Annotated in this window: 197 protein-coding genes and 2 tRNA genes; 109 read left to right on the top strand and 90 right to left on the bottom strand. The window is 63.3% G+C overall.

Going from position 1 to position 208,747, the window contains the following annotated elements:
• Positions 1-861: 861 nt before the first annotated feature.
• On the top strand, positions 862-1,125 hold the full coding sequence (locus FHW96_RS17460; RefSeq protein WP_371815744.1) for a DUF2188 domain-containing protein: 264 nt from the start codon (positions 862-864) through the stop codon (positions 1,123-1,125).
• 2 nt (positions 1,126-1,127) lie between these two features.
• Positions 1,128-1,754, top strand: a complete 627-nt coding sequence (locus tag FHW96_RS25980) for a hypothetical protein (RefSeq protein WP_216650933.1) — start codon at positions 1,128-1,130, stop codon at positions 1,752-1,754.
• A gap of 257 nt (positions 1,755-2,011) precedes the next feature.
• Here FHW96_RS25980 and FHW96_RS17450 read toward each other — a convergent pair whose 3' ends face one another.
• The gene (locus FHW96_RS17450) at positions 2,012-2,881 is read right to left on the bottom strand and encodes a 2OG-Fe(II) oxygenase (protein WP_172341841.1); all 870 of its coding nucleotides are present in this window, start codon (positions 2,879-2,881) and stop codon (positions 2,012-2,014) included.
• 1 nt (position 2,882) lies between these two features.
• The gene (locus FHW96_RS17445; protein ID WP_172341840.1) at positions 2,883-3,782 is read right to left on the bottom strand and encodes a surface lipoprotein assembly modifier; all 900 of its coding nucleotides are present in this window, start codon (positions 3,780-3,782) and stop codon (positions 2,883-2,885) included.
• On the opposite strand from FHW96_RS17445, the gene FHW96_RS17440 reads away from it, so the two are divergent.
• Complete coding sequence (locus tag FHW96_RS17440) at positions 3,771-4,103, top strand: hypothetical protein (protein WP_172341839.1); 333 nt, start codon at positions 3,771-3,773, stop codon at positions 4,101-4,103. The two genes, FHW96_RS17445 and FHW96_RS17440, sit on opposite strands and share 12 nt — an antisense overlap.
• Before the next feature lie 143 nt (positions 4,104-4,246).
• Here the strand turns inward: FHW96_RS17440 and FHW96_RS17435 are convergent, their stop codons facing one another.
• Positions 4,247-5,836: a transferrin-binding protein-like solute binding protein gene (locus FHW96_RS17435; RefSeq protein ID WP_172341838.1), complete on the bottom strand. Its 1,590-nt coding sequence runs from the start codon at positions 5,834-5,836 to the stop codon at positions 4,247-4,249.
• Positions 5,837-6,584: 748 nt separating this feature from the next.
• The gene (locus tag FHW96_RS17430; RefSeq protein WP_371815743.1) at positions 6,585-7,223 is read right to left on the bottom strand and encodes a tyrosine-type recombinase/integrase; all 639 of its coding nucleotides are present in this window, start codon (positions 7,221-7,223) and stop codon (positions 6,585-6,587) included.
• 204 nt (positions 7,224-7,427) lie between these two features.
• On the opposite strand from FHW96_RS17430, the gene FHW96_RS17425 reads away from it, so the two are divergent.
• The 3 genes from FHW96_RS17425 (at position 7,428) to FHW96_RS17415 (ending at position 8,940) form a co-directional block, all read left to right on the top strand.
• Complete coding sequence (locus FHW96_RS17425) at positions 7,428-7,673, top strand: type II toxin-antitoxin system ParD family antitoxin (protein WP_168557001.1); 246 nt, start codon at positions 7,428-7,430, stop codon at positions 7,671-7,673.
• A 2-nt stretch (positions 7,674-7,675) separates the two neighbouring features.
• Positions 7,676-7,978, top strand: coding sequence for a type II toxin-antitoxin system RelE/ParE family toxin (locus FHW96_RS17420; RefSeq protein WP_172341836.1), 303 nt, complete (start codon positions 7,676-7,678; stop codon positions 7,976-7,978).
• 134 nt (positions 7,979-8,112) lie between these two features.
• Positions 8,113-8,940, top strand: coding sequence for an integrase (locus FHW96_RS17415; RefSeq protein WP_172341835.1), 828 nt, complete (start codon positions 8,113-8,115; stop codon positions 8,938-8,940).
• Between the two features lie 37 nt (positions 8,941-8,977).
• Here FHW96_RS17415 and FHW96_RS17410 read toward each other — a convergent pair.
• From FHW96_RS17410 to FHW96_RS17395, 4 genes are all read right to left on the bottom strand, one after another.
• Positions 8,978-9,053 (bottom strand) — tRNA-Val (locus FHW96_RS17410).
• A gap of 77 nt (positions 9,054-9,130) precedes the next feature.
• Positions 9,131-11,398 (bottom strand): bifunctional diguanylate cyclase/phosphodiesterase, encoded by a 2,268-nt coding sequence (locus FHW96_RS17405; protein WP_172341834.1) that lies wholly within the window; start codon positions 11,396-11,398, stop codon positions 9,131-9,133.
• A 160-nt stretch (positions 11,399-11,558) separates the two neighbouring features.
• Positions 11,559-13,040, bottom strand: coding sequence for a globin-coupled sensor protein (locus FHW96_RS17400; protein ID WP_172341833.1), 1,482 nt, complete (start codon positions 13,038-13,040; stop codon positions 11,559-11,561).
• Positions 13,041-13,158: 118 nt separating this feature from the next.
• Positions 13,159-13,698: a TlpA disulfide reductase family protein gene (locus FHW96_RS17395; RefSeq protein WP_172341832.1), complete on the bottom strand. Its 540-nt coding sequence runs from the start codon at positions 13,696-13,698 to the stop codon at positions 13,159-13,161.
• A gap of 70 nt (positions 13,699-13,768) precedes the next feature.
• Here FHW96_RS17395 and argH point away from each other — a divergent pair, with 70 nt between their 5' ends.
• The 4 genes from argH (at position 13,769) to FHW96_RS17375 (ending at position 17,724) form a co-directional block, all read left to right on the top strand.
• The gene (argH, locus tag FHW96_RS17390; RefSeq protein WP_172341860.1) at positions 13,769-15,142 is read left to right on the top strand and encodes an argininosuccinate lyase; all 1,374 of its coding nucleotides are present in this window, start codon (positions 13,769-13,771) and stop codon (positions 15,140-15,142) included.
• Positions 15,143-15,149: 7 nt separating this feature from the next.
• Complete coding sequence (locus FHW96_RS17385; protein ID WP_172341831.1) at positions 15,150-15,392, top strand: hypothetical protein; 243 nt, start codon at positions 15,150-15,152, stop codon at positions 15,390-15,392.
• A gap of 41 nt (positions 15,393-15,433) precedes the next feature.
• Positions 15,434-16,696, top strand: a complete 1,263-nt coding sequence (lysA, locus tag FHW96_RS17380; protein ID WP_172341830.1) for a diaminopimelate decarboxylase — start codon at positions 15,434-15,436, stop codon at positions 16,694-16,696.
• A 245-nt stretch (positions 16,697-16,941) separates the two neighbouring features.
• Positions 16,942-17,724, top strand: coding sequence for a bifunctional precorrin-2 dehydrogenase/sirohydrochlorin ferrochelatase (locus tag FHW96_RS17375; RefSeq protein ID WP_172341829.1), 783 nt, complete (start codon positions 16,942-16,944; stop codon positions 17,722-17,724).
• 231 nt (positions 17,725-17,955) lie between these two features.
• On the opposite strand, the gene ruvX is transcribed toward FHW96_RS17375, so the two are convergent.
• From ruvX to pyrE, 7 genes are read right to left on the bottom strand one after another with little or no spacing between them, the layout of a single operon-like run.
• The gene (ruvX, locus tag FHW96_RS17370; protein ID WP_172341828.1) at positions 17,956-18,435 is read right to left on the bottom strand and encodes a Holliday junction resolvase RuvX; all 480 of its coding nucleotides are present in this window, start codon (positions 18,433-18,435) and stop codon (positions 17,956-17,958) included.
• Complete coding sequence (locus FHW96_RS17365) at positions 18,423-19,577, bottom strand: DUF3089 domain-containing protein (RefSeq protein WP_371815742.1); 1,155 nt, start codon at positions 19,575-19,577, stop codon at positions 18,423-18,425. The genes ruvX and FHW96_RS17365 overlap by 13 nt, the downstream gene beginning before the upstream one ends.
• A gap of 43 nt (positions 19,578-19,620) precedes the next feature.
• Entirely contained in the window at positions 19,621-20,718 is a 1,098-nt protein-coding gene (locus FHW96_RS17360) for an AI-2E family transporter (protein ID WP_172341826.1), read from the bottom strand.
• Position 20,719: 1 nt separating this feature from the next.
• Positions 20,720-21,598: a signal peptidase I gene (gene lepB / locus FHW96_RS17355; RefSeq protein ID WP_172341825.1), complete on the bottom strand. Its 879-nt coding sequence runs from the start codon at positions 21,596-21,598 to the stop codon at positions 20,720-20,722.
• Positions 21,599-21,612: 14 nt separating this feature from the next.
• Positions 21,613-22,014 carry a holo-ACP synthase gene (gene acpS, locus FHW96_RS17350; RefSeq protein WP_172341824.1) on the bottom strand — a complete coding sequence of 134 codons (402 nt, stop codon included), beginning with the start codon at positions 22,012-22,014 and terminating at the stop codon, positions 21,613-21,615.
• Between the two features lie 7 nt (positions 22,015-22,021).
• Entirely contained in the window at positions 22,022-22,765 is a 744-nt protein-coding gene (locus FHW96_RS17345; RefSeq protein WP_172341823.1) for a pyridoxine 5'-phosphate synthase, read from the bottom strand.
• Positions 22,765-23,349: an orotate phosphoribosyltransferase gene (pyrE, locus tag FHW96_RS17340; protein ID WP_172341822.1), complete on the bottom strand. Its 585-nt coding sequence runs from the start codon at positions 23,347-23,349 to the stop codon at positions 22,765-22,767. Before pyrE ends, FHW96_RS17345 begins: the two co-directional genes overlap by 1 nt.
• Before the next feature lie 249 nt (positions 23,350-23,598).
• On the opposite strand from pyrE, the gene coxB reads away from it, so the two are divergent.
• From coxB to FHW96_RS17265, 15 genes are all read left to right on the top strand, one after another.
• Positions 23,599-24,546 carry a cytochrome c oxidase subunit II gene (gene coxB, locus FHW96_RS17335; protein ID WP_253951033.1) on the top strand — a complete coding sequence of 316 codons (948 nt, stop codon included), beginning with the start codon at positions 23,599-23,601 and terminating at the stop codon, positions 24,544-24,546.
• A 25-nt stretch (positions 24,547-24,571) separates the two neighbouring features.
• Positions 24,572-26,263 (top strand): cytochrome c oxidase subunit I, encoded by a 1,692-nt coding sequence (gene ctaD, locus FHW96_RS17330; protein WP_172341820.1) that lies wholly within the window; start codon positions 24,572-24,574, stop codon positions 26,261-26,263.
• Between the two features lie 126 nt (positions 26,264-26,389).
• Positions 26,390-27,331, top strand: coding sequence for a heme o synthase (locus tag FHW96_RS17325; protein ID WP_172341819.1), 942 nt, complete (start codon positions 26,390-26,392; stop codon positions 27,329-27,331).
• Positions 27,328-27,471, top strand: a complete 144-nt coding sequence (locus FHW96_RS17320; RefSeq protein ID WP_168604944.1) for a hypothetical protein — start codon at positions 27,328-27,330, stop codon at positions 27,469-27,471. The genes FHW96_RS17325 and FHW96_RS17320 overlap by 4 nt, the downstream gene beginning before the upstream one ends.
• 3 nt (positions 27,472-27,474) lie before the next feature.
• Entirely contained in the window at positions 27,475-28,038 is a 564-nt protein-coding gene (locus FHW96_RS17315; RefSeq protein WP_172341818.1) for a cytochrome c oxidase assembly protein, read from the top strand.
• Between the two features lie 154 nt (positions 28,039-28,192).
• Positions 28,193-29,023 (top strand): cytochrome c oxidase subunit 3, encoded by an 831-nt coding sequence (locus FHW96_RS17310; RefSeq protein ID WP_172341817.1) that lies wholly within the window; start codon positions 28,193-28,195, stop codon positions 29,021-29,023.
• A gap of 103 nt (positions 29,024-29,126) precedes the next feature.
• Positions 29,127-29,432 (top strand): DUF983 domain-containing protein, encoded by a 306-nt coding sequence (locus FHW96_RS17305; protein WP_371815741.1) that lies wholly within the window; start codon positions 29,127-29,129, stop codon positions 29,430-29,432.
• Complete coding sequence (locus FHW96_RS17300) at positions 29,429-30,073, top strand: SURF1 family cytochrome oxidase biogenesis protein (protein WP_172341816.1); 645 nt, start codon at positions 29,429-29,431, stop codon at positions 30,071-30,073. Before FHW96_RS17305 ends, FHW96_RS17300 begins: the two co-directional genes overlap by 4 nt.
• Before the next feature lie 317 nt (positions 30,074-30,390).
• The gene (gene thrC / locus FHW96_RS17295; protein ID WP_172341815.1) at positions 30,391-31,791 is read left to right on the top strand and encodes a threonine synthase; all 1,401 of its coding nucleotides are present in this window, start codon (positions 30,391-30,393) and stop codon (positions 31,789-31,791) included.
• Complete coding sequence (locus FHW96_RS17290) at positions 31,791-32,687, top strand: class I SAM-dependent methyltransferase (protein ID WP_172341814.1); 897 nt, start codon at positions 31,791-31,793, stop codon at positions 32,685-32,687. The genes thrC and FHW96_RS17290 overlap by 1 nt, the downstream gene beginning before the upstream one ends.
• A gap of 288 nt (positions 32,688-32,975) precedes the next feature.
• On the top strand, positions 32,976-33,347 hold the full coding sequence (locus FHW96_RS17285) for a dihydroneopterin aldolase (protein WP_172341858.1): 372 nt from the start codon (positions 32,976-32,978) through the stop codon (positions 33,345-33,347).
• On the top strand, positions 33,348-33,692 hold the full coding sequence (locus tag FHW96_RS17280) for a Rossmann fold domain-containing protein (RefSeq protein ID WP_172341813.1): 345 nt from the start codon (positions 33,348-33,350) through the stop codon (positions 33,690-33,692).
• Between the two features lie 4 nt (positions 33,693-33,696).
• Complete coding sequence (gene moaA / locus FHW96_RS17275) at positions 33,697-34,707, top strand: GTP 3',8-cyclase MoaA (RefSeq protein ID WP_172341812.1); 1,011 nt, start codon at positions 33,697-33,699, stop codon at positions 34,705-34,707.
• 2 nt (positions 34,708-34,709) lie between these two features.
• Positions 34,710-34,943, top strand: coding sequence for a MoaD/ThiS family protein (locus FHW96_RS17270; protein ID WP_216650931.1), 234 nt, complete (start codon positions 34,710-34,712; stop codon positions 34,941-34,943).
• Positions 34,940-35,410 carry a molybdenum cofactor biosynthesis protein MoaE gene (locus FHW96_RS17265; protein ID WP_172341811.1) on the top strand — a complete coding sequence of 157 codons (471 nt, stop codon included), beginning with the start codon at positions 34,940-34,942 and terminating at the stop codon, positions 35,408-35,410. The genes FHW96_RS17270 and FHW96_RS17265 overlap by 4 nt, the downstream gene beginning before the upstream one ends.
• A gap of 13 nt (positions 35,411-35,423) precedes the next feature.
• Here the strand turns inward: FHW96_RS17265 and FHW96_RS17260 are convergent, their stop codons facing one another.
• The gene (locus FHW96_RS17260; RefSeq protein WP_172341810.1) at positions 35,424-36,011 is read right to left on the bottom strand and encodes a hypothetical protein; all 588 of its coding nucleotides are present in this window, start codon (positions 36,009-36,011) and stop codon (positions 35,424-35,426) included.
• Positions 36,012-36,286: 275 nt separating this feature from the next.
• Here FHW96_RS17260 and rplU point away from each other — a divergent pair, with 275 nt between their 5' ends.
• The 4 genes from rplU (at position 36,287) to FHW96_RS17240 (ending at position 38,556) form a co-directional block, all read left to right on the top strand.
• On the top strand, positions 36,287-36,589 hold the full coding sequence (gene rplU, locus FHW96_RS17255) for a 50S ribosomal protein L21 (protein ID WP_172341809.1): 303 nt from the start codon (positions 36,287-36,289) through the stop codon (positions 36,587-36,589).
• A gap of 18 nt (positions 36,590-36,607) precedes the next feature.
• The gene (gene rpmA / locus FHW96_RS17250; RefSeq protein ID WP_172341808.1) at positions 36,608-36,877 is read left to right on the top strand and encodes a 50S ribosomal protein L27; all 270 of its coding nucleotides are present in this window, start codon (positions 36,608-36,610) and stop codon (positions 36,875-36,877) included.
• A gap of 320 nt (positions 36,878-37,197) precedes the next feature.
• A complete protein-coding gene (locus tag FHW96_RS17245) occupies positions 37,198-37,767 on the top strand; it encodes a GNAT family N-acetyltransferase (RefSeq protein WP_172341807.1) in 570 nt (189 codons plus the stop codon).
• Between the two features lie 180 nt (positions 37,768-37,947).
• Positions 37,948-38,556, top strand: coding sequence for a TetR/AcrR family transcriptional regulator (locus FHW96_RS17240; RefSeq protein WP_172341806.1), 609 nt, complete (start codon positions 37,948-37,950; stop codon positions 38,554-38,556).
• On the opposite strand, the gene FHW96_RS17235 is transcribed toward FHW96_RS17240, so the two are convergent.
• Complete coding sequence (locus tag FHW96_RS17235; RefSeq protein WP_172341805.1) at positions 38,540-39,262, bottom strand: folate-binding protein YgfZ; 723 nt, start codon at positions 39,260-39,262, stop codon at positions 38,540-38,542. The two genes, FHW96_RS17240 and FHW96_RS17235, sit on opposite strands and share 17 nt — an antisense overlap.
• Before the next feature lie 311 nt (positions 39,263-39,573).
• On the opposite strand from FHW96_RS17235, the gene FHW96_RS17230 reads away from it, so the two are divergent.
• Entirely contained in the window at positions 39,574-40,896 is a 1,323-nt protein-coding gene (locus tag FHW96_RS17230; protein WP_172341804.1) for a dihydroorotase, read from the top strand.
• Between the two features lie 278 nt (positions 40,897-41,174).
• Here the strand turns inward: FHW96_RS17230 and FHW96_RS17225 are convergent, their stop codons facing one another.
• Positions 41,175-42,155 (bottom strand): cation diffusion facilitator family transporter, encoded by a 981-nt coding sequence (locus FHW96_RS17225; protein WP_172341803.1) that lies wholly within the window; start codon positions 42,153-42,155, stop codon positions 41,175-41,177.
• A 325-nt stretch (positions 42,156-42,480) separates the two neighbouring features.
• Between FHW96_RS17225 and FHW96_RS17220 the strand changes: the two genes are divergently transcribed.
• Positions 42,481-45,060, top strand: a complete 2,580-nt coding sequence (locus FHW96_RS17220) for a TonB-dependent receptor (RefSeq protein WP_172341802.1) — start codon at positions 42,481-42,483, stop codon at positions 45,058-45,060.
• A gap of 327 nt (positions 45,061-45,387) precedes the next feature.
• Here FHW96_RS17220 and mtgA read toward each other — a convergent pair whose 3' ends face one another.
• Genes mtgA through FHW96_RS17200 form a run of 4 tightly spaced genes read right to left on the bottom strand, consistent with a single transcriptional unit; the run spans position 45,388 to position 49,211 of the window.
• Positions 45,388-46,113 carry a monofunctional biosynthetic peptidoglycan transglycosylase gene (gene mtgA / locus FHW96_RS17215; RefSeq protein ID WP_172341801.1) on the bottom strand — a complete coding sequence of 242 codons (726 nt, stop codon included), beginning with the start codon at positions 46,111-46,113 and terminating at the stop codon, positions 45,388-45,390.
• 44 nt (positions 46,114-46,157) lie between these two features.
• Positions 46,158-47,612, bottom strand: a complete 1,455-nt coding sequence (locus FHW96_RS17210; RefSeq protein WP_172341800.1) for a UbiA family prenyltransferase — start codon at positions 47,610-47,612, stop codon at positions 46,158-46,160.
• Entirely contained in the window at positions 47,602-48,849 is a 1,248-nt protein-coding gene (locus tag FHW96_RS17205) for a hypothetical protein (protein ID WP_172341799.1), read from the bottom strand. The genes FHW96_RS17210 and FHW96_RS17205 overlap by 11 nt, the downstream gene beginning before the upstream one ends.
• Complete coding sequence (locus tag FHW96_RS17200; protein WP_172341798.1) at positions 48,849-49,211, bottom strand: EamA family transporter; 363 nt, start codon at positions 49,209-49,211, stop codon at positions 48,849-48,851. Before FHW96_RS17200 ends, FHW96_RS17205 begins: the two co-directional genes overlap by 1 nt.
• 293 nt (positions 49,212-49,504) lie before the next feature.
• Here FHW96_RS17200 and FHW96_RS17195 point away from each other — a divergent pair, with 293 nt between their 5' ends.
• The 8 genes from FHW96_RS17195 to FHW96_RS17160 all read left to right on the top strand — a co-directional run bounded on the left by FHW96_RS17195 (position 49,505) and on the right by FHW96_RS17160 (position 59,052).
• Complete coding sequence (locus tag FHW96_RS17195; protein WP_172341797.1) at positions 49,505-49,918, top strand: protocatechuate 4,5-dioxygenase subunit alpha; 414 nt, start codon at positions 49,505-49,507, stop codon at positions 49,916-49,918.
• Positions 49,911-50,753: a class III extradiol dioxygenase family protein gene (locus FHW96_RS17190; protein WP_172341796.1), complete on the top strand. Its 843-nt coding sequence runs from the start codon at positions 49,911-49,913 to the stop codon at positions 50,751-50,753. Before FHW96_RS17195 ends, FHW96_RS17190 begins: the two co-directional genes overlap by 8 nt.
• A gap of 174 nt (positions 50,754-50,927) precedes the next feature.
• Positions 50,928-53,066 (top strand): PQQ-dependent dehydrogenase, methanol/ethanol family, encoded by a 2,139-nt coding sequence (locus FHW96_RS17185; protein ID WP_172341795.1) that lies wholly within the window; start codon positions 50,928-50,930, stop codon positions 53,064-53,066.
• Positions 53,067-53,179: 113 nt separating this feature from the next.
• Positions 53,180-54,691: an aldehyde dehydrogenase family protein gene (locus FHW96_RS17180; RefSeq protein WP_172341794.1), complete on the top strand. Its 1,512-nt coding sequence runs from the start codon at positions 53,180-53,182 to the stop codon at positions 54,689-54,691.
• 209 nt (positions 54,692-54,900) lie between these two features.
• On the top strand, positions 54,901-55,773 hold the full coding sequence (locus tag FHW96_RS17175; RefSeq protein WP_172341793.1) for an amidohydrolase family protein: 873 nt from the start codon (positions 54,901-54,903) through the stop codon (positions 55,771-55,773).
• A gap of 28 nt (positions 55,774-55,801) precedes the next feature.
• Complete coding sequence (locus FHW96_RS17170) at positions 55,802-56,578, top strand: glutathione S-transferase family protein (RefSeq protein WP_172341792.1); 777 nt, start codon at positions 55,802-55,804, stop codon at positions 56,576-56,578.
• Between the two features lie 133 nt (positions 56,579-56,711).
• The gene (locus FHW96_RS17165; RefSeq protein WP_172341791.1) at positions 56,712-58,118 is read left to right on the top strand and encodes an aminomethyl transferase family protein; all 1,407 of its coding nucleotides are present in this window, start codon (positions 56,712-56,714) and stop codon (positions 58,116-58,118) included.
• Between the two features lie 268 nt (positions 58,119-58,386).
• Positions 58,387-59,052, top strand: a complete 666-nt coding sequence (locus tag FHW96_RS17160; protein WP_172341790.1) for an alpha/beta fold hydrolase — start codon at positions 58,387-58,389, stop codon at positions 59,050-59,052.
• On the opposite strand, the gene FHW96_RS17155 is transcribed toward FHW96_RS17160, so the two are convergent.
• The 3 genes from FHW96_RS17155 to FHW96_RS17145 are packed head-to-tail and all read right to left on the bottom strand — an operon-like array spanning position 59,049 to position 60,777.
• The gene (locus tag FHW96_RS17155; RefSeq protein ID WP_172341789.1) at positions 59,049-59,444 is read right to left on the bottom strand and encodes a hypothetical protein; all 396 of its coding nucleotides are present in this window, start codon (positions 59,442-59,444) and stop codon (positions 59,049-59,051) included. The two genes, FHW96_RS17160 and FHW96_RS17155, sit on opposite strands and share 4 nt — an antisense overlap.
• Positions 59,445-59,482: 38 nt before the next feature.
• Positions 59,483-59,878, bottom strand: a complete 396-nt coding sequence (locus tag FHW96_RS17150; protein WP_172341788.1) for a VOC family protein — start codon at positions 59,876-59,878, stop codon at positions 59,483-59,485.
• Positions 59,875-60,777: an SDR family NAD(P)-dependent oxidoreductase gene (locus tag FHW96_RS17145; protein WP_172341787.1), complete on the bottom strand. Its 903-nt coding sequence runs from the start codon at positions 60,775-60,777 to the stop codon at positions 59,875-59,877. The genes FHW96_RS17150 and FHW96_RS17145 overlap by 4 nt, the downstream gene beginning before the upstream one ends.
• Before the next feature lie 164 nt (positions 60,778-60,941).
• On the opposite strand from FHW96_RS17145, the gene FHW96_RS17140 reads away from it, so the two are divergent.
• From FHW96_RS17140 to FHW96_RS17120, 5 genes are all read left to right on the top strand, one after another.
• Positions 60,942-62,345, top strand: a complete 1,404-nt coding sequence (locus tag FHW96_RS17140) for an MFS transporter (protein WP_172341786.1) — start codon at positions 60,942-60,944, stop codon at positions 62,343-62,345.
• Positions 62,342-63,769: an NAD-dependent succinate-semialdehyde dehydrogenase gene (locus FHW96_RS17135; protein ID WP_172341785.1), complete on the top strand. Its 1,428-nt coding sequence runs from the start codon at positions 62,342-62,344 to the stop codon at positions 63,767-63,769. The genes FHW96_RS17140 and FHW96_RS17135 overlap by 4 nt, the downstream gene beginning before the upstream one ends.
• A gap of 127 nt (positions 63,770-63,896) precedes the next feature.
• Entirely contained in the window at positions 63,897-64,562 is a 666-nt protein-coding gene (locus FHW96_RS17130; RefSeq protein WP_172341784.1) for a DUF2490 domain-containing protein, read from the top strand.
• Between the two features lie 37 nt (positions 64,563-64,599).
• On the top strand, positions 64,600-65,664 hold the full coding sequence (locus FHW96_RS17125; RefSeq protein ID WP_172341783.1) for an amidohydrolase family protein: 1,065 nt from the start codon (positions 64,600-64,602) through the stop codon (positions 65,662-65,664).
• Positions 65,665-65,742: 78 nt separating this feature from the next.
• Positions 65,743-66,216 (top strand): MarR family winged helix-turn-helix transcriptional regulator, encoded by a 474-nt coding sequence (locus tag FHW96_RS17120; protein WP_168605003.1) that lies wholly within the window; start codon positions 65,743-65,745, stop codon positions 66,214-66,216.
• 252 nt (positions 66,217-66,468) lie between these two features.
• Here the strand turns inward: FHW96_RS17120 and FHW96_RS17115 are convergent, their stop codons facing one another.
• Complete coding sequence (locus FHW96_RS17115) at positions 66,469-68,166, bottom strand: acyl-CoA dehydrogenase (RefSeq protein ID WP_172341782.1); 1,698 nt, start codon at positions 68,164-68,166, stop codon at positions 66,469-66,471.
• A 149-nt stretch (positions 68,167-68,315) separates the two neighbouring features.
• Between FHW96_RS17115 and FHW96_RS17110 the strand changes: the two genes are divergently transcribed.
• Entirely contained in the window at positions 68,316-68,753 is a 438-nt protein-coding gene (locus FHW96_RS17110) for a MarR family winged helix-turn-helix transcriptional regulator (RefSeq protein WP_172341781.1), read from the top strand.
• Here the strand turns inward: FHW96_RS17110 and FHW96_RS17105 are convergent.
• The 3 genes from FHW96_RS17105 to FHW96_RS17095 are packed head-to-tail and all read right to left on the bottom strand — an operon-like array spanning position 68,750 to position 71,240.
• Positions 68,750-69,886: a carboxypeptidase family protein gene (locus tag FHW96_RS17105; protein ID WP_172341780.1), complete on the bottom strand. Its 1,137-nt coding sequence runs from the start codon at positions 69,884-69,886 to the stop codon at positions 68,750-68,752. The genes FHW96_RS17110 and FHW96_RS17105 overlap by 4 nt on opposite strands.
• A 23-nt stretch (positions 69,887-69,909) precedes the next feature.
• The gene (locus FHW96_RS17100; RefSeq protein WP_172341779.1) at positions 69,910-70,491 is read right to left on the bottom strand and encodes a DUF4136 domain-containing protein; all 582 of its coding nucleotides are present in this window, start codon (positions 70,489-70,491) and stop codon (positions 69,910-69,912) included.
• Positions 70,492-70,535: 44 nt separating this feature from the next.
• Positions 70,536-71,240: a hypothetical protein gene (locus FHW96_RS17095; RefSeq protein WP_172341778.1), complete on the bottom strand. Its 705-nt coding sequence runs from the start codon at positions 71,238-71,240 to the stop codon at positions 70,536-70,538.
• 188 nt (positions 71,241-71,428) lie between these two features.
• Here FHW96_RS17095 and galE point away from each other — a divergent pair, with 188 nt between their 5' ends.
• The 4 genes from galE (at position 71,429) to FHW96_RS17075 (ending at position 74,336) form a co-directional block, all read left to right on the top strand.
• Positions 71,429-72,448 carry a UDP-glucose 4-epimerase GalE gene (gene galE / locus FHW96_RS17090; protein ID WP_172341777.1) on the top strand — a complete coding sequence of 340 codons (1,020 nt, stop codon included), beginning with the start codon at positions 71,429-71,431 and terminating at the stop codon, positions 72,446-72,448.
• A gap of 71 nt (positions 72,449-72,519) precedes the next feature.
• On the top strand, positions 72,520-72,645 hold the full coding sequence (gene ykgO, locus FHW96_RS17085; protein WP_054122357.1) for a type B 50S ribosomal protein L36: 126 nt from the start codon (positions 72,520-72,522) through the stop codon (positions 72,643-72,645).
• Between the two features lie 152 nt (positions 72,646-72,797).
• Positions 72,798-73,415: an HAD family phosphatase gene (locus FHW96_RS17080; protein WP_172341776.1), complete on the top strand. Its 618-nt coding sequence runs from the start codon at positions 72,798-72,800 to the stop codon at positions 73,413-73,415.
• Between the two features lie 255 nt (positions 73,416-73,670).
• Positions 73,671-74,336 (top strand): peptidylprolyl isomerase, encoded by a 666-nt coding sequence (locus FHW96_RS17075; RefSeq protein ID WP_172341775.1) that lies wholly within the window; start codon positions 73,671-73,673, stop codon positions 74,334-74,336.
• Between the two features lie 5 nt (positions 74,337-74,341).
• On the opposite strand, the gene FHW96_RS17070 is transcribed toward FHW96_RS17075, so the two are convergent.
• Positions 74,342-74,560, bottom strand: coding sequence for a hypothetical protein (locus FHW96_RS17070; RefSeq protein WP_172341774.1), 219 nt, complete (start codon positions 74,558-74,560; stop codon positions 74,342-74,344).
• Between the two features lie 115 nt (positions 74,561-74,675).
• Positions 74,676-76,184, bottom strand: coding sequence for a YifB family Mg chelatase-like AAA ATPase (locus FHW96_RS17065; RefSeq protein WP_172341773.1), 1,509 nt, complete (start codon positions 76,182-76,184; stop codon positions 74,676-74,678).
• Between the two features lie 229 nt (positions 76,185-76,413).
• On the opposite strand from FHW96_RS17065, the gene rpmH reads away from it, so the two are divergent.
• The 6 genes from rpmH (at position 76,414) to FHW96_RS17035 (ending at position 80,869) form a co-directional block, all read left to right on the top strand.
• Entirely contained in the window at positions 76,414-76,548 is a 135-nt protein-coding gene (rpmH, locus tag FHW96_RS17060) for a 50S ribosomal protein L34 (RefSeq protein WP_018075531.1), read from the top strand.
• Positions 76,549-76,739: 191 nt separating this feature from the next.
• The gene (gene rnpA, locus FHW96_RS17055; RefSeq protein ID WP_172341772.1) at positions 76,740-77,168 is read left to right on the top strand and encodes a ribonuclease P protein component; all 429 of its coding nucleotides are present in this window, start codon (positions 76,740-76,742) and stop codon (positions 77,166-77,168) included.
• Entirely contained in the window at positions 77,165-77,374 is a 210-nt protein-coding gene (gene yidD, locus FHW96_RS17050; protein WP_168605015.1) for a membrane protein insertion efficiency factor YidD, read from the top strand. Before rnpA ends, yidD begins: the two co-directional genes overlap by 4 nt.
• 36 nt (positions 77,375-77,410) lie before the next feature.
• Positions 77,411-79,168, top strand: a complete 1,758-nt coding sequence (gene yidC, locus FHW96_RS17045) for a membrane protein insertase YidC (RefSeq protein ID WP_172341771.1) — start codon at positions 77,411-77,413, stop codon at positions 79,166-79,168.
• Positions 79,165-79,821, top strand: a complete 657-nt coding sequence (yihA, locus tag FHW96_RS17040) for a ribosome biogenesis GTP-binding protein YihA/YsxC (protein WP_172341770.1) — start codon at positions 79,165-79,167, stop codon at positions 79,819-79,821. The genes yidC and yihA overlap by 4 nt, the downstream gene beginning before the upstream one ends.
• A 127-nt stretch (positions 79,822-79,948) precedes the next feature.
• A complete protein-coding gene (locus tag FHW96_RS17035; RefSeq protein ID WP_172341769.1) occupies positions 79,949-80,869 on the top strand; it encodes a S1/P1 nuclease in 921 nt (306 codons plus the stop codon).
• Here FHW96_RS17035 and FHW96_RS17030 read toward each other — a convergent pair.
• Both FHW96_RS17030 and FHW96_RS17025 read right to left on the bottom strand, forming a co-directional pair.
• Complete coding sequence (locus FHW96_RS17030; protein ID WP_253951031.1) at positions 80,866-81,480, bottom strand: LysE family translocator; 615 nt, start codon at positions 81,478-81,480, stop codon at positions 80,866-80,868. The two genes, FHW96_RS17035 and FHW96_RS17030, sit on opposite strands and share 4 nt — an antisense overlap.
• Positions 81,481-81,495: 15 nt before the next feature.
• Positions 81,496-81,945, bottom strand: coding sequence for a cupin domain-containing protein (locus tag FHW96_RS17025; RefSeq protein ID WP_172341768.1), 450 nt, complete (start codon positions 81,943-81,945; stop codon positions 81,496-81,498).
• A gap of 90 nt (positions 81,946-82,035) precedes the next feature.
• Here FHW96_RS17025 and dapE point away from each other — a divergent pair, with 90 nt between their 5' ends.
• Both dapE and FHW96_RS17015 read left to right on the top strand, forming a co-directional pair.
• Positions 82,036-83,199 (top strand): succinyl-diaminopimelate desuccinylase, encoded by a 1,164-nt coding sequence (gene dapE / locus FHW96_RS17020; RefSeq protein ID WP_371815740.1) that lies wholly within the window; start codon positions 82,036-82,038, stop codon positions 83,197-83,199.
• A gap of 74 nt (positions 83,200-83,273) precedes the next feature.
• Positions 83,274-84,581 (top strand): dicarboxylate/amino acid:cation symporter, encoded by a 1,308-nt coding sequence (locus FHW96_RS17015; protein ID WP_172341767.1) that lies wholly within the window; start codon positions 83,274-83,276, stop codon positions 84,579-84,581.
• Positions 84,582-84,815: 234 nt separating this feature from the next.
• Here FHW96_RS17015 and nth read toward each other — a convergent pair whose 3' ends face one another.
• The 4 genes from nth to FHW96_RS16995 all read right to left on the bottom strand — a co-directional run bounded on the left by nth (position 84,816) and on the right by FHW96_RS16995 (position 87,720).
• On the bottom strand, positions 84,816-85,463 hold the full coding sequence (nth, locus tag FHW96_RS17010; protein ID WP_172341766.1) for an endonuclease III: 648 nt from the start codon (positions 85,461-85,463) through the stop codon (positions 84,816-84,818).
• A gap of 283 nt (positions 85,464-85,746) precedes the next feature.
• Positions 85,747-86,475, bottom strand: coding sequence for a 4-hydroxy-tetrahydrodipicolinate reductase (gene dapB, locus FHW96_RS17005; RefSeq protein WP_172341765.1), 729 nt, complete (start codon positions 86,473-86,475; stop codon positions 85,747-85,749).
• Between the two features lie 67 nt (positions 86,476-86,542).
• Positions 86,543-87,430: a bestrophin family protein gene (locus tag FHW96_RS17000; protein WP_172341764.1), complete on the bottom strand. Its 888-nt coding sequence runs from the start codon at positions 87,428-87,430 to the stop codon at positions 86,543-86,545.
• Between the two features lie 8 nt (positions 87,431-87,438).
• Positions 87,439-87,720 carry a hypothetical protein gene (locus FHW96_RS16995; RefSeq protein ID WP_172341672.1) on the bottom strand — a complete coding sequence of 94 codons (282 nt, stop codon included), beginning with the start codon at positions 87,718-87,720 and terminating at the stop codon, positions 87,439-87,441.
• Between the two features lie 181 nt (positions 87,721-87,901).
• On the opposite strand from FHW96_RS16995, the gene FHW96_RS16990 reads away from it, so the two are divergent.
• The 3 genes from FHW96_RS16990 to FHW96_RS16980 are packed head-to-tail and all read left to right on the top strand — an operon-like array spanning position 87,902 to position 90,134.
• Positions 87,902-88,609: an NAD-dependent deacylase gene (locus tag FHW96_RS16990; protein WP_172341763.1), complete on the top strand. Its 708-nt coding sequence runs from the start codon at positions 87,902-87,904 to the stop codon at positions 88,607-88,609.
• Entirely contained in the window at positions 88,609-89,280 is a 672-nt protein-coding gene (locus FHW96_RS16985) for an Eco57I restriction-modification methylase domain-containing protein (protein WP_172341762.1), read from the top strand. Before FHW96_RS16990 ends, FHW96_RS16985 begins: the two co-directional genes overlap by 1 nt.
• A complete protein-coding gene (locus FHW96_RS16980) occupies positions 89,277-90,134 on the top strand; it encodes a hypothetical protein (protein WP_172341761.1) in 858 nt (285 codons plus the stop codon). The genes FHW96_RS16985 and FHW96_RS16980 overlap by 4 nt, the downstream gene beginning before the upstream one ends.
• Here FHW96_RS16980 and FHW96_RS16975 read toward each other — a convergent pair.
• A complete protein-coding gene (locus tag FHW96_RS16975) occupies positions 90,131-92,563 on the bottom strand; it encodes a zinc-dependent metalloprotease (RefSeq protein ID WP_172341760.1) in 2,433 nt (810 codons plus the stop codon). The genes FHW96_RS16980 and FHW96_RS16975 overlap by 4 nt on opposite strands.
• Positions 92,564-92,734: 171 nt before the next feature.
• Between FHW96_RS16975 and FHW96_RS16970 the strand changes: the two genes are divergently transcribed.
• From FHW96_RS16970 to FHW96_RS16960, 3 genes are all read left to right on the top strand, one after another.
• The gene (locus tag FHW96_RS16970; RefSeq protein ID WP_172341759.1) at positions 92,735-93,229 is read left to right on the top strand and encodes an Lrp/AsnC ligand binding domain-containing protein; all 495 of its coding nucleotides are present in this window, start codon (positions 92,735-92,737) and stop codon (positions 93,227-93,229) included.
• Positions 93,230-93,620: 391 nt separating this feature from the next.
• Entirely contained in the window at positions 93,621-96,596 is a 2,976-nt protein-coding gene (locus FHW96_RS16965; RefSeq protein ID WP_253951029.1) for a TonB-dependent siderophore receptor, read from the top strand.
• An 18-nt stretch (positions 96,597-96,614) separates the two neighbouring features.
• On the top strand, positions 96,615-98,201 hold the full coding sequence (locus tag FHW96_RS16960; RefSeq protein ID WP_172341758.1) for an amidohydrolase: 1,587 nt from the start codon (positions 96,615-96,617) through the stop codon (positions 98,199-98,201).
• Positions 98,202-98,313: 112 nt separating this feature from the next.
• Here the strand turns inward: FHW96_RS16960 and FHW96_RS16955 are convergent, their stop codons facing one another.
• The 4 genes from FHW96_RS16955 to mutM all read right to left on the bottom strand — a co-directional run bounded on the left by FHW96_RS16955 (position 98,314) and on the right by mutM (position 102,698).
• Positions 98,314-99,078 carry a HesA/MoeB/ThiF family protein gene (locus FHW96_RS16955; protein ID WP_172341757.1) on the bottom strand — a complete coding sequence of 255 codons (765 nt, stop codon included), beginning with the start codon at positions 99,076-99,078 and terminating at the stop codon, positions 98,314-98,316.
• Positions 99,079-99,464: 386 nt separating this feature from the next.
• A complete protein-coding gene (gene dnaA, locus FHW96_RS16950; RefSeq protein ID WP_172341853.1) occupies positions 99,465-101,009 on the bottom strand; it encodes a chromosomal replication initiator protein DnaA in 1,545 nt (514 codons plus the stop codon).
• 443 nt (positions 101,010-101,452) lie between these two features.
• Positions 101,453-101,713, bottom strand: coding sequence for a 30S ribosomal protein S20 (gene rpsT / locus FHW96_RS16945; RefSeq protein WP_172341756.1), 261 nt, complete (start codon positions 101,711-101,713; stop codon positions 101,453-101,455).
• 169 nt (positions 101,714-101,882) lie between these two features.
• On the bottom strand, positions 101,883-102,698 hold the full coding sequence (gene mutM, locus FHW96_RS16940) for a bifunctional DNA-formamidopyrimidine glycosylase/DNA-(apurinic or apyrimidinic site) lyase (protein WP_172341755.1): 816 nt from the start codon (positions 102,696-102,698) through the stop codon (positions 101,883-101,885).
• Positions 102,699-102,872: 174 nt separating this feature from the next.
• On the opposite strand from mutM, the gene FHW96_RS16935 reads away from it, so the two are divergent.
• From FHW96_RS16935 to dut, 5 genes are all read left to right on the top strand, one after another.
• Complete coding sequence (locus tag FHW96_RS16935) at positions 102,873-103,622, top strand: class I SAM-dependent methyltransferase (RefSeq protein ID WP_172341754.1); 750 nt, start codon at positions 102,873-102,875, stop codon at positions 103,620-103,622.
• Positions 103,623-103,627: 5 nt separating this feature from the next.
• The gene (gene ubiB / locus FHW96_RS16930) at positions 103,628-105,184 is read left to right on the top strand and encodes a 2-polyprenylphenol 6-hydroxylase (protein WP_172341753.1); all 1,557 of its coding nucleotides are present in this window, start codon (positions 103,628-103,630) and stop codon (positions 105,182-105,184) included.
• Entirely contained in the window at positions 105,151-106,305 is a 1,155-nt protein-coding gene (locus FHW96_RS16925) for a hypothetical protein (RefSeq protein WP_253951028.1), read from the top strand. The genes ubiB and FHW96_RS16925 overlap by 34 nt, the downstream gene beginning before the upstream one ends.
• A gap of 187 nt (positions 106,306-106,492) precedes the next feature.
• Entirely contained in the window at positions 106,493-107,680 is a 1,188-nt protein-coding gene (coaBC, locus tag FHW96_RS16920) for a bifunctional phosphopantothenoylcysteine decarboxylase/phosphopantothenate--cysteine ligase CoaBC (RefSeq protein WP_216650937.1), read from the top strand.
• A complete protein-coding gene (gene dut / locus FHW96_RS16915) occupies positions 107,667-108,137 on the top strand; it encodes a dUTP diphosphatase (RefSeq protein ID WP_371815739.1) in 471 nt (156 codons plus the stop codon). Before coaBC ends, dut begins: the two co-directional genes overlap by 14 nt.
• A 60-nt stretch (positions 108,138-108,197) precedes the next feature.
• Here dut and FHW96_RS16910 read toward each other — a convergent pair whose 3' ends face one another.
• From FHW96_RS16910 to secB, 4 genes are all read right to left on the bottom strand, one after another.
• The gene (locus FHW96_RS16910) at positions 108,198-108,857 is read right to left on the bottom strand and encodes a DUF4136 domain-containing protein (protein ID WP_253951027.1); all 660 of its coding nucleotides are present in this window, start codon (positions 108,855-108,857) and stop codon (positions 108,198-108,200) included.
• A 214-nt stretch (positions 108,858-109,071) separates the two neighbouring features.
• Complete coding sequence (gene trpS, locus FHW96_RS16905) at positions 109,072-110,088, bottom strand: tryptophan--tRNA ligase (protein WP_172341750.1); 1,017 nt, start codon at positions 110,086-110,088, stop codon at positions 109,072-109,074.
• 5 nt (positions 110,089-110,093) lie between these two features.
• Positions 110,094-111,671, bottom strand: coding sequence for a murein biosynthesis integral membrane protein MurJ (gene murJ, locus FHW96_RS16900; RefSeq protein WP_172341749.1), 1,578 nt, complete (start codon positions 111,669-111,671; stop codon positions 110,094-110,096).
• 67 nt (positions 111,672-111,738) lie between these two features.
• Positions 111,739-112,257, bottom strand: a complete 519-nt coding sequence (secB, locus tag FHW96_RS16895; protein WP_172341748.1) for a protein-export chaperone SecB — start codon at positions 112,255-112,257, stop codon at positions 111,739-111,741.
• A 283-nt stretch (positions 112,258-112,540) separates the two neighbouring features.
• Between secB and FHW96_RS16890 the strand changes: the two genes are divergently transcribed.
• The 3 genes from FHW96_RS16890 to FHW96_RS16880 all read left to right on the top strand — a co-directional run bounded on the left by FHW96_RS16890 (position 112,541) and on the right by FHW96_RS16880 (position 115,125).
• The gene (locus FHW96_RS16890; protein WP_172341747.1) at positions 112,541-113,200 is read left to right on the top strand and encodes a Tim44/TimA family putative adaptor protein; all 660 of its coding nucleotides are present in this window, start codon (positions 112,541-112,543) and stop codon (positions 113,198-113,200) included.
• A 138-nt stretch (positions 113,201-113,338) separates the two neighbouring features.
• A complete protein-coding gene (locus FHW96_RS16885; RefSeq protein ID WP_371815738.1) occupies positions 113,339-114,541 on the top strand; it encodes a murein transglycosylase A in 1,203 nt (400 codons plus the stop codon).
• Complete coding sequence (locus FHW96_RS16880; RefSeq protein ID WP_172341745.1) at positions 114,538-115,125, top strand: Smr/MutS family protein; 588 nt, start codon at positions 114,538-114,540, stop codon at positions 115,123-115,125. The genes FHW96_RS16885 and FHW96_RS16880 overlap by 4 nt, the downstream gene beginning before the upstream one ends.
• A 219-nt stretch (positions 115,126-115,344) precedes the next feature.
• Here FHW96_RS16880 and ahpF read toward each other — a convergent pair whose 3' ends face one another.
• The 4 genes from ahpF to aroC form a co-directional block, all read right to left on the bottom strand.
• Complete coding sequence (ahpF, locus tag FHW96_RS16875; RefSeq protein WP_172341744.1) at positions 115,345-116,928, bottom strand: alkyl hydroperoxide reductase subunit F; 1,584 nt, start codon at positions 116,926-116,928, stop codon at positions 115,345-115,347.
• Positions 116,929-117,174: 246 nt separating this feature from the next.
• Positions 117,175-117,738: an alkyl hydroperoxide reductase subunit C gene (gene ahpC, locus FHW96_RS16870; RefSeq protein ID WP_172341743.1), complete on the bottom strand. Its 564-nt coding sequence runs from the start codon at positions 117,736-117,738 to the stop codon at positions 117,175-117,177.
• 167 nt (positions 117,739-117,905) lie between these two features.
• Positions 117,906-118,508: a hypothetical protein gene (locus FHW96_RS16865; RefSeq protein WP_172341742.1), complete on the bottom strand. Its 603-nt coding sequence runs from the start codon at positions 118,506-118,508 to the stop codon at positions 117,906-117,908.
• 55 nt (positions 118,509-118,563) lie between these two features.
• Positions 118,564-119,661: a chorismate synthase gene (gene aroC, locus FHW96_RS16860; RefSeq protein ID WP_172341741.1), complete on the bottom strand. Its 1,098-nt coding sequence runs from the start codon at positions 119,659-119,661 to the stop codon at positions 118,564-118,566.
• A 109-nt stretch (positions 119,662-119,770) separates the two neighbouring features.
• Between aroC and FHW96_RS16855 the strand changes: the two genes are divergently transcribed.
• From FHW96_RS16855 to FHW96_RS16840, 4 genes are all read left to right on the top strand, one after another.
• Entirely contained in the window at positions 119,771-120,070 is a 300-nt protein-coding gene (locus FHW96_RS16855) for an antibiotic biosynthesis monooxygenase (protein WP_172341740.1), read from the top strand.
• A gap of 66 nt (positions 120,071-120,136) precedes the next feature.
• Positions 120,137-120,484 carry an arsenate reductase gene (locus tag FHW96_RS16850; RefSeq protein WP_172341739.1) on the top strand — a complete coding sequence of 116 codons (348 nt, stop codon included), beginning with the start codon at positions 120,137-120,139 and terminating at the stop codon, positions 120,482-120,484.
• A gap of 18 nt (positions 120,485-120,502) precedes the next feature.
• Positions 120,503-121,075, top strand: a complete 573-nt coding sequence (gene pnuC / locus FHW96_RS16845; protein WP_172341738.1) for a nicotinamide riboside transporter PnuC — start codon at positions 120,503-120,505, stop codon at positions 121,073-121,075.
• A complete protein-coding gene (locus FHW96_RS16840) occupies positions 121,072-121,590 on the top strand; it encodes an AAA family ATPase (protein WP_172341737.1) in 519 nt (172 codons plus the stop codon). The genes pnuC and FHW96_RS16840 overlap by 4 nt, the downstream gene beginning before the upstream one ends.
• Before the next feature lie 179 nt (positions 121,591-121,769).
• Here the strand turns inward: FHW96_RS16840 and ubiG are convergent, their stop codons facing one another.
• A complete protein-coding gene (gene ubiG / locus FHW96_RS16835) occupies positions 121,770-122,495 on the bottom strand; it encodes a bifunctional 2-polyprenyl-6-hydroxyphenol methylase/3-demethylubiquinol 3-O-methyltransferase UbiG (RefSeq protein ID WP_172341736.1) in 726 nt (241 codons plus the stop codon).
• Positions 122,496-122,589: 94 nt separating this feature from the next.
• On the opposite strand from ubiG, the gene FHW96_RS16830 reads away from it, so the two are divergent.
• Positions 122,590-123,828 carry an aspartate kinase gene (locus FHW96_RS16830; protein WP_172341850.1) on the top strand — a complete coding sequence of 413 codons (1,239 nt, stop codon included), beginning with the start codon at positions 122,590-122,592 and terminating at the stop codon, positions 123,826-123,828.
• 243 nt (positions 123,829-124,071) lie between these two features.
• Here the strand turns inward: FHW96_RS16830 and rnhA are convergent, their stop codons facing one another.
• From rnhA to ispH, 3 genes are read right to left on the bottom strand one after another with little or no spacing between them, the layout of a single operon-like run.
• Complete coding sequence (rnhA, locus tag FHW96_RS16825) at positions 124,072-124,515, bottom strand: ribonuclease HI (RefSeq protein WP_172341735.1); 444 nt, start codon at positions 124,513-124,515, stop codon at positions 124,072-124,074.
• Positions 124,516-124,525: 10 nt separating this feature from the next.
• The gene (gene thrB / locus FHW96_RS16820) at positions 124,526-125,500 is read right to left on the bottom strand and encodes a homoserine kinase (protein WP_172341734.1); all 975 of its coding nucleotides are present in this window, start codon (positions 125,498-125,500) and stop codon (positions 124,526-124,528) included.
• Positions 125,501-125,512: 12 nt separating this feature from the next.
• Positions 125,513-126,487, bottom strand: a complete 975-nt coding sequence (ispH, locus tag FHW96_RS16815; RefSeq protein ID WP_172341733.1) for a 4-hydroxy-3-methylbut-2-enyl diphosphate reductase — start codon at positions 126,485-126,487, stop codon at positions 125,513-125,515.
• A 94-nt stretch (positions 126,488-126,581) separates the two neighbouring features.
• On the opposite strand from ispH, the gene FHW96_RS16810 reads away from it, so the two are divergent.
• The 9 genes from FHW96_RS16810 (at position 126,582) to tatC (ending at position 134,148) form a co-directional block, all read left to right on the top strand.
• Entirely contained in the window at positions 126,582-127,235 is a 654-nt protein-coding gene (locus tag FHW96_RS16810; protein WP_172341732.1) for a hypothetical protein, read from the top strand.
• Between the two features lie 80 nt (positions 127,236-127,315).
• Positions 127,316-129,073, top strand: coding sequence for an arginine--tRNA ligase (argS, locus tag FHW96_RS16805; protein ID WP_172341731.1), 1,758 nt, complete (start codon positions 127,316-127,318; stop codon positions 129,071-129,073).
• Positions 129,074-129,076: 3 nt separating this feature from the next.
• Positions 129,077-130,105 carry an SPOR domain-containing protein gene (locus FHW96_RS16800; protein ID WP_172341730.1) on the top strand — a complete coding sequence of 343 codons (1,029 nt, stop codon included), beginning with the start codon at positions 129,077-129,079 and terminating at the stop codon, positions 130,103-130,105.
• Positions 130,106-130,168: 63 nt separating this feature from the next.
• Positions 130,169-131,185 (top strand): beta-N-acetylhexosaminidase, encoded by a 1,017-nt coding sequence (gene nagZ / locus FHW96_RS16795; RefSeq protein WP_172341729.1) that lies wholly within the window; start codon positions 130,169-130,171, stop codon positions 131,183-131,185.
• Positions 131,182-131,976 carry a ScpA family protein gene (locus tag FHW96_RS16790; protein ID WP_371815737.1) on the top strand — a complete coding sequence of 265 codons (795 nt, stop codon included), beginning with the start codon at positions 131,182-131,184 and terminating at the stop codon, positions 131,974-131,976. The genes nagZ and FHW96_RS16790 overlap by 4 nt, the downstream gene beginning before the upstream one ends.
• Positions 131,973-132,590 carry an SMC-Scp complex subunit ScpB gene (scpB, locus tag FHW96_RS16785; RefSeq protein WP_172341727.1) on the top strand — a complete coding sequence of 206 codons (618 nt, stop codon included), beginning with the start codon at positions 131,973-131,975 and terminating at the stop codon, positions 132,588-132,590. The genes FHW96_RS16790 and scpB overlap by 4 nt, the downstream gene beginning before the upstream one ends.
• Before the next feature lie 66 nt (positions 132,591-132,656).
• Complete coding sequence (locus FHW96_RS16780; protein WP_172341726.1) at positions 132,657-132,890, top strand: twin-arginine translocase TatA/TatE family subunit; 234 nt, start codon at positions 132,657-132,659, stop codon at positions 132,888-132,890.
• Positions 132,891-132,934: 44 nt separating this feature from the next.
• Positions 132,935-133,354 (top strand): Sec-independent protein translocase protein TatB, encoded by a 420-nt coding sequence (gene tatB / locus FHW96_RS16775; RefSeq protein ID WP_172341849.1) that lies wholly within the window; start codon positions 132,935-132,937, stop codon positions 133,352-133,354.
• A gap of 2 nt (positions 133,355-133,356) precedes the next feature.
• Positions 133,357-134,148 (top strand): twin-arginine translocase subunit TatC, encoded by a 792-nt coding sequence (tatC, locus tag FHW96_RS16770; protein ID WP_172341725.1) that lies wholly within the window; start codon positions 133,357-133,359, stop codon positions 134,146-134,148.
• Positions 134,149-134,390: 242 nt separating this feature from the next.
• On the opposite strand, the gene FHW96_RS16765 is transcribed toward tatC, so the two are convergent.
• Positions 134,391-136,109 carry an amidohydrolase gene (locus FHW96_RS16765; RefSeq protein ID WP_172341724.1) on the bottom strand — a complete coding sequence of 573 codons (1,719 nt, stop codon included), beginning with the start codon at positions 136,107-136,109 and terminating at the stop codon, positions 134,391-134,393.
• The gene (locus FHW96_RS16760; RefSeq protein WP_172341723.1) at positions 136,106-137,014 is read right to left on the bottom strand and encodes an NAD(P)-dependent oxidoreductase; all 909 of its coding nucleotides are present in this window, start codon (positions 137,012-137,014) and stop codon (positions 136,106-136,108) included. Before FHW96_RS16760 ends, FHW96_RS16765 begins: the two co-directional genes overlap by 4 nt.
• 137 nt (positions 137,015-137,151) lie before the next feature.
• Here FHW96_RS16760 and FHW96_RS16755 point away from each other — a divergent pair, with 137 nt between their 5' ends.
• The 4 genes from FHW96_RS16755 (at position 137,152) to FHW96_RS16740 (ending at position 145,991) form a co-directional block, all read left to right on the top strand.
• Positions 137,152-138,402: a threonine ammonia-lyase gene (locus tag FHW96_RS16755; protein ID WP_172341722.1), complete on the top strand. Its 1,251-nt coding sequence runs from the start codon at positions 137,152-137,154 to the stop codon at positions 138,400-138,402.
• 227 nt (positions 138,403-138,629) lie between these two features.
• Complete coding sequence (locus tag FHW96_RS16750) at positions 138,630-139,529, top strand: arginyltransferase (protein WP_172341721.1); 900 nt, start codon at positions 138,630-138,632, stop codon at positions 139,527-139,529.
• Positions 139,468-141,780, top strand: a complete 2,313-nt coding sequence (locus tag FHW96_RS16745) for an autotransporter assembly complex family protein (RefSeq protein ID WP_172341720.1) — start codon at positions 139,468-139,470, stop codon at positions 141,778-141,780. Before FHW96_RS16750 ends, FHW96_RS16745 begins: the two co-directional genes overlap by 62 nt.
• Positions 141,780-145,991, top strand: a complete 4,212-nt coding sequence (locus FHW96_RS16740) for a translocation/assembly module TamB domain-containing protein (protein ID WP_172341719.1) — start codon at positions 141,780-141,782, stop codon at positions 145,989-145,991. Before FHW96_RS16745 ends, FHW96_RS16740 begins: the two co-directional genes overlap by 1 nt.
• 332 nt (positions 145,992-146,323) lie before the next feature.
• On the opposite strand, the gene glnA is transcribed toward FHW96_RS16740, so the two are convergent.
• The 5 genes from glnA to FHW96_RS16715 form a co-directional block, all read right to left on the bottom strand.
• Complete coding sequence (gene glnA, locus FHW96_RS16735) at positions 146,324-147,733, bottom strand: type I glutamate--ammonia ligase (RefSeq protein WP_172341718.1); 1,410 nt, start codon at positions 147,731-147,733, stop codon at positions 146,324-146,326.
• Between the two features lie 140 nt (positions 147,734-147,873).
• Positions 147,874-148,212 carry a P-II family nitrogen regulator gene (locus tag FHW96_RS16730; RefSeq protein ID WP_168605132.1) on the bottom strand — a complete coding sequence of 113 codons (339 nt, stop codon included), beginning with the start codon at positions 148,210-148,212 and terminating at the stop codon, positions 147,874-147,876.
• A 340-nt stretch (positions 148,213-148,552) separates the two neighbouring features.
• Positions 148,553-149,479 carry an N-acetyl-gamma-glutamyl-phosphate reductase gene (gene argC, locus FHW96_RS16725; RefSeq protein WP_172341717.1) on the bottom strand — a complete coding sequence of 309 codons (927 nt, stop codon included), beginning with the start codon at positions 149,477-149,479 and terminating at the stop codon, positions 148,553-148,555.
• Positions 149,476-149,808 carry an SH3 domain-containing protein gene (locus FHW96_RS16720; RefSeq protein WP_172341716.1) on the bottom strand — a complete coding sequence of 111 codons (333 nt, stop codon included), beginning with the start codon at positions 149,806-149,808 and terminating at the stop codon, positions 149,476-149,478. Before FHW96_RS16720 ends, argC begins: the two co-directional genes overlap by 4 nt.
• A gap of 81 nt (positions 149,809-149,889) precedes the next feature.
• Complete coding sequence (locus tag FHW96_RS16715) at positions 149,890-151,308, bottom strand: M17 family metallopeptidase (protein ID WP_172341715.1); 1,419 nt, start codon at positions 151,306-151,308, stop codon at positions 149,890-149,892.
• A 137-nt stretch (positions 151,309-151,445) separates the two neighbouring features.
• On the opposite strand from FHW96_RS16715, the gene FHW96_RS16710 reads away from it, so the two are divergent.
• Positions 151,446-152,261 carry a DUF4163 domain-containing protein gene (locus FHW96_RS16710; protein WP_253951026.1) on the top strand — a complete coding sequence of 272 codons (816 nt, stop codon included), beginning with the start codon at positions 151,446-151,448 and terminating at the stop codon, positions 152,259-152,261.
• Between the two features lie 60 nt (positions 152,262-152,321).
• Positions 152,322-153,146: a type I methionyl aminopeptidase gene (gene map, locus FHW96_RS16705; RefSeq protein WP_172341714.1), complete on the top strand. Its 825-nt coding sequence runs from the start codon at positions 152,322-152,324 to the stop codon at positions 153,144-153,146.
• A gap of 42 nt (positions 153,147-153,188) precedes the next feature.
• Here the strand turns inward: map and FHW96_RS16700 are convergent, their stop codons facing one another.
• Positions 153,189-153,965: a sulfite exporter TauE/SafE family protein gene (locus tag FHW96_RS16700; protein ID WP_343059051.1), complete on the bottom strand. Its 777-nt coding sequence runs from the start codon at positions 153,963-153,965 to the stop codon at positions 153,189-153,191.
• A gap of 206 nt (positions 153,966-154,171) precedes the next feature.
• Entirely contained in the window at positions 154,172-156,358 is a 2,187-nt protein-coding gene (gene katG, locus FHW96_RS16695; RefSeq protein ID WP_172341713.1) for a catalase/peroxidase HPI, read from the bottom strand.
• Positions 156,359-156,554: 196 nt separating this feature from the next.
• On the opposite strand from katG, the gene FHW96_RS16690 reads away from it, so the two are divergent.
• Together FHW96_RS16690 and FHW96_RS16685 are read left to right on the top strand one after the other, a co-directional pair.
• On the top strand, positions 156,555-157,559 hold the full coding sequence (locus FHW96_RS16690; RefSeq protein WP_253951025.1) for a nitronate monooxygenase family protein: 1,005 nt from the start codon (positions 156,555-156,557) through the stop codon (positions 157,557-157,559).
• A gap of 16 nt (positions 157,560-157,575) precedes the next feature.
• Positions 157,576-157,911, top strand: coding sequence for a hypothetical protein (locus FHW96_RS16685; protein ID WP_172341712.1), 336 nt, complete (start codon positions 157,576-157,578; stop codon positions 157,909-157,911).
• Here the strand turns inward: FHW96_RS16685 and FHW96_RS16680 are convergent, their stop codons facing one another.
• The 6 genes from FHW96_RS16680 to FHW96_RS16655 all read right to left on the bottom strand — a co-directional run bounded on the left by FHW96_RS16680 (position 157,912) and on the right by FHW96_RS16655 (position 164,346).
• Complete coding sequence (locus tag FHW96_RS16680; protein ID WP_253951024.1) at positions 157,912-158,697, bottom strand: glutathione S-transferase family protein; 786 nt, start codon at positions 158,695-158,697, stop codon at positions 157,912-157,914.
• Complete coding sequence (locus FHW96_RS16675) at positions 158,697-159,461, bottom strand: glutathione S-transferase family protein (RefSeq protein ID WP_172341711.1); 765 nt, start codon at positions 159,459-159,461, stop codon at positions 158,697-158,699. Before FHW96_RS16675 ends, FHW96_RS16680 begins: the two co-directional genes overlap by 1 nt.
• Complete coding sequence (locus FHW96_RS16670; protein WP_172341710.1) at positions 159,458-159,817, bottom strand: hypothetical protein; 360 nt, start codon at positions 159,815-159,817, stop codon at positions 159,458-159,460. Before FHW96_RS16670 ends, FHW96_RS16675 begins: the two co-directional genes overlap by 4 nt.
• Positions 159,817-160,230 (bottom strand): cytochrome c, encoded by a 414-nt coding sequence (locus FHW96_RS16665; protein WP_172341709.1) that lies wholly within the window; start codon positions 160,228-160,230, stop codon positions 159,817-159,819. The genes FHW96_RS16670 and FHW96_RS16665 overlap by 1 nt, the downstream gene beginning before the upstream one ends.
• Positions 160,227-161,804 (bottom strand): FAD-binding protein, encoded by a 1,578-nt coding sequence (locus FHW96_RS16660; RefSeq protein WP_172341708.1) that lies wholly within the window; start codon positions 161,802-161,804, stop codon positions 160,227-160,229. The genes FHW96_RS16665 and FHW96_RS16660 overlap by 4 nt, the downstream gene beginning before the upstream one ends.
• A gap of 142 nt (positions 161,805-161,946) precedes the next feature.
• Positions 161,947-164,346, bottom strand: a complete 2,400-nt coding sequence (locus tag FHW96_RS16655; protein WP_172341707.1) for a TonB-dependent receptor — start codon at positions 164,344-164,346, stop codon at positions 161,947-161,949.
• A 202-nt stretch (positions 164,347-164,548) separates the two neighbouring features.
• Here FHW96_RS16655 and FHW96_RS16650 point away from each other — a divergent pair, with 202 nt between their 5' ends.
• The gene (locus FHW96_RS16650) at positions 164,549-165,082 is read left to right on the top strand and encodes a MarR family winged helix-turn-helix transcriptional regulator (protein ID WP_172341706.1); all 534 of its coding nucleotides are present in this window, start codon (positions 164,549-164,551) and stop codon (positions 165,080-165,082) included.
• Here the strand turns inward: FHW96_RS16650 and FHW96_RS16645 are convergent.
• Positions 165,067-165,768 carry a nuclear transport factor 2 family protein gene (locus tag FHW96_RS16645; RefSeq protein WP_172341705.1) on the bottom strand — a complete coding sequence of 234 codons (702 nt, stop codon included), beginning with the start codon at positions 165,766-165,768 and terminating at the stop codon, positions 165,067-165,069. The two genes, FHW96_RS16650 and FHW96_RS16645, sit on opposite strands and share 16 nt — an antisense overlap.
• Positions 165,769-165,857: 89 nt before the next feature.
• On the opposite strand from FHW96_RS16645, the gene FHW96_RS16640 reads away from it, so the two are divergent.
• A complete protein-coding gene (locus tag FHW96_RS16640; protein ID WP_172341704.1) occupies positions 165,858-166,787 on the top strand; it encodes an SDR family oxidoreductase in 930 nt (309 codons plus the stop codon).
• A 207-nt stretch (positions 166,788-166,994) separates the two neighbouring features.
• Here FHW96_RS16640 and FHW96_RS16635 read toward each other — a convergent pair whose 3' ends face one another.
• The 4 genes from FHW96_RS16635 to FHW96_RS16620 are packed head-to-tail and all read right to left on the bottom strand — an operon-like array spanning position 166,995 to position 171,357.
• Positions 166,995-167,786: a CmcJ/NvfI family oxidoreductase gene (locus tag FHW96_RS16635; protein WP_172341703.1), complete on the bottom strand. Its 792-nt coding sequence runs from the start codon at positions 167,784-167,786 to the stop codon at positions 166,995-166,997.
• An 11-nt stretch (positions 167,787-167,797) separates the two neighbouring features.
• On the bottom strand, positions 167,798-168,295 hold the full coding sequence (locus FHW96_RS16630) for a DUF3237 domain-containing protein (protein WP_172341702.1): 498 nt from the start codon (positions 168,293-168,295) through the stop codon (positions 167,798-167,800).
• Between the two features lie 12 nt (positions 168,296-168,307).
• Positions 168,308-170,491, bottom strand: coding sequence for a PQQ-binding-like beta-propeller repeat protein (locus FHW96_RS16625; RefSeq protein ID WP_172341701.1), 2,184 nt, complete (start codon positions 170,489-170,491; stop codon positions 168,308-168,310).
• Positions 170,488-171,357: a hypothetical protein gene (locus FHW96_RS16620; protein WP_172341700.1), complete on the bottom strand. Its 870-nt coding sequence runs from the start codon at positions 171,355-171,357 to the stop codon at positions 170,488-170,490. Before FHW96_RS16620 ends, FHW96_RS16625 begins: the two co-directional genes overlap by 4 nt.
• A 153-nt stretch (positions 171,358-171,510) precedes the next feature.
• Between FHW96_RS16620 and FHW96_RS16615 the strand changes: the two genes are divergently transcribed.
• From FHW96_RS16615 to FHW96_RS16605, 3 genes are read left to right on the top strand one after another with little or no spacing between them, the layout of a single operon-like run.
• Positions 171,511-171,900 carry a nuclear transport factor 2 family protein gene (locus FHW96_RS16615; protein WP_172341699.1) on the top strand — a complete coding sequence of 130 codons (390 nt, stop codon included), beginning with the start codon at positions 171,511-171,513 and terminating at the stop codon, positions 171,898-171,900.
• A gap of 20 nt (positions 171,901-171,920) precedes the next feature.
• Entirely contained in the window at positions 171,921-172,370 is a 450-nt protein-coding gene (locus FHW96_RS16610; protein ID WP_172341698.1) for a nuclear transport factor 2 family protein, read from the top strand.
• Between the two features lie 11 nt (positions 172,371-172,381).
• Positions 172,382-173,137 carry an SDR family NAD(P)-dependent oxidoreductase gene (locus FHW96_RS16605; RefSeq protein ID WP_172341697.1) on the top strand — a complete coding sequence of 252 codons (756 nt, stop codon included), beginning with the start codon at positions 172,382-172,384 and terminating at the stop codon, positions 173,135-173,137.
• Between the two features lie 80 nt (positions 173,138-173,217).
• Here FHW96_RS16605 and FHW96_RS16600 read toward each other — a convergent pair whose 3' ends face one another.
• The 3 genes from FHW96_RS16600 to FHW96_RS16590 are packed head-to-tail and all read right to left on the bottom strand — an operon-like array spanning position 173,218 to position 177,182.
• Positions 173,218-174,708, bottom strand: a complete 1,491-nt coding sequence (locus tag FHW96_RS16600; RefSeq protein WP_172341696.1) for an aldehyde dehydrogenase — start codon at positions 174,706-174,708, stop codon at positions 173,218-173,220.
• On the bottom strand, positions 174,705-175,661 hold the full coding sequence (locus FHW96_RS16595; RefSeq protein WP_172341695.1) for an SDR family oxidoreductase: 957 nt from the start codon (positions 175,659-175,661) through the stop codon (positions 174,705-174,707). The genes FHW96_RS16600 and FHW96_RS16595 overlap by 4 nt, the downstream gene beginning before the upstream one ends.
• Before the next feature lie 3 nt (positions 175,662-175,664).
• A complete protein-coding gene (locus tag FHW96_RS16590) occupies positions 175,665-177,182 on the bottom strand; it encodes a carotenoid oxygenase family protein (RefSeq protein ID WP_253951023.1) in 1,518 nt (505 codons plus the stop codon).
• A 193-nt stretch (positions 177,183-177,375) separates the two neighbouring features.
• On the opposite strand from FHW96_RS16590, the gene FHW96_RS16585 reads away from it, so the two are divergent.
• A complete protein-coding gene (locus tag FHW96_RS16585; protein ID WP_172341694.1) occupies positions 177,376-178,251 on the top strand; it encodes a dienelactone hydrolase family protein in 876 nt (291 codons plus the stop codon).
• A gap of 38 nt (positions 178,252-178,289) precedes the next feature.
• On the opposite strand, the gene FHW96_RS16580 is transcribed toward FHW96_RS16585, so the two are convergent.
• Positions 178,290-180,800 carry a TonB-dependent receptor gene (locus FHW96_RS16580; RefSeq protein ID WP_172341693.1) on the bottom strand — a complete coding sequence of 837 codons (2,511 nt, stop codon included), beginning with the start codon at positions 180,798-180,800 and terminating at the stop codon, positions 178,290-178,292.
• A 226-nt stretch (positions 180,801-181,026) separates the two neighbouring features.
• Between FHW96_RS16580 and msrB the strand changes: the two genes are divergently transcribed.
• Together msrB and FHW96_RS16570 are read left to right on the top strand one after the other, a co-directional pair.
• Positions 181,027-181,443 carry a peptide-methionine (R)-S-oxide reductase MsrB gene (gene msrB / locus FHW96_RS16575; RefSeq protein ID WP_172341692.1) on the top strand — a complete coding sequence of 139 codons (417 nt, stop codon included), beginning with the start codon at positions 181,027-181,029 and terminating at the stop codon, positions 181,441-181,443.
• Positions 181,444-181,612: 169 nt separating this feature from the next.
• Entirely contained in the window at positions 181,613-183,658 is a 2,046-nt protein-coding gene (locus FHW96_RS16570) for a transglycosylase domain-containing protein (RefSeq protein ID WP_172341691.1), read from the top strand.
• 315 nt (positions 183,659-183,973) lie between these two features.
• On the opposite strand, the gene FHW96_RS16565 is transcribed toward FHW96_RS16570, so the two are convergent.
• The 3 genes from FHW96_RS16565 to hflK all read right to left on the bottom strand — a co-directional run bounded on the left by FHW96_RS16565 (position 183,974) and on the right by hflK (position 187,714).
• A complete protein-coding gene (locus tag FHW96_RS16565) occupies positions 183,974-185,506 on the bottom strand; it encodes a Do family serine endopeptidase (RefSeq protein WP_172341690.1) in 1,533 nt (510 codons plus the stop codon).
• Positions 185,507-185,654: 148 nt separating this feature from the next.
• A complete protein-coding gene (gene hflC, locus FHW96_RS16560; protein ID WP_172341689.1) occupies positions 185,655-186,527 on the bottom strand; it encodes a protease modulator HflC in 873 nt (290 codons plus the stop codon).
• Positions 186,524-187,714 carry a protease modulator HflK gene (gene hflK / locus FHW96_RS16555; protein WP_172341688.1) on the bottom strand — a complete coding sequence of 397 codons (1,191 nt, stop codon included), beginning with the start codon at positions 187,712-187,714 and terminating at the stop codon, positions 186,524-186,526. The genes hflC and hflK overlap by 4 nt, the downstream gene beginning before the upstream one ends.
• Positions 187,715-187,869: 155 nt before the next feature.
• On the opposite strand from hflK, the gene FHW96_RS16550 reads away from it, so the two are divergent.
• Genes FHW96_RS16550 through hemH form a run of 3 tightly spaced genes read left to right on the top strand, consistent with a single transcriptional unit; the run spans position 187,870 to position 192,192 of the window.
• Positions 187,870-188,880 (top strand): Mrp/NBP35 family ATP-binding protein, encoded by a 1,011-nt coding sequence (locus tag FHW96_RS16550; RefSeq protein ID WP_172341687.1) that lies wholly within the window; start codon positions 187,870-187,872, stop codon positions 188,878-188,880.
• A gap of 7 nt (positions 188,881-188,887) precedes the next feature.
• Positions 188,888-191,155: a molybdopterin cofactor-binding domain-containing protein gene (locus tag FHW96_RS16545; protein WP_172341686.1), complete on the top strand. Its 2,268-nt coding sequence runs from the start codon at positions 188,888-188,890 to the stop codon at positions 191,153-191,155.
• Between the two features lie 8 nt (positions 191,156-191,163).
• Positions 191,164-192,192, top strand: coding sequence for a ferrochelatase (hemH, locus tag FHW96_RS16540; protein WP_172341843.1), 1,029 nt, complete (start codon positions 191,164-191,166; stop codon positions 192,190-192,192).
• 4 nt (positions 192,193-192,196) lie between these two features.
• On the opposite strand, the gene FHW96_RS16535 is transcribed toward hemH, so the two are convergent.
• A complete protein-coding gene (locus FHW96_RS16535) occupies positions 192,197-192,388 on the bottom strand; it encodes a DUF1674 domain-containing protein (protein ID WP_172341685.1) in 192 nt (63 codons plus the stop codon).
• Positions 192,389-192,443: 55 nt separating this feature from the next.
• On the opposite strand from FHW96_RS16535, the gene FHW96_RS16530 reads away from it, so the two are divergent.
• Positions 192,444-193,682, top strand: coding sequence for an RsmB/NOP family class I SAM-dependent RNA methyltransferase (locus FHW96_RS16530; RefSeq protein ID WP_172341684.1), 1,239 nt, complete (start codon positions 192,444-192,446; stop codon positions 193,680-193,682).
• 9 nt (positions 193,683-193,691) lie between these two features.
• Here the strand turns inward: FHW96_RS16530 and FHW96_RS16525 are convergent, their stop codons facing one another.
• A complete protein-coding gene (locus FHW96_RS16525; RefSeq protein ID WP_172341683.1) occupies positions 193,692-193,997 on the bottom strand; it encodes a hypothetical protein in 306 nt (101 codons plus the stop codon).
• A 98-nt stretch (positions 193,998-194,095) separates the two neighbouring features.
• Positions 194,096-194,626, bottom strand: coding sequence for a peptide-methionine (S)-S-oxide reductase MsrA (gene msrA / locus FHW96_RS16520; protein WP_172341682.1), 531 nt, complete (start codon positions 194,624-194,626; stop codon positions 194,096-194,098).
• 97 nt (positions 194,627-194,723) lie between these two features.
• Between msrA and aguB the strand changes: the two genes are divergently transcribed.
• The 3 genes from aguB to FHW96_RS16505 all read left to right on the top strand — a co-directional run bounded on the left by aguB (position 194,724) and on the right by FHW96_RS16505 (position 196,200).
• Entirely contained in the window at positions 194,724-195,596 is an 873-nt protein-coding gene (gene aguB / locus FHW96_RS16515; protein ID WP_172341681.1) for an N-carbamoylputrescine amidase, read from the top strand.
• Positions 195,580-196,098, top strand: coding sequence for a 2-amino-4-hydroxy-6-hydroxymethyldihydropteridine diphosphokinase (folK, locus tag FHW96_RS16510; protein WP_253951022.1), 519 nt, complete (start codon positions 195,580-195,582; stop codon positions 196,096-196,098). Before aguB ends, folK begins: the two co-directional genes overlap by 17 nt.
• Before the next feature lie 26 nt (positions 196,099-196,124).
• Positions 196,125-196,200, top strand: a tRNA-Lys gene (locus FHW96_RS16505).
• Between the two features lie 147 nt (positions 196,201-196,347).
• Here FHW96_RS16505 and FHW96_RS16500 read toward each other — a convergent pair.
• From FHW96_RS16500 to FHW96_RS16475, 6 genes are all read right to left on the bottom strand, one after another.
• Entirely contained in the window at positions 196,348-198,657 is a 2,310-nt protein-coding gene (locus FHW96_RS16500) for a TonB-dependent receptor (protein ID WP_172341679.1), read from the bottom strand.
• Between the two features lie 278 nt (positions 198,658-198,935).
• Positions 198,936-200,408 (bottom strand): hypothetical protein, encoded by a 1,473-nt coding sequence (locus FHW96_RS16495; protein ID WP_172341678.1) that lies wholly within the window; start codon positions 200,406-200,408, stop codon positions 198,936-198,938.
• 79 nt (positions 200,409-200,487) lie between these two features.
• A complete protein-coding gene (locus FHW96_RS16490; RefSeq protein WP_172341677.1) occupies positions 200,488-202,398 on the bottom strand; it encodes a bifunctional diguanylate cyclase/phosphodiesterase in 1,911 nt (636 codons plus the stop codon).
• Between the two features lie 312 nt (positions 202,399-202,710).
• Positions 202,711-205,209: a TonB-dependent receptor gene (locus FHW96_RS16485; protein ID WP_172341676.1), complete on the bottom strand. Its 2,499-nt coding sequence runs from the start codon at positions 205,207-205,209 to the stop codon at positions 202,711-202,713.
• A gap of 242 nt (positions 205,210-205,451) precedes the next feature.
• Entirely contained in the window at positions 205,452-206,819 is a 1,368-nt protein-coding gene (locus tag FHW96_RS16480) for a sensor histidine kinase KdpD (protein WP_172341675.1), read from the bottom strand.
• Positions 206,807-207,493, bottom strand: coding sequence for a response regulator transcription factor (locus FHW96_RS16475; RefSeq protein ID WP_172341674.1), 687 nt, complete (start codon positions 207,491-207,493; stop codon positions 206,807-206,809). The genes FHW96_RS16480 and FHW96_RS16475 overlap by 13 nt, the downstream gene beginning before the upstream one ends.
• A gap of 165 nt (positions 207,494-207,658) precedes the next feature.
• Here FHW96_RS16475 and FHW96_RS16470 point away from each other — a divergent pair, with 165 nt between their 5' ends.
• Positions 207,659-208,690: a LacI family DNA-binding transcriptional regulator gene (locus tag FHW96_RS16470; protein WP_172341673.1), complete on the top strand. Its 1,032-nt coding sequence runs from the start codon at positions 207,659-207,661 to the stop codon at positions 208,688-208,690.
• Positions 208,691-208,747: the final 57 nt, after the last annotated feature.

The following is a 208,747-nucleotide window of genomic DNA, read 5'->3' as shown; positions in this document are numbered from 1 at the left end:
GAGGAGGTTCAGCCGCTACAGATTACACCCAAGGCCGCATGAAAATGCAGCCCAATGGCCACACCAGATTTTACACCACATTGACGGACGTGATCGATGATCGGCGCACCACCGGGTTTGATATCCCACCTCAGGATAGCAGCCATCAGCCTTCAACGATCATGGAAATGGTTCGATAACGCACTCGAATTGGTATAATTAAGTGTCTGTAAAAACCTAATTTGTTTGGCATTGAAAATTCAGTATACCCCCGATTGTACCCCCTTGGATAAAAGGGCGTCGGGTTCGCGTCCGTGCCATGTCAGCTTTTGCAGGTTCGCTTTGTTCAGTGGTGTGATTCATGAGTCGTACTCTTACTCCTAAGAAGAATGGGCAGAAATCCACATCGTCGCGTTTGGCGGACGGACCGGAAGATCGGGTTACAAATTGCTATGGCCGGAAAGCTGCCGCTCCAACGCAGAAGCGTCGGGGCAGCCCCCGACCAGAGTCAGTCGGTCGCGAGGATTGAATTGGTGTCTCCTTACGCCAAAACTTGACGTTCCGCCTTACGGCGAGGACGTGCATTGAGACGGACGAACCAGTTGGCTAGAAACGCGTTCTTGTCTGAGCTCGGATGATCTGTGGTTCGCCGCACTGCGTGTAAAAGTTTGCCACTGGCAAGCGATCACGCTGATCACTGGCGCCAAGCTCCTCCACATGCTCGGACGTCACGGTTTTCAAACCAGCATTGATCTGGCAGCAGCGAAGTTAGCGGCATCGTGACAGGCCGGTGAGGCACCAGCCACCTTCACGCTTGCAGGCACGTTCGGATGAGACGAAATCTCGGAGCACTGGTTGTCTGCCGGACCTAGCAACCAGTCTATGGAGCTGCTATTTAGGAGTCGGAGGTCAGATGCGATGGTAAAGCAGGGGCAGCATGTGGTTCGGAACTCTTCCGGCGGATGGGCCGTGAAGAAGGCGGGCGCTTCAAGAGCGACCAGCGTTCACGCGACGCAGGCAGACGCCATCGCAGCCGCAACCAAGATTGCGCAGAACCAGAAAACCGAACTCTACATCCACGGCCGTGATGGCCGGATCAGAGAGCGCAACTCCTACGGAAACGACCCGCATCCGCCGAGGGGCTGATCTTGCCGCCACCCTTCGACCGCTCAGTTTTCGTCAACTGCCCCTTTGATGAAGATTTCGCACCGATCCTGCAGGCGGTAGCGTTCTGCATTGTCTATATGGGGTTCTTCCCGAGGCTGGCGCCAGAGAACGCCGACAACGGTGAGGCCCGGCTCGATCGAATTGCCGACCTCATCCGGGGATCGAAGTACGGCATCCACGACCTCAGCCGATGCAAGTCTGCGGTACCGGATGAGTTTGCGCGCATGAACATGCCTTTTGAGCTTGGTCTCGACCATGCTTGTCGCAGGTACGGACCGCCCCCATTGTCGGACAAGCGGATCCTCATCCTCGAAAACACCCGCTATGATTATCAGCGGGCGCTTTCCGACATCGCAGGCTGGGACATCCATGCTCACGGCGGCGATCACGAAAAGGCGATCCGCCACGTTCGCACCTGGCTGATCGCGCAGGCTGGTGCGCAGCCTGTCGGATCGGCGCTGATCCAAGGGAAATATCTGGCCTTCCAGGAGTGGTACTGGGAGCGCGAACTCGCTGCCGGATCTTCCGAGGAGGACATCCGCGAGTACCCCACTGTCGAGCTCATCCGGGCGATGCATGAATGGAAGGACGCCGGAGAACCGGTCTGATACCTTATCTGCTCGCTTGCCCAATGACGGCTTCGAAACGTTGAGTTTTTTCGTAAGCAGCCGTTCTGTCCGTCACTCAACGGTGGCGGCTGGCGACCAAATCAGGCCGTTCCGACATGGCGTCGGCAACGTCAAATCAGTCTGACACCTGCCGTTCGCCAGCCTTCGGATCGTCAATCACGGTAAGCATCATTTCGATACCTTCGCAGTCCCTTTACCGACCGTACGACGATCCAAGGACCAGCTTTGCTCAAAAGCTAAACAAACGGTCCCTCTCGTTGCCAATATGTCAGCACAATCTTCTCACCTGCCTGCACAGCTTCTCCGCCATGCAAGGCCTCGTTGGCCCTCTTTCCAGCGGCATCGACGTTGTGGAACATGATGGCTGCGCCCTGTTGCGGGCGCAATGTCAGCCCCAGATTTGGGAAAACGGTGCCGCCGCCGCGTTCCGGCGAACGTAAATAGACAAGGATTGTATTCACCCGCTGCCCGCCCTTTGCGCGGTGGACATCTCCGGCCTTGCCGAGTGGAAAGGCGTCGAAATGGGGGCGATACTCCTGTCCGGGCGCATAGTGCAGAATTTGCAGCCCTTCGCAATTTTCAACCGGCCATGATGTCAGAGCGGCAAGACGCCCTTCAATCCTTGCGACAAGATCCGTTTCAGCACGCGTCAGCATCACCCCCGTGCTCGACCTTTCAGGATGGGCAACTGCTCTGCCATCGGTCTCATCAACGACCGTGGATGCCCGCAAGCCGCGCGTCCTGGCATAGCCGATGAGTTGTTCGCATTCCTGCGCGGAAAATACATTTTCACAGACCGCTATGGCCGGGGCCGCAAGTCGCATTGTCACGGCCACACTCTGCCCCTTGATGTCGGACACCCCGATCACAGGCAGTTCAGGGCGAGCGCAAAGGGCTCCGGGATGTTCGTCGGTTTCCGCCGCAAATGCGATAGCCTGTGCAGCCATTTGCGCTGTCCAGCCCGCCGCAACCATACGCTCTGCCATATCCGCATGGTCGCATCCGGCGCGGACATTGGTGAATACCCAATCGCGCCATTCGGCCCCGTGGGAATCGATGGCGGCACTCTGGCTCAACGTCGAGGGCAAAACACTTTGCAACGCCATTTCAAAAACTCCGCGTGATACCGACATCGGTGGTCACGCGGCGAAAGTCATAGATGCCCACCGTCGACCAGTTGCGCTCATAGGCCACCCGCACCACCGGCGAGAAGCCCGCCACCTCGACCTTGCGCCACACCGCCCCGATGCCGCCGCGCAAATACCAGTCCGTGCGCCGCTCCGGGAAAAGAAACAGGCGCGCATCGGCCCCCAGACGGCTGCCGCTGGCCGTGGCAAACAGGGTGGTCTTGCCGAAATCATGCCAATACACGCCCCCGATGGCGCCCGAGGCCGTGGCATAGCCCGGATCGCGTGCGGTCTGACGATTGGCCGACAAAGTTACGCTGGTCCCCGACCGGGGGGTGATCGCACGCTCATAGCTTACGGCGGCAGTGTAGATCATGCCATCCTGAAGGCTGTTTGTGGCATAGCGCACGCGGTTGAGGCTGATGGCCGTATCGATCTGGGCACGCTTGCCCGCAGGGTGCAGCCAATCCAGACTGAGGCTTTGGGTGCGGGCATAAATGTTGCCGCCGTACCAGCGCCACGTATAGCCTGCCGAGGGTGTGATGCGATCGGCCTTGTGGCGATATTCGAGGCCCAGCAGAGCCGACGCGGATATGTCGTTGAACTGGCTCGTTTGATAGAGAGTAGCCAGACTCGACACACGCGGGACCAGCGTGAAGCTTTTGCCAAGATCATGGCGGCCATAGATCTGGTTCGATTCCTTGATGCCCAAACCTGACCTTTGGCGCGCATCCTGCGAAAGGTTGAGCGGGGCGATCACCGTATCGAGCGTAGCGGCGCTGGTCGCGCGGTTGATGTTGCTGTCGGGGGCTAGTGCTAGCTCGAAGGACCCGCCCCACGGCTTGCGAGAGCGCAGCGCGGCGGCATATTGCTTGACCACCTGCGCGACTTGCGGCGGAAGGCCACCAGCCTGCGCCTGACGCAGTTCACGGCGGGCGGCGGAAATGTTGCCCATCTCAGCAAGTACTGCTGCAAGCTCAAGTCGAACGGGTTGAGCGTTGGGCATTTCGTCAATGTCGCGGCGCAGCAGCGCCACGCTTTGCGCAAACCGATGCAACTTTCTCAAGAGCTGAGCGTGGCGGAAGCGTGCTTCGCAACGAATATCAAGATTGGGGTTTTGTTCCAGCGCAGCATAGATCGCTTCGGCTTGATCTGTCGACTTGCGCTGTTCCTGCATTCGAGCAAGCTCGAACATTTGTGACGCGGTCAGTCGCTCAGATGCCGTTACCCCAACGCACAGCGCCGGCATGAAAAGCAACAGAGCAGCCAAGAGAAGGCGCAGTTGAATGATTTTTACCTGCACGGATCAAGCAACTGTTTATGATAAATTGGAAAATTAGACACTCAAGGCCTCGTTGCGACTGCCACACCCACAATCGTTGTCGGGCTGGAGGTGCTGGGCTTGGTAACGGTAAAGGTCCCGCCTATTTCCTGCGCTGCAGGGCCGTAGAAAAAGCTGTACATTGTTCCATTCCAGCCAGCGGAATTGGTCCCATTTAACCAGCTCCCCGCCATATTAATAGGGCTTATGCTGCCTTGCATAGTCAAAGTAGGAAAGGCCCCGGTCAAGTTTGTTGTGGTGTTTCTGAGATTGCCATCGATGGTTGATGAAAGGCCGCCGGAAGCAAAATTGGCGTCGAACCGAACGGTCCCGGTAAGTTCATATTGCTCATTGGTCGTTGATGGCCCAACGCCCCTGCCATACACATATCCGGTGTAGGTTGCGCTTCCCAGCTTGGGCATCAGTGCATCGCTTGTTAGCTGGCCGTACACAAATGGACGATCCACAACCAGCGTACTCCCGCCAGTTTGGCTTGTGGCAGACTTCCAGAAGCCGAAACTGCTGTATGTCAATGCAAGGGTTGGGTTGGCGGCTCCGGCGTTGAACATTTTCAGTTCTTCGGTCGTGGCGCCAGACAGCAATTGGGAAACAGACCATGTCGCGTCGCTGGATATTTTATCCGAGGGCGCAAAGGTCAAATATTTCGAACCTCCATCCGCAATCTGATAGGAATTCGCACCGAGCACGGACAATGATGTAGCATGGTAACTGAATGCGTTATCTACTAAACCCGACGAACTGATCGTATAGCCTAACGAAGGTGGGCTATTAAAAATATAGCTCGCTGCCGGGTTGACGGTAATGCCAAGTCCGCTGTCCCTTCGGCCCAAGAGCGCACCTTCAAAGGTTATTCCTTGGCCATTGGCATAGAATGTCAGCCCGACTTCTTCTGTATTGGGGCCATAGAGCCGACCCGAAAATTGGCCGTCGAGGAGAAGACCCGTAACAGACATTGAGCCGCTAAAGCCGTTGCTCGACGACGAGAGCATCCCGCTGCCCTTCACTTGCCAGGTATTAAGAGTGATCAGAGAGGTCGAATCGACTTCCGTCACCATCGCACCCAACCGGACTTCCCCAGTGGCAAAGTAGAATGTGATAGCACCCGACCCGCTCAAGGAATTGAGATTGCCACCGGGATAGCCCGCTGCGCCCAGCCCATAAACCGGATAGGAAACAGAACCGGTTTTCGGGATGCCGCCAATCAACGTCGGATAACCGTAGGCAAATGCGGCCAACTGCCCGGCCGGTGCCGAACCTGCGGTCGTCGTGCGCTGCCAGAAGCCAGCGCCGACATAAGTGTAGGTCAACGTTCCAGACGTGCCCGGCCGGGTCAGCGTCAGCGTGTCCGTTGTGCTGCCTGTCGTGACTTTGAAAACATTGATTTGCGAATTACTCAGCGTGGCATCAAGATTTGACGAGGAGAAACTTTGGCTGGTTGAGTTGGCCGTGACCAAATAAGTACCACTTGTTGCATCATAGCTGAAAGCAAGGCTGGTTGGACCGCCTGTGACATTATAAGCGGGTCCCGCCAGCGTCATCGTGGCCAGCGACGCATCATTGCTGAAGCTCTGGCTGGCGAGTGGCTGCGACAAGTCGGCGTTGGATGTCGGCGTCGGAGCGGGAGTAGGCGTCGGAGCGGGAGTAGGCGTCGGAGCGGGAGTAGGCGTCGGAGCGGGAGTAGGCGTCGGCGTGGGAGTAGGCGTCGGCGTGGGAGTAGGCGTCGGCGTGGGAGTAGGCGTCGGAGCGGGAGTGGGCGTCGGCGTGGGAGTAGGCGTCGGAGCGGGAGTAGGCGTCGGCGTGGGCGTAGGCGTCGAGTTCACCCCACCGTCTCCCCCGCCACACGCAGCAAGCTGCAGTGCCAGAAATGACGCCAAGCCAGTTTTATATGCCTTCATTGCCCACCTTTAAGGAATTTGCCCCGTCTGGACACAATTTGAGCAGTTACAATCCTGTATTTCAAGTGGTTATTGAAACTGATTTTTTGACAATCCGGGAGCAAATCGTGAGTGCTGCATCCATTGGGGCGGCAAACTGGTCATTCCTGCGCATGACATCGAGCTGGTCATTTCATGGAAATGTTCCCTCATGCGGAAGCAAATTTGCCATAGCCAGAAACGGGCTATAGCCTTGCCCGCAGGCGCAGCGGTACCAGCATTTGCCTTTGAGTAGGCCCGAAACGGTCAATCCGCAAACTTGGCCAATGTCATTGACCCGATTGCAAGTCCCGAATAGCCGTTCTCGTGTCGATAGCTGCCATTTATGGAATGTATTGTTAACGACCACAAAGTCCCAAGGCCCACCAAAGTTGGCTCCCCGCCAGCGGTGCGGGGAGCCAACGGTTCAGATCTCGGTGTTCTCGGCGAGGGCAAGCGCGTCTTCCACATCAATCCCCAGATAGCGGACCGTATTTTCGATCTTGCTGTGGCCGAGCAGGATCTGGACAGCGCGCAGGTTGCCAGTCGCCCGGTAGATGATCGAGGCCTTGGTTCGGCGAAGCGAATGCGTGCCATATTCGCTTCGCATGAGGCCCACCCCCGTCACCCATTCGTCGACAAGCCGAGCATACTGGCGGGTGCTGAGGTGACCATTGTGATCAACCCGGCTTGGAAAGACATAATCGTCCACAGTGCCACCCCGCCGTTCGAGCCACGCCAGCAGGCTGGCCCGGGCATCAGGGAGAAGTTCAAATTGAACAGGCCGCCCCGTTTTCTGCTGCATCACGATTGCCCGCGTTCGGATCTGCCCGCCGCTGACGACATCGCCAATTTTCATGCGAACAAGGTCGCAACCGCGCAGCTTGCTGTCGATTGCAAGGTCGAACAGCGCCCGATCCCTCAGGCGGCGGCGCTGATTGAGGTAAAAGCGGATCTCCAAAATTTGCTTTGGCTTCAGCGCCCGCTTTGCGCCGACCGCGCGCCCAGCGTTCCAGACCGGGCGCTTGGGGAACGCATTCACGGTTTCAGACATTTCCATGATCATTCTCCAATTGGCCAAAATTGGCCATTCTGAAGAACGGCTGCAGCCCTGCAGAGGAAATTTGTGAGGCTTGGCGCAAGCAGTGCTAAGGGAATCGTAGAAGGCGTCGGCTGCACAATGGACCCTGTTCGCGGGGGCAGGCCATGGCTGAGTATCAATTGACAAACTTTGCCAATCTTTGCTATTTGCTTGGCCTTGGAGGTTGCCATGGCTACGATGAACATCTCACTGCCCGATCCGATGAAGCAATGGGTGGAAGCGCAAGCTGACACTGGTCGGTATAGCAATGCCAGCGACTATGTGCGCGATCTCATCCGTCGTGACCAGGAACGCGCCGACAAAGTCGCGGCCATGCAGCGCCTTGTCGATGAGGCCCGCGCCAGCGGTTTGAGCGACGAGACGATGGCGGACATCCGGACGCGAGCGATCAGCCAGGCTGGCCTGCAAGCCTGACCGTGCCTCGCTTTCGCTTAACGCGCGCCGCAGCCGACGATCTGACAGCCATCTTTCTCGAAGGCATCGAGCAGTTCGGACTGCCTCAGGCCGATACCTATCACGAAGGGCTGAGCGCGATCTTCGCGTTTCTTGCCGACTATCCCCAAGCTGCGCGATTGCGAGAGGAAATATCGCCTCCTGTCCGCGTGCATCCCTACAAGGCGCATCTGGTGATTTATGATGTGGGAGATGAGGACGAGGTCATCATTCTGCGTGTCCGGCATGGTCGGGAAGATTGGATATCCTCGAATTACGACGGCTAGCCGTGGCAAGGTAAGCGCTGGCGGCCAATCCGCAGAGATCCCCACCCTACTTGGCATTTCTCCTCCCGACCAACTCAAGCCGTTCCACGGCGTGCCCGTGAAGGGCCGCTCGCCTTGACGTAACCCCCGGCGTCGTGGCGCGGTTTCGGCGCTGGCGCATGGGGCCGCACGAATGGTCTGTACCTTGGGGCGGCAAGGTGTTTCACAACAAGTCCGAGGGCGTAAGCGGGCAGGCGGTCCAGCGCAACATCGAGGATCTGCGCGCGGCCCTGAACTATGCCGATGGTGAGCGCCGCATTGTAGCGCCAAAGGTGCCCTCGGTGGACAAGAAGCACCGGCAGAAGAAGGCTAAGGATGTGCTGACCGTGGCGCAACTCGGCGCGCTCTTTGGCTATGCCAAGAGCGATGACGAATCGGTCTGGCGTGAGCTGTGCCTGATGCTGGCGACCGGATGCCGTCCCGGCGTAGCGCTGGCTTTCGACCCTGCGACCCAATGGAGCGATGGCCTGATCGACCTGCATCCTGACGGGCGGGAACTGACCGACAAGCGCAATGCTGTCGTGCCAGCCATTGAGCCGCTGGGGCCGATCTTGGAGGCGTGGAAAGAAGCGCCCCACGAGATCGTGAAGAGCCGCCGAACATGGTGGCGCACGGCGCGGCGCGTGCTGGGCCTGCCGTCAACGGTTGAGGCCTATCTGATCCGCCACACCGTCACCACCCATATGGATGAGCAGGGCGTGCCCGGCGCGCAAATGTCGGGGATCGTCGGCCACCTTCCGTCGAGCCGTGGCGTATCGCGCACGACGAGCCAGCACTATCTGCATTACGATCCACGAAAGGCGGCGCGTGCGAAAGCTGTGCTGACCAAGTTTTTCAAGTCGGTGATGGCAGAATCGGAAAAATGGTCTGCTGACCATTCGCTGACCATTCCAGAACGAGACAAGCCCAAATCGCTTGCCTGAAATGGCCTAAAAGTGTATGATTTCCGCGTGTTTTGAATGGTGGGCGATGACGGGCTCGAACCGCCGACCCTCTCGGTGTAAACGAGATGCTCTACCAACTGAGCTAATCGCCCCAATCACGGGAAGGGCGCGGTTAGGCGGTTTTTCGCGGGGCGTCAACAGGGTAGAGATGAATTTGGCCTTTTCCCGCTCAATGCGCGGCGACCTGCGGTCCGGCACGGCGCAATTCGGGAAAATCTGCAGCCGGCCGCGCGCGGGAAAAGAGATAGCCCTGCGCCTGATCGCAGCCTTCGGCCAGCAGCACGCGCATCTGATGCTCGTTTTCCACCCCTTCGGCGGTGGTGGTCATGCCCATGGCGCGGGCCAGCGCGATCACCGCGCGCACGATGGGCAAGGTCTCGTCGCTTTCCCCAAGGCCTTTGAGGAAACAGCGGTCGATCTTGATCTTGTCGAAGGGAAAGGCGCGCAGATAATTGAGCGAGGAATAGCCGGTGCCGAAATCATCGAGCGCCACCCGCACTCCCAGCCCGCGCAATTTGTGCAGCAGCGCGCCGTGGACAGCATTGTCCTTGAGCAGCACATTTTCGGTGATTTCCAGTTCGAGCCGGTCGGGCGCGACGCCATTTTCGGCAATCGCCTGCATCACGGTGGAAATCAGCCCGGTGCTGCGCAATTGCGCGGGCGACAGGTTGACCGCCACCCGCAGATAGTCGGGCCATTGCGCCATTTCCTCACACGCCCGGCGGATCACCCAGTCGCCCAGCGGCACCACCAGCCCGGTTTCCTCGGCCAGCGGGATGAACAGATCGGGCATGATCATCCCGCGCGTGGGATGGCGCCAGCGCACCAGCGCCTCATAGGCCACGGTCCGGCGCGTGGGCACATCGATCAAGGGCTGATAATGCAGCTCGAACTGTCCCTCGGTCAGGCCCACCCGCATGTCCATTTCCAGCTCGCGCCGCGCGGCGGCGGCCTCGTCCATGCCCGGTTCGAAATGCGAGAACACGCCGCGCCCGCGCCCCTTGGCGACATAGAGTGCCAGATCGGCCTGTTTCATCAGCGTGGCGGCCTCGGCCCTGTTGTCGCGGCTCACCGCGATGCCGATGCTGGTCGAGGTGAGAACTTGTCCATCGTCGATCAGGCAGGGCTGGCGCACCGCTTCGATGATATGGGCGGCGGTCCTTTCGGCCAAATGGTCGATGCGCCGCCCCTGCATCAGGATGGCAAATTCATCACCCCCCAGCCGCGCCACCAGATCGTTCTTGCGCACCGCGCATTCGATACGCCGCGCCACTTCGCACAGCAATTTGTCGCCCACCGGATGGCCCAGCGTGTCATTGACCGATTTGAATCGGTCGAGATCGAGATAGAGCACCGCAATCTCGTCATCCTGCGCCCGCCGCCGCAACAGCGCGCCCGCCAGCGTTTCGTTAAAGAGGAAGCGATTGGCCAGATTGGTGAGGCCGTCATAATGAGCCATATGGCTGACGCGGGCTTCGGCGCGTTTTTGCGCGGTGACATCGCGGGCCACGCCGCGCATCCCGTCCTGCCATGGCTGGGCCGAAAGGGTCCACCAATGCGGCGATCCGTCCAGCGTCAGCGGCAGGGTAATGTCGCGAAAGGGCGTGCGCCGGGCCAGGTGCTCGATCAGCCGTTCGGTTTCGGGGCAGGGGTCGAACAGGCCGGACAGGCGCGCGCCATCCAGCAACTGCCACGCGCGGCGAGCTGCATCGCCAAAACGGGGGCTGGGCTCCTGAATGCGCCCTTCGGCATCCACTTTCCACAGCCAGTCGGCCGATTGCGCCTCGAAATCGTTGAGCAGCAATTGCACCGTCGCTCCGGTCTCGCGCAGCGCCTCGCGCGCATGAAAGGCTCTGGCAAATTCGCGCTGGCTTTGAAACGCGCCGCGCGACAGGATCAGCAGATAGGAGGCGCAAAACAGCGCCCCCACCCAGACCTGCGCGCCGGGAAACAGCGCCCATGCGATGATCGTGCCGACGCAGATCGGTGCCATGAACAGGACCGCCGCCAGCGCCATGGTTGAATAGGTCAGCACCGAGGCGCCCAGCATCCCGCCCGACAGAATGGCGATGACGATAAACTGGCGCGTATTGGCAATGCTGGCCCCGGCCGCGATCCCCGCGCCCCAGAGCAGCCCGTTGGCCAGCGCCGTGGCATGGATATGCCAAAGGTCGCGCCGCACATCGATGGTGGCCCATCTTGCCCGTTTGCGCCGCAGCGCCAGTTCGAGCCGCGCCCCCGCCACCGTAAAGATGCAGGCCAGCCACGCCAGAACCATGGCCGGATCGGGCGAAGACAGCATCGTCAGGGCCACCGCCACCGCATTGACCGTTCCGCCCGCAGCCCCCGTTACCGCGCGGCGCAAATTGTCCTCGATACGCTCGGTCAGCAATTGGCGGGCGGTATCCCCCGTCTGTTGAGGCAAAGGGTTGAACATTTGCGCCGTGCCGGGAACATCCTGAAGTTAGGGTGAGTATAAGCCTGGAGGCCCTGTTTGGCCAACAAGTCAAAAACCCAATGACTACTGATGTTTATCAGCGCTTGGTTAATTTTGGCTCTGCTCTCCCATCGGGATTGCCCCTATCACGGCGCGCGGGTCATGCCGCCCGGTCGGCAGGGGCCATGCGGCCACCATGCCTTTCGGCACGGCCATCGGCCGAACTATCACGCAACTTGGTGCGGCGTTCGAAACTGAACTGACCCACGATGCCTGCCATGCCGGCGGCCTGATCGGACAGGCCGCGCGCGGCCGCGTTCGATTGCTCGACCATGGCTGCATTCTGCTGGGTGTTGAGGTCGATCTGCTGCAATTGAGCGTTGAGCGCGACCATGCTTTCTGATTGCTGTTCGGAAAAGCTGGCAATGTCGCCCGCCTTGCTGCTGGTGTCATCCAGCCGACTGATAATCTGGTTGAGCGCATCGCGCATCTGTTCGACCAGATCGGCGCCATGCTGCACATCCTCATTCGATGTGACGATCAGGCTCTTGATGTTCTTGGCCGATTCGGTGGTGCGATGGGCCAGCGCGCGCACCTCGCTGGCCACCACAGCAAAGCCTTTGCCCGCCTCGCCCGCCCGCGCGGCTTCTACCCCGGCGTTAAGCGCCAGCAGGTTGGTCTGAAACGCGATGCCGTCGATCACATCGACGATCTGGGCGATCTGGGTGGCTGAATCCTTGATCTTTTCCATCGCCACAACGGTCGAATCCATGATCCGCCCGCCCTTGCTGGCATGGCCCGACACCTCGGCCACCGATCCGTCTACATCGCGCGCATTGCCTGCCGTGGTGGCAATCGCCACGGTCACATCGCGCATCACCTCGGAAATATGCGCGACCGAGACCGCCTGCTGCTCGGTGCGGTTGGCAAGGTCGTTGGCCGCGCAACTGATTTCATGCGCGCCCGATTTCACCCTATGGGCCGCATCGGTCATCTGGGTCACCAGGTTGCTGATCTGATGGCGCATATTGTGGAAATCCTGCGCCAGTTGACGATAGGCGGGCGGCACATCGCCCAGTTGCGCGCGCAGATTGCCCGCCGCCACCTCGCCCATCGCCTTGCTCATGGCCGCGATGATATCGTTGCGCTGGGTTGCCTCGGCGTCGAAATAGGCGCCCAGCGCGGCCTCCATATCGAACAGTGCGGTCTTGACCAGCGTGGCGACGGCCTTGGCCTGGGTGCGCCTTTGCCACGGCAGGGTAAAGCCCTTGAGCGTGCTTTCGATGATGGTTTCCAGCACCAGCGCATAGCCGCTGATGTAGAGATCGGCCTCCAGCCCGACGCGGGCGTGGATATTGCCGATCTTGGTGGCGCGGGCCACTGCGGTATCGTCAAAGGAAGAGCCGAAAAGTGAAAGCCAGTGCTGCAATTGCGCGCTGGAGGCTCTGTCGCGCTGCTCCTGGGTGGGAATGATTTTGGAGGCGACCGGATGAGCCGCGATGGCGGCATAGAGTCTTTCGAGTGCGCGCGGGGCGTGGCGCGCCACCATCGCCCGGATCGCGGGAAACACGCGCAGATTGGAGGAATCGATAGACGTTACTGTTTCCCGGCGCGCGCGCTTTGTCGTTGGAATGTCCTGCATCGATTCGATTCCCTCTGCCCTGAGGTCAAATGTATAAAATCGAATCCTGTTCTAGGTGGCCTTGGTTAAATAGGGGGCAAGCGGCAGGACGGGGAAATACCGGATGCCCCCGTTTGGCTTATTGTTCGGCCAGAAGCGCTGCCGCTTCGGTCCCGGCCCAGTCCTTGCCGCCATTGATGCGCCACACTTCGCGGCCCTGCGCATCGTAATAGATCGAGGCGGGCAGCGTGCCGACCTGCCACTGGGTCGCCGCCGTACCTTCCGGGTCCAGCCATGGTTCAAGAGCATCGCCCCCGCGCGCCTTGAGAAACGCCGCGACCTTGCCCTTGGCGCTTTCGCTGTCCTGCGAGACGGTCAGCACGCGGATCTTGCCGCCTGCGGCCAGCTTGTTCAGCGCGGGCAGTTCGGCAATGCAAGGCCCGCACCATGTCGCCCACAGGTTGATGAGCAGGGGCTTGCCCTTGAGGCCGGCGGTGTTGATCTCCTTGCCGGCGGCGTCCTTGAAGCGCAGCGTGGGCAATTGGGCGCCCTTGTGGCTGCGGTCGATGGCGGCGCCTTCGGCATTGGGGGCGGCTGATGCGCTTGCTTCTGGCGGTTGCTTATCGCCGCCGCTTTGCCTATCGCAACCCGCGATTCCGGCCGCGATTCCGGCCACCATCAGGCCACTACCGGCAAGTTTGAGGATTTTGCGCGTGAGCGAAGGTGACAACAAGGCAGGCTCCAATCAGATGTGGGGGGGGCGCTTTGCCGAAGGGCCCAGCGCCATCATGCGCGAGATTAACGCCTCGATCCCCTTCGACAAGGCCCTTTGGCGTCAGGACATCCGCGCCTCCAAGGCCCATGTGGCCATGCTGGGGGCGCAGGGGATTGTGAGCGCGCAGGATGCCGCCACGATCAGCGCCGGTCTGGATCAGGTCGCGGGCGAATATGAAGTCAGCGGCGTTCCGGAAAACTGGGACCTCGAAGACATTCACATGACCACCGAGAGCCGCCTTGCCGAGCTGGTCGGCCCGGCGGCGGGGCGCCTGCACACCGCGCGCAGCCGCAACGATCAGGTGGCCACCGATTTCCGCCTCTGGGTGCGCGATGCCGTGGATGAGGCGCTGGCCGGGCTGGATGCTCTGCAAAAGGCGTTGGTGGCCCGCGCGGGCGAACATGCCCATTCGATCATGCCGGGCTTTACCCATCTTCAGACCGCCCAGCCGGTGACGCTTGGCCATCATCTGATGGCTTACTACGAAATGGCCGCGCGCGATGTGTCGCGCTTCGCCGATGCCCGCGCGCGCATGAACCAGTCGCCGTTGGGCGCGGCCGCTTTGGCTGGCACGGGTTTCCCTATCGACCGTTTCGCGACCGCCGCCGCGCTCGATTTTGCACGCCCCACCGATAACAGCCTCGATTCGGTCTCGGACCGCGATTTCGCGCTCGATTACCTGATGGCGGCTGCCCAATGCGCGCTGCACCTGTCGCGTCTGGCCGAGGAATTTATCATCTGGGCCAGTCAACCCTTCGGTTTTGTCCGCCTGCCCGACAGCCTGTCGACCGGCTCGTCGATCATGCCGCAAAAGAAGAATCCCGATGCCGCCGAACTGGTGCGCGGCCATTCGGGGCGCATCATCGGTTCGCTCACCAGCCTGATGATCACGATGAAGGGCCTGCCGCTGGCCTATTCCAAGGACATGCAGGACGACAAGCCGCCGGTGTTTGAAGCCGCCGGCCTGCTGACCCTGTGTCTGGCCGCGATGACCGGCATGGTGGAAAGCACCACCTTCCGCACCGACCGTATGCGTCAGGCCGCCGAGCTGGGCTATGCCACGGCCACCGATCTGGCCGACTGGCTGGTGCGTCAGGCCAACATCCCCTTCCGCGAGGCCCATCACATCACGGGCGCGGCGGTCAAGCTGGCCGAAAGCAAGGGGCGCGCGCTGGATCAGCTCTCGCTGGACGAGCTTCAGGCGATCGACCCGCGCATCACCGATGCGGTCTATCCCGCGCTTTCGGTCGAGGCATCGGTGGCATCGCGCGCCAGCCATGGCGGCACGGCGCCTTCTCAGGTAGAACAACGTGTGGCGCAGGCTCGCGCCGCGCTTGGTATGGAGTAACGCCCGTATGCGTGCTGCAATTTTCCCGATGATCGCGCTGCTGGCGCTGGCGGGCTGCGGCACGCAGGGCGAGCTTAAACCCGCGCCGGGGCATCAATTGCCCCAGCCGCCCATTGGCCGCAAAGACAAGCCGAGCGCGAATGAATTGCTCAGCCAGTCGTCTCAGGCCCGTCCCAGCCGCAACGTAGAGCTGCACACGCGCTCTGAACCGCGCACGGACGATGCCTTCGACCTGCCCCCGCAAGATTAAGCCGGAGGGCGTTTCGCCCCTTCCGCAGGATTTGAGAAAATATGGATCATTTTCATTACGTTGACGGCGCTCTTCATGCCGAAGACACCGCCATTTCCGCCATTGCCCGCGCCGTGGGCACGCCGGTTTACATCTATTCGGCCGCCACGCTGACGCGCCATGCCCGCGTTTTCCGCGAGGCTTTGTCGATCCTGCCCTCGACGCATATCGCCTTTGCGGTCAAGTCGAACCCCAATCTGGCGGTTTTGAAGCTGCTGGCGCGCGAAGGTTACGGCGCGGACGTGGTTTCGGCGGGCGAGATGGATCGCGCGCTGGCCGCAGGTATTCCGGCTGAGGGCGTGGTCTTTTCCGGCGTCGGCAAGACGGCGGATGAGCTGACCCGCGCGGTCAAGGCGGGCATTGGCCAGTTCAACATCGAGAGCGAAGAGGAAGGCGTCGAGCTGGCCGCGATTGCCGCTTCGCTCGGGCTGGTGGCCCATGCCGCGCTTCGCGTGAACCCGGATGTGGACGCGGGCACCCATGCCAAGATTTCCACCGGCATGGCGGAAAACAAGTTCGGCGTGGCTTATGACCGGGCCGCCGGGATCTATGCCCGCCTTTCCGCGCTGCCGGGCATCGAGATGCGTGGCCTCGCCGTCCATATCGGCAGCCAGTTGTCCAAGCTCGACCCGCTTGAGGCCGCGTTTAGCAAGATGGGCGAACTGATGCGCGCCATCCGTGCACAGGGTCTGAGCATCACCCATATGGATCTTGGCGGCGGCATCGGCGTGCCTTACAAGGCCGATGAGGTGTTCCCCGCTCCGTCCGAATATGCCGCCATGGTGGCGCGTGTCACTGCCGATTGGGGCGTGACGCTGATGTTCGAACCGGGCCGCGTGATCGCGGGCAATTCGGGCGTGCTGGTGACCGAAGTGGTGCGCGTCAAGGAAGGCGTGACCACGCCCTTCGTGATCGTGGACGCGGCCATGAACGACCTTGCCCGCCCGGCGCTTTATGGTTCGTGGCACGATTTTCTGGCCGTTGAGCCCAATGGCGATAAGTTCACCGCCAATATCGTCGGCCCGATCTGCGAATCCTCCGACACTTTCGCCATGGGGCGTGAGATCGATGTGGTAAAGGCGGGCGATCTGGCCGTGTTCCGCACCGCCGGGGCCTATGGCGCCACCATGGCCAACACCTATAACAGCCGCGCGCTGGTGCCCGAGGTGATGGTCAATGGTGATCAGTGGGCGGTTGTGGCCAACCGCATCGATCCGGCGGCGATTCTGGCGGCCGAGCAGGTGCCGGACTGGTTGAAGGATTAAAGGCTTTTTGCCTCCGGCGGGCAAAGGGCGGGGGCCCTTTGCAATCCCGTTAATGGGGTGGTTTGCCACCGGGATGATTGGACGTTTGAAAGCCTGCGGCGCTGGTAAAAGGCGCCGCAGGCTTTCATATTTCTGACCCCGCGTCCGATACCTTTTGGCCGAACTCAAGGCGCAACGTGGACAGTCATGGAAGCGCGAGGGTCTAGACCCTCGCATAAATCCTCCTTCCTTCTATAAACCACCCGATGATCGACACACTCCCCCTCTTCCACCGCATCAAGGGCCAACCTGTCATCGTTTTGGGCGCAGGCGATGCGGCGGAGGCGAAACGTCGCCTTGTCGAACGCGCGGGCGGACAGGTTTTCGACGATATGCAGGAGGGGATCGACCGCTGCGCCCGTCTGGCCTTCGTGGCCTATGAGGACCGCGAGGCCGCCGCCGCCGATGCCCTGCGTCTGCGCGGCGCGGGCCTGCTGGTCAATGTCGTCGATCAGCCCGACTTGTGTGATTTTACCACGCCGTCGATCCTTGACCGCTCGCCGGTGCTGATCGCGGTGGGCACGGGGGGCGTCTCGGCGGGGCTGGCCAAGCAATTGCGGCTGCGGCTGGAGGCGCTGCTGCCCGAGGGGCTGGGCGCGCTGGCGCAGGCGTTGGGCGCGGCACGGACGGTGCTGCGCAGGCGCTTTCCCGATGCGGCTGATCGCCGCCGCGCGCTCGACGTGGCGCTGGGGCAGGGAGGGATGCTCGACCCGCTCGACGATGGCAGCGCGGGCCGGGTCGATGCCTTCCTTGCAGGCGCCGCTCTGCCTGACGAGACGCTGGTTGAATTCGTGCTGACCTCGCCCGATCCGGATGATCTCACGCTGCGTCAGGCCCGCTGGCTGGGCGGGGCCGATGGGATCGCGGTGGAGGAAGGCGTGCCCGATGCCGTGCTGGCGCGCGCGCGGGCCGATGCGATCCGGGTGAAAATCGCGCGCGGGCAGGGGTTTGAGGCGCGCGGTGGGGTGTGGGTTATTGTGAGGAGGTAGGAAGGCTTGCCTCCGGCGGGCAAAGGGCGGGGGCCCTTTGCAATCCCGTTAATGGGGTATGGTTTGCCACCGGGGGGATCGGAATTTTTAAAGCCTGCGGCGCTTATGAAAAGGCGCCGCAGGCTTTAAATTTCTGATCTTGCGTCTGACACTCCACGCCGAACCCATGGTATCACGCAGACAGTAAAGGGAGCGCGAGGGTCTAGACCCTCGCATCTTAAACTCCCTTCTTCACCACCTCATCCCGCCCGCCATCGCATCACAGGCAGCCTGCAAAATCACCGCCGCCGCCGCACTGTCGATGCGGGTTTTGCGCTTGGCGCGGCTCATGTCCTGTTCGATCAGTCCGCGCTCGGCGCTGGTGGTGGACCAGCGTTCGTCCCACAGCAGAATGGGCAGGCCCAGCACGGCAAGGTTCTTGGCATAGGCTCTGGCCGATTGCGCGCGCGGGCCCGATGTGCCGTCCATGTTCAGCGGCAGGCCGATGACGATGCCCTTGATCCCGCGCTCCTCGATCAGAGCGGCGATGGCCAGTTTGTCCACGCTGAATTTGCCGCGTGTGATGGTTTTGCCGGGCGATGCGATGCGCCATTCCGCGTCGGCAAAGGCCGTGCCGATGGTCTGCGTGCCCAAGTCGAGGCCGATCAGGCCCCCGCCATCGGGCAGCGCATCGCGCATATCCAGCGCGGAAAGGGTAATCAGCTCAGCCATTGACGCCACCAGCCTGCGGTTTGTTCGGTTTGCGCGTCGGGCGCCTTGCGGGCGGCCCTTGCGGGAGGCGCCCCATGCCATGCTTTGACCCGCCGCGCCACATCCGCGCGCAAGGCGCTCCAGAACAGGGGTATGTCATAGACGTGGAAATTGTTGCCCGGCGCGACGAAGGGGCCAAGCTGGGGCGCGGGGCCGATCATCAGAAAGCCGTCCGGCGCGCATCGCGCGGGCACGAGGCCGAGGATCAGGCTGGCCCCGGTCAGCGCGCCATCGGGCACCAGCGTGCCGGGATTAGCCTGTGCGGGGGAGGCGTCGCCGGGGCGGCCGGTGATGGGGTTGACGCAGAGGAACGGGCTGTCGCCCCGCGCCACGCCATCAAGGCCGGGAAAGCGAGCATAGGCCTCGCGCACCATGTCGGTTTCGGCCGGTTCGGCAAAGCTCTGCCATGAGATCACGCAGCCGGCCTGATCGGGGCCTTCGCAGGCCGGCAGGCCCATTTCGGGCAGGTCATGCGTCAGGCTGACCGGCCAGCCCACCGCATAGGCCGCCGCCACCCGCGCGGCCAAAGGCTTGCCCGCCACGCGGTCCTGCATCAGATGCATCAGGTGAAACGCGCCCTGACTGTGTCCGGCGATCACGATGGGCAGGCGGGGATCGACCTGCGCGATAAATTCATCAAACGCGGCCAGCACGTCGCTATAGGCCACGTCCAGCGCCGCCCGCCCCGATGGCCGGTCGGTCAGAAACGCGCCCAGTGTCGCCTGCCTATAGCGCGGTGCCCAGACCTCTGCGGCTGCACTGAAGGGCGTGGCAAGGCCGCGCAGCAGGATTTCGGTCCGTCCCGAAATCAGCGTTTCATCTATCGCTGAATTCCAGTGCAGCCGGTCGAAATGGCTGGTGGGATGGATAAAGAACACCGCCACGGGCAAAGTCGCCTCGTCCACCGGGGCGCCATTGGGACGCCAGCGCGAAGGATCATTGGGCCCGCCCGCCCCGCGCGAATACCACATGGCCGGATCGGCATAGGCATTGGCGGCCTGCGGCGGCGGGGCGGAAAACGGCACCACCGGAACAAAGGTGAATTGCGTCAATTCCTTGGCCCAATAGCGCAAAGCACCCAGCGCACCGATCACAAGCACCACCAGTATTGCAACGCCATAAACAAACTTTCGCGCCAAGGGAGAGTTACACCTGCTCTGTCACTTCGGCCCCATCATGCGCCATCGCGCCGCGCGCCGCCAGCCTTTCCAGCAGGACCTTGAGCATGGCCAGCATCGGATCGGCCAGCGCAAGGCCCAGAATGCCGAACAGCGCCCCCATCATCAACTGCATCGCCAGCACCAGCGCGGGGGCCAGATCGGCGGTTTTCTTGGCCACCATGGGCACGACGATATTGCCGTCGATCCCCTGAACCACGATATAAACGCCGATGCAGTAAAGCCCCATGGACGTACCGCCCGAAAAGCCCACCATCACCATCAGCAGGCCCGAAACCGGCGCGCCAATATTGGGCAAAAATGCCAGCACCCCGGTAATCAGCCCCAGCAGCGTCGCCATGGGCACGCCATAGGCCGAAAGCGCAAGGCCGATGGTTACCCCCTCGATCACCATGCCGACCAGCCGCCCGAAGAGCAGGCGCCGCATCGTATGGCCCATCTGGGTAAACATCTGTTCGAAGAACGGGCGACTTTCGCCCGGCAGCATCCATGCCAGACCGCGCTGATAGGGCTGGGGATCGATGGCGAAATAGACGCCCAGCACGAGGATCAGAAACAGTGTGGCCATGCCGCCAAACAGCCCGCCCAGCACGCTGGGCAATTGCGCCGCGCCCGCGATGGCCTGTTCGGTAAAGGTCTGGATCGTGCTGCGGTTGAGCGTAATCAGCCGGTGGCGCTCAGCCCAGTGCAGGCCCTTTTGCGCCTGCGCCATCAGGATTTCGGGCAGAGCGGCGGCCTGAAGCGCGATTTGCGAACCGGCATAGGTGGCAAACCAGATGGCAAAGCCGGTGGCCGCCGCCAGCACGATGGCCACCCGCCAGATGCGCGGGATCGGCAATATCCGCCCCAGCAATCGCGCACCGCCATCCAGCAGCGCGCCAAACACCATGCCGCCAAACACCACCATCAACGGTTGCGCCAGCACCACCAGCAGCACCATCAACCCGGCAATGCCCAGCCAAATCAGCGCCTTTTTCGCCTCATTGCGCACCATCGGGTCGCGAATGTCGGTCGGGCCGGCGCGGCGCTGGCGAGGTGTGGGGGGCTTGCGGGGTGTTTGGGCCATATTATTTGGGCTTGGCCGCCAGCGGCGGGCGCAGCGACGTGCCCGCGCGGCCCGAACGCAGGCCGGTGAACCAGCTCAGCGGGTTCCAGCCCGCCGTGCCGTTAAACGAATGGGTGATAAATTCGGCGCGCCCGCCCACATCCGACAAAGGCACCGGCCCGCCAAGCCCGCGTTCTTCGAGCGGCACGCGGCTGTCGGCCGAATGGTCGCGATTGTCGCCCATCACAAAGACGTGGCCCTCGGGCACGCGGATTTCGGCCATGTCGTCAAAGGGCTGCTCCATATGATCGAGGATCGTATAGGTTGCGCCATTGGGCAAGGTTTCGCGCCATGCGGGGATCGAGCATACTTCCTGGCCGGAGGGCTTGCGTTCCTTCAGGCCGATGAAGCCGGGGCCTTCGCAGGGGTAGGGGTCTTCATCGCCCCGGATCGCGTCGAGCGGAATTTCGGCGGGCGGCTCGACCGCCTGGGGCACCGGGCGACCATTGAGGATGATCTGGCCGTGGCGCAGCGCGATGCGGTCGCCCGGTCGCGCCACCACACGCTTGATATAATCGTCGCCGGGCCGGTCGCGCGGGACCACGATCACCACATCGCCGTAATCGGGCGTGCCGGGCCATACGCGCCAGTTGCCGCGCGGCAGGACGTGAAAGCTGGGCGAGGCCCAGTTCCAGCCGAAGGGATATTTCGACACCACCAGATGATCGCCCACCCACAATCCCGGCAGCATCGAGGCCGAGGGAATGTAGAAAGGCTTGGCCACGAAAGAGTGAAACGCCAGCACCGCCAGCAACATGCCGCCCAGCCCGCGCACCTCGGCCAGCCAGTCGATGGGCTGCTTGGCGGCGTCATTGGTCTTGGTATCGCTGGAGGCGGACATTGGGGAATCGTCTTTCAAAGAGGCAGGGTTTCGATGATGACCGTGGCGGATGCCCATGGCAAATCATCGGTGAGCGAGAGGTGGAGGCAGGATGTATGGCCCGGCGGGGTGATCGCGGCCAGACGATCGGCCGCCCCGGCGTAGAGCGCAATCGAGGGCGCGCCCAGATCATTGCGCACGACCTCGATGTCGGTAAGGCCAAAGCCGCGCCCGATCCCGGTGCCAAGGGCCTTGGCGCAGGCTTCCTTGGCGGCCCAGCGCTTGGCCAGCGTGGCCGCGCGCATCGCCGGGCGCGAATCGGCCAGAGCGATTTCGGCAGGCGTAAAGCTGCGCGCCAGAAAGCGTGCCTCATGCCGTTCCAGCGCCGCCTCGATGCGGTCGATATTCACCAGATCTGTGCCAAGGCCGAGGATCATCGTGTTTTTACCCCCGCGCGGCGTCCATCAGCTCGCGCATCCGGCGCACCGCGTTTTCAAGGCCCACGAACACCGCCTCGCCGATCAGATAATGGCCGATGTTGAGTTCGGCGATCTGGGGAATGGCGGCGACGGGTTGCACATTGTCATAGGTCAGGCCGTGGCCCGCATGGGGCTCGATGCCGTTGCGCGCGGCAAGGGCGGCCATGTCGGCAAGGCGCTTCAGTTCCACCGCGCGCTGCTCGCCTTCGGCATGGGCATATTCGCCGGTGTGAAATTCCACCACCGGCGCGCCAAGGCGGATCGCGGCGTCAAGCTGGCGCATTTCGGGCGCGATGAAGAGCGAGACGCGGATGCCCGCATCGGTCAAACGCTGAACGATAGGGGCGAGGCGATTGTGTTGCCCCGCCGCGTCGAGCCCGCCTTCGGTCGTGCGCTCCTCGCGCCGCTCGGGCACGATGCAGGCGGCGTGCGGTTTGTGGCGCAGCGCGATTTCCAGCATCTCGTCCGTAGCGGCCATTTCCAGGTTCAGCGGCAGAGAGGTCGAAGCCTGAATGCGCGCCAGATCCTCGTCGCGGATATGGCGGCGATCCTCGCGCAGATGGGCGGTGATGCCATCGCCCCCCACGGCCGCGACGATCTGCGCCGCGCGCACGGGATCAGGATGGGCGCCGCCCCGCGCGTTGCGGATTGTGGCCACATGGTCGATGTTGACGCCAAGGCGCAAACGGGCGGGGAACAGCGCGTTCATTACGGCTTGGCCCGGCTGCCGGGCTTGACCGCAGGCGTGGCGGCCAGAGCGGCGGGCACTTCTTCAGGCGCATAGGTGGGAAAATTGAGCGCGATCAGCGGATAGAAGGGCACGCCCAGATCCACCTTGCCCGCGCTGCGGTCGATCAGGGCCGCCGCCGCGATCACCTTGCCGCCCGCATCCTCGATGGCCTTGATCGCCTCTCGGCTCGACAGGCCCGTGGTCACCACGTCCTCGACCATCAGCACCTTGTCGCCCGGTTCGATGGAAAAGCCGCGGCGCAGCTCGAACGTGCCGGTGGGCCGTTCGACAAACATCGCGTCCACGCCAAGAGCGCGGCCCACTTCATGGCCGATGATCAATCCGCCCATCGCCGGGCTGATGACCTTCTGGATTTCTTTGCGCAGATCGCGCGGCAGTTTCTGGGCAATGCCAATCGCCAGACGGCTTGCCCGTTCCGGGTTCATCAGCACGCGGGCGCATTGCAGATAATGCGCGCTGTGGCGGCCAGAGGAGAGCAGGAAATGCCCTTCGAGCAGGGCATGGCTGGCGCGGAATTCGGCCAGCACCTCTTCTTCGGTCATGCTTTGTCTTGCCTTCGTCCAAAAAACTTGTGCGATTCCCGCAGGAGCGGCGCGCGCCCTGCTTCAAAATTACCCCTAGAGGCGCTTGTGGGCTGGGGCAAGCGCTGGTACACCCTGTTCCTAAGGGACAAAAGTCCCCATGCCTGTGGGACGCCGGACGAGGAGGGGGCTTTTCTTCCGAGCGGCGAAGAAGAAAGAACGTAGGCCATGATTTTGGGAGAAGTATCCGGGGCCTTCGGGCGCCGAACGTTGCGTCTTGCCTTGAATACGTTGCCGGGGCTGGCGCTGATTGCGGCGGGGGCGGTTCATGCTGCCGCCGATCGTCTGGCCGTGGCGCCGGGCGGCTATACCCCGATGAAGCCCACGCCCGGCAAGGGCATGCCGGTTGACGGCGGGCTGACCTTTCAAACCCAATATTCCCCCACCGGGCTTGAGGCCTTGTGGATGCACGATAATATCGTGATGACCGTGCTGATCGCGACCACGGCTTTTGTGCTGGGCCTGCTGATCTGGGTCATGATCCGCTATAATTCGCGCGCCAATCCGGTGCCCAGCAAGACCAGCCACAACACGCTGCTCGAAGTGATCTGGACCGGCATTCCGGTGCTGATCCTGCTGGTGGTCTTCGTGCCCTCGATGAAGCTGCTGGCCCATCAGTTCAAGACCCCGCCCAAGGAAGCGCTGACCATCAAGGCCATCGGCAACCAGTGGTACTGGACCTATGCCTATCCCGACAATGGTGAGTTCGAAGTGACCAGCAACATGCTGAGCCACGAAGAAGCGGTGAAGCGCGGCGAGCCGCCGCAGTTGGCCGCCGACAACCGCATGGTGGTGCCGGTGGGTGAACCGATTCGCCTGCAGACCACGGGCGCGGATGTGATCCACTCCTTTGCGGTACCCTCGCTGTGGTTCAAGCTGGACGCGGTGCCGGGGCGGATCAACGAGAAGGTGCTCTTCGTCAAGGAACCGGGCGTCTATTATGGCCAGTGCAGCGAGCTTTGCGGCGCGCGCCACGGTTATATGCCGATCGTGGTCGAGGCGCTGCCGCGCCCTCAGTATAACGCCTGGGTGCTGACCCATGCGGGGGCCAAGATCGACGGTGCGCCCGAGCCTGCTGCGGCGCCTGCCGCCGCTGCTCCCGCCGCCGAGGCCGCTTCGGGGACTGAGGTGGCTGCCGCTGCCTCGTCCGGCGAATAACTTTTACGCGAGGGTTTGAAGAACAATGGCTACCATCGCAGACGAATTTCACGCCCATTCCGATGGGCATGTGCATGACCACCACGATCATGATCACAAGCCGGGCTTTTTCGCCCGCTGGTTCATGTCGACCAACCACAAGGATATCGGCACGCTCTATCTGATCTTCGCCATCACGGCGGGGATCATCGGCGGCGCGATTTCCGGTATCATGCGCGCTGAACTGGCGCAGCCGGGTATTCAGTATCTGGGGTTCTTTGCCGATCTGCTGGGTACGAAAAACCCCAGCTTTGACCAGCAATTGCACCTGTGGAACGTGCTGATCACGGCCCATGGCCTGATCATGGTGTTCTTCATGGTCATGCCCGCGATCATCGGCGGCTTTGGCAACTGGTTCGTGCCGATCATGATCGGCGCGCCCGACATGGCCTTTCCGCGCATGAACAACATCTCGTTCTGGCTGACGGTGGCGGGTTTCTGCTCGCTGCTCTGCTCGGCCTTTGTGCCGGGCGGCACGGGTCAAGGCGCGGGGATCGGCTGGACGGCCTATGCGCCGCTCTCGACTTCGGGTTCGCAGGGGCCGGCGGTCGATTTCGCGATCTTCTCGCTGCACCTTGCCGGTGCGGGCTCGATCATGGGGGCGATCAATTTCATCACCACCATCTTCAACATGCGCGCGCCTGGCATGACTCTGCACAAGATGCCGCTGTTCGTGTGGTCGGTGCTGGTCACCGCGTTCCTGCTGCTGCTGGCGCTGCCGGTGCTGGCGGCTGCCATCACGATGCTGCTGACCGACCGCAATTTCCACACCACCTTCTTTGATGCGGCGGGCGGCGGCGATCCGGTGCTGTTCCAGCATCTGTTCTGGTTCTTCGGCCATCCCGAAGTCTACATCATGATCCTGCCCGGTTTCGGCATCATCAGCCAGATCGTCAGCACCTTCAGCCGCAAGCCGGTGTTCGGCTATCTGGGCATGGCCTATGCTATGGTGGCGATCGGCGTGGTGGGCTTTGTCGTGTGGGCGCACCACATGTACACCACCGGCCTGTCCGAAGACGTGAAGATGTATTTCACCACCGCCACGATGGTGATCGCTGTGCCCACCGGAATCAAGATCTTCTCGTGGATCGCGACGATGTGGGGCGGTTCGATCCGCTTTGCCTCGCCCATGGTCTGGGCCATCGGCTTCATCTTCCTGTTCACCGTTGGCGGCGTCACGGGTGTCGAACTGGCCAATGGCGGTTTGGACGACAATCTTCAGGACACCTATTACGTGGTGGGTCACTTCCACTATGTGCTCTCGCTGGGCGCGGTGACCTCGCTGTTTGCCGGTTTCTATTACTGGTTCCCCAAGATGAGCGGGCGTTGGCACTCGGAATTGCTGTCCTATCTGCATTTCGCGGTGTTCTTTGTCGGGGTGAACATGATCTTTTTCCCGATGCATTTCCTCGGGATGCAGGGCATGCCGCGCCGTTACCCTGACTTTACGCCCGCCTATGCCTATTGGAACCATATTGCCACGATCGGCTATATGGTGATGGCGGTGTCGATCGGCATCTGGCTGATCAACATCATCTATGCCTTCACCATGGGCAAAAAGGCCGAAGGCAATTACTGGGGCGAGGGCGCCACGACGCTGGAATGGACGCTATCCAGCCCGCCGCCGTTTCACCAGTTCGAAACCGTGCCGGTGATCAAGGACGAAGATCACCATTAAGAATGGTTGAGGCGCCCGAACCCTGTTCGGGCGCCTGCAATCCGGCCGCATCTGTCACTCGAAGGGACAGCCATGTCGCTCGTGCTCCCTTTACATCGCGGCGCAATGGCGCAAGGGGGAATGCCCATGAGCACCCCCGAACAAGCCGCTGCCGCCCGTCAGCCTGCCGACTGGCGCGATTTCTTCGCCCTGACCAAGCCGCGCGTGATGACGCTGGTGATTTTTACCGGCCTTTGCGGACTGCTGGCGGCGCCGGGGCATATCAATCCGGTGATCGGATTTGCCACGATTTTGTGCATCGCGGTGGGCGCCGGCGGGGCCGCCGCGCTTAACCAGTGGTGGGAAGCCGACATTGACGCGGGGATGAAGCGCACCGCCAAGCGGCCCTTGCCCGCCGGGCGGATGGAGCGCGAATCGGCGCGCGATTTCGGCATGGCGCTGGCTGGCCTTTCGGTGCTGACCATGGGGCTGGCGGCGGGATGGCTCTGCGCGCTGATCCTTGCCGGTTCGATTGTCTATTACGCGCTGGTCTATACGGTCTGGCTGAAACCGCGCACACCGCAGAACATCGTGATCGGCGGCGGGGCGGGGGCCTTTCCGCCGATGATCGGCTGGGTCGCGGTCACCGGCCATATCACATGGATGCCGGTGCTGCTGTTCCTCATCATCTTCATGTGGACGCCGCCCCATTTCTGGGCGCTGGCGCTGTTTGTGAAGACCGATTACGCCAAGGTGGGCATTCCGATGATGCCGGTGGTGGCGGGGGAAAAATCCACCCGTCGCCAGATCTTCGCCTATTCGGTGCTGCTGTTGCCGCTTACGCTGCTGCCGCTGTTCCTGCCCAAGGCGGATGGCGGGCCGGGGTGGATTTACGGCGTGTCGGCGGGCGTGCTGTCCACGCTGTTCCTGTTGCTGGCGATCCGGGTTGGTTTTCGCAACCGGCGCGATGACGACGACACCATGAAGCCGGAAAAGCAGCTTTTCGCTTTCTCGGTGCTTTATCTTTTCGCCCTGTTCGCCGCGCTGGTGGCGGATCGCTGGGTGCCGATCATCGGAGGATATCTGTGAGCGAACCGATCGACATGGACGCAAGCAAGATGGAGGAGCGCAAGCGCATCATCGCCGGGCGCAACAAGGCGCTGGGTCTGGTGCTGCTGGGTTTGGTGGTGCTGTTCTTTGCCATCACCATTGCCAAGATGGGGCATTGATCCGTGGCCAGCCTGACCCCGCCCGCGCCGCAAAATCGCAACCGCCGCGTGGCGATGATCGCGGCGGGCGTGGCGCTGGGGATGGCTGGGCTCGGCTATGCCTCGGTGCCGCTCTATCGGATATTCTGTCAGGCGACCGGCTTTGGCGGCACGCCCCAGCGGGCCAGCGAGGCGCAGGCGGCGGGGGTGAAGATCGCGGCCGGGCGTATGATGTCGGTGCGCTTCGACGCCAATGTCGATCCGGGCATGCCATGGCATTTCCGCCCGCGCCAGACCACGCAGACCGTGGCCATCGGCGCGCGCACGCTGGCGATTTTCGAGGCGCATAATACTTCGGACAAGCCGATCACCGGGGCGGCCAGCTTCAACGTCTCGCCCGATGAGGCTGCGCGCTATTTCACCAAGGTGGCCTGTTTCTGCTTTACCCAGCAGGTGCTGCAACCGGGCCAAAGCGTGGTCATGCCGGTCAGCTATTACGTCGATCCCAAGATCCTTGAGGACAAGGACCTCAAAGGTCTGGAGCAGATCACGTTGAGTTACACATTCCACCGCGTGCCCGGCGCATAAGTCCGGCGGGCGGAAGGAGCAGTGAATTCGCGCTTTGGGGCCTGCAAATCATGCTGGACCGGGCGGCGTAGGAAAGATAGGTTCAAACACAACAATGCCCGGGGGACAGAGGCCGCAACAGGCCCGCACCCATGGCAAAAAGGGGATGAATGCGATGGCCTCTGGCAAGACACATGACTACCATATCCTGCCGCCTGATCTGGTGCCTTTGACCACCACGATCGGGGCTTTCACCTTTACCACAGGCATGGTGTTCATGATGCACCCCGACACGTTCGGGGCGCTGGGCCATATCGTGCCCTGGGCGGGGCTGGCGCTGTTGCTGGCGGCCATGTTCACCTGGTTCAACAAGATCGTGAACGAGGCCCATGCGGGCGACCATACACCGGTGGTGCAACTGCATCAGCGCTATGGCATGATCCTGTTCATCGCCTCGGAAGTCATGTTCTTTGTCGGCTGGTTCTGGGCCTTTTTCGATTTCTCGCTCTTTCCCTCGACCATTTCCAAGGTGGTGGGCGGGCAATGGCCGCCCAAGGAATTGGAAGCCGTCCTCGACGCTTTCGACCTGCCGCTGCTCAATACGATGATCCTGCTGCTTTCGGGCACGACCGTCACATGGGCGCATCACAGCCTGATCCACGGCGACCGCAGCGGCCTGAAGAAGGGGCTGTGGCTGACCATCATTCTGGGCATCCTGTTCAGCAGCCTTCAGGCGTTTGAATATGCCCATGCGCCCTTCGCCTTCGGCAAGAACACCTATGGCTCGGCCTTCTACATGGCTACGGGCTTTCACGGCTTCCACGTGATCGTGGGCACGATCTTCCTCGCGGTCTGTCTGGCCCGCACCTATCGCGGCGATTTCACCCCGCGCCAGCATTTCGGCTTCGAGGCCGCCGCTTGGTATTGGCACTTCGTCGACGTGGTGTGGCTGTTCCTGTTCGTGTGCATCTACATCTGGGGCAACTGGGGCTTTGCGGTTGACTGATCAGACGCCGCATTCACCATCCGGGCATTCAACAGCAATCGGGCAGCCGGGGATCGTCTCGGCTGCCCTGTTCGGTTTGTGCCCGCGTTGCGGGGCCAAGGGATTGTTTGCGGGAATCGCCCATTTTGCGCCGCGTTGTGAAAAATGCGGGCTGGATTTTGGTTCGTTCAATGTGGGCGATGGACCTGCGGCTTTCCTGACCTTTGGGGTCGGTGCGCTGGCGGCGGGGGTGGCGGCGTGGCTGGCGCTGGATGTCGATCCGCCGGTGTGGGTCTATGTCGCGGTGTTGGTGCCATTGGTGGTTTTGCCCACGCTCTATGGGCTGCGCGTGTCCAAGGCGGCTTTGCTGACGGCGGAGTATCAGCGGCGGGCGAGTGAAGCAGGCGCAAAGGATGTCGATTCGCAATGACCTGGCGCAGATTGCCTGTGATCCCCACGCTGCTGGTGCTGGCGGCGGCGGGTTATATGGTCCACCTTGGCCTGTGGCAGCTGGACCGTCTGGCGCAGAAAGAGGCCAAGATTGCCCGCTTCACCGCCGCGCAGGGAGACCGCAGCCCGGTCTCCATCGGCGAGGTGTGGCGGTATAAGAGTTCGGATGCGCGCGATTTCCATCGGACTGAGTTCTGGTGCCAGCAGGTGTTGCAGATCTCGGCGCAGTCCGGGCGCAATGCGGCAGGGCAGGCGGGCTGGGCGCATATCGCGCGATGCCTGACCGCGCCGGTCGATACGCAGGGTTTCCGTCCCACCGAGGCGCCCAAGGGCGTGCTGTCCGATGTCGTGCTGGGGTGGAGCAATAAGCCCGCGCCTGTGGCGTGGAGCGGCGGGCGGGTGCGGGGGCTGGTCGTGCCGGGCGGGGAATTTGCGCATCATGTCGTGGCCGATCCGGCGCTGGCGGGGCTGGCGGAGAATGCGAAGCCCGATCCGCGTGATTTGCCCAATAACCATCTGTCCTATGCGGTGCAGTGGTTCCTTTTCGCGCTGACCGCGCTGGTGATTTATGCGGTGGCGGTGAGGAAGAGGGTGTTGGGGCGGCAAGAAGAAGGGGAATGATGCGAGGGACTCGTCCCTCGCGCTCCCGTTATTGTATGCGTTGCGTTATGGGTTCGGCCGCTGGGTGTCGGACGCGCCGTTTGAATTTTAAAGCCCGCGGTGCCAATTGGCACGAGGCCGCCGCGCCGCAGGCTTTACAACCCACACGGCAAACACCCCCGCCGCAAACCACGCGCCCCCCCATAATGGGATTGCAAAGGGTCGAGACCCTTTGCCCGCCGGAGGCATAAAACCCTTGAATCCCCCACCCAAAGCCAAACCCCTTGCCCCTGCGCGCCTCTGGCGCTAACGCGCGGCCCAAACGGACAGGGAATCCCATGGAATATATCTCCACGCGCGGCAACGCACCGGTTCTTGATTTTGAAGGCGCGACTCTGGCGGGTCTGGCCAGCGATGGCGGGCTTTATGTCCCGCGCGAGTGGCCGCGTTTTTCCAAGGCCGAGATCGCCGCGCTGGCGGGCCTGCCCTATGCGGAGCTGGCGGCCAAGGTGATGGCGCCTTTCGTGGGCGACAGCCTGAGCTATGACCGCCTGCTGGAGCTGACCACGGCGGCCTATGGCCGGTTTTCGCATGCCGCCGTCACGCCTTTGAAGCAGCTCGATGAGCAGCAGTGGCTGCTGGAACTGTTCCACGGCCCGACGCTGGCGTTCAAGGATGTGGCGCTGCAACTGCTGGGCCTGCTGTTCGAAGAATTTTTGGGCCGCAGCCCCCAGAACCTGACCATCGTGGGCGCCACCAGCGGCGACACCGGCAGCGCGGCGATTGACGCCGTGGCGGGCCGCGCCAAGGTCGATATCTTCATGCTGCACCCCAAGGGCCGCGTGAGCGACGTGCAGCGCCGCCAGATGACGACCGTCTTGGCCCCCAACGTCTATAACATCGCCATCGAGGGCAGCTTCGACGATGCGCAGGCGATGGTGAAACGCATTTTCAACGACAAGGCCGTGACCGACCGCTTCAACATCGGCGCGGTCAACTCGATCAACTGGGCGCGTCTGATGGCACAGGTGGTCTATTATTTCGCCGCCGCGCTGCAACTTGGCGCGCCGGAGCGCGAAGTGGCCTTCTCGGTCCCCACCGGCAATTTCGGCGATGTGTTCGCCGGCTATGTCGCCGCGCAGATGGGCCTGCCGATTGCCAAGCTGATTGTCGCCACCAATGTGAACGACATTTTGCACCGCGCGCTGTCGACCGGCGATTATTCGGCCGGGACCGTTACGCCCACCGCTGCGCCCAGCATGGACATTCAGGTGTCGTCGAATTTCGAACGTCTGCTGTTTGATGTGGGCGGACGCGATGGCTTGGCACTGGCCGAGCAGATGGCCGGGTTTGAGGCCACCAAGGCGATGACCCTGACCAATGCGCAGCGCGAAGGCGCGGCGGCTTTGTTCGTATCGGCCCGCGCCGATGCCGACGAAATGGCGCAGGCGATCCGCTGGGGCTGGGAAGCGGCGGGCGAATTGCTCGATCCGCACACCGCCATCGGCATTCACGCCGCGCGCAACGCGGGCATCGACAAGGCCACCCCGGTGGTCACGCTGGCCACCGCGCATCCGGCCAAGTTCCCCGAAGCGGTGGAACGCAGCACCGGCCACCGCCCCGGCCTGCCCGAGCGCGTGGGCGATCTGTTTGAGCGCGAGGAGCGCTATGCCGAACTGCCGGGCGATTATGACGCGGTTTGCGCCTATGTCGCCGAACGGGCGACCGCGAAGGCATAATGGCAGAGCTGATCCATCAGCCCGTCCTGCTGACCGGCGAGGGCTGGGCCGATTACGGGCTGGTCGATTCGGGCGCAGGACGCAAGCTGGAGCGCTATGGCGACTACCGCTTCATCCGCCCCGAACCGCAGGCGCTGTGGCAGCCGCGCATGGCCGATTGGGATGCCCATGGCGAATTCGTGCCGGGTGCGGATGAGGATGGCGGCGGGCGCTGGAATTACACCAAGCCGGTGCCGCGCGATGGCTGGTCTCTGGGCTGGGCCAATGGCGAGGAGCGCGTGAAATTCACCGCGCAATGCACGCCGTTCCGCCATCTGGGCTTCTTTCCCGATATGGCGCCTGTCTGGGGCTGGATGGGGCAGCAATTGGGCGAGCGCAGCGATGCCAGCACGCTCAACCTGTTCGGCTATACCGGGGTCGGCACACTGGCACTGAGCCAGTACGGGCCCGTCACCCATGTGGACGCCAGCAAGAAATCGGTGGCGCAGGCGCGGGTCAACGCCGCCCTGTCGGGCATGGAAAACCGCCCGGTGCGCTGGATTGTCGATGATGCGGCCAAGTTCACCGCGCGCGAAGTCCGCCGCGGCAAGCGCTATGACGGCATCATCATGGACCCGCCCAAATTCGGGCGCGGGCCGGATGGTGAGGTCTGGCGGCTGGAAGAACACCTGCCCGGGCTGATCCACGATGCGCGCCAATTGCTGGACAGCGATAGCCGTTATCTCTTTCTCACCGTCTATGCGGTACGCATGTCCTCGCTGGCCATCGCCGGATTGCTTGAGGAAGCCTTTGCCGACCTGCCCGGCTATGTCGAACATGGCGATCTGGCGGTGCGCGAGGATGGAGCGGGGCGGATGTTGCCCACGGCGATTTTTGCGCGGTGGCGCAGGGATTGAGTGTAAGGGGGTAGGTTTGCCTCCGGCGAGCAAAGGGACTTGTCTCTTTGCAATCCCGATACTGTCTTTGCCCCGCTCGACATCAACTAAAGCTGATGGATGCAGGCTTTAATAAGCCATACCACATCAGCCTACGAGCGGGCGAAACGCCACCCCATTAACGGGTTTGCAAAGGGCCCCCGCCCTTTGCCCGCCGGAGGCCCTGTTTCAAAACTTTCTGGACTCCCCCCGCGCAACCTGCCATCCGCCCGCGCGCAAATACCCCCAATCATCGTGAAAGCATCCAACGTGGCGGACAGCCTGATTCTTGAAGTGGCCGATTTCGAAGTGGACGTTCTGACGGGCGTTTATTCGGAGGAAACGGGCCAGAAGCAGCCCTTGCGCATTAGCGTGAGCGTACGGTTGAAGCCCTATGACCGCTATTTGCCCGACACGCCGCTGGGGGCGAGCAAGAATTACATGGATCTGAAATTCGCGGCCAGCGATGCGCTGCCCGAGGGCGTGCATTTCACGCTGATCGAGGCGGTGGCCGATCATATTGTCGAAACCCTGTTCCTGCAGGACGAGCGGGTTGAGGCGGTTACGGTTAAGATCGTCAAGCTGGCCATCAGCGAGGCGGGGGAAAAGATCGGCATGACCTTGACGCGCGAGCGGCGGTAAGTGTCTGGTACTCCTGAAAATATTCTGAGCATAGAGGATCTGCCGGCCGCCCCTCTGGCCGCGGCCGTGGCGTTTCATGCGCAATGGCTGGCTCAGGCCGAGGCGATGCTGGCCGATGGCGATCTTGTGCTGGTGATGCCTCTGGCGGGTCATGAGCATCGTGGGTGGCGTCTGGCGGCGGTGCAGGGGCTGGCGCGGGCTTATGCCCCGGCGCGGGCCAATCTGGTGGAATGCGACGAGCCGGCCGGGATTGCGGCGGCCTGCGCATTTTTGGCCGCCTCGCCGGGGATTACCGGGCAAATTCTGAGACTGGATAGCCAAGCGCCCGGAGCGGTGATAGATTAACCCCATGAACCAGCCGCAGCGCCAACCTTTGGTCGATCAGTTTCAACGCCGGATTTCCTATCTGCGTCTTTCGGTGATTGATCGGTGCGATCTGCGCTGCACCTATTGCATGCCCGAGCGGCAGACTTTCCTGCCCAAATCCGAAGTGCTCAGCCTTGAGGAACTGCACAAGCTGGCGCTGGGCTTCATCGGGCGCGGGGTGCGCAAGATCCGCCTGACGGGCGGCGAGCCGCTGGTGCGGCGCGACATGATCGAACTGGTGCGGGCGCTGGGGCGCAAGATCGGGGATGGTCTGGACGAGCTTACCATCACCACCAATGGCACGCGGCTTGCCGAATTTGCCGAGGATCTGCGCGAGGCGGGGATCCGCCGCGTCAATGTCAGCCTCGACACGCTGGATCGCGAGAAATTCGCGAAAATCGCCCGGCGCGATCAGTTGCCGCAGGTGCTGGAGGGCATTGCCGCTGCGCGCGCGGCGGGACTGGCGGTCAAGATCAACACGGTTGCTCTTAAGGGCGAGAACGAGGACGAGATCGGCGATCTGGTGGCATGGGCGCATGGCGCGGGCCATGAGATCACGCTGATCGAGGTCATGCCGCTGGGCGAGGTGGAGGGAGATCGTTACGATCACTATCTGCCGCTGACGCAGGTGCGCAGCGCGCTGGAGCAGCGCTTCACCCTGTCGGAGGATGCCCATCGCAGCGGTGGTCCGGCGCGCTACTGGCATGTGGAGGAAACCGGCGGTCGGCTGGGGCTGATCACGCCGTTGACCAGCAATTTCTGCGACGGTTGCAACCGGGTGCGTGTGACGGCCACCGGGCAGCTGTTTGCCTGCCTTGGCGGGCGCGAGCAGGTGGACCTGCGTGCCGCGCTGCGCAGCGAGGAGCCGGAGAGCGCGCTGGAAGCCGCGTTGAACGAGGCGATGCGGATCAAGCCCGCGCGTCACCATTTCGAAATCAACCGCCCCGGCGCGGAGCCTGCCTTGCCGCGTCATATGTCTATGACAGGGGGGTGATCATGGCGCGGCTGGTGTTTCTGGGGCGTCTGGCGGATCTCGCCGGAGGGGCAGAGCGCGAGGTGGCGCCGGGGCCTCTGGCGGCGATTCTCTCGGGGCTGGAGCATGATCTCGTGCAGGCTTTGACCGGCGCGCGCATCAGGGTGGCGCTCAATGGAGCGTTGGTGGCACGGGATGGGCTGGTGTTGAAACCCGGCGATGAGCTGGCCTTTCTGCCCCCGGTGAGCGGTGGATGATCGAGGTTCGGCTGATCGAAATGGCGTTTGATGCGGCAGGCGCGATGCGCGACTTTGCCGCCGCCCACCCGCAATCGGGCGGGGTGGTCAGCTTTCTGGGGCAGGTCAGAGTCGATAGCGCTCAGCAAGGCGCGGATGTTGAGGCGCTTGAACTTCAGCATTACGCACCGTTGACCCTGCCGGGGATGCAGGCCTTGGCGCAGGATGTGCTGGGGCGCTGGGCGCTCGATGGCTTGCTGATCTGGCACCGGGTGGGCGAAATGGCGCCGGGCGATCCGATCGTGCTGGTGGTGGCGGCCTCGCGGCATCGGCGCGACGCCTTTGCCGCCGCCGATTTCGCGATGGACCATCTGAAAAGCGAGAGTTGGTTCTGGAAGCGCGAAAAGCGCGGCGGTCAATGGGCCTGGGTCGAACCGCGCGAACAGGATTATGCCGATCTGGCCCGTTGGGGCCAGACGCAGGCTTAAACCCGGGGGGGGCTTAACGCGGCAATTTCCGCCGAGCGGCGGAAAGGACGCGATCCTGCGCGGCGGCAAGGGCAAGGATTTCGGTCCGGGCGGCCTCGATCATCCGCACAGCGGCGCGCGGCGCATCGGGATTCTCCGGCGCATGGGCCAGACGATCCTGCGCATAGAGTTCCTCGATATCGCCCTCGACAAGGCCCAGTGCGCCGCGCTGACGCTCAAGGTCGCTCAGCGCCAGATTGGCCTGCTGCCATGTCTCGTCGCCCGGCGCAGCGCGGGTGGCGGCGTTGAGCGCCTTGTCGACGGCGGGGCGGGCGGCGGCAAACGCCTTGTCGGCATCGCGCGCGGCGCGGCGCAGCGAATCAAGCTTTGCATTGAGATCGGCCGTGGCTCCGTCCTGCGCGGCGGTCTTGCCAGTGGCGGTCACGGGCGCGGCAACCGGCTTTTCCTCGGCCCGGCGCGCCAGCGAGGGATAGGAGGCGGTGCTGCATCCCCCCAGCAGGGCGGGAATCAGCAGAGCCAGCGGAGCGAATCGGGGCGCGCGTGCGAATCGGTGGCGCTGCGCACTTGTCGATGAGGCGGATTTTGCGATAAAGCCAAGCATGGATGCGCCATAGCACGCCTGTGTCCATGCGCCAGAGGGCAGAAATTGGCCAGAGTTTCCGGGAGGAAATGGCCCTTTGTGTGAAGCGGTGCATTGACAGGCGGGGGCGGTTGCACTAACGGCGCAGCTTCTTTCCGAACCCTGCCGTGTGTGGCGGGGGTCGGCGCGTCGCTCGCGGCTCCTCGAATAACCGCCTTGCTCGGCCTTTGGCTTGGCGGCAGGTTTCGGGAAACGCGGCCGGGGCGGCCACGTAATTTTTTGAATGGATTTGCATCATGTTCGCTATCGTGCGCACGGGCGGTAAGCAGTATCGGGTCGCCGCCGGAGACAAGATCGCGGTCGAAAAGCTGGCTGGTGAAGCCGGCGAGACGATCACGCTGGGTGAAGTTCTGCTGGCCGGCGAAGAAGGCGTTGTCGCCGACGCTTCGAAGGTGGTGGTCTCGGCCGAGATCATCGCTCAGGCTAAGTCGGAAAAGGTGATCGTTTTCAAGAAGCGCCGCCGTCACAACTATCGTCGTAAGAACGGCCATCGCCAGCTGCTCACGCTGCTGCGCATCGTGTCGGTCGCGGCCGCCTAAGCTCAGGAGTTTTCGACAATGGCACATAAGAAAGCAGGCGGTTCGTCGCGTAACGGTCGCGACTCGCAGTCCAAGCGCCTTGGCGTGAAGAAGTTCGGCAGCCAGCTGGTGATCGGTGGCAACATCATCATCCGCCAGCGCGGCACGCGGGTCTATCCGGGCGCCAATGTCGGCATCGGCAAGGATCACACGCTGTTTGCTCTGACCGAAGGTCGCGTGCGTTTCCACGACGGCAAGCTTGGTCGCAAATACGTGTCGGTTGACGCGTTGGCCGAAGCCGCCGAGTAAGCGGATGGTCTATCTGGGCCATCCTGATGGGATGGCCCCGCCAAGGTTCTGACACCTTGGCTGAACGAGGGAGAGGGGCCCGGCCCATCTCCCTCTTTTCGTATCTCTCCTTCACCCGCCGATCGGTGGGACGCAGCCAAAGAGTTCGGAGGCAAACGTGGGTTTGCGTTCGATCAAGGCAAATTTGCGTCCAATGCGGTTCAGCATGCGCTGGGCTGAAGCCGGTCGTCACCGCAATGTCACTGCGCGCCTATAGGAATCCTGCGCGGGACTGAGGATCAAAGCGTCCCGAACGGGACCGGGGATTTGGAGTGATACACATGTTCTTCCGCAGCGAACGGCTGTTTCTGCGGCCCGCGTGGCCAGAAGACTGGAACGCGATCCACGCCGCGATCGACGATGAGGGTATCGTGCGCAATCTGGCGCGCGCGCCTTGGCCTTATACCGAAAATGATGCGCGCTGGTTCGCCGGCCAGCCTCAGGACGAGCGTCTGCCGCATTTCCTGATCACGCGCCCGGGCGCCGAAGGCAGCGCGCTGATCGGCTCGATCGGATTGAGCGAGATCGAGGGCGAGGCCAACATCGGCTATTGGATCGCGCGCGCGCATTGGGGGCAGGGTTATGCCACTGAGGCCGGGCGGGCGATGCTCGGGCTGGCGCGCGGGCTGGGGCATAAGCGGCTGGTCGGGCGGCATTTTCTGGATAATCCGGCTTCGGGGCTGGTGCTGCGGCGGCTGGGTTTTCGGCCGGTGGACGAGCGCGGCGCGATTTTCAGCGCGGGGCGGGGGCAGGCTTGCCCCTCGGCCCGGTTCGAGATCGAGCTTTGCGCCGAACATGGCGATCAGGATGATTCGCCCGATGGCGGTATGGAGGGGAGACGTGCGGCCTGACAGGCGCATCGGCGTGCCATGTTCATATGTCTGACATTACGCAAACACGCTGATGTGTGAATGAAAATTACAGCTTTAGTGGGTCGAAGCTTTCGCTTCTTGCTTGACTACGCCTAAACCTTTATGGGTCGGGGATGTGGTTTTGCGAGCCTGCGGGTTTGTACTGTTTGGACATAAGACATGGGCCCCAAGAAGCGTCTCTCCCCCGAAGCAAGCCGCAATGCCGCGATGGAGGCGGCGCGCGATCTGCTGGTTGAGCAGGGGCCGCAGGGCGTGACGCTGAAAGCCGTGGCGGCGCGGGTGGGGCGTACCCATGCGAATCTTCTGCATCACTTTGGTTCGGCGGCTGAACTGCAAAAGGCACTGGCCGAGCATATGGCGGTGTCGATCTGCGCGTCGGTCGCGCGCGCCGTTCTGGCCCAGCGCGACGGCAGCGGCAGCGCCCGCGATGTGGTCGATCTGGCCTTTGACGCTTTTGGCAAGCAGGGCGGCGGGCAACTTGTCAGCTGGATGCGGCTGATCGGCAATGTCGATGCGCTCGACACGATTGTGCGCTCGATCCACGCCATCGTGGACGAGGTGCATGATGCGGGCGAGGTGTGCATGCGCCATGTGACGCAGACGCTGGTTCTGCTGGCGCTGGGCGATTCGATGATTGGCGCGTCATTGGCCGATTCGCTGGAAATTTCGCGCGATTCCAGCCGCGAAATGGCCGCCCGCCTGATCGAAACCGAGGCGGTGCGGCTGGGCCTTGTCCCGGCGGAGCGGGCGCTTACGCCTCTGGGGTAATGTCTTCCGGCGTGAACCAGGCGGGCGGGTTGGCGATGTCATCGACCCGCCAATGTTCAACCGACAGGCCCAGCGCGGGATAATCCGCTCTCTGGCGATCCGGGCGAGATTGCGCGGTGGGCACCACCACCACGCGGCGGTTGACCTTTTGCCGCCAGTTCATGCGTGCAGTGTTTTCCTGCCCGACATAGCAGCCCTTGGTGAAGGACACGCCGTTCAGCTCAACCGCATTGCATTCCAACCAGAGCAGATCGGCAATCTCGGCCCCTTCGGCCACGCCCAAAGACAAACGATGGGCAAAATATTCAGCGTCAACCGGCGCATCATCATCTGCTGCCAGCCAGCGATAGCCCAACTCCTCCAGCCGCGGATCGGGCACAGCGCCGTCATGGGGCGCAAGGCTCCAATGCGCGGCCAGCGCTTCATCTCGGCCAATCGCAATCGCGCGGCGCAGGCGGTACATCGACAGGCGCTTCACCACCCCATCGGCCTGATCCGCCGCCACATCCAGCAGCAGGTCCGCCCCATCGGCCCATACGATGAAATCTGCGATCACCTTGCCCTGCGGCGTCAGCAGCGCGGCATAGGTCGGCAGCGCGCCCAGCACGACATCCTGTGTCACCAGCCCTTGCAGAAATTTGCGGACATCCTCGTCCGGCGCGGTGGGGGACAGGCGGATGAGGGCGCGGGAGGCGAGATAGGTCATTCGGAATAGGTGGGGATGGATGCGGGAAAAGGGAAGGGGGAATTTGCCTCCGGCGGGCAAAGGGCGGGGGCCCTTTGCAATCCCGTTATGGGGTGGCGCCAGAGTTCGTGGCGGAGTTGGCTGGGATGGTTTGAAGGCCTGCGGCGCGGCAAGCTCGTGCTTAAGGCGCCGCAGGCTTTCAAATTCCGAGGCTGCGTCCGACACCTGCGGCTGAACCCAGCGCGTAACGAAGGCGGTAATGGGAGCGCGAGGGACGAGTCCCTCGCATCTATACCTTCATCTTCCCTCCAACCTGTGGCAAAGCGCAAAGCATGACCCAAGCGATAGATCTTGTCCTCACCGGTGGCACTGTCCACACTCCTTCTGGCCCCGCACAGGTTGATGTTGCCGTCCGCGATGGCAAAATCGTTGGCATAGGCAGTTTCCCCGATGCGGCGCGACGGATTGATTGCACGGGGCTGGATGTCCTGCCCGGCGTGATCGATTCGCAGGTCCATTTCCGCGAGCCGGGGCTGGAGTATAAGGAAGATCTGGAGAGCGGCAGCCGCTGTGCGGTGATGGGCGGGATCACCGCCGTGTTTGAAATGCCCAACACCAATCCGAACACGGATTCGGTGATGCGCGTGCATGACAAGCTGGAGCGTGCGCACCATCGCATGTGGTGCGACCATGCGTTTTATGTGGGCGCGACAGCGGCCAATGCGCCCGATCTGGCTGAATTGGAGCGCATTCCAGGCACCGCCGGCGTCAAGATCTTCATGGGCGCTTCCACCGGCAGCCTGCTGGTCGCGCATGACGAGGAACTGGCCCGCGTGCTGGCCCATGGCACGCGCCGCGTGGCCATTCACGCCGAGGACGAGGACCGTATGAATGCGCGCAAGGATCTGCGCGTTGAGGGCGATCCATCGAGCCACCCCGTTTGGCGCGACGATGAAAGCGCGCTGCTGGCGACCAAGCGTATCCTCAAGCTGGCCCGCGCGGCGCGGCGGCCGATCCACATCCTGCATGTGACCACGCCCGCCGAGCTGGAACTCATCAGCCAGCACCGCGACATCGCCTCCTGCGAGGTCACGCCTCAGCACCTGACGCTGCGCGGCGAGGAAGCCTATCCGCGCCTTGGCACCTATGCCCAGATGAACCCGCCGATCCGCAGCGGCGAACATGTCGATGGCCTGTGGCATTGGCTGCAGCAGGGTGTGCCCGACGTGATCGGTTCCGACCATGCGCCCCACACGATCGAGGAAAAGGCCAAGCCCTATCCCGCGTCGCCCAGCGGCATGCCCGGCGTGCAGACGCTGCTGCCGCTGATGCTCGACCATGTGCTGAACGGGCGGATGACACTGGCTCGCCTGATCGACATGACAAGCGCGGGCGTTCAGCGCATCTTTGGCCTGCAAGCCAAGGGCCGCATCGCGGTGGGCTATGACGCCGACTTTACCGTGGTGGACCTGAAGGGCCAGTTCACCGTGACCGAGGACTGGCTGCAAAGCCGCTGCGGCTGGTCACCCTATACCGGCATGGAGCTGAAAGGGCGCGTCCTTGGCACCATCATCCGCGGGCATCAGGTGATGTGGGAGGCCCAGTTGGCCGACAGCGCGGTGGGCGAGCCGTTGAAGTTTGCAGGGGCGCTGTAAGGGGGGGGGGCGGGGGTTTGAATGCCTCCGGCGGGCAAAGGGCGGGGGCCCTTTGCAATCCCGTTACTGTCGATGTTGTGTGTCGGGTTCGGCCTTGGGGGGCGGACGCGTTGTTTGAATTTTAAAGCCTGCGGCGCTGATCAGCGCTAGCTTGCCGCGCCGCAGGCTTTAAAAACATTGTGATAAACGCAGCGCATCCTCTTTGGCGCCACCCCATCATGGGATTGCAAAGGGTCGAGACCCTTTGCCCGCCGGAGGCAAACCTTCCTAGCCCAACCTCAAACCACCTCATCCGAATGCAAAGCACACTCATGCCCGCCATCGGTTTCGACCTGAATCGTGGCATGACCGATGCCGAAATCATGCTCCAGATCGTGGGCCAAAGCGTGCAGGAACGCATCCCCCGGATGGCCGGCGGGCATGGTGATATGGGCAGTCATGGCGGTGTCGGTGGTGCTGATCGGCCACACGTGGAGGTCGTGGAGCGCGGCGATGCCGGGGCGTGCCAGCAGGAAGGCGCGCAGTTTTTCCTCATTCACCGAGGCGGGCACGGCCAGCAGGCCCATCTGCACCGACTCTTTCAGCATCGACCAACTGCCCAGCGCGATCATCAGCGTGATGGCGAGGCTGGTGACGGGGTCGATCCAGTTCCATGCGGTGAAGTGGATGGCCAGACCCGCCAGCACCACGCCCGCCGACACTGCCGCATCTGCCATCAGGTGCTGAAACGCCGCGCGCAGGTTGAGGTCATCCTTGCTGCCCCGCGCAAAGAGCAGCGCCGAGAGGCCGTTGACCGCGATGCCTGCCGCCGCCACCGCCATCATCAGCCCCGCCGCCGCCGGTTCGGGCGAGGCGAATTTCTGCAAAGTCTCGATCAGGATCGCCCCAAGCGCCACCCAGAGCAGCGCTGCATTGGCCAGAGCGGCCAGAATCGAGGCGCTTTTCATGCCATACGTGAAGCGGCGCGATGGTGCCCGCGCGGCAAGGCGGCTTGCACCCCATGCCAGCAGAAGCGAGAGTACATCGGACAGATTATGCCCAGCATCGGCCAGCAGCGCGGTGGAATGTCCGATAAAGCCCGCGGCGGTTTCTATCACAACAAACAGGATGTTGAGCGAGGTGGCCACGGCAAAGGCGGTGCCATGGGTGGCGCCCGATCCGTGGTGGTGGCCCCCGCCGTGATGATGCCCATGGTGATCTTTGCCGCCATGCGATTCGCCATGATCGTGGTGATGATGGTGATGATGGCCGATGCCCATGGTTTTTCCCGATCTGCTGCGTTGCACAAATGTCGCACTGCGGCCCAATTCGCAACAGCGGAATTTGGAGCAGACATTTAAATTCCATATGAATTTCGTCAAGACCGTAACAAAGTTACATCAATGTCAATTGCGTGGGAAACAATCTTGCCTTTTGCGGCATCAGCCTGTCGCACGCCCCGTTTTGTGTCAAAATTGCGTCACAAACCGCTGTTTAGAAGCCTCTCAAACATCGTTAGGTGTTTTGCATCCGAATGATTTTCGTCGCTCGGACGGGGGCATTTCGGCGGTTTTGACACAAAATTGTCATGCAGGGGCATTCAGCATGCGCATTATCAAAAATTCGGCTTTGGCCGTCAGTTCTTTCGCGATTGCAGCAGCGGTTGCATCGCCCGCTTTCGCTCAGTCGACCGGTTCGGTCGATTTTGAAAACACCATCGTGGTGACCGGCACCAAGGCCAAGGCGATCAACGGCGTGGATATTCCCGCCACGCCCAAGGCCAAGCAGGTGCTGGACCAGAGCTTCATCTCCAAGAGCTCGCCCGGCCAGACGATCAACGACGTCATCAACATGGTGCCGGGCGTGTCCTTCTTCAACGCCGACCCGTTCGGTTCGTCGGGCGGCGCGATGTTCATCCGCGGCTTTGACAGCACCCGCATCTCGCAAACCTTTGACGGCATGCCGCTGAACGACACCGGCAACTATGCCCTTTATTCCAACCAGCAGCTTGACGCCGAACTAATCGAACAGGTCAACGTCAACCTGGGTTCGACCGACGTGGACAGCCCGACGGCGGCCGCTTCGGGGTCGACCGTGAACTATCGTTCGCGCGATCCGCTGGACAAGGCGCAGGTAATGGCGGTCGGTTCGGCCGGTGATCTCAGCTTCAAGCGCGGCTTCATCTCGGTGGACACCGGCACCATCAACAATTCGGGTCTGAAGGCCTGGTTTGCCGCCTCGGTGGCCTCGAACCGCTTCCTGCCCAACACCGGCGGCCAGGTGGCCAAGCAGCAGCTCAACTTCAAGGTGAAGCAGCCGCTGGGCGACAACGGCGACTTCATCTCGCTGGCGGGTCACTTCAACCTGAACCGTAACAATTTCGCGCCGTCGATGTCGCTCTACACCCAAAATTCGGCGAGCCGTCCGATCAACTCCTCGAGCGGTGGCCGCGTGCCCTACAGCTGGGACGAAGCGCAATACACGATCAATTGCGCCGACACGACCAGCTCGACCGCCAGCACCACCGGTTATGGCGCGTTTGAATGCCGCTACAACCCCTCGCGGACGGCCAACCTGCGCATGAACTCGCGCTTCACGCTGGCCGATAACCTGATCCTGACGATCGACCCCAGCTTCCAGTACACCAAGGCCAATGGCGGCGGCACCAGCAAGCTGAACGAAGGCACTGGCCCGAACGGCTGGGTTGGCAATATCGGCGGCAGCTATTACGCAGGGACCGACGTGAACGCCAATGGTGTCGTTGATCCAGCCCTTCTGATCGGCACTGCCAATGAAACCGAAACCAACCGTATCGGCCTGCTGACCTCGCTGCGTTGGAAAATCAACCCGACCAATACGCTGCGTGTCGGTTATTCCTATGACCGCGGCCGCCACAAGCAGACCGGCGAGCTGACCTTCCTCAACTCGCAGACCGGCTATTACGCGACCTATTTCCCGATCGATCTGGCCATCAAGGACAAGTACGGCAACGCGATCCAGAAGCGCAACCGCATGTCCTATGCAATCCTGCATCAGGTTTCGGCGGAATATAACGGCAAGTTCTTCGACGGTAAGCTCGATGTTCTGGTCGGTGTGCGCGCGCCCTTCTTCAAGCGCAACCTGACCAACTTCTGCTTCACCTTCGATGGCGGCGGCAGCAACTTCTACTGCCCCAGCCCGCAGGATCAGGCCGCTTACGCCGCTGCAAATCCCTACAGCTTCAACAGCACCACGAATAAGCCGTCCGGCTATGCCGTGCCGCAGCAGCGCATTTATAACTATAATCGCGTGTTGCCCAATGTCGGTTTCACGCTGGCTCTGGGCCAGGGCGCTTCGCTCTATGCCAACTACTCGCAGGGTCTGCAGGTGCCCAGCACCGACACGCTCTATGGCGCGTTCTATTATCCGGCCAGCACCAGCTTCGGCAGCCCGGGGATGGAAACCTCGGACAACTTTGACGTGGGTCTGCGCGCCCGCGCCGGTCGTCTGAGCGCCTCGGTCGGCGGTTGGTACACCATGTTCAATAACAAGATTTCGCAGGTCTATAATCAGGAAACCCAGACCTCGATCTTCACCAATCTGGGCAAGGTGGAAAAGTATGGCTTTGACGCCACGCTGAACTGGAAGGTTGACGATCACTTCTCGATCTATGCCTTCGGCTCGTACAACAAGTCGCGCATTCTGGCCGACATCGTCGCCGGTCAGGGCGCAACGGGCACGGTGCTCAATGGCAATACCGTCCTGCGCAGCGATGGCACGAATACCTACTACCTGACCGCCGGCAAGCGCGAATCGGGCGTTCCGATCTACACCGCCGGTGCGCGTCTGGATGCCTCGTTCGATCCGTTCGATCTGACCGTGTCGGTCAAGAACAACGGCAAGCGCTATATCAATGCTGAAAATCTGCCGGTTTACAGCTCGCTGAACCCGTCCACTGCGGTTCAGGTGAACTCGGCCACGTTGCCGTCCTACACCACGGTCGATCTGTCGGCCCGTATGAAGCTGGCGATCGCTGGTCTCAAGTCGGACAAGAGCTTTATCCAGATCAACGTGACCAACCTGTTCAACCAGTATTACTATGGCGGTTTCACCGGTACCTCGACGCCGATTGCCGTCAACACGGTTCCGACCGTCTATCTGGCGACCCCGCGCACCGTCGTGGCAACGCTCAGCGTGGCGTTCTAAGCCTTAACCGGCCAAGGCAAATGGAAAGGGCGCTCCTGCGTGGGGGCGCCCTTTTTGTTGGGGGTTAAAGGTGCCTCCGGCGGGCAAAGGGCGGGGGCCCTTTGCAATCCCATTATGGGGTGGCGTATTGTTTGCCAGGGAGCGCTTTGTGCCATGGTTTGACAGCCTGCGGCGCGGTGAGCCTGTGCGAAAAGCGCCGCAGGCTTTACAAATCAAACGATGCGTCCAACACCCAAGGCCGAACCCGACACGCACCAAAGACAGTATCGGGATTGCAAAGGGCCCCCGCCCTTTGCCCGCCGGAGGCACCTAAACCCCTCCCAAACCTTACTGATAAATGCAATCATCCTGATCATTGCGCCGCACCACGCCGGACCGCTTGGCGATGGTGTTGCCATGGCGGCGGGTAAATCCGGTGGCGCCCACTACGGCGCGCTTCTTGGGGCTGGGCAGGGCGGCGGCGATGCGGGCGGCTTCGATCTGGGTCAGGTTGGCGGCGGAGTGGCGGAAATAACGCTGGGCGCCTGCTTCGACGCCATAGGTGCCGATGCCGGTTTCGGCCACGTTGAGATAGACTTCCATGATCCGCCGTTTGGGCCACAGGTTCTCGATCAGCACGGTGAACCATGCCTCCAGCCCCTTGCGGATATAGCGGGTGATGCCGCTGCCCTGCCATAGGAAGGTGTTTTTGGCGGTCTGCTGGCTGATGGTCGATCCGCCGCGCAATTTGCTGCCATCGCCCGCCAGATTGCGTTCCAGCGCATATTCGATGCCTGCGCCGTCAAAGCCGTGGTGGACGCAAAAGCGCGAGTCCTCGCCTGCGATGACCGCGTCCACCATTTTGCGGTCGATGCGCGAGAGGGGCGTCCATGATTTGCTGAACCCGTTGTGGTCGAACAGCATGGTCAGTGTGACGGGCGGCGGCACCACGCGATAGATCAGCGTGATGCCTACCGACAGGCCGACAAACCACAAGATTGCCATGGCCAGATACCAGCCGAGGCGGAAACGGGAACTACGGTTTGGCCCGGGGCGGGCAAAGAAGCGTGCCATGGCGGCAATCTAGCGAGGGAAGGGGGAGGCTGACAAGCGCCGCTTCAGGCGATCCCCAGTTGCGGCAGCCAGTGGCCGATGGCGGCGAATTTGGCCAGCACCAGAATACCCCCCAGCGCCGCGCCCACGGCAATGCTCTTGGCATCGGTAATGGCAAAGGCCACCGGATCGCTGTCCACCTGGCCCCGGCGCCCCATCATCCAGATGCGGTTGAGCCAATAGAGCAGCGGCAGCGGCAGCAGCCAGAGCAATTGCGGCGTGGCATAGGCCCCGGTCTTGCCCATCGCCTCGGCAAACAGGACCATGACGAGGATCGAGACCATGCCCGCAGCCAGCCCGCTGATCGCGACGATTTCGGTGTCGGAACGGGTGTAGCCGCGCCCGGAGAGCAATTCGTCGGGCTCACGCGCGCTGCTGCGCAATTCGACATAGCGCTTGAGATAGCCAAGGCTGAGGAAGAAGAAGACAGAGAAGAGCAGCAGCCAGGACGAAACCGGCACAGCAATCGCCGCCGCGCCCGCGATGATGCGGATCGTATAAAGGCAGGCGAGCGTCAGCACATCAGCGATCATCGCCGCCTTCAACCGCATCGAATAGGCCAGCGTCAGCGCGAAATAGGTCGCCATGGCCGAGAAGCTGGGCAGGCCCAATTGCCATGCCAGCGCCAGCCCCGCGCCTGCAAAACCGACGCAGGCCACCAGCGCCTGCGGGATGGGCAGCGCGCCGCTGGCCAGCGGGCGGTGGCGCTTCTTGGCATGAGCGCGGTCGCTCTCGATATCGAGCAGGTCGTTGAGCAGATAGACCGAGGAGGCGATCAGGCTCATCGCGGCAAAGGCGAGGCAAGATTGGGCGATGGCATGGGCATTGGCCAGCAGGCCTGAGGAGGCCAGCGGCACAAAGACCAGCGCGTTCTTTGCCCATTGATGCGGGCGTGCGGCTTTCACCAGCGCGCGCAGACGGCTGCGCGCCGGGGCGAGGCGTTCCTCATGCGTCATGCGGGTGGGCGCCTCGACGGTATAGGCCACGCGGGCTTCGCGCCAGATGCGGCGGTCGGCCCCGCAATCCCCAACGTAATCGAAGGGCTGGTTGCCCAGCGATGCGCGGATCGCGGTCAGCTTGGCGCTGCCCTTGGCGTTGCGGCGGGCACCGCTGGCGATCACCTCGTCAAACAGGCCCAGATGGGCGGCCACGCGGCGCGCATTGCGCCAATGGGCCGCGCTGGCCAGCACCACGCGGCGGCGCTGGCGGCGGGCATGGGCGATCAGCTCCAGCACCTCGGGGCGATAGGTGAGCGAGGCCGGATCGACTGGTGCGCGCCGCGCCAGCAGGGTCTTGAGGCGCGCGCGCCCCCGGATCATCGTCCAGAGCAGGACGAACAGGGCCATGAAACCGCGCTTGGCCTCGGTCACGCAGGCTTCCATCGCGACGTCGCCCGAAATCAGCGTGCGGTCCAGATCGACCACCAGAGGGGTTTCATCAGTGATGCGTTCATGCAGCATGGGCGCTCTCCCTGCGGGCCAGACGATTGGTGACGATTTCCGCCAGCGCCGCCGATGCCATCACGATCAGCAAGGGCATGACCGGATCGCGATAGCGGTCGATGATATAGGCGAGGCCATGCAGCGCCCAGAAACCGGCGATGGCGCCCATCAGTACGATCTGACGTGGGCGGCCGATCCCCGGCAGCAGCAGGCAGAGCCCGGCCAGCGTGAGGAAGAGCAGATATTGGACGACCTCGAACAGGCGGACATAGGTGACAGCGGGCGAAAGGGCGAAATCATTCGAATCCGGCAGATTGGGTGCCCAGAAGGCGGCCAGCTTGACCGAGCCGAGGCGGACGACTTCGGCGGGATTATGCGCCATCCAGTCGCGCGCCATCGCACCCAGCGCTGCGCTGGCGCCCGCCTCGCCAAGGCTGTCGCGCATGGCGTGCCATTGCGGGCCGATGGGCGTGGCGGCGATGGAAACGAAGCGTCCGGTGGCCGCAGGATTATTGCCGATATAGAGGTTGAAGCCGGTGTTGGTGGAAAGCGTGGGGCGGCCCAGCATGATCTGCGTGGCCATCGCCCATGGGGCCAGCACCAGCGCGGCGGCCGCGCCCACGCTCAGCGCCGGGGCCACCGCGCGCCGCACCGAACCACCCAGCGCCAGCGCGAGCAAAGGCGCCGCGATCAGCGGCAGCGCCGAAGTGCCCGCCAGCATCGCTGCGCCCCATACCGCGCCCACCGCCGCCGCCAGCCCAAGGCTGGAGGGCGAGCGCAGCAGGCGCAGCGCCAGCCACACCACCGCCACCAGCAGCGGCGTCGAGAGATTTTCGCGCGCCAGCATCGTGCAGTTCCAGATCCCCGGCAGCCACAGCGCATAGCCCAGCAGCGCCATCTTGCGCCCAAGATCGCCAAGCCCCGCTTCGCGCGCCAGCAGAACGATCAGCCCGCCCGTCACCAGCGCCAGCGCCAGATTGACACCAAAGGCCACCTGCGCCGAAGCACCCAGCAGCGCGAAGAAGGGCGCCAGCACCAGCGGATAGCCGATGGAGTAAAACGCATGCTGGCCCAGATTGTCGACCGGCCATCCGCCATCGGCCATCGTCTGGGCCAGGGTGAAATAGGCCAGACCATCGCTCTGCAACGGCTGGGGCAGGGCAAAATGCGCAGCCAGCCGGATCGTCAGCGCGAGCAGCAGCAGCGAATTGATCGACAGCGCGGGCGCGCGCTCCGGGGCGGGGGTGGCGACCATTATGCGATGCTCCTTGAAACGCAGACGCAGCCCAGCGCGATCAGCAAGGTGCCCGCGATGCGGATCGGGCTGATGCTCTCGCCCAGCGCCAGCACGCCCAGCGCCATGGTCAGGATGAAGCCGAGGCCGACAAAGGGATAGGCCGCGCTGAGCGGCAGGCGGGCCAGCACATAGAGCCAAAGGATTGCCCCCAGCCCATAGAGGCCAAAGCCCGCGATCACCCATGGCGATTGCAGGAAAGCGATGCCGGCGCCCGCGCCATCGGTCACGCGCGCTTGTCCCACGCCCATTTTGAGCAGCAGTTGCGCGATGGCCGACATGGCCACGCTGGTCAGGATCAGCATCAAAAGGGCCGGTTGCATCGATTCCTCCTTCGGTCATCGCCCGTATCGCGCGAAAGAGGAGAGGCCGATAGCGCGGTAACCACCCCTGTGCCGGAATGAGACGAAGCGCGGCGGAAGGTTAAGATGAGACATGTGCCGGTTTTAAGAATTTGCCTAAATTTATGACTCGCGCTGCATCCCAATGCGCACAGGCACGCCGCCAGCGCGCGCGCTTGATCGGGATCAAAGAGAGTCGATCAATTGTAAGTGATGCACACGAAGGTCAGGCCGACCCATCGGGGTGGCAGGCCGAATGATCTGGAGAGGCCATTATGTCTGGACCGCAAAATGCAAGCGAGCCAATTCCGGGCACCCATCTGTTCGATGGCAATGCCGCGGCCAAGGGCTTTGAGCTGAACGCCATGTGCTATTCCTTCAACGATGCCGCCAATCGCCAGGCATTCCTTGATGACGAGGAAGCCTATTGCGCCAAATTCCACCTGACGCCGCAGCAGCGCAAGGCCGTGGCCGAGCGCAGCGTGCTGGGCATGATCGCGGCGGGGGGCAATATCTACTACCTGGCCAAGCTGGCCGGGATTTTCGGCCTGAACGTGCAGGATGTCGGCTCGATGCAGACCGGGGTTTCGGTTGATAATTTCAAGGCCATGCTGCTCGCACAGGGCGCAGGCCAGACCTATGACGAGGCGCATGACGCCATGATCGAAAAGGAGAAGGTCCATGGCTGAAATCGTAGGCGCTTATTTCACCAGCCATGTGCCCGCCATCGGTGGGGCGATCCACAAGGGGCTGCAACAGGAACCCTATTGGAAGCCTTTCTTTGACGGCTATCAGAAAGTCCACGAATGGCTGGCGCAGGTGAAGCCCGATGTCGCCATCGTGTTCAACAACGATCACGGCCTCAACTTCTTCCTCGACAAGATGCCGACCTTTGCCGTGGGCGCGGCGGCCGAATATCACAATGCCGACGAAGGCTGGGGCCTGCCGCTGTATAAGCCCTTTGCCGGGCATACCGAGCTGAGCTGGCATATCATCAATTCTCTGGTCGAGGATGAGTTCGACATCACCACTTGTCAGAAGATGCTGGTCGATCATGCGCTCTCGATTCCCTTTGAGCTGGCATGGCCCGATGTTTCGGCATGGCCGGTCAAGATCGTGCCCTTTGCCATCAACACGGTGCAGCACCCGCTGCCCTCGGCCAAGCGCTGTCTGGCGCTGGGGCAGGCGGTGAACAAGGCGCTGCAGAGCTGGACCGGGGACGAGCGGATCGTCATCATCGGCACGGGCGGCCTGTCGCACCAGTTGGATGGCGAACGCGCCGGCTATATCAACCGCGAGTATGACCAGTTCTGCATGGACAATCTCTCGGTCGATCCGGCCGCGCTGACGCGGGATTCGGTGCATGAGATGGTGCGCAAGGCCGGGACGCAGGGCGTGGAAGTGCTCAACTGGATTGCCGCGCGCGGGGCCTTGGGCGTGGAGGCGGCGACCGAAATTCATCGCAATTACCACATCCCGATTTCGAACACGGCGGCCGCCACCATGTTGATGGAACCGGCCTGAAATCAAGCCTCTGGCGTAAACCCTGCCCTCTTGACCCGCCGCCATCGGCGGGACAGGGTGGCGGGGTCGCTTGCTTTCAATTGTTAGCTTTTCTCCCCTTGACCGCACCGGCAAAAACCGTAAGCATTGCATACAGTCGAGACGCCGAAAAATATCGGCGCCGAAGGAGAGGTTATGCAAGCGCAAGCAAAGTCAGGGGCGAAGAGCGCCTTGTGGTTGGGTGGTCTGCTGGCCGGGGCCGCCGTGCTGGCCTATGCCGGCGGCGCGACCGGGGCCGGAAAGGCCAAGCTGGCTGTTAACGCCGCTGCCATTGAGCGCGCGGGCGAAAAGGGCGACAACTGGCTCAGCCATGGCCGCACCTATGACGAACAGCGCTTCAGCCCGCTGACGCAGATCAACAAGGACAATGTGAATCAGCTTGGGCTGGCATGGTATGCCGACCTTGACACCACGCGCGGGCAGGAAGCCACGCCGCTGGTGATCGACGGGGTGATTTACACCACGACGGCTTGGTCCAAGGCCAAGGCCTATGATGCGTTGACCGGCAAGCTGATCTGGGAATATGACCCCAAGGTGCCGGGCGAAACCGGCGTCAAGGCATGCTGCGACGTGGTCAATCGCGGCATGGGCGCATGGGGCGACAAGCTGTTCTATGGCACGCTGGACGGGCGCCTGATCGCGCTGGACCGCACCACGGGGCGCGTGCTGTGGTCGACGGTGACGGTGGATCGCACCAAGCCCTATACGATCACCGGCGCGCCGCGTGTCATCAATGGCGTGGTCGTCATCGGCAATGGCGGCGCTGAAATGGGCGTGCGAGGCTATGTTGCGGGCTATGACGTCAACACCGGCAAGCAGCTCTGGAAATTCTACACGGTCCCGGACCAGCCGGGCAAGAACAAGGCCGAATATCTCAAGCGCGCCGAGGCGACGTGGAAGGGCCAGTGGTGGAAGCTGGGCGGCGGCGGCACCGTGTGGGATTCGATGGCCTATGACCCGGCGCTCGACCTGCTCTATATAGGTGTGGGCAATGGCAGCCCGTGGAATCAGTCCTATCGCTCGCCGGGCGGCGGGGATAATCTCTATCTCTCCTCAATCGTCGCTGTACGGCCCAAGACCGGCCAATATGTCTGGCATTTCCAGGAAACACCCGGCGAGACATGGGATTTCACCGCCAGCCAGCATATCGTTCTGGCCGATCTGATGATCGATGGGCGGATGCGCAAGGTCTTGATGCATGCGCCCAAGAACGGCTTCTTCTATGTGGTGGACCGCCAGACGGGGCAGTTCATCAAGGGCAAGAATTTCGTGCCGGTGAACTGGGCCACGGGCCTCGATCCCAAGACCGGGCGCCCGATCGAAAATCCGGAGGCGCGGTTTGACAAGACGGGCAAGCCTTTTGTCTCGATGCCGGGCGCGGGCGGCGCGCATAGCTGGCAACCGATGGCCTATGATCCGCGACAGAAGCTGATGTTTATCCCGGCCAACATCGCCGCCTTTCCCTATGTGCCCGAGGCGGGGTGGAAATCGGCCAAATATGGTTTCAACAATGGCTTGAATCAGGGCGCCGCCGCGATGCCCGCCAACAATGACGTGCGCGAAGTGGCCAAGGCGGCCACCAAGGGTGCGCTGATCGCGTGGGACCCGGTGACCCAGACCGAGAAGTGGCGCGTGGATTATCCGGGGCCGTCGAATGGCGGCCTGCTGGCGACCGCCGGCGACCTGTTGTTCCAAGGCACGGCCAAGGGCGATTTCGTCGCCTATTCTTCGCTAGACGGCAAGAAGCTGTGGTCCTTTGACGCGCAGACCGGCGTGATTGCCGCGCCCGTCACCTTCACCGTCAAGGGGCAGCAATATGTCGCCGTGATGGCGGGCTGGGGCGGGATCTGGCCGCTGGCCACCGGGGTTCTGGCGTGGAAATCGGGGGCGGTGCGCAATATCAGTCGTCTGCTGGTGTTCAAGGTGGGCGGCAAGGCGCAATTGCCTGCCAAGCCCGACCCCAATTTCGGCCCGCTCGACCCTCCGGCCCAGACGGCCGCCAAGGCAGTGATCGAAAAGGGCGCCTATACGTTCGGGCGTTTCTGCGGCGTGTGCCATGGCGATGCGGCGGTGAGCGGGGGTGTCTTGCCCGACCTGCGCCACAGTGCGACGCTGGGCAGTCCGGAGACGTGGCAGGCCATCGTGCATGACGGCGCCCTCAAGGCCAATGGCATGATCGGCTGGTCGGCGCAGTTGAGCCGCGAGGAGATCGACGCGGTGCGCCATTACGTCATCGCCCGCGCCCATGAGGATAAGGCATTAGGTGAGAAATAATCGCGATGGGCCGAGCCGGAAGCGGCTTGGCAGATTGCTATAAGATGTTACATTTTGGACAAGTGCGGGGCGGGCATAAAGCTTCAGCCCGCACGCCAGAGAGGATCAAGCCGATGAACGAGATGACCACGCTCTCCTATCAGCAACATGCCTATTCGGCGGCGGCGCAAAAGTCGCTGTCGCGCAAGCCCGCGCTGTTCATCAACGGCGAATGGGTGGCCTCCAGCCATGGCGAACTGATCGACGTTGAGGACCCTTCCTCGGGCAAGGTCGTCAGCCAGATCGTGGACGCCAGCGTGGCCGACACCGACCGGGCCGTTGCCGCTGCGCGCGCCGCCTTTGACGATGGGCGCTGGAGCGGTCTGCCGCCCATCGCGCGTGAAAAGATCATGCTGCGTCTGGCCGATCTGATCGAGGCCCATGCCGAGGAATTTGCCGAACTGGAAGCTATCGACAATGGCAAGCCCAAGGGCATGGCCGCCGCCGTGGACGTGCCCGGTGCGGTCAGTCACATCCGCTATATGGCCGGGTTTGCCGCCAAGGTGGGCGGCGAGACGACCCCGCCCTACACGCTGCCCGCGGGCGCCTTCTTTACCTATACGGTCAAAGAGCCGGTTGGCGTCTGCGCCCAGATCGTGCCGTGGAACTTTCCGCTGCTGATGGCCTGCCTCAAGGTCGGTCCGGCGCTGGCGGCGGGCTGCACGATCATCCTCAAGCCTGCCGAGCAGACCTCGCTCACCGCGCTGCGTCTGGCCGATCTGATTGCCGAGGCGGGTATTCCGGCCGGCGTGGTCAATGTCATCACGGGCTATGGCCATGTTTCGGGCGATCGTTTGGTCAAGCATCCGGACGTGGACAAGGTGGCCTTCACCGGCTCGACCGAAATCGGCAAGCTTATCAACAAGAACGCCACCGATACGTTGAAGCATGTCACGCTGGAGCTGGGCGGGAAATCGCCGGTGGTGGTCATGCCGGACGTGGATGTGGCCGAGGCGGCGCCGGGGGCGGCGGGCGCGATCTTCTTCAATTCGGGGCAGGTTTGCGTGGCCGGTTCGCGGCTCTATGCCCATCGCTCGGTGTTTGATCAGGTCGTTGAGGGCATCGCCAATACCGCGCCTTTCTGGGCGCCGCGCCCCTCGCTGGACCCCGCCGCGCATATGGGGCCGCTGGTCTCGCAGGAGCAGTTCGACCGCGTGATGGGCTATATCGAGGCGGGCAAGCGCGATGGCGCCAGCGTGGCCATGGGCGGCGATGCGCCCAGCGCGGACGGTTACTATGTGAACCCCACGGTGCTGGTGAATGTGAACCCGCAGATGAGTGTGGTCCGCGAGGAAATCTTTGGCCCCGTCGTCGTGGCTCAGCGGTTCGACGACCTCGACGAAGTGGTCAAGGAAGCCAACAACACCCAGTTCGGTCTGGCCGCCAGCGTGTGGACTAAGGACGCCTCGACGCTGCACAAGCTGGCCAGCAAGATCAAGGCCGGGACCGTGTGGGGCAATTGCCACGCCATGATCGACGTGGCGCTGCCCTTTGGCGGATATAAGGAAAGCGGCGTGGGCCGCGAGCAGGGTCGGGCGGGGATCGAGGCTTATCTCGAAACCAAGTCGGTGATTGTGAAGCTGTAAGGGGTTGTCCTTGGTCGGCTGGGGGCGTGATGCCCATGGTTTGTAAAGCCTGAGGCGCGGCGAAGTAGCGTCAAAAAGCGCCGCAGGCTTTCAAATTCTAACGTCGCGTCCGACACGCAAGGCCGAACCCTTTACGCAACGCAGACAGTAACGGGAGCGCGAGGGTCCAGACCCTCGCATTCTTCCCTTAAAACCTTGGACGTCAAATCATGCCCATCGACCTCACCAAAATCCGCGCCATCGATGTGCATGTTCATGCCGAGGTTTCGTGCCACGATCCGGAAGACCCGGTGATGGGCCAGTTTTTCGATGCGGCCAGCGCCTATTTCAAGGCCCCGCGTGAACGGCCCAAGATGCCTGAGATCGTCGAGCTTTACCGCGAGGCGCAGATTGCCTTTTGCCTCTTCACCGTGGATTGCGAGAGCCATATCGGCGCCAAGCGCGTTTCCAATTTCGAGATCGCCGAATTTGCCGCCAAGCATGATGACATCTGCATCCCCTTTGCCAGCATCGACCCGCATAAGGGCAAGATGGGCGCACGAGAGGCGCGCGATCTGGTCGAGAATTGCGGCGTTAAGGGTTTCAAATTCCATCATATAATGCAGGGTTGCAATCCCGGCGATCAGGTGGGTTATCCGATTTACGAGATCATCAACCACTACAAGCTGCCCGCGATTTTCCACACCGGCCACTCGGGCATGGGCACGGGGATGCGCGGCGGCGGGGGCGTGCGGCTGAAATATGGTCAGCCGATGCTGGTGGATGATGTGGCGGTGGATTTCCCCGACATGAAGATCATTCTGGCCCATCCAAGCTGGCCATGGGTGGATGAGAGCCTGTCGATGGCGCTGCATAAAACCAATGTTTACATCGACCTGTCGGGCTGGAGCCCGAAATATTTCGCCCCCCAGATCATCCAGTATGCGAACACGCAACTGCGCAAGAAGATGCTGTTCGGCAGCGATTTTCCGCTGATCCACCCCGACAAGTGGCTGGACGCGGCGCGCGGCGTGGGTTTCCGCGAGGAGATTCTGCCCGGCATCATGAAGGACAATGCGGCGCGCCTGCTCGGGCTGACCTGAGAGGAAGACGCCGGAGAAGGAGAGAGCGATGGCGTTGAAATATTACCATGCCGAACCGGCGGCCAATTCCCTGAAATCCATGATCCCCCTGATCGAAAAGGGGCTGGATTGGGAAAGCGTCTATGTCGATCTGCACAAGTTTGAACAGCACCAGCCGTGGTTCACCGCCATCAACCCCGAGGGACAGGTGCCGGTGCTGGATCATGACGGCGCGATCATCACCCACACCACGGTCATCAACGAATATCTCGAAGACGCCTTTCCCGACGATCAGCCGGAGAGTGGCCCCTTGCGCCCGCGCGATCCGGTGGACGCGGCGCGGATGCGTTATTGGAACAAGTTCGTCGACGAGCATGTGATGAATTTCGTCTCGATGCACGGCTGGCACCGGATGGTGGGCATCATCGCGCGCAACATCGAATCAGGCGAGTTTGAAAAGCTGCTGGCCAGCATTCCCTTGCCCGATCAACGCAAGAAATGGGCCACCGCGCGCAGCGGTTTTTCCGAGGCCGATCTGGCCAATGCCACGGCCAAGATCGAATATGCCGTGGACAAAGTCGAGCGCCAGTTGGGCGAAACGTCATGGCTGGCAGGCGATGCCTATACGCTGGCGGACATCAATTTCTACAGCCATTGCGGGATGATGGTAGAGCGCATGTTTCCCGATATGAAGATTGTGAAGCGCTGTCCCCGGTTGGTCGAATGGCGCGACCGGATGACGGCCCGCCCTGCGGTTGCTCGCGCTCTGGCGGGCGAGGATCGCACCGCGCCGGGTCTGCGCACGTGGACGGGGCACGCCCGATAATCGGATAGATGCTGCGCGGCAAAACCCGCGTAGAGGTCGTTTGTATCACGCACAATTTAGTTTGTGTAGCTTACAAAATTTGCTATGCCATAGGGGCAATAGCAAACAAACCTTTGAGGAGAGAGGAACCACCATGGCCGCTCAAAATCTTGAACAGGTGCTGGCTGGCACCGAGAATATCGTTGACATGCTGCGCAATTCGCAGCTTGGCGCCTATGTCTATCCCGTTGTCGCGCCGGAATTTTCCAACTGGCGCAGCGAACAGTGGGCATGGCAGCACAGCGCCGTGCTGTTCGATCAGTCGCACCACATGGTGAACCTGTATATCCGTGGCAAGGACGCGCTCAAGCTGCTGTCCGACACGATGATCAACAGCACCAAGGGCTGGACGGTCAACAAGGCCAAGCAGTACGTTCCGACCACGCCCTATGGCCATGTGATCGGCGACGGCATCATCTTCTGGGAAGAAGAGCAGAGCTTCACCTATGTCGGCCGCGCGCCTGCCTCGAACTGGCTGCGCTATCACGCCGCGACCGGCGGCTATGACGTCGAAATCGAGCTGGACGACCGTTCGCCGATGCGCCCGATGGGCAAGCCCGTCAGCCGTAAGGAATGGCGCTTCCAGATTCAGGGCCCCAACGCCTGGGCCGTGATCGAAAAGCTGCATGGCGGCCCGCTGGAGCAGCTCAAGTTCTTCAACATGTCCACCATGAACATCGCGGGCAAGACCGTGCGCACGCTGCGCCACGGCATGTCGGGCGCGCCGGGCCTTGAAATCTGGGGGCCCTATGCCGAGCAGGAAGAAATCCGCGCGGCCATCCTCGAAGCGGGCAAGGAATTCGGCCTGATCGCTTGCGGCAGCCGCGCCTATCCGTCGAACACGCTGGAATCGGGCTGGATTCCCTCGCCGCTGCCCGCGATCTACACCGGCGAAAAGATGAAGGGTTTCCGCGAATGGCTGGCCGCCGATTCGTATGAAGCGACTGGCTCGATCGGTGGTTCGTTCGTTTCGGACAACATCGAGGACTATTACCTCAACCCGTGGGAACTGGGCTACGGCTCGTTCGTGAAGTTCGACCACGAGTTCCACGGCCGCGAAGCTCTGGAAAAGCTGAACCCCGCCGAGCAGCGCAAGAAGGTTACGCTGGCATGGCACCCGGAAGACATGGCCAAGATCATGGCCTCGATGTTCAACCCGGACGGCGAAGCCTACAAGTTCTTCGACGTGCCGCTGGCCAACTATGCCTCGTCGAACTACGACCGCGTGGTTGACGCCGATGGCAAGACCGTGGGCCTCTCGATGTTCACCGGCTTCTCGTACAATGAAAAGCAGGCCCTCTCGCTTGCCACCATCGACCCCGCCATCCCCGTCGGCACCGAGCTGCACGTGGTATGGGGCGAAGAAAACGGCGGCACTCGCAAGACCACCGTCGAACCCCACAAGCAGCTGGCCGTGCGCTGCATCGTCTCGCCGGTGCCTTACAGCCGCGTGGCGCGTGAGAACTATGCTGAAGGCTGGCGCACGAGCGTTACGGCCTGATCTGGGCTTGATGCCTCCGGCGGGCAAAGGGACACGTCCCTTTGCAATCCCATGAATGGGGTTGCGTGTTGTTCGCTGGGGGGCGTCAATATGTTAAAGCCTGCGGCGCGGAGAGCTTGTGCTGGAAAGCGCCGCAGGCTTTAAATTTACAACGCAGCGTCCGTTGCGCCTCGGCTGAACCCCTGGCGCAACAGAGACCGTAACGGAAGCGCGAGGGTCTAGACCCTCGCATCCTTCCCATTCTTAAAAAACCGGAGAGCCTCCAACGATGACTGACTACGTTCTGGTGCATGGCGCATGGGCCGGCGGCTGGTCGCATCAGGGGCTTGCAGAGGATCTGCGCGCGGCGGGCCACCGGACCGTGGTGGTGGAGCTGAGCGGCCTTGGCGAAAGGCGCGAGGAATTGCACCCCGGCATCACGCTGTCCGATCACATCGACGACGTCTGCGCGGCGGTGGAAGAGGCCGGTTTCGATCGCTTCGTGCTGGTCGGCCATTCCTATGGCGGGATGGTGATTACGGGCACGGCGACGCGGCTGGGCGGGCGGATCGACACGATTGCCTATCTCGATGCTTTCCTGCCCGAGGATGGCCAGTCGCTCTGGGACATCACCAGCGAGTATGAGCATCGCCACTATATCGACACGCAGAAATTCACCCCTGGCCTTGTCGCGCCGATCATTGGCGAAATGGGGCGCAAGCTCTCGCGCCATCCCCTTCTGACGCTGCTGGAAGGCGTGCGTTTCACCGGCGAGGAAGCCAAGATCGCGCGCCGCATTTACGTGCTGGCAACCGGCTGGAAGCCTTCACCTTTCCCCAAATTCGCCGCGCGGATCAAGGACGATGCGGCATGGGAATATCACGAGGCCGATTGCGGCCATGACGTGATGAATGGCCAGCGCGAGCAGGTGGTGGGTATTTTGCTGGGCGCTTAACCGCGCGCGTTTTCTTCCTCGCTCCACCAGCGCAGATCCTGCGCCAGTCCGCTGCCGGCAACGATCCGTTCCAGCGCATCGGCCAGTCTTTCGACTGTTTCCAGCGTGGGAATTTTGCGAAACCAGCGGCGCAGGAAGGGCTTCGCCGGTTCGATGAAGCACAGGACGCCATCGGGATATTCGGGATAAAATCCGCAGCCGATCCACAATGGAAAAGCCTCATGGTGGATCTGGATCCGCCAGCCCCAGTCCTCGACATTGACCTTTTCGATCTCGAAGCCATACGCGGGCAATCGCTCGGCCAGAAAGCGGGCGATGGCCTCACCCTGCGGTGCATCCTCGGGCGGATCGGCCAGCGGGGCGGAGGAGCAGAATTCAAGGTTGGTGCGCATGGGGCAAAAAGTGACGCAATCATCTGCCTACGTCCAGCCTAATCGCCAAAGAAATTCAATTCAAACAGCACCTCATTAGGATCGCGCACAAAGATCTGGCGCAGCCCGATGGCTGCGACGAAATTACGCTGATAATCGCAAGCCGCCGCCTCCAGACGCGCGATCATCGCATCATGGCCGCTGCACCCCAGCGCCACATGATGCAGCGCTCCTGTCGGCCCCGGCGCAATATCGCGGTCATAGGCGCGCGGTGCGTCCAGACTGTTGAGATGGATCACCGCCCGCCCTGCATCATCATGCATCCATTGCCCGGTCTGCCGGGTGAGGGGAGGCGGACCATCGCGCCGCTCAAGCCCGAACACCTGTGCGTAGAAGAGGGCGGATCCTTCCAGATCCGCCGTGATGATGTTCACGTGGTCGAGCGCCAGAATCATACCGCTTTCCTTGCCGCTTCGCGCGATTCCTTATACCGCTCGCGCCGGAATTTTTCGAAGCCGATGCGTTGTTCAAACCCCGGATCGGTGGGATAGTCGCGGAAATCGGCCAGATATTCGGCAAACAATTCGGCCACTTCCTCGCGGAATTCGGGGTGGCTGAAGATATAGGTGCGGTTGTCCTCCATGCCCTCGATCACGCGGGCGGCGATCACGTCCGGCTCCATCCCGGCCTGATGCGCGCCCGCCAGCCTTTCGACGGCGGCATGATCGACCGCCTTTGCCCCCTCCATCAGCGCTGCGGGCCGCACATCGTCGCTGGCATAGATATAGGATTTGACCAGACCGGGACACAGGATCGACACGCCAATGCCATGTTTGGCAAGGCTGTAGCGCAGCGACTCCGACATGCCGCGCACCGCGAATTTGGTGGTGTTGTAAATGCCCGGCGCGCCCGAGGCCAGCCATCCGGCCATGCTGGCGGTGTTGACAATATAGCCCCCGTTGCCCGCCGCGATCATGCGCGGAACGAAGGTCATCACCCCGTTGATCACCCCATGCAGGCTCACCCCCATCACCCAGTCCCAGTCGGACCAGCTGGAATCCTCGATGGTCTGGAACAGGTTGATGCCCGCATTGTTGAACAACAGCGAGACCGGGCCAAAGCGCGCCTCGACCTCATCGGCCGCCGCCGCCATCGCCTCGCGGCTCGACACGTCCACCTGCACGCCCATCACCTCGGCATTATCCAGCGTGGCCAGTGCTGATGCGATGGATTCCTCACGAATATCGGCAATTGCCACCCGGCACCCCCGCGCCAGCAGCGCGCGCACAAGGCCCAGTCCCACGCCATTCGCGCCCCCGGTGACAAAGGCGGTGCGTCCTGCAAAATCAATCATCGCTGTTATCCTCTTGCCCGCGCAATTTTTCTTGCGTCCATGCCGATTGGGGCTTGCCAAGCGGCTCGCTATGCTTTGTATCTAACACATACAAAACATGCGCTGTAAAGAGTCAGCGCGAAATCGCCCCTCGCCAATCGGGGGCAGGCACGGGAGAGGTGCATATGGCAGTTTCTATGAGCGGGCCCGATATGGCCGCCGAACTCAATCATGGCGTGGCGTCCGAGGATGCCGCCGCGCATCACCTTGCCGTGGCCGCGCGCGATGAACCATGGCCCAGCGCGGGCGCCGCGTGGTTCGCGCTGGCCGTCATTATCTTTGCCACATTTCTCAATTTCTTCGATTCGGCGGCCTTTGGCCTCCTGATCGAACAGATCAAGACCGAGTTTGGCTTGTCGAACACCGCAATCGGCCTGCTGCAAGGGCCGGTCAATGTGGTGTTCTATATGGTGGTGATGCTGCCGCTGTCGCGCTGTTCGGATATTTTTCCGCGCAAATATGTGCTGGCCATCGGCGCGCTGCTGATCGCGCTGCTCAATGCGGCGGGCGGGTTCACCAGCACCTTCATGGCTCTCGCCTTCACCCGGATGCTGGTGGGCGCGGGCGGCGGGGCGCATGCGCCGGGGTCTTACTCGATGCTGGCCGATTTCTTTCCGCCCGAAAAGCGGCGCTGGCCCTTCGCCGTGCTGCAACTGGGCTTTATCGGGGGCAGCACGATTGGCCTCGTTATCGCGGGCAAGCTGCTCGCGCTGGCAATGAGCCTGCCGGCAACGCCTTTCATGGGCGCGACGCTCCACGGGTGGAAATATGTGCTGATGATGCTGGCGCTGCCGGGCGTTGTTGCCTGCGCGCTGCTGCTCTTCGTGAAGGAGCCGCCGCGTCGGGGCGTGATTGACGGAGGCAAGCCGCTGCCGATCCGTGCGGTCATTGCCGAGATCTGGCGCCGCCGCGCGGTCTATGGTCCGCTGTTTCTGGGGCTGGGCTTTTCCGCCGCCCATGCGATGGCCGCGCCCGCCTGGATGGTGCCGTTCTACAAGCGCACCTATGGCTGGAGCGAGGTGGAGATCGCCACGCGCGCGCCCATATTCATGCTGGCCGGACAGATCGCCGGGTTGCTGTTGGGGCCGATGCTGATCAAATTGCTGGCGCGGCGTTACCGCGACGCCAATGTGCGCGCCGTCACCATTTGTTTCAGCCTTGCCGCGCCCCTGGCGATCATCGGGCCGATGATGCCCAGCCCATGGCTGGCGCTGACCTGTTCGATGCTGGCGGGGATGCTGGGGATTGCCTCGGCGGTGCCGCAAAATCTGGTGATTCAGGAAATCACCCCCAACCAGATGCGCGGGCAGGTGACCGGCCTTTATCTGATGATGTTCACCGCCGTGGGCGCGGTAGGCCCCTTCATGATCGGCTTTTTCACCGACCATGTGTTTGGCCATGATGCTGACGTTTGGAAGTCTTTGGTGCTTTCGGGGGTTTTGCTCAGCCCTGCGGCTGCCTACATTATCAGCCGCGCGATCCGGCCTTATGCCGACGCCTTGGCTTTGCTCGACAAGGAAACCCAATGACCTATCCTGAACTCTCCATGGTGATCGGCGGCGAGAAGATCGGCATCGATCACCGCCGCACCCATGCCGTGCTGAACCCCGCAACCGGCGCGGTGATCGGGCAATTGCCGTTGGCCGACGCTGCCGATCTCGACCGCGCGCTGGCGGTGGCCGATGAGGGCTTCAAGATCTGGCGCAAGTCCACGCCGATGCAGCGCGCCGCCGTGCTGGCGGGCGCTGCGGGCCTGTTGGTCCAGCGTCAGGAGGAAATCGCCCGCGCCGCAACGCTCGAGGAAGGCAAAACCATCGCCGAAACCCGCATCGAGGTGATGATGGTGGCGGGCCTGTTCAACTTCTATGCGGGCGAGACGCAGCGCGTCTATGGCCGCACTCTGCCGCGCCCCGATGGTCAGCGTTCGACTGTGACCTATGAGCCGGTCGGCCCGGTGGCTGCTTTCGCGCCGTGGAATTTCCCTATCGCCAATCCGGGGCGCAAGCTGGGCGCGCCAATCGCGGCGGGTTGCAGCGTGATCCTGAAGCCCGCCGAGGAATCGCCCGCTTCCGCTCTGGCCGTGCTTCAGGCGCTGCTCGACGCGGGCCTGCCGCCGCAGGTGGCGCAAGTGGTGTTCGGCGTGCCCGATGAGGTCAGCCGCCATCTGCTGGCCAGCCCGGTGATCCGCAAGCTCTCCTTCACCGGCTCGACGGTGGTGGGCAAGCATCTGGCCAAGCTGGCGGCGGAAAACTGCATCCGCACGACGATGGAGCTGGGCGGGCATGGGCCGGTGCTGGTCTTTGCGGACGCGGATATTGAGCGCACGCTCGATATTGCCGTGGGCCACAAATATCGCAACGCCGGACAGGTCTGCGTCAGCCCCACGCGCTTCCTCGTCGAGGAAAGCGTGTTCGAACGCTTCCGCGATGGCTTTGCCGAGCGGGCCAAGGCGATCACCGTGGGCGATGGCATGGACGAGGGCAGCCGCATGGGGCCGATGGCCAATCCGCGCCGTCCGGAGGCCATCGAGGCCTTGGTCAAGGATGCCGTGGCGGCAGGCGCGAAATTGAACGCGGGCGGCAAGCGTATCGGCAATCAGGGCTTCTTCTTCGAACCCACCGTGATTTCCGAAGTGCCGCTCAGAGCCCGGATCATGAATGAGGAGCCGTTTGGCCCCGTCGCCATCATCAACCCGATGTCGGGCGAGGAAGCGATGATCGCGGAGGCTAACCGGCTGCCCTACGGTCTGGCCGCCTATTGCTGGACACAGGATGCCGCGCGGCAAAAGCGTCTCGCGCGCGAGCTGGAGGCCGGGATGGTGGGCATCAACACGGTGGCCATCGGCGCTTCGGATTCGCCCTTTGGCGGGGTCAAATGGTCGGGCCACGGCGCCGAGGACGGGCCGGAGGGGCTGGCCGCCTGTCTGGTCACCAAGGCCGTCCACGAAGGATAATTGCCCTTTGTCATGGCCCAGCAACAGTTGAGCAAAACAGGCGAGGTAAGCGGCGTGGCCCAGCGCCATGCTGCCCCCGCAACGGGAGGAGGCTGCGATGGCCTCCCCCTGTTTGCGAGATTTTGCCATGAAGCGTCTGTTTGCTCTGCCTTTGCTCCTTCTGGCGCCCATGGCCCATGCCGCCGAGGAGGATACCCAGACATGGGCCGCCGTGCATGGGATGGTGGGCCTCGGTGGGCGCGCTGTGGTCAATTTCGACTATCAGGCGCGGATTACGGACACCCACAGCCGCGCGGGGCAAATTCTTCTGCGTCAGGCAATCGGCTATCGCATCACCCCCAAGACCAGCGTTTTCGCTGGCTATGCCTATGTCCGCACAGACAATCTGGGGGCCAAGGTGCTGGACGAACATCGCGTGTTTCAGCAGGCCAATTTCAGCATTCTGGACGCGGGCAAGAACGGCGCAATCACCGGGCGCACCCGTTTGGAGCAGCGCTTTGTCGAAGGGTCGGGCGAGGTGGGCTGGCGGATGCGGCAACAGGTGCGCGGGGCCCTGCCCATCGGCAAGGGGTTTGCGCTGGTCGCCACGGCCGAGCCGTTCTTTGCCTTCAACAAGACCACATGGGGCCAGAAGGCGGGCTTCGACCAATTGCGCCTGTTTGGCGGACTGGCCGTGCCAGTGGCGCGCGGCTTTGCCATCGAGACCGGATATATGGGCCAATATATTGCGCGAGACGCAAAGGCCGACCGGATGAATCACATTTTCAGCCTGGCATTGACCATCAACCGATAAAAACCGCCGGGCTGTCGGGAAAGAGGAACAGCCCCACATGAGCGAACACCTTCATCCACTTCGCACCGGCGGCGAGCGCGGCTATCTGCGCATCGCCACCGAGGAAGCCTTTGCCACGCGCGAGCAGGTGGACATTTTCCTGCGCATGATCCGCGATGGAACGGCGGACAAGGGCATGGTCAGCCTCTGGGGCTTTTATGCGCAAAGCCCTTCGCCGCGCGCGACGCAGATTATGGAGCGCCTGCTGGATCTGGGCGAGCGGCGGATTGCCGATATGGACGCGACCGGGATCGACGTGGCGATCCTTGCGCTGACCAGCCCCGGTGTGCAGCCGATCCTTGATGTTGAGGAAGCCAAGGGCGTGGCGCGGCGGGCCAATGAGGCGCTTGCCGCAGCCTGCGCGAAATATCCCACCCGCTTTGTCGGCATGACGGCGGTGGCGCCGCAGGACCCGGAATGGTCAGCGCAGGAAATCCTGCGCGGCGCGCGCGAATGGGGCTTCAAGGGATGCCAGATCAACAGCCATACGCAGGGCCACTATCTGGACGAGCCGCAATTCGATCCCATCTTCCGCGCGCTGGTCGAGGTGGATCAGCCGCTTTATATCCATCCCGCCACCTTGCCTGACAGCATGATCGGGCCGGTTCTGGAGGCAGGGCTGGACGGCGCGGTGTTCGGCTTTGGCGTGGAAACCGGGATGCATTTGCTGCGCCTGATCACCACGGGCATTTTCGACCGCTATCCCACGTTGCAAATCATGGTCGGCCATATGGGCGAGGCTTTGCCCTATTGGCTCTATCGGCTGGATTACATGCATCAGGCGTGCGTGCGTTCGCAGCGCTATGAACGCCTCAAGCCGTTGAACAAGACCATTGCGGAATATATGCGTTCCAACGTCCTGATCACCAATTCGGGCATGGCATGGGAACCGGCGATCAAATTTGCCCAGGAGGTGATGGGCGAGGATCGCGTGATGTACGCTATGGACTATCCGTATCAGTACGAGGCGCGTGAAGTGGTCGATATGGACAATATGGCCATGAATTTTGCCACAAAACGCAAGTTCTTTGAGGATAACGCAAGGCGCTGGTTCAAACTGTGAGGCAGGGGCCTTGCGCCCGGCGCAAGGCCCGGTCACTGATGGCAACAGGAGCGCAGATAAAGGGGCAAGCGCAAGGGCATGGCAAAAGTCAAGGAAACGCTGGTGAAAACCACCCCGCCGGGGGAAGATGCCGACGATATTGGCGAAATTCGCGACATCGTGGGCTTTCACCTGCGCCTTGCCCACGGCGCGGTCTATCGCCACTTTACCGAGACTTTTGCCGAACTGGACCTGACGCAGAAACAGGTCTCGGTGCTGTGGCTGGTGGACGATCACCCCGGCATCGCGCAAACCGGTCTGGCCCAGCGTATGCGGATGGACCGGGCCACTACCATGGCCATCGTCAACCGGCTGGAAGCGCGCGACCTGTTGCAGCGCGGAAAGTCGGACACCGATGGGCGCAAGCAGACGCTGCACCTGACGGTTGCGGGTAAGGCGATGCTGGCCACGGCGAAAGAGGCCATCCGCGCGCATGAGGAATGGCTGAAGTCGCGATACACCGCGCGCGAGGTGGCGGTGCTGATCGAGTTGCTGACGCGGCTGCATGAATGAGGGGTTTTAAGGGAGTTTGGAGCGTGAGGGTCTAGACCCTCGCGCTCCCGTTACTGTCGGCGTTGTGCATATGGTTCGGCGTTTGGTGTCGGACGCACTGTCTGAAATTTAAAGCCTACGGCACGAACAGGGATGAGCTGGCCGCGCCGCAGGCTTTCAAGCATAGCGGCGGACGCATCGCGGCCAACCAACCACCACCCCATTAACGGGATTGCAAAGGGACCGAGTCCCTTTGTCCGCCGGAGGCAAACCTCAAACCTCCACCATCACCCCAAACCCGGCCACCCGCTCCGCCGCCATCAATGCCTGCGCGCCGGCCAGAGCCGCCCGCGGCGCAATATCGGCCAGCGCATAGCGCCCTGCCGCGGCCAATTGGCGCGACAACGGATCGCCGGCCTCCGCCGCGATCAGCCGCGCCGCGATCCAGCCGGTGGCGACCACGCCCGCCAGCGTGAGGAAGGGGGTGGAGCCAGCCTCGGCCACCGCCGGATCGGCGGCGATCAGGGCCTGCGCGGTGGCGGTGAACGTATCCAGTGCCTGGTCGAACCCGGCATGGTCGATGCGGGTTGCATCCTCGCGGACGGCCTTCAAGAAGGCGTGGTATCCCGCCGCGCCCGGTGCGCGCAGGCGACGCAGGGTGATGTCCTGCGCCTGCATGCCGGTGGTGCCTTCAAAGACGGTAAGGACGCGCGCATCGCGCAATCCCTGCTCGACCGGCCATTCGCGCGTATATCCCGCGCCGCCCAGCACCTGAATCGCATCCGACGCCACGCCAAAGCCCGTCTCGCCGCCCAGCGTTTTGACGATCGGCAACAGCCACCCGGCCAGCGCCTCATTATGCGCCTTGACCGCCGCATCATCGGTAAAGCGGGCCAGATCGGCGGCATTGGCCGTGGCAAAGATCAGCCCGCGCAAGGGCTCGACCCGTGCGGAAAGCGAGAGCAGTTGCGCCTGCACATCGGCATGGGTGTTGATCGTAACAGGTTGCGGTCCATTGCCGCCCTGTCGCCGCTCGGCCGCATAGCCATAGGCGATGTCGGCGGCGCGGCTGCCCACGGCAAGGCCCATCACGCCGGTAGCAAGACGCATATTGGTAATCATCACGAAGAGCTGCGGCAGTCCGCGCCCCATCTCTCCCAGCAGATAGGCGGGCGCCCCTTCAAAGCCCATCGTGCAGGTGGGCGAGGCGTGCAGGCCCAGCTTCTCCTCGATCCGGCGCACCACGATCGGCGCGCGCGCGCCATGTTCGACCGATGGGACGAGGAACAGGCTGATCGGATCTTTCGGGCTGGGGGCCTGCCCGTCGGGCGCGGTCTTGGCCAGCAGGAGGTGGGCGACGGCTCCGGTCAGATCCTGATCGCCAAAGCTGATCCAGCATTTCTCGCCGGTGATCCGCCATGTGCCATCGGCCTGCTTTTCGCCCCGCGTGCGAAGGCGGCGCACATCGCTGCCCGCGTCGGGTTCGGAAATGCAGATGGTGGCGCCGATCGTCCCGTCGATCAGGCCCGGCAACCATGCCTCGCGCACGGCATCATCGGCAAAGGCATGGATCAGTCGCGCGCCCGCCCGGCTCGGCACGGGCATCATGCCAAAGGCGGGGCAATGGCGGTCCATCATTTCCTGCACCGCATTGCCCAGCGCCGTGGGCAGACCCATGCCGCCAATTTCCGGCGAGGCGTCAAGCATAAGCCAGCCACCTTCGCAAAATTCCGCCCACGCGGCCTTGTGTTCGGGCACGGTGATGACACGGCCATCGACCAGTTTACACCCCGTAACATCGGCCGCCGCATTCAGAGGTGCCAGACGTTCGAGCGCAAAGCGTCCCGCCGAACCAAGGATCTCGGCGATCATATCCTCGCTGGCCTGTGCGCAGGATTCGCTGGTGGCCAAAAGCGCATCCCAGCCGGGGCTGATGGCCAGATGGCGTGCGATGGTGGCGGTGATATCCATGCGGTCCTCTCATTTAATTCTGTTATCATGCATAACAGTAACGCACGGGCCTGCCAATCGCCACCATGGTCGAAAAATCGCACGCGGCGCGGATTTTTGTTGCGCGCCCCCCTTGCCATCGGTCCTCGCGGGCTTCACGAAAGATTGTTATGAACGATCCATTGGCAAATCTTCCCGGCTATGTGCTGCGCCGGGCCTCCTCGGCGGCGCTGGCCGGGCTTAACCGGCGCTTGTCTGCGCTCTCGCTGCGCCATGTCGATGCCAGCCTGTTGATGCTGCTGAACGGCCAACCGGGCATTACCCAGAGCGAGGCGGGGCGCATCCTCGATATTCAGCGGGCCAATATGGTGCCGATCGTCTCGCGGCTTGAGGCGCGGGGCCTGATCGACCGCCAGCGAGTCGATGGCCGTTCGCAGGGGCTTTATCTGAGCGCCGAGGGCGAGGCGCTGCATACGCAGGTTCTCACCGTGATCGATGCCTATGAGCAGACGCTGATGGAGGGGGTGCCCGCGCCTTTGCGCAAACAGGCGATGGCGGTTCTGCATGCCTTTTGGCAATCGGCAGAAGCCGCCATCGAAGGGGATTAAGCCATAATCCACTGCGCCAGCGCGGCGACGCAATCGCGGCCCAATTGCGCGCTGCGTTCCGGGCTCCACCCCTGATCGGGGCAGGGCAGGTCATTGTGGTCCTTAAAGGGCATTTCCAGCGTCATCGCCACCGCGCCAAACCGCTGCGCAATCTGGTTGGTGGCCATGGTCAGATTGGCCCGGCCCGCAGGCGCGATTGGGTAGCCCGCCTTGGTCTGGAAATCGGGCGTCTGCGCGTCAAGAATTGCCAGATAGCGATGGTATGACGCCAGCTGCGCCTGCGTGATGCCGGGGATGCCCTCGAAACCGGCGATGAAGACATGCGGGATCGCCTCGTCGCCATGCACATCCATGCACAGGGCGACGCCGGTTTCATCCATCGCATTGCGGATGGCCAGCACTTCGGGGCTGCGGTCGGAGCGGGGATCGTGCCATTCGCGGTTGAGGTTCACGCCCGCCGCATTGGTGCGCAAATGCCCCCGGCGCGACCCGTCGGGATTGGCGTTGGGCACAACATGCACGGTTGCCTTTTCCCGCAGCAACCGCCCATGCGGATTGGCCGGATCGGTCAGAGCATCCAGCGCCCCTTCCATCCACCATTGCGCCATGCTCTCGCCCGGATGCTGGCGGGCCTGAAGCCAGATCTGTACCGGTCCGTCGCCCATGGTCAGGCAGTCGATCGGCTGGCCATCAAGGCTTTGGCCAAGGCGGCGATAGATGACGCCCGGCTCGGCGGCGATCTGCGCGATCAGGTCGTGGTGGCGCTCCATCGAATAGGGCGCGAAATAGGCGAACCAGCAGATCTCGCTTTCGGGCGAATAGGTGATGGTCAGCGTGCCGTTTTCGGTGTCCGGGTCCCATGCGGTATCGGCGCGGCCCCAATAATCGCGGTCTTCCGACACGCAGGCGCGATAGTTTTCCCAACCGCCCGGATAGGCCGCCGCGTTCAGCCCGGTGATGCGCAGCACCAACTCTCGCCCCGCCGCGCCCGAAACGCGGAAATGGAACCATTGGAAGAAATCACTGTGCGCATCGCGGCGGATGGCCAGCGTGGCGGTGGCGCCATGGATGGCGCGCACCTCGATATTGCCCGAATCAAAGGCGGAGTCGATGTGGATGGCAAATTCGCTCATGGGTGTACTCTATGGAACGCGGATCAGGGAACGCGGACGGTTTCGCCCGATCGGCCGGGAAAGCCGGAGAACAGCGCCTGTGCCAGCTTGGGCGCGGCCAGTTGGGTTTGCGCCAGAGGCGATGCGCTGGACACAGTAAAGCTGGCGCGGCCCTCCCACAGGGCCTTGCCGCCGGCGCGCTCGCGGATGACGACGATGAGGTCGGTGGCGGTGCTCTGGCTCGAACCGGTGCGGATCGGGATGGAAATGCCCACCCCGGCGCCGCTGCCGTAATTGCTGCCCGATGCGCCCAGGCTGACGCCCACCGGGCTGCGGCTCTCGGTCAGGGCTGTACGGACAAGGCGGATCGCGGCGATCTGATCGGCACTGTCGGGCGGGGCGGCGGTGTAGCCAAGGGCGGCCAGCTGGGCTTCGACCGCGATCTGATAGGATTGCAATTCGAGGCTGGACCCATCCATGCCGGGGCCGGGCACCACCGCAATCGTGCCATGGCCCAGCGGCGAGGCATCGGCGACATGGAAGCGCGAAACTTCGACCGGGCCGACCGGCACGGCGCAGGCGGAAAGCAGCAGCAGGGGCGCGAGTGAACTGATAAAGCGCATCATGGGGCCGGTGGTGGCCCCATGCGCGCGATCATGCAAGAGGCGAATCAGCGTGCCGCCAGCGAGGAGGAGGGGAAGCGCTCGAACAGCGCGCCTGCAAGGCGGACCGAGACCGCATCGTCGCTGGCCGCCTTGGTGCCTTCGCGCGTGGCGATGCGGGCGCGGGCCTCATACAATGCTGTGCCCGAGGCGCGGTCGCGGATGCGGATTTCCATATTGGTCATCACCAGCGCGCCGCGCGGCTTGGTGGCGTCATAGGCCAGCGACAGGCCCATCATCGAGCCGCGATTGGACACACCCATCGTCGCGCTGCCCGAGATCGGATTGCGCTTTTCCTCGGCGGGTTCCAACTGGTCGCGCACCACGGTGATCTCGACGAGCTGGCCGCCTTCGCCGTTGGGGCCGCCATCTGCGCTGGCAATGTCATAGCCCGCCTTGGCCAGTTGATCGACCACGGCGGCCTCGAATGTGGCCTGTTCTCGATCAGAAGCGGTGGTGCCGGGCATGGTGCGCAAGGTGATGCGGCCATGGCCCAGCGCAGGAATGGCGCCATCGGCCAGAAACCTTTCGGCATCCACCCGGCCCTCGCGGTCATCGCGCGGGGCCGAAGCGCGTCCGTAACCGCCAAACCCGCCATAACCGCCGCCCCAGCCCCCCATTCCGCCCCAGCCGGGCTGGGCATGGGCAGGCGCGGACAGAGCCAGAATGGCAAGCAGGGCAGCGGGGATCTTTCCGGAAATGGTCGGCTTCATGGCGGTGTGCAACTTTCTGTGCGGCAATAGCGGTGTTTCTGTGCCCCTTGGGCCTCAGGCTAGGCGGTCATAGCTTGCCCGATGATGAACCTGATGCGCGATGGATATGCGAAATTGTCGCAGGATTGCGATGAAAATGGCGCATAATTTAATCCCATGTCCAATAGATCATGCTAGAGACGGCAACCATGACAGACGCAACGATTGGAAAGCTTCCCGTTCTTGTCACCGGCGGGGCGGGTTATATTGGCAGCCATGCCGTGCTGGCGTTGAAGGACGCAGGGTGGAAAGTGGCAGTGGTGGACAATCTGGTCACCGGCTTCCGCTTTGCCGTGCCCGACGGCGTCGCCTTTTATCAGGGTGACATTGCCGATGGCGAATTGATCGCGCGAATCATCGCCGAACAGGGGATCGGCGCCATCATGCATTTCGCCGGATCGGTCGTTGTGCCCGAATCGGTGGAAAACCCTCTGAAATATTATCACAATAATACCGCCAAGAGCCGCGCCCTGATCGAGGCGGCGGTGACGGGCGGTGTCAAACATTTCATCTTCAGCTCGACTGCGGCCACCTATGGCATTCCCGAGGTTTCCCCTGTCAACGAGGACATGCCCAAGGTCCCGATCAACCCCTATGGCATGTCCAAGCTGATGACCGAGATCATGCTTAAGGATGTCGCGGCGGCCCATCCGATCAATTATTGCGCGCTGCGTTATTTCAACGTGGCCGGGGCGGACCCCGAAGCGCGCACCGGGCAATCGACGGCGGGCGCGACTCATCTGATCAAGGTTGCGGTCGAGGCGGCGCTGGGCAAGCGTGAGAGCGTGGGCGTGTTCGGCACCGATTTTTCCACCCCCGACGGCACCGGCGTGCGCGACTATATCCACGTCTCGGATCTGGCTAATGCGCATGTGCTGGCGCTGGAGGCGTTGGTTGAGCAGCCGCAGCGCTCGCTGACGATGAATGCCGGCTATGGGCGCGGTTTCTCGGTGCTGGACGTGCTGGACGCGGTGGACCGGGCGACCAATCGCACGATCAAGCGTGTGATGCAGCCGCGCCGCGCGGGCGACCCCGATTCGCTGATTTCCGACAACGCGCGCATCAAGGCCACCGTGCCATGGGTGCCGCGCTATGCCGATCTCGATGTAATTGTGGGCCATGCTTTGGCATGGGAGCGTAAGCTGACGGAAATTCGCGGCGAAGGTTGACTTTGCCACCCACGCAGCCTATCGGCGCGGTTCAATTTTCGGCCCGGTCGGTTCGGGCAAAGGGATTTGTCATGAAGATTCGCAACAGCCTCAAGTCGCTGAAGGACCGTCACCGGGATAACCGCGTGATCCGTCGTCGCGGCCGCACCTATGTCATCAACAAGACCCAAAAGCGTTTCAAGGCTCGTCAGGGCTAATTGATACGCGGTCGGCATTGGGTTCCCTGGGGTTCCCTGCCTGCCACGGGTAAGCTTGCAAGCCCGCCACCGCCCAGCGCGATGGCGGGCTTGCTGCGTCTGGTCCCTGAGTTGGGTGCTTCGGCGCGAATCAGGGCGAATCGGAGAAGGTGATGAGCGAGAAGCAGCCTCATGTGGTGGTGTTCGATATTGGCCGGGTGCTGGTCAAATGGCGAATCGCGGGCCTGTATGAAAAACTGATCCCCGACGCGGACCGGCTCGAATGGTTCCTGCGCGAAGTGGTCAGCGAGGAGTGGCACGCCCAGCATGACGCGGGCAAACCCTTTGCCGAGATGATCGAGGAACTGGCGCAGGAACATCCCGAGGAGCGCGCGCTGATCGAACTCTATGCGCCGCGCTGGCTGGAATGCGTGCCCGGCCCCATCGAGGGGACTCACGACATTGTGCGAGCGCTCGATGCGCGGGGGGTGCCGCTCTATTCGATCACCAATTTCGGCGTGGACGCCTGGGCGATGTTCCGCCCGACCTTCCCGGTTCTCGACCACTTCCGCGATATCGTGGTGTCGGGCCATGAGCGCATGATCAAGCCCGATGCGGCGATCTTCGACCTTGCCGCGCAGCGCTTTGGCCATGCGCCGGGCGAGATGTTCTTCATCGACGACAATGCCGACAATATCGCCGCCGCGCGCACGCTGGGCTGGCATGTGCATCATTTCGTGGATGGGGCTGAGGCGCTGGAGGCGGATTTGCGGGGGCGGGGGCTGCTGTAAAGTTTTGCCTCCGGCGGGCAAAGGGCGGGGGCCCTTTGCAATCCCGTTAATGGGGTGGGGTTTGGTTGGGGCGGGGTGTTTGACGCTGATGTTTGAAAGCCTGCGGCGCGGACAAGGATGCGTTTGCCGCGCCGCAGGCTTCAACATTCAAACATGGCGTCCGAGACCCAAGGCCGAACCATAAGCCCAACAAAGACAGTAACGGGAGCGCGAGGGTCTAGACCCTCGCATCTTTAACCCTTTAACCTCCCTCCCATGCTTCTCCGATTCGCTCTCGCCGCCGCGCTGATCACCACGCCTGCCTATGCCGCTCCCGCGCGCAAGGCCCCGCCCAAACCGGCGGCGGTCAAGGAGGTCCCGCCCCAGCCGCTCCATGACGTGGAAACCGTGGCGATGGTCACCGACCTTGGCACCATCACGCTGGAACTGGACGGCAAGCATGCCCCGATCAGCACCGCCAATTTCATGCGCTATGTTGATAACAAGCGCTTTGACGGGATCGTGTTTTACCGCGCGATGCATCTGAAGTGGGGCGAGCAGCCCAATGGCCTGATCCAGGCGGGCACGCGCGGCGATCCCCGCAAGACCTTCCCCCCCATCGCCCATGAGCCGACCAGCCAGACGGGCGTGTTGCACAAGGCGGGGGCGATTTCGCTGGCGCGTCTGGCGCCGGGCACGGCAACGGGGGATTTCTCGATTCTGCTGTCCGATATTGACGGGTTGGACGCCAATCCGCAATCCGCCGACCCGGAGGCGCAGGCCGGCTATGCCGCTTTTGGCCATGTGGTGTCGGGCATGGATGTGGTGCGCAAAATTTGGGACCAGCCGGTCGATCCGGAAGCGGGCGAGGGCTTTATGAAGGGGCAGATGCTGGCCCAGCCGGTCAAAATCATCAGCGTGCGGCGCGTTGTTGCGCCCTGATCGGATCAGTCCTCGATCTCCTGATCGTGCACTGGATGTGATTTTCCGCCCATGCCGAAGGTGCGCGCCCAGTCGCGCGCCCATTTGTCGCGATGGAGCCGTTTGATCGGCGCGCCGCAATAGATGCAATGGCCGATATAGTGATCGCTGGACGAGCGCCTGACCTTGCGGCGATTCGGGGCGTGCGAAAACAGGAGGCAACGGATTAAACCAAATGGTTTCATGCGTTTGGCAAACTTTCCCAAAACTGCTGAATTAATCCAGCATTAATAACCTAATCTTCGCTCTGCAACCTCTGCCGCAAAACCTCCTGAAGGGTGACAGAACCTTAATCCCCGATCACGCGCGGGGCGGTTGGCGGCGATAGGATAACGCCTCGGCCACATGGGCGCGCGAGACACTTTGCGCGCCCGCCAGATCGGCGATGGTGCGCGCCACGCGGCGGATTCGCGTATAGCCGCGCGCGGTCAGATTCATTGCCTCGGCGGCGCGGATCAGCAATTTCATGCCCTCGCCATCGGGCGTGGCAAAGCGGTCGAGCGATTCGCCATCCAGATCGGCGTTGCTGCGCATTCGTGATCCGTGGAGGCGTTCGGTCTGCACCCGGCGCGCGGCATTCACGCGGGCGGCCACCTGCGCGCTGCTCTCGGCCGCGGAGGGCAGGGCCAGATCGAAGGCGCGCACCGCCTCGACCTCGACATGCAGGTCGATACGGTCGAGCAGTGGGCCTGAAACCTTGCTCTGATAATCCCCTGCGCAACGCGGCGCGCGCGAACAGGCCAGCCCCGCATCGCCCAGATGGCCGCAGCGGCAGGGGTTCATCGCCGCGATCAACTGGACCCGCGCGGGAAAGGTGACATGGGCATTGGCGCGGGCGACGGTGACTTCGCCGGTCTCCAAAGGCTGGCGCAGCGAATCGAGCACGCCGCGCTGGAATTCGGGCAATTCGTCAAGGAACAGCACGCCCAGATGGGCCATCGACACTTCGCCGGGCCGCACGCGCAATCCGCCGCCGGTCATCGCGGCCATGCTGGCCGAATGATGGGGGCTGCGGAATGGGCGGGCGCGGCTGATTCGCCCGCCCTCCAGCGTTCCGGCGACCGAGGCGATCATCGAGACTTCGAGCGCCTCGGCGGGCGTCAGCTCGGGCAGAATGCCGGGCAGGCAGGAGGCCATCAGCGATTTGCCCGCACCGGGCGGCCCGATCATCAGCAGATTGTGCCCGCCCGCCGCCGCGATTTCCAAGGCCCGCCGCGCCGTCTCCTGCCCTTTGACCTGACGCAGATCCGGCCCCTGCATGGCTGCTGCGCTTTGGCCGGGCGAGGGGGGCGAAAGCGCCTGCGTGCCCTTGAGGTGGGCCAGCAGGCTGGCCAGATCGGGCGCGGCGACCACGGGGATGCCTGCGGCCCAGCTTGCCTCGGAACCTTGCGCGGCGGGACAGATCAGGCCCAGCTCATGCTCGCTGGCATGGAGCGCGGCCAGCAGCACGCCGGGCGAGCCGACGATCCGCCCATCGAGCGACAATTCGCCAACAGCCAGAAAATCGCCCATCTGCTCGGCATCGATCACCCCCATCGCGGCCAGCAGCGCCAGCGCAATGGGCAGGTCGTAATGCGAGCCTTCTTTGGGCAGATCGGCGGGCGACATATTGATGGTGATCCGCTTGGGCGGCAGGGCCAGTCCCATCGCGGTCAGGGCGGCCTGCACCCGCTGGCGGCTTTCATTCACCGCCTTGTCGGGCAGGCCCACCACGGTAAAGCCTGGCAATCCGGGGGCGAGCTGGCACTGCACCTCGACGGCGCGCGCCTCCAGCCCCAGATAGGCCACCGTCCGGACCAGCGCGACCATGTGCAAATTCCCCGTATGACTTCCCCTTTCCAAGTATTTGTGCGTAAAGTCAGACTTGTCGAGGGGAAAAGCGCGGGCGTGATTCCCTTGTGCCGAATCCCTTGACTCAGAGGCCCACTTCCCATAGTGGCGCCGCTTCACGCCCCTTCGGTATCGGCCTTCGGCATCGAGGGGGTGGCCATTTTTATCCGCGCTGCACAGCGCCAAGCATTGTTTGAGGGTTTAGACCATGAAGCGCACTTTTCAGCCCAGCCGGCTCGTCCGCGCCCGCCGTCACGGCTTCCGCGCCCGCACCGCCACGGTCGGCGGCCGCAAGGTGCTGCGCGCCCGTCGTGCGCGCGGCCGCAAGAATCTGTCGGCCTGATGATCTGGCCCGGTGGGGAGCAATCCCCGCGCCGGGCCGGTTCGCTTGAACGCCGGGGCTGATCGGTGGCAGGCGAAAACATCGTGACAGATGACGCAATGGGGTCGAAGGCATTGCCTTCGGCCCATTGTGCGTTTGAGCAAGGCGTTGAGATTCCGGAAGAGCGTGGTTCGGCGCCCAAGTTGCGCATCATGACCAAGCGTTCCGATTTCCTTGCCGCGAACAGAGGTTTGCGCGTGGCGCGGGCCGGGTTCGTGCTGCTGGTTTTGCCGCATCCCGCGCTCGACGCGGGCGATATCCGGCGCTTTGGCATCACCGTTACCAAGAAGATCGGCAATGCCGTGGTGCGCAACCGGATGAAGCGCCGGTTTCGTGCGCTGGTGCGCGAGATCCTGCCCGGACATGGGCTGGCGGGGCACGACCATGTGCTGATCGGCCGCGAGGGTGGGGTGGAGCGCGATTTCGCGCTGCTGCGCAAGGAATTGCTGGTCGCGCTGGACCGGGCCAGGGCGGGCAAGGGCGATCCGCCGCGCGGCGCCAAAGGCGGCAGGGGAGGCGGCAAGCCTCACCATGGCCGCGGCAAGGGGCCGCGCCCCGCACCTCAGGCTCCCCAAACGTGAAATATGTGCTGATCTTCATCGCCCGCCTGTGGCAATGGGGACCGTCGGCCATGATGCCGCCCACCTGCCGCTATTCGCCATCCTGCTCGGCCTATGCGATCGAGGCCTTGCAAAAACATGGCGCGATTAAGGGTGGATGGTTGACGGTGAAGCGTCTATTGCGCTGCCATCCATGGGGCGGTCATGGCTATGATCCCGTCCCTTGAACCTGTAATTTTGACCAATGTATTGGGGAAATATGCGTGAGTAACCAGCGCAATCTGATTATTGCCATGCTGCTGACCGGGCTGCTGCTGTTCGGCTGGGATGCGGGCCTGCGCTATTTCTATCCCGACATGGGCAAGAAGCCTGCGGCGGTGGCATCGGCCGCGCCCAGCCCTGCGGCCAGCGCCAAGCCAACCCGCGAAGGCGGCCTTGGCAGCGTGGTGGATCAGGCGATTGAGGCCAAGGCGCTCAACGCGGATCTTAACGCCGGTGGCCGGGTGAAGGTGGAAGCGCCGGGCCTGTCGGGCTCGATCAATCTGGTGGGCGCGGTGGTCGATGACCTGTCGATCAACCGCCACAAGCAGACCATTGACAAGGACAGCGCGCCTGTTCGCCTGTTCAGCCCCGCCGGGACCCCTGCCGAGCATTTCGCGCAGGTCGGCTGGGTCGGTCAGGGCGTTGCTACGCCTAATGGCACGAGTGTCTGGGCCGCGCCTGCCGGTGCCAAGCTGACGCCTGCCACCCCGGTGACGCTGAGCTGGGCCAACACCACGGGCCAGACCTTCACCATCACCTTTGCCATCGACAATGACTATATGATCACCGCGAAGCAGGCCGTGCAGAACGCCGGCCCCGCACCGGTGAGCGTGCAGCCCTTCGGCCTCATTCGCCGCACCGAAAAGACCGCCAGCGTCGACTCGTGGAACATCCATTCGGGGCCCTTTGGCGCCTATGATGAAGCGGTGAACTTTGGCGTCAATTACAAGGATGTGGCCGAAAAGGGGCAGGTCAATCCTGATGGCAAGACCAACTGGATCGGCTTTACCGACATCTATTGGATGAGCGTGCTGGTGCCCGAAGCGGTGCCTGCCACGGGTGATTATCGCAGCCTTGGTAATCAGCTCTTCCGCTCCGACCTGATCTATCAGCCGCAGGTGGTGGCCCCCGGCCAGACCGCGCTGCGCTCCACCCGTCTGTTTGCCGGCGCCAAGGAAAGCCTGCTGCTCGACAAGTATGAGGCCCAGGGTGTGACCCGCTTCAGCCTCGCCATCGACTGGGGCTGGTTCCGCTGGTTTGAAAAGCCGATCTTCTGGCTGCTGCGTTCGCTCTTCAAATTCGTCGGTAATTTCGGCGTGGCGATCATCCTGCTGACCGTCATCGTGCGCGGCATCATGTTCCCGGTGGCCCAGCGTCAGTTTGCCAGCATGGCGGCGATGAAGGCGATCCAGCCCAAGATGAAGTCGCTGCAGGAGCGCTATAAGGACGACAAGCAGAAGCTTCAGGAAGAAACCATGAAGCTGTACAAGGAAGAGGGCGTCAACCCGCTTGCCGGTTGCTTGCCGATCTTCCTGCAGATCCCGGTGTTCTTTGCGCTGTATAAGGTGCTGATGGTGTCTATCGACATGCGTCACCAGCCTTTCGCGCTGTGGATCCACGATCTTTCGGCGCCGGACCCCAAGCATATTCTCAACCTGTTCGGCCTGCTGCCCTTCGATCCGCCCAGCTTCCTGGCGATCGGCGTGCTGGCGGTCATTCTGGGCATCACCATGTGGCTTCAGTTCAAGCTGCAACCGGCCGCCCCCGATCCCGCGCAGCAGCAGGTGATGGGCATCATGCCGTGGATGATGATGTTCATCATGGCGCCCTTTGCTTCGGGCCTGCTGGTTTACTGGATCACCTCGAACCTTCTGACCATTGCTCAGCAGAAGTATCTGTACGCACGGCATCCTGACTTGAAGAAGAATGTCGATAAGGAGCGCGCCATCGTCGAAGCGGCGGCGCATAAGAAAAAGTGACTGACGAACAGAACCTTGAATTGATCGAGCGCGCCCGGAAAGTGTTTTCCGGGCGCGTGGACTTTTTGCTTTCGGCCCCTTCGCTGAAATTCCTGCCCGATCCGGCTGTGCCCGAGATCGCCTTTGCAGGGCGCTCGAATGTGGGCAAGAGCTCGCTGCTCAACGCGATCACCGGGCGCAAGTCGCTGGCGCGTACCTCGGTCACGCCGGGGCGCACGCAGGAGCTGAACTTCTTCGACGTGGGCGGGACGATGGGCGAATTGCCCGATTTCCGTCTGGTCGACATGCCCGGCTATGGCTTTGCCAAGGCCCCGCCCAAGGTGGTGGAGCAGTGGAAGAAGCTGGTGCGCGATTTCCTGCGCGGGCGCGTGGTTTTGAAGCGCGCGCTGGTGCTGATCGACAGCCGCCATGGCGTGAAGCCGCCCGATCTGGAAATGATGGAAATGCTCGACGGGGCGGCGCTGTCCTATCGTCTCGTGCTGACCAAGGCGGATAAGGTCAAGGCCAGCGAGCTGGACGAGGTCTATGCCAAGGTGCAGGTCGAGGCGCGCAAGCATTCGGCGGCCTATCCCGAGGTGATGATCACCAGCAGCGAGACGGGGCTGGGCATTGCCGAGATCCGCGCCGCAGTGCTGGGGGATGCCGAACTCTAAAGCGCTTTCGAGCCGGATGGGCCATCCGGCGGCTGGGAAATCGCGGTCGGCAAAGTCAGCGCTTTCGCCTGTAACAAAGGCCCGCTAACATCGGGGTAAGTTTGTCTCAAGTGAGGTCGCTTACCCCATGTTTCGCAAAAGTTTGAAGCTTCTGGCCGCCGGTGTGGCCGCTCTTGGTCTGGCGGCCTCCACGCCCGCGCTGGCATGGGGCGATCTGGGCCATCGCACGATCGCCAATATCGCGCTGGCCAACGTTTCGCCCAAGACCAAGGCAGCGATTGCTACGCTGCTGACGGCACAGAAAGGGCTGGGGACGGCCAAATGCCCGGTGCATTCGCTGGGCGACGCGGCAACATGGCCCGATTGTCTGCGCAGCGAGAGCTGGCGCTGGGGCCACACCTTCCCCTGGCATTACCATGATGGCGACATCACCGCGCCCGCTTTTGATATGAAGGCCAATTGCAGCGGCGGCCAATGCGCCACGTTCCAGATCACCCGGTTTGAACGGATTCTGGCCGACAAGAGCCTGCCGGTGGCCCAACGCCTCGAAGCGCTCGCCTTCCTTAGCCACATTGTGGGCGACCTGCATCAGCCGCTCCATGCCGCCGAACATGCCCATGACGCGGGCGGCAATGGCGTGATCGTCACCAATCTGCCGGGCGAACCCTATATCATCAACACCACCCCGCCCACGGTGGTGAACCCCAAGCCGGGCACGCTCAATCTGCATTGGATGTGGGACAATTTCCTCGTCATCCGCGCGCAGAAGGCGGGCAAGCTGCCCGAGATCCGGGCCTATGATGCGGCGGACAAGGGCCGGATCGCCACCGGCGGCATTGCCGACTGGGCTCAGGAAAGCTGGCAGATCGCCCATGACACGGTTTATCCGCAGGCCTTCGGCCATGTGGTGAATGCCGAGGAAAAGACTTCGAAGGATGTGACCATCAGCGACGAAGCCATCGCGCAGGACATTCCAATCGTCAGCCAGCGCCTGCTTCAGGGCGGCCTGCGTCTGGCCAAGGTGCTGGACGAAGCGCTGGGCGGCTAAAGCGCCGAACTGGCCAGCCAGAGCGCCACGCCCAGCATGATCAGCGCCATCACGCGCCGGACCTTTTGCATCCGGCGCGGGTCGCTGATCAGGCCATGCGCTCTGGCCCCGCCGGCCACGATGGCCAGATGGACGGCCGTGGCCAGCCCCACGCTGATCGCGGCAAAGCCCATGGCCTGTGGGATCGACGGCGCCGCGCCGCCGAGGAAAGGCGGGACCACCACGACAAAGAACAGCAGCGCCTTGGGGTTGAACAGATTGACCAGCAGGCCCGAGGCAAAATGTCGCCCCGCGCCCTGCGGCTCCGTTGCCTTGGCCACCATGTCCGCTTCTCGCCACGCCTGCCATGCCAGCCAGAGCATCAGCGCCACCCCGGCCCAGCGCAGCCCCGATTGCAGACCGGGCCGAACGCTGAGCAATTCGACCAGCCCCAGCGCGGCCAGCATCGCATTGAGCGCCAGCCCGATCCCGATCCCGGCCGTGGCCACCCACCCTGCGCGCCGCCCCTCGGCCAGACTGAGCGCGGCGAGCCATGCCATGTTCGGCCCCGGCGTCAGCTCGATTACCAGCACGGCGAGGGCAAATTCAAACCAGTTGATCGTCATGGCCATGCACCGCGCCGCGCATTAATCCGCAAAGGGCGTGCCGTCGCGGTGGAGAAAGCGGTCGTCTTCAAAGATCATGTCGATGTCGCTATAGCCGCCCGATGTGCGCGGGCCTGCCGACAGGGCGAGGAAGGTGCAGTCATCCTCGCTTTCATTGATCAGATGATGCCCATTGGGTACGCCCGCCGGAAAGACCGCCATGTCGCCCGCCCGCATGATGCTGCGCGCGCCATCCTCGACCAGTACCGCTTCGCCGCTCAGCATCACCACCATCTCGTCCTCGCCATCGTGCCAGTGGCGCTGGGACGACCAGGCGCCTGGCTTGAGCACGACATGGCTGGCCCCCAGATGGGCAAAGCCCGCCAGCGGGGCAAGGCGGCTGTACCATCGCCCGGCGACCTGCCGCGCATGTTCGGGCGGATAGCCGGTGCGGTTGGTATGGGCGAGCGAGGCAAGGTCGATCCGTGGCATGGACGCAGGATAGGGCGGGCAGGGGGCGGCGGCAAGCCGGATGGGCCAAACTCCACTTGCCCTTGGCCATGCATTTGCTAGGCGAGGGGCATGAATGACATGGTGAAGAGCGAGTTGGTCCGGCCCGGCGCCGGTGTGGCCGAATTGGCCGAGGCCCTGATTGCCTGCCCCAGCGTGACGCCCGCGACGGGGCTGGTGTTCGATTGCCTTGAGGAAATGCTGGTGCCGCTGGGCTTTGCCATCCACCGCGCGGTGGTGGGCGAGGCGCCCGACGGGCCGGTGGAAAACCTGTTCGCCATCCGGCAGGGACCAGAGGGCAGCCGCCATTTCGCCTATGCGGGCCATGTCGATGTCGTCCCCCCCGGCGAGGGGTGGAGCAGCGCGCCTTTCGCGCCCGAACGCCGGGGTGAATTGCTCTATGGCCGCGGCGCGGTGGACATGAAGGGCTCGGTTGCCGCCTTTATCGCCGCCCTGCGCGACATTCCGCGCGAGGCGGGTACGATCAGCCTCATCATCACCGGCGATGAGGAAGGCGCGGCGACCTATGGCACGGTCAAGATCATCGAGCATATGCGCGAGACCGGGATCAATCCTGACCTCATCCTTGTGGGCGAGCCCACCAGCGTCCACCGCCTTGGCGACATGATCAAGGTGGGGCGACGCGGCAGCGTCAACATGTGGATCGATGTGGAAGGGCAGCAGGGCCATGTCGCCTATCCGCATCTGGCCGACAATCCGATCACGCGGCTGGTGGCGATGCTGTCGGAACTGAAGGCGATTAAGCTGGACGAGGGGACCGACTGGTTCCAGCCCAGCAATCTGGAAGTGACCGACATTTCCTGCGGCAATCCGGCCACCAATGTCATCCCGCAAAAGGCGGCGGCGCGCATTTCGATCCGCTTTAACGATCTGCACACGGGCGAGAGCCTGTCGCAGATGGTGCGTGAGATCGGGGCCAAGCATGGCGCATCCGTGCGCCCGGTGATCTCGGGTGAGGCTTTCCTGACCCCGCCGGGCGAGTTTTCCGCCATCGTGGTCGACGCGATCCGCGCCGAAACCGGGCTGGACACCGAAATTTCCACCAGCGGCGGCACGTCGGATGCACGCTTCCTCAAAGCCTTGGCCCCGGTCATCGAATTTGGCCTGTGCAACGCCACGATGCACAAGAAGGACGAGGCGGTTGCGATTCCCGATCTTGAGGCTCTCTCGCGGATCTATGCCCGCATCGCCACCGCCGGTCTGAAACGCGCCTGATACGCTATCCGGCGCAATTGCCCCGGCCAACGGGGGTTGCTAGCCGCAAGTTTTATTTTCGGAGTTTTTCCAAGATGCGCCAGCGTCTGACGCAATTCCTGATTCTGGGCCTGATTCTGGGCATAGGTCTGGGCTATGTCCTGCATTCGTCCTATGATTCGGCCGATCCCTTTCTGGCGGCATGGTCCGATTATCTCAAGCTGCTGCCCGATGTGTTCCTGCATCTGATCAAGATGATCATCGCGCCGCTGATCGCGTCGACCATCATCACCGGCATTGCGGGCATGGGCGATTCGACCGCGCTGGGTCGCATCGGTGCCAAGGCGATGGCATGGTTCATCTCGGCCAGCTTCATTTCGCTGCTGCTGGGCATGGTGCTGGTCAACTGGTGGCAGCCGGGCTTAGGCGTCAATGCCGTGGCCAGCGCCGGGGTGGATCTGGCCACCAAGGAGCTGACCGTTCGCCACTTCGTGCTGGAAATCTTTCCGACCAGCGCGATGGAGGCGATGGCCACCAACAATGTGCTCCAGATCCTGCTTTTCTCGGTGTTCTGCGGCGTAGCGCTCAGCGCGATCGGCGAAAAGGGGCGGATCATCGTCGAATTCGCCGAGGCGGTGGTGCAGATGATGCTGCAGGTCACCGGCTATGTGATGGCGGTTTCGCCCATTGCGGTGTTCGGCGCGGCGGCCTCGATCGTGGCGCAAAAGGGTCTGGGTATCCTGGCCACTTATGGCGTGCTGGCGGGTGAATTCTATGCGGGTCTGGCGATCCTCTGGATCATCCTGATCGCAGCGGGCAGCCTGTTCCTGGGCAAGAAGATCTTCCTGCTGATCCGCTATGTGCGCGAGCCGGTGCTGATCACCTTCTCGACCGCGACCAGCGATGCCTCCTTGCCGCGCATGTTCGAGGCGCTCGACCGCTTTGGCGTGCCGCGCCGTGTGTCGGGTTTCGTGCTGCCGCTGGGCTATGCCTTCAACCTCGACGGCTCGATGATGTACACCAGCTTCGCCTCGCTCTTCATCGCGCAGGCTTATGGTATCCATCTCAGCTTTGAGCAGCAGATCCTGATGCTGCTGACGCTGATGGTCTCGTCCAAGGGCATCGCCGGCGTGCCGCGCGCCAGCCTTGTCGTCATCGCCGCCACGCTCAACCAGTTCCACGTGCCGGTCGAAGGTGTGGCGCTGCTGCTGGGCATCGACACGTTCCTCGACATGGGCCGCTCGGGCACCAGCGTGTTCGGCAATGCCGTCGCCACCGCCGTCGTCTGCCGCGCCGAGGGCATGTTGCAGCCGCCGCTCGATCCCGATGCGCCGCTGCCCGATGCGCCGCATGATACGGCTGAGCATGGGCGCAAGGGGTTGCATCTGGATCAGGGGCAGTAAGGTTTAAGGTAGGTTTGCCTCCGGCGGGCAAAGGGCGGGGGCCCTTTGCAATCCCGTTAATGGGGGCGGGCCGGATAGGTTTGAATGATGCTTGAAAGCCTGCGGCGCGGTGAGGTCATGCCTGTCCGCGCTGCGGGCTTTATCATTTGAATGCTGCGTCCGACACGTGACGCCGAACCCCTAACGCAACGCAGTCAGTAACGGGAGCGCGAGGGTCCAGACCCTCGCATCACCCTACTTCTTCTTTTTCTCCAAAATCTTATCCTTAAACCCGCACAGATCCACCACGGGACAACGCCAGCATTCCGGCGTTCGCGCCTTGCAGATGTATCGCCCGTGCAAGATAAGCCAGTGATGCGCGCCTACGCGGAAGGGCTTGGGGGTTTTCTTCTCAAGGCTGCGCTCGACCGCCGTCACATTCTTGCCCTTGGCAAGGCCCGTGCGGTTGCCCACGCGGAAGATATGCGTGTCCACCGCAAAGGTCTCGGCCCCAAAGGCGCAGTTGAGCACCACATTGGCCGTCTTGCGCCCCACGCCGGGCAGCTTGACCAGTTCGTCGCGATCTGCCGGCACTTCGCCACCATGCTCGCGTACAAGGATCTCGGCCATGGCCATCACGTTCTTCGCCTTGGAGTTGAACAGGCCGATGGTCTTGATGTGATCCTTCAGCCCCTCCTCGCCCAGATCGAGCATGTCCTGCGGCGTCTTGACGATCTCGAACAGCGCCCGCGTCGCCTTGTTCACGCCCACATCGGTAGCCTGCGCGGAAAGCGTGACCGCCACCAGCAGTTGATAGGTGTTGCCAAACTCCAGCTCCGTCTGAGGGTCCGGGTTGGCCTCGGCAAGGCGGCGGTAGAATTCGAAGATGTCGGCGGTTTTCATGGGGGCGGGGTATGGCTTGGATGGGGGTGAGGGGCAAGAAGGTTTGCCTCCGGCGGGCAAAGGGCGGGGCCCTTTGCAATCCCATTAATGGGTGGCGCTTGATTGACCAGAATTGGGAGATTTCGATATTTTAAAGCCTGGGGCGCGGCGAACGCATGCCAAAAGCGCCGCAGGCTTTATCAATTCAAACATCGCGTCCGAGCCCATCCGCCGAACCCGATGTGCAACGCAGACATTACCGGGATCGCCAAGGGACGAGTCCCTTGGCCCGCCGGAGGCAAAATTACAGCCCCAGCACTTCCCGCATCCCATACCGTCCCGCAGGCCGCCCAGCCAGCCAGAGCGCCCCCTTGACGGCCCCGCGCGCAAAGATTCCGCGGTTTTCGGCAATATGGCTGAGCGACAGTCGCTCGTTATCGGCCAGGAAATGGACGGTGTGATCCCCCGCCACGCTGCCCCCGCGCAGGGCGGCAAAGCCAATCGTGCCGGATTCGCGCGCGCCGGTGATGCCATCGCGCCCGCGCACGGCCACGTTGGACAGGCCAACCTCGCGCCCGCGCGCGGCGGCTTCGCCCAGCAGCAGGGCGGTGCCTGATGGGGCGTCCACCTTCATCCGGTGGTGGGTTTCGACGATCTCGATGTCCCAGTCCTCGCCAAGGCGCTTGGCCGCTTCCTCGACAAGGAAGGCCAGCATGTTGACCCCCAGCGAGGTATTGCCGGTTTGCAGCACGGCGATTTTGTCGGCAGCCTGATCGATCAGCCAGTGATGGCGTTCCTCGAGGCCGGTGGTGCCGATAAGGATCGGAACGCCCGCTGCGATGGCCGCATCCAGATTGCCTTCGAGCGCGGAGGGCGAGGAGAAGTCGATCAGCACATCCGATGCGGCGGCCAGCGGGGCAACGTCCTCGTCCCGGTCCACGCCGCCGGCCAGCTCGTGTCCGGCATCGGCAATGGCCTGCGCGATGGCGCGGCCCATACGTCCGCCGCTGCCGATAATTCCCAGTCTGGTCATGGGGTAAATTCCTTTCGGCGCGCTTCATGGGCGAGGCCAGTTCAAATCGCAATCACCGAAATCGCAATTACCAAAGCACGCCGTCTGCATCGACCGTTACCGGCGCGGGCGCGCTTTCGCCAAGGCCCTGCAACAGGTCGATCTCGATTGTCCGGCACATGGTGTCGAGCGGCAGATCGTGGCGCGTATTGGCAAAGGGGTCGACCAGATCGTCGCCAATCGCCAGCACCGCCATGAACATCATCCCCGCCACGGTGGACCCCAGCGGCGTGGCAGGCCCCAGCGCCTCGACCAGACCAAAGGGCAGCAGGACGCAGAACAGATGGGTGAAATAGGTGGGGAACAACCGGAATTGCGAGGGCAGGGGCGTGTTCTTCAACCGCTCCATCCCGCCTTGCGAATTGGCGATATCGACCAGAACCCGCTCAATCTGGGTCTGCTGGATCGAATCGATGATACCGTCGGCGCGGGCCTGCGCCACCTGCGCGCCGGTGGTGTCCAGCAGGCCATTGGCGGTGTTGGTCCGGCTCAAGGCCGCATCGGCCTCGGCGGCGGGGATATAGGGCAGGCTTTCGCCCGTCATCGGGATGCGGCGCAATTGATGGCGCAGCGCGTTCACATAGGCGATCTGGCGCAGCACGATGGCGCGCGCGATGGCCTGCCCTTCGGCCCCTGTCATGAAATTGCGCGAGGCGCGCGCAAGGTTGCGGCTGGCATTAATCATCAGCCCCCACAGGCCGCGCCCTTCCCACCAGCGCTGATAGGCCGAAGTCGAGCGGAAGCCCAAAATCAGTGCCAGCACGCTGCCGAACAGGGTCAGCGGCAGGCCGGGCGCCGGAAAGGGCACTACATAATAGGTGATCGTGACGATCACATCCCAGACGAAGAGCAGGACCAACGGCGTCTTGATCTGCCGGGCGATGCTGCGAAGAGTGTGGGGCGTGTGGATGATCATGGCGCGGATCAGTGTCCTGAATTGCTCTGGGGCGTGGTCTGGGCGGCGTGATACAGGGCGAGCGAGGAGCCCGAGGCCGGGCGCAGTTCGAACCATTCGGGTCGCCCGATGGCTATCATAAATATCAGCAGCGCCAAACAAAAGGCGACCAGTTCAAAGCGCCCGCGAAACTGGCTGCGCTGCTGGCCCGGCGTGGTGGGCTGGGTGGCGCTCAGCGGTCGGTGGCGGATCGGGCGGGGGCCGGGGGGCGTGCGCGGCTGAAAGCGGCGAAAGGGATTGGACGAGGGCATGGGGGACTCCATGATTGAAAGCATTGATCAGAAGGACAATCTGGGGTGCGAGCCTCTCTGTTGAATGGCCGTTTCGTTACAAATCTTTGCTGCGATGCGGCATTTCGTTGTGCGGTGCATCATAGGCGGCGGATGGATCACCGGCTTGGCCTTGGCGCCGCTTTGGGGCATAGGGGAAGGTATGGAAATGACAGGCAATATCGTGATCCTGACCGGGGCGGGATGCAGCGCGGAAAGTGGGATCGACACGTTTCGAGATGGCGGCGGATTGTGGGAACAGCACCGGGTCGAGGATGTTGCCACGCCCGAGGCGTATGAACGCGATCCCGCGCTGGTTCAGCGCTTTTACGACATGCGTCGCGCCGCGATTCAGACCAAGGCGCCCAATGCCGCCCATCACGCGCTGGCCCGGCTGGAGCGGGAATGGGATGGCGGCACGGTCACGCTGGTGACGCAGAATGTCGATGATCTGCATGACCGCGCGGGATCGAAAAACCTGATCCATATGCATGGCGAGCATCTCTCGGCATGGTGCACCGCCTGCGATACGCGCATGGGCTGGACGGCAACGCTGATCGAAGGGCCGCCCTGTCCATCGTGCGGCGCTGCGGCGCTGCGGCCCGATATCGTGTGGTTTGGCGAAATGCCCTATCGCATGGAGGAGATCCACGATGCGCTGCGCGATTGCGATATTTTCGTCTCCATCGGCACCTCGGGCGCGGTCTATCCGGCGGCGGGCTTTGTGCGGCTTGCGCGGGAAATGGGCGCGCATTGCCTCGAACTCAATCTGGAGCGCAGCCAGGGTTCGGCATGGTTCCATGAAACGCGGCTTGGCCCGGCGGGCGATATTGTGCCCGCCTGGGTGGAGGAACTGGTCGGGCCGGATTGATGGCCTCTCCGATCCCCGATGCCCTTATCCCCGATGTACAGGCCGAGGCTGATTATGCGGCGATGGCGGCGCCGGGCCATCGCAAGGCTTTGGGGCAGTTCTTCACGCCCCCGCGTCTGGCCGCGCTGATGGCCGATTGGGTGGCGGGTGTGGAGCCGCGTGTGATCCTCGATCCGGCGATGGGGGCGGGGGTGCTGACCCGCGCGGCGCTGGCGCGATGTCCGGATGCGCGCGTGGTGGCCTATGAATGCGACCCGGCGATTTTGCGCGCGGCCGATGCGGGAGGCGCGCAGGTGCGGCATGAGGATTTCCTGCGCGCCGGGTGGGATGACTATGACGCTGTGGTGATGAACCCTCCCTATATCCGCCACCGTGAATTGCGCGATCATGGCGATTTGCGAGCGGCGATTGGTCAGCGGGCAGGCTACGCCATTCCCAAATCGGCCAATCTCTATGTCGATTTCGTGGTCAAGGCGGCGTGCCAGTTGCGGCGGGGAGGACGGGGCGCTTTCCTGATCCCCGGCGAATGGATGGGGGCCAATTTCGCGCGCGGGTTCAAACAATTCTTGCTGGGGCCGGGGGGGCTGCAACAGGTGGTGCTGTTTTCACAGGGGCATGTGTTTGACGATGCGCTGACCACGGCCTCGGTGCTGCTGGTGGAGCGGCCATGATTACCGGTTGGGACTGGCGTGGCGAGGGGGATTGGCCCGCCTCGCTCGATGAACTGGCGGCAGGCGCGCGGCGGGTGGAGCTGTCGCGCGAGGAACTGGCGGGCGCGGACAAATGGGAGCCTTTGCTGCAAGGGCATCGCGGCGAGGGGCGGGCCGGGTTTGTGCCTTTGGCGCAATTGGCGCAATTCCGGCGCGGGATCGCCACCGGGGCCAATGGGTTCTTTTTGCTGGGGGCGCAAAAGCTGGCGGAACTGGGCATCGACCCCGCGCGCTGCCTGCCCTGTGTCGGGCGGGCGAGCGCGGTGCGCGGGCTGATCTGGCGGGGCGGGGCTGATGGGCTGCTGCTCAACCTGACTGATCCGCTGACGCCTGCCGAGGCCGCCTATGTTGCGCAGGGAGAGGCCGATGGATTGCCCTCGCGCTATATCCTGGCCCACCGCCGCCCGTGGTATGCGATGGAGCAGCGGGCGGTGGCTCCGATCTGGGGCGCGGTGTTTGCGCGCGGTGCCTTGCGCTTTATCCATAATGCGGCGGGATGGAGCAGCCTGACCTGCTTCCACGGCATCTATCCCTTTTCCGACGATCCGCTGCTGCATCAGGCCTTGGTGCTGTGCCTGAATTGCGATTCGGTGCGGGCGGCCTCGCGGCTGCATGGGCGGGTCTATGGCGGGGGCCTCAACAAGTTTGAGCCCAATGATCTCAAAGGCCTGATGGTGCCCGATCTGCGCCTTGCGGATCGAGGCTTGCTGGAGGAAATGGCCGCGCATCTGGCGCTTCTGGACGCCGCGCCCGAGGATCAGGCGCGGCGCCGGAAGGCCGATGAACTGGCCGAGGAAGCGGCCAGTCGCGGTTAGTTATCAAACCAGCCGGTATCGCCGCCGATCGGCATGCCCGGCGGGATGGCGGGCGCCTTGCGGCCCATCTTGCCGATTTCCGCTTCCAGCGCGGGGCCGTTCTTCAGCAGCGCCGCCACCGTCTTGCCCCAGCCGGTGCCTTCGCCCAGCTTGGCGGCGGCTCCATCCAGCTTTTCCTGAAGCAGCGCGGCTACATCGACCGGCGTTGCCGCATCGCGCCGCGCCCGCGCGACCGAAAGCAGCGCGCGCAGGGCGATGCGCCGCTCGACCGGGGTGGCATTATGCTCCCACGTGGCCGCGCCCAGCGCGTCGATCATTTCGGCAAGGCCCAGTTGCCCTGCATCGCGCCCCTGCTGCTGATACACACGGGTCAGGCGCGTGGGGGCCAGCAGGCTGTCGAGCGTGACCTGCGCCGCCACATCGGTGGCGACCAGCGGATCGAAGGCGGCGGCCCCGGCATTGTCGAAAACCTCGGTGTCGAATTGCGCATCATTGCGGCCGTTCACGCCCGATGACAGCCAGCCCACCAGAGCATCCGGCACGGTCAGTTCGGCGGGCGAAAGGGTTTTCAGCATCGCCGCCAAAGCCGCGCGCTGTTTGCCCGCCGCCACGGGTTGGGCGGGTTTGTTGGCGTCGCCCGCCACCGCATAGGCATAATCGACGCCACCCACCCATTTACCGGTCGCGGCCACCTCATAACGCGCCAGCAGCCACACCGGCACGAATTTGCGCCGCAGGTTCGACAGAGCCTCGCCCTTGCGCAGCACGCCGGGGCCGAAATTGTTGAGCGCCACGCGCCGCACCGCCAGCATATGCGCCAGCTCAGTAGGCTTGTCCTCGCCATTGTCCCACATGCTGTCATGCGGGGCGGGGCCATCGTCGGCGCGACCGTCAATGTCGGTCATATAGCGCGTGCCCTTGGCAAATTCGGCGTCCGCCAGCGCGAAGGCCCATTTGTCGGCGTCGGTGCCGGGCTTGGGCTGGCCATAGAGCCATTGCACGGTGAATTTGTCCCATGACCCGATACCCTTGGCATAGGCGTCGGACAGGTCGATCTTGCCGCCCTTCAGCCCGATCAGCGGCCCGGGATAATCCATCACCGAGGTGCGTCCCTGCGTCGATCCGGCGAAGTTGTGAACAAAGCCGATGGCATGGCCCACCTCATGCGCGCCAAGCTGGCTGATGCGGTCGAGCGAGACCTTGACCGGGTCATTGGGGCCGCCGGTGTTGTCCTGCGCCGCGCCCACCAAGGCTTCAAAGATCTGCATATCCTGCCGCACGCGCAGCGCGCCCAGCACGACATTGCCTTTGATGATCTCGCCGGTGCGCGGGTCGATGATGCCTCCGCCATAGGACCAGCTGCGCGTAAGGCGGTCGCCCCAGTTGACGATGGAATAGCGAGCGTCCTGCGGGTCGATATCGGGGGTCAGCGGCTTGACCTGAAAGGCGTCGATATAGCCCGCCGTCTCGAACGCCTGATTCCACCATGCCACGCCCTTGGCCAGAGCGCCGCGAATCGGCTCTGGCGCGGCATTGTCGATGTAAAAGGTGATCGGCTTCTTGACGCGCGATTTGGCAGCAGCAGGGTCCACCTTGTCCAGCCGGAAATGGTTGGCCAGTTGATACTGCACATCATCGCCCAGCGCGGTGCCGAAGTCATAGACCTGCGTGCCATGGCTGCCCGAGCGGATGTCGAATTTGCGCACCGCAAAGCCGGGGCCGGGCAGGCGGATCAGCGAATGGCGGATGGTAAAGCTGATCTGGCGCGGATCGGCGGCGATATTGCCCACCTCGCGCCCCGGCGTGTCTGAGGCGAAGGTCTGTACCGCCTCCATCTCGATATTGTCGGGGAAGACCTTGACCGAGGTCGGGTCGGCGGCGGAGAGATTATCCGCCAACCGGAACCCCTTGGCTTCCTGATTTAAGGCATCGGCCAGATGCATCGTGTCGCGGGTCAGGAAGGGGCTGATGTCGACCACCGTGCCCTTGGCGTCGGAGGAGATCACGTCCAGCATGGCGATGGTGCTGAAAGGGAAGCTGGTTTTGGCGCCATATTGCACGCTGGCCTCACCGGTGGCGCGAAAGCGGGGGTTTTCATAGACCACGGCCACCTTGCGCCCAAAGCGGCGGAAGGCGAGGATCTGCGTGGGGCCGAGCATCCCCCGGTCGATGCGGATCGGGGCCGAGCCAAGCCCGCTGCGGATCGCGGTGGCATAGATGAAGCGGCCCATCACCCCTTCGGCATCGGCTTTGGGCAGGGTAATCAGAATCTTGCCCGCATCGGCATCGACCCGCACCGGCAAGAGATCGCCGTCCTTGGTGTTCGATACGCCGACGGGCTCGGCCATGGCCAATTGCGGCGCCAGCAACGCGATCAGCGCTGCACCTGCCAGCTTTTGGCCCAGATTCCGGCCCTTTGCCTGCTTCATGTGATGACCCTTTTCGCTTGAGATGAACGTCTTCTAGCTGGTCATGCCCCCCCGCAAAGGTGCCAGTTTGACGTATTTCCAAAGCTACCACACTCGTCGCACTCTATCTGACGAAATACGGAGCAGTTTTGCCTGCTTCTTGACGGAAATCCGTTGCAACAAGGGGTCCACGTGACGGAAAACACTCTCACCGAATTTGATGCCACAGACTTTCGCATCATGAACGCCTTGGTCGAAGATGGCCGGATGTCGGACGTGATGCTGGGTGAAAGAGTGCATCTTTCCGCAACGGCTGCGGCTCGGCGGCGCAAGCTGCTGGAGGAGCATGGCGCGATCAAGGGCTATACGGCCGAGCTTGATCTGCCGATGCTGGGGCTGGGCATTGTGGTCATTGTGGCCATCGAATTGCGATCGCAGGCCGATTCCGTGCTGACCGAATTTGAAGAGGCGGTGGTGCGCTGCCCCTCGGTCACCTTTTGCAGCTTTGTCTCGGGCGACACGGACTTTCTGATGATGGTCCATGTGAAGAGCTTTGAGGATTACGACCGGATCTATCGCAGCGAACTGGCCACGCTGCCCCATGTCGCGAAAATCCGCTCCAGCTTTGTCATGCGCCGTGTGACCCAGCGCAACGTGCCGCCTGCGGTCTTTGCGCGGGGCAAGTGAAGGGGCGATTCGGGGCACTGTGAATTCGGGCAAGATCGGGCAGGCATGGTTGGGAATCAGAAGTAATAATTTTCAAATGTGATGAAATGCTCGAATAATTTACAAAAACATACCGATGTTTCGCGGAAAAAATTGAAAACTATCGTGTAGCATTTGCTGCGTCGCAAAAGGCGGATGGCCATGAATGCGGCGATAGCGAGATAAAAGGGGTCGCACCCTTTTTGGATATTCAACAGGGGGCCGATGATTCGGCCATGACAGGGACGAATTTGGCGCGGGACCGGCCTGGCGCCATCGTCCGATCATAAAAACGCGGCGCCAGGCAATCGGACAGCTGCGACAAGGGAACAGGATCGCCGGGGAATAAACAGATAACCAATAGGGGGTTTTCATGGCGATTGATCGAACGATGAGGGAATGGACGCAATCGGCCGGCCGGAAGGCATGGCTGGGTGGAGCCGCCGTTTCGGTGCTGGCCATGATGGTGGCCACGCCTGCACTGGCCGCCGCCGACCCGGCGCCTGCCGCCGAAGCCGAGCCTGCCGCTGAGCCTGCCAATGACATCGTGGTGACCGGCACGCGCATCGTGAAGGACGGCTTTGCCGCGCCCACGCCTGTGGCCGTGCTCTCCTCGGTGGACATCAAGGCGCAGGCGCCCGCCAACCTGTCGAACTTCGTCAACCAACTGCCCGCCGTAACGCAGGGCTCCACTTCGGCCAATTCCTCGGGCAGCCTGTCGAACGGCCTGGCCGGGATCAACAGCGTCAACCTGCGCGGCCTTGGCGCCTCGCGCACGCTGGTGCTGGTCGATGGCCAGCGTTCGGTGTCCAGCGCCATGAACGGCGTGGTCGACGTCAACACCGTGCCGCAGGATCTGGTCGAGCGGGTCGAGGTCGTGACCGGCGGCGCATCGGCGCAATATGGCTCGGACGCCGTGGGCGGCGTGGTCAATTTCATCCTGAACAAGAAGTACAAAGGCTTCAAGATCGGGGTGGATCAGGGCATCACCACCTATGGCGACGCGCGCAACTACAAGGTCACGGCCTCGGCCGGCTTTGGCGCCTTTGATGATCGCCTCCATGTGCTGCTCAACACCGAGTATGCCAAGCAGGACGGCGTTTCGACCATCGCGCGCGATTGGAACAATAACGGCGTTTTCACCGTTGCCAATCCCAATACGGCGGCGGGTCAGCCCAGCTGGATCGTGGGCAGCGGCATCGGCCCCTCCGGCTATACGGCGGGCGGCCTGATCACGGCTTCCACCGTCAGCTCGCTGGTCGGCAAATATTTCATGGGCGCAGGTCAGGTCGGCACGCTCAATTTCGGGTCCAAGAGCAGCTCGGGCTATATGGTCGGTGGCGACTATCAGACCACGCTGGCGGGCCATGTCGGCACCAATTCGCTGATGCCCGATGAAGCGCGTTTCAGCGCCTTTGGCCGGGCCAGCTATGATCTGACCAATGACATCGAGATCTTCGCCCAGTTCGGCTGGAACCGCTATATCGGCGAAAGCTATTATCAGCAGACCCCCAGCACCGGCGTGTCGATCAAGGGCGACAATGCCTATCTGCAATCGCTCTATCCCACGGTGGCGGCAGCCCTTGGCAATTCTTCGGCCAACACGATCACTATCGGCACCAGCAATGCCGGCTATCCCGTTCCGGGCAGCCATAACACTCGCGACGTCTATCGCTATGTCATCGGCACCAAGGGCAAGTTCGACGCGCTGGGCCGCGAATGGAAATTCGACGCCTATTTCCAGCATGGCGAAACCAAGTCGCATGAACAGCTGACCAACACCTGGAACCTGTCCCGCATGGCGCTGGCGCAGGATGCGGTCTATGCGCCTGCGGGCAATGCGATGGGCGTGGCGGCGGGCACGATCGTGTGCCGCTCCAGTCTGACCGCGCCGACCAACGGCTGCGTGCCGATCAACCGTCTGGGCACGACCGGGCCTTCGGCGGCGGGCCTTGCCTATATCTATGGCAACCAGCCCTGGCGCGATCAGACGTTGAAGCAGGACGTGGCCTCGGTGGCGCTGAACGGCGATCTGTTCAAGCTGCCGGGTGGCACGGCGGCGATTGCGTTTGGTGGTGAATGGCGCCGTGAAGGCATCACCGGCTATGTGCCCACCGAATTCCAGCCCACCATCAACCCTACTACTGGCACCACCACCAGCAACTGGCTGTATGGCAACTATCTGCCCAACACCGGCCATTACTATGTGAAGGAAGGTTTCGTCGAAATCGACCTGCCGCTGTTCAAGGGCTTCAACGTCAATGCGGCGGCTCGCGGCACCGATTATTCGACCAGCGGCAGCGTGCTGACCTATAAGGCGGGCGCGACATGGCAGGCCAATTCCATGTTCAAGCTGCGCGGCACCTATTCGCGCGACATCCGCGCGCCCAACCTTCAGGAGCTGTTCGCCTCGCCCACCGCGCGCACCAATTCGGTGGTGGTCGCCTCGGGTCAGGCCAACCAGTTCCTGCCGGGCGGCACCTATGGCTTCGTGGAAAGCACGATCGGCAACACCAGCCTGACCCCGGAAAAGGCCAATACCTGGACCGTGGGCGCGGTGGTCACGCCGCCCTTCATCCCCGGCTTTACCGCCAGCTTTGACTATTACGACATCAACATCAAGGATGCGATCGGCTCGATCACCTCGCAGAACACGATCGATTTCTGTTCGGCGGGTCTGACGGCCTATTGTAAGAACATCGCCTATTCGGGCGGGGCGATTTCCTCGATCACCGTCCAGCCGTATAATTTTGCCAGCCAGCACGCCAAGGGCTTTGATATCGAAGCCAGCTATCGCACGCCGCTCTCGAAAATCAGCAGCAGCCTGCCCGGCACGCTGACGCTGCGTGGCACGACGACGCATTACATCGCCAACGTGGTCGACAACAAGATCTTCCCGGTGGACTATGCGGGCGTCAACGGCGGGAGCCTCTCGGGCAGCTACAGCTCGCCCAGCTGGGTCTATCGCATCAGCGCCTTCTATGAAGTCGGTCAGGTCAATTTCAATCTGGTCTATCGCGGTTTCTCGGACGGCGTTTACGGCAACGACTATATCGAATGCACCACCTCGTGCCCGACCGTGTCGAACATCAACCAGTATCGCACGATCAACAACAACCAGATCAAGGGCACCAGCTATATGGATGCCTCGGTCCAGTTCAAGATCCTGACTCAAAAGCTGAAGGATGCCTCGCTCACCTTCGTGGTCAACAATCTGTTCGACAAGGATCCTGTGCTGATCGGCAATGGCCCGAGCGGCAACAACGTTCCGGCCTATGCCCAGACCAACCGCAGCATTTACGACGTTATGGGACGCACGATCCGCGTCTCGGCCAAGATCGGCTTCTGATAGGGAGAAGGATCAGTCATGGATTTTGTGAAACGCAGCACTCTGGCCCTGATGGCCACGGCCGCTCTGATGGCGGGCACGCAGGCCCATGCCGCCGCCAGCCCCAAGCTGAAGGCCGAGGCCGTGGCCGGGGTCGAGGCGCAGAAGAAGGATATTCAGGTGATGGTGGATACCGTGTTCAGCTATGCTGAGCCCGGTTTCCAGGAATTCCGTACGATGGAATATCTGACCGGCATTCTGGAAAAGAACGGTTTCAAGGTGACCAAGGGCGTGGCGGGCATCCCCACCGCCTTTACCGCGACCTGGGGCGAGGGCGGGCCGCTTCTCGCGCTGGGCAGCGACGTGGACAATCTGCTGGGCACCTCGCAGACGCCGGGCCTGCCCTATGTGAAGCCGATGGTCGAAGGCGCGCCGGGGCATGGCGAGGGGCATAATTCGGGCATGCCGCTGGTGGTGGCCGCCGCGATTGCCGCCAAGCAGGTGATGGAAAAGAACCACATCCCCGGCCGCCTGATGATCTGGCCGGGCATTGCCGAAGAACTGCTGGCCACCAAGGCCTACTATGTGCGCGAGGGGATGTTCAAGGGCGTCGACCTTTGCATCTTCAACCATGTCAGCTCCGATTTCGGCACGGCCTATGGCGAATTGGGCATGAACGGCATGGTGTCGGTCGAATATACGTTTAAGGGCAAGACCGCCCATGCCGCAGGCGATCCGTGGGATGGTTTCTCGGCACTGGACGGTGTGGAGATCATGGATTCGGCGTGGAATTTCCGCCGCGAACATCTGCCCATCACCCAGCGTTCGCATTACGTCATCACCAATGGCGGCGGCCAGCCCAACGTGGTGCCCGACAAGGCCAGCGTCTGGTATTATTTCCGCGAGCGCAGCTTTGGCGCGGTGCGCAATCTGTATAACACCGGAAATGAAATCGCGCAGGCCGCCGCCAAGGCGACCGGCACCACTGTGACCTCGCAGATCCTTGGCTATGCCGCGCCCAATTTCGGCAACAAGCCGCTGGCCGAGGCCGCCTATGCCAATATCAAGACCGTGGGCATGCCCAAGTGGACCGCCGATGATCAGGCCTTCACCAAGGCGGTGCAGACGATCAACCACCGTACGGTCAAGCCTTTGTCGGACACGGTGGGCGAATTGTCCTCGCCCGAGAACCGCCCGCGTTCGATCGGCGGCGGCTCGGATGACATTGGCGACATCATGTGGACCGTGCCGACCATCACGATCCGCTATCCGGCCAATATCCCGAACATGATCGGCCACAATGTGCTCTCGGCCATGGCGATGGCCACTCCGATTGCACATAAGGGTGTCGAGGCGGGAGCCAAGGCGCTGGCCATGACGATCCTTGACGTGATGACCACGCCCAAGCTGGTGGCCGATGCCAAGGCCTATTTCACCGATGTGCAGCAGAAGACCGACAAGTACGACCCGATTCTGGGGCCCAAGGCGGCGACCTGGCTGAATGAAAAGACGATGAAGGAATATCGGCCGCAGATGGAAAAATATTACTACGACGCGGCGAAATATCCGACCTACCTCGATCAGCTGGGGATCAAATATCCCACGCTGGAGGCGCCCAAGTCGTAAATCTGTAAGTTTGTGAAAGGGACCGGATGGGCATCGACCCATCCGGGCTTTTCACGCAGGAGGAAGCAGGGTCGTCCGGCTGGGGCGACCCTGCTTTTTTATGCGGCTCGTTTTAATGCGCGGCGCAGGCCGGGTCGGCGGGGATGGTGATCGTGCGCAGCGACGGCGCGAGGCCGTCGAGCAGATGCAGCCGCCCCCATTGCGGATCGGCCAGAGGCCCGGGCGCACCCGCGCCATGCAGGATCACGCGGATGGCCGATTGCGCCGCCATCGTGCCCACCATGCCGACAAAGGCCCCCAGCACGCCATCGGCGGCACATGTGTCGCAATCGGTGGCGTCGAACGCATCGCCAACGAAGCAGCGGTAACAGGCATGGCCCGACAGATGGCCCGCGAAATTGGCGATCTGGCCCTGAAACCGGCCCACGGCGGCGGTGGTCAGCGGGATTTGCGCCGCGACGCAGGCGTCCGACACGGCGAGACGGGTGGCGAAATTGTCGCAGCCATCAAGGACCAAAGTGGCCCCGGCGATTAACGTGGGGGCATTGTCGGTCGAGATGCGCGTCTGGTGGTGGCTTACGGCAATCTCGGGGTCAAAGCGCGCGACCCAATCGGCGGCGGCCTGCGCCTTGGGCGTCCCAATGTCGGCCTCGGCAAAGATCGTCTGGCGTTGCAGGTTGCTGGCCTCGACGCTGTCGTCGTCGATCAGGGTCAGGCGGCCGACCCCGGAGGCGGCCAGATACTGCAACGCCGGGCTGCCGATCCCGCCGCAGCCGATCATCACCACATGGGCGTTGCCCAGCGCCATTTGGCCAACACCGCCGATTTCAGGCAAAACGATATGGCGGGCAAAGCGAGAGAGGCGGTCCGGGGTCATGCGGGGGATTTAGGGGAGGTGGTGGGGGAGAGCAAGCGGGAGGATGCCTCCGGCGGGTTAAGGGCGGGGGCCCTTAACAATCCCGGATTTGGGTGGTGTGTTGTTGGCTGCCTGGTGCTTTGGGCTTGGTTTTACATCCTGCGGCGGCTGAGCCTTGCGCTGTTTGGCACCGTAGGCGTTTAAATTCCCGGGCCCGGTTTGATGTCAAAGGGGTAGCCTGTCGCGCAACGCAAATAATGATGGTATTGCAAGGGGATAAGTCCATTTTCCCGCCAGAGGCATTAACCTCTATCCACCGCTTATCCACAGGCGTGCCAACAGGCGATGCACAGGCTTATCCAGCCCTTATGCACCGCCCGTCAACAGTTTGTGCCGGGGTTGTGAGATCAGCTTTCCAGCTGACGCAGCAGCGAGCGCACATCGCCGTCGATGTCGGCATCGCGCGTGCGCAGATCCTCGATCAGGCGCACGGCATGGATCACCGTCGAGTGATCGCGCCCGCCAAACTTGCGCCCGATTTCCGGGTAGGACCTCGGTGTCAGCACTTTGGAGAGGTACATGGCCACCTGACGCGGGCGCACCACGGCGCGGGCACGACGCTTGGACGACATTTCCTGACGATCCACGCGATAGAACTGGCAGACCGTACGCTGGATCTCGTCGATGGTGATGCGCTTGCGGTTGGCCGAAAGGATGTCGGTCAACTGTTCCTCTGCCAGTTGCAGGCAGACGGCCTGACCCGTGAGCTGCGCATAGGCGATCAGCTTGTTGAGGCCGCCGACCAGTTCGCGCACGTTGCGGTTGATCGTGCGGGCGAGGAATTCGATCACATCGCCCGGCACATCGACCGAGGTGAAGCGCGCGAGGCGGTGTTCGAGCACCGAGCGGCGCAATTCAATGTCGGCCGGGATGATGTCGGCCACAAGGCCCATCGACAGGCGCGAGAGCAGGCGCTGTTCAACGCCGTCCAGCGCCTGCGGGCTGCGGTCGGCGGCGAACACCAGCCGCTTGCCTTCGGCCAGCAGCGCGTCGATCGTATAGAGCAGTTCTTCCTGCGCCGAAGCCTTGCCGATGATGAACTGGATATCGTCCACCAGCAGCAGGTCGAAACCGCGCAGGCGCGACTTGAACTCGATCATCTGGTTCTGGCGCAGGGCCTGAACGAACTCGACCATGAAGCGTTCGGCGCTGCAATAGAAGATGCGCGCGCGCGGATGGTTGGCCAGAAACGCATGGCCGATGGCATGCATCAGGTGGGTCTTGCCCTGACCCGTGGCGGCCTTGAGATAGAGCGGCGAGAATTGCGGCGCCTCAAGCGCGGCCATACGCTGAGCCGCGTTGAAGGCCAGCACATTGCTGGTGCCGGTGACAAAGGTGGGGAAGGTCAGCGAGGGGTCGAGTCCGATCGAGGCCAGCGCCAGCGTATCGGTGGCAGCGCTCGCGCCTTCGGTGGCATGGCCATGCACGCGGCCCGAATCGCCCAGCACCGGGGCAGGGCGCGTTGGTGTGTTGTCGCGGGCCAGACGCAGGTCGGGCATCGCGCGGCGGCCGGGCTGGGCGCTGATGCGCACATGGCGGACATCGCGCGCGATCTTCCACGCCAGCGTCAGCCGGTCGGCAAAGCGATCCGCCACCCAGTTGGCCGAAAATTCGGTGGGCAGGAACAATTCCAGCGTGCCCGAGTCCTTGTTGAACGCGCCCAGTTGAATCGGACGAATCCACTGATTGAACAACTGCGGCCCAAGGTCCTTCTTCAGGCCCTGACAGATGTCAGCCCAATCGGCGGCCAGGTCGAGTGCATCCTGATCTTCGGCGGCATGCCCGGACTTGCCCTTTGCAGGGCTAGCCTCGGCGCGCTTGCCGCCCCAAACGGTTCCCGTCACCCCAAATGCTCCTGATCCGCCATTAAGCCCCAACCCGCCGACACACATGCCGACGGCCTCACCTTGCACACAGAAAACGACTCCTGCCCTGCGAAACCGGAAAGTTTCGCGAGTGTGACAGAGTGCCATATTTCCGTGAAGTTCAGCAGACGCGAAACGCCTCGAACCCCTTCGTTTTAGGGATGATCGCGGGCGCTGCGCAAGGGCGTTATCTGCAAAAATTTTGAAATAATTGGCTTGACAGCATAACCCCAGCAAATCCGCCAAGTTCGAAAAAGTCATTGAATTTTAAAGCTAAAATATCATGACAATTTGCGAATCGTTGGAATTGCAGGATTTCTTGAAGCTGTCACTTTTGCCCGGCAAAGGGCAAAACTAAAGCCAACGGGCGGCAAAGCAAAAGCCGACGGGAATCCCCATCGGCTTTGCTTACGCGCTCTTGCTTATCGCTATGCCGTGCAACCGTTTCGCACGGCCGCACGAGTCGCGAATCAGAGAGCGGCGACCGCCTTGGTCAGGCGCGAGAACTTGCGCGATGCAGTGTTCTTGTGCAGCACGCCACGAGCAACGCCGCGAGCCAGTTCAGGCTGGGCTTCGTGCAGGGCGGCCGCAGCAGCGGTCTTGTCACCGCCGGCGATCGCGGCTTCGACCTTCTTGACGAAGGTGCGGATGCGGCTGATGCGGGCGCCATTGATTTCGGCGCGACGCTCGTTACGGCGGATGCGCTTGCGGGCTTGCGGCGTATTGGCCATGTGTGTCCTCGTATCGGGCCGATGCGGCCGGAAATTGCTAGCGAAAATCGGTATAGCAGAACCATCGGTTCCGCCAGAAGCGGCGCCCTTAACCAGCGTGAGCCGAATCGTCAAGGGAATAGGAGTCTTTATTGTTCCGCCCCGGCCGGTCCGGCGCGAAGAATTTGTCTTATTTCTGACAGGCCGGACACCAGAAACTCGACCGTCCGCCCTGCGTCACGCGGGCAATGGGTGCGGCGCAGGCGTGGCATGGTTTGCCCTCGCGGCCATAGACGCGCCAGTTGGCCGCGAAATAGCCCAGTTCGCCATTGGGCTGGGCATAGTCGCGGATCGTGCTGCCGCCCGCCGCGATGCTCTCGGACAGGACATCGACGATGGCCGGCACCAGCAGCGCCAGCTCGCGCTTTTTCACATCGCGCCCCAGCCGCAGCGGGCTGATTCCGGCCCGGTGCAGCGCCTCGCAGACATAGATATTGCCAAGCCCCGCCACCACCGCCTGATCGAGCAGCAATTGCTTGACCGGGCTGAGGCGCCCCTTCATCCGTGCGGCCAGCAGGGCCGGGGTCAATTCCGGCCCCAAAGGTTCAGGCCCCATCGCGGCAAACGGCGCCCAGGCGCCCAGCGCCTCGTCCGCCACCAGATCGACCGAGCCGAACCGTCGCGCATCGTTCAGCGCCAATCTGCTGCCCGCCTCGGTGGTCAGCACCAGATGATCGTGTTTCTCCAGCGCGTCCGGGTCGATCCGCCACCGCCCCGACATGCCCAGATGAAACACCATCACCGCGCCCCGGTCGGTATGGATCAGCCCATATTTGGCCCGGCGCGACAGGGCCGTCACCGTGGCCCCGGTCATCACCTGCACCAGATCGGCGGGAAACGGGCGGCGCAGTCCCTCACGGCGGGTTTCGACACGCGCGATCCGTTGCCCGTCCAGATAGGTGGCAAGGCCGCGCAGGGTGGTTTCGACTTCGGGTAGTTCTGGCATGGGGGGGAGATAGAAGGTTTAGGGGGAAAATGCGAGGGTCTCGACCCTCGCGCTCCCACTGCTGTCTTTATTACGTCGGGCTGGCGGTGAGGCTGCTTGGGGCGATGAATTTCTGCCTGCGGCGCTTGCATAAGCACCTTTTCGCAAGCGCGAAACCGTCCTAAAGCGGCGCCCATGACTCAGAGCGATCAACAGCCCGACACCGTCTCCTTTGGCTATGAGGAGGTCAGCCCCGAAGAAAAGACTGCCAAGGTCGGCGCGGTCTTTTCCGCCGTGGCCAAGAAATATGACATCATGAACGATGCCATGTCGGTCGGGCTGCACCGCCTGTGGAAGGACAAGTTCGTGCGCCGGGTCAAACCCCAGCCGGGCGAGATGATCCTGGACATGGCTGGCGGCACGGGCGACATTGCCTTTCGCATGCACGAACGCGGCGCCTCGATCACCGTGTCGGACATCAATCAGGACATGCTGGACGTGGGCATCGAACGGGCGATGGAGCGCGGCCTCGATGGTCTGGTCTGGAGCCGCCAGAACGCCGAGGAGCTGAACTTTCAGAGCCGCGTGTTCGACGCCTACACCATCGCCTTTGGCATCCGCAACGTCACGCGCATCGACAAGGCCCTGCGCGAGGCGCATCGCGTGCTCAAATTCGGCGGGCGCTTCTACTGCCTCGAATTTTCGACGACCGAGTGGCCCGGTTTCAAGGAAGCCTATGACGCCTATTCTCACAAGCTGGTGCCGCAACTGGGCCAGATGATCGCGGGCGATGCCGATTCCTATCGCTATCTGATCGAATCGATCCGCCGTTTCCCGCCCATGCCCGAATTTGAAGGCATGATCCGCGAAGCCGGTTTCGTGAACACCCGCGTCGAACCGATCCTTGGCGGTCTGGTGGCGATCCATTCGGGCTGGAAGGTCTAAATACCTTGTCACCCCGCAAGCATATCTGGCGCCTGCTGAGCTGGGGCCGCATTCTGGCGTCGCATGGCGCGCTGCGCGGGATCGAACAGGATCCCCATACGCCCGCCCCGGTGGCCCGCCTGTGCCGCATTGCGCGGTTTGGCGCGCGCATTCCCGACGTCCCCGATTACGCCGGGGCCTTCCGCGCGATTGGCCCGGCTGCGATCAAGCTGGGTCAGACCTTGGCCACCCGCCCTGATCTGGTGGGTGAGGAAGCGGCCAACAATCTGCTCGAATTGCAGGACAGCCTGCCGCCTGTGCCGTTTGCGGCGATCAAGGCCGAGGTGGAGAGCGCCTTTGGCCGTCCCCTAAGCGAACTCTACGCTGAATTTGAGGAGCAGCCGGTCGGCGCGGCATCCATCGCGCAGGTCCACCGGGCGGTTACGCTTGATGGCCGCCGCGTGGCGGTCAAGGTGCTGCGCCCCGGCATCCGCGAGAAATTCGCGCAGGACATCGAGACCTATGAATGGGCCGCGGCCCATCTGGAGGCCCTGGGCGGTGAGGCCACGCGCCTGCGCCCGCGCCTCATCATCGCCAATTTCAAGCGCTGGTCGATGCGCGAACTTGACCTGCGTCGCGAAGCCGCCTCGGCCTCCGAACTGGCCGACATGATGAAGGGCACTCACGGCTATCGCATCCCCGCCATCGACTGGGACCGCACATGCGGCCGCGTGATGACGCTGGAATGGATCGACGGGATCAAGATCAGCGATACCGCCGCGCTCAAGGCTGCCGGGATCAATCTGGAAACTCTGGCCAAGCGTCTGGTGATCGCCTTCCTGACGCAGGCGGTGCATCTGGGCTATTTCCATGCCGACATGCATCAGGGAAACCTGTTCATCGAGCCGGACGGCACGATTGTCGCCATTGATTTCGGCATCATGGGCCGCATCAATCGTCAGGCGCGCATCTGGCTGGGCGAGATCCTGCACGGGCTGACCACGGGCAATTACCGCCGCGTGGCCGAGATCCATTTCGAGGCGCAATATGTGCCTTCCTATCACTCGGTGGATGAATTCACCACCGCGCTGCGCGCTGTTGGCGAACCGATGCGCGGGCGTCCGGTCAAGGATCTCTCGGTTGGGCAAATGCTCGACGGGCTGTTTGCCATCACCCGCGATTTCGACATGTCGACCCAGCCGCATCTGCTGCTGCTGCAAAAGACGATGGTGATGGTCGAGGGGCTGGCGACCCAACTCTATCCCGACATCAATATGTGGGATGTGTCGGGGCCTTTCGTCTCCGAATGGATGCGCGACGAGCTTGGCCCCGAGGCGGCCATCGCGCGCGGCATCCATCGTGGCCTGCGCCGTCTGATCCGCATGCCCGACCTGATCGAGCGGATCGAGGAGAAGTTCCCGTTAAAAGGCGCCGCCCCCGAACAGCCGCCCTTGCCCGATATTCCCCTCATCTGGGATCGTCAGGGTAAACCGAATGCTAACCGCTGGACCGGATATATCACAGCCTTCCTGTTGGGGGGCTTGAGTGTATGGGCGGCGTGGCATATCGGCTGGATGGGGTGAGCGGGCAGGGCGCTGCGCCCTATGATCGCTTTGCCGCATGGGGCCGGTGGCGCGCGCGTTTTGCGCTGGCGCTGCTGGCGCTGTTGCTGGCGGCCTCGGCATGGGTGCCGCTGACGGTCGGGCGGGGAGAGGAGGCCAAGGCCCCCAGCCTTGTCATCGCGAATAACAAGGCCGCCGAGCGTCCGCGCGACGAGGATCTCAAGCTCTATGACCGCGCCATAGCGCGCATCCTGCATGGCGAGAATTATTACGACTTCATCGTGAGCGAGCATCGCCGCGCCGATTATCCGGTGCGGCCCGGCGTTGCGGTGCGCCTGCCCACGCTGGCCTATTTGGACGCGGCAATGGGGGTAGATGGCGATCGGCCCGCGCCCATCGCCATGGCGGCGGCGGTGGCGCTGATGATCGGTGTGATTGCGGCATGGTGGGGGCGGCTGGGCGATCTGGGCGTGGATCCTTCGCTGCGGCGGATCGGCACGGCTCTGGTGCTTTTCGGAGCCTCGCTGGGGCTGAATCGATACTATTTCGTGCTGCATGAACTTTGGGCCGGGATGCTGGTGGCGCTCTCGCTGGGGCTGCATCGGCCAGAGCGGAGTAAGTGGCTGGGGGCGGTGCTGGCCGCTGCTCTGGCGCTTTCCATCCGGGAGCATGTGCTGCCCTATGTCCTGTTGATGGGGGCGATGGCGGGCTGGCGCGGGGCGTGGCGCGAGGCGGCGGCATGGGGCGCCTTGGTGGCGCTGTTCGCGGTCGGCTATGCCTGGCATCTCCACCTGATCGCGCTGCAAACTCTGCCCACCGACCGGGTCGGGCCAAGCTGGCTGGCGCTGCGCGGGCTGGGGGGTTTTCTGTCGAACACGGTGCTTTCCTCCAATCTGCGCTTTATGCCCCACCAAATTGCGGGGCCGCTGACCATCCTGATGATCTTCGGCTGGGCCTCCTGGCGGTCGAGCGCGGGGCTGACCGGGCTGTTGCTGTTTTCCGGCTATGCGCTGCTGTTCTCCATCGCAGGGCGGAATGACAATTTCTACTGGGGCGCGGTGATTACGCCGGTCATGGCGCTGGGGCTGGCGTTCGTGCCGATGGGGGTGGGGGCATTGGTCGGCGCGGCTTTTAAGAAGTAAGTTTGCCTCCGGCGGGCAAAGGGCGGGGGCCCTTTGCAATCCCGTTAATGGGTGGCGGTTGGTTGGCCAGTTTTTGGGATGGGTTTTATAGCCTGCGACGCGGAAGCCTAACGCCACGCAGACAGTAACGGAAGCGCGAGGGTCTAGGCCCTCGCATTCTTCCCCTTCCTCTTCTATGACCATCCCCATGCTTGGCAAACGCATCCTTCTCATCATCGGCGGCGGCATCGCGGCCTATAAGTCCTGCGAACTGATCCGCCTGATCCGCAAGGCGGGGGGCGAGGTCACCTGCGTTCTCACGAAAGGCGGGGCGCAGTTTGTTACGCCGATGACGCTGGCGGCGCTTTCGGAAAACCCGGTGCATACCAGTCTGTTTGACCTGAAGAACGAGGTCGAGATGGGCCATATTCAACTGAGCCGTCAGGCCGATCTGGTGGTGGTCTGTCCGGCCACGGCCGATCTGATGGCCAAGATGGCCTGCGGCATTGCCGATGATCTGGCCACCACGCTGCTGCTGGCCACGGACAAGCCGGTGCTGGCGGTGCCTGCGATGAATGTGCGCATGTGGCAACATGAGGCGACCCTCGGCAATGTCACCACTTTGCGCGCGCGGGGCGTGAATGTGCTGGACCCGGACGAGGGCGTGATGGCCTGCGGCGAATATGGCCCGGGGCGTCTGCCCGAGCCGGAGGCGGTGATGGGGGCGATCGGCGCGGCGCTGGTTCGTGAAAAGCCGCTGGCGGGGCGCCATGTGCTGATTACCGCCGGCCCCACACATGAGCCCATCGACCCGGTGCGCTATATCGCCAACCGTTCCAGCGGGCGTCAGGGCTTTGCCATTGCGCAGGCCGCCGCGCAGGCCGGGGCATCGGTAACGTTGATCGCAGGCCCGGTCGATCTGCCCACGCCCTATGGTGTGGTCCGCGTCAATGTCGAAACCGCGCGCGATATGGCCGCGGCGGTGGAGGCCGCCTTGCCCGCCGATATTGCGGTGATGGTGGCCGCCGTGGCCGATTGGCGCGTGGGTGATGCGGGGGCGCACAAGATCAAGAAGGATGGCAGCGGGGCGGTTCCTCCGCTCGCCTTGGTCGAGAACCCCGATATTCTTGCGGGCCTTTGTGCCTCGCCCCGCCGCCCGCGCCTTGTCGTCGGCTTTGCCGCCGAGACGCAGGATGTCATCGCCCATGCCAGCGCCAAACTGGCCCGCAAGGGCGCGGACTGGATCGTGGGTAATGACGTGTCCGGCGACGTGATGGGCGGCCTTCGCAACAGCGTTCATATTGTCAGCGCCGATGGGGTGGACAGCCTGCCCGATCTGCCGAAAGAAGCGGTGGCTGCCGCTTTGGTTGAAAGGATTACCCGTGTCTTTGTCTGAACATATCCCCGTCCGCCTCAAGCGCCTGCCCCACGGCGAGGGCCTGCCCTTGCCTGCCTATGCCACCAGCGGGGCGGCGGGCATGGATGTCGTTTCGGCCGAGGATGTGGTGATCGCGCCGGGCGCGCGCCATGCGGTTGCCACGGGCCTTGCCATGGCGATCCCGCATGGCTTTGAAATTCAGGTCCGCCCGCGCAGCGGCCTGGCGCTCAAGCATGGCATCACCGTGCCCAACACGCCCGGCACGATCGATTCGGACTATCGCGGCGAATTGAAGGTGATCCTCATCAACCACGGCGCGCAGGATTTCGCCATCGCGCGCGGTGATCGCATCGCCCAACTGGTGCTGGCTCCGGTGGTGCAGGGCGGCTGGATCGAGGTCGACGAACTGGATGAAACCGCGCGCGGCGAGGGCGGTTTTGGCAGCACCGGCGGCGTGGTCGCGCTGGGCAATTAAGGCCACGAAAAAACCCGCCGCTGATGAAGGCGGCGGGTTTTGCGTAAAAAGTCCCGGTTGTTACTTCGCCGGACCCTTCACCGTGGTCTTTTCAGGGGCCACCGTGATGCGCAGCGTTTCGCCCGAATTGCCGGGGAAGCCGGTGAAGAAGGCTTCGACCAGATTGGGCACCAGCCAGGTCAGCTTGTTCGAGGCCGAGGCGGCTTCGGCCTTGCCTTCAAATACGCGCTTGTTGGCGCTCTTGTCGTCGATCTTGACGCTGATGCCGCTGGTGTAAACGGTATAGCTTTCGACACCCTGATCGAACCAGGGGTCATACCAGCCATAGCCCCAGCCGCCCATCATATAGGGACGGCCATAGAAGCCACCGCCATAGAAACCACCGCGACGGAAGCCCGGCCCGTACCACGGACCCCAGAACGGATCGCGCATGCCGGTCGAGCGGACATGGACGCGACCCTTGTCCACGCCATAGGAAAAGCGCACGATCAGGTTCGCCGCGTCAGGATTGACAGCCTCGGTATAGCCCTTCTTGGTGAGTTCGCCGGCGACGATTTTGGCATATTGGCCAAATTCGATGCCGCCTGCCAAGGCCGGATCATCGGCCACGACCGCAAAGGTCTGACCTTGGGGTGCGGGCAATTGCGATTGAAAGCGGGTGACCCGCGTGTCGAGCGTATCGGCACAGGCGGAAAGGCCCAGCATCAGGAGGCCGGCCATGGCCCCCTTTATGCCGCGCGAGATCCATTGAGAATTAGCGCCACTCATTCGTTTTTCTCCTCTGCATGCCGCTCTGGCCGACTATCCCTCCCCGGTTAGGGCGCAGCAGTGGTATGGTGGCGACAGGCTAGGCTGGCAAGGCTGAATGCTGGTTGAATGGTATGGGAAAAGAGACGGGCGCAAAAGGGTTTAACCCCCTTTGCGCCCAGATTTGTCAACGCACCAGACCCAGCGCGTCATAGGTCGCGGCCAGCGTGGGAGCCGAGGCGGCGCGAGCCTTTTCGGCACCCTTGCGCAGGATGGCGTTCAACGCTTCACGGTCCTGACGCAGCGTGTTGAAACGCTCGTTGATGGGGCTGAGCTTCTCCACCAGCAATTCGCCCAGCGCGGGCTTGAACGCGCCAAAGCCCTTGCCGCCGAAGTCGGCCAGAATTTGCGCGACCGATTGTCCCGACATGGCCGAATAGATGCCCACCAGATTGCGCGCCTCGGGGCGGCCTTCCAGCCCTTCGGCCTCGCTGGGCAAGGCGTCGGCGTCGCTCTTTGCCTTCTTGATCTTGCTCATGATGGCGTCCGCATCATCGGTCAGGTTGATGCGGCTCATGTCGCTGGGGTCGGACTTGCTCATCTTGCTGCTGCCATCGCGCAAGGACATGATGCGCGCGGCGGCGGGCGGGATGATCGGTTCGGGCAGGACGAACAGCGGCTTATCTTCGGCGCAGAAGTCATTGTTGAACTTCTGCGCAATGTCGCGCGCCAGTTCGAGATGCTGCTTCTGATCCTCGCCCACGGGAACATGGGTGGCCTGATAGATCAGCACGTCGGCAGCCTGGAGCACGGGATAGGTGAAAAGCGCGACCGACTGACCATCGCGGTTCTTGCCCGCTTTGTCCTTCCACTGGGTCATGCGGTTCAACCAGCCCACGCGGGCCGTGCCGTTGAGCAGCCATTGCAGCTCGGCATGGGCGGGCACCTGCGTCTGGTTGAACAGGGTGGATTTGTCCGGGTCCACCCCGCAGGCCACCAGCGCGGCCGTCATCTCGCGCGTGTTCTCACCCAGCGCCTTGGGATCATGCGGCATCGAAATCGCGTGAAGGTCGGCGAGAAAATAGAAACATTCCCCGCCCTTGGCCGTCCACTCGTCCTGCATCGCCACCCAGTTGCGGATCGCACCAAGGTAATTGCCAAGGTGAAGATTGCCGGTGGGCTGAATGCCGGAAACGATACGCATGTGTTTCACTTCTCTGCTGAAACGCGGCGACGCCGCAAAAGTTTAAGATCGTCAGCGCCAAAGGCGCCAAGGGCAAAGCTGGCGAGGCCATAGACAAAAACGCCCCCGCCCACCAGCGCCCCCATTGAGGCCAGACGCAAAACCCAAGAGCCATGCGTATAGGGCATCAGCCAGGGCTGGCTGATCCACAGCACCGCGCCCATGGTCAGCGCCGCCACGCCGAGGCGCCACGCCCGGTGGCGAAGCCGCGAATCCATCGCAAAATGCCCACGCTTGACCAACGTGGCATAGAGCAGCCAGACATTGACGGTGGAGGCAATCGCCGTGGCCAGCGGCGGCCCCATATGGCGCAGCGGCAGGATCAGGATCAGGTTGAGCACGAGGTTGACCCCCATGCTGATCGTGGCGAAACGCACCGGGGTCTTGGTGTCGTGGCGGGCGTAATAGCCGGGAGTCAGAACCTTGACGAGGATATAGCTGGGCAGGCCGATCGAGAAGGCGGCCAGCGCCTGCGCGGTATGGGCGGTATCGAGCGCAGTATAGCGGCCATAGCCGAACAGCGCGGCGGCAATCGGTTCGCCGCAGAACACCAGTCCGACCGTGGCGGGCAGGGTGAGCAGCAGGGCGATTTCGAGGCCCCGGTTCTGCGTTTCCATCGCGCCCGCTTCATCGCCCGCGCCCAGCAAACGGCTGATCGTGGGCAGCAGCACCGTGCCCAGCGCAATGCCGATCAGGCCCAGCGGCAGTTGGTTCAGCCGGTCGGCCATATAGATATAGGTCACGCTGCCATGGTCGAGCAGGCTGGCGGCCAGCGCGGTCGAGATGACAAGGTTGATCTGCACCGCGCCCGCGCCCGCCGCGGCGGGCCAGATCAGCGCCATCAGCCGTTTGACCTCCGGCGTGAAGCGCGGCCAATGCGGGCGCAGCGAGACGCCGTTGCGCCAAGCCGCATGGGCCAGCCACGCCAGTTGCAGCGCGCCCGAAACGGTCACCGCCAGCGCCTGATTGCGTGCGGTTTCAAACGGGTCGGGCGAATGGAAAAACAGCAGCGCACCGATCAGCGTCAGGTTGAGCAGGATGGGCGCGGCGGCATTGACCCAAAATTTATGCAGCGAATTCAATATGCCGCCCAGCAGGGACACCAGCGAGATCAGCATCAGATAGGGGATCGTCAGTCGCGACAGTTTGACCGCAAAGGCGAACTGATCGGGCGAAACCCCGTGGAACCTGCCCGACAGCGCCCATGTCACGGGCCATGCAAAGACCTCGAGCAGGATCGTCATCGCGATCAGCACGGGCAGCAGCACCGAGAGCGCGGCCTCGGCAAAGGCGATGCCGTCGGGCAATCCGCGCCCCTGCGCATCGGCCACTTTCTGATTGAACATGGGCACAAAGGCGCTGGCAAAGGCGCCCTCGGCAAACAGGGCGCGGAACATGTTGGGCAGGCGAAAGGCCACCAGAAAGGCGTCCGAAGCAAAGCCTGCGCCCACCATGCGCGCAAACAGCGAATCGCGCACCAATCCCAGCACGCGACTCATCAAGGTGAGGCCGCCGATCGTCCCCGTGGCTTTAAGAAGGTTCATGGGTGTGGCGGTCTTGTGTTGACTTTATGGGGAAATGCCCGGCCCCGCATGGAGGCCGGGCGGAACATTATGCGTGGCCGGCGGGCTCGTCGCTGGCCGAGGGGCCCTGCTGGGCTTCGGCCTGTGCGGCGAGCTGCTGGATGTAGAGGCCATTAAAATCAATGGGTTCCAGCATGACCGGGGTAAAGCCTGCATCGCGCGTGGCGTCGGCGATCACGCGGCGGGCAAACGGGAAGAGGATGCGCGGCGCTTCGGCGAACATGAAGGCGTGCATCTGGGCTTCTTCCAGATTGCGCATGCCGATCAGGCCCGCATAGGTCAGATCGACGATATAGGCCACGCCCGCTTCGCTGCGCGCGTTGATCTGGATCTTCAGCTCGACCTCATGCACGTCGCCTTCGATGGCGCGGGCCTGAATGTTGAACTGAATGTCCAGCTGGGGCGAATCCTGCCAGGAAAAGCTTTCGGGCGCATTGGGATTTTCGACCGACAAGTCCTTCACATATTGCGAAATCACGCCAGCGCTGGGCAGGGTGTCCTCGCCATCCAGACGCAGCGAGGAAGTGACGGTGCCATCATCGGCCATGTTTGATACTTTCCCTGTGTGGCCCGGCCTGCGGGCGCATGTGGTGGTCATGGTTTGGGCAAAGCGCCTAGCATCACGGCCAGCACCGCACAAGGATCTGGGCGGACCGACAAACAGTTGCCTCGCCAGACAGTTGCGACGATTGTGTCGCACCGGGGGATTTTTTCGGGATTATATCCCCATCCATGCGTTGTTCATTTGTCAATCGTCACTATGTAAGGCACTATGAAGGGTGAAGTCTGCATGTTGCAAGACTCGCTCACAGGGATGAAAGCAAACGCAAGTGACCGTCTCGATCGTCATTCTGGCCATGATCGCAGCCTTTCTGGGCATGCGTCTCTATTCGGTGCTGGGGCGCCGCGCCGAACATGGCGAGGAGCCGGTACAGAGCCGTCTGGACGCCCAGCCCGCCGCTGCTGCCCCCGCTTTGCCGTTGCCCGAACGGGCCGTGGCCGGTGCGGTTCGTCCGCGCGAACTGGGCGCTGTCCTGCCGGGCGTAGAGCGCGGATTGCGCGAAATTATCGCGGTTGATCGCCGTTTTGACCCCGTGACCTTTGTCGAAGGTGCGCGTTCGGCCTATCGCATGGTGCTTGAAGCTTACTGGCGCGGCGATCGTGGACAACTGGGCCATCTGTGCGATGCCGATGTCGCGCGCAGCTTCATTGCCGCGATTGATGAGCGCGAGGCCGCCGGCGAGACTTTCAACAACAGCCTTGTGCGTGTTGAGGAAATTCAGATCGTGGGTGCCAGCTATTCGGCTCCCTTCGCCCGCGTGGCGGTCCGCTTTGTTGCCGATATTGCCGCCGTAACACGCGACCGCGACGGCAAGGTGATTGCTGGTTCGCTTAACGATGCGGTCGAAGTGCGCGATGTCTGGACATTCCGCCGCGATATCCACTCGGTCGATCCCGATTGGCTTCTCGAAGAGACCGACGAAGGCTAAGACCTTGTCGAAGCGGGGCGGCGCCAAGGCGTTCGCCCCGTTTGCCTGCGCCATGGGGCGGGGCATGACATGCGCCGACAGGCGATTCTGGTGGGGACGATTATGAATTTGAGGCAGTCGCGAATCGGCGCGGCGCTGATGGGCTTGTTGTTGCTTGAGGCTTGTGCCCGCATCATTCCCAGTCCCCGTCCTCCCGTTACGCGCCCTTCGCGTCCGGTTCCCACCACCCCCGTTCCTCAGCCAAAGCCGGTGGTGACCGCGATGGATGTCGGCGTCCATCGCGGGCCGGATCTGGCTGCTTTCCCGCTGAGCGATGGTGCGGCGCAGAGCGCGCTTGCCTCCTTCCGCGAGAGTTGCCCTAAATTACTGGCACGCACGGATACCAGCGGGTTGACCCAGCGCGCCGATTGGCAGGATGTGTGCGCGGCGGCCTCGGGCTGGACCTCGGCCGATGCGGGGCGGTTCTTCCGCTCGCGCTTCGAACTGGCGCAGGTCAGCGACGGGGCCACCTATGTTACCGGCTATTACGAGCCTGAAATTGCGGGCAGCCGCACCCGCCAGCCCGGCTATGATGTGCCGGTCTATGGCGTACCGCGCGATCTGGTCCATGCGCGCCCCGGCGATGCGCCGATCAAGCCCAATGGTCAGACACCCTTTGGCCGTTATGACGAAAATGGGGTGTTTCAGCCCTATTTCGAGCGGGGCGAGATCGACGACGGCAAGCTGGTAGGCAAAGGCCTGGAAATTGCCTGGGCGGCGGATCCGGTCGAATTCTTTTTCCTGCAAATTCAGGGTTCCGGGCGGTTGCGCGGACCGGATGGGCAAGTGATTCGCATCGGTTATGCCGCCGATAATGGCCAAAATTACACCGGCATCGGCACGGTAATGCGCCAGCAGGGCCTGCTGGGCAATGCGCCGGGGCAATATGCCGGATCTATGCAGGGCATTATGCAATATATCCGCGAACATCCGCAGGATGGCATGTCGCTGATGCGTCAGAATAAGAGTTGGGTGTTTTTCCGCGAATTGACCGGCGATGGGCCGATTGGCGCGATGGGCGTGCCGGTGCGGCCTCATGTCAGCGTGGCGGCCGATCCGCTGTTTGTTCCGCTGGGCGCGCCGGTGCTGATCGCGGCAGATCCGGCGCTGGCCAATGCGAACAAGGTCAACGGCCTGTGGGTGGCGCAGGATACCGGCGGGGCGATCAAGGGCGCCAACCGCTTTGACAGCTTTTGGGGCGCGGGCGATGAGGCAAGGCGCATCGCGGGCGGTATGCTGGCGCGCGGGCGGGCCTATATCCTGCTGCCAAAGGGGACGCTGGCGCGGCTTGGCGTGCGATGAGGGCGCCATTCGCCCTGCGTGGCGGGCGCAGGCTAACGCCGGAAGAAGAGGATCTGTGGCGCCGCGTGGCTGATACGATCGAGCCGCTGGAGCCGCGCCGCAGGGTTGAACCCACTGTGCCGCCGCCCCCTGTGGCCGAGCCGCCGCCTCTGCCGCCCAAGCGGATCAAGGGCCGGGTTCCGGCGCCTTTGCCGCCCCCCGCTCCGCCGCCTGCGCCCACGCGTCCGCTGGACCGGCACGGGCTGGACGGCGGATGGGACAAAAGGCTGGGCAAGGGACAGGTGGCCCCCGATTTCACGCTTGACCTGCACGGGGCCAATCTGGAAGGGGCCTATCAGCGCCTCGACCACGGCCTCGCGTTGGCGCTGGCGCAGGGCGCGCGAGTGGTGCTGCTGATTACGGGGCGCGCGCGCCCTGCGCCCGGCCCGGCGGATCGCGGATCGCATCGCGGGGTGATCCGGGCCAAGTTCCTCGACTGGCTGGTCCATGGCTCGCATGCTTCGCGCATTGCCGCCGTGCGGGCCGCCCATCCCCGGCATGGGGGCGCGGGGGCGGTATATATTATTTTGAAGCGGGGGAAGTAAGGGTTTGCCTCCGGCGGGTTAAGGGCGGGGGCTCTTAACAATCCCGATATGGGGTGGCGTTCATTTTATAAAGCCTGCGGCGCGGCGAGGGTACGCTGAATGGCGCCGCAGGCTTTTAATTTCAGACATCGCGTCCGGCACATAAGGCTGAACCCTGTACACAACGCAGACAGTACCGGGATTGTTAAGGGACAAGTCCCTTAACCCGCCGGAGGCATCTTATTCAGCCTCTTCCAAAACCGGCACCGGCGTGCGGATCAGATAGTCAAACGCCGACAGTCCCGCCGTCGCCCCCGCGCCCATGGCGATGACGATCTGCTTATAGGGCACAGTGGTGCAATCGCCCGCCGCGAAGACGCCGGGCACGCTGGTCGCGCCCTTGGCGTCGATCTCGATTTCACCGCGCGGCGACAGGGCGAGGGCGCCCTTGAGCCATTCGGTGTTGGGCACGAGTCCGATTTGGACGAAGATGCCTTCGAGTTCGACCGTGTGGACCGCTTCCGTGTTGCGGTCCTGATAGGTCAGGCCCGTCACCTTGGCTCCATCGCCCAGCACTTCGGTCGTCAGCGCGCTGGTGATGATCGTCACGTTGGGCAAGGACCGCAGCTTGTCCTGAAGCACGGCATCGGCCCGCATCGCGCCGTCAAATTCGATCAGCGTGACATGGGCGACCAGGCCCGCAAGGTCGATGGCCGCCTCGACGCCCGAATTGCCGCCGCCGATTACCGCCACGCGCTTGCCCTTGAACAGCGGGCCGTCGCAGTGGGGGCAATAGGCCACGCCCTTGTTGGCATAGTCCTTTTCGCCCGGCACATTCATGTTGCGCCAGCGCGCGCCGGTGGACAGCACGATGGACCGCGCCTTGAGCACGCCGCCATTGGCAAGCTCGATCTGGTGATAGCCGCCTTCGCGCGTCGCAGGGACCAGCTTTTGCGCGGTGGCAAGGTTCATGATATCGACACCATAGTCCTTGACGTGGCTTTCCAGCGCGGCGGCCAGCTTGGGCCCTTCGGTGTGCGAAACCGAGATGAAATTCTCGATGCCCAGCGTGTCGAGCACTTGCCCTCCGAAACGCTGCGCCGCCACGCCGGTACGGATGCCCTTGCGCGCGGTATAGATGGCCGAGGCCGCCCCGGCAGGACCGCCGCCGACCACCAGCACTTCGAACGGCTCCTTGGCGTTGACCGCTTCGGCGGCCTTGGCCTCCGCGCCTTCGTCGAGGTCCGCGACGATTTCCTCCAGCGTCTTCTTGCCCGACAGCCACATCGCGCCATCCTTGAACACGGCGGGCACAGCCATCACGCCGCGCTCATCGACTTCGGCCTGATAGGTGCCGCCCTCGATCAGCGTGGCGGAGAAGCGCGGGTTCTTGAGCGCGATCAGCGTCAGCGCCTGCACCACATCGGGGCAGTTGTGGCAGGTCAGCGAGAAATACATCTCGAAATTGTGGGTGCTGGTCAGGCTTTTTACCTGATCCAGCACCTCTTGCGACACCTTGGGCGGGTGGCCGCCGGCCCAGAGCAAAGCCAGGACCAGCGAAGTAAATTCGTGCCCCATCGGCAGACCGGCAAAGCGCACGCGATCATGCGCATCGGCCACGGGGCTGATGGTGAAAGAAGGGACGCGCGCATTTGTTCCATCGAAACGCGCCGAAACTTTATCGGACAGCGCGACGATGGCCTCGATCAACTCGCGGGTCTGGGCCGATTTGGCATCGTCGCCAAGGCTGGCGACAAGCTCAATCGGTTCACGCAGCATGGCGAGATATTGTTTGAGTTGGGCGGACAGATTGGCGTCGAGCATCGGATGATCCTTCGGATTTAGAAATGCGAGGGGCGCGCCCCCTCGCGCTCCCATAACGTCTCCCGACGATGGGTAGCCTATTGGGCAACGGTGTGTAAAAAACTCATTGCTGCGCAGCAGCTGTAAAAGCCTCCGGCGGGGCGATGCAGGCGCTTATTGGCCGCCAATCGCTCACTTCTCGCCGGGAGACATAATGGGGGTGCAGGGGGACGAGTCCCCCTGCGGGTATTCTAACCTTCAAACCAATCAGATCTTGCCGACCAGATCGATCGAGGGAGCCAGCGTTTCGGCGCCTTCTTCCCACTTGGCGGGGCAAACCTGACCGGGGTGTTCCTGCCAGTACTTGGCGGCCTTGATCTTGCGCACCAGCTCGGCAGCGTTGCGGCCCACGCCTTCGGGGGTCACTTCGACCAGCTGCACCACGCCTTCGGGATCGGTCACGAAGGTGCCGCGGTCGGCCAGGCCCACGCCTTCGCGCAGGTTGTTGAACTGCTTGGTCAGGTCATGGTTCTGGTCGCCGACCAGGAAGTATTCGATCTTGCCGATGGCGGGCGAGGTGTCGGCCCATGCCTTGTGGCTGAAGTGGGTGTCGGTCGACACGCCGTACACTTCGACGCCCAGAGCCTTGAGGGCAGCATATTCGTTCTGGAGGTCTTCCAGCTCGGTCGGGCACACGAAGGTGAAGTCGGCCGGATAGAAGAAGAACACCGACCACTTGCCCTTGATGTCGGCGTCGGTGACGTCGACGAAAGCGCCGGCCTTATAGGCGGTGGCGGTGAAGGGCTGGATCGAATAGCCGATAAGCGACATGGGATAGACTCCGTCGTTTGCCCAGTTTGTATCTGGGGGTGTTGAAACTGTTGAAGCGGAGATAGGCATTGATGATGCAAATGCGAAGTGCGGATTCCCGATTAATCATATTGGGAATAGCGATAAGTGGAGGGCGATAGGTCGGGTTTGATCGATTTATCCGATCATCAATCCTGCCTGCGTATATTCAGCTCCCATGGCTTGTCGCTCCCCGATGCGCATTGCCCAGTCACCATGCGGGCATCGCTCGACAATGTGCCGGAGCAATCGCCGCTCTGGCCGTCGGCATCGACGATGTAATGCCACGTGACATGGCGTCCTTCGATCCGGCCCTTGCCCGATCCCGTCTTGGCGCCATTCTCGATCGTGTCATAGGCGATGGATTGGCCCGTCTGAGTAAAGCGAAAGGTAAAACCGTCCCCGCTGCTCCACAGGCCCGTCATTGAGGCGGCGGTACCCGAGGACAGGGCCGAGGATAAGGCCGGGGATGGTGGCAGCAGCGGTTGTGCCGTAGGGGGCGTTTCCGGTGCGGATGTATGATCCGGTTTGGGCGCATCGCTGGCCGAGGATTGCCCCGCCATCATTGTTGCCGTGCCAAAGCCCACCGCCGAAAGCAGCAGCCCGCCAAACACGACCAGCTTTACCGAATCGCCCGAACGCCGAAAGAAGCTGAGCGCGATCATCGCGATCACCAGCACCAGCAGCGAGAGCACGCCCAGCGGGCTGACCGCTGCGGCCGCAATCACTTTGGGAAAATCGAGATTGCCCATGGCACATACCCCCGGCCCAAGACCGGGGGCAAGCTAACCCAAGCGGAAGCCGGGCTCAAGCGCGGGGACGGGAAACCTGTCCACGGTCGATCAGCTTCTGATCGGCCAGCACCAGCGCCATCATCGCCTCGACCACGGGCACGCCGCGAATGCCAACGCAGGGGTCATGGCGGCCCCTGGTGCGGATTTCGCTGGCCTCGATGTTTCCGTTTTCATCGGCGCGCGTGACGGTCGGCACCGGGATCAGGATCGAGGAGGTGGGCTTGAAGGCCACGCGCACCACCACCGGCTGGCCGGTGGAAATGCCGCCCGCGATGCCGCCTGCATGGTTGGCCTCAAACAAGGGCCGCCCGTCGGGACCGGGGCGCATGGGGTCTGCGTTCTGTTCGCCGCGCAGCGTGGCGGCGGCAAAGCCATCGCCGATCTCCACGCCCTTGACCGCATTGATGCTCATCATCGCGGCGGCCAGTTCGGAATCGAGCTTGGCATAGAGCGGCGCGCCCCAGCCGGCGGGCACACCATAGGCAACGCATTCGACCACCGCGCCGATCGACGAGCCATCAAGCCGCGCCTGATCCACAATCGCTTCCCAGCGCTTGGCTGCTTCAGCATCGGGGCAGAAGAAGGGGTTGGCCCGGATCTGCGCCTCGTCGAAATTACCCATGTCGATGCGGTCATCGCCGATCTGGCTGACATAGCCCACGATCCGCACCTCGGGGATCACCAGACGCGCCACGCCGCCCGCCGCCACGCGCGCCGCCGTCTCGCGCGCGCTCGACCGCCCGCCGCCGCGATAGTCGCGGAAACCATATTTGGCGTCATAGGCATAATCGGCATGGCCGGGGCGATAGGACTTGGCGACCTCGGAATAATCCTTCGACCGCTGATCGGTGTTCTCGATCATCAGGCTGATCGGCGTGCCGGTCGTCTTGCCTTCGAACACACCCGAGAGGATCTTCACCAGATCGGCCTCGTTGCGCTGGGTGGTGAACTTGCTCTGCCCCGGACGGCGCGCGTCGAGGAAAGGCTGGATCAGCTCCTCGCTGATCTCCAGCCCCGGAGGGCAGCCATCGACAATCGCGCCCAGCGCGGGCCCGTGGCTTTCGCCCCAGGTGGTGAATCGGAAAAGGCGGCCAAAGGTGTTCCAGCTCATGGGGCCGCTCTTTGGCGATTGTGGGGGCAAAAGTCCACTGTCCCGGAGCCGAGCAAAAAAGTGGGAACGGATTTTTGCAAAAGTGCTGCGTCAGCGATAGGCTTGCGCGATGTATATGAACGTGTTCCGCAGCCGGAAACGGGCTGATTACGATGCCGCCGCCTATGCCGCTGACGCCGCGCGCATGGACGAACTGGCGCGGGCCCAGCCGGGCTTCCTTGATTACAAGAGCTTTGCCGCCCCCGATGGCGAAACGGTGACCATCTCGGTCTGGCAAAGTGTGGAGGCCGCGCGCGACTGGGCGCGCCACCCCGAACACCGCGAGGCGCAGGCGAGGGGGCGCGAGGAATATTACGCCGAATATACGGTCTATTCCTGTGACGGTGCTGTAGAGCGCCGATTTCCGTGAAGGAAAGCATTGCCAAACCCGCCGTAACGGTGCTTTGGCCCGGCTCTACTTATCCAAGGAATTCCCATGACCATCACCCTCTACGGTATCCCCAATTGCGATACCGTCAAAAAAGCGCGCAAATGGCTGGAGGGCAATGGGATCAGCTATGCCTTTCATGATTACAAAAAGGCGGGCGCGGATAAGGACAAGCTGACCAACTGGATCATCGAGGCCGGGCTGGACAAGATCCTGAACCGCGCGGGCACGACTTTTAAAAAGCTGCCCGAGGAAATCCGTGCGATGGTCGATGAAAATCTGGCCGTCTCTCTGATGGTCGAGAACCCCTCGATGATCAAGCGGCCCATCGTGGAATATAAGGGCGGCCTGCTGGTGGGCTTTAAGGCCAGCGAGTGGGAAACTGCCCTGCGGTAAAGCCACGGAAGGCAGGCGATGGACGAGAGCTGGTATTCGCTCCTTGAATGGGTGGCCGCCGCGCTGGGGCTGGTCAATATCGTGCTGCTCGTCCGGCGCTCGATCTGGAACTATGTCTTCGGCATGGCGATGGTCGCGCTCTACATCTTTGTTTTCTTTGAAAAGCGCCTCTATGCCGAAAGCGGGCTTCAGGTGTTTTTCTTTGCCGCGCAAGGCTGGGGCTGGTGGCTCTGGGCGCGCAGCAAGGGGGCGGATGACGAGGTGCCGGTCGGTTGGCTCAGCCCGTTCAGCCGGATCGTCTGGGCGCTGGTCACGGCCGCGCTCAGCATCAATCTGGGCTGGGCCTTGGCGCGCTTTACCAATGCGGCCATGCCCTTTGCTGATTCGGCGGTGACCGGGGCCAGCGTTGCCGCGCAGATACTGCTGGGCCTGCGTCGGACAGAAAACTGGGTGCTGTGGATCGCGATCGATGTGGCCTCGGTGGCTCTCTATATCAATCGCGGGCTTTATCCCACGGCTGCGCTTTATGTCGGCTTTCTCGTGCTTTCGGTGCTGGGCCTGCGCGAATGGATGAAGGCGGGGCGGGCATGATCCGCGTTTGCTTTCATGGCGCGGAAAGCACCGGAAAATCTGTGCTGGCCGAGAGGTTGCGGCAAAGGTTCGGTTGGCCATGGGTGCCTGAATATGGCCGCGAATATGCCGAAGCGCATGGGCTTGACTTCACCATGGACGACCTGCTCGCCATGGCGCGGGGCCAGAACGAGGCGATGCTGCGCGCCAGCGAGGCGCAGCCCCCGGTGCTGATCCTCGACACCGACCCGCTGATGACGGCAGCATGGGCGCAGATGCTGTTCGGCCACGCGCCCGATGAGCTCTTCGCCTATCCCAAGGCCGATCTCTACCTCCTCTTCTCGCCCGATGTGCCATGGGTAGAGGATGGTACGCGTTTCTTTGGCACAGACGAGGCGCGGGCGCGTTTTGCCGCTGTGTCAGAGGAGGTGCTGGTGCGGGCGGGGGTGCGTTACGCCCGCATCCATGGTGATTGGGATGAGCGGGAGCATCAGGTGGTTGGGGCGGTTGAGAGTAGGGTGCCTCCGGCGGGTTAAGGGCGGGGGCCCTTAACAATCCCGGTTTTGGGTGGTGTTCGGGTTCGGCCTTGCGCAACCCCTCCGCGCCGCAGGCTATAAAGCCGCTTCCCGGAATGGCGACTCAATGCAAATATGGCGCCCCCCATAATGGGATTGCAAAGGGACGAGTCCCTTTGCCCGCCGGAGGCAAAAATCCCTCAGACCTTCTTCGCCGTCAAAATATAATTCAACGCCATATCATTCGACAGATGCAACCCCTTCAAGGGATTCCACGCAATCCCCATCGGCTGACCCACCTGCATCCCCAAATCCTCCAGCATCAGCGCCAGTTCGGACGGGGTGATGAAATCCTCCCAATGATGCGTCCCGCGCGGCACCATGCCGATCCGCTCGGCGGCCTCGATCATCAGCCATTTGGATTGCGGCGTGCGGTTGGGGGTGGAGACGATCAGCAGGCCATCCTCGGCCATCGCCCCGATCAGCGCGCGTAGAAAGGCGGGCTTGTCGGCGACATGCTCGATCACCTCCATGCTGGTGACCAGATCATAGCCCGACAGGCCCAGCGCCCCGACATCGCCGCAGACGTATTCGATGGACAGGCCGCCGCCTGCCGCATGCGCGCTGGCCGCCGCGATATTTTCCGCCGCCGCGTCCACGCCTGTTACGGCCGCGCCCAACCGTGCCAGCGGTTCGCACAAAAGCCCTGCGCCGCAGCCCACATCCAGCGCCCGCCGCCCCGCCAGTGGCCGCACAGAGCGCGAATCGGCCCCGAAATGCGCATCCACCGCATCGCGGATAAACCGCAGCCGCACAGGGTTGAGCCGGTGCAGCATGGCCGAGGAACCCTTCGGATCCCACCATTCTGCGGCCAGTTTGCCAAAATGGGCGGCTTCTTCCGGGCGAATTGTCGTTGCATTGCTCATAGGACCTACCTAAAGCGCCAGCCCCAAGCGGGGCAAGTGTCTCGCGTGTAATTTTGTTTCAATTAAGGAGCCTGTGACCGTGGCCCGGATCGTCATGAAATTCGGCGGCACCTCCATGGCCGGCACCGAGCGCATCCGGCGCGTGGCGGGCATTGTGCGCCGTCAGCAAGAAGCCGGGCACGAGGTGGCGGTGGTGGTGTCGGCCATGTCGGGTGAAACCGACCGACTGGTAAACTTCTGCCGTGAAGCCAACGCGCTGTATGACCCCGCCGAATATGACGTGGTGGTGGCCAGCGGCGAACAGGTGACCAGCGGTCTTTTGGCGCTGACGCTGCAATCCATCGGCGCCAAGGCGCGTTCGTGGCTGGGCTGGCAATTGCCGATCCGCACCGATGATGCCCATGCCAAGGCGCGAATCGAAGCCATCGACACCGACGAGATCCTGGCCAGCATGGCGCGCGGCGAAATCGCCGTGATCCCCGGTTTTCAGGGCCTGACCGCCGACAACCGCATCACCACGCTGGGTCGCGGTGGTTCGGACACTTCGGCCGTGGCCGTGGCGGCGGCGCTGAAAGCGGATCGCTGCGATATCTACACCGACGTGGACGGTGTTTACACCACCGACCCGCGCATCGTCGCCAAGGCGCGCAAGCTCAAGAATGTCACCTATGAGGAAATGCTGGAACTGGCCAGCGTCGGCTCCAAGGTGCTTCAGACCCGCTCGGTCAGCCTTGCCATGAAGGAAAAGGTGCGCGTTCAGGTGCTCTCGTCCTTCATCGACGAAAACGCTCCTGCTGCTGATACACTGCCCGGCACGATGATCGTGTCCGACGAAGAACTTGAGGGCCTGGATATGGAACGCCAACTCATCACCGGCATCGCCGCCGACAAGAATGACGCCAAGGTTATCCTGACCGCCGTGCCGGACCGTCCGGGCGCCGTGTCGTCGATCTTTGGCCCGCTGGCCGAAGCCAACATCAACGTGGACATGATTATCCAGAACGTTGGCCGCGCCGATACGGACACGGACGTCACCTTCACGGTGCCCGCTGCCGACCTCGACCGCACGGTGGCCGTGCTGGAAGAAAACCGCGAAACCATCCGCTACGAAAAGCTCTCGACCGACCCCAAGGTTGCCAAGATCTCGGTCGTGGGCGTGGGCATGCGCAGTCATGCAGGCGTCGCGGCCATGATGTTCAAGGCGCTGGCTGATCGCGGGATCAACATTCAGGCGATCTCGACCTCGGAAATCAAGGTTTCGGTGCTGATCGATTCGGATGAAACCGAACTGGCCGTGCGTTTGCTGCATACGGCTTATGGGCTGGATGGGTGATCGTTTGGAGGTTTGATGCCTCCGGCGGGCAAAGGGTCTTCGACCCTTTGCAATCCCGTTACTGGAATGCGCTCCTGCGGAAACGTGGGGGCGTTTTTCGTTTGGGGGGATAAGCCGCTTCGCGGAATTGGGGTGTGGGGCTTGCCCCACTTTCAAACCTCGCCCCAACACGCCCCGCCGTAGACCAAGCGCCCACGCCGACAGTAATGGGAGCGCGAGGGTCTAGACCCTCGCCTTCATCCCTTACTTCTTCTTGCTCACCTCAACCGCCGCATCACTGGCCAGCTTGTCCACGCGCTCATTTTCCGCATGGCCATTATGCCCGCGCACCCATTGCCAGTCGATCTTGTGGGGTTTGGCCACGATCAGCATCTCGCGCCAGAGATCCTCGTTGGCGACGGGCTCCTTCTTGGCATTCACCCAGCCGCGCTTTTGCCAGCCAAAGACCCATTGGGTGATGCCGTCGATGACATATTTGCTGTCGGTGCAGAGCCGCACCTCGCACGGTTGGTTGAGCGCCGCCAGCGCGCGGATCACGGCGGTCATTTCCATGCGGTTGTTGGTGGTCTGTGCCTCGGCGCCGACCAGTTCCTTTTCCCGGGCGCCCATGCGCAGCAAAGCTGCCCAGCCGCCGGGGCCGGGGTTGCCCTTGCAGGCCCCGTCGGTGAAAATCTCGACCTGTTTCATGCCCGCAAACTCAAGCCCCGAACACGCCCGGATTGGCGGCGTAGAATTCCAGACGGCGGGCAAAGGCCATCGGGTCTTTCTTCACCACCAGCGCATCGGGCGGGGTGTTGATCCAGTCATAGGCGCGGGTGGAGAGGAAGCGCATCGCCGCCCCGCGCGCCAGAACCGGCAGCACGGCGGTTTCGGCATAGGAGAGCGGGCGCACCGATTCGTAACCGCCCAGCAGCGCCTCGGAAATCTCTGAATTGAACTCCCGTCCGTCGGACGAGAAGCACCATGCTGCATGAGTTACCGCCACGTCATAGGCGGTGATGTCATGGCAGGCGAAATAGAAATCGATCAGGCCTGTGACAGAATCGCCCAACATCAGCACATTGTCGGGGAACAGATCTGCATGGATGATCGAGCGGGGCAGGTCGGTCGGCCATTCGCCCTCGATCACCGCCATTTCGCGCGCCACAAGGCCCGCCAGCGAGGGATCGATCGAGGCCAGCCCCTCGGCTCCGCAACCGTCGATAAGCCCCCGCCATCCGGCAAGGCTGAGGTCATTGGCGCGGCTCTGCGGGAAATCGGCGGCGGCCAGATGCAGGCCTGCCAGCGCCGCGCCCACCGAGCGCGCTTGGCCCGGCGTGGGTTCGGACACCGAAACGCCGGGCAGGAATTCGATCAGCGTCACTGCCTTATCGTCGATCCAGCGGAAGCTGGCGCCATCACGGTCGTGGATCGTGCGCGGCACCGGACATTTCTTGTCGGCCAGATGGTCGAGCAGGCCAAGGAAGAAGGGCAGTTCGGCCACTTCGGTCCGGCCTTCGAACATGGTCAGGATGAAGCGCTGCGGGCCCGATCCGGTCCCGGTCGTCTCGATCAGCCAGTTCGAATTGGACACGCCCTCGGCAATGCCCTTGGCCGAAACGAGATCGCCCACCGAAAATTCACCGATCAGCGCCGCCAGCGCTTCGGCACCCAATTGTGTATAAACCGCCATTGCCGCCTCTACTTAGCCAGCCAGTTGGCGCGGCAGTTTGAAGATCATGTTTTCTTCGGTGGTGACCACCGTTTCCTCTTCGACCTGACGCCACTGGCCGATGCGGGCGATCACCTCGCGCACCAGTTCCTCGGGCGCGCTGGCGCCCGCCGTCAGGCCCAGCGTGTTCACGCCGTCGAGCCACGAGACGTCGATTTCATCGGCGCGCTGCACCAGCCGCGAGGGCGTGCCGCTGCGGTCGGAAACCTCGACCAGACGCATCGAATTGGACGAATTGGGCGCGCCGATCACCAGCACCAGATCACATTGCGGGGCAATTGCCTTGACGGCGGCCTGACGGTTGGATGTGGCGTAGCAGATGTCCTCGGCGCGGGGCGCGTGGATCTGGGGATAGCGAGCTTTCAGCGCCTCGATGATCTCATGCGTATCATCGACCGAGAGCGTGGTTTGCGTCAGGAAGCCCAGCGCATCATCGGTGGTGAAGGGCAGGGTTGCGACATCCTCGACCGTTTCGACCAACGTCATATGGCCATCGGGCACCTGACCGAAAGTGCCGATGACCTCGGGGTGGCCCTTGTGGCCGATGAAGAGGATGTGGCGGCCCGCCTCGATCTGGCGCTCGGCCTGACGGTGGACCTTGGAGACCAGCGGACAGGTGGCGTCGAGCCATTCCAGTCCGCGCGCATCCGCCGCTGCGGGCACAGCCTTGGGCACGCCATGGGCCGAAAAGATCACCGGCACGCCATCGGGCACTTCGTCGAGTTCCTCGACAAAGATTGCGCCCTTGGCCTTGAGCCCGTCGACCACATAGCGGTTGTGAACGATTTCATGGCGCACATAGACCGGAGCGCCATATTTGCGAATCGCCCGCTCGACAATTTCGATTGCGCGATCAACACCGGCGCAAAATCCGCGCGGCGCGGCAATCAACAGCTTGAGCGGCTGCAAAGAAATGGAATCGGCGGGGGCGGGAAAGGCGGTGTTCATACTCCCGCCTCTAGCGCTTTGCGCCGCGCGCCGCTAGGGCAGCGAACAGGAATGTTGAAGGAACGAGTCTGTCATGCCCTTTCGTACACGCCGAATGAATGCCAAAGTCGCTTGCGGGGCGGGGCTGCTGGGCGCCATGGCTTTGCTGGCCGGGTGCAAGACGACCGGTGAACTGGTGGTGCAGGACGGCGTGGGCATCACGGCGGTGCGCTCGACCTGCCCGGCGGTGGGCATTGCCGATTATACAGGCGATATCACCACGTTCCGTCTGGGCGGCGAACAGAATGCGAGCGCCATCGATCTGACTGGTGCGATCACCAATGTGCGCAGCGCCTGCGATCCCAAGAGCAATCCGGTGCAGGCCAATGTGACCTTCAAGGTTCTGGCCACGCGCGCCGATGGTCGGGGCGAGCGGGTGGTGAACCTGCCCTATTTCATCACCGTGGTGCGCGGCGGCAATGTTGTGATCGCCAAGCGCCTTGGCACAGCCACGGTGCGTTTCGCCGATGGCCAGACGCGCGGCGAGGTAATGGCCTCTGGCGGGGCGACGATCAACAAGGCCGACGCCACGCTGGACCGCGCGGTGCGCGACCGTCTGCTCAAACAGCGCAAAGCAGGCGAGGCTGACGCTGCCATCGACCCGCTGACCGATCCTGAAGTGCGCGCGGCGGTGGCCAAGGCCTCATTCGAGGTGCTGGTGGGTTTCCAGCTCACGCCTGAACAGCTTCAGTATAACGGCACGCGCTGATTTCCGGGGGGGGGGCTTAGCTGCCCCCCTTATGTTTTGCGGCCTTTCGTTTCGGACGTAAATTCGCTAGGCGCGCTGGCATGACACAGCAAGCCGATAACCAAGCCCCGATCTTTCACGCCTTTGCAGGCCATGTTGCCGCCGCGCTTGATGCGCTGGTGGTTGCCGGCCAATTGCCGGACGGGCTGAACCGAGGCGCGGTGACGGTGGAAAGCCCGCGCGATCCTTCGCATGGCGATCTGGCCACCAATGCGGCCATGGTGCTGGCCAAGCCTGCGGGCACCAATCCGCGCGCGCTGGCGACTCTGCTGGTGGCCGAGCTGGAAAAGCTGGAGCAGGTGAAAAGCGCCGAGATCGCCGGGCCGGGGTTCATCAACCTGCGCCTGTCGGATGCGGCATGGCTGGGCGAACTGGCGCTGATCGGGGCGCAGGGCGGCGATTATGGCCGTTCGGCCGTGGGCGCGGGCACGACGGTCAATGTCGAATATGTCTCGGCCAACCCCACTGGTCCCATGCATATGGGCCATTGCCGCGGCGCGGTGGTGGGCGATGCGCTGGCCTCCTTGCTGGAATGGGCCGGGCATAAGGTCATCCGTGAATATTACGTCAATGATGCGGGCGCGCAGGTGCAGGTTTTGGCCCGCAGCGCCCATGTCCGCTATCGTGAAGCACTGGGCCATGACGTGGGCGCGATCCCCGAAGGGCTCTATCCGGGCGATTATCTGGTGCCGGTGGGGCAGGCCTTGGCCGCCGAATTCGGCGATAAATATGCCGATGCGCCCGAAAGCGAATGGCTGGCGCTGTTCCGCGTGCGGGCCGTTGCCAAGATGATGGACATGATCCGCGACGATCTGGCGCTGCTGGGCATCGAACACGATCTTTTCTCATCCGAAGCGGAGCTACAGGCGGCGGGCAAGCCCGAGGAGGCCGAAGCCTGGCTGCGCAGCGTCGATCTGGTTTACGATGGCGAGCTGGAAGCGCCCAAGGGCAAGCTGCCCGATGACTGGGAGCCGGTGGCGCTGCCGCTGTTCCGCAGCACCAGGTTTGGCGACGATCAGGACCGCCCGATCAAGAAGTCGGACGGGACGTGGACCTATTTCGGCGCCGATCTGGCCTATCATTACCAGAAGGCACAGACGTCTGACGCGCTGGTCGATATCTGGGGCGCGGACCATGCCGGTACGGTCAAGCGCATCAAGGCCGCCGTGGCTGCGATGACCGGGCGTGATGGGGCGGCTAAGCCGTTTGAAGTCAAGCTGGTGCAGATGGTGCAATTGCTGCGCGATGGCGAACCGGTGAAAATGTCCAAGCGTTCGGGCAATTTCGTCACGCTGCGCGAAGTGGTGGAGGAAGTCGGCAAGGAAGTCGTGCGCTTCACCATGCTGACCCGCAAGCCCGAGGCGATGATGGATTTCGACTTTGCCAAGGTGGTCGAGGCCAGCAAGGACAATCCGGTATTCTATCTGCAATATGCCCATGCGCGCATCTGTTCGACGCTGCGCAAGGGGGCGGCTGAAGGCTTTGCCCCCTCGAACGAAGGGCTGGAGCTGCTGGGCGAGGAAGAGCTGGCGCTGGTGCGCACGGGCGCGCAGTTCCCGCGTCTGGTCGAGGCTGCTGCTGCTGCGCGCGAACCCCATCGCATTGCCTTTTTCCTGGCCGATCTGGCCGCAGCCTTCCACGCTTATTGGAATGTCGGCAATGATCGCCCGGACAAGCGTTTTATTGTGTCCGAAAACGGTACGCTTACTGGCGCGAGGCTTTTCTTGGCCTCGCAAATCGGGCAGATCATCCGCAACGGGCTTGCCATCCTTGGCGTGACCGCTGTCGAGGAGATGTAAGTCATGTCGAACGGTCAGGATGGGTTTGGTGGCGAAGGCGGCGGCCTTACCCAACCGTGGACCGATGCGACAGATGCGCAGGCGCGGGCGAGGGATCTGATCGGGCGTGCGCGCGATGCGGTTGCGGGCGCCGCCGCGCTGGGTGATGGGGCCACGCTGGCGGACAAGGCCAGCGTACTCTCGCAAGAGGTCGGCGCGCATATGCAGGGCGCCGAGGAGCGTGCCCAGCAATGGTATCATGACGCGCGCGAGGCCTTGCCCGGCCATGACGATGCCGCGCTGCAGGGCGTGGATGAGGCGCTGGGCAGCAAGCGCTTTGATGACCATGACCGCCTGCCCTGGCTCGAATCGGATGATGACGAGGAATATGAGGGCGTCGACAGCAAGCGTGTCGCCGTGGCTGTGGCGGCCGGTCTGGCGCTGACGGCGGCGGCGGTCGGGGGCTTTTGGTATTTTACCCATCGCCCCGACAATGGCGTGCCCGTGGCCGATGGCAGCGTGATCGCCGCGCCCGCAGAAAGCTATAAGGAAGCGCCCAAGGATCCGGGCGGCAAGCAATTTGCCGGGACCGGCGATTCGAGCTTTGCCGTTTCGCAGGGGCAGGAGCGTCCCGCGCAACTGGCAGGCGGCGATGCGGCAGCCGCAGGCGCCAATGCGGCCGAGGCGGCAGCCTCGACGGCAGCAGCAGCCGGGGCCAGCTTTGCGGGCGGCGCGCCCGTGGCGGGCAAACCGGAAGCTGTGGCGGCGGCCAAGCCCGTGGCCGCGCCCAAGCCTTCGGCGGCGGCTGATAATGGCCCAAGCGGCGGCGTGGTCCAGATCGCGGCCTATACCAGCGAGAGCGCGGCGGTGGCCGGGTGGAACCGGCTGGTGCAGGGACATGAGATGCTCAAGGGCATGAACCACCGCGTGGTTTCGGCCAAGATCGATCTGGGCACGGTCTATCGGCTGCAACTGGTGACCAGCGCTGGAGGTGGGGCTGGCCTGTGCGAGCGGCTGAAGGCCGATGGTCTGCCCTGTCAGGTCAAGCATTAAGCTTCAGGTCAAGCATTAAGCGGATCTTGCGCTGGGCGGTCGTTACGTGCAACGGATGGCCGCATGATACCGGCGATTTTCGGCCTTTCCGGCCTGACCCTGACTGATGATGAGCGCGCTTTCTTTCGGGATTGCGATCCGGCGGGATACATCCTGTTTGGACGCAATGTGGAAAGCCGCGCGCAATTGCGGGCGCTGACCGATGAATTGCGCAGGCTGCATGGGCGCGACGATCTGTTCATCAGCATTGATCAGGAAGGCGGAAGGGTCGCGCGGATGAAGCCGCCGGTCTGGGCGAAATATCCGGCGGGCGAACCTTTTGCGCGGCTCTATGATGTTGCGCCTTCCAGCGCGATTGCCGCCGCGCGCGCCAATGCGGAGGCGCTGGGGCTGGATCTGGCCGAGGCGGGGATCACGGTCGATTGCTGGCCCTGCGTTGATGTGCGCGAGGCGGGCGCGCATGATGTGATCGGCGACCGCGCCTTGGGTGAGGAGCCGATGCGGGTGGCCGCCTTGGGCCGCGCCATCCTCGAAGGTCTGGAGGCCGCAGGCGTGGCGGGGGTGATCAAGCATATGCCCGGCCATGGTCGCGCCGGGGCCGACAGCCACAAGGAATTGCCCACCGTCCATGCCGATGCGGCGGCGCTGGAGCGCGATATCGCGCCCTTCCGCGCGCTGGCTGCACGGGCGGAGATCGGGATGACGGGGCATATCCTGTTTCCCGCCTGGGACGCCGAGGCGCCCGCCACGCAATCGCCGCGGATTGTGTCTGAGATCATCCGGGGGGTGATCGGCTTCGATGGCCTGCTGCTGACCGATGATATCGACATGCAGGCGCTCTCGGGCACGATCCCTGAGCGTTCGGCGCGGGCGCTGGCGGCGGGTTGCGATCTGGTGCTCAATTGCTGGGCGCGGATGGCGGATATGGTGGGCATCGCGCAGGCCTGCCCGACCATGGGCGAGAAAAGCGCGGCGCGTTTGGCGCGAGCGATGGCGGGGGCGGCGATTTCGCCCGCTCTGGCGCAGGAGCGGCAGGCGGAATGTGTCGCCACGCGCGACGCGCTGCTGGCGCTGGTGTGAGCGAAGGCGCGCTCCCTCCGGGCGAGGGCGCGGACCTGTTCACCGCGCCGGCTCGCGATGCGCTGATGCTGGAAATCGAGGGCTGGGAAGGACCGCTCGATCTGCTGCTTGATCTGGCGCGGCGGCAGAAGGTCGATCTGCGGCGGATTTCGATCCTCGAACTGGTCGATCAATATATCGCCTATGTCGAGGCCGCCGAGGCGCTGAAGCTGGAGCTGGCCGCCGATTATCTGGTGATGGCGGCATGGCTGGCCTATCTCAAATCCTCGCTGCTGTTGCCCAAGGAGGAGCAGGAGGAGCCAAGCCCTGAGGAACTGGCGCTGCGCCTGCAATTGCGGCTGCAACGTCTGGCCGCGATGCGCGAGGCGGCGGCGCGGCTTCTGGCGCGCGACCGGATCGGGCGCGATGTGTTTCTGCGCGGCGCGCCCGAGGGGCTGAAAATCGGCAAGAAAGCCGTGTGGCAGGCCGATCTTTATGACCTCATCGCTGCCTATGGTCAGGTCAAGGTGCGCAATGGTCCGGTGGTTCATATCGTGCGCGACCGCAAGGTGATGACGCTGGATTCGGCGCTGGCGCGAATGTCGGCCATGCTGGGATTGCGGCTGGACTGGGTGGAGCTGCGCGAATTTCTGCCCCCCGCGACTCAGGCGGAATGGAGCGATGAGCGGTTGCGCCGTTCGGCTCTGGCCTCCAGCTTTGTCGCCGCGCTGGAACTGGCGCGACAGGGGCGGGTGGAGATCGTGCAGGACCATGTGTTCGGCCCGCTGCGCTTGCGGAGCCTTTCGGCATGAGCGCCTTGATCCGCGCGCTGGAGGCCGCGTTGTTTGCCGCCACGCAACCGATGAGCATCGAGGCCATCGCCCGCCATTTGGGGCAGGGGGAGGCGGCTGTGCGCGAGGCCCTGCGCGAACTGGCGGCCCATTATGCCGGGCGCGGGGTGGAACTGGTCGAACGCGGCGGGCGCTGGCATTTTCAGACCGCGCCCGATCTGGCCCATCTGCTGCGCCCCATGCATGAGGAGCCGCGCCGTCTGACCCGCGCGGCCACCGAATGCCTTGCCATCATCGCCTATCATGAACCCGTTAGCCGCGCCGAGATCGAGGCGATTCGCGGTGTCCAGACCGCCAAGGGCACGGTGGACGTGTTGATGGAGGCCGGATGGGTGCGCATCGCGGGACGGCGCGAGGTGCCGGGGCGCCCGGTGATCTATGCCACCACGCCCGCCTTCCTTGCCGAGTTCGGCTTGAGCGGCCGCCGCGACCTGCCCGGAATCGAGGAATTGCGGGCTACGGGCCTGCTCGATCCGGTCGATGAGGCCTATAATGCGCTGATGGGCGATCCGAAGAGTGAGGAAGCGCTACGTCAATCAGCGGATGGGCTGGCGCCGGGCCAAGAAAGTGCCTAGATAGGATCAAAATGCCCGCGTCGATGCATGAATCTTGGCTCGGCGGGGCCACAAGGAGTTGGTATCATGGGTTTTGGGTCTGTCTGGCACTGGGTCATCGTTCTGCTGGTCGTGCTGGTGCTGTTTGGTCGTGGCCGCGTGTCCGACATCATGGGCGATTTCGGCAAGGGTATCAAAAGCTTCAAGGAAGGCATGGCGGACGAAACCACTGACCGCCCCGTCACGCCGCCTGCCCAGATCGAAGGCAAGGGAGAGCCGGTCAAGCCTGCTGCTACCGAAGAAAAGACCGGCCAGAACTGAGCCTTTCTTACCCATTCCTCGCAAGATTGGCCTGACGCACTGTGCTGTTTGATATTGCCCCTTCGGAATTTCTGCTGACGGCGGTGGTCGCCGTGGTGGTGATCGGCCCCAAGGATATGCCCCGCGCCATGCGGACCATGGGCAAATGGATGGGGACGGTGCGCCGTGTCTCGGGCCATTTCCGCTCTGGCATCGAAACCATGATCCGCGAGGCGGAAATGGAGGAGATGGAAAAGAAATGGCGCGAGCAGAATGAGGCGATCATGAAGGCCAGCCCGCCCGAGGCTTTGCCCTCACCCGAGCTGGCCGAACACGCGCCCACTGAGCCTTTGGCCGCCTCCGAATTGGCGGGCGGCGGATTGCCCGTCGATCCGCATTCGGCCAGCGCGCAGGAACATGCCGCGCACCATCAGGCCCAACCGCATGAAGGCCATGAACAGGCCGACAAGGCCAAGGGCGAATAAAGATGGCGTTTGAAATCAAGGATATAGACGAATCGCAGGCCCCGCTGCTTGAGCATCTGGTGGAACTGCGCGGGCGTCTGCTCAAATCCATTGCTGCGCTCTTTGTGGCCTTTGGCATCTGCCTCTATTTCGTGAACCCGATTCTGGCCTTTCTGGTGCAACCTTTGCGCGATGCAGCGGGGACCGGGGGCAAGCTGATCTACACCAAGCTCTATGAGGCCTTCTTCGTTGACCTCAAGGTTGCGCTGTTTGCCGCCTTCATACTGGCCTTTCCGGTCATCTCAAACCAGATGTGGGCCTTTATCGCGCCGGGCCTCTATGCGAAGGAAAAGAAGGCGTTTCTGCCTTTTCTGATCGCTACGCCGGTCTTGTTCCTGTCGGGCGCGGCGCTGGCCTATTATGTGGTGATGCCCACGGCCTTCCGCTGGATGCTGGGCTTTCAGGGCAATCGCGGCGGGATCCAGATGGAGGCGCTGCCCAGCGTCGGCGACTATCTTGGCCTTGTGATGCAATTCATCCTTGCCTTCGGGATCAGCTTCCTGCTGCCTGTCCTGCTCCTGCTGCTCAACCGCGCGGGGATCGTGACGCGCCAGCAGCTCTCGAGTGCGCGGCGCTATGTGATCGTCGGGATCACCGTGCTGGCCGCTGTGCTGACGCCGCCCGATGTGGGGTCGCAGTTGATGCTGGCCGTGCCGCTGATGATCCTGTTCGAAGGGTCGCTGGTGGTGATGTGGTTTGGGGAAAAGCGCGCGGCCAAGGCTGAGGCTCAGGCTGAAGTTCAGGTCGAGGCGTAAGAAGGTTTGCCTCCGGCGGGCAAAGGGCGGGGGCCCTTTGCAATCCCGTTAATGGAGTTGAGTTTTAGCACGGCTTAGCGGTTGGTTGCGATGGTTTCAGAGCCTGCGGCGCGGAGAGGTCATTCCTATCCGCGCCGCAGGCTTTATCATTTCAACGCCGCATCCGACACAAAACGCCGAACCAGTGGCGCAAGGAAGACAGTAACGGGAACGCGAGGGTTTAGACCCTCGCATTCATCCCTTCACTTCTTCCCCAACTCCCAAACCGGCTTCCCCGCGACCCATGTCTGCAACACCTTGGTCCGCCGGATCCTGTCCGGGCTATCGGTTGTGGGATCAACATCGACCAGTACGAAATCCGCCCGCCAGCCCGGCTTCAATTGTCCCAGCTTTGCCTCGGCCTGCCCGGCATAGGCCGCGCCCGTTGTATAGGCGGCCAGTGCCTGCGTGCGGGTCAGCTTTTCCTGCGGCTGCCATCCCCCGGCGGGCTGGCCATCGGCCCCTTCGCGGGTGATGGCGGCGGCGATGCCCGCAAAGGGGTCGGACACTTCGACCGGCGCGTCCGAGCCAAAGGCCAGACGCGCGCCCGCCCGCAGCATTGAGGCCCACGCATAGGCCCCGTTCAGCCGGTTTGGCCCCAGCCGCGCTTCGGCCATGGTCCGGTCGCTGGTCTGGTGGATGGGCTGCATACTGGCGATGATGCCGTTCTGGCCAAAGCGGGCGATGTCGGCCGGATCGACGATCTGGGCATGTTCGATGCGCCAGCGTCGGTCGCCCTGATAGGTCTGCGCCACATCCTCGATGGCCGAGAGCAGCGTGGCATTGGCCGCATCGCCGATCGCATGGACGGCCACTTGAAAGTGATCCATCGCTGCGCGGCTGATCAAATTCTTCAACTGCGTCTCGGTCAGAAATGGCAGGCCGGTGGTCGCCGCATCGGCATAGGGTGCCTTGAGCCATGCCCCCCGCGACCCCAGCGCGCCATCGAGATAGAGCTTGACCCCATTCAACCGCAGCCGGTCCTCATAGAGCCATGGTGTCGGCCCCGGCCCGCCGATCAGCACCGTGTTGGCGATGCCGTCGCCATAGGCCATGACGCGCATCGTCAACCGGCCATAATCGCCCGCGCGGCGCATCGCCTGCCAATCCTCGATGGACGTGCCCATATCCGCAGCCGCCGTCACCCCGCGCGAGAGGAAAAGCTCCTGCGCCTTGGCCAGCGCGGCATCGCGGTCTTCCGGACGCGGGGGAGGCACGATCTTGCTCACCAGCGCCATTGCCCCATCGACCAGCACGCCGGCGGGCGCCCCCAAAGCGACGGGGGGCGCCGGAGCTTTCCCCGCCGCTTTGCCTGCGACCTTGCTCACCACCCTTGGCGCGGGCAGGCGTTCGATCCGTCCGCCGCTGGGGTCTTTCGTGGCCGCCGTCACGCCAGCGGCGGCAAGAGCCTTGGAATTGGCCCAGCCCGCATGGCCGTCGACCCGCTCCAGCCAGACCGGGCGATCATCCACCGCCACATCCAGTTCCGCCGCCGTGGGGAAACGGCCCAATTGCCACAATTCCTGATTCCACCCGCGCCCGATGATCCACGGGCGGCCGGGAAATTGCGCGGCATAGGCGCGGATCTTGCCCTGCGCCTGCGCCAGCGAGGTGGTGTCCGACAGGTCAAGCGTCAGTGCCGCCAGCCCCACGCCCATCACATGCGCATGGGCGTCGATCAATCCGGGCAGCAGCACCGCACCGCGCCCGTCGGCGGCGAAATCCAGCCTGGACGGGCGGGGATCATCCTCGTGCAGCAATTGCAGCACGCGGCCGTCGCGGTCTATGACGATGCCGTTGAAGCGCTCGACATTGCCCGCCGCGTTTAGCGTCAGGCCCCGGACATGATCGACCAGCGTATCGGCATAGGCCGACCCGGAGCACAGCAATCCCGCGATCAGCGCGGCAAAAGATAATCTCATCGAACCCCTCGTTTGGGCAGGCGGCGAAGAATGGCGCTGGTGTCCTGACGTCCGCCGCCCATGGCCTGAATATCGGCATAGAGCTGGTCGATCAGCGCGGCCACCGGGAAGGACAGGCCCAGCCCGCGCCCTTCATCCAGCGCCAGCCCCAGATCCTTGCGCATCCAGTCGATGGCAAAGCCGAAGTCGAACCGCTCCTGCGCCATCGTGTGCCAGCGGTTGTCCATCTGCCAGCTTTGCGCCGCGCCTCCGCTGATCGCCTCATAGACCTTGTCGAGATCAAGATGCTCGGCCTGTGCCAGACGGAAGGCTTCGGCAAGGGCCGCCGTAACGCCCGCCAGCGCGATTTGGTTGACCATCTTGGTGGCTTGGCCCGTGCCCGCCTTGCCGATATGCACGATGCGCCGCGCATAGGCACGCATCACCGGCGTTGCGGCCTCAACAGCATCGGCCCGCCCGCCGCACATCAGCGTCAGCGTGCCCGCCTCGGCGCCCGCCTGCGCCCCGGTCATCGGCGCATCGACGCAGCGGATTTCCTTGTCGCGCGCCTCCACCCCGATCTGCCGGGCGATGCGAGCCGACACGGTGGTGTGGTCGATAAACAATCCGCCCGGATGAAGCGTGGTAAACACGCCCTGCGGCCCCAGCACCACCTCGGCCAGATCGTCGTCATTGCCGACGCAGGTGATGACGACATCCGATCCTTCGGCGGCCTCGGCGGCATTGTTTGCCTCGCGTACCGCAATGTCGGGGTTGGCTTTTCGCCAATGCTCGATCCGTTTGGGCGTCCGGTTATACAGGGTCAGACTGTGTCCGGCATGGCCCAGATGGCGGGCGATCGGCCCCCCCATCACACCAAGTCCGATGACGGCAACGCGGCGAGGAGCAGAAGCAGGGTCGGTCATGAAGGCCGTATTAGCCGGTTTATGCGCGAAGGGAATAAGGGAAGTGTAGCGCGGCACGATAAAGGCGGGGGGTGAGGTAAAATCCTCGCATAATCGCGGTTTCTTGGGAAAGGTTTTTCCGCTAGGGGCGCAGGATTATGACTGAGGCAAACATCACGCAAATCGGCGCCACTGCGCCCCTGCTCACCATCGATGACATCCGCGCCGCCGCTGGGCGAATTGCGGGCCATGTGGTGCGCACCGACATGGACCATTCGCGGACCCTGTCGAAGATTTGCGGCTGCGAAGTCTATCTCAAGTTCGAAAACCTTCAATTTACCGCCGCCTACAAGGAACGCGGCGCGCTCAATGCCCTTTTGCATCTGACCCAGGAACAGCGCGACCGGGGCGTCATCGCCGCCAGCGCGGGCAATCATGCCCAGGGCCTGTCCTATCACGGCAGTCGCCTTGGCGTGCCCGTGACGATTGTCATGCCCAAGACCACGCCCACCGTGAAGGTCATGCAGACCGAGAGCGTGGGCGGCAAGGTCGTGCTGGAAGGCGAGACGTTTGACGAGGCCTATGCCTATGCGCGAGCCATGGAAAAGCAGTTGGGCCTGACTTTCGTCCATCCCTTCGACGATCCGCTGGTCGCCGCAGGGCAGGGCACCGTTGCGCTCGAAATGCTGGAGGATCAGCCTGATCTCGACATGCTGGTGATCCCGGTGGGCGGGGGCGGATTGTCCACCGGCATGGGCACGGCGGCGCGCGCGATCAAGCCGAGCATCGGTCTGATCGGGGTGGAGGCCGAGCTGTACCCTTCGATGTACAACCTGCTCAAGGGCACCAATTACCCCATCGGCGGCGACACGCTGGCCGAGGGCATTGCGGTGAAAGAGCCGGGCGAGTTTACCTCGAAGATGCTGGCGCAGCTGCTCGACGATTTCGTGCTGGTGTCGGAAAGCGAGCTGGAACACGCGCTCTGCCTGTTGCTCAACATCGAAAAGACGGTGGTTGAGGGCGCGGGCGCGGCGGGTCTGGCCGCGCTGATGGCCCATCGCCACCTGTTCAAGGGCAAGAAGGTGGGCATCGTCCTGTCGGGCGGCAACATTGACCAGCGCCTGCTGGCCAATGTGCTGCTGCGCGATCTGGCGCGTTCGGGCCGTCTGGCGCGTTTGAAGCTGACGCTTCAGGATCGCCCCGGCGCTTTGTTCAAGGTGGTCGAGGAATTCAACCGCCATCAGGTCAATATCATCGAGGTCTATCACCAGCGCATCTTCACCCATCTGCCCGCCAAGGGGCTGACGGCGGACATCGAATGCGAGGCGCGCGACGGCGAACAGATCGACGCTTTGGTTAACGCCTTGCGCGCCAAGGGCTATGAGGTGGTGCAGGCTGAAGTAAGCTGAGGAAATCCACAGGGGGCCGGTTAACGCGGGTCCGGCCCCCTGTGTCTATATGGGGCAATGGATGAATTTGGCGCCTATTTGCGCCGAAATCACGGTTAAAACGCTTTGACGGCAGAAACCAGCGAGGCATAAAGTTGGCCAACGGCACGAGAGGGCCGACAAGCGGGATGCAACCCGCAAGGTTAATACGCAAAGCCCCTGAGCCAGCTTTAAGGATCGCAAAAACAGTGACCGCTCCCGTTCGCTTTCCTCGGTTTTTCGTAACGGCGCCCGCGCCTTGCCCCTATCTGGCGGGCCGAACCGAACGCAAGGTGTTCACCGAACTCAAAGGCCCCCATGCCGATGCTCTGAACGATGCGCTGGGCCGGATCGGTTTCCGCCGCAGCCAGACGGTGGCCTATCGCCCCTCTTGCGTGGATTGCGCCGCCTGCGTTTCGGTGCGCGTGGTCACGGGCGAATTCGTGCCCAATTCGGCGCAGAAGAAGAATCTTAAGCGCAACAGCGATCTGGTGGCCTCGGTTTGCCATCCATGGTCCACCGCCGAACAGTTCGCCTTGCTCCAGCGCTATCTTGCCGCACGCCACCCCGGCGGGGGCATGGCCACAATGGACGAGGTGGATTATGCGGATATGGTGGAACATACACCGGTCACCAGCTATGTGATCGAATATAGGGAGCCCTCGACCGGTTCTCAGCCGGGCCGTCTTGTGGGGGCCTGTCTGACGGATCGGCAGGGCGATGGGTTGTCGATGATCTATTCGTTCTATGACCCAGAACATGCGACACGGACCGGGCTTGGCAATTATATCATCCTTGATCACATCCGCAGGGCGGCCGGCGAGGGCATGCCCTACGTGTATCTCGGCTATTGGGTCGATGGGTCCGAGCGGATGCAGTATAAAGTCCGCTATCGCCCGTTGGAAAAGCTCGGGCGCGAAGGATGGATGCGCCTGTCCGATGAAGAGCAGGACGCCCTTATCCGCAACACTGCCGGGCGTGGCGGGGCCGAACGGGGCGCTGTTGCCGAACCGACCGGCGCTGGATTGCGCGATTCATCCGGGGCCGATGCGGGCAAATTCATCGAGCGCGATCCGCAGGATTTATGGGGCCGCGGCAACCGCTTCTAAAGCCGAATGGCTGAATGGAGCCGCGCTGGCGCTGGCGTTGACAGGCGCTCTGGCGGGTGCGCCTCTGGCCGCGCAGCAGCGCCAGACCGACGATGACCTGCGCGCACTGATCCCAGATTCTGCGCTCGGCGACCCGGAAGGCTGGGCCAAGACACAGGCGGCGAAAAAGCAGGCGGCGAAACCGGCTGCCTCTGCCGCGCCTGCCGCCTCGACCGCCGCGCCTTTGGCCGATCTGAGTGTGCTGATTCCCGATTCGCCGATGAATGAAATCGCCGGGCTAGACCTGCCCTGGCCCGAACCGGGCAAGGAAGAGGCGACGATCCCGATCCCCCCCGCTTTGGCCGCGCAGGAGGATGGCGAAACGCTGGCCGCCGCGATGGAGCGCGTGCCCCCGCCGGGCGCCACACGCACGGCCGCGCGCAATCCGGGGGCGGAGGGCGCCAAGGCGCAGGAGCGCGAGACTATACTGGCTTCGGGGCGGGCGCGGCTGGTCTGGCCCGCTGATTCGGCCGCCATGCCGGAGCGCGAAGCGTTCGAGCGCCGCTTCCGCGACCTGTCCGCGCTCCAAGGTCTGGGGCCGCATGATGCCGATGCGCTGGCCCAATTGGTGGTGCGCGGCAGCAGCGACCGCAAGCTGCTGGAAAAGCTGTTCAAGGTCTATGGCTATTACGATGGCGAGGTGACGCAATCGCTGATCGGGTCCGAGCCGGGAGCGGATGGCAACAGCGCTCCGCCCAGCGGGGTGCGCTTTGATATGGACCCGGGCGCGCGCTTTCATATTGGCGTGGTCACCACCGGGCGGCTGGATGAAACCGGCAAGGATTTCGACAAATTGCGCGCCGCTTTGGCGATCAAGACCGGCGATCCGCTCGATCAGGACACGATCAACGCGCGCACGACCGATCTGGCCAAGTTGCTGGGCGAGGCTGGCTATCCCTTTGCCAAGGTGCCTGCCGCCTCGCTGACCATCGACCATGCCAGCGATGAGGGCGATGTTGATGTGGCGGTCCAACCGGGCGGGCAATATCGTTACGGGGCGATCACATCGGCTCTGCCCCGCGTGATGTCGCCCAATCATCTGGGCGATATTGCCCGCTTCAAGCCGGGGCAGGTGTGGAACCAGAAGGACGTTGAAGACCTGCGCCGCGCGGTGCTGGCCACGGGTCTTGTCGCGGGGGTCAATGTCACCCCGCGCGAAACCACCCCGCCCAAGGATGGCCAGCCCGGCGTGGTGGCGCTGGACGTGGCGATGAGCAAGGCGCCGGTGCGCACGGTCGCAGGCGAAGTGGGCTATGACACCGGGCAGGGCGCGCGGGTTGGGGCAAGCTGGGAAAACCGCAATCTGTTCCCGCCCGAAGGCTCGCTGAAACTGCGCGGGGTGGTGGGCACGAATGAGCAATTGGCCGGGGCCACGTTCCGCCGTGCCAATTTCCTGGGCCGCGACCGGCAATTGACGGTTGACCTCTATGCCACCAACACCACGCTGACCTCCTATGCCGCGCGCAAGGTGGCCTTTGCCACCAGCTATGAACGGTTGACCAATCTGTTGTTTCAAAAGCCTTGGACATGGTCGATGGGGCTGGAGGTCGAGGCCTCGGAGGAGCGCGAGGGGGTGCCGAGCGGCGTGACCACCGGGCGCATCCTGTATATCACCACCGCGCTGCCGCTGCGTGCGGGGATCGACAGCACGGACAATCTGCTCGACCCGACAAAGGGGCATCGCGCCTCGCTGCGGATTTCGCCGGAACAGAGTTGGGCGCGCGAGACGCAGTCGCGCTATGCCCGCATTCAGGCGGACGCCAGCTTCTACCGCTCGCTGGACAAGGTGGTGCTGGCCACAAGGGTTCGGCTGGGCACGATGCCGGGGACCGATATTGATTATGTCGCGCCCTCGCGGCGCTTTTATGCGGGCGGCGGGGCCTCGATCCGGGGCTTTGGCTATAATCTTGTCGGCCCGCGCAACGCTCTGGGCGAACCCAAGGGTGGCCGCTCGCTCTATGAATTCTCGATCGAGGCGCGGTTGAACACGCGCTTCTTTGGCGGCGCGCTGCAACTGGTTCCCTTCCTCGATGCGGGCGGTGTCGAGGCCGGCACGGTGCCCAAATTCAACGACTGGCGCTATGGCGCGGGTCTGGGCATCCGCTATCGCACCGGCTTTGGTCCGATCCGTATTGACGTGGGCACCCCGCTCAATCCAAGGGCGGGGGACAGTCGGATCGGCGTCTATGTCGCGTTGGGGCAGGCATTCTGATGACGCAGGGGGCGGACATTCAGGATCAGGAACAGCCAAAGCAAGACGCGCCCCGCGCGCGTGGCGGGCTGGGTTGGCGTAAATATGCGCTGGGCTTGCCGCTGGGGATTGTGGGCGCGGCGGCGGCGTTGCTGGTGGGGCTGGATACGCCGGTCGGGCATCGGTTGATTGCCGATGTGATCGCGGCCAATGAACTGGACAATGGGCTGCGCGTCTCGATCGGGCGGATCGAAGGGTCGATTTATGGCCGGGCGCGGCTGTCGGGCATTGTGCTGCGCGATACGCGCGGCATTTTCCTGCGCGCGGGCGAGGGCGTGTTCGACTGGCGCCCGATCAACTGGTTCTCCTCGGGGCTGGATATTCGCGAGGTGGTGCTGCGCCGCGCCACGTTGCAGCGCGTGCCCGAATTTCGCGCCAGCGCGGCGGACGCCAAATTATGGCCCGATTTCGATGTGCGGCTCGACCGGGTGGCGCTGGAAAAGCTGGTGATCGCCAAGTCGGTGCTGGGGGCCGAGCGGCGGATTGATGCGCAGGGCAGCCTGCGCGTGGCCAAGGGCCTTGCCGCGATCCGGCTGGACGGGCGACTGGGGGGCGAGGATCGGCTCTCGCTGGTGCTGGACGCGCATAAGGCGGGTGACCGGTTCAACCTTTCGCTCGACTATAACGCCCCCAAGAATGGCCTGCTGGCCGCGCTGACCCGCAGCCGCGCCGCGCGCGAGGTCCGGGCGCAGGGCAAGGGCAGTTGGAAGGTCTGGTCAGGCTGGGTCAAGGCGCGGCAGGACGGGCATAATGCCGTTGCGGTGGATTTCGCCAATAGCGACGGCGCGGTCCGTTTCGACGGCAAATTGTGGAGCGATCCGGTGCTGCCCGAGGGTCTGCGCCATACGCTGGGCGGCGGGGTGGTCACGTTGGCGGGCAAGGGTGTGGTGGCGGATCGGCGCTTTACCGGCGATCTGTCGGCCCGCGCGGCCAATATCAGCGCGCAGGGTAAGGGCGTGCTGGATCTGAAACAGCAGAGTTTTGTCGATTGGGCGCTCCATCTCAAGGGCGGGCCGAGCCTCCCATTGGGCAAGGATGACGAATTCGCCGGGCTGACGGCGCAGGTGTTGATGAATGGCGCCTTTGCCGCCCCGCGCGCGCATATCGTCGCCCAGACCGTCCGCTGGCGCAGCCAGAAGACGGTGTTTGAGGGCATGACGGCCGATGGCACGTTGCGCCGGGAAGGTGCGCGCTGGGTGTTGCCGGTGCAATTGACCGCCGCGCAGATCCGCACGCAGGACGGCGCTTTCGACCCCGAATTGCACCATGTGCGCGCGGCGGGCACGCTGGCGCTCGACGGTATGCGCCTCAGCAGCCCCGATGTGGCGCTGGCGATCCCCCATGGCAGCGCTCGGGCCAGCCTGAACATCGATCTGGCGCGGGGCGATTGGGTGGTGCAGGGCAAGGCCGGGCTGCATGGCTGGCCGCTCTCGGTGGGGGCCGCCGATGCGCAGGGGCAGGTGCGGGTCAGCGGCGCACGCGGTGCGCCATGGCGCGTGAATGCCGATGTGACGGGCGCGATCCCGCAATTGAGCAGCCATACGCTGGAAAATCTGGCGGGCGGGGCCTTGCGCTTTGCCGGGCATGTCGATGTTGCGCAGGGTAATCATCTGGCCGTTACCCGCGGACGAATTGATGCGCCGTCTTTGCAGATGGTGCTGGAAGGCGGGCGCGACGGCGATGGCCGAATCGCGCTGAATGCGCGGGGACAGCAGGAGCGCTATGGCAGCTTTGCCGGTGAACTGAGCATAGGCGAGGACGGCCCGCGCGGTCAGGTCCGGTTGCAGGACCCGCTGCCCACACTGGGCGTCAAGGACGTGCTGGTGGTGCTGACGCCCGAGGCCGAAGCCTTGCGGATTGAGGCGCGGGGCAATTCGAACGTTGGCCCCTTTGTCGGGACGGCCGGGTTGATCATCCCCAAGGGTGAAGGGCGGTCAAGGCTGGAATTGCGCGATTTCCTGCTGTCCAGCACGCATGTCACCGGCTCGGTGATGCTTGATGACGATGGGGCGGACGGGCATCTGGCGGTGTCGGGCGGCGGGGTGTCGGGGCTGATCGCTCTGGCCCCGCGCGGAGGCGGACAGAGCGTGGATGCCGCCGTTGAGGCGCGCAATGCTCATTTCGAGGGCGACCGCCCGCTGACCATCGCTGCCGGGCGGCTCAAGGTCAGCGGCCAGTTGCTCAAGCAGCATACGACCTTGTCGGCGGATCTGTTTGCCCAGGGCATCGGCAAGGGCAAGCTGTTCATCGGGCGGCTGGGGCTGGCCGCGCGGCTTAACGACGGCAATGGCACGATCAACGCCACGATGGGCGGGCGCAAGGGCAGCCGGTTCGACCTTCAGGTGAGCAGCGATATCGCGCCGGGCAGGGTCTCGCTGCTGGCCGGAGGCAGCTTTGCCGGGCAGAAGATCGCCATGCCGCGCCGTGCGACATTCACTGTGGAAAGCCGCGATGGCGCGCCGGGCGTGTGGCGTCTGGCGCCCAGCCAGATCGACTTTGGCGGCGGGCGCGTGGTGGCGCAGGGGCTGATCGGCAATGGTTCGACCGAGCTGGACCTTGGGCTGGTGTCGATGCCGCTGTCGCTGGCCGATGTTGTGGTGCCTGATATTGGCCTTGGCGGCAAAGTGTCGGGCAAGTTGACCTATGTGCAGCGGCGCGAGGCCTTGCCCGAGGGCGAGGCGCGGGTGATCGTCAAGGGGTTGACGCGTTCGGGGCTGATGCTGACCTCGCGGCCGGTCGATGTGGCGGTGGTGACACGGCTGGGCGCGCGGGCGCTCGATCTTCGTGCGGTGGCCAGCGAGGGCGGCGCGGCACGCGGGCGTTTGCAGGCGCGGATCGACCAGTTGTCCGATACGGGCGGGGTCAGCGAAAGGCTGGGCGCGGGACGTTTGGCGGCGCAGATGCGCTATGCCGGGCCTGCGGACGCCTTGTGGCGCTTGATGGCGCTGGATGCGTTTGACCTGTCCGGCCCGGTGGAGATCGCGGCGGATATGAGCGGGACGCTTGATGATCCCAGTATCCGAGGATCGCTGGCGGGCAAGGGGATGCGGTTGCAGAGCGCGGCCTCGGGCACCGATATTACCAATGTCGATGTCAAAGGCGATTTCGACGGCTCGGCGCTCAGCCTTGGCACCCTGTCGGGCGTGGCGCCGGGCGGCGGGCTGGTGACGGGCAGCGGGCGGGTCGATTTCGCTCAGATGGGGCCGGGACGCGGGCCGTCCATCGACGTGGCGCTGGCCGCGCGGCGGGCGCAACTGATTTCGCGGCCCGATATGGCGTTGAGCGCGACCGGGCCGATCCGCATCATTTCCGACGGTATGACGGGCACAATCGCGGGGCGGCTGAACATCGATGCGGCGCGCTGGCGACTGGGACAGGCCAGTTCGGCGGCCGATCTGCCCAATCTGCCCACGCGCGAGATCAACCGGCGGGCCGATATTGCCCCGGCCACCGAGCGCAACATGCCATGGCGGTTGATGGTGGACGCCTCAGGTGGGAATATTCGCCTGTCCGGGCTGGGCCTGAACAGTTTGTGGAATGCCGATCTGAAATTGCGCGGGGCCTTGCAGGAACCCTCCATCAATGGGGCGGCCACGCTGGTCGAGGGCAGTTATGACTTTGCCAGCAAACATTTCGACCTGACGCGCGGACGGATCAGCTTTGACGGATCGACCCCGGTGGACCCGAGGCTGGATATGGCCGCGACCGCCACGGTCAACAATCTGACCGCGACGGTGACGGTGCGGGGCACCTCTTTGCGGCCGGAAATCGCCTTTTCCTCGGTGCCTGCTTTGCCGGAGGAGGAATTGCTTTCGCGCATCCTGTTCGGCGATTCGATCACGCAGATTTCGGCGCCCGAGGCGCTGCAACTAGGGGCGGCGCTGGCCGCGCTGCATGGCGGGGGCGGGCTGGACCCGATCAACAAGCTGCGCAGCGTCATTGGGCTGGACCGGCTGCGGTTTGTGTCTGCCGATGCCACCATCGGGCGGCAGACGGGCGTGGCCGTGGGCAAATATCTGGGGCGGCATATCTATGCCGAGATCGTCACCGACGGGCGCGGCTATTCGGCCACCAATGTCGAGTTTCGTCTGACAAGCTGGCTGGCGTTGCTGGGGACGGTGGCGAGTACGGGACGGCAGAGTGTGAACGCGAAGGTTTCGAAGGATTATTGATTTTTGGGGAGGTTAAGGGGCCTCCGGCGGGCAAAGGGCGGGGGCCCTTTGCAATCCCTTTTTTGGTGTCGCGCTTTGGGTTCGGCCTTTTGTGTTTGGCGCAGTGTTCGGATGTTAAAGCCTGCGGCGCTGATAGACCGGCCTCTCCGCGCCGCAGGCTTTCATCCCTCCAACGACCACTTATAGAACCTCACACCACCCCCATTCATGGGATTGCAAAGGGACGAGTCCCTTTGCCCGCCGGAGGCAAAACCTAAACCTGAAACCTCAACAAAAAAGGCGCCCGGTTTCCCGGACGCCCTTCTTGTGCCTTGCAGCAGTCCTGAAGAAAATCAGGCGCTGTAGTACATGTCGAACTCGACGGCCGACGGCGTGGTTTCCCAGCGCAGCACTTCGGGCCACTTGAGTTCGAGGTAGGAGTCGATCTGGTCCTTGGTGAACACGCCGCCTTCGAGGAGGTAGTCGTAGTCAGCAGCCAGCGAGTCCAGAGCTTCGCGCAGCGAACCGCAGACGGTGGGGACTTCGGCCAGCTCTTCGGGCGGCAGATCGTACAGGTTCTTGTCCATGGCTTCGCCGGGGTGGATCTTGTTCTTGATACCGTCAAGACCAGCCATCAGCAGAGCGGCATAGCACAGGTAGGGGTTGGCCATCGCGTCGGGGAAGCGGAATTCCACGCGCTTTGCCTTGGTACCGGCGCCGTAGGGGATGCGGCACGAGGCCGAACGGTTACGGGCCGAGTAAGCCAGCAGAACGGGGGCTTCATAGCCCGGCACCAGACGCTTGTAGCTGTTGGTGGTCGGGTTGGTGAAGGCGTTCAGCGACTTGGCGTGCTTGATGACGCCGCCGATGAAGTACAGGCAGGTGTCCGACAGACCGGCGTAGCCGTTGCCGGCGAACGTGTTCGCACCCTTATCCCAGATCGAGATGTGGGTGTGCATGCCGCTGCCGTTGTCCTTCATGATAGGCTTGGGCATGAACGTGGCGGTCTTGCCATAGGCATTGGCGACCTGATGCACGACATACTTGTAAACCTGCATGCGGTCGGCGGTGGTCACCAGCGTACCGAAGGTCAGGCCCAGTTCGTGCTGCGCCGAGGCCACTTCGTGGTGGTGCTTGTCGCAGGGCAGGCCCATGTCGAGCATGGTCGAAACCATTTCGCCGCGGATGTCGACCAGGCTGTCGACGGGAGCCACGGGGAAATAGCCGCCCTTGGCGCGCGGACGGTGAGCGAGGTTGCCGCCTTCATACGACTTGTTCGAGTTGGTCGGCAGTTCGATGTCGTCGATCGAGAAGCCGTTGCCATTGTAGCCGTCGTAGAACTTCACGTCGTCAAACACGAAGAATTCGGCTTCGGGGCCGACATAGACGGTGTCGCCAAGGCCGGTCGACTGCACGAAACCTTCGGCGCGCTTGGCGGTCGAGCGGGGATCGCGGGCATAGAGTTCGCCGGTCGAGGGCTCAACGATGTCGCAGACCAGGATCAGCATCGGGGTGGCCGAGAACGGATCGACATAGACAGCGTCGAGGTCGGGCTTGAGGATCATGTCCGACTCGTTGATGGCCTTCCAGCCTTCGATCGACGAACCGTCGAACATCAGGCCGTCTTCCAGTTCGCTTTCACCCAGGACCGAGGCGACCATGGTGAGGTGCTGCCACTTGCCCTTGGGGTCGGTGAAGCGCAGGTCGACCCACTCGATTTCCTCATCCTTGATCCGCGCAAGGATGTCTGCTGCAGTTGCCATTCCGATAGTTCTCCGCATTATGGCCGGGGTCGACAGGTTCGAACCTCCGGCAAAGATTTCAAATTCAGGTCGTAAGGCGGCCCGCCCTCAATGCCTGTGCCCTGCGCCCGATCCCTGACGGGGCAGGGACGGGCAAGGGATCAGACCGCGTCGTTGTCGCGTTCGCCGGTGCGGATACGCAGGGCGTTGTCGACGGGGATCACGAAGATCTTGCCGTCGCCAATGCGGCCGGTCTGGGCAGCGCCTGCGATGGCTTCGACCACGCGCGCAGCCAGATCGTCGGCCACAACCACCTCAAGCTTTACCTTGGGCAGGAAATCGACGACATATTCTGCGCCGCGATACAGTTCGGTGTGACCCTTCTGGCGGCCAAAACCCTTGGCCTCGGTTACGGTGATACCGGACACGCCCACTTCGTGCAGCGCTTCCTTCACCTCATCCAGCTTAAACGGCTTGATGATCGCCTCGATCTTTTTCACGCCTGCACCATCCCTCATTGGCGGGGCCAGAGTGACCACCGCAGTGCGCACTTACGCCAGCATCCGGACCGCGAGGGCCGGACCTGATACGGTTGACGCTGGTAAGGATCTAACAAGATTCGTGCCAGAGTCGATTGGGAAGGGATAGGACAAAGGAAGCCTGAGGAAAACCTCTGAAATGCGGCTTTGTGCGAAAGATTTTCCGGAAAACCGGGGGTGCGCGGGCAGGATAATGACTCAAACTGCCAATTTCGCGATCATTTTTTAGGCAGTGCTGCCTACATTTTGAGCATGAACGCCCAAGGGGCTCTTTCGCGCCGGAAAGAGCCCCCAAATGAGATCAGAGCGCAAGCCCCGCCGTCTCGGGCAGGCCCGCCATCAAGTTGAGGCTCTGCACCGCCGCCCCGCTTGCGCCTTTGCCCAGATTGTCGAGCACGGCGACGAGGCGTGCCTGCGTACCATCCTCGCTGCCGAATACGTGGAGCGTGAGCGCATCGGAAGGCGCCATCGAGGCGCGCAGCAGCATTTCGGCGGGCACTCCCGCCTCGGCCACGCGCACGATCGCGCCATCGGCATAAAACGCGGCCAGCCCTTCGCGCAGCGCATCGACCGAAGCCGCGCCGGAGATCGCGGCCAGCGGCAGCGGCACCTCGACCCACATACCGCGATGGGCCGGAATCACGCTGGGGGCAAAGACCGGCGCATGGGCCAGCCCGGCATAGCGCGTCATTTCGGGTACATGCTTATGCCCCATGCCCAGACCATAGGCGCGAAAAGCGATGTCGCGGTCTTCTTCAAACCGCTCGATCAGAGCCTTGCCGCCGCCCGAATAGCCCGACACGGCATTGACCGTATAGGGCCAGTCGGCAGGCAGCAGTCCGGCGCGCACCAGCGGCGCGACCAGTGCGATAAAGCCGGTGGGATAGCAGCCCGGATTGGCGATCCGGTCCGCGCCCGCCACTGCTTCGCGTCCGACGATTTCGGGAAAGCCATAGGTCCAGCCCGGCGCTACGCGATGGGCGGTGCTGGCGTCGATGATGCGCACCTTGGACCCTTGCGCCATCTCGACCGCTTCGCGCGCGGCATCATCATGCAGGCACAGGATCGCGAAATCGGCGGCGTGCAGCGCTTCCTTGCGGGCGGCACTGTCCTTGCGGCGCGTGTCATCCAGAATGATCAGGTCGAATTCCGACCGACCGCCCAGCCGGTCGGCGATTTCCAGACCCGTGGTGCCTGCGGCACCATCGATGAACACGCTCAGGCTCATGCCAGTTTCTCCAGTTGATCGGCGGCGATATAGCCGACCATGCCGCCGGGAATCTCGCCCCAGGCATGGCCGCCCGCCAGATCGAGCACATCAAATTGCGCGCCCGCGTTCAGGCTGGCGATGGCCTCGCCCCCCGGAGCGCGCAAAACCTTGGTTTCGCCCATGGCGCGATGTGGCATGGGCACCACATAATGGGGCACAAACACCTGTCCGGCCAAGCGAATATGCGCAACATCGCCGCGCACCGGGACATGGGCCGGATCGGGTTTGGCCGCAGGGCCGCTCAACGCGAAAGAAGCGCCCAAAGCCGGAACCTGATTTTCAAACATAGACAAACTCGCCTGCCCCCCGGAACGGAAAGGCGCGCGCTTAGCCGGAAGGCGCGGTTTTCGCAAGTTTTGGGGGAAAATTCACCCAAACCGCGCCCGCACCATCGCCCACGCCGCGCGCAGGCCCAGCGCATCGCCGCCCTTGGGGCGTCCCGGCTTGGCGGTGGGGCGCCATGCAAACGTGTCGAAATGCGCCCAGTCGATGCCATCGCCCACAAAGCGGTCGAGGAAGAGCGCGGCCACGCTGGCCCCGGCAAAGCCGCCGGCAGGGGCGTTGTTCATGTCGGCAATGTCGGATTTGAGCCATTCGCGATAGCCGTCGTACAAGGGCAGTCGCCAGACCGGATCGTCCTGCGCCAGTCCGGCGTCCAGCAAAGCCTGCGCCGTATCGTCGGCCCTTGCAAACATCGCGGGCAGATCCGGCCCCAGCGCCACCCGCGCCGCGCCCGTCAGCGTGGCGAAATCGAGGATCAGATCGGGCTTGCCCTCGCTGGCCCGCGTCAGAGCGTCGCCAAGGATCAGGCGACCTTCGGCATCGGTATTGCCGATCTCCACCGAGATGCCCGCCCTGCTGCGCAGTACGTCGCCGGGGCGGAAAGACCCGCCCGACACCGCATTCTCCACCGCCGGGATCAGCAGATGCAGACGCACCTTCAGCCCGCTCTCCATCACCAGCCGCGCCAGCGCGAGGGCATGAGCCGCCCCGCCCATATCCTTCTTCATGATCAGCATCGCGCTGGACGGCTTGATATCCAGCCCGCCCGAATCGAAACACACGCCCTTGCCGACAATGGCCAGTCGAGGGGCCTTTTCATCGCCCCATTCGATCTCGATCATGCGCGGGGCGTGGGATCGTGCAGCGGCGCGGCCCACCATGTGGACCATCGGAAAATCATGCTCCAGCGCCTCGCCGCGCGTGACGCGGATCGTGGCGCGATGGGCCTTGGCGATCAATTCGGCCTCATGCTCCAATTCGGCAGGCCCCAGATGCTCGGCGGGCGTGTTGACCAGATCGCGCACCAACGCCACCGCCCCTGCCTCAGCCATAGCGGGCGCAATCGCCTTGACCTCGCCGGTCAGCAGGATGCGCGGTGCCTCGCTGTTGCCGTCCTGACGATAGCGGTCATAGCGATATTGCCCCAATGCCCAGCCGATGAAAGCGGCCCCCGCGCGGCATTTGCCGAAAGGTACGAGGCGATAGAGCCCGCCCGGCAGAACATCGCCCAGCTTGCCAAGGCACCAGCTTCCCAGCACCTCGACCTTGGCCACGCCCGCCGCCACGGCAAAGCCATCGCCATCGGGGATGATCGCATGGCCGCCCGCCTCGCCCTTGAACTTTTGTCCGGCCAGAGCGGCGCGCTGCGCGGCCGTGCGGGCTTTGAGCCATTCCTCGTAAGAAGCCTTGTCCACCAGATGGATGGGCGTTGCGGCCTGCTGGCGGTCGGGCTGGACCAGATCGGGCAGGGAAGGTTCGACGGCGGTGCTGTGGGTCTTGGACATACCCCCCTTATGGCCCCAAGCGGGGGGCGGCTTCAATCCAGATAATCATCCAGCTTGCATGGGGGCGAGGGGGCTTTATCCTCGGCCGTGAATGACATTTGGAGTTGGCAGATATGATGAAGGCACGGGTAATCTTGATGGCAGGCATGGTCCTGTCCTCGCCCCTGTTTTTGTCGGCCTGCGGCGGGGCGGGCGATGCGCCCTCGCAAAGCGCCAGTGCGGTCCCCAGCGCGGCCATCAACGCCACTCCCACCCATGCCGCCGCCCCGGCGCCTACGCCCGGCGAGGCGCGCAAGGTCAAGATCGCCAATGACTTCTTCGAATTCGACTATAGCTATCCTGCCACGGCGGCGGGCATCCCCGGCCTGAAAAGCTGGCTGGAGGCGGACATGGGCAAGCAGCAATCGCGGCTGGCCAAGGAGGCGCGGGCGGCGGCCAAGGAGGCCAAGAACGACAATTTCCCCTTCCGCCCATGGGCCAATGGCGTGGACTGGAAAGTGGTCACCGATCTGCCCGGCTGGCTCAGCCTTTCGGCAACGCTTTATGAAGATTCGGGCGGAGCCCATCCCAACCATGGCTATGCCGCGCTGCTCTGGGATAAAGGTGCGGAGCAGCAGCGCAAGGCCGAGGATCTGTTCATCGACAAGGCGGCGCTATCGGCGGCAATCCGCGAGCCGTTTTGCGCCGCGCTGGACAAAGAGCGGGCCAAGCGGCGTGGCGAACCGGTGGTGCGTTCGAACGAATGGCCCAACAATTGTATCGACCCGGCCGCCTCGACCGTCATTCTGGGCAGCAGCGACCGCGCGCATTTCAACCGCATCGGCATTCTGGTCGGCCCCTATGAGGCCGGCGCCTATGCCGAAGGGGATTATGAGATCACATTGCCGGTGGATGCGCGGGTGATGGCGGCGGTGCGCCCGGAATATCGCGCGGTGTTTGCGGCAGGCAAATAAGCACGGCCCCAAAATAAGTGCACCTCTGTCATTTTTCGCGCGCTTTGCTATATGGGACCCATGACACAATATCAGATCGTCGCTGATGGCGACACCGTGCTGCGCGACGGCACGATCAAGCTGCATGGCCCCGCCGGTTTTGAAGGGATGCGCCGCGCCGGTCGTCTGGCCGCCGAGATCCTCGACGCGCTGACCGATGTGGTCAAGCCGGGGGTGACGACGGGCGAAATCGACGACATCGTACGCCAGATGACGCTGGATGGCGGCGCGGTTCCCGCTACGCTGGGCTATCGCGGTTTTGCGCATAGCTGCTGCACCTCGATCAACCATGTGATCTGCCACGGCATCCCCGGCGACAAGGTGTTGAAGGACGGCGATATCGTCAATATTGACGTGACCCCGCTGCTCGACGGCTGGCATGGCGATTCCAGCCGGATGTATCTGGTGGGCGATGTGCCGTTAAAGGCGCGGCGTCTGGTCGATGTGACCTATGAATGTCTGATGATCGGCGTGGAAATGGCGCGTCCGGGCGTGCGCCTTGGCGACATTGGCCATGCGATCCAGCGCCATGCCGAGGCGCATCGTTACGGCGTGGTGCGCGATTTCTGCGGCCATGGCGTGGGCCGCCTGTTCCATGATTCGCCCGAGGTGGTGCATGTCGGCACGCCGGGCACCGGGCCGGAGCTGAAGCCGGGCATGTTTTTCACTATCGAGCCGATGATCAATCTGGGCAAGGCCGGGGTCAAGATGCTCGACGATGGCTGGACGGCGGTGACGCGCGACCGCTCGCTCTCGGCGCAGTTCGAGCATTCGATCGGCATCACCGAGGATGGCTGCGAAATCTTTACCCTCAGCCCCAAGGGTTTGCACAAGCCGCCTTATTGAGCGGTTTAACAAGGGGCGGTGCCAAATGGCGCCGCCTCTTTTTTACGCCAGCGCCTTGTAAATCGCAAAGGAACTGGTCGCCATCAGCACGATGCTGACCATGATGAGCAGATGTTTGGGCGCGATGCGCTTGGCAAACCAGGCGCCAAAGGGCGCGGCCAGCAGGCCGCCCACCAGCAACCCGCTGGTGACCGTGGTGAAGGCCGAAAAGCCCGAATTGTAGATGAAAGTTGCCGACACTGCGAAGGTCAGCACAAATTCGGCGGTGTTGACCGTGCCCACGGTCTTGCGCGGATCGGTGCCTTGCAACAGCAGGTTCGACGTCACCACCGGCCCCCAGCCGCCCCCGCCCGACGCATCGAGAAAACCGCCCACGAGGCCCAGCGGCATGGTGATGCGCGCCTCGTCATGCAGCTTTTCCGAAGGGTAGTGAAAGGCCTTGTAGAACAGGTAAAGCCCGATGGCGGCCAGATAAGCCATCACCAAAGGCCGAGCCACCGAGGCATCGACATGGGACAATACCGTCGCCCCCGCCACCCCGCCGATCACGCCGGGCACGGCAAGCCGCCCGAACAGTTTCCAGTCCACATTGCGATGCAGGATATGGCTGAGCCCCGAGGCGCCGGTGGTGAAGAACTCGACCAGATGCACCCCCGCGCTGGCCCGCGCGGGCGGCACGCCCATCGCGCTGACCAGCAGCGTGGAGGAGATCACGCCAAAGGCCATGCCCAGCGCGCCATCGACCAGTTGCGCGGCAAAACCGATGCCGATGTAGGGCAGAAGCGCTTCAAGGCTGAAAGAGGCGAGGCTGAGGGACACGAAAGGCTCTCTTCTGTCTGAAAGGCGCCCGGTTTGGCGCTGGGCTATATGGAAACCAGATTAGCGCAGGTCTTGCAGCAAAGAAATTCTATCGAAGTGGTGGAGATTGTGATTTCCAAGGAAAACCCCTCTTCCGGGCTTACCGAAAGAGGGGCCGTGGGGGCCGGAGGTGAGGGGATGGAACCGGCCCCTTAATTGTGAATTTATCAGAGATCGAAGCGGTCGGCTTCCATCACTTTGGTCCATGTTTTCGCGAAATCGGCAACGAATCGCTCCATCGCATCATCGGTGGCGTAATATTCGGCGATAGCCCGCAATTGCGCGTTCGAGCCGAAGATCAGGTCGGTGCGGCTGCCATGCAGAGCAGCCTCTCCGGTGACGCGATCATGGCCGGTGAAGCTGCCATCCTCATTCTGCTTCCACACCAGCGCCGTGGTCGCGCCCAGCAGGTTGCGGAAGAAGTCATTGGTCAGCACGCCGGGGCGATCCGTAAACACACCCAGCTTCGAACCCGCGCTATTTGCCTCCAGCACGCGCAATCCGCCCACCAGCACGGTCATTTCCGGCGCGGTCAGGCCGAGCAACTGCGCGCGGTCCACCAGCAATTCCTCCTCGGAACGCGCCAGTTCGCCCGAGCGGAAATTGCGGAAACCATCGACCTTCGGTTCCAGCACGGCAAAGCTCTCGGCATCGGTCTGTTCGGCCGTGGCGTCGGTGCGGCCCGGGTGGAAGGGGATCGAGAGCGCAACGCCTGCCGCCTTGGCCGCCGCCTCGACGGCAGCATCGCCGCCCATCACGATGAGGTCGGCAAGGCTGACCTTCTTGGGTGCATGGGCTGCGTCAAAGTCCGCCTTGATCGCGCCGTAAACCGTCAGCGCCTTGGCCAGTTCGGCCGGATCGTTCACCGCCCAGTCGCGCTGGGGCGCCAAGGCGATGCGCGCGCCATTGGCTCCGCCGCGCCGGTCCGATCCGCGATAGGTGCTGGCCGAGGCCCACGCCGTGGCCACCAGCCGCCCGATGGACAGGTCCGAACCCAGGATCGCGATTTTCAGCGCCGCCACATCGCCCGCGTCCACCAGCGGGTGATCGACCGTCGGCACCGGGTCCATCCAGATGCGCGGCTCGGCCGGAACCTCTGCGCCAACGTAGCGCACGATCGGCCCCATGTCGCGGTGGGTCAGCTTGAACCACGCCTCGGCAAAGGCCTTGGCCAGTTGGTCGGGGTTCTGATGGAAATTCTCGCTGATGGCGCGATAGGCCGGATCGGTGATGAGCGCGAGATCGCTGGTGAACATGATCGGGGCGTGGCGCTTTGCCGGATCATGCGCATCGGGCACGGTGCCTGCGCCCGCATCGCCCTTGGGCTTCCATTGATGCGCGCCCGCCGGGCTCTTGGTCAGTTCCCATTCGAAGCCGAAAAGCGTGTCGAAATAGCCATTGTCCCATTGGATCGGGTTGGGCGTCCATGCGCCTTCCAGACCGCTGGTGATGGCGTCGACGCCGCGTCCGGTGCCATGGCTGCTGATCCAGCCCAACCCTTGCGCGGTAATGTCGGCGGCTTCGGGATCGGGGCCGATGAGGGCTGCATCGCCCGCGCCATGCGCCTTGCCGAAAGTGTGGCCGCCCGCGATCAGCGCCACGGTTTCCACGTCATCCATCGCCATGCGGGCGAAAGTCTCGCGGATGTCGCGCGCCGAGGCCAGCGGATCGGGCGTGCCATTGGGCCCTTCCGGGTTCACATAAATGAGGCCCATCTGTACTGCGGCCAGCGGGCTTTCCAGTTCGCGGTCCCCCGAATAGCGTTCGTCATCCAGCCATTTGGCCTCGCGGCCCCAATAGACATCGTCTTCCGGCTCCCAGATGTCCTCGCGTCCGCCGCCGAAACCGACCGTGGGCAGGCCCATCGATTCCAGCGCGCAATTGCCGGTCAGGATCATCAGATCGCCCCAGCTCAGCGCTTCGCCATATTTCTGCTTGATCGGCCAGAGCAGCAGGCGCGCCTTGTCGAGGTTCACATTGTCGGGCCATGCGTTGAGCGGGGCAAAACGCTGATTGCCGGTCGAGGCGCCGCCGCGTCCATCGAACGTGCGATAGGTGCCCGCGCTGTGCCAGGCCATGCGAATGAAGAGCGGGCCGTAATGACCATAATCGGCGGGCCACCAATCCTGAGACCGGGTCATCAGAGCAAAGATGTCGGCCTTGACCGCGTTCAGGTCAAGCGCGGCGAAAGCCTTGGCATAATCGCTCCGGCCCTTGGGCGCGACCTTTTCGCTGTGCTGCGAGAGGACTTTCAGGTTCAGTCGGTTGGGCCACCACATATCATTGGTGAGCGCAGCCACAACGGCGGTGCGGCTGGCTTTTGCGTGAAACGGGCATTGGCTTTGGGCGTTCATGGTGCATCCCCTTTTGGTGTGCCGAATGGGTGAAGACTAATCCATGTTAATATGCCGGTGAAGCTGTCTCATCGGGACAGTGTGATCGGGTTTACCGATCATCGCGCGCAAGGCCGCTTGCCTGATCCGCGCAGGGGCCTTAAGGGCGCGCATCAGATTTCGCGCAGGCCGCGCCATGATGCAGGAGGAATTGCCCATGCCCACCAAGACCGAAACCCTGATGGCGCGCGGCAAGGCATTTCTGGGCAGTGAATATGCGATCCTGTGCGGCGCGATGAGCTGGGTTTCGGAGCGCAATCTGGTGTCGGCCATCAGCAATGCGGGCGGGTTTGGCGTGATTGCCTGCGGCGCGATGACGCCTGAACTGCTGGATGCGGAAATCGAGGCGACCAAGGCGCTGACCTCCAAGCCTTTCGGCGTGAACCTGATCACCATGCACCCCAAGCTGTTCGAGCTGATCGAGGTGTGCCATAAGCATGGTGTGACCCATGTCGTGCTGGCCGGGGGCATTCCGCCCAAGGGCAGCGTCGAGGCGATCAAGGCTTTCGGCGCCAAGGTGCTGGTGTTTGCTCCCACGCTGGCGCTGGCCAAGAAGCTGCTCCGCTCGGGCGCGGATGCGCTGGTGATCGAGGGGTCCGAGGCGGGCGGTCATATCGGGCCGGTGTCGACGTCTGTGCTGGCCCAGGAATTCCTGCCGGCGCTGGCCGAAGACCACCTTGTTTTCGTTGCGGGGGGCATTGGCCGGGGCGAGGCGATTGCCTCCTATCTGGAAATGGGCGCGGCGGGCGTGCAATTGGGCACCCGTTTTGCGGCGGCCGCTGAATCCATCGCCCATCCCGATTTCAAAAAGGCCTTCTTCCGCGCCGCCGCGCGCGAAGCTGTCGCCAGCGTGCAGGTCGATCCGCGCCTGCCGGTGATCCCGGTGCGCGCGCTGAAGAACAAGGGCACCGAAGAGTTCACCGCCAAGCAGCGCGAAGTGGCCGCCAAGCTGGATGCGGGCGAGGTGGACATGCATGACGCGCAATTGCTGATCGAGCGCTACTGGGCAGGGGCGCTGCGCCGCGCGGTGATTGATGGCGATGTTGAAAACGGCTCGCTGATGGCCGGGCAATCGGTGGGCATGGTCAGCAAGGAAGAGCCTGTGGCCCAGATCATGGAAGCGCTGATCGCGGAATGCGAAGCGGCGCTTAGCAAGCGTTAAGGGGGAATAAGCGCTAATGGCACGCGCAGATCGTCTGGAGCGGCTGGAGGCCCAGCGCGAGGAGGCCGAGGCCGACTATCGCGCGACGCTGATCGCGGCGCTCCGGGTGACGGCGGCGGGCCAATGGGGCCTGTTCGACCATCAGCAGGACCGCCACGCGCGGGCCAAGGCTGCCCCGATGCTGGCCGAGCTGAATGATCTGGCCGACAGCATCAACGCTATGCGCGAAAAACTCGGCATGGAGGAATTTGAACTCCACGCCGAGTTTTTGGCCGCGCGTGGTCCGGTACGGTCCGACGCGGTGGGCGAGCCGAAGAAGGCCGCCGCCTGGTTGGTCAAACTGGGGGCCTGATTAACCCCAGCGGTTGATCTCCGGCCCCGGCGCCCAGACCCTTTCGGGGTGGGCGGTGCCGGCGCGGGCAAGGGCAGATTGCACGCTGGGGCGGGCCGTCATGCGCGCCATCCATGCCTTGGCCAGCGGTCTATCGGCAAAGGCATCGGGCATGAGATCGACCATGCCGACCAGCCAGCCGTAGGTTTCAAAATCGGCAATCGTCAGCGGCCCGATCAGCCATTCGCGCCCATCGCCCAATTGCGTTTCGACCAGAGCGGCGGCGTCGGCAATCTTGACTTGGCTGTCGGCCTGCGCGGTCTCGGGAAAGGCTCCGCTGCGGGTGTCGGCCCAGCGCTGGCGCAGGTCGGCCGAGGCGATGGAGGCGGTGATCGCGTCAAAGGACGGGTCATCCATGGCCGCCAGAACCGGCGTCGCGTAGGCCCGATTGCCCAGAAAGGCGGCGGCGGGCGCGCATCTTTCGGTGATCCGGCGGCACCACATCATCATCTGCCAATGGGTATAGGCGTCCTTGGGCTGCAAGCCCGCGCCCGCCGCTTCGTCGAGATATTGGGCAAGGAACACCGATTCCTGACAAGCCTCGCCATCGACCACCAGCACCGGCCCTTCGCCCTCGACGCCAAGGTCGCGCGCCAGAGGTTCAGTTATGCCGGGGATCGTGTGGCGTTCGCCCGCCAGCAGGTTGATGGCGCGTGTCTCGATCTGATCCTCCAGCCCGCATTCGGCCAGCACCGCCAGAACCGACAGGCTCGGCCCGTTGGGCTCTCCATGATACAGCACGGCCATCAGTCGATCCCTTCCATAATCAGGCTGTAGCGATGGGCCAGATCTGTGCGCCCCATGGCCCATGTGCGCTTGACCGCCTCGCGCTGATAGACGCGTTTGAGCCAGCGCATGATGTTGGGCGTCTTGTCCCGCCCGGCCAGATCGGGCTGAGACAGCGGCAGCGAATAGGTGGAGTTGAAGATGTTGATGTCGGCAAGGCTGTAGGCGTTCGAGCCGACATAATCGCGCTTGCCCAATTCCTCTTCCAGCAAGGCGATGCCAAAGGCGACGCGGCGACGGCTCTCGGCCAGTTCGGCTTCGCCAAATTGCCCGCTGATCGCTTTGCGCCACGCCACGCGGCGTTCGGGCAGCGGAATGCGATCAATCGCGGCCTCAAGCTCTGCCGGATCGCGCTTGCGAACCATCGGGCCGACGAACACGCTCCATCCGATCATGGAAAAGCTGGGGCCAAGCCATTGGTCCATGAATTTCATCCACCAGCGGATGCGCCAGCGTTCGAGCGGATTGTCGGGCATCAGCGCGGGGCCGGCAAAGGCCTCGTTGACATATTCCATGATCGCGGTGGATTCGACCAGCACGCGCCCGTTATGCACCATAGCCGGGATCGTGCCCTGCGGATTGATGGCAAGGTATTCCGGCTTGTGCTGATCAAAGGCGAGCATGTCGATGTAATGGCTGTCGAAGGTGACGCCTTTTTCCATCAGCGCCAGCATCGGTTTGCCCGAATTGGCGTTGGGTTCCCAGTGATAGAGGGCGACGCTCATGCGTTGGCCCCCTTACTCAGCGACCAGCGGAACAGGTGATCGCGGGTGGAGAGACGCCGCTCATCTTGGCTGCGCATCCCGTGCAGGCGCAGGGCGAGGGACAGGGCGACATAATCGCTGCGCCGCGTCAGGCCCTCGATACGACCGACGGCGGCGACCCGGCGCGGGTCCAGACGCGCCTGCGCCAGATCGTGGCGCAGGGGGGTGGCGGATGCGGCGGCAAAGGCGGCGCTTTCGGGAATGCGGCTGTCATAGATCAGCAGGGCAGGGGCGGCGACGGCCAGCGCGGGCCGCGCCGCGATAAGGCCCGCCGCGCCCGCACCTTGCATCATCCGGCGGCGGGAGATGCGCAGCATCACTTTTTCCCCTTTATCGGCTTTTGCGCCAGATAGGCGGCCACCGCGTTCAATTCCGCATCGGTCAGGTCCACGCGGGTCTGTGCGGGCATGGCGCCCTTGCCGTTGCGGACCACCGCCTTGACGTAATCGGGCAGCAGGTCGTGGCGATTGGTCAGCACCCCGTCCGATGGCGGGCGTTTCAGCATCATCATCTGCTTGGTCAGCAGATTGGTGCCCATGCCGCCGGGAAAGTGGCAATAGCCGCAGGAATGTTCAAACACCGCCTTGGGGTCGCGCCCCGGTTGCAGACGGTCGCCCGCAGGCTGGGCGGTGCGGACCTGATAGGGCGGCAATTCGGGGACGCCGCCGGGCGCGGCCGCGAATGCGGCGGTGGGGGCGAGCAGGGCGACAGCCAGCAGAAAACGGCTCATTCCGCGCCCTCCTTCTGCAAGGCGCGATAGGCGGCGGGCCAGATACCCTGCTTGCCCGGCGCGATGATGCCGTTGGGGTCGAGCGCGTCCTTCACCTTCTCGCCAAAGCGACGCAGCGCGTGATCGTTGAAATCAAACGTGTCCATCACCCGGTCCATCCAGCCCAGATGGGTGCGATATTCGCCATAACCGGCCTTGGCCGTTTCGCTGATCAGCGCGTTGAACAGCTTTTTCATATTGTCCACCTGCGCCGCATTGTCGCGGTCATACATCAGCATATTGACATTATTGGCAAACCGCCCGCCGATGGTGAAGCTGGCATAGAAGTCGACATCGTGATCGGCGATGATCTTGCGGCTGCGCTTCAACTGTCCCATCACATGCTCGCCCGTGGCGGGAACGACAGGCGAGAAGCCCAGATGCGCGCCGCGTCCACCCACCCAGTCCGACATTTGCAGCGGCACCGCCGAAGGCGTGCCCAGCGCCAGATCAAGCGGCGGCTTGGGATCGCCCTGACGCCACCAACTCTCCATGGCCGGGGCCGAAAGGTGGCGCTTGAAGGCCGCCTTGATGACCTCGGCCTTGGCCTTGTTGACGCTTTCGTCGCCATAGAGGCGGATCGAGACGCGCCAGTAGCCAAGCTGATACTGCTTGAGCAATTCCTTGACGCGCCATTCGGGCATGGCGGTGGGCTTGTCCCAGAAATCCTTGCGCGTGCCCAGCACGACGATCTTGCCCAGCCAACTGGGGATGAACACGTTCTGATCGATCACGCCCGCAATTTTCAGCGGCGTCACCGTGTCGATCACCCAGCCGATGTCCTCCTCATTGGGGATGTCCCATGTCAGTTCGAGGCTGGTTTCGGGCGCGGGCTGCATCCACAGGCCTGCCTTGGTGACCACGCCCAGATTCGACTGGCTGAAGGCCAGATCCCATGTCGGGCCATAATTCATCGGGAAAAGGTGCCATGCCGGATTGTCCTTCATCGCGCCCATGCCGGTGCGCAGCAGATCGCCATCGGGCAGCACCGCCTCGATCCCGCACAGGTTGCGCGCGTGCAGGCCATAGGGCGTATAGCCTATGCCATGCTCCAGGGCGTTGCCGATCACGCTGCCCCAGCCGTTGCCGGGGACAGAGAGCCAGAGCGGGGCCTTTTGCCGCTCCACTTCGTCATGCAGGTCGAAAAAGCCCACGCCCGGTTCCACCACCGCATAGGCCAGTTTGGGGTCGAGTTCGAGGATGCGGTTCATCCGCCCCATGTCCAGCACGACCGAGCCCGCCATGCGCGGCGCGGCGGTGCCATAGCCAAGGTTCTTGCCCCGCGCGACAGGCCAGAGCGGCACTTTGTATTCATTGGCGATACGCACGATGGCGCGCACTTCCTCGACCGATGCGGGCGCCACGGCGGCCGAAGCGGGCCAGCGCTCGGCTGATCCGGGCGCATAGGCGTCGGCATAGGCATCGCGGTCGGCGTCGGATGACATGACCCATCCGGCCCCCACGACCCCGGCAAAAGCCTTGAGCGCAGCATCAAAGGATTGCGGGCTAACCCGCGGCGGCAGGGTCAGTTTCACGGACCTCTTCCTCTCCGTTTTTTATAACAATTGTTATTGATGATGCGCATCGCGCAGGCCGCTGTCAACCGGGAAAACGCATGGACAAAAAAAGGGGCGGACCTTTCGATCCACCCCCAAGATCGGGTCATAAATACAAATCTCAGAAAGACTTGCGCACCGAAATCGCCCATTCACGCGGACGGCCCACATTGCTGTAAACCGTGCCTGCCGAGGCATAAAGCGCCTGGAAGCGCAGCGGCAGATAGTAGTATTTGTCAAACAGGTTCGACACTTCAAAGCTGATCGCCAGATCCTGCTTGGGGTTCTTCCAGGTCACGCGCGCATTGGCGATGGCGATGACCGGGTTATATTCCAGCGGGCCGGTCACCGTCAGGCGGCCGATCTGCTGCTTGCCGGTATAGGCCAGATCGAAACGCGGGGTCAGCGTGCCGTTGCTGCCGCCCAGATCGGCCTTGTATTGGATGCCGAAGCTGCCGCGCCAGTTGGGCGAGGTGATCGGATCGGTCAGCTTGATCGAAGTGACCTGCGCGCTGATCCGGTTCCATTCGCCATCGATCCAGCTCAGGCTGGCGTCAATGTCCAGACCGTCGATTGGGCTTGCGCTCAATTCGCCTTCAAGGCCCCACATCTTGCCATCGCCCGCGTTCTGGATCGCGGCGCAGGGATAGGGATCGGTGCCCGCGGCAAAACCGTCAAGCAGCGAGCAATCCGAGATCGGCAGCTGGATGTTCTTGTAGTCATTGACAAAACCGGCAAGGTTCAGGCGCAGACGACGGTCGAACAGATCGCTCTTGAGGCCCAGTTCATAAGAGGTGAGCGTTTCGGGGCGGAACGTGCCATTGGTGGCCTGCGTCTTGGTGAAGGGACGCGCGGTGACGCCGCCGCCCTTAAAGCCGGTGCTGACCGTGGCATAGGCCATCAGTTGCGGGCTGAAGCGATAGTCGGCCGAAATGCGCCAGTCCAGCTTGTCACCATCATAATTGGCCACGCTGCCATTGAGCGCGCCCACGCCAAATGCATCGACCAGCGTGCCGCCCGACCAGTTCTGGCGCACAAATGTGTAGTCCTTGTGCTCGCTGGTATAGCGCAGGCCGCCCGTCACGTTGAGCTTGTCGGTGGGGTGCAGGATGACTGTGGCGAAACCGGCCTTGGAATTGGCCTTGACCGGGTCATTGCCCTGGAATTGCAGATAGAAGCTGGGTACGCCCGGCACGATGTAGCGGATGTCCTGACGGGTGAAATAGACCGAGGTCTGATCGTTGTAGAAACCGCCCACGGTCCATTCGGCCAGGTTGCCGATCTTGCCGTTCAGGCGCAGTTCCTGGCTGAAGAACTTGAAGGTAAGATCGTTGTAGCCGGCGCCCGCCACCAGCGAATAGGGGGTGAAATCATCGTCGGTGCCAAAGGTCTGATGATATTTGCGATAGGCGGTGATCGACTGAATGTTGAGGTTGTCGCTGATCGTGTACTTCAGGTTGCTCGACGTGCCCCAGCCGGTGAACATCGTGTTCGTCGGCATCGTATAGGCCTGACCGGCCTGACCGCCGGCGGGCATGTAGAAGTTGGCATAGGTGCAATAATTGCCGCAGCGGAAGTCGATGCCGCCGGTCTTGACCGTGTTGTCCACGGTCAGCACGCTGGCGGCGTTGCTGCGGTTTTCATAGGTGTAATCGCCCGAGATGATCCAGTCGATCTTATCATTCGGGTTGTAACGGATCGAGGCGCGCGCGCCGGTGTAATTCTTCTCGCCCAGCTTGCCGATCACGCAGCCCTTGCCGGTGTTGGCATTGGCCGTGATGCCCAGCGAATTGCCGGGGTTAGCGCAGCCATAGTCGATCATGTTCACATAGCCGTCCTGACGCTTGTGAACGCCCGAAACGCGCACGAACAGCGAATCGGTCAGCGCGAAATTCATGCTGCCGCGCAGGTCCAGGCGGTTGCGCGCGCCATAGGCCGCTTCGATGCTGCCCGAATTCTCCGCGCTCGGCTTGGTCGAGAACATCTTGATCGCGCCGCCGATCGAGTTACGCCCCGTCAGCGTGCCCTGCGGCCCGCGCAGCACTTCGACGCGGTCAAGGTCGAGCAGATCCATCACTGAACCGGTGAGCGAGGCGTAATAGACGTCGTCGATATAGATGCCCACGCCCGGTTCATAGGCGGGGTTGAAGTCATACTGGCCCACGCCGCGGATATAGGCCGCCATCGAGGAGCCGAAAGCGCCGCCCATTTGCGTGAGCTGCACGTTGGGGGCTTGGGCTGCAATCTGGCTGATGTCGGTCTGGTTGCGCGACTTCAAAAGGTCGGAATTAACCGCCGTGATCGATAGCGGCGTGTCCTGAAGCTTTTGCGAACGGAACTGAGCCGTCACGACGATCTCTTTCAGCCCATGCTCTGCGGCGGCGGCCGGGGCATCGGCGGGCGGAGCGTCGGCGGCTTCGGCGGCAAAGGCCGGCGCGGCGCTCAGTGCGCAGGCCAGCGCGGCCGTGGCGGCGGCCTGAGCGAGGCGCGCACGAGTAAAGATGCCAAAAGTCTTGGCCATGATTCCCTCTCCTATATCGGGCTTTTTCGCCCTGACGTTTGTGAGTGATACATACGATTTTGAACTTGGCAAGCAGGCTTCGGGGATTTTCTTGGGCCTAGCCCGCTTGATAAGGTTACTGATGCGAAAAGGTCACATTCGTTAATGTGAAAAAGGGAAAAAACTTGCCTTTTGCCCCCCGAATGTGGTTAGTTTCACCACCATGAACAGCAGTAACAGCATGCCCTCTTCCCCGCCCGAAGACGCCTCCTCTGAACCGGGTACCGCCCCGTCCGAAGACGGTCTCACCGAATTGCTCATCGGCCTGCTCAAATTGTGCAGCATGATCGGCGATCCGATGAAGGTAGGCGTGTGCGATCCGGTCGGCGCTTCGACCAATGAGGTCAAGGTGGTGATGGCGCTGGCGGGCGAAGGGCCGCTGGCCGGGCATGATCTGGTGCATATTACCGCCATGTCTGCGATGAATGTCAGCCGCGCGATTGCCGGGGCCAAGGCGCGCGGATGGGTGGAGGATTTCAACGATCCGGAAAATCGCCGCCGCCGCCCTGTCCGCCTGACTGCGGCGGGCGAGGGCGCCTATCGCCAGATGCAGCCGATGCTGCACGATGTGGCCGAAAGCCTGCTGGGCAAGCTGACGGTGAGACAGCGGCGGGAAATGGGGCATTTGACCGATCTGGTTCTGCGCCGTATCGCCGAATGGAATGCGGCGCAGCCTCAGGATCAGGCCGGTTCCTGAACCTGGCCGGCCAGTGCCGCGCCGAAACGCGGATGGGCGAAATGCATCGGCACATCATGGCGGTGCGGCCATGTCTGGCGCAGTTCCGATGTGCGGATTTCATCCGGGCCGATGGGGTTGGCCGGATAGCATTCGGTCAGCGGCTGAAGATGCGCGGTGGTCTTTGACCAGCCCGCTTCATAATCGCCCTGCCACTGCATCATGTAATCGAGGCGCTTGATCTTCCAGACGCCATTTTCCTTCACGTAATCATTCTCATAGATGCCGGCTTCCATGAACTGCAGCGGCAGACCCTGCGGCTTGAACTCGCGGCTTTCATGGCTGCCGCCAAACAGCATGCCGCGGAAACGGCCCTTGGCGGTCTGGCCATCGGGGGCGATGGTGATGATGTCCTGCATCTGGAAATGGTCGAGCAGGAAGCCATAGGCGGGGCCTTCTTCGCCCGGCGCCAGGAACAGCGATTTGAACCAGGTGCCATAGAGGCGATAGGCCCCTTCGCGGCCCTTGTAGATGCCTGAAAGGAAGATAACCTCGCCGTCTTCGGCAAACAGATTGGCCACATCTTCGGCCCGGTTAAAGTCGATATAGTAACCATAAGCCCAATGCAGGCGGCGGATCGCGTTGATATCCTCCAGCTCCTGCACGCGCCGCTCCAGCGCGGCCAGACGGGCGTCTGTATCTGCCATGTCACTCTCCCATATTGCCAGCCCGATTCCTTGGGGCTATTTGTATGCTATACTAACAATCATAATGCACTTGGCGAGAGGGAAAATGCATGAGCGATCAAACGAGAGACTGGACAGGGCGCGTGGCCTTTATCAGTGGCGGCGTATCCGGGCTGGGCTTTGGCATAGCGCGCGCCTTTGCGCTGGCGGGGATGCGGCTGGCGCTGTCCTATCGCAATGAAGACTATCGCAGCAAAGCCGCCGCATGGTTCGCGCAAAACGGTTTGGAAGAACCTCTGTGGCTTCGCCTCGACGTGACCGACCGTGAGGGCTTCGCCCGCGCCGCAGAGCAGGTCGAAGCCCATTTCGGCGCGGTGCATGTGCTGGTCAACAATGCGGGCGTCTCGGTCTTTGGCAATACCGCCGAGGCGACCCATGCCGATTACGACTGGATCATGGGGGTGAATTTCGGAGGCGTGGTCAATGGCGTGGTCTCCTTCCTGCCAGCCCTGCGCCGTGCAACCGGCCGCCGCCATGTCGTCAACATCGCCAGCATGGCCGCCTATCTCTCCGGCCCACAGGCGGGGATTTATACGGCCAGCAAATTCGCCGTGCGGGGCCTGACCGAATCCTTGCGCTATAACCTCGTGCCGCTGGGCATAGGCTGCTCGCTGGTCTGCCCGGCGCTGGTGGCGACGAATGCGTGGGACTCAGCCTTTCGCCGCCCCGCCGAATTTGCCCAGAGCGGCTTTGGTGAGGTTGACCGCGGCGCGCTTGAACATTTCGGCAAGGCTTTCTCGGCGGGGATGGACCCGCTGGAGGCAGGCCAGCGCATCCTGTCCGGTATGAGCGAGGAGAAGGGCTTGATCTTTACCCACCCCGAATTCGCCGAGGATTTCAAGGCGATCTATGAGGATAGTCTGGCCGCCTTGCCGTTGGATGAAACGCCGCCGGAGCGTCTTGAAGTTGAGCGGATGCGGCGGGCGGCGAATAAGGCTGCGCTGGAGGGGCGCGAGATTACGATCGCGGATTTGAATTAAGGAGGGAAAGGATGCCTCCGGCGGGCAAAGGGCGGGGGCCCTTTGCAATCCCATTTTGGGGTGGCGCCAAGTTGACCGCGCCGCAGGCAATGTCTTAAAGCCTGTGGCGCAGCAATGTTGCGCTTTGGGCGATATCGCGCACCACATAGACAGTAAGGGGATTGCAAAGGGACTCGTCCCTCTGCCCGCCGGAGGCCCCTTAACCTTTTACTCCCACCAATAAGCCGTCGCCCGCATCTCGATGCTCGACCGTGGCGGCGCATCCCCCGGCGCAGAGGGGTCGTTGAAGGCCACATGGGGAATATGGCGTGCTGCGGCCTCGTCGCTATCCTTGGTTTTGAACAGGATTGCCTCTCCGTCATGCATATCGGGATAATAATACCAGCGGTGCCCCGGATTATGCGCGACGACCAGCCCTTCGAAGCCCCATTCACGGCCATCGGGCTCGTCAAAGATAGCATCGGCCACGATCAGATCGCTTGGCCCCACGCTGCGCGCATCACACAGGGCGAGGGGCACGTCCTGCGGCGCGGGGGAGAGGGCGCGCCAGATGTTGATCGCGGCATAGCGGCGAAAGGGCCGCCCGCCCGCGCCGCGCTCAGCCATCATGCGCGATGAGCTATCGGCCACATCGATATGGGCAAAGCGGGCGGGGTGGGAATTGTTGCCGCTGCCCGCGAGGCCCGATTTCTCCGAAAAGCGCAGGATGCCGTGGGGCGAGACTTTGACCTCATCGGCCCCCGTCATGCGCTGGACCAGAGCTGCCAGTTCGGGCGCATAGATGCCTGCAATCTGCGCCGGATCACGCCAGTCCGACACCGCGCTGTCGTGCAGCGCCAGCGTGAACCCTTCGCGGTCGATGTCCGCATTCAAACCTCGCGCGCTTTCCACGCGCATCGGGTGTTCAACAATTTCCAGCACATCGCGGTGATGCGCATTGGCGTAATAGCGGGGCCGTTCCACCCCGCGTCCGGAATAGGTGATCTGGGCCAAGGGCATTGCGTGCCTCCTCAGGTCAGCGCGTAATAGCGCACATGGTTGCCATCCGGGCGGCGTTCGCCGATGCCGATGAAGATGTGGCGGGTCAGCCAGTCATGCTTGCCCTTGCTGGTTTCAAAGCTGGGCTGGGCGCGCAGGTAATATTCGGCATGCGGCACCGGGTCGCCCCCGGCAAAGGCCCATTGGCGCAAACGGTCCATCACGCCCGGTTCACGGCCCCAGAGGAATCCCTTGTTCTGCATATAGATCAACGTGCCGTCTTCTTCCTCCAGCATATAGCGGGCGTCGAAACATGCGGTGTCATCCGGGCGGAACAGCGCATAATCGCCGCCCGAATTGGGCACGGCGCGGCCTTTCAAACGGGGCCCTTCAAACGTGCCCTCGTCCACATAGACCGCGCTTCGCATCCCGCCAGAGGGAAGGTCGGGCACCATCTGCACCCGCGTAAAGCGCAAGGTACAGGCGAAGGCGAATTCGAGGCGGGGGTTTTCAAGCGTCGAAAATTCCATGGGGATCGGCCTCTAATAATTGGAAAGAATGGTCAGCGCCGGCCCGTCGAGCGGCTTCTTGGCCTTCACCTTGGCCAGTTCCTCAACGCGGGTCTTGGCTTGCAGGTCGATCAGATAGGCGTGGATCGCGTCGGCGTCCGCAGGCGTCAGGATGTCATTCCAGCGCGGCATCCCCCCCGGCACCAGCAGGCCGTCCAGCAGGATCTGGCGGAAGGCGTCATGCGTTCCGGGCTGCATCCGGCGCAGGTCGGGTGTGATCGAGCGGTGGCGGTTGGCGTGGCAGATCGCGCAATTGGCGAAGAACAGGCCTTGCCCGCGCGCGATGGTCTCGGGCGTAACGCCCGGCGCCTGCGCAGGCGGGGTGGGCGCCACGGTCAGCGCGGGCAGGCGGGGCGGGGGCGTCAGATGCGCCTTGCCCTCCAGCTTGAAAACCAGCAACCGGTTGGCATTGACCCGATTATACGCCGCCCCATAGCGCGGCACAAAGGGAAAGCCTCCGCCGCCCCAGCCCGCCGCTACGGCGATATATTGGGTCTTGCCGATGGTGTAGGTCATCGGTGCGGCAAGGATGCTGGTGCCGGTGTCGATGGTCTTGATGATGCGCCCATTGGCCGCATCACGCACCACCAATTGCCCCGCAACATTGCCATGCACCATCAACCCGCTGGCCGTGACCAGCGCGCCGCTGCGATCTTGCCAGCCTTTCATGTCGGCGGCCCAGACGGTCTTGCCGGTCAGTGGATCGAGCGCGCGCATCTGTGCCGTGCCGGGGTTCTTCACTGCCTCGGCAAAGGCGGGCAGGGCCTTGACCTGCGCGGCCAGAGGCGGGGGCAGGGTGTCCACCGCATCGCCCACATCGGTGGTGAAGATCAGCGCGGCATCATTGTTCAATCCGCGCGCCTTCAAGGGCTTCTGCCCCGGCGTCATGAAGATCAGATTGCCGATGTCCAGCACCGCGCCATAATAGAGCCCGGTCTTGGGGCTATAGGCCGCGCCATGCCAGTTGCGCGCGCCGGGCGTGCCGGGGAACACGATCTTGGGGCCGGTGGTGTAATCGGAACTTTCCGGCGTCAGATTGGGCCGCCCGGTTTTCAGATCCACCCCACTGGCCCAATTGACCCGCGCGATGGCGTTGGCGCGCAGCAATTGGCCGGTCCGCCGGTCGAGAACATACATGAACCCGTTCTTGGGCGCATGCAGGACCACCGGGTGATCCTCTCCATCCAGCTTCACATGGGTCAGCACCATCGGCTGTGTGCTGGTGAAATCCCAGTTGTCGCCGGGCGTTTCCTGATAATGCCATTTCATCGCGCCCGTCTTGGGGTCAAGCGCCACCACCGAGCCGATGTAGAGATTGTCACCGCCCGAGGGGCTGCGCTTGGATGTTGCATAAGGCCCGCCATTGCCGGTGCCGATCAGCACCAGTCCGGTTTCGGGATCATAGTTGATCGCATCCCAAGGCGCGCCGCCGCCGCCAATGTCCCAGCGGCTTTTCGGGTCCCATGTTTTGAGCGCGGCGTCGAGTTCGGGGCGCTCCTGTTGCCCCAGCGCCGGATCGCGCGGCACCACATGCCAGCGCCAGCGGATCTTGCCGGTTTTCAGGTCCAGCGCGGTGACATAGCCGCGCACGTCATATTCCGCGCCCGCCATGCCGATGATGACCACATCGCCCGCCACTTCGGGCGCGCCGGTGGAGTTGTCGCCCTTGGCGCGGTTTTCGATAAAGTCGGTTTTCCACGAGACCTTGCCGGTTTTGGCGTCCAGCGCATACATCCAGCCATCAAGCGCGGCGATGAACACCTTGCCATCGGCCACGGCAAGGCCCCGGTTGACCATATCGCAACAGGCGGTGCGGTTGAGCTGCATGTCCACTTGCGGCTCGAAGGCCCAGAGCAGGCGGCCAGAGGCGGCATCATGGGCATAGGCGCGGCCCGCCACGCCCGCAGTATAGAGCACGCCGCCCACCATCACCGGTGTCGCCTCCATGCCGCGCGTGGTGCCCAATTCGGCCATCCATGCAAGGCCGAGGCGCGTAGCATTGGCGGGGGTGATTTGCGCAAGGCGGCTGTAATGGGTCTTGCCAGCATCGCCGCCGGGGTTGGTCCATTGCGCGCCTGCGCCCTCCGGGGCTGGTTGGCCGGCGATCAGTTGCGTGGCCAGAGCGGCCAGCGCCAGCGCTGAAATCAGGCGCTTCATGACGGCAGTTCTTCCTGAGGCCAGGGGCTGGGCATGCGATAGGGGACGGTGATGAAATTGGCCTCGATCTGACAGATCATGCCGTGGTCGATCTTGAACAGCTCGGAAATATAGAAGGAATGCGGGCGGCGCACCGGGCTGTTGACCCAGCGCCCGTCGGTCAGTTGATAGCGCTCCAGCTTGCCCGAATGGTCGATGAAGCCGAAGGCCAGCACAAGGCCGCGTTCCTCATCCACCAGCGGAAAGCGGCGGGCACGCAGTTCATCGTCATAGCGGTAATTGCCCATGCGGAACTGTTCTTCGCAGCCCAGCGCCGAGACGGGGACGATTTTGGCGAAATCGGGGTTGCGCGTGGTCTGCACGCCATTTTCCACCCGGTTGCAATCGGGGTGAAACCGCGTGTGGATCGTGCCGTCGTTCAATTGCAACGTGTCGAAATAGCCATTCGACAGGCGAACCATTTCGGCGCGGTCCACCGGTGCGGTGGCGTCCTCTTCAAGGATGGGTTTCACCCAATAGCGCGGGTTTTCGAATTTGATGCCCGAATCGCTTTGGCGCACGATGCACATTTCGCATTCGGTAATCTGGCCCGCATCATTGACGGCGAGGCGCAGGGTGAAGCCTGATTCCTCAATCGCCTCGATGATCGTGCCGAAATAGCCGACTTGGCCCGTGCGTGTGTCGGCAAAGCGCAACTGGTATTCGCCAATGCCCGCAATGGTGTTCCACACGCCATCGCCGGGCTCCAGCATGACGTTGTTTTCCGAAAATTGCGTGTCGGGCGCCCATTCAACAGCGCCCGCATCGCGCGCCGCCAAAGCCGCCAGAAACCTGTCGAGCACGCGATAAAGCGCGGTCCGATCCATAACCTCTCCCCGATTTTTGGCGCGAGGGTGGGTGGGGTATGGTCCCTCGCGCATGGTTGCATCCTGTCTGGCATATGCTATCAATTGTTACAATAGCCATTGCGCGGCAACACAGGTTCATCGCGCAAAAACAACAGGCAGGGGAGAGATGCGATGGCGCGAAATGCGCAGGAAGAGGCGAATCTCGCGCTGGTGATCGAGATGTATCACAAGGTTTTGATCGCGATGGATTCGCAGGCCGTCGATCACTATATTGCGCCCGATTATGTGCAGCATTCCTCGCTGGCCGAGCCGGGCGTTGCGGCGCTCAAAAGCTTTCTCGACCATGTGCGGGCCGAAAGCCCCGATGCGCGGCAAACCATCCATCGCGCCATGGTCGATGGCGATATGGTGGCGGTGCATGTTCATGTCGAACGCTTTCCCGGCGATCCGGGGCTGGCCGTGGTGGATATCTTCCGCGTGGCGGACGGCATGATTGCCGAGCACTGGGATGTGTTGCAGGAAGTGCCCGCCCATCCGGTCAATCCGCTTCCTATGTTCTGAAAAAAACAGGAGAGTTTTCGATGCTGTCACTGGCTGCTTTGCTGCTGCTTTCCTCCGCGCCTGCTTCCCCCCCATCTGGCAAGGCGCCGGTCTGCAAACTGACCCCCAAACAGGTCGTCACCCGTTTCATGGATGAATTCTACATCAAGGGCGAGGTGCGCCACGCCTTCGAGACATGGGTTGACCCGACCTATATTCAGCACAACCCCTATGCCGCCAGCGGGCGCGATGCGGCGATTGCCTTTCTTGAACCCTTTATGAAGGCCAATCCCGGACACAAGGCGGAGATCAAGCGCATTCTGGCCGATGGCAATCTGGTGATGGTGCATACGCACAGCCGGATGAAGCCGGAAGAGCGCGGATCGGCGGTGGTCGATATTTTCCGCGTGAAGGGGTGCAAGGTGATGGAGCACTGGGACGTGTTGCAGCCGGTGCCGGAAAAGTCGGCTAACAATAACACGATGTTTTAAGGGGCCGGGCGATGGTGTCGATTTCGGGCGAATTTGTTGACCGCTGCGTGGTGGTGCTGGGCGGCACGGCGGGGATCGGCCTTGCCGCCGCGCGCCGCTTCCGCGAGGAAGGCGCGAAACTGGCCGTTACCGGGCGAAACATGGATGCGCTGCGCGATGTGGCCGAGGATCTCGACGCCCTGGCCATCCGCAGCGACATGGCCGATCCGCAGCAAAGCGCGGGCGCCATGGCCGAAATCGAGGAGGCGCTGGGCGGGATCGACGTGCTTTTCGTCAATGCGGGCGTAGGCGGATTTGCGCCGGTCGAGCAGGTCACCGAGGAATTCTGGGACCAGATCCATGACGTGAACCTGCGCGGGGCGTTCTTTGCGATTCAGCGCGCCCTGCCGCTGATGCGCGATGGTGGCGCCATTGTCATCACCGGCTCGATCGGTTCGCTGGCCGCTGTGCCGGGCAATGTCGTTTATGCGGCGGCCAAGGCGGGCCTGCGGGCGATGGCGCGCATTCTGGCCAAGGAATTGCTGCCGCGCCGCATCCGGGTGAATATGGTCAGCCCCGGCCCGACCGATACCGAAATCTTCAAACGCGACGCTTCGCCCGAAACTATCGCCGAAATGAAGGCAATGATGGCAGGTGTGGTGCCAATTGGTCGCATGGGAAGCTCAGAAGAGCTTGCCGAGGCTGTGTTGTTTCTTGCCAGCGCGCGCGCATCGTTTATCAATGGCGTCGACCTATTCGTCGATGGCGGCTGTATCGAGCTGCGTTGATGTCCGCTCTGTGAGAGGGGAAGGGGGCGTCGCCGTAATCTGGCCGGCGCCCCCTTTCGGGTTTTTGGCCCTTTCGGGTTTTAAAGCGCCGATGGCATCCCATCGAGCAGGATGGTTTTCAGCTCGGTATAGCCCAGCAGGCCCTCGATCCCGCCTTCACGGCCAAGGCCCGATTGCTTGAAGCCGCCAAAGGGCAGGCCGAAATCCATGCGCAGCCCGTTTTGTCCGACCGCGCCCGTGCGCACCGCCCGCGCGATGCGATAGGCAGCATCGACATCCTGTGTCAGCACCGAACCATTGAGGCCGAAGCTGGAATCATTGGCGATGCGAATGGCGTCAGCCTCGTCCTCATAAGGGATCAGCGCGAGGACCGGCCCGAAAATTTCCTCCTGCGCGATGCGGCTGGCATTATCGACGTTGGCAAACAGGGTCGGCTCGATGAAATAGCCCTTGGGCAGATGCGCCGGGCGAGCGCCGCCATGAACGAGGCGGGCGGTGCTTTTGCCCTCTGCAATATAGCTCTCGATCCGCTCCAATTGCCGCTTCATCGCCACCGGGCCAAGCTGGGTCGTCGGATCGTCGCTATGGCCGATCTTTACCTGCGCCATTTCGGCGGCAATCGCGGCGGCCAGTTCGTCATGGCGCACCCGGCTCACCAGCACGCGGCTGAGCATCGCACAGACCTGTCCGCTCATCATGCAGATGGTTCCGGCAAAGATCTTGGCGGCGATCGGAATCGGGAAATCGTCCAGCACGATGGCCGCCGATTTGCCGCCCAATTCCAGCGTGCAACGCGCAATCCGCTCGCCGCAGACCTGCGCGATGCGCTTGCCCGCCACGGTCGATCCGGTGAAGCTGACCTTGTCCACGCCCGGATTGCAGACCAGATGGTCCGAAGCCTCGCGGTGGCCCGTGACCAGATTGACCACGCCCGCCGGAACGCCCGCACTTTGCGCCGCTTCGGCGATGATATAGGCTTCCAGCGGGGTTTCCGGGCTGGGCTTCATGATGATGCAGCACCCGGCGGCCAGCGCATAGGCCACCTTGTTCAGCATGATGCCGTAAGGCCCGTTCCATGGCGCAATCGCGGCCACCACGCCCACCGGCTCATAGGCGACAAGGCCCACCGCCGCGCCCACCGTGGGGCGCTTTTCCACCCAGTCGAACCCCTCGGCCATGGCGATGATGCCGTCGAAGGTGGCGTTCGATCCGCCCTGCATGATGCCGGAAAAGCTGGCGAGGCCCCCCATCTGCATCGACCATGCCCGCGCCGTCTCGCCCACGCGGGCGTGCAGGATCGCGGCCATCTTTTTCATCACCGCCAGGCGTTCGCCGGGCTGCATCCGGGGCCATGGGCCGTGATCGAAGGCATGGCGCGCGGCCGCAACAGCGGCGTCCATATCCGCTTCATCGGCCTCGGCCACGGCGCTGACGACTTCCTCGGTATCGGGGCTGACCTGTTCGATCATCCGGCCCGAATGGGCGGTCACCCATGCGCCGCCGATGAACAGGCGGTCGGGGTGAGCAATTTTGGGTTCAACCGGGGTGATCTGGGGGAAGGGGGCGTTCATTTCGCATGTTCCATCGGTCGGGCGGCCGCGCGCAGCATATCGGCATGCGCCTCGATCAGAGTGCGCACCGAACGGGCCGGGCGGCCGGTGAGTTTTTCGACATCATCGCTGCAAATGGCGAGGAAACCCTCGCGGATCGCCGCGCCGAATGTGACCATGTCGTCGCTGTTCCATGGGATGCCGTTGACGCTCTGATCATCGACCGGGCGGCGGGGGATGCCCATCGCGTCGAAGATCGCATATTGCGCCTCGTCCGAGACGGACGTGTAGGCCAGCGGCACGCCGGTGATCTGTGACAGGATCGCCGTCACCTCGGCAAAGCTCTGCAAATCCGGCCCGGTGATGTTATAGATTCGGCCCGCATGGGTCTGCGATCCGGCGGCAATGTCGCGCAGCACCGCCACCGCGCTTTCCACGCAATCCTCGCGCCAGACCATCGCCTCGCGCCCATCGCCCGCGTTTGAAATCCATTGGCCGCTGCTCATCACGCCCGGCCCTGCCATCACGATCATCGCATCGGCATAATGCGCATCGCGCAGCATGGTCCAATCCATGCCGCTCTCGCGGATCAGGCGTTCGGTCTCGATATGGTCATGGCGCACCTCAGCGGGGTTGGCCGGATCGTCGATGCCGATGAAGCTGGTGTAGAGGATGTGGCGAACCCCCTGCGCGGCGGCGGCATCAATCGCGGCCTTGTGCTGGGCCACGCGCGCGCCCACCCGCGTGCCGGAAATCAGCAGCATGGTGTCCGCCCCCGCCACGGCATCGGCCAGCGTTTCGGGCCGGTCGAAATCGCCATAGCGGACGGTGCAGCCCTGCGCCTCGCGCTCGGCCAATTTGGCGGGGCTGCGGGAGATCAACACCAGCCGATCCCCCAGACCTGCCGCGATCAGCCGGTCGGTGACGCCGCGACCATATTGGCCGCTGGCGCCGGTGATAACGATCCTGCCCATGGCTTACTCCGCCGCTTCCAGAGCGCCCTGCGGCACCCACCAGCCATGGACCTGCGGGCGCAGGCGGGCAGGGATGGCGACCTTGGCCACCGGGCCTTTGTGCAGCGCGCCCGCATCGAGCACCCATGCGGCATGTTCGAACTGATTATCGCCGGTCTGATGGTCGACGATGGTGACAATATAGCCCAGATGATCGGGATCATGGGCGGGCACATGCACCGGCTCGTTCAGGCTCCAGCCCACCGGCAGCGGCAGGGCATCGACGACCTGACCCGGCCCGCCGGTGAAATCGAGCCGGACGATCATGTTGAACATGGCCCCCACCGGGCCGCCCGCCAGCGGTGGCCCCTTCATCTGCGGGTCCATGGTCAGCATCCAGCCATAGGGATTGGGGCACCCCTGAAACCGCGCCGGGATCAGGGGAAAATCGCCCGGAGGCCCGACCACGCTTTGCGTCACATCGCTGGCGTCACCTTTCGGATCGACGCTCCAGCGGGTCAGCGCGCCCTGCACCTCCCACGGGGCCATATGGATGCCCGAAGCCTCGCGGATGAAGGGGAAGGCGTTGGTGTTCGACAGGCACTGGTCGAAATGGATGATGCCGTTGGCGTCTTCAAAGGCGTTCAGGAAGTGATAGGCCGAAACGCCCTTGGGCCCCTTGAACCAGCGCATTTCCGAGACATCGCCATAGCGCGGCATCACGCCCAGCCAACTGTCCGTCTCCATCTCATGCACCCAATGATCGCCGCCCGCCTTGAGCCGTTCGAGCGAGCAGGTGGTGGGATAGATGGGAAAGAGCGCGTAATTCTCGGTGATCGCGAAATCATGCATCATCGCGCAATAGGGCGCATCGAACCATTGCTCGCTGGTCAGATTGCCCTGCGCATCGACGATCAGATAGGCCACCTTGGTGCTGGCCGGGCCATCGGCCTCATAGCCATAGAGGAACATCTCGCCCGTCTGCGCATCGATGCGGACATGGGCGGTGACGGTCTGCGATTTCAGCTTTCCGCCAAAGTCATAGGAGCCGCGCGTTTCCAGCGTGACCGGGTCGATTGCGTAGGGGCGGCCATCCTCCTTGGTCATCAGCAGGCGCCCGGCGTGCCAGACCGGCGTGGTGTTGGCCACGGTGCGGTCGACGCCCGCCACATCGGCGTCATCGGTGAAAGGGTTGCGATAGCGGCCAAAGCGCGCGCGGCCCTTTTCCTCCTCGGCGATCCAGCGCGCGGTGCGGACATAGCGGATCGCGTAATCCACGGTGTTGTCGGCGTTGAAGGAGACGCGGCTGATCATGCCATCGCCCGACAGCACATTGTCATCGTCGAACTTGGGCGCGAAATGCGGATCGGGCACGGCGCGATAGAAGCTGCCCAGCACCTCGGGCGGCAGAGTGCCTTCGACCGACAGGCCCGTGAACGAGAGTTCCTGTCCGACCGGTTGATTAAGGCCGACAAAATGCGGCGTTTGCGGGAATTGCTTTGCGGTTGCGGGCGCGTCGGCCCCTGCGATTGTTGCCATCATCCTCACCCTTTTATCGTAACGTTTGTTAGCATCTTATGCGCTTTGCCGCGTCATGCAATCCCCTTTTGATGACGCGGGTCGCAAATTGTATCGCCCCTTCCGGCACGGTTGAATTATCTCCGTTTCTGCGCCAGCTTGGCATTCGAAAAAGGGCGGGCCGCGCGGGTCTGCGCAATATCAGGAGAGCATTTCCATGTGCGACGAACTCACCATCGCTGATGAAGACGCCAGTGCCGTCGGGCATGGCCTGTCGCGCCGCCAGTTTGCCGCCTTGAGCGCTGCAGGCGCCGCCGCCGCCATGGCCGGGGCCGAGCAGGCGATTGCCGCAGGCGCGGCGCTGAAGGAAAGCGCGGTGGCCATCACCACGCCCGATGGCACATGCGACGCCTTTTTCGTCCACCCCGCCACCGGCAAGCATCCCGGCATCATCGTCTGGCCCGACATTGCCGGTTCGCGCGATGCCTATAAGGTGATGGCGCGGCGTCTGGCCTCGGATGGTTATGCGGTCTTGTTGGTCAACCATTACTATCGCACGGCCAAGGCGCCGCTGCTGGCCACGATGGCCGAATGGCGCACCCCTGCGGGCGGTGAGAAGCTGAAGCCCGCGATTGCCGCGATCACCACGCCCGGCATTATCAGCGATTCCAAGGCCTTTGTGGGCTGGCTGGACAAGCAGGCGGTGGTCGATACGAAGCGCAAGATGGGCTCGGCGGGCTATTGCATGACGGGCAGCTACACCGTGCGCACGGCAGCCGCGAACCCGGACCGCGTGACGGCCTGCGCCAGTTTCCATGGCGGCGGATTGGTCAGCGAAGCGCCCGACAGCCCGCACAAGCTGATCGCGGCGACCAAGGCGGGTTTCCTCTTTGCCATCGGCAAGAATGACGATGCGCGCAGCCCCGGCGACAAGGACGCGCTGAAGGCCGCCGCTGCTGCTGCCGGTCGTCCGGCGGAGGTGGAAGTGTACAATGCCGATCATGGCTGGTGCACGCTGGACGGCGCGACCTATAATAAGGAAGAGGCCGACAGGGCCTATGCCCGCCAACTGGCGCTTTTTGCCAAGCTGTAAAGAAAAAGGGGGAGGTTTTCGGCCTCCCCCTTCCTGGATCAGAAGTCCTTTTTCAGCGTGACCGCCCATGTCCGCGGCAGGCCGGGCGCACCCGACACCGTGCCGATCGACACATAATTCGCGGTCATCGAGGTGAAGTAGTACTTGTTGAAGATGTTGCGCACCTCGACGCTGGCGGTCCAGCCATCGGCGGCGCTCTTCCACGTGATCCGGCCGTTGCCCAGGAAATAGCCGTTGATCCGGTTGGTCGCCATCTGCGTGGCCAGCGATCCGCCGCCGCCATTGGTGGCCGTGCTGGTGGAAACCACGGCGCTGTCGACATTGGTGGGGTCGACATAGATGTGCGACTGGTAGTTGCCATCTGCGCGCAGCGAGAGCGTGCCCTTCAGGACATCGGGGATGTCATATTGCACGCCCGCGTTCCACTTCCACTTGGGGGTATAGGGGGGCACGAAGCTGGCCTGAACCCCGGTGCTGGCGGTGTCCACGGTGGTATATTTGAAATCGAGATAGGACAGCGAAGCGTCGAAGGTCAGCCCGGCGGTGGGCCGGATCGTCGTTTCGATTTCAAAGCCCTTCACATGGGCCGAGCCGACATTCTTGGGTTGCAGGCAGGGCGTTGCCGGGAAACCAAGCGTGTTGGGGCAATTCAGCACGGTCAGGATGATATTCTTGTAATCATTGTAGAAGGCCGACACGTTGAAGCGCAATTTGCGGTCGAACAGGTCGGACTTGAAGCCCGCCTCATAGGCCACGATGGTCTCGGGCTGGAAGGACTGGGCCTGATTGATATAGAACGGGCGCGGATTGACGCCGCCCGCGCGATAGCCTGTCGAAACCTGAGCATAGGCCATCAGTTGCGGGCTGAAACGATAGTCGCCCGCGATGCGCCAGTCTGTGCGCTGCTTTTCGAAATGGGCGTTCAGGCCGTTGAGGGCGGCGATGGCGCAATTCGAAGGCTGGCCTACGACAAAGGGATAGCCGGTGCAGGGCAGGATGGGCGAACCATCGGGATTGTGCCGCGAATAGGTGTAATCCTTGGTGTCCCAACTGGCGCGGATGCCGCCGGTGATGGTCAGCGCCTCGGTCAGCTTGCCTGAGACGTTGGCGAAGACCGCCTTGTTCGTGGCGGGCGTGGTGTCCGGCCCGTGCAGGAAGTCGATGCCCGCATAATTGAGGTCGATGCGCCCGGTATAGGTGCCCTTGGCGTGGAAATAGAAGCCGCCCACCGTGTAATCCAGACGGCGGTTCAAGGCCTTGCCGGACAGGCGGATTTCCTCGCTCCACTGGGTGTTGGCCTGCGCCTGCTCCAGCATGGATGGCTGGACCGGGGCGCCTTCGGCAAAGGCCCATGAGGAGTTGTAATGGCGATAGGCGCTGATGGATTTGAGCGCCAGATCATCGGCCAGCGTCCAGTCGATGGTCCCGGCAAAGCCGTAATTGTCGAGGTTCGAATGCGGGTTCAGCGTCAGTGGCTTATAGGGCATCTGGCTGTCCGATGCCGCATTGTCGAAGAAGGTGGCATAGGAGACATAGCGCCCGTCATATCCGGCGGGCACAGTGTCGCAACTGTTCACGCCGCTGGTGACAAAGGCGCAGTTCAAGGGAATCGAGGCGCCGTTGGTGCCGCGCAGCCACGGGCGGGCGGGCGATTTGCTGACCGGCGACCCTGCGAATTGCGCGATGGAATTGCCATAGACCAGCACCGTCGCGCCCGGCTCGTCACGCTGGCGGGTATAGTCGCCCGAGACATTGACCTCGACATTGGTGGAGGGCTGCCAGCGCAGCGCCACCTTGCCCGCGGTAAAGCTGGTGCCGCCCAGCGTGCCCAGCACGGGGCTGTCGCCGGTGGCCTGTGTGGGCACATTCGATCCGGGGTGGGTCTTGGCATAGTCGAGCCGCTTCACATAGCCGTCGCGGTTCTTGGTCGCGCCCGACACGCGCAGGAACAGATTGTCGGCCAGCTTCAGGTCGAAAAACGCGCGCATGTCGATGCGGTTGAACGAGCCGTAGGTGCCCTCGACCATGCCCTTGCCATTGCCCTGGGGCTTGACCGAATAGAGCTTGATCGAGCCGCCCAGCGAGTTGCGGCCCGAGAGCGTCCCTTGCGGCCCGCGCAGCACCTCGACCCGGTCGAGGTCCATCAGGTCGAGCAGCGAACCGGTAAGGGTGGGCAGATAGACATCATCGATATACATGCCCACGCCCGGTTCGAGCGCAAAGTTGGGGTCGGTCTGGCCCACGCCGCGGATAAAGGCGATGATGCCCGGCCCCAGATAGGCGTTTTGCGGGGTCAGCGTGACATTGGGTGTTTGGGCCGCCACTTCGGCCACATTGGTCTGCCCCCGCGCGGCCAGCGACGCCCCGGTCATCGCGGTGATGGCCAGCGGTGTGTCCTGCAGCTTCTGGCTGCGGAATTGCGCTGTGACGACGATTTCACCGGTGGTGACGTCTTTTTTGGCCTGCTCGGTTTGAGCATGGGCGGTGGTGGCGGTTGCGATCATCGCAACGCAAGCGCCAGACAGGTAAAGCCCCCTGATACCGATCATGATGCATCCTCTCATAGGTGCGCGGCGAATCCCTAGCACGCCGCGTCAAAGTCTGTTTATCGCGTTTGTGAAAATTTCAGCAATGTGATTGTTATTCCCAATCCCATTTTCCCCGCCACCGCGACATTCTTGCCGCAGTCACCGTAAGGCTGCGTCAAGGGGGCGAACGGCTTGCGCGCTTGCGGGCCTCCCCCCATATATCCGGGCAGCAAAGGAGAACTCCCCTATGTCCGATTCCCAAAGGGCTGACCCCGACATGCCCCACACCGAGGAAGAATGGCGCGCGCGCCTGAGCCCGATGCAATATCATGTGCTGCGCGAAGGCGGCACCGAGCGCGCCTTTACCGGCGAGTATGAGGGCAATAAGGCGGCGGGCGAATATCTGTGCGCGGGCTGCGGCGCGCCGCTCTTCTCGTCGGACACCAAGTATAATTCCGGCTCGGGCTGGCCCAGTTTCTACGCCCCCGAGGGCAGCGACGCGATCCTTGAACACCGCGACATGTCCCATGGCATGATCCGCACCGAGGTGCGCTGCGCGCGCTGCGACGGCCATCTGGGCCATGTCTTTCCCGATGGTTCGCAACCCACCGGCCTGCGCTATTGCATCAACAGCGCCAGTCTGGATTTCGAGCCACGAGACTGACCGCCCTGTTTTTGCGATAACCCCAGCAATTTCAGGTTAACCAAGGGCGCTCTATCGCCTATGCGGATTTGTCAGGCGGCGCGCGGATCCATTTCGCGCGCCCGTGGTTTGTGCATGATTGGCGCGGCGTCGGCTCTTTTCCGCGCGCGCAGCAGGGGTTGGCGTTTCGATGGCAAGGCAGAATAAGCGCGGTTCGGGCGATTCCGGCACCAGTTCGGGTGTGCGCGGCTTTTTGAAGAAAATCGCCATCTGGACCGGGGCGTTCGGCCTGCTGGTGCTGATCACGGCCTTTGCCGCCGTGTGGTTCGAGGCCCAGCAATTGCCCGATTTCGACACGATGAAGACCAGCCAGAACGGCCAGACCATTCTGGTGCGCGCGCGCGACGGCAGCGAATTGTTCGCCATGGGCCCCAGCTACGGCAAATGGTTGGCCTATCAGGACATTCCCTCGGAAATGAAGGCGGCCATCGTCGCCACCGAGGATCGCCGTTTCCGCGACCATATCGGCATTGACCCGATCGGCGTGCTGCGCAGCTTTTACGTGCGCGCGCAAAAGGGCAAATGGCGCCAGGGCGGCTCGACCCTGACCCAGCAATTGGCGCGCACGATCTTCCTCAACAATGACCGCACGTGGAACCGCAAGGCCCGCGAGGCGCTGATCGCGCTGGCGCTGGAGTTCAAGTTCTCCAAGGACGAGATCCTCGAACTCTATCTGAACAAGGTCTATTTCGGCGGCGGCGCCTATGGCGTGGATGCGGCCGCGCGCAAATTCTTCGGCCACGAAGGCCGCCAGCTCAGCCTTGGCGAGGCCGCGATCATCGCAGGGTTGGTCAAGGCCCCCAGCCATTATTCGCCCACCGCCGACCAGCAGGCCGCCATCGATCGCGCCAAGGTCGTGCTCGAGGTAATGGTGGACGCGGGCGCGATCACTCCGGCGCAGGCCGATGGCGTCGATCTGCAATCGGTCAAACTGGCCGCCGAAGCCTCGCAAAGCACGGTGCGCTATTTCACCGACTGGGCGCTGCCCCAACTCGACGTGCTGCTGCCTGAAACGCGCGACCCCAACAACCACGACAATCTGGAGGTCTGGACCACGCTGGACCCCAAGCTCCAGAATGCGGCGACCTCGGCGATCAAGGGCTATACGCCCAAGGATGCGCAGGGCGCGCTGGTCAGCATGGACCGCGATGGCGCGGTGCTGGCGATGGTGGGCGGTCAGGATTACGTGGCCAGCAATTACAATCGCGCGACCAATGCCCTGCGCCAGCCCGGCTCGGCGTGGAAGCTGTTCGTCTATATGGCCGCGCTGGAGGCGGGCGTGAAGCCTGATGATCCAGTGGTTGACCAGCCCGTCACCATCGATGGGTGGAGCCCGCGCAATTCGGGCGGCACCTATGCGGGCCAGATCGACGTGCGCACGGCCTTTGCCTATTCGAAAAACACCGTGGCCGCGCAATTGGGCCAGCAGGTGACATTTGACGCCGTGGCCGCGATGGCGCGCCGCTTTGGCATCAGCACGCCGATCTCCACCAACCCCTCGATGGTGCTGGGCAGCAATGACGTGCGCGTGATCGACATGGTGAAGGCTTTTGCCGCCGTTTCAGCGCGGGGCACTTCGGTTGAGCCCTATGGCATCGTCAAGGTTGTGGCCAGCGATGGCCGTGTGCTGTACGAACATGCTCAGAAGCAAGGGCAGACACTGGTGGCCCCCTTCGTTTCGGCCGGGATCACCGATCTGCTCCAGACCGCGGTCAACATCGGCACCGGCCGCGCGGCCCAGATCGGCCGCCCGGTTGCCGGTAAGACCGGCACCACAAGCAGCAACAAGGACGGCTGGTTCCTCGGCTTCTCCAGCGGCGTGACCACCGGCGTGTGGATGGGCCGCGACGATGCCAAGGCCGTTCCCGGCCTGCAGGGCGGCACCGCCCCGGCGCGCGCCTTTGCCCAATATATGAAGGTTGCCGTGGCCCAGCGCCCGATCGAGCCCTTCGAAACCCAGTTGACCCTGCCCGACTGGCAGCTTGAGCCGGACGATATGGCGAACCTGAGCGGGCCGGACGCCTATGTGCCGACCGAGGATGGCGCCGGCCCCGATGGCAATAACCCCACCGACAATCAGCCCGCGCCTGCGGCCAATCCGGACTTTCTGGACAATGCCACCGGACGGCAGGGGGATAATGTGAAGAAGCGGGCGCAGCCTGGCGTGGGGATTTAAGGGAAAGGGATAGGCGCGAGGGTCTAGACCCTCGCGCTCCCGTTACTGTCTGCGTTGCGTATCGGGTTCGGCGTTTGGTGTCGGACGCAATGTTCGAATTTATAAAACCTGCGGCGCGGATAGGGCTGCCCTTGCCGCGCCGCAGGCTTTCATTTCATAGGGCTTCCCCGCCAACCATCCGCCACCCCAAAATGGGATTGCAAAGGGACAAGTCCCTTTGCCCGCCGGAGGCATAAACCCTTAAAACCCGCGCAAACAAAACCCCCGCCAGCCTGATGCTGACGAGGGCCTTGTTCATACCCTAGGCGCAAGCGATCAACGCAGGCGGATGCCCACATAGATCGGCGGCTGACCGGGACGCATCCACTGCACGCCGATGGCGGTCCGGCCCGCCGACTGCGCTGCGCGGATGCCGTTTTCGACTTCGCCCACAGAGGTGATCGGGGCGTTGTTGACCGAGAGCAGCACGTCGCCGCGTTCAAAGCCCTTGGCGCCCGCGTCCGAGGAGGCATCGACGCCCGCCACGACCACGCCCTTGGTATCCTCGGGTAAGCCAAGCTGGCGTGCGATCTGCGGGTTGAGCGTCAGCAGCGAGAGGCCGAGCGACTTTTCGGCAAGGCCGGTGCCCTTGGTGGGGGCCTTTTCGAAGTCATCGCCGCCCTTTTTGCGGTCAAAGGTCTGCTGGGCCAGTTCCTCGTCGGTGGGCCGCTTGGAGACGGCCACGTTGAGCGTCATGCGCTGTCCGCCGCGCAGCACTTCGAGCGGGATCTTGGTGCCCGGTTTCACGTTCGACACGAGGAAGGAGAGCGTTTGGTCGCGGGTCACGTCCTTGCCATTGACCTTGAGCACCACGTCGCCCGCCTTGATGCCGCCCTGATCGGCGCCCTTGCCGGGCTCGACCGCCTGGATCAGCTCGCCGCGATTGTGGGGCAGGCCCATCGAATCGGCATAATCGGTGGTGACGGGCTGGATCCGCACACCCAGATAGCCGCGCTCGATGGTCTGGCCCTTGATCAGCTGATCGACGATCGGGGCTGCGGTTTCGGCGGGGATGGCAAAGCCGATGCCCACGCTGCCGCCAGAGGGCGAGAAGATCGCGCGGTTGATGCCGATCACCTGACCCTTCATGTCGAACATCGGGCCGCCCGAGTTGCCCTGATTGATCGCCGCGTCGGTCTGCAGATAGCGGTCATAGGCGCCGCCCTGACCGGTGTTGCGATAGACCGCCGAGATGATGCCCGCCGTGACGGTGCCGCCAAGGCCGAAGGGGTTGCCGATGGCCACCACCCAGTCGCCCACGCGCGAGGCGCGGCTGTCGCCGAACTTGACGAAAGGCAGCGGCTTGCCCGCCGTGATTTTCAGCACGGCAAGGTCGGAGGCCGCATCCTTGCCGATCAGCTTGGCCGGATATTCGCTGCCGTCGGGCAGGGTGACGGTGATCGATTCGACCACGCCCTGTCCTTCGGGCGTCACCACATGGTTGTTGGTGACCAGATAGCCGTCGGCCGAAACGATGAAGCCGGAACCCAGCGATTGCGCCTCGCGGGTCTGGGGGGCCTGGCCCTGACCTTCGCCGCCGCCAAAGAAGCCTTCAAAAGGCGTGCCGGCAAAGGGATTGGCTCCGCCTGCCACGCGCACCTTCTGGCGGGTGGAAATGTTCACCACCGCCGGCTGCAACTGACTGGTAAGATCGGCAAAACTGGAAGGCGCGCCCACGCGGGGCGTGATCGCCTGAATGTTCTGCGCATCGTTTTGCGCCACCTGCGCCCCGGCGGGAAGTCCGGTGAGGAGCGAGAGGGTCGCACCCCCAAGAAGCAGCGCACTGGTCACTCCATAAGCGTATCGCACTGGGCATAGTCCTTGTTGTGTTGCCCGGACCCGGCTGCACCGGGGGCGGGGGCCGTTCTCCGTTCGGCCACGGGGTTATCTAGCTCGTTATATTTACGCGCGGCGGTCCTGAATGGAAATTGAATAGATGCCGCCCGGTTCCATCGCCCTATTGGCCCTTCTGATTGCGGAACTGGCGCAGATAGTCGTTGTCCGGCGTCAGCACGATCGTGGTCGATGACTTGTTGGCCGGGTTGGCGAAGGTGGTTCGATAGCTCTCCATCGCGCGATAGAAATCGTAGAACGAGGGATCCTTGCCATAGGCCTCGGCATAGGTCTTGGCGGCGGTCGCTTCGGCATCGGCGCGGATGATCTGGGCCTGTTTCTGGCCCATCGCGCGGATGGTGGTGGCTTCCTGTTCGCGCGCGGCCTCCATGCGGGCATAGGCGCGTTCGAGCGGCGTGCCATCGGGCAGGTCGGCGCGCTTGATGCGCACGTCGATGATCTGGGCGCCATATTCGCGCGCCTCAAGGTCCAGCGCCTTGCGGATCTGTTCCATCATCACCCCGCGCTCGGGCGTCAACAGCGACTGGAACGTATAGGAGGCCAGCCCCTGACGCAGCACGCTGGTCAGGATCGGCTGCAACTGTTCCTGCACCCGCTCGCTGGTGCCCGCCGTGCGGACCATCTTGACCGGGTCGATGATGCGGAAACGGGCATAGGCGTCCACCTCCAGCCGCTGCTGGTCGGAGGAGTTCACCTGCTGGCGTTCCATATCCAGATTGAGCACGCGGCGGTCCACCCGCACCAGCGTTTCAAGGAAGGGCACGCGCAGCGACAAGCCCGCGCCCGTGTTGCCGTAATCCACGCCCGGCTTGTAACGATTGATGACGCGCACCGGATCGCCCAGCCACATCACCACCGCCTGCTGGCTTTCGGGGACCTCGACGATGGCCGAAAAACCCACCAGCGCCGCCGCGATCAGCCCCGCCACCGCCAATTTGGCGCGCGGGGCGATGCCGTCCTGAAACAGGCGGCTCATGGCTTCACCACCGTGGTGTCCTCGGAGGACTTTTTCTGGATCGCGGGCAAAGGCATATAGGAATTAAAGCCGCCGGCAGGGGCTATCACCTTGTCATTCTGCGACAGAACCTGCTCCATCGTGGCGTAATACATGCGGCGGCGGGTCACTTCGGGCGCCAGCTTGTACTGATCATAGACCTTGTTGAAGGCGGTGGCGTCGCCCTCGGCGCGCTGGGTCACCTGTTCGGCATAGGCGCGCGCATTCGACATGTCGCGGTTGGCATCCTGCTGGGCGGCCTGCACTCGCTGGAAGGCGTCATTCACCTTGGCGGGCGGATCGGCCTTCTTGATATCCACGCCCTGCACCAGAATGCCCGAATGATAGGCGTCGAGCACCGCCTGCATCCGCTGGCGCACATTGGCCTCGATCTCGGCCCGCCTCGTGCCCAGCATCACATCGTTGAGCTTCACCTCGGCCACGCTGGCGCGCATCGCGGCCTCGGCCACTTCGCGCACGGTGCCCTTGGGGTCTTCCAGCTGATAGGTGAACTGCTTGAGATTACGGATGTTCCAGCGGATGATATAGCTCAGATCGACAAGGCTCTGATCGCCGGTCAGCATCAGCTTTTCCGCCTCGCCCTCGGGCACATTATCGCGCCGTATCGAGGTCACATCCTCCACCCGCACGCGCTGGATCGGCCAGGGCGCGGTGAAATTCATGCCCGGCCCGATGGTGGTGGTATATTTGCCAAAGGTGGTGACGATGCCCTGCTCGTTCGAGGAGAGCTGATGCCCGGTGGAAAAGACCAGCCAGACCAGCGCCACTCCGCCCAGCACCATCGGCGTCCAGCTCTTGCCGTCGGGGCGCTGGGGGATGCGGAAATTGGGGCCGGGGGGCGGCGAACTGGGGCCGCCGGGGCCGCCCGGTCCGCCATTTTCGCGCCGGGCGCGGAAAATATCCTCCAGGCTGCTGGCCCGGCGTTGGGGCCCGCCCTTGCCGTTGCTGGGCGGTTGCCATGGGTTGCGAGGGCCTGTGCCGGCGGACTTTTCACCTTCGGGCCTGGGGGCGCCGCCTTCGCCGCCTTTGCCTTCGCCATCATCCTGTTCGGCGTTGAACACCGGCGGCAGGGCAAGGGAATTGCCCCATGCCCGGCCCTGAATGCGGCGTTGAATTTCCTGCGCTATACGCTCGGCCAATTGCTTCATGGCCTTATCTATAGGTGGCTCCTTGCGAATTAACAGGGGGCGATTGAAGCCTCACCTGCAAATTTCCCCAAGCGGCCCCACTTTCGGGTGTTTCCCCTTGGGGTCAAAATGCTCTAGGGCGCGGGGCAAGCCTGTTTTGCTACAAGGAAGCCGTGATGACTGCCCAGCCCGCCGATGATCTGCGCCAACTTCTGCCTGCCGATATGGGTGCGCGGGTGCAATCGCTGCGTCTGGCCGATGGGGTGGTGACGCTGGTGCTGGACGGAGCGGGGCTGGACGGCGATGGCCGCGCCGCGCTGGAGGCCGGGGCCAAGGCCGCGCTGTCGTCCGCGCCCGGGGTGTCCGAGGTGCGCGTGGGGATCGTGGCCGACCGCGATGCGCCTGCTCCCGCGCCCAAAGGGCCGCTGATCCTTGCCGTGGGTTCGGGCAAGGGGGGCGTGGGCAAATCCACCCTCTCGGCCAATCTGGCGGTGGCGCTGGCGCGGATGGGGATCAAGGTCGGACTGGTCGATGCCGACATCTACGGCCCGTCACAGCCGCGCCTGCTGGCCAATGAAGGCATGAAGCCCATCGCCAAGGACAGCAAGATGTTCCCCGTGCCCAGCCGCTATGGCGTGCCGGTGCTCTCGATGGGCCATCTGATCGAGGATGGGCGGGCGATTGCCTGGCGCGGGCCGATGGTGTCGGGCGCGCTGAACCAATTGATCGACGCATGGTGGGGCGATACGCAGGTGCTGGTGATCGACCTGCCGCCGGGCACGGGCGATGTGCAATTGACCATGGTGCAGAAGCACAAGCCCGCGGGCGCCGTCATCGTTTCTACCCCGCAGGATCTGGCGCTGATGGATGCCAGCCGCGCCTTGAACCTGTTCGAGGCGGCCCATGTGCCGGTGCTGGGGCTGGTGGAGAATATGGCGGGCTATGTCTGCCCCCATTGCGGCAATGTGTCGGACCCCTTCGGCTGCGGCGCGGTCGAGGATGCGGCCAAGCGGCTGGAGATGCCTTTCCTGGGCCGCGTGCCGCTGGATATGGCGATCCGCCTTGGTTCGGACGCGGGCGAGCCGCCGGCGGCGGGCGAAGGGCCGCAGGCCGAGGCTTTCGCCACCATCGCCCGCAAGCTGTTGCCATGGCTGGCGATGCAGGGTGTGACCCCGGAAAAGGGCTAAGCCCGACATGGCCATCACCCGGCGGCAATGGTTGATCGGCGCGGCGGCGGGCGGTGGCCTTGTGGTCGGGTGGAGCCTGCTGCCACGGCATTACGCTTATCCCTTCCCGCCTGAGGAGGGGGAATACCCCTTCGACGCATGGCTGCGCATCGGCAAGGATGGCGTGGTCAATGTGGCGATCCCCCAGCTGGAGATGGGGCAGGGGGTGATGACCGTGCTGGCCCAGATCGCGGCGGTCGAACTGGGGGCGGACTGGCGGAAGGTGGCGGTGACGCCCGCGCCGATCAGTGCGCTGTTCCCTAATCTGCCGCTGGCGGCGCACTGGGCGCCGCTCTGGGCGCCGATTGTCGCGCCGCTGGTCGCGGATCGGCATAGCTGGATGGTGCGCCGCTGGGCCGAGGATCACCGCTTTATGGCCACAGGCGCGGGCACAGCGGTCACCGCCTATGAGGAACCCCTGCGCAAGGCGGCGGCGAGCGCGCGGGCGGTGCTGGCCATGGCGGCGGCGGCGCGCTGGAATGTGCCTTGGGAGCAATGCGAGGTGTCGGGCGGGGCGGTGCGCCATGGCGGGCGCTCGTTTGGCTTTGGCGCGCTGGTTCAGGATGCGGCGGGGCTGACCCCGCCCGATCCACCGGTGCTGCGCCCTGTGCCGCCTGCGGAAAGCCCGGCAGCGCTGCCGGGCGGAGCGGAACCGGCCTTTCCCCGGCTCGATGCTCCGGCCAAGGTCGATGGATCATGGCCCTTTGCGGGCGATATTCGCTTGCCCGACATGCTCTATGCCGCGATCCGCCATGCTCCGCGCGGCGAAAATATCGCTCTGGGCGCGCATGATGCGGGCCGGGCGCGCGGGGTTTCGGGCTTTGTCCGCATGGTCGAGGGGCCGCGTTGGGTGGCCGCTGTGGCTACCGACTGGTGGGCGGCGGAACAGGCGCTGGCCAAGATCGCGCCCGGCTTTGCGGTGGAAAAGCCGCTGGAGAGCGCCGACATAACCAAGGGGCTGGACGGAGCGCTGAAGGGCGATGACACGCATCGCATGGTCGCGCAGGGCGATGCCGATGGCATTCTGGGCGTGCACCCGCAATTTTCCGCGCGCTATGACATTGCCCCGGCAGTCCATGCCACGCTGGAAACCGCGACGGCGACTGCGCGGCTGCGCGATGGCATGGTCGAGGTCTGGGCGGCGACACATACGCCTGAACGCGCCAGACTGGCCATCGCGCGCGAACTGGCGGTGCCCGCTCATCAGGTGACGCTCTATCCGGCGGCGGCCGGGGGCAGTTTCGATGCCCGTTTCGATGCCCGCTTTGCCATTCAGGCCGCCGCCATCGCGCAGGCGGTGGGCAAGCCGGTGCAGCTGATCTGGAGCCGGTGGCAGGAGCATGTCGCCGGATTGCCCCGTGCGCCGATGGCCGCCCATGTCGAAGCGCGGGCCGATACGGCGGGCCATGTTGCCGCGTGGCGCGCCAAAATCGCCATGCCCGCCACGATGCGCGAATTCGGATTGCGGATGCTGTCCGCCGCCAGCCCGACCAAGGCGGCCAAGATGCAGGATCGCAAGGATGGCATGGCGATGGAGGGCGCCAATCCGCCCTATTCCATTGCCCATGTTGCGGTCGATCATGCGCCTGTCGCCACCGGCCTGCCCACGGGCCAGATGCGCGGGGGGACACATGCGTTGCATGCCTTTGTCACGGAAAGTTTCCTCGACGAGATTGCCGCCGCGCTGGGGCGCGAGCCTTTGTCCTTTCGCATGGGGATGCTGGCGGGCGATCCGCGCATGGCGGCCTGTCTTCAGCGGGTATCGGCGCTGGCCGAATGGAATGGCGGCAAGGATGGCAGCGGGGCAGGGCTGGCCTGTCATCGCATGGGGGCGGTGGGCGATGGCGGATGCATCGCGGCCATCGCCACCGCGCGGCGCAGCGACGCGGGCGTCCGCGTGGACCGCATCACCGCCGTGGCCGACATTGGCCGCATCATCAACGCCGACATCGCCCGCCAGCAGATCGAGGGCGGCCTGATCTTTGGCATCGGTCTTGCCCTTGGCGCCAGCACGGGCTGGGAGAAGGGCCTGCCGGCTTTATCGCGGCTGGGGCAATTGGGCTTGCCCTTGCTGGCCGATTGCCCCGAAGTCGAGGTTGAATTGATCGCCAGTGGGGCCGATCCCTTCGATCCGGGCGAATTGGGCGTGGCGGTGGCCGCGCCTGCGATTGCCAATGCTTTGTTTTCCGCCACGGGTATCAGGCTTCGCCGCCTGCCTTTGGCCTCTGACGATTAGGAATGATGATGAAGCGCCCTTCCGATCATCCGCCTGTGGCCGCCCCGCGCGTGGGGGTGATGCTGGTCAATCTGGGCACGCCGCAGGCGCCGACGGCAGCGGCGGTGCGCACCTATCTGGCCGAATTCCTGTCCGACCCACGCGTGGTGGAGATCCCGCGCGCGGTGTGGCTGCCGATCCTGCATGGCATCATTTTGCGCACGCGGCCGGCCAAATCGGCCCATGCCTATGCGCAGGTGTGGACGGCGGATGGCTCGCCTCTGGCCGCGATCACGCAGGCGCAGGCGCAGGATCTGCAGGGGCGGATGGGCGATACGGTGATGGTTGATTGGGCGATGCGCTATGGCGCGCCCTCGATCCCCGATGTGCTGGGCCGGATGAAGGCGGCGGGTTGCGAGCGCATTCTGGTCGCCCCGCTCTATCCGCAATATTCGGGCGCCACCACGGCCAGCGTGATCGACCGGCTGGGCGAGGGGCTGGGCGCGATGCGCTGGCAGCCGGCGATCCGCACCTTGCCGCCCTATTACGATGATCCGGCGCATATTGAGGCGCTGTGGGCCGATATTTCGGCGCAACTGCGCGGGCTGGCTTTTGTGCCGCAGGTCCTGCTGCTATCGTTCCACGGCATGCCGGAACGCACGCTGCATCTGGGCGATCCTTATCATTGCCAGTGCCGCAAGACCGCGCGCCTGCTGGGCGAGGAGCTGGCGAGGGAATTTCCGGGGCTGAGGGTGGAAACCTCGTTCCAGTCGCGCTTTGGCCGGGCCAAATGGCTGGAGCCTTCGACCGAGGATACGCTGGCTCGCCTGGCGCGCGAGGGCGTGGGGCGAGTGGCAATTGCCGCGCCGGGCTTTTCCGCCGATTGCGTCGAAACGCTGGAGGAACTGGCGATCCGCGGGCGCGAGGTGTTCGAGGAAGCAGGCGGCCCCTATCAAGGCAAGAAGGATTACGCCGTGCTGGAATGCCTCAACGCGGGCGCCGATGGCATGGCTATGCTGGAGGCGCTGGTGCGGCGCGAATTGATGGGCTGGGTCTAAACCCTCAAAAGTCCCATGCGATCCCCTTGCGGGTGAAATCGCCATAGCGGGTGGGGGACAGGCCCTCGGGGTCTTCCTCGTCTTTCGGCGCGGCCGGGGTGGGCACGGGATCGTTGGTCCAATGCTGCGGCTTGGTGAAAGTGCCGGGGCGCTGGGTGGCGCGCTGGATCGGCCGGGGGTCGGCATTGTCGGTCATGGCGGTTCCATGCGCCTGCTGGCGCTGGAATGCAATATATCCTAAGGCGCGGCCGATGAACCAACGCAACAATCGACCCGACACTGGTGAAACCGTCCCTGGCCTTGCCCCCCGCCGTGCCGCGCTGCGCCTGATGGATGCGGTGCTCCGTCGGGGTGAAACGCTTGATAATGCGGCCCATGCCGCCACGCAGGGCCTGCCCCAGAATGACAAGGCGCTGGCCCGCGCGCTGGCGGGCGAGGCGATGCGCTGGATGGTGGATCTCGACGCGCTGATCGATTCGGCCACGAAACAGGTGTTGCCCGACGACGCCAAGCCCCGCGCCGTGTTGCGCCTGATGCTGGCGGGCTGGCTGCGGCTGGAAACACCGTCCCATGCGGTGGTGGCCACGGGGCTGGAGCTGCTTCAGGGCGGGCCGCGCCGTCTGGCCCATGGCGTGTTTTCCGCGCTGGTGAAGCAGGGCGTTACCCTGCCCGAAGTCCCGACCCTGCCCGAGGCTGTGGCGGAGCGCTGGGGCGAGCAGGGCGAGGCCATTGCGGCGGGTCTGGCCGTGCCGCCGCCGCTGGATCTGACGGTGAAGGCGGGCAAGGATGCGCCCGAGGGCCTGTCGCTGATGCCCGGCCATGTGCGCCTGTCGCGCGGGGATGCGGTGGAAAGCCTGCCCGGTTTTGCCGATGGCGACTGGTGGGTGCAGGATCTGGCGGCCTCGATCCCCGCTCGGTTGATTGGCACGGGGGCCGGCCGCGTGCTGGACGTTTGCGCCGCGCCGGGTGGCAAGACGATGCAACTGGCCGCCGCCGGATGGCATGTGACCGCGCTGGACAGCAGCCCCAAGCGGATCGAGCGGATGCGGGCCAATCTGGCGCGCACGGGGCTGGATGCCGATCTGATCGCGGCCGATGCGCTGAAATATGAGCCGGAGGAATTGTTCGACGCGGTTTTGCTGGACGCTCCCTGCACGGCGACCGGAACATGCCGCCGCCATCCCGATGTGCTGCACCGCATCGGCCCGCGCCAGATTGCCGAGATGGCCGAATTGCAGGAGGCTTTGCTGGCACGCGCGGCGGGGTGGCTTAAGCCCGGCGGCGTGCTGGTCTATGCGGTCTGCTCGCTGGAGCGCGAGGAGGGCGAAGAGCAGGCAGCCAAGGTGGGCCTGACCCCCGATCCGATCCGGACCGAGGAATTGCCCTCAGGTCTGGCGCCGGACGCCGACGGCCGGCTGCGCACCGATCCGGGGATGCTGGGCGAGGCAGGCGGGCTGGACGGGTTTTTCGTCGCGCGCTGGCGGAAATAAGGCGGGCGGTCAAAGGATCAGCGTGGCGGATTTATCCGCCGCCTGCGCCATCAGGCCGAGCGCCTGATGGCCGCGCCCGGTCAGGCAATAGCGGCCCTCGACCATCTGTTCGACCAACCCTTCGGAGGACAGCGCCGAGAGCCAGAGCAGCGCCGTGGCCATGCCTTCCGGCCCCAAATCGGCCAGATCGCCGGGGCCAAGCCCTTCATAGCCGACCACATCAAGCCGCATCAGCAGATCGATCCCGTCAACCGGGAACATCCGGTTGTGCAGGATGCGCAGGGCGGTGAGGATATGATGCAGGATGGCGAACATGGAACCGGCCTCTCATTGGGGTGAGGCCTGATCCCATGGATCAATAAATCGGGAAATCGATCAAAGATGATTTTTGCAATCGGCTTTACCGATTGGCCTTACCCCTTCAACCTGTCCGCAAATCCCTTCTTCAGCTTGGCCAGCTTGGGCGGGATCACGGCAAGGCAATAGGGATTGCGCTGGCCTTCACCCACCCAGTAATCCTGATGGTAGTCCTCGGCCGGATACCATGGCGCAATGGGCTCGATCGTGGTGACGATGGGGGCGGGCCAGTCCTTTTGCGCGCGCAGTATCGCGGTTTCGGCCTCGGCGCTTTGTACGGCATCGAGAGGGAAGATCGCGCTGCGATACTGCGTGCCCACGTCATTGCCCTGCCGGTTGAGCTGGGTGGGGTCATGGGTTGCAAAAAACACGTCGAGCAGCGCGCCATAGGACAGAACCGCCGGATCGAAGGTTATGCGGATTGCCTCGGCATGGCCGGTCGCGCCGCTGCACACTTGTTTGTAGGTGGGATTTTCCACCGCGCCGCCAATATAGCCGCTTTCCACATTCCTGACCCCGGCCAGTTGTCGAAACACCGCTTCGACGCACCAGAAACAGCCGCCTGCGACAATTGCCTGCTGGGCCATGCCTATTCTCCAATCTTTCGCGAATGGACACTAGATAGGGATGATCGCGCCGCCTGCAATGGTGGACTTATCGCCGCCCCCGACATAGGAAGCCGCCATGACCGAACGCAAGATCACCGTCGCCGCGCTGCAACTGGCGCTGGGCAGCCAGGATGAGGCGCAGAATATCGCGGCCACCGTCGCGCTGGTGGAACAGGCCGCCGCGCGGGGTGCGCAGATCATCCTTCCGCCCGAACTGTTTTCCTCGCCCTATTTCTGCACGGTCGAGGATGAGGCGCTCTTTGCCCTTGCCCGCCCGGCGGCGGAGCATCCCAGCGTGATCGCGATGCAGGAACTGGCGCGCAAGCTGAAAGTGGCGATCCCCACCAGCTTCTTTGAGCGCGACGGGCACCATTATTACAATACGCTGGCCATGATCGACGCCGATGGGCAGATCATGGGCACCTATCGCAAGAGCCACATTCCCGACGGGCCGGGCTATGAGGAAAAATACTATTTCCGCCCTGGCAACACCGGTTTCAAAGTGTGGGACGTATTCGGCACGCGTATCGGCGTGGGCATCTGCTGGGACCAGTGGTATCCCGAATGCGCGCGGGCGATGGCGCTGATGGGCGCCGAGGTGTTGTTCTATCCTACCGCCATCGGCACCGAGCCTTATAACGCCGATCTGGACACCAGCCGCATGTGGCGCCGCGCGATGCAGGGCCATGCCGTCAGCAATTGCATGCCTGTGATCGCCGCCAACCGCATCGGCGCCGAGGCGGCCTATGGCGGGCCGGAGCAATCCTATTACGGCCACAGTTTCATCAGCGACGAATGGGGCGATCTGACGGCCGAATTCGGCGCGGGCGAAACCGGCGTGCTGGTTCAAACGCTCGATCTGGCGCGGGCGGCCACGCACCGGGCCGGCATGGGCTTTTTCCGCGACCGCAGGCCCCAGCTCTATGGCCGCCTTGCGCAGGACATCTGACCTCTATGTGATCGCGCTCGGCTCGAACGTCCGCCATGCGCGCCATGGCGGGCCAGAGCGCGTGTTGCAGGCCGCCGTGTCCGCGCTGGGAAAGGCAGGGCTGGGGGTCGAGGCGATGGCGCCGGTGATTCGCAGCGCGCCGTTGGGGCCATCCTTGCGGCGCTATGCCAATGGGGCGGTGCTGGTGCGGTCCGACCTGTCGCCGCCTGCGATGCTGGCGCAGCTCAAATCCATCGAGCGCGAATTCGGGCGGCGCGGCGGAAAACGCTGGGGTTCGCGGGTGCTCGACCTTGATATCGTGCTGTGGGGCGGGGGAGAATGGCGCTCTGCCGGGCTTTGCGTGCCCCATGCCGCGTTTCGGCTGCGCGACTTTGTTTTGCGTCCGATGATGGCACTTGTCCCCAACTGGCGCGATCCGCGCACAGGTTTTAGCATCAAACAGTTACACAGCCGCTTGACCCGGAGCCTTCGCGCCCCTAGGGAACCGCGACCCGGCGCCTGAAGCTTCGCTTTCAGCCGCACATATGGGGGCCCATAGCTCAGTCGGTAGAGCAACTGACTTTTAATCAGTAGGTCTCTGGTTCGAATCCAGATGGGCTCACCACCAATTCCATAATTCAGACAGAGGCTTGATTTCCCCCGCAGGGGAGGGCCGCGTCATGTCCGGCGTGCGCATCGTCCCCCTGTCGAAAAAAAATGCCGGGGCGGGCCTAAACCCACCCCGGCTTTCCTGTAGTCTTAGCGCCGGATCTCAGCGCAGGCTGAGCGCTACGCCGAAGATGCGCGGTTCGTTGTACACGCCCGCCATATAGTTCTCGATCACGCCGATCAGATTGTGCTTGTTGAGCAGATTGCGGGCAAAAGCCGCAATCTCGTAATGCGGGGCGGCATAGCCGATGCGCGCGCCCAGTTCATTGTTGCCATTGGCGGTGAATTCGGCGCTGCGATACAGGACAAAGCTGGTCTTGCCCTGAATGTTCCAGTCGCCCGCCGCATAGAGCTTGGCCCCATTGCCCAGCGGCACGTCATAGCGGGCCGACAGGTTCAGGTTATAGGTGGGCGCATTGGGCAGCGGGTTGCCGTTGATCGGCACGAAATAGGACGTGCCGGTGCCTGTCCCCTTGGTGAATCCGCCGGTGTTATACACGGTGCAGACCTGCACCCCGTTCAGCCCGCAGGTCTGGGCATAGACATTGCTGTCCTTGATTTCGGTGTGCAGCAGCGACAGGCCCGAGCTGAGCGTCAGATTGCCCGCCTTCAGGCTCAGATCGGCCTCGCCGCCATAGCCCACCGCCTTGTTGGCGTTGAACAGCACGCCATTGCCGTTGCTGTCATTGCCGTTCAACTGGATGTTGTTGACGGTGTAGTAGAAGCCGGTGAGGTTGAAATGCAGTGCGCCGCCAAGACCGGTGGTCTTGATGCCCGCTTCCCAGCTGGTGTTGGTTTCGCTGCCTGCGGTGGTGAAATCGGAATTGAACACCGCCGAGCGCCCCTGAATGGTCGGGCCGCGGAAACCGCGCGCCACGCGGGCGTAGAGGTTCACATCATCGCCGGCCTTATACAGCAGGCTCAGATCCCAGCTCGGCTGGGTGTCGGCCAGACGCACATAGGTGCGGCCCGTATAGGTCGAGGCGCCCGCCGCCGTATTGGCGGTTTTCAGCAGCGCGGTCTTCTTCGTGTCATTGCTCACGCGGATGCCGCCCGTCACCGTCAGGCGATCGTCCAGCTTGTACGAAGCCTGACCGAACACGCCCCAGCTGGTGTTGATATTGTGCAGCAGCACCCAGTTGTTGGGATTATACTGCGGGCTGTTGGCGACGAAAAAGCCGCGCTGGTCGAATTCGGTGTCGTCGCGCGCATCGAAATAGATGCCGCCCACCTGCCACTTGAAGCGCGCATTGTCCTTGCTGGCCAGACGGACTTCCTGCGTCCACTGGTCAAGCCCGCGCAGGCGGCCCTGCGACTGGCCATAGCCGTTGGCCGCGCCGTTGAAGGGGAAATTGACCGCCGCCCCGCCATCGGTATCGCCCCGCGACCAGCCATCTGCGCCCTGATAGGACGTGATCGAGGTAAGCGTGACATTGCCGTAATCGTGGCGCACGCGCAGCGTCTGACCATAGGTGGAATAGTTCTGCGGGTTATTCTGTGCCTCGTCATAGGCAACCTGCTTCTGGTTCCATCCCGCCACGGTCTTGTTGCTGCCCTTGGCCAGCGAGCCGCGATAGAACAGGGTCGAGGTGCCCTGATAGGCGCGGTAATTGGTGGTCAGGTTGATGCTGGTGTCGGAGCTGGGGTCGAATTGCAGCTGGAACCGGGTGTCATTCTCGGTAAAGCGGCCCAGCGTCTTTCCGCCGCCCACGGTGCCATCGGCGCTGACGCCGGTATAGGTGTTGGTCACCCAGTTGTCGCGGTGCTGATAAAGCGAGGAGAGGCGGAAGGTGACCGTGCCGTCCTTGGCGATGGGGCCGGACAGGGCGGCTTCTACGCTCTGCGTGTTATAGCTGCCCCAGCTGGCGTCGATATGGCTGGTCCAGTCCTTGGTGGGCTTGGCATTGTCGAATTTGATGATGCCCGCCGTCGTGTTGCGGCCAAAGAGCGAGCCCTGCGGCCCGCGCAGCACTTCGACCTGCGCCACGTCATAGACCGGGTTCGATTTGAGCACGACATGCTCAAGCACCACATCGTCCTGGATGATCGACACAGGCTGGCTGGCGCCGAGGTAGAAGTCGACATTGCCAAGGCCGCGAATGTAGAAACGCGGGAAAATGCGGCCGGTGGTCGATTCCACATAAAGGCTGGGCACTTTGCCCGACAGGCTGAGCAGGGAATCGCCACCGCCCGCGCGCGGGCCTGTCAGATCGTCGCTGCGCAGCACGGCCACGCTGATCGGCACGTTCTGGAGATTTTCGCTGCGGCGCTGCGCGGTCACGACGATGACGTTGGGGTCATTGGCGGCCTCGGCTGCTTCGGCGGCCTGCGCATGGATCGGGGCCAGCGCGATCAGACCGGCCAGAGCCAGAGCCCGGCGCGAGATCGCGGCTGTTTGAAGCGACGTTTTCATGGATTGCTCCCTCAACAAATTTGAAAACCTGACAGGGCGCTTCGCCAGTTTGCATCGGCGCCCTTGGGTGAAATGACACAATGATTCCAGTGGCCCGTCCCGCCATGGCGTCGGCAGGCTTGACCCAGAATTGTGACATTCCTGTCGCGAATTAGGAGCATTGGCCGGATTTGCAGCGATATTTTGGCGCGATTGCGTCGCTTTGCTGCAACAGCGTATCATTTGTGCAACGGCACAAGGGGTTTTGAGGGTTAACGGATCAACCCTTCGCGAACCTTCTATCCGCGTCCGGGATGGGTCTGCGCGTTCTGTCCGGTGACCGCGTCGGGCCATGGGCCTTGCCAGCAGGAAGCGGGATCGTGGGGGCGGCGCAAAACCACGCCGGGCCGGATCACGGGCAGGAAACGCGCCAGCGGGGCGACATAGGTGGCCGCGCCCGACGGCACCACGCCGTAATAGCCGCAAGCCACTTCAGGCGCATGCGGCCATGCGATGGCACGGGAGATTTCGCCTATCGGGGTGGCCAACCCGATGGTTAATCCGACAAGCGCGACCCTTTTCGCCGGGCCCCAGGCGGAATCTTTTTTGGATTGCACCAGAATGTCCGCGATCAGCACCGCCAGAACGGCCAGCGCCGGAATGCTGGCGCGCATGGCGAAATCCATGCCGCCGCCCACCCGGCCAAAGGGGATCAGCAAGAGCGAGGCAACCACGATCCACGCCGTGGCCGCGCCATAGACCCCAGACGAGGGTCGCAGCCGCAAAGCCAACAGATAGGCGCCAATCTCCAGCAGGATGAAGATCGGATAGGAGTGCAAAGGCAAAGGCGTGGCCGAGGCGCCGACCGAATCGCCCGCTGCCACCAGATAGGCCAGCCCCGGCAGCGCGGCCACCGCCGCCAATCCTGCCCAGATGACATCGCGCGAAAACAGCGACCGGCCATAGGCATGAAGCGCAAAGGGCACGCATCCCATCGCCGCCAGCGGCGAGAGCAGAGGCAGAAACGGCACCATCACCGCCATCACGATGCGCGGCGCCTTGCCCCGCCGCCATGCCAGATAGGCCGCCGCAAAGATCCAGCCCGCCAGACCATGTTGGGGCACCCAGAACATTTGCGTGATGTGGGCGCTGAACTGAAACCCCGCCCATTGCTCCAGATGCAGGTTCAGGGGCTGGCCTGCCAGTGCCTGACCGACAATGTCCATGCCGCTGAAACCCAGAAAGACCGCAAGACCGATGGCCTTGGCCCGCCCGCCGTCGAACAGCGTTGATCCGGCGCCCAGCACCAGCGTCAGCAACAGGCTGTTTTGCGCCCACAAGGCCCATTCGGCGGCATGGGCATTGCCCGTCAGCGCAGGCCCCAGATACATGCCCAGCGGCGCGCGCAGCACCATCGGCCCGCCCGCAACCTCATAGGCAAACGGCCATGGATTGAGCGTCAGATCGCGCAGCACCGCAAGTCGCACCTGCCAATCGGTGTTGGCATAGGTCAGCCGCCCTTCGCCCCCCAACAGCAGCACCGCCATGGCCACCGCCGCGCAGACGGCCAGATCGCGCCATCCAATATGGCCGCCCCAACCCGTCGCGCGGGCCACGCCCGCTATTGCCGCCAGGCCCAGCCCGCCGCCCGCCAGCCACCACCACAGCGGCAGGCCCAGAAAGGCCCACAGGCCAATCTGCATCAGGCCAAGCAGCCCCAGCAGGGCCAGCATCAGCCAGCGCAGCGAAAGTCCGCCATTCCCTTCCGCCAAGGCATCATTCCCATCCATAGCACCAGCATAGGGCAGGGCTTGCGCAAATAAGGTTAATGCGTGTGAGGTGCGCAAACCGTCAGGCGACGGCGGTCCGGCGGCCGGAATCCAGCCATGAGGCCTGCGCATCGGCGCAGCGCAGCAGGAGTTCGGCCAGCGGCAGGGGTTTGCTGAATAGATAGCCCTGTGCATGTTCGCAGCCCGCCTCGGCCAGCGTCCGGCGCTGGGCCTCGGTTTCGACGCCTTCGGCCACACAGGTCAGGCCGATGGTGTGGCAAAGGGTGATGACCGCCGAGGTGATCGTGCCGCCCTCTTGGGTGCCCAGCGCGCCGACAAAGCTGCGGTCGATCTTGACCTTGTCGAGCGGCAGGCGCTGAACATAGCCGAGGCTGGAATAGCCGGTGCCGAAATCGTCGAGCGCGATGCCCACGCCAAGGTCGCGAAACGCCTGAAGGGCTTGCGCTGCGGCATCGGCATTGCGCATCACGGCGGTTTCGGTCACCTCAATCCAGATACGGCGCGGGGTGATGCCCGCCGATGCGATCTCGTCGCGGATAAAGGCCAGCGTGCTGGCCGAGGTGAGGTCGCAGGCCGAAATGTTGAAGGACACGGCCACGCTCTCGGGCAATTGCCGTGCGGCCTTCAGCCCCTTTTTGAACACCGCGCGGGTGATCGAATGGATCGCGGTTGAACGTTCGGCAATGGCGATGAATTCCATCGCGGAAATCTCGCCCAGCATCGGATTGGACCATCGAGCCAGCACCTCGACGGCGCTCAGCCGCCCGCTGGCCAGTTCGACGATGGGCTGGAGGACGATGGACAATTCCTCCTCAAAGGAACTGGCCTGAAGCGCGGCCTCGATGGCGCGGTCGGCGCGCACGGCGGTTTCAAGGCTGGGCGTGAACAGGCAGACCCCGCCGCCATGGACATGCTTGGCATGATAGAGTGCATAATCGGCCCGGTCGAACAGATCGGCCGCCTTGGTCCCGGCATCGGGATATTGCGCCACGCCCAGCGAGCCGCCCACCGAGAGCACGATCTCGCCGATCCGCAGCGGCGCGCGAACCTGTTGCAGCAGGCGTTCGCAGGTGCGCGCGAAATCAGCGACCTGTGTGTCGATCAGCCCGAATTCATCCCCGCCCAGTCGATAGACCTGCACCGAAGGTCCGGCGGTGGCCCGCAACCGTCGCCCGATGGCTTCCAGCAGCCGGTCGCCGACCTGATGGCCATAGGTGTCGTTGATCGGCTTGAACCGGTCCAAATCCAGCACTCCCACCGCAAAGGGCAGGCCGGTGTTCTGATCGGTCCATGCATCCAGATCGGCATAGAACTGGCGCCGGTTGGGCAGGCCGGTCAGACTGTCGGTCATCGCCAGCCTGCGGTTTTCCTCGTTCAGCCGTTGCAATTCATGATGCTGGGTTGCCAGCAGGCTGCCCGATTTCACCTGTTTGCGGAAATGCTCAAACCCGTTGAACAGAACCCGCAGCAGCACCGCCAGCACCAGCGCGACATTGATGCCGATGGTGGCAAAGGTGAGCAGGCGTTTGCTGAAACAGAAGATGATGAAGGCAGGCAGCACCGAAAGCGCCACCAGCAGCGCGGCCTGCGGCAGGACCACCAGACAGAAGATGCAGCCGATGACCGTGGTGGAGATATAAAGCGCCACATGGGCCTGTTCAAACGGCCCGCCATAAGGGGCAAGAGACAGCGACCATCCGGCATAGGCCGCCGCCATCGGCGCCGCCACCATCGTGACCAGACGCAACTGGCGCTTGGCTTCTTCCGGGCTGGGCAGGCCGGTGCGCGACGAGCGCAGCCAGTGGATCATCCGAATGATGGTGATCGTGAACAGCATTCCCGGCGCGCTCAGCGTCAGCGACAGGGGAGCCTGTGTGCGATGGGTGATGGCCACGGCCATCGAGTTGATAAGCAGCAGGCCATAAAGGAGCGGAACCTGCCTTTGCAGATTCGCCGCCTGAGAAACAGCCATGTCCGGATCGGTTCCGACATCCGCGAACCACCGGATCAGACGCAAAAATCCCAAGCGCCCTTTCCTTTCCATGCGAGCCAGCCAGATTGAACGCATCATGGGCCCCCATGAATGAAAAGGCCTATAGTGCAGGCCTAGGTTAAAGCGCGGATGACATTGGATGAAGATGGGTAAGGTGTCCAGTAAAGCCCCCGTGTAAAACGCAGGTTCCACAACGCAAAACCCCTGCGCCGTTGCCGGGGCAGGGGTTTTGTTTTCGAATGAACGTAATTGGCGGGCTATGGCCTTAACCGGTCCGCCGTACCGCTTTCATCAATATTTCACGCGGACATCGACCATGAACGAGCGCGGGGGCAGGAAGCTGAACTGGTCAGCCGTGCCATAGCTGGTCTGATAGGTGGTCGTGCCGCTGGTGGTGGTGGCAGCGCCCGTCGAAGCGTTGGAAACCGCCGTGATCGCGCGGCTGTTGAACACGTTCGACACGGTGGCGCCGATGCGGAAGTGTTCTCCGATTTCCTGGCTGATGGCAAATTCGCCGGTGGAATAGGGGCTGATGCGATAGAGGCGCACGCCGTCGGTGGTTGAATATTGCGTGATGGCGGTGGGCACGCCATTGGCCGAGCTCTTCACGCTGAACAGTTCGGTGGCATATTGCGGGCCGGTGAACTTCTGGCTGAAGGACACCCGCAGGCCCTTGTGCTTGTAGATGAAGCCGGCCGCCGCCGTGCTGAAGGGCGCCTTGGCGACCTGGGCATTGGTGGTGCCGGAGTGGGCATAGTTATACGAACCATTGCCGAACACGGTCAGGCCCTCGATGGGCATATAGGCGATCTGACCCTCGACGCCCTTGTAATGAACGGTGCCGATGTTGACCAAAGTGCCAGAGAAGGCGGTGGTGTCGGTGGCGCTGGCGATCTTGTTGTTTACGTTGATGATATAGCCGTCCAGATCGACCGAGACCTTGCGGCCGTGCCACACGGTGCCGACCTGATAATTGGTGCTGGTCTGCGGCTTGACGGCGGCGGCCACGGTGTTCGACTGGGCCGCGGTGGCCGCGTCATACGAAGGCGTATAGAAGCTCGACAGATCGGGCACATACATGCCCTGCGCATACTGGCCATAGAAGGACCAGTTGGTCTTGGGTTGCCAGTTGATCGTGCCGAAGGGCAGCGCCTTGGTCCATGTGGCCGAGGTGTTGGCGGGCGAGCGATACGAGTCGGCATTGACCATCGCATTCACGCCGCGCTTGAAGTTCACATATTTCACGCCGGGCGTGATCGCCAGATTGCTGACCGGGCGCAGTTCGAGTTCGCCGAAAAGCTGGAACTGATCCCAGCTCGAATTCTGCTCATACTTGATGTTGGCCAGCGCGGTCGAGGGATAGCCCAGCGTGCTGGCCACGCCGCTGTAGAACTTCTGGTCATAGCTGGGCAGGCCGGTGGTCCAGCTGAAATCCCAGGTGTGGCGCCAGGTGTTGGCATGTTCGTACCAGCCGCCGACCTTGGCCTTGCCGAAGCCGAATGTGTAATCCGCCTGACCGATATAGCCGATCACGCGATACTTGTTCATCTTGTTATAGCCGGGGATCTGGCTGGCGTCGGTAACCGCCTTATAGGGCGAGGTGGCCGTACCCGCGCCCGAAAAGCCGGTGACCACCGTGCTGGTGTTCCCGCTCATCGTGTTGTTGGTATAGCCATACATATAGACACGGTTGTCGAGGCTCAGGTGCTCGGACAGATCGCTTTGCAGGCGCAGATACGAGAAATCGGTGGTCTTGTCGGTGCGGTTATACTTCCAGTAATCCTGCTTGGTCGGATCACCGCCCATGCCATAATTCAGGCCGTACATGCCGATGTTCGAGGTGGCCGAGCAATTGACTGCCTTGAGCGTGGCATAGCCCGATTGCGCATAGCCGCAGGTCGAACCCTTCAGCACATCCGACTGATAGTAATAATTGCGGTTCCAAGTCGACATGATGGTCAGCTTGTTCGACGCGCCGATGGGGATCACGCCCTTGAAGAACAGGTTCTTCGACATCACCGGCGAATTGGTCAGCGCGCCGTCCGACTTCAGATACTGGCCCGCCAGCGCGAATTTGGCGCCGTTCCACTTGTCGATCTTGCCGGTCTGCACCTCGGCGCGGCCGATAAAGCTGTTCCAGTTGCCCAGCAGTGCCTCGCCCATCACGCCCTGCTTGTCGGAAACCGCGCGCGAATACATGTTGATGTTGCCGCCATAGGTGGCCTGACCCAACTGGCTGGCATTGCCCGGCCCGCGGTCGACCACCACGGTTTCAATCGTGGTCGAGGGGAAGAACGAGGTCGAGTGGTGTGTGGGGTTGTTGGTGTCGGCAAAGGGGATGCTGTCATAGGTGACGTTATATTCGCCATCCTGAAAACCGCGGATCACCGCCTTGGTTTCGGAAAAGCCCTGACCGTTGCCGGTGCCCGAAATCGACACGCCCGGTGTCAGCGCGATCAGCTCGTTGAAGTCCGAGGCGGCATTGGCATTGTCGATGAATTCGCGGCTGATCGCGGCCTGCGGCTGGGTGGTGGTCAGCGAGGCGGTCAGCGGGGCGGCTTCGGCGGTGCGCGAGCCGGTTACGATGATGTCCGAGGTGGTCAGCGACTGGCGGTCATTGGCCTGCCCGGCCTGATTGGCCGAGGTAGACTGATCATCGGCGGCCACAGCGGCGGCGGGCACTTCGGCAGCCGGAACTTCGGCGGCCACGGCAAAGCCCACGTTGGCGATCAGGCAGACGGCAAGCGCGGTGCTGGTCGCCAGCAGCGTCTGGAGGGAATGTTTGCTCATGTTTGGCCCCTTGAACGATATGATCTCGATTTCGGCGGCGGGCGTTCAAACCGGGCAGGCAAACCGGGCAGGCAGCCGCCATCGCCGCCTGAAATCCGGGCGTGCGCAATGAAGGCCGTTCCATGCTGTCGTTTTGCCCGATCCTTAGAACCCGCCGGACACGAGCGGCGGTTAGGTGCGGGCGATGACGGATATGTGACGAAGCGCCGGGTCAGGGGGCCAAAGCGGGCAAGATTGCAAATTTAGAATGTAGTCAGACCCGTCTGAAGCAGGGGAAAACGCAGACGCACTGCCAGCCCCGGCCCATTGTCGGCCAGTTCGAGCGATCCGTCATGAAAACGCATGATGGCATCCGCAATCGCCAGCCCCAGCCCGCTGCCGGGCCGATTCGAGGCCGAGCCCCGTTCAAAGGGCTGCATCACCCGATCGCGCTGGGCCTCTGCAATACCGGGGCCATTGTCGGCGATGGTGATGATCGCCTCGTCGTCTGCGATGCTCAGCCCGATGGTGGCGCAGGTCTGCGCGGGCGTGTGCAGCGCCACATTGTCGAGCAGATTGACCAGCAATTGGTGAACCAGCCCGACATCGCCCCGGATCGTGGCGGGAAACAGGGCGCCCATCTCCAGCCTGCTGCCCGCATCGGCAATCACCGGCTCCATGGTTTCGGCCACATCCTCGATGATCGGGGCCAGCGGCAACGGGGCCATGGCGGTGGGATGGCGCCCCGCCTCGATTTCGGACAGGCGCAGCAGCGCGTCGAAAATGGCGATGATCGAGCGGCATTCGCGCTCGGCCCGTTCCAGCAATTGCCGCCCTGCCTCGTCCGTATGTGCCATGTCGGCCTGCAGCAGCGCGCGCAGGCGCGTCAGCGGTGTGCGCAGGTCATGGGCCAGATGGCTGGCGAACTGGCGCTGGCTGTGGACCATATCGGCCATGCGCTCGATCATGCGGTTCAGCCCCGCCACCTGCTGCGCAAATACGCCGTCCAGCCCTGCATCGGGAATGCGCCGGCTCAGATCGCCGCGCGCCAGCGCATCGGCGGCGGCCATCGTGCGGGCAAGGCGCTGGGCGATCAGCGCGGAAAAGACCCATGCCGCTCCGCTGCCCACGACGATGCTGATGATGACCAGAATGAGCGCGGTGCGCGGCAGCATGGCGTGGATATTCTCCACCGCCTCGGAATGTTCGATGATGACCAGCCGCGCGCCGTCGGGCAGCCGTGCGGTCAGCGCATGGCCCTCGCGCCAGTCGGGGCGGCCATCGCGGAAACGCACATCGGCAAAGCCGGGGGGAGGCGGGGCCATCTCGATCCGGCCCCATATCGCGCGGCCATCGGGGGCCAGCAGCATATGCCCCTTGTCGCTGATGACGCGCCCGCCGGTGATCGCGCTCAGGCGGCGGGCGATGCTGGCGGTGTCCTGCGGCGCGCCGGGCACCAGAATGCGCCCCTGTTCGCGGCGCAGCGAGGTTTCGACTTCATCGTCAATCTGCGCGCGCGCCTGCCAGTAGAGCAGGGCGCCCGCGCCCGCCATCGCCAGCGCAAAGGCCAGCCCGAATTGTCCCGCCAGCCGCCCGATGCGCGGCTGGGCCAGAAACGTCAGGCCCCGCATTTGGCCGAACGCAGAACATAGCCTTCGCCGCGCAGCGTCTCGACCGCGTCGCAGCCCAGCGCCTGAAGCCGCCCGCGCAGGCGCGACAGGTTGCTTTCCACGATATTGGTGGCCGGATCAAAGGCATAGCCCCAGACATTTTCGAGCAGCATGGCCCGCGTTACCACCCTGTCGGCATGGCGCATCAGATAGGCCAGCATCGAAAACTGCTTGCGGTTGAGGTCAATGCCCGCATCGCCCAGAAAGGCCCGGTGCGCGGCATTGTCCAGCCGCAGCCGCCCCACGGCCAGATCCTCGCCCTTGCGCTGATTGCGCCGACAGATGGCGGCAAGGCGCGCCTCCAGTTCGGCATCGTCAAAGGGCTTGGTCAGATAGTCGTCGGCCCCCGCTTTCAGCCCCTCGACCCGGTCCTGCACCGAACCCAGCGCGGAAAGCATCAGCACCGGCGTGTTGCATCCCGAAGCGCGCCATTGCGACAGGATCTCTATCCCGCCGATGTCGGGCAGCATCCGGTCCAGAATGATCGCGCCCACCGTGCCCTCGCGCTCAAGCGCCAGCGCCTCGCGCCCGGTCAGCGCATGGAGCGAGGGATGGCCCCATGCCGCCAGATTGCGGCAGATGACGCCCGCGATGATCGGATCATCCTCGACAACAAGAACAGGTTTTTGAATCATGGCCCCTGATGCGACGGTTTTATGACATTTTCGCGGATGCGCCCGGGCGCGGGGCCACAGACGCGCATTTTCTTTGCCTATGCCGCGCGGCGCAAAACCGCGCTTTTGCTTGCCAAGGGGCCGATTTACTGATGAGTTGGCGTTGGGGACAGGGTGGGAAAAGCCATGCAGAGGGTTAGGAACATCAAGGAACTGGCCGATTTGGCCGGGGTGTCGGCCGGTACGGTGTCGCGCGCGCTGGCCGGGTCCGAACTGATCAGCCGCGCAACCCGCGATCGCATTCAGGCTTTGGCGCGCGAATATGGGTTTCGGCCCAATGTGATGGCGCGCAACCTGCGCATTCAAAAGACCGGGGCGATCGGTGTGCTGATCCCGCTGGGCCATGAGGCGGGGCAGCCGATTTCCGATCCCTTCTTCATCACCATGCTGGGGATGTTGGCCGATACATTGACCGCGCGGGGCTATGACCTGCTGCTCAGCCGGGTGATTCCGCAGGATACCGGCTGGCTGGAAAGGGTGGCAACTTCGGGCCGGGTGGATGGGCTGATCGTGCTGGGCCAGTCGGATCAGGCCGCAACGCTGGACGAAGTGGCGCGCGACTATCGCCCGCTGGTGGTCTGGGGCGGGCATAATGAAGCACAGGTCCATTGCAGCGTGGGCAGCGACAACCATCTGGGTGGGCAGATGGCGGCGCGGCATCTGATTGAGCAAGGGTGCCGCAAGATCGCCTTTTTCGGTGATCCGCGCGCGCTGGAAATAGCCCAGCGGCTGAATGGGGTGCAGGCCGCGTTGGCGCAGGCGGGGCTGGAACCGGCCAAGGTGGTGCCGGCTCATCTGGTGGCAGAACTCGCCTATGCTGATATTGGCCGCTATCTGGGCGAGGCGGCGCACCGGCCCGATGGGATCGTGGCTGCCTCCGATGTGATCGCTATGACGGCGTTGCGGGCGCTCTCCGAAGTAGGCTTGTCGGTGCCGGGCGATGTGCGCGTGGTGGGCTATGACAATCTCCCGCTCTCCGAACATACCGTGCCCAGCCTGACCACGATCAGTCAGGATCTGGTCGCGGGGGCCGAGCATCTGGTGGACATGTTGATGCGCAGGGTCGCGGGCGAAGATACGCAGAGTGTGATTATGGCGCCGGAACTGGTGGTGCGAATGTCGTCTGTGGACGCCCCAAAAGAAGCAAGCGTTAAATGAGATCTGGCACGTAGTCAGGTGCTCTCGTCTGTCCGGCCTCTGGATGCAGCATTATGC

This window comes from Novosphingobium sp. SG751A (assembly GCF_013149295.1).
Taxonomy (GTDB): domain Bacteria; phylum Pseudomonadota; class Alphaproteobacteria; order Sphingomonadales; family Sphingomonadaceae; genus Novosphingobium.
Note: the sequence above shows the minus strand (reverse complement) of the source record. Positions and strands in the feature narration are given on the sequence as shown.

What these genes read in the sequence shown, in the direction of transcription:
- FHW96_RS17195 (WP_172341797.1), top strand. Translation starts at nt 49,505, where the DNA reads ATGTCTGGACCGCAAAATGCAAGCGAGCCAATTCCGGGCACCCATCTG.
- FHW96_RS16980 (WP_172341761.1), top strand. Translation starts at nt 89,277, where the DNA reads ATGATTACCGGTTGGGACTGGCGTGGCGAGGGGGATTGGCCCGCCTCG.
- FHW96_RS17205 (WP_172341799.1), bottom strand. Translation starts at nt 48,849, where the DNA reads ATGGTCGCCACCCCCGCCCCGGAGCGCGCGCCCGCGCTGTCGATCAAT.
- dapE (WP_371815740.1), top strand. Translation starts at nt 82,036, where the DNA reads ATGAATGACATGGTGAAGAGCGAGTTGGTCCGGCCCGGCGCCGGTGTG.
- FHW96_RS16475 (WP_172341674.1), bottom strand. Translation starts at nt 207,493, where the DNA reads ATGATTCAAAAACCTGTTCTTGTTGTCGAGGATGATCCGATCATCGCG.
- FHW96_RS17310 (WP_172341817.1), top strand. Translation starts at nt 28,193, where the DNA reads ATGGCCTCTGGCAAGACACATGACTACCATATCCTGCCGCCTGATCTG.
- FHW96_RS16855 (WP_172341740.1), top strand. Translation starts at nt 119,771, where the DNA reads ATGTATATGAACGTGTTCCGCAGCCGGAAACGGGCTGATTACGATGCC.
- FHW96_RS16615 (WP_172341699.1), top strand. Translation starts at nt 171,511, where the DNA reads ATGGCGCGAAATGCGCAGGAAGAGGCGAATCTCGCGCTGGTGATCGAG.
- lysA (WP_172341830.1), top strand. Translation starts at nt 15,434, where the DNA reads ATGGATCATTTTCATTACGTTGACGGCGCTCTTCATGCCGAAGACACC.
- FHW96_RS17425 (WP_168557001.1), top strand. Translation starts at nt 7,428, where the DNA reads ATGGCTACGATGAACATCTCACTGCCCGATCCGATGAAGCAATGGGTG.
- ispH (WP_172341733.1), bottom strand. Translation starts at nt 126,487, where the DNA reads ATGAACACCGCCTTTCCCGCCCCCGCCGATTCCATTTCTTTGCAGCCG.
- FHW96_RS17230 (WP_172341804.1), top strand. Translation starts at nt 39,574, where the DNA reads ATGACCCAAGCGATAGATCTTGTCCTCACCGGTGGCACTGTCCACACT.
- FHW96_RS16630 (WP_172341702.1), bottom strand. Translation starts at nt 168,295, where the DNA reads ATGGAATTTTCGACGCTTGAAAACCCCCGCCTCGAATTCGCCTTCGCC.
- FHW96_RS16715 (WP_172341715.1), bottom strand. Translation starts at nt 151,308, where the DNA reads ATGTCCAAGACCCACAGCACCGCCGTCGAACCTTCCCTGCCCGATCTG.
- FHW96_RS17115 (WP_172341782.1), bottom strand. Translation starts at nt 68,166, where the DNA reads ATGGATATCACCGCCACCATCGCACGCCATCTGGCCATCAGCCCCGGC.
- FHW96_RS16925 (WP_253951028.1), top strand. Translation starts at nt 105,151, where the DNA reads ATGGGCGGCGTGGCATATCGGCTGGATGGGGTGAGCGGGCAGGGCGCT.
- katG (WP_172341713.1), bottom strand. Translation starts at nt 156,358, where the DNA reads ATGAACGCCCAAAGCCAATGCCCGTTTCACGCAAAAGCCAGCCGCACC.
- FHW96_RS16960 (WP_172341758.1), top strand. Translation starts at nt 96,615, where the DNA reads ATGGATTTTGTGAAACGCAGCACTCTGGCCCTGATGGCCACGGCCGCT.
- FHW96_RS17405 (WP_172341834.1), bottom strand. Translation starts at nt 11,398, where the DNA reads ATGTTCAACCCTTTGCCTCAACAGACGGGGGATACCGCCCGCCAATTG.
- FHW96_RS17460 (WP_371815744.1), top strand. Translation starts at nt 862, where the DNA reads ATGGAGCTGCTATTTAGGAGTCGGAGGTCAGATGCGATGGTAAAGCAG.
- FHW96_RS16780 (WP_172341726.1), top strand. Translation starts at nt 132,657, where the DNA reads ATGGGTTTTGGGTCTGTCTGGCACTGGGTCATCGTTCTGCTGGTCGTG.
- FHW96_RS16880 (WP_172341745.1), top strand. Translation starts at nt 114,538, where the DNA reads ATGAGGGCGCCATTCGCCCTGCGTGGCGGGCGCAGGCTAACGCCGGAA.
- FHW96_RS17395 (WP_172341832.1), bottom strand. Translation starts at nt 13,698, where the DNA reads ATGGTGGCCGGAATCGCGGCCGGAATCGCGGGTTGCGATAGGCAAAGC.
- FHW96_RS17225 (WP_172341803.1), bottom strand. Translation starts at nt 42,155, where the DNA reads ATGGGCATCGGCCATCATCACCATCATCACCACGATCATGGCGAATCG.
- hflK (WP_172341688.1), bottom strand. Translation starts at nt 187,714, where the DNA reads ATGAAGCAATTGGCCGAGCGTATAGCGCAGGAAATTCAACGCCGCATT.
- FHW96_RS17175 (WP_172341793.1), top strand. Translation starts at nt 54,901, where the DNA reads ATGCCCATCGACCTCACCAAAATCCGCGCCATCGATGTGCATGTTCAT.
- FHW96_RS17240 (WP_172341806.1), top strand. Translation starts at nt 37,948, where the DNA reads ATGGGCCCCAAGAAGCGTCTCTCCCCCGAAGCAAGCCGCAATGCCGCG.
- FHW96_RS17140 (WP_172341786.1), top strand. Translation starts at nt 60,942, where the DNA reads ATGGCAGTTTCTATGAGCGGGCCCGATATGGCCGCCGAACTCAATCAT.
- ruvX (WP_172341828.1), bottom strand. Translation starts at nt 18,435, where the DNA reads ATGGCTGAGCTGATTACCCTTTCCGCGCTGGATATGCGCGATGCGCTG.
- FHW96_RS17070 (WP_172341774.1), bottom strand. Translation starts at nt 74,560, where the DNA reads ATGAAACCATTTGGTTTAATCCGTTGCCTCCTGTTTTCGCACGCCCCG.
- acpS (WP_172341824.1), bottom strand. Translation starts at nt 22,014, where the DNA reads ATGATCCTCGGCCTTGGCACAGATCTGGTGAATATCGACCGCATCGAG.
- argS (WP_172341731.1), top strand. Translation starts at nt 127,316, where the DNA reads ATGACACAGCAAGCCGATAACCAAGCCCCGATCTTTCACGCCTTTGCA.
- FHW96_RS17120 (WP_168605003.1), top strand. Translation starts at nt 65,743, where the DNA reads ATGGCAAAAGTCAAGGAAACGCTGGTGAAAACCACCCCGCCGGGGGAA.
- rnpA (WP_172341772.1), top strand. Translation starts at nt 76,740, where the DNA reads ATGACCAAGCGTTCCGATTTCCTTGCCGCGAACAGAGGTTTGCGCGTG.
- FHW96_RS16955 (WP_172341757.1), bottom strand. Translation starts at nt 99,078, where the DNA reads ATGACCCCGGACCGCCTCTCTCGCTTTGCCCGCCATATCGTTTTGCCT.
- FHW96_RS17180 (WP_172341794.1), top strand. Translation starts at nt 53,180, where the DNA reads ATGAACGAGATGACCACGCTCTCCTATCAGCAACATGCCTATTCGGCG.
- FHW96_RS17000 (WP_172341764.1), bottom strand. Translation starts at nt 87,430, where the DNA reads ATGATCATCCACACGCCCCACACTCTTCGCAGCATCGCCCGGCAGATC.
- secB (WP_172341748.1), bottom strand. Translation starts at nt 112,257, where the DNA reads ATGGCCGATGATGGCACCGTCACTTCCTCGCTGCGTCTGGATGGCGAG.
- FHW96_RS16585 (WP_172341694.1), top strand. Translation starts at nt 177,376, where the DNA reads ATGTGCGACGAACTCACCATCGCTGATGAAGACGCCAGTGCCGTCGGG.
- FHW96_RS17165 (WP_172341791.1), top strand. Translation starts at nt 56,712, where the DNA reads ATGGCCGCTCAAAATCTTGAACAGGTGCTGGCTGGCACCGAGAATATC.
- FHW96_RS17290 (WP_172341814.1), top strand. Translation starts at nt 31,791, where the DNA reads ATGGCAGAGCTGATCCATCAGCCCGTCCTGCTGACCGGCGAGGGCTGG.
- ahpF (WP_172341744.1), bottom strand. Translation starts at nt 116,928, where the DNA reads ATGCTCGACGCCAATCTGTCCGCCCAACTCAAACAATATCTCGCCATG.
- FHW96_RS16600 (WP_172341696.1), bottom strand. Translation starts at nt 174,708, where the DNA reads ATGAACGCCCCCTTCCCCCAGATCACCCCGGTTGAACCCAAAATTGCT.
- FHW96_RS16675 (WP_172341711.1), bottom strand. Translation starts at nt 159,461, where the DNA reads ATGAGCGTCGCCCTCTATCACTGGGAACCCAACGCCAATTCGGGCAAA.
- rnhA (WP_172341735.1), bottom strand. Translation starts at nt 124,515, where the DNA reads ATGAAACAGGTCGAGATTTTCACCGACGGGGCCTGCAAGGGCAACCCC.
- nagZ (WP_172341729.1), top strand. Translation starts at nt 130,169, where the DNA reads ATGATACCGGCGATTTTCGGCCTTTCCGGCCTGACCCTGACTGATGAT.
- scpB (WP_172341727.1), top strand. Translation starts at nt 131,973, where the DNA reads ATGAGCGCCTTGATCCGCGCGCTGGAGGCCGCGTTGTTTGCCGCCACG.
- aguB (WP_172341681.1), top strand. Translation starts at nt 194,724, where the DNA reads ATGACCGAACGCAAGATCACCGTCGCCGCGCTGCAACTGGCGCTGGGC.
- mutM (WP_172341755.1), bottom strand. Translation starts at nt 102,698, where the DNA reads ATGCCAGAACTACCCGAAGTCGAAACCACCCTGCGCGGCCTTGCCACC.
- galE (WP_172341777.1), top strand. Translation starts at nt 71,429, where the DNA reads ATGACAGACGCAACGATTGGAAAGCTTCCCGTTCTTGTCACCGGCGGG.
- FHW96_RS16990 (WP_172341763.1), top strand. Translation starts at nt 87,902, where the DNA reads ATGGAAATGACAGGCAATATCGTGATCCTGACCGGGGCGGGATGCAGC.
- hemH (WP_172341843.1), top strand. Translation starts at nt 191,164, where the DNA reads ATGAAGCGCCCTTCCGATCATCCGCCTGTGGCCGCCCCGCGCGTGGGG.
- FHW96_RS17105 (WP_172341780.1), bottom strand. Translation starts at nt 69,886, where the DNA reads ATGAGCGAATTTGCCATCCACATCGACTCCGCCTTTGATTCGGGCAAT.
- FHW96_RS16485 (WP_172341676.1), bottom strand. Translation starts at nt 205,209, where the DNA reads ATGAGCAAACATTCCCTCCAGACGCTGCTGGCGACCAGCACCGCGCTT.
- FHW96_RS17220 (WP_172341802.1), top strand. Translation starts at nt 42,481, where the DNA reads ATGCGCATTATCAAAAATTCGGCTTTGGCCGTCAGTTCTTTCGCGATT.
- FHW96_RS17430 (WP_371815743.1), bottom strand. Translation starts at nt 7,223, where the DNA reads ATGATCATGGAAATGTCTGAAACCGTGAATGCGTTCCCCAAGCGCCCG.
- FHW96_RS16995 (WP_172341672.1), bottom strand. Translation starts at nt 87,720, where the DNA reads ATGCCCTCGTCCAATCCCTTTCGCCGCTTTCAGCCGCGCACGCCCCCC.
- FHW96_RS16620 (WP_172341700.1), bottom strand. Translation starts at nt 171,357, where the DNA reads ATGGATCGGACCGCGCTTTATCGCGTGCTCGACAGGTTTCTGGCGGCT.
- FHW96_RS16985 (WP_172341762.1), top strand. Translation starts at nt 88,609, where the DNA reads ATGGCCTCTCCGATCCCCGATGCCCTTATCCCCGATGTACAGGCCGAG.
- FHW96_RS17360 (WP_172341826.1), bottom strand. Translation starts at nt 20,718, where the DNA reads ATGGCCCAAACACCCCGCAAGCCCCCCACACCTCGCCAGCGCCGCGCC.
- dapB (WP_172341765.1), bottom strand. Translation starts at nt 86,475, where the DNA reads ATGACCAGACTGGGAATTATCGGCAGCGGCGGACGTATGGGCCGCGCC.
- thrC (WP_172341815.1), top strand. Translation starts at nt 30,391, where the DNA reads ATGGAATATATCTCCACGCGCGGCAACGCACCGGTTCTTGATTTTGAA.
- FHW96_RS17025 (WP_172341768.1), bottom strand. Translation starts at nt 81,945, where the DNA reads ATGCCACGGATCGACCTTGCCTCGCTCGCCCATACCAACCGCACCGGC.
- FHW96_RS16975 (WP_172341760.1), bottom strand. Translation starts at nt 92,563, where the DNA reads ATGAAGCAGGCAAAGGGCCGGAATCTGGGCCAAAAGCTGGCAGGTGCA.
- FHW96_RS16640 (WP_172341704.1), top strand. Translation starts at nt 165,858, where the DNA reads ATGAGCGATCAAACGAGAGACTGGACAGGGCGCGTGGCCTTTATCAGT.
- FHW96_RS17235 (WP_172341805.1), bottom strand. Translation starts at nt 39,262, where the DNA reads ATGACCTATCTCGCCTCCCGCGCCCTCATCCGCCTGTCCCCCACCGCG.
- rpsT (WP_172341756.1), bottom strand. Translation starts at nt 101,713, where the DNA reads ATGGCCAATACGCCGCAAGCCCGCAAGCGCATCCGCCGTAACGAGCGT.
- FHW96_RS16850 (WP_172341739.1), top strand. Translation starts at nt 120,137, where the DNA reads ATGACCATCACCCTCTACGGTATCCCCAATTGCGATACCGTCAAAAAA.
- FHW96_RS17190 (WP_172341796.1), top strand. Translation starts at nt 49,911, where the DNA reads ATGGCTGAAATCGTAGGCGCTTATTTCACCAGCCATGTGCCCGCCATC.
- FHW96_RS16760 (WP_172341723.1), bottom strand. Translation starts at nt 137,014, where the DNA reads ATGACCGACCCTGCTTCTGCTCCTCGCCGCGTTGCCGTCATCGGACTT.
- FHW96_RS16570 (WP_172341691.1), top strand. Translation starts at nt 181,613, where the DNA reads ATGGCAAGGCAGAATAAGCGCGGTTCGGGCGATTCCGGCACCAGTTCG.
- FHW96_RS16550 (WP_172341687.1), top strand. Translation starts at nt 187,870, where the DNA reads ATGACTGCCCAGCCCGCCGATGATCTGCGCCAACTTCTGCCTGCCGAT.
- FHW96_RS16710 (WP_253951026.1), top strand. Translation starts at nt 151,446, where the DNA reads ATGGCAGGCATGGTCCTGTCCTCGCCCCTGTTTTTGTCGGCCTGCGGC.
- FHW96_RS16670 (WP_172341710.1), bottom strand. Translation starts at nt 159,817, where the DNA reads ATGCTGCGCATCTCCCGCCGCCGGATGATGCAAGGTGCGGGCGCGGCG.
- FHW96_RS16865 (WP_172341742.1), bottom strand. Translation starts at nt 118,508, where the DNA reads ATGGGCAATCTCGATTTTCCCAAAGTGATTGCGGCCGCAGCGGTCAGC.
- FHW96_RS16830 (WP_172341850.1), top strand. Translation starts at nt 122,590, where the DNA reads ATGAAATTCGGCGGCACCTCCATGGCCGGCACCGAGCGCATCCGGCGC.
- nth (WP_172341766.1), bottom strand. Translation starts at nt 85,463, where the DNA reads ATGAAAACCGCCGACATCTTCGAATTCTACCGCCGCCTTGCCGAGGCC.
- FHW96_RS17065 (WP_172341773.1), bottom strand. Translation starts at nt 76,184, where the DNA reads ATGGTCGCGCTGGTCCGGACGGTGGCCTATCTGGGGCTGGAGGCGCGC.
- FHW96_RS16685 (WP_172341712.1), top strand. Translation starts at nt 157,576, where the DNA reads ATGGCACGCGCAGATCGTCTGGAGCGGCTGGAGGCCCAGCGCGAGGAG.
- FHW96_RS17210 (WP_172341800.1), bottom strand. Translation starts at nt 47,612, where the DNA reads ATGCTGCATGAACGCATCACTGATGAAACCCCTCTGGTGGTCGATCTG.
- FHW96_RS16535 (WP_172341685.1), bottom strand. Translation starts at nt 192,388, where the DNA reads ATGACCGACAATGCCGACCCCCGGCCGATCCAGCGCGCCACCCAGCGC.
- hflC (WP_172341689.1), bottom strand. Translation starts at nt 186,527, where the DNA reads ATGAGCCGCCTGTTTCAGGACGGCATCGCCCCGCGCGCCAAATTGGCG.
- msrA (WP_172341682.1), bottom strand. Translation starts at nt 194,626, where the DNA reads ATGGCCCAGCAGGCAATTGTCGCAGGCGGCTGTTTCTGGTGCGTCGAA.
- FHW96_RS17265 (WP_172341811.1), top strand. Translation starts at nt 34,940, where the DNA reads ATGATCGAGGTTCGGCTGATCGAAATGGCGTTTGATGCGGCAGGCGCG.
- FHW96_RS16910 (WP_253951027.1), bottom strand. Translation starts at nt 108,857, where the DNA reads ATGGCCGGCCTCCTGATGCTGGGCCTTTCCGCCTGTGCCGATACGCTC.
- murJ (WP_172341749.1), bottom strand. Translation starts at nt 111,671, where the DNA reads ATGAACCTTCTTAAAGCCACGGGGACGATCGGCGGCCTCACCTTGATG.
- FHW96_RS17385 (WP_172341831.1), top strand. Translation starts at nt 15,150, where the DNA reads ATGCGTGCTGCAATTTTCCCGATGATCGCGCTGCTGGCGCTGGCGGGC.
- FHW96_RS17145 (WP_172341787.1), bottom strand. Translation starts at nt 60,777, where the DNA reads ATGATTGATTTTGCAGGACGCACCGCCTTTGTCACCGGGGGCGCGAAT.
- FHW96_RS16645 (WP_172341705.1), bottom strand. Translation starts at nt 165,768, where the DNA reads ATGGCAGATACAGACGCCCGTCTGGCCGCGCTGGAGCGGCGCGTGCAG.
- pnuC (WP_172341738.1), top strand. Translation starts at nt 120,503, where the DNA reads ATGGACGAGAGCTGGTATTCGCTCCTTGAATGGGTGGCCGCCGCGCTG.
- dnaA (WP_172341853.1), bottom strand. Translation starts at nt 101,009, where the DNA reads ATGTGTGTCGGCGGGTTGGGGCTTAATGGCGGATCAGGAGCATTTGGG.
- rplU (WP_172341809.1), top strand. Translation starts at nt 36,287, where the DNA reads ATGTTCGCTATCGTGCGCACGGGCGGTAAGCAGTATCGGGTCGCCGCC.
- trpS (WP_172341750.1), bottom strand. Translation starts at nt 110,088, where the DNA reads ATGCGTATCGTTTCCGGCATTCAGCCCACCGGCAATCTTCACCTTGGC.
- FHW96_RS16590 (WP_253951023.1), bottom strand. Translation starts at nt 177,182, where the DNA reads ATGATGGCAACAATCGCAGGGGCCGACGCGCCCGCAACCGCAAAGCAA.
- FHW96_RS17300 (WP_172341816.1), top strand. Translation starts at nt 29,429, where the DNA reads ATGACCTGGCGCAGATTGCCTGTGATCCCCACGCTGCTGGTGCTGGCG.
- argH (WP_172341860.1), top strand. Translation starts at nt 13,769, where the DNA reads ATGTGGGGGGGGCGCTTTGCCGAAGGGCCCAGCGCCATCATGCGCGAG.
- rpmH (WP_018075531.1), top strand. Translation starts at nt 76,414, where the DNA reads ATGAAGCGCACTTTTCAGCCCAGCCGGCTCGTCCGCGCCCGCCGTCAC.
- FHW96_RS17075 (WP_172341775.1), top strand. Translation starts at nt 73,671, where the DNA reads ATGCTTCTCCGATTCGCTCTCGCCGCCGCGCTGATCACCACGCCTGCC.
- FHW96_RS16885 (WP_371815738.1), top strand. Translation starts at nt 113,339, where the DNA reads ATGGGCTTGTTGTTGCTTGAGGCTTGTGCCCGCATCATTCCCAGTCCC.
- FHW96_RS17375 (WP_172341829.1), top strand. Translation starts at nt 16,942, where the DNA reads ATGATCGACACACTCCCCCTCTTCCACCGCATCAAGGGCCAACCTGTC.
- FHW96_RS16690 (WP_253951025.1), top strand. Translation starts at nt 156,555, where the DNA reads ATGCCCACCAAGACCGAAACCCTGATGGCGCGCGGCAAGGCATTTCTG.
- FHW96_RS16810 (WP_172341732.1), top strand. Translation starts at nt 126,582, where the DNA reads ATGAATGCCAAAGTCGCTTGCGGGGCGGGGCTGCTGGGCGCCATGGCT.
- FHW96_RS16490 (WP_172341677.1), bottom strand. Translation starts at nt 202,398, where the DNA reads ATGGCTGTTTCTCAGGCGGCGAATCTGCAAAGGCAGGTTCCGCTCCTT.
- FHW96_RS17345 (WP_172341823.1), bottom strand. Translation starts at nt 22,765, where the DNA reads ATGAACGCGCTGTTCCCCGCCCGTTTGCGCCTTGGCGTCAACATCGAC.
- moaA (WP_172341812.1), top strand. Translation starts at nt 33,697, where the DNA reads ATGAACCAGCCGCAGCGCCAACCTTTGGTCGATCAGTTTCAACGCCGG.
- FHW96_RS17130 (WP_172341784.1), top strand. Translation starts at nt 63,897, where the DNA reads ATGAAGCGTCTGTTTGCTCTGCCTTTGCTCCTTCTGGCGCCCATGGCC.
- FHW96_RS16935 (WP_172341754.1), top strand. Translation starts at nt 102,873, where the DNA reads ATGACTCAGAGCGATCAACAGCCCGACACCGTCTCCTTTGGCTATGAG.
- FHW96_RS16580 (WP_172341693.1), bottom strand. Translation starts at nt 180,800, where the DNA reads ATGATCGGTATCAGGGGGCTTTACCTGTCTGGCGCTTGCGTTGCGATG.
- ctaD (WP_172341820.1), top strand. Translation starts at nt 24,572, where the DNA reads ATGGCTACCATCGCAGACGAATTTCACGCCCATTCCGATGGGCATGTG.
- glnA (WP_172341718.1), bottom strand. Translation starts at nt 147,733, where the DNA reads ATGGCAACTGCAGCAGACATCCTTGCGCGGATCAAGGATGAGGAAATC.
- ubiG (WP_172341736.1), bottom strand. Translation starts at nt 122,495, where the DNA reads ATGAGCAATGCAACGACAATTCGCCCGGAAGAAGCCGCCCATTTTGGC.
- FHW96_RS16545 (WP_172341686.1), top strand. Translation starts at nt 188,888, where the DNA reads ATGGCCATCACCCGGCGGCAATGGTTGATCGGCGCGGCGGCGGGCGGT.
- FHW96_RS16680 (WP_253951024.1), bottom strand. Translation starts at nt 158,697, where the DNA reads ATGGCCGTGCTGTATCATGGAGAGCCCAACGGGCCGAGCCTGTCGGTT.
- FHW96_RS17270 (WP_216650931.1), top strand. Translation starts at nt 34,710, where the DNA reads ATGGCGCGGCTGGTGTTTCTGGGGCGTCTGGCGGATCTCGCCGGAGGG.
- FHW96_RS16740 (WP_172341719.1), top strand. Translation starts at nt 141,780, where the DNA reads ATGACGCAGGGGGCGGACATTCAGGATCAGGAACAGCCAAAGCAAGAC.
- FHW96_RS16745 (WP_172341720.1), top strand. Translation starts at nt 139,468, where the DNA reads ATGCGGGCAAATTCATCGAGCGCGATCCGCAGGATTTATGGGGCCGCG.
- FHW96_RS16650 (WP_172341706.1), top strand. Translation starts at nt 164,549, where the DNA reads ATGAACAGCAGTAACAGCATGCCCTCTTCCCCGCCCGAAGACGCCTCC.
- FHW96_RS17100 (WP_172341779.1), bottom strand. Translation starts at nt 70,491, where the DNA reads ATGATGCGCTTTATCAGTTCACTCGCGCCCCTGCTGCTGCTTTCCGCC.
- FHW96_RS16595 (WP_172341695.1), bottom strand. Translation starts at nt 175,661, where the DNA reads ATGGGCAGGATCGTTATCACCGGCGCCAGCGGCCAATATGGTCGCGGC.
- FHW96_RS17185 (WP_172341795.1), top strand. Translation starts at nt 50,928, where the DNA reads ATGCAAGCGCAAGCAAAGTCAGGGGCGAAGAGCGCCTTGTGGTTGGGT.
- FHW96_RS17155 (WP_172341789.1), bottom strand. Translation starts at nt 59,444, where the DNA reads ATGCGCACCAACCTTGAATTCTGCTCCTCCGCCCCGCTGGCCGATCCG.
- FHW96_RS17135 (WP_172341785.1), top strand. Translation starts at nt 62,342, where the DNA reads ATGACCTATCCTGAACTCTCCATGGTGATCGGCGGCGAGAAGATCGGC.
- coaBC (WP_216650937.1), top strand. Translation starts at nt 106,493, where the DNA reads ATGCTTGGCAAACGCATCCTTCTCATCATCGGCGGCGGCATCGCGGCC.
- ahpC (WP_172341743.1), bottom strand. Translation starts at nt 117,738, where the DNA reads ATGTCGCTTATCGGCTATTCGATCCAGCCCTTCACCGCCACCGCCTAT.
- FHW96_RS16665 (WP_172341709.1), bottom strand. Translation starts at nt 160,230, where the DNA reads ATGAGCCGTTTTCTGCTGGCTGTCGCCCTGCTCGCCCCCACCGCCGCA.
- pyrE (WP_172341822.1), bottom strand. Translation starts at nt 23,349, where the DNA reads ATGACCGAAGAAGAGGTGCTGGCCGAATTCCGCGCCAGCCATGCCCTG.
- FHW96_RS16635 (WP_172341703.1), bottom strand. Translation starts at nt 167,786, where the DNA reads ATGCCCTTGGCCCAGATCACCTATTCCGGACGCGGGGTGGAACGGCCC.
- FHW96_RS16530 (WP_172341684.1), top strand. Translation starts at nt 192,444, where the DNA reads ATGAACCAACGCAACAATCGACCCGACACTGGTGAAACCGTCCCTGGC.
- FHW96_RS16500 (WP_172341679.1), bottom strand. Translation starts at nt 198,657, where the DNA reads ATGAAAACGTCGCTTCAAACAGCCGCGATCTCGCGCCGGGCTCTGGCT.
- aroC (WP_172341741.1), bottom strand. Translation starts at nt 119,661, where the DNA reads ATGAGCTGGAACACCTTTGGCCGCCTTTTCCGATTCACCACCTGGGGC.
- FHW96_RS16840 (WP_172341737.1), top strand. Translation starts at nt 121,072, where the DNA reads ATGATCCGCGTTTGCTTTCATGGCGCGGAAAGCACCGGAAAATCTGTG.
- FHW96_RS17245 (WP_172341807.1), top strand. Translation starts at nt 37,198, where the DNA reads ATGTTCTTCCGCAGCGAACGGCTGTTTCTGCGGCCCGCGTGGCCAGAA.
- FHW96_RS17150 (WP_172341788.1), bottom strand. Translation starts at nt 59,878, where the DNA reads ATGATTCTGGCGCTCGACCACGTGAACATCATCACGGCGGATCTGGAA.
- FHW96_RS16625 (WP_172341701.1), bottom strand. Translation starts at nt 170,491, where the DNA reads ATGAAGCGCCTGATTTCAGCGCTGGCGCTGGCCGCTCTGGCCACGCAA.
- argC (WP_172341717.1), bottom strand. Translation starts at nt 149,479, where the DNA reads ATGAGCCTGAGCGTGTTCATCGATGGTGCCGCAGGCACCACGGGTCTG.
- ykgO (WP_054122357.1), top strand. Translation starts at nt 72,520, where the DNA reads ATGAAGATTCGCAACAGCCTCAAGTCGCTGAAGGACCGTCACCGGGAT.
- FHW96_RS16800 (WP_172341730.1), top strand. Translation starts at nt 129,077, where the DNA reads ATGTCGAACGGTCAGGATGGGTTTGGTGGCGAAGGCGGCGGCCTTACC.
- FHW96_RS16525 (WP_172341683.1), bottom strand. Translation starts at nt 193,997, where the DNA reads ATGTTCGCCATCCTGCATCATATCCTCACCGCCCTGCGCATCCTGCAC.
- FHW96_RS16965 (WP_253951029.1), top strand. Translation starts at nt 93,621, where the DNA reads ATGGCGATTGATCGAACGATGAGGGAATGGACGCAATCGGCCGGCCGG.
- FHW96_RS17125 (WP_172341783.1), top strand. Translation starts at nt 64,600, where the DNA reads ATGAGCGAACACCTTCATCCACTTCGCACCGGCGGCGAGCGCGGCTAT.
- mtgA (WP_172341801.1), bottom strand. Translation starts at nt 46,113, where the DNA reads ATGGCACGCTTCTTTGCCCGCCCCGGGCCAAACCGTAGTTCCCGTTTC.
- FHW96_RS16755 (WP_172341722.1), top strand. Translation starts at nt 137,152, where the DNA reads ATGACTGAGGCAAACATCACGCAAATCGGCGCCACTGCGCCCCTGCTC.
- FHW96_RS17450 (WP_172341841.1), bottom strand. Translation starts at nt 2,881, where the DNA reads ATGGCGTTGCAAAGTGTTTTGCCCTCGACGTTGAGCCAGAGTGCCGCC.
- FHW96_RS17015 (WP_172341767.1), top strand. Translation starts at nt 83,274, where the DNA reads ATGCGCCAGCGTCTGACGCAATTCCTGATTCTGGGCCTGATTCTGGGC.
- thrB (WP_172341734.1), bottom strand. Translation starts at nt 125,500, where the DNA reads ATGGCGGTTTATACACAATTGGGTGCCGAAGCGCTGGCGGCGCTGATC.
- FHW96_RS17325 (WP_172341819.1), top strand. Translation starts at nt 26,390, where the DNA reads ATGAGCACCCCCGAACAAGCCGCTGCCGCCCGTCAGCCTGCCGACTGG.
- FHW96_RS17030 (WP_253951031.1), bottom strand. Translation starts at nt 81,480, where the DNA reads ATGGCCATGACGATCAACTGGTTTGAATTTGCCCTCGCCGTGCTGGTA.
- FHW96_RS17080 (WP_172341776.1), top strand. Translation starts at nt 72,798, where the DNA reads ATGAGCGAGAAGCAGCCTCATGTGGTGGTGTTCGATATTGGCCGGGTG.
- FHW96_RS17260 (WP_172341810.1), bottom strand. Translation starts at nt 36,011, where the DNA reads ATGCTTGGCTTTATCGCAAAATCCGCCTCATCGACAAGTGCGCAGCGC.
- rpmA (WP_172341808.1), top strand. Translation starts at nt 36,608, where the DNA reads ATGGCACATAAGAAAGCAGGCGGTTCGTCGCGTAACGGTCGCGACTCG.
- FHW96_RS17170 (WP_172341792.1), top strand. Translation starts at nt 55,802, where the DNA reads ATGGCGTTGAAATATTACCATGCCGAACCGGCGGCCAATTCCCTGAAA.
- FHW96_RS17400 (WP_172341833.1), bottom strand. Translation starts at nt 13,040, where the DNA reads ATGCAGGACATTCCAACGACAAAGCGCGCGCGCCGGGAAACAGTAACG.
- lepB (WP_172341825.1), bottom strand. Translation starts at nt 21,598, where the DNA reads ATGTCCGCCTCCAGCGATACCAAGACCAATGACGCCGCCAAGCAGCCC.
- FHW96_RS17035 (WP_172341769.1), top strand. Translation starts at nt 79,949, where the DNA reads ATGTTTCGCAAAAGTTTGAAGCTTCTGGCCGCCGGTGTGGCCGCTCTT.
- FHW96_RS16605 (WP_172341697.1), top strand. Translation starts at nt 172,382, where the DNA reads ATGGTGTCGATTTCGGGCGAATTTGTTGACCGCTGCGTGGTGGTGCTG.
- FHW96_RS16765 (WP_172341724.1), bottom strand. Translation starts at nt 136,109, where the DNA reads ATGAGATTATCTTTTGCCGCGCTGATCGCGGGATTGCTGTGCTCCGGG.
- FHW96_RS16480 (WP_172341675.1), bottom strand. Translation starts at nt 206,819, where the DNA reads ATGCGGGGCCTGACGTTTCTGGCCCAGCCGCGCATCGGGCGGCTGGCG.
- map (WP_172341714.1), top strand. Translation starts at nt 152,322, where the DNA reads ATGACACAATATCAGATCGTCGCTGATGGCGACACCGTGCTGCGCGAC.
- FHW96_RS16655 (WP_172341707.1), bottom strand. Translation starts at nt 164,346, where the DNA reads ATGGCCAAGACTTTTGGCATCTTTACTCGTGCGCGCCTCGCTCAGGCC.
- FHW96_RS17095 (WP_172341778.1), bottom strand. Translation starts at nt 71,240, where the DNA reads ATGAAGCCGACCATTTCCGGAAAGATCCCCGCTGCCCTGCTTGCCATT.
- msrB (WP_172341692.1), top strand. Translation starts at nt 181,027, where the DNA reads ATGTCCGATTCCCAAAGGGCTGACCCCGACATGCCCCACACCGAGGAA.
- FHW96_RS16610 (WP_172341698.1), top strand. Translation starts at nt 171,921, where the DNA reads ATGCTGTCACTGGCTGCTTTGCTGCTGCTTTCCTCCGCGCCTGCTTCC.
- FHW96_RS17110 (WP_172341781.1), top strand. Translation starts at nt 68,316, where the DNA reads ATGAACGATCCATTGGCAAATCTTCCCGGCTATGTGCTGCGCCGGGCC.
- FHW96_RS16720 (WP_172341716.1), bottom strand. Translation starts at nt 149,808, where the DNA reads ATGTTTGAAAATCAGGTTCCGGCTTTGGGCGCTTCTTTCGCGTTGAGC.
- FHW96_RS17200 (WP_172341798.1), bottom strand. Translation starts at nt 49,211, where the DNA reads ATGCAACCGGCCCTTTTGATGCTGATCCTGACCAGCGTGGCCATGTCG.
- FHW96_RS17160 (WP_172341790.1), top strand. Translation starts at nt 58,387, where the DNA reads ATGACTGACTACGTTCTGGTGCATGGCGCATGGGCCGGCGGCTGGTCG.
- FHW96_RS16470 (WP_172341673.1), top strand. Translation starts at nt 207,659, where the DNA reads ATGCAGAGGGTTAGGAACATCAAGGAACTGGCCGATTTGGCCGGGGTG.
- tatC (WP_172341725.1), top strand. Translation starts at nt 133,357, where the DNA reads ATGGCGTTTGAAATCAAGGATATAGACGAATCGCAGGCCCCGCTGCTT.